The 230,686-nt window shown below is 45.3% G+C and carries 210 protein-coding genes, 1 tRNA gene, 3 pseudogenes and 1 riboswitch (2 of these 215 only partly in view); of the genes and pseudogenes, 91 read left to right on the top strand and 123 right to left on the bottom strand.

Going from position 1 to position 230,686, the window contains the following annotated elements:
* From CSH93_RS13780 to CSH93_RS13740, 9 genes are all read right to left on the bottom strand, one after another.
* Positions 1-1,046: the 5' portion of a DUF885 domain-containing protein gene (locus tag CSH93_RS13780; protein WP_100643830.1), read on the bottom strand. The gene continues 847 nt to the left of window position 1, outside the view; 1,046 of the gene's 1,893 nt are visible here — the first part of the coding sequence; its start codon is at positions 1,044-1,046; its stop codon lies off the left edge, out of view.
* Between the two features lie 15 nt (positions 1,047-1,061).
* Complete coding sequence (locus CSH93_RS13775) at positions 1,062-2,279, bottom strand: serine hydrolase domain-containing protein (protein ID WP_100643829.1); 1,218 nt, start codon at positions 2,277-2,279, stop codon at positions 1,062-1,064.
* A 13-nt stretch (positions 2,280-2,292) separates the two neighbouring features.
* Positions 2,293-4,407 (bottom strand): S9 family peptidase, encoded by a 2,115-nt coding sequence (locus tag CSH93_RS13770; RefSeq protein WP_240615603.1) that lies wholly within the window; start codon positions 4,405-4,407, stop codon positions 2,293-2,295.
* Positions 4,408-4,604: 197 nt separating this feature from the next.
* Positions 4,605-5,876, bottom strand: a complete 1,272-nt coding sequence (locus CSH93_RS13765) for a tetratricopeptide repeat protein (RefSeq protein WP_240615614.1) — start codon at positions 5,874-5,876, stop codon at positions 4,605-4,607.
* A gap of 53 nt (positions 5,877-5,929) precedes the next feature.
* Positions 5,930-6,538: an energy transducer TonB gene (locus CSH93_RS13760; protein ID WP_100643827.1), complete on the bottom strand. Its 609-nt coding sequence runs from the start codon at positions 6,536-6,538 to the stop codon at positions 5,930-5,932.
* A gap of 3 nt (positions 6,539-6,541) precedes the next feature.
* Entirely contained in the window at positions 6,542-6,949 is a 408-nt protein-coding gene (locus CSH93_RS13755) for an ExbD/TolR family protein (protein ID WP_100643826.1), read from the bottom strand.
* Positions 6,950-6,992: 43 nt separating this feature from the next.
* Positions 6,993-7,511 (bottom strand): MotA/TolQ/ExbB proton channel family protein, encoded by a 519-nt coding sequence (locus CSH93_RS13750; RefSeq protein ID WP_100643825.1) that lies wholly within the window; start codon positions 7,509-7,511, stop codon positions 6,993-6,995.
* A gap of 3 nt (positions 7,512-7,514) precedes the next feature.
* A complete protein-coding gene (locus CSH93_RS13745) occupies positions 7,515-8,828 on the bottom strand; it encodes a MotA/TolQ/ExbB proton channel family protein (RefSeq protein ID WP_240615613.1) in 1,314 nt (437 codons plus the stop codon).
* A 58-nt stretch (positions 8,829-8,886) separates the two neighbouring features.
* Complete coding sequence (locus CSH93_RS13740; protein ID WP_240615612.1) at positions 8,887-9,603, bottom strand: DUF3450 domain-containing protein; 717 nt, start codon at positions 9,601-9,603, stop codon at positions 8,887-8,889.
* Positions 9,604-9,861: 258 nt separating this feature from the next.
* On the opposite strand from CSH93_RS13740, the gene CSH93_RS13735 reads away from it, so the two are divergent.
* Positions 9,862-10,227 carry an adenosine deaminase gene (locus CSH93_RS13735; protein WP_100643822.1) on the top strand — a complete coding sequence of 122 codons (366 nt, stop codon included), beginning with the start codon at positions 9,862-9,864 and terminating at the stop codon, positions 10,225-10,227.
* A gap of 104 nt (positions 10,228-10,331) precedes the next feature.
* Positions 10,332-12,041 (top strand): lipoprotein N-acyltransferase Lnb domain-containing protein, encoded by a 1,710-nt coding sequence (locus CSH93_RS13730; protein WP_164078378.1) that lies wholly within the window; start codon positions 10,332-10,334, stop codon positions 12,039-12,041.
* Positions 12,042-12,157: 116 nt separating this feature from the next.
* Here the strand turns inward: CSH93_RS13730 and CSH93_RS13725 are convergent, their stop codons facing one another.
* From CSH93_RS13725 to phoB, 5 genes are all read right to left on the bottom strand, one after another.
* Positions 12,158-14,821, bottom strand: coding sequence for a TonB-dependent receptor domain-containing protein (locus CSH93_RS13725; RefSeq protein WP_100643820.1), 2,664 nt, complete (start codon positions 14,819-14,821; stop codon positions 12,158-12,160).
* Positions 14,822-14,908: 87 nt separating this feature from the next.
* On the bottom strand, positions 14,909-17,668 hold the full coding sequence (locus CSH93_RS13720; protein WP_100643819.1) for a hypothetical protein: 2,760 nt from the start codon (positions 17,666-17,668) through the stop codon (positions 14,909-14,911).
* A 148-nt stretch (positions 17,669-17,816) separates the two neighbouring features.
* On the bottom strand, positions 17,817-18,821 hold the full coding sequence (locus tag CSH93_RS13715; RefSeq protein ID WP_100643818.1) for a PstS family phosphate ABC transporter substrate-binding protein: 1,005 nt from the start codon (positions 18,819-18,821) through the stop codon (positions 17,817-17,819).
* Positions 18,818-20,131, bottom strand: a complete 1,314-nt coding sequence (phoR, locus tag CSH93_RS13710; protein ID WP_100643817.1) for a phosphate regulon sensor histidine kinase PhoR — start codon at positions 20,129-20,131, stop codon at positions 18,818-18,820. Before phoR ends, CSH93_RS13715 begins: the two co-directional genes overlap by 4 nt.
* Before the next feature lie 36 nt (positions 20,132-20,167).
* Complete coding sequence (gene phoB / locus CSH93_RS13705; protein WP_100643816.1) at positions 20,168-20,857, bottom strand: phosphate regulon transcriptional regulator PhoB; 690 nt, start codon at positions 20,855-20,857, stop codon at positions 20,168-20,170.
* A gap of 205 nt (positions 20,858-21,062) precedes the next feature.
* Here phoB and CSH93_RS13700 point away from each other — a divergent pair, with 205 nt between their 5' ends.
* Positions 21,063-22,787: a sensor histidine kinase gene (locus CSH93_RS13700; protein ID WP_100644014.1), complete on the top strand. Its 1,725-nt coding sequence runs from the start codon at positions 21,063-21,065 to the stop codon at positions 22,785-22,787.
* A gap of 91 nt (positions 22,788-22,878) precedes the next feature.
* Positions 22,879-23,796 (top strand): recombination-associated protein RdgC, encoded by a 918-nt coding sequence (gene rdgC, locus CSH93_RS13695; protein ID WP_100643815.1) that lies wholly within the window; start codon positions 22,879-22,881, stop codon positions 23,794-23,796.
* On the opposite strand, the gene CSH93_RS13690 is transcribed toward rdgC, so the two are convergent.
* Together CSH93_RS13690 and CSH93_RS13685 are read right to left on the bottom strand one after the other, a co-directional pair.
* A complete protein-coding gene (locus tag CSH93_RS13690) occupies positions 23,793-24,620 on the bottom strand; it encodes a substrate-binding periplasmic protein (RefSeq protein ID WP_100643814.1) in 828 nt (275 codons plus the stop codon). The two genes, rdgC and CSH93_RS13690, sit on opposite strands and share 4 nt — an antisense overlap.
* 129 nt (positions 24,621-24,749) lie before the next feature.
* Positions 24,750-25,586 carry an HDOD domain-containing protein gene (locus CSH93_RS13685; protein WP_100643813.1) on the bottom strand — a complete coding sequence of 279 codons (837 nt, stop codon included), beginning with the start codon at positions 25,584-25,586 and terminating at the stop codon, positions 24,750-24,752.
* A 386-nt stretch (positions 25,587-25,972) separates the two neighbouring features.
* Between CSH93_RS13685 and CSH93_RS13680 the strand changes: the two genes are divergently transcribed.
* On the top strand, positions 25,973-27,607 hold the full coding sequence (locus CSH93_RS13680; RefSeq protein ID WP_420807263.1) for a dipeptidyl-peptidase 3 family protein: 1,635 nt from the start codon (positions 25,973-25,975) through the stop codon (positions 27,605-27,607).
* 1 nt (position 27,608) lies between these two features.
* Here the strand turns inward: CSH93_RS13680 and CSH93_RS13675 are convergent, their stop codons facing one another.
* The 4 genes from CSH93_RS13675 to folB are packed head-to-tail and all read right to left on the bottom strand — an operon-like array spanning position 27,609 to position 29,651.
* Positions 27,609-27,977: a histidine triad nucleotide-binding protein gene (locus tag CSH93_RS13675; protein WP_100643812.1), complete on the bottom strand. Its 369-nt coding sequence runs from the start codon at positions 27,975-27,977 to the stop codon at positions 27,609-27,611.
* 18 nt (positions 27,978-27,995) lie between these two features.
* Positions 27,996-28,796 carry an undecaprenyl-diphosphate phosphatase gene (locus CSH93_RS13670; protein ID WP_100643811.1) on the bottom strand — a complete coding sequence of 267 codons (801 nt, stop codon included), beginning with the start codon at positions 28,794-28,796 and terminating at the stop codon, positions 27,996-27,998.
* Positions 28,783-29,298, bottom strand: a complete 516-nt coding sequence (gene folK, locus CSH93_RS13665; RefSeq protein ID WP_100643810.1) for a 2-amino-4-hydroxy-6-hydroxymethyldihydropteridine diphosphokinase — start codon at positions 29,296-29,298, stop codon at positions 28,783-28,785. Before folK ends, CSH93_RS13670 begins: the two co-directional genes overlap by 14 nt.
* Positions 29,298-29,651 carry a dihydroneopterin aldolase gene (folB, locus tag CSH93_RS13660; RefSeq protein WP_100643809.1) on the bottom strand — a complete coding sequence of 118 codons (354 nt, stop codon included), beginning with the start codon at positions 29,649-29,651 and terminating at the stop codon, positions 29,298-29,300. Before folB ends, folK begins: the two co-directional genes overlap by 1 nt.
* A gap of 119 nt (positions 29,652-29,770) precedes the next feature.
* Here folB and plsY point away from each other — a divergent pair, with 119 nt between their 5' ends.
* Entirely contained in the window at positions 29,771-30,373 is a 603-nt protein-coding gene (gene plsY, locus CSH93_RS13655; protein ID WP_100643808.1) for a glycerol-3-phosphate 1-O-acyltransferase PlsY, read from the top strand.
* Between the two features lie 12 nt (positions 30,374-30,385).
* On the opposite strand, the gene tsaD is transcribed toward plsY, so the two are convergent.
* A complete protein-coding gene (gene tsaD, locus CSH93_RS13650) occupies positions 30,386-31,408 on the bottom strand; it encodes a tRNA (adenosine(37)-N6)-threonylcarbamoyltransferase complex transferase subunit TsaD (RefSeq protein WP_100643807.1) in 1,023 nt (340 codons plus the stop codon).
* 179 nt (positions 31,409-31,587) lie between these two features.
* Here tsaD and rpsU point away from each other — a divergent pair, with 179 nt between their 5' ends.
* From rpsU to rpoD, 4 genes are all read left to right on the top strand, one after another.
* The gene (rpsU, locus tag CSH93_RS13645) at positions 31,588-31,803 is read left to right on the top strand and encodes a 30S ribosomal protein S21 (protein ID WP_070123829.1); all 216 of its coding nucleotides are present in this window, start codon (positions 31,588-31,590) and stop codon (positions 31,801-31,803) included.
* Positions 31,804-31,874: 71 nt separating this feature from the next.
* Positions 31,875-32,318 carry a GatB/YqeY domain-containing protein gene (locus tag CSH93_RS13640; RefSeq protein ID WP_100643806.1) on the top strand — a complete coding sequence of 148 codons (444 nt, stop codon included), beginning with the start codon at positions 31,875-31,877 and terminating at the stop codon, positions 32,316-32,318.
* Positions 32,319-32,418: 100 nt separating this feature from the next.
* Complete coding sequence (gene dnaG, locus CSH93_RS13635) at positions 32,419-34,203, top strand: DNA primase (RefSeq protein ID WP_100643805.1); 1,785 nt, start codon at positions 32,419-32,421, stop codon at positions 34,201-34,203.
* Between the two features lie 232 nt (positions 34,204-34,435).
* On the top strand, positions 34,436-36,268 hold the full coding sequence (gene rpoD, locus CSH93_RS13630) for an RNA polymerase sigma factor RpoD (protein WP_100643804.1): 1,833 nt from the start codon (positions 34,436-34,438) through the stop codon (positions 36,266-36,268).
* Between the two features lie 86 nt (positions 36,269-36,354).
* Here rpoD and CSH93_RS13620 read toward each other — a convergent pair.
* A pseudogene (locus CSH93_RS13620) lies at positions 36,355-38,415 on the bottom strand (TonB-dependent receptor plug domain-containing protein).
* Positions 38,416-38,880: 465 nt separating this feature from the next.
* Between CSH93_RS13620 and CSH93_RS13615 the strand changes: the two are divergent.
* Entirely contained in the window at positions 38,881-39,801 is a 921-nt protein-coding gene (locus CSH93_RS13615) for a hypothetical protein (protein ID WP_100643801.1), read from the top strand.
* 444 nt (positions 39,802-40,245) lie between these two features.
* On the opposite strand, the gene CSH93_RS13610 is transcribed toward CSH93_RS13615, so the two are convergent.
* The gene (locus CSH93_RS13610; protein WP_100643800.1) at positions 40,246-40,872 is read right to left on the bottom strand and encodes a hypothetical protein; all 627 of its coding nucleotides are present in this window, start codon (positions 40,870-40,872) and stop codon (positions 40,246-40,248) included.
* Between the two features lie 227 nt (positions 40,873-41,099).
* Here CSH93_RS13610 and CSH93_RS13605 point away from each other — a divergent pair, with 227 nt between their 5' ends.
* Positions 41,100-41,690, top strand: coding sequence for a hypothetical protein (locus CSH93_RS13605; RefSeq protein ID WP_100643799.1), 591 nt, complete (start codon positions 41,100-41,102; stop codon positions 41,688-41,690).
* A 17-nt stretch (positions 41,691-41,707) separates the two neighbouring features.
* On the opposite strand, the gene CSH93_RS13600 is transcribed toward CSH93_RS13605, so the two are convergent.
* From CSH93_RS13600 to CSH93_RS13585, 4 genes are all read right to left on the bottom strand, one after another.
* Positions 41,708-42,337 carry a mechanosensitive ion channel domain-containing protein gene (locus CSH93_RS13600; RefSeq protein WP_100643798.1) on the bottom strand — a complete coding sequence of 210 codons (630 nt, stop codon included), beginning with the start codon at positions 42,335-42,337 and terminating at the stop codon, positions 41,708-41,710.
* 83 nt (positions 42,338-42,420) lie between these two features.
* Entirely contained in the window at positions 42,421-43,119 is a 699-nt protein-coding gene (locus CSH93_RS13595) for an HAD-IB family phosphatase (protein WP_164078377.1), read from the bottom strand.
* Positions 43,112-46,234, bottom strand: coding sequence for an efflux RND transporter permease subunit (locus CSH93_RS13590; protein ID WP_100643796.1), 3,123 nt, complete (start codon positions 46,232-46,234; stop codon positions 43,112-43,114). Before CSH93_RS13590 ends, CSH93_RS13595 begins: the two co-directional genes overlap by 8 nt.
* Positions 46,235-46,244: 10 nt before the next feature.
* A complete protein-coding gene (locus CSH93_RS13585; protein WP_100643795.1) occupies positions 46,245-47,321 on the bottom strand; it encodes an efflux RND transporter periplasmic adaptor subunit in 1,077 nt (358 codons plus the stop codon).
* Positions 47,322-47,447: 126 nt separating this feature from the next.
* Between CSH93_RS13585 and CSH93_RS13580 the strand changes: the two genes are divergently transcribed.
* Positions 47,448-47,960 carry an NUDIX hydrolase gene (locus CSH93_RS13580; RefSeq protein ID WP_338063509.1) on the top strand — a complete coding sequence of 171 codons (513 nt, stop codon included), beginning with the start codon at positions 47,448-47,450 and terminating at the stop codon, positions 47,958-47,960.
* A gap of 86 nt (positions 47,961-48,046) precedes the next feature.
* Positions 48,047-49,807, top strand: coding sequence for an acyl-CoA dehydrogenase family protein (locus tag CSH93_RS13575; protein WP_100643793.1), 1,761 nt, complete (start codon positions 48,047-48,049; stop codon positions 49,805-49,807).
* A gap of 68 nt (positions 49,808-49,875) precedes the next feature.
* Here CSH93_RS13575 and CSH93_RS13570 read toward each other — a convergent pair whose 3' ends face one another.
* Positions 49,876-50,415 carry a DUF3016 domain-containing protein gene (locus tag CSH93_RS13570; RefSeq protein WP_100643792.1) on the bottom strand — a complete coding sequence of 180 codons (540 nt, stop codon included), beginning with the start codon at positions 50,413-50,415 and terminating at the stop codon, positions 49,876-49,878.
* Between the two features lie 132 nt (positions 50,416-50,547).
* Positions 50,548-50,919: a hypothetical protein gene (locus CSH93_RS13565; protein ID WP_124748980.1), complete on the bottom strand. Its 372-nt coding sequence runs from the start codon at positions 50,917-50,919 to the stop codon at positions 50,548-50,550.
* 250 nt (positions 50,920-51,169) lie between these two features.
* Between CSH93_RS13565 and ccoG the strand changes: the two genes are divergently transcribed.
* The 4 genes from ccoG (at position 51,170) to CSH93_RS13545 (ending at position 56,668) form a co-directional block, all read left to right on the top strand.
* Positions 51,170-52,603: a cytochrome c oxidase accessory protein CcoG gene (gene ccoG / locus CSH93_RS13560; RefSeq protein WP_100643790.1), complete on the top strand. Its 1,434-nt coding sequence runs from the start codon at positions 51,170-51,172 to the stop codon at positions 52,601-52,603.
* Positions 52,600-53,619: a serine/threonine protein kinase gene (locus CSH93_RS13555; RefSeq protein ID WP_276307706.1), complete on the top strand. Its 1,020-nt coding sequence runs from the start codon at positions 52,600-52,602 to the stop codon at positions 53,617-53,619. The genes ccoG and CSH93_RS13555 overlap by 4 nt, the downstream gene beginning before the upstream one ends.
* Positions 53,620-53,696: 77 nt before the next feature.
* Positions 53,697-53,934: riboswitch (cobalamin riboswitch) on the top strand.
* 55 nt (positions 53,935-53,989) lie between these two features.
* Positions 53,990-55,927 carry a TonB-dependent receptor plug domain-containing protein gene (locus tag CSH93_RS13550; protein ID WP_100643789.1) on the top strand — a complete coding sequence of 646 codons (1,938 nt, stop codon included), beginning with the start codon at positions 53,990-53,992 and terminating at the stop codon, positions 55,925-55,927.
* 117 nt (positions 55,928-56,044) lie between these two features.
* Entirely contained in the window at positions 56,045-56,668 is a 624-nt protein-coding gene (locus CSH93_RS13545) for a thiol:disulfide interchange protein DsbA/DsbL (RefSeq protein ID WP_100643788.1), read from the top strand.
* Positions 56,669-56,768: 100 nt separating this feature from the next.
* Here CSH93_RS13545 and arsB read toward each other — a convergent pair whose 3' ends face one another.
* From arsB to CSH93_RS13520, 5 genes are all read right to left on the bottom strand, one after another.
* Positions 56,769-57,785, bottom strand: coding sequence for an ACR3 family arsenite efflux transporter (arsB, locus tag CSH93_RS13540; protein ID WP_100643787.1), 1,017 nt, complete (start codon positions 57,783-57,785; stop codon positions 56,769-56,771).
* Between the two features lie 49 nt (positions 57,786-57,834).
* A complete protein-coding gene (locus CSH93_RS13535) occupies positions 57,835-58,311 on the bottom strand; it encodes an arsenate reductase ArsC (protein WP_100643786.1) in 477 nt (158 codons plus the stop codon).
* Between the two features lie 13 nt (positions 58,312-58,324).
* Positions 58,325-58,660 (bottom strand): metalloregulator ArsR/SmtB family transcription factor, encoded by a 336-nt coding sequence (locus CSH93_RS13530; RefSeq protein WP_240615601.1) that lies wholly within the window; start codon positions 58,658-58,660, stop codon positions 58,325-58,327.
* Between the two features lie 72 nt (positions 58,661-58,732).
* A complete protein-coding gene (locus CSH93_RS13525; RefSeq protein WP_100644011.1) occupies positions 58,733-59,356 on the bottom strand; it encodes a CPBP family intramembrane glutamic endopeptidase in 624 nt (207 codons plus the stop codon).
* 185 nt (positions 59,357-59,541) lie between these two features.
* Entirely contained in the window at positions 59,542-61,107 is a 1,566-nt protein-coding gene (locus CSH93_RS13520) for a SulP family inorganic anion transporter (protein WP_100643784.1), read from the bottom strand.
* A 151-nt stretch (positions 61,108-61,258) separates the two neighbouring features.
* On the opposite strand from CSH93_RS13520, the gene CSH93_RS13515 reads away from it, so the two are divergent.
* Complete coding sequence (locus CSH93_RS13515; protein WP_100643783.1) at positions 61,259-62,197, top strand: AEC family transporter; 939 nt, start codon at positions 61,259-61,261, stop codon at positions 62,195-62,197.
* 118 nt (positions 62,198-62,315) lie between these two features.
* On the opposite strand, the gene bolA is transcribed toward CSH93_RS13515, so the two are convergent.
* Both bolA and CSH93_RS13505 read right to left on the bottom strand, forming a co-directional pair.
* Positions 62,316-62,633, bottom strand: coding sequence for a transcriptional regulator BolA (bolA, locus tag CSH93_RS13510; protein ID WP_100643782.1), 318 nt, complete (start codon positions 62,631-62,633; stop codon positions 62,316-62,318).
* Complete coding sequence (locus CSH93_RS13505) at positions 62,605-63,249, bottom strand: alpha-ketoglutarate-dependent dioxygenase AlkB family protein (protein WP_100643781.1); 645 nt, start codon at positions 63,247-63,249, stop codon at positions 62,605-62,607. Before CSH93_RS13505 ends, bolA begins: the two co-directional genes overlap by 29 nt.
* A gap of 18 nt (positions 63,250-63,267) precedes the next feature.
* Between CSH93_RS13505 and CSH93_RS13500 the strand changes: the two genes are divergently transcribed.
* From CSH93_RS13500 to CSH93_RS13490, 3 genes are read left to right on the top strand one after another with little or no spacing between them, the layout of a single operon-like run.
* On the top strand, positions 63,268-64,443 hold the full coding sequence (locus CSH93_RS13500) for a methyltransferase (protein ID WP_100643780.1): 1,176 nt from the start codon (positions 63,268-63,270) through the stop codon (positions 64,441-64,443).
* A gap of 10 nt (positions 64,444-64,453) precedes the next feature.
* Complete coding sequence (locus CSH93_RS13495; protein WP_100643779.1) at positions 64,454-65,065, top strand: peptidylprolyl isomerase; 612 nt, start codon at positions 64,454-64,456, stop codon at positions 65,063-65,065.
* Between the two features lie 17 nt (positions 65,066-65,082).
* On the top strand, positions 65,083-65,586 hold the full coding sequence (locus CSH93_RS13490) for an SRPBCC family protein (protein ID WP_100644010.1): 504 nt from the start codon (positions 65,083-65,085) through the stop codon (positions 65,584-65,586).
* Here CSH93_RS13490 and CSH93_RS13485 read toward each other — a convergent pair.
* The 5 genes from CSH93_RS13485 to efp form a co-directional block, all read right to left on the bottom strand.
* Positions 65,550-66,053: a GNAT family N-acetyltransferase gene (locus CSH93_RS13485; RefSeq protein WP_100643778.1), complete on the bottom strand. Its 504-nt coding sequence runs from the start codon at positions 66,051-66,053 to the stop codon at positions 65,550-65,552. The genes CSH93_RS13490 and CSH93_RS13485 overlap by 37 nt on opposite strands.
* Positions 66,040-66,660, bottom strand: a complete 621-nt coding sequence (locus tag CSH93_RS13480) for a gamma-glutamylcyclotransferase (RefSeq protein ID WP_100643777.1) — start codon at positions 66,658-66,660, stop codon at positions 66,040-66,042. The genes CSH93_RS13485 and CSH93_RS13480 overlap by 14 nt, the downstream gene beginning before the upstream one ends.
* A 65-nt stretch (positions 66,661-66,725) precedes the next feature.
* On the bottom strand, positions 66,726-69,194 hold the full coding sequence (locus CSH93_RS13475) for a TonB-dependent receptor (RefSeq protein ID WP_100643776.1): 2,469 nt from the start codon (positions 69,192-69,194) through the stop codon (positions 66,726-66,728).
* Positions 69,195-69,354: 160 nt separating this feature from the next.
* On the bottom strand, positions 69,355-70,308 hold the full coding sequence (gene epmA, locus CSH93_RS13470; protein ID WP_100643775.1) for an elongation factor P--(R)-beta-lysine ligase: 954 nt from the start codon (positions 70,306-70,308) through the stop codon (positions 69,355-69,357).
* A 68-nt stretch (positions 70,309-70,376) separates the two neighbouring features.
* The gene (gene efp / locus CSH93_RS13465) at positions 70,377-70,946 is read right to left on the bottom strand and encodes an elongation factor P (protein ID WP_100643774.1); all 570 of its coding nucleotides are present in this window, start codon (positions 70,944-70,946) and stop codon (positions 70,377-70,379) included.
* Between the two features lie 33 nt (positions 70,947-70,979).
* Between efp and epmB the strand changes: the two genes are divergently transcribed.
* Entirely contained in the window at positions 70,980-72,008 is a 1,029-nt protein-coding gene (gene epmB, locus CSH93_RS13460) for an EF-P beta-lysylation protein EpmB (RefSeq protein WP_100643773.1), read from the top strand.
* Positions 72,009-72,056: 48 nt separating this feature from the next.
* Here the strand turns inward: epmB and CSH93_RS13455 are convergent, their stop codons facing one another.
* On the bottom strand, positions 72,057-72,248 hold the full coding sequence (locus tag CSH93_RS13455) for a hypothetical protein (protein ID WP_100643772.1): 192 nt from the start codon (positions 72,246-72,248) through the stop codon (positions 72,057-72,059).
* Between the two features lie 97 nt (positions 72,249-72,345).
* Here CSH93_RS13455 and CSH93_RS13450 point away from each other — a divergent pair, with 97 nt between their 5' ends.
* On the top strand, positions 72,346-72,657 hold the full coding sequence (locus CSH93_RS13450; protein WP_100643771.1) for a hypothetical protein: 312 nt from the start codon (positions 72,346-72,348) through the stop codon (positions 72,655-72,657).
* 34 nt (positions 72,658-72,691) lie between these two features.
* Here the strand turns inward: CSH93_RS13450 and CSH93_RS13445 are convergent, their stop codons facing one another.
* The 6 genes from CSH93_RS13445 to nudF form a co-directional block, all read right to left on the bottom strand.
* Positions 72,692-74,005, bottom strand: a complete 1,314-nt coding sequence (locus CSH93_RS13445) for a YfiM family lipoprotein (RefSeq protein WP_100643770.1) — start codon at positions 74,003-74,005, stop codon at positions 72,692-72,694.
* A 95-nt stretch (positions 74,006-74,100) separates the two neighbouring features.
* Positions 74,101-75,993, bottom strand: coding sequence for a DNA topoisomerase IV subunit B (gene parE / locus CSH93_RS13440; RefSeq protein ID WP_100643769.1), 1,893 nt, complete (start codon positions 75,991-75,993; stop codon positions 74,101-74,103).
* Positions 75,994-76,117: 124 nt separating this feature from the next.
* Entirely contained in the window at positions 76,118-76,708 is a 591-nt protein-coding gene (locus tag CSH93_RS13435; protein WP_100643768.1) for a YqiA/YcfP family alpha/beta fold hydrolase, read from the bottom strand.
* A 32-nt stretch (positions 76,709-76,740) separates the two neighbouring features.
* Complete coding sequence (locus CSH93_RS13430; RefSeq protein WP_164078375.1) at positions 76,741-77,490, bottom strand: metallophosphoesterase family protein; 750 nt, start codon at positions 77,488-77,490, stop codon at positions 76,741-76,743.
* Complete coding sequence (locus CSH93_RS13425) at positions 77,483-77,920, bottom strand: DUF1249 domain-containing protein (protein ID WP_240615600.1); 438 nt, start codon at positions 77,918-77,920, stop codon at positions 77,483-77,485. The genes CSH93_RS13430 and CSH93_RS13425 overlap by 8 nt, the downstream gene beginning before the upstream one ends.
* Positions 77,907-78,539 carry an ADP-ribose diphosphatase gene (nudF, locus tag CSH93_RS13420; RefSeq protein WP_100643766.1) on the bottom strand — a complete coding sequence of 211 codons (633 nt, stop codon included), beginning with the start codon at positions 78,537-78,539 and terminating at the stop codon, positions 77,907-77,909. Before nudF ends, CSH93_RS13425 begins: the two co-directional genes overlap by 14 nt.
* A gap of 161 nt (positions 78,540-78,700) precedes the next feature.
* On the opposite strand from nudF, the gene tolC reads away from it, so the two are divergent.
* Positions 78,701-80,083, top strand: a complete 1,383-nt coding sequence (gene tolC, locus CSH93_RS13415) for an outer membrane channel protein TolC (protein ID WP_100643765.1) — start codon at positions 78,701-78,703, stop codon at positions 80,081-80,083.
* A 95-nt stretch (positions 80,084-80,178) separates the two neighbouring features.
* Here the strand turns inward: tolC and CSH93_RS17945 are convergent, their stop codons facing one another.
* From CSH93_RS17945 to prsT, 3 genes are all read right to left on the bottom strand, one after another.
* Complete coding sequence (locus tag CSH93_RS17945; protein WP_164078374.1) at positions 80,179-80,343, bottom strand: hypothetical protein; 165 nt, start codon at positions 80,341-80,343, stop codon at positions 80,179-80,181.
* 38 nt (positions 80,344-80,381) lie between these two features.
* A complete protein-coding gene (locus CSH93_RS13410) occupies positions 80,382-81,209 on the bottom strand; it encodes an ion transporter (RefSeq protein WP_100643764.1) in 828 nt (275 codons plus the stop codon).
* Positions 81,210-81,275: 66 nt separating this feature from the next.
* Positions 81,276-84,059, bottom strand: a complete 2,784-nt coding sequence (gene prsT, locus CSH93_RS13405; protein WP_100643763.1) for an XrtA/PEP-CTERM system TPR-repeat protein PrsT — start codon at positions 84,057-84,059, stop codon at positions 81,276-81,278.
* A 206-nt stretch (positions 84,060-84,265) separates the two neighbouring features.
* Here prsT and CSH93_RS13400 point away from each other — a divergent pair, with 206 nt between their 5' ends.
* Genes CSH93_RS13400 through CSH93_RS13390 form a run of 3 tightly spaced genes read left to right on the top strand, consistent with a single transcriptional unit; the run spans position 84,266 to position 88,394 of the window.
* A complete protein-coding gene (locus CSH93_RS13400) occupies positions 84,266-86,035 on the top strand; it encodes a DEAD/DEAH box helicase (protein ID WP_100643762.1) in 1,770 nt (589 codons plus the stop codon).
* The gene (gene cysG / locus CSH93_RS13395; protein ID WP_100643761.1) at positions 86,035-87,444 is read left to right on the top strand and encodes a siroheme synthase CysG; all 1,410 of its coding nucleotides are present in this window, start codon (positions 86,035-86,037) and stop codon (positions 87,442-87,444) included. The genes CSH93_RS13400 and cysG overlap by 1 nt, the downstream gene beginning before the upstream one ends.
* Positions 87,417-88,394 carry a hypothetical protein gene (locus CSH93_RS13390; RefSeq protein WP_100643760.1) on the top strand — a complete coding sequence of 326 codons (978 nt, stop codon included), beginning with the start codon at positions 87,417-87,419 and terminating at the stop codon, positions 88,392-88,394. The genes cysG and CSH93_RS13390 overlap by 28 nt, the downstream gene beginning before the upstream one ends.
* Here the strand turns inward: CSH93_RS13390 and CSH93_RS13385 are convergent.
* Both CSH93_RS13385 and CSH93_RS13380 read right to left on the bottom strand, forming a co-directional pair.
* Positions 88,369-89,343: a diguanylate cyclase domain-containing protein gene (locus CSH93_RS13385; protein ID WP_100643759.1), complete on the bottom strand. Its 975-nt coding sequence runs from the start codon at positions 89,341-89,343 to the stop codon at positions 88,369-88,371. The genes CSH93_RS13390 and CSH93_RS13385 overlap by 26 nt on opposite strands.
* A 66-nt stretch (positions 89,344-89,409) precedes the next feature.
* Positions 89,410-90,807 (bottom strand): PhoH family protein, encoded by a 1,398-nt coding sequence (locus tag CSH93_RS13380; protein ID WP_100643758.1) that lies wholly within the window; start codon positions 90,805-90,807, stop codon positions 89,410-89,412.
* Between the two features lie 212 nt (positions 90,808-91,019).
* Here CSH93_RS13380 and rapA point away from each other — a divergent pair, with 212 nt between their 5' ends.
* From rapA to CSH93_RS13355, 5 genes are all read left to right on the top strand, one after another.
* Positions 91,020-93,860, top strand: coding sequence for an RNA polymerase-associated protein RapA (rapA, locus tag CSH93_RS13375; RefSeq protein ID WP_100643757.1), 2,841 nt, complete (start codon positions 91,020-91,022; stop codon positions 93,858-93,860).
* Positions 93,860-94,606: a bifunctional tRNA pseudouridine(32) synthase/23S rRNA pseudouridine(746) synthase RluA gene (rluA, locus tag CSH93_RS13370; protein ID WP_100643756.1), complete on the top strand. Its 747-nt coding sequence runs from the start codon at positions 93,860-93,862 to the stop codon at positions 94,604-94,606. The genes rapA and rluA overlap by 1 nt, the downstream gene beginning before the upstream one ends.
* 80 nt (positions 94,607-94,686) lie before the next feature.
* On the top strand, positions 94,687-95,484 hold the full coding sequence (locus CSH93_RS13365) for a DUF3530 family protein (protein WP_164078373.1): 798 nt from the start codon (positions 94,687-94,689) through the stop codon (positions 95,482-95,484).
* A 121-nt stretch (positions 95,485-95,605) separates the two neighbouring features.
* Positions 95,606-95,926, top strand: a complete 321-nt coding sequence (locus CSH93_RS13360; protein ID WP_100643754.1) for a hypothetical protein — start codon at positions 95,606-95,608, stop codon at positions 95,924-95,926.
* Between the two features lie 89 nt (positions 95,927-96,015).
* On the top strand, positions 96,016-97,386 hold the full coding sequence (locus CSH93_RS13355) for an AmpG family muropeptide MFS transporter (RefSeq protein WP_420807259.1): 1,371 nt from the start codon (positions 96,016-96,018) through the stop codon (positions 97,384-97,386).
* A gap of 20 nt (positions 97,387-97,406) precedes the next feature.
* Here the strand turns inward: CSH93_RS13355 and CSH93_RS13350 are convergent, their stop codons facing one another.
* From CSH93_RS13350 to rppH, 7 genes are all read right to left on the bottom strand, one after another.
* Positions 97,407-98,378 carry a diguanylate cyclase gene (locus CSH93_RS13350; protein WP_100643752.1) on the bottom strand — a complete coding sequence of 324 codons (972 nt, stop codon included), beginning with the start codon at positions 98,376-98,378 and terminating at the stop codon, positions 97,407-97,409.
* A complete protein-coding gene (locus tag CSH93_RS13345; protein WP_100643751.1) occupies positions 98,375-99,412 on the bottom strand; it encodes a response regulator in 1,038 nt (345 codons plus the stop codon). The genes CSH93_RS13350 and CSH93_RS13345 overlap by 4 nt, the downstream gene beginning before the upstream one ends.
* 33 nt (positions 99,413-99,445) lie before the next feature.
* Positions 99,446-100,279 (bottom strand): thymidylate synthase, encoded by an 834-nt coding sequence (locus CSH93_RS13340; RefSeq protein WP_100643750.1) that lies wholly within the window; start codon positions 100,277-100,279, stop codon positions 99,446-99,448.
* The gene (gene lgt / locus CSH93_RS13335) at positions 100,280-101,104 is read right to left on the bottom strand and encodes a prolipoprotein diacylglyceryl transferase (RefSeq protein WP_100643749.1); all 825 of its coding nucleotides are present in this window, start codon (positions 101,102-101,104) and stop codon (positions 100,280-100,282) included.
* Positions 101,105-101,107: 3 nt separating this feature from the next.
* Positions 101,108-101,911: a sulfite exporter TauE/SafE family protein gene (locus CSH93_RS13330; RefSeq protein WP_100643748.1), complete on the bottom strand. Its 804-nt coding sequence runs from the start codon at positions 101,909-101,911 to the stop codon at positions 101,108-101,110.
* A gap of 46 nt (positions 101,912-101,957) precedes the next feature.
* Entirely contained in the window at positions 101,958-104,252 is a 2,295-nt protein-coding gene (gene ptsP / locus CSH93_RS13325; protein WP_100643747.1) for a phosphoenolpyruvate--protein phosphotransferase, read from the bottom strand.
* Positions 104,253-104,321: 69 nt separating this feature from the next.
* Entirely contained in the window at positions 104,322-104,858 is a 537-nt protein-coding gene (gene rppH / locus CSH93_RS13320) for an RNA pyrophosphohydrolase (RefSeq protein WP_100643746.1), read from the bottom strand.
* 109 nt (positions 104,859-104,967) lie between these two features.
* On the opposite strand from rppH, the gene mutH reads away from it, so the two are divergent.
* Positions 104,968-105,645, top strand: a complete 678-nt coding sequence (mutH, locus tag CSH93_RS13315) for a DNA mismatch repair endonuclease MutH (RefSeq protein WP_205663344.1) — start codon at positions 104,968-104,970, stop codon at positions 105,643-105,645.
* 89 nt (positions 105,646-105,734) lie between these two features.
* Positions 105,735-105,980 carry a YfhL family 4Fe-4S dicluster ferredoxin gene (locus CSH93_RS13310; RefSeq protein ID WP_100643745.1) on the top strand — a complete coding sequence of 82 codons (246 nt, stop codon included), beginning with the start codon at positions 105,735-105,737 and terminating at the stop codon, positions 105,978-105,980.
* Positions 105,981-105,993: 13 nt separating this feature from the next.
* Here CSH93_RS13310 and CSH93_RS13305 read toward each other — a convergent pair whose 3' ends face one another.
* On the bottom strand, positions 105,994-107,190 hold the full coding sequence (locus CSH93_RS13305) for a helix-turn-helix domain-containing protein (protein WP_100643744.1): 1,197 nt from the start codon (positions 107,188-107,190) through the stop codon (positions 105,994-105,996).
* A 5-nt stretch (positions 107,191-107,195) separates the two neighbouring features.
* A complete protein-coding gene (locus CSH93_RS13300; protein WP_100643743.1) occupies positions 107,196-108,734 on the bottom strand; it encodes a CYTH domain-containing protein in 1,539 nt (512 codons plus the stop codon).
* Between the two features lie 100 nt (positions 108,735-108,834).
* Here CSH93_RS13300 and CSH93_RS13295 point away from each other — a divergent pair, with 100 nt between their 5' ends.
* A complete protein-coding gene (locus CSH93_RS13295) occupies positions 108,835-109,434 on the top strand; it encodes a TIGR04211 family SH3 domain-containing protein (RefSeq protein ID WP_164078372.1) in 600 nt (199 codons plus the stop codon).
* Between the two features lies 1 nt (position 109,435).
* On the opposite strand, the gene putA is transcribed toward CSH93_RS13295, so the two are convergent.
* Complete coding sequence (gene putA / locus CSH93_RS13290; RefSeq protein WP_100643741.1) at positions 109,436-113,230, bottom strand: bifunctional proline dehydrogenase/L-glutamate gamma-semialdehyde dehydrogenase PutA; 3,795 nt, start codon at positions 113,228-113,230, stop codon at positions 109,436-109,438.
* 270 nt (positions 113,231-113,500) lie between these two features.
* Between putA and CSH93_RS13285 the strand changes: the two genes are divergently transcribed.
* The 12 genes from CSH93_RS13285 to CSH93_RS17940 all read left to right on the top strand — a co-directional run bounded on the left by CSH93_RS13285 (position 113,501) and on the right by CSH93_RS17940 (position 122,588).
* Complete coding sequence (locus CSH93_RS13285; protein ID WP_100643740.1) at positions 113,501-115,201, top strand: TIGR03545 family protein; 1,701 nt, start codon at positions 113,501-113,503, stop codon at positions 115,199-115,201.
* A gap of 70 nt (positions 115,202-115,271) precedes the next feature.
* The gene (gene ftsB, locus CSH93_RS13280; protein ID WP_100643739.1) at positions 115,272-115,559 is read left to right on the top strand and encodes a cell division protein FtsB; all 288 of its coding nucleotides are present in this window, start codon (positions 115,272-115,274) and stop codon (positions 115,557-115,559) included.
* A 3-nt stretch (positions 115,560-115,562) separates the two neighbouring features.
* The gene (gene ispD, locus CSH93_RS13275; RefSeq protein WP_100643738.1) at positions 115,563-116,279 is read left to right on the top strand and encodes a 2-C-methyl-D-erythritol 4-phosphate cytidylyltransferase; all 717 of its coding nucleotides are present in this window, start codon (positions 115,563-115,565) and stop codon (positions 116,277-116,279) included.
* Positions 116,280-116,292: 13 nt separating this feature from the next.
* A complete protein-coding gene (gene ispF, locus CSH93_RS13270) occupies positions 116,293-116,769 on the top strand; it encodes a 2-C-methyl-D-erythritol 2,4-cyclodiphosphate synthase (protein ID WP_100643737.1) in 477 nt (158 codons plus the stop codon).
* Positions 116,770-117,828: a tRNA pseudouridine(13) synthase TruD gene (gene truD / locus CSH93_RS13265; RefSeq protein ID WP_100643736.1), complete on the top strand. Its 1,059-nt coding sequence runs from the start codon at positions 116,770-116,772 to the stop codon at positions 117,826-117,828.
* On the top strand, positions 117,828-118,577 hold the full coding sequence (gene surE / locus CSH93_RS13260) for a 5'/3'-nucleotidase SurE (RefSeq protein WP_100643735.1): 750 nt from the start codon (positions 117,828-117,830) through the stop codon (positions 118,575-118,577). Before truD ends, surE begins: the two co-directional genes overlap by 1 nt.
* A 51-nt stretch (positions 118,578-118,628) precedes the next feature.
* Positions 118,629-119,267 (top strand): protein-L-isoaspartate(D-aspartate) O-methyltransferase, encoded by a 639-nt coding sequence (locus CSH93_RS13255; protein WP_100643734.1) that lies wholly within the window; start codon positions 118,629-118,631, stop codon positions 119,265-119,267.
* The gene (locus CSH93_RS13250; protein ID WP_100643733.1) at positions 119,264-119,842 is read left to right on the top strand and encodes a YqaA family protein; all 579 of its coding nucleotides are present in this window, start codon (positions 119,264-119,266) and stop codon (positions 119,840-119,842) included. The genes CSH93_RS13255 and CSH93_RS13250 overlap by 4 nt, the downstream gene beginning before the upstream one ends.
* 9 nt (positions 119,843-119,851) lie before the next feature.
* Positions 119,852-120,742 carry a peptidoglycan DD-metalloendopeptidase family protein gene (locus tag CSH93_RS13245; RefSeq protein ID WP_100643732.1) on the top strand — a complete coding sequence of 297 codons (891 nt, stop codon included), beginning with the start codon at positions 119,852-119,854 and terminating at the stop codon, positions 120,740-120,742.
* Between the two features lie 63 nt (positions 120,743-120,805).
* Positions 120,806-121,822, top strand: a complete 1,017-nt coding sequence (gene rpoS, locus CSH93_RS13240; protein WP_420807258.1) for an RNA polymerase sigma factor RpoS — start codon at positions 120,806-120,808, stop codon at positions 121,820-121,822.
* The gene (locus CSH93_RS13235) at positions 121,822-122,334 is read left to right on the top strand and encodes a hypothetical protein (RefSeq protein WP_100643731.1); all 513 of its coding nucleotides are present in this window, start codon (positions 121,822-121,824) and stop codon (positions 122,332-122,334) included. The genes rpoS and CSH93_RS13235 overlap by 1 nt, the downstream gene beginning before the upstream one ends.
* A gap of 95 nt (positions 122,335-122,429) precedes the next feature.
* A complete protein-coding gene (locus CSH93_RS17940; RefSeq protein ID WP_164078371.1) occupies positions 122,430-122,588 on the top strand; it encodes a hypothetical protein in 159 nt (52 codons plus the stop codon).
* Between the two features lie 10 nt (positions 122,589-122,598).
* On the opposite strand, the gene CSH93_RS13230 is transcribed toward CSH93_RS17940, so the two are convergent.
* Positions 122,599-124,527, bottom strand: a complete 1,929-nt coding sequence (locus CSH93_RS13230; RefSeq protein ID WP_164078370.1) for a glycoside hydrolase family 13 protein — start codon at positions 124,525-124,527, stop codon at positions 122,599-122,601.
* A 132-nt stretch (positions 124,528-124,659) separates the two neighbouring features.
* Here CSH93_RS13230 and CSH93_RS18020 point away from each other — a divergent pair, with 132 nt between their 5' ends.
* Complete coding sequence (locus tag CSH93_RS18020) at positions 124,660-124,794, top strand: tetratricopeptide repeat protein (RefSeq protein ID WP_205663338.1); 135 nt, start codon at positions 124,660-124,662, stop codon at positions 124,792-124,794.
* A 5-nt stretch (positions 124,795-124,799) separates the two neighbouring features.
* Here CSH93_RS18020 and folA read toward each other — a convergent pair whose 3' ends face one another.
* From folA to rplU, 4 genes are all read right to left on the bottom strand, one after another.
* Positions 124,800-125,285, bottom strand: a complete 486-nt coding sequence (folA, locus tag CSH93_RS13225) for a type 3 dihydrofolate reductase (RefSeq protein WP_100644006.1) — start codon at positions 125,283-125,285, stop codon at positions 124,800-124,802.
* Positions 125,286-125,400: 115 nt separating this feature from the next.
* Positions 125,401-126,558, bottom strand: coding sequence for an Obg family GTPase CgtA (gene cgtA, locus CSH93_RS13220; protein ID WP_100643729.1), 1,158 nt, complete (start codon positions 126,556-126,558; stop codon positions 125,401-125,403).
* Positions 126,559-126,713: 155 nt separating this feature from the next.
* Positions 126,714-126,971, bottom strand: coding sequence for a 50S ribosomal protein L27 (gene rpmA, locus CSH93_RS13215; protein WP_100643728.1), 258 nt, complete (start codon positions 126,969-126,971; stop codon positions 126,714-126,716).
* A 15-nt stretch (positions 126,972-126,986) separates the two neighbouring features.
* Positions 126,987-127,298: a 50S ribosomal protein L21 gene (rplU, locus tag CSH93_RS13210; RefSeq protein WP_100643727.1), complete on the bottom strand. Its 312-nt coding sequence runs from the start codon at positions 127,296-127,298 to the stop codon at positions 126,987-126,989.
* 329 nt (positions 127,299-127,627) lie between these two features.
* Here rplU and ispB point away from each other — a divergent pair, with 329 nt between their 5' ends.
* The 4 genes from ispB (at position 127,628) to CSH93_RS13190 (ending at position 130,010) form a co-directional block, all read left to right on the top strand.
* The gene (gene ispB, locus CSH93_RS13205; RefSeq protein ID WP_100643726.1) at positions 127,628-128,599 is read left to right on the top strand and encodes an octaprenyl diphosphate synthase; all 972 of its coding nucleotides are present in this window, start codon (positions 127,628-127,630) and stop codon (positions 128,597-128,599) included.
* Positions 128,600-128,623: 24 nt separating this feature from the next.
* Entirely contained in the window at positions 128,624-129,112 is a 489-nt protein-coding gene (locus CSH93_RS13200; RefSeq protein WP_100643725.1) for a GNAT family N-acetyltransferase, read from the top strand.
* A gap of 86 nt (positions 129,113-129,198) precedes the next feature.
* On the top strand, positions 129,199-129,495 hold the full coding sequence (locus CSH93_RS13195; RefSeq protein ID WP_100643724.1) for a hypothetical protein: 297 nt from the start codon (positions 129,199-129,201) through the stop codon (positions 129,493-129,495).
* 35 nt (positions 129,496-129,530) lie between these two features.
* Entirely contained in the window at positions 129,531-130,010 is a 480-nt protein-coding gene (locus CSH93_RS13190; protein WP_100643723.1) for a DUF6265 family protein, read from the top strand.
* 113 nt (positions 130,011-130,123) lie between these two features.
* Here the strand turns inward: CSH93_RS13190 and CSH93_RS13185 are convergent, their stop codons facing one another.
* From CSH93_RS13185 to CSH93_RS13175, 3 genes are all read right to left on the bottom strand, one after another.
* Positions 130,124-131,506: an amidohydrolase family protein gene (locus CSH93_RS13185; protein WP_100643722.1), complete on the bottom strand. Its 1,383-nt coding sequence runs from the start codon at positions 131,504-131,506 to the stop codon at positions 130,124-130,126.
* Between the two features lie 84 nt (positions 131,507-131,590).
* On the bottom strand, positions 131,591-132,622 hold the full coding sequence (locus CSH93_RS13180; protein ID WP_100643721.1) for a helix-turn-helix domain-containing protein: 1,032 nt from the start codon (positions 132,620-132,622) through the stop codon (positions 131,591-131,593).
* 155 nt (positions 132,623-132,777) lie between these two features.
* Positions 132,778-133,164: a VOC family protein gene (locus CSH93_RS13175; RefSeq protein WP_100643720.1), complete on the bottom strand. Its 387-nt coding sequence runs from the start codon at positions 133,162-133,164 to the stop codon at positions 132,778-132,780.
* Between the two features lie 245 nt (positions 133,165-133,409).
* Here CSH93_RS13175 and CSH93_RS13170 point away from each other — a divergent pair, with 245 nt between their 5' ends.
* The 11 genes from CSH93_RS13170 (at position 133,410) to CSH93_RS13120 (ending at position 140,720) form a co-directional block, all read left to right on the top strand.
* Entirely contained in the window at positions 133,410-133,796 is a 387-nt protein-coding gene (locus CSH93_RS13170) for a DUF1304 domain-containing protein (RefSeq protein WP_100643719.1), read from the top strand.
* A 78-nt stretch (positions 133,797-133,874) separates the two neighbouring features.
* Entirely contained in the window at positions 133,875-134,726 is an 852-nt protein-coding gene (gene bla, locus CSH93_RS13165; RefSeq protein WP_420807262.1) for a class A beta-lactamase, read from the top strand.
* A 293-nt stretch (positions 134,727-135,019) separates the two neighbouring features.
* Positions 135,020-135,733, top strand: a complete 714-nt coding sequence (locus CSH93_RS13160) for a spondin domain-containing protein (protein WP_100643717.1) — start codon at positions 135,020-135,022, stop codon at positions 135,731-135,733.
* A gap of 8 nt (positions 135,734-135,741) precedes the next feature.
* Positions 135,742-136,452 (top strand): spondin domain-containing protein, encoded by a 711-nt coding sequence (locus tag CSH93_RS13155; protein WP_100643716.1) that lies wholly within the window; start codon positions 135,742-135,744, stop codon positions 136,450-136,452.
* 141 nt (positions 136,453-136,593) lie between these two features.
* Positions 136,594-137,304 carry a response regulator transcription factor gene (locus CSH93_RS13150; protein ID WP_100643715.1) on the top strand — a complete coding sequence of 237 codons (711 nt, stop codon included), beginning with the start codon at positions 136,594-136,596 and terminating at the stop codon, positions 137,302-137,304.
* Positions 137,305-137,441: 137 nt separating this feature from the next.
* Positions 137,442-137,948 carry a GNAT family N-acetyltransferase gene (locus tag CSH93_RS13145; protein WP_205663334.1) on the top strand — a complete coding sequence of 169 codons (507 nt, stop codon included), beginning with the start codon at positions 137,442-137,444 and terminating at the stop codon, positions 137,946-137,948.
* Positions 137,949-137,996: 48 nt separating this feature from the next.
* On the top strand, positions 137,997-138,539 hold the full coding sequence (locus tag CSH93_RS13140) for a DUF7010 family protein (RefSeq protein ID WP_100643714.1): 543 nt from the start codon (positions 137,997-137,999) through the stop codon (positions 138,537-138,539).
* Between the two features lie 94 nt (positions 138,540-138,633).
* Positions 138,634-139,077: a hypothetical protein gene (locus CSH93_RS13135; RefSeq protein ID WP_124748979.1), complete on the top strand. Its 444-nt coding sequence runs from the start codon at positions 138,634-138,636 to the stop codon at positions 139,075-139,077.
* A 59-nt stretch (positions 139,078-139,136) separates the two neighbouring features.
* Positions 139,137-139,577, top strand: a complete 441-nt coding sequence (locus CSH93_RS13130; protein WP_100643712.1) for a GNAT family N-acetyltransferase — start codon at positions 139,137-139,139, stop codon at positions 139,575-139,577.
* A gap of 89 nt (positions 139,578-139,666) precedes the next feature.
* A complete protein-coding gene (locus CSH93_RS13125; protein ID WP_100643711.1) occupies positions 139,667-140,119 on the top strand; it encodes a GNAT family N-acetyltransferase in 453 nt (150 codons plus the stop codon).
* An 85-nt stretch (positions 140,120-140,204) separates the two neighbouring features.
* Positions 140,205-140,720, top strand: coding sequence for a cyclic nucleotide-binding domain-containing protein (locus CSH93_RS13120; protein WP_164078369.1), 516 nt, complete (start codon positions 140,205-140,207; stop codon positions 140,718-140,720).
* Between the two features lie 327 nt (positions 140,721-141,047).
* Here CSH93_RS13120 and CSH93_RS13115 read toward each other — a convergent pair whose 3' ends face one another.
* The 4 genes from CSH93_RS13115 to CSH93_RS13105 all read right to left on the bottom strand — a co-directional run bounded on the left by CSH93_RS13115 (position 141,048) and on the right by CSH93_RS13105 (position 145,731).
* Complete coding sequence (locus CSH93_RS13115; RefSeq protein WP_100643709.1) at positions 141,048-142,529, bottom strand: M61 family metallopeptidase; 1,482 nt, start codon at positions 142,527-142,529, stop codon at positions 141,048-141,050.
* Between the two features lie 405 nt (positions 142,530-142,934).
* A complete protein-coding gene (locus CSH93_RS13110; protein ID WP_100643708.1) occupies positions 142,935-143,585 on the bottom strand; it encodes an NAD(P)H-dependent oxidoreductase in 651 nt (216 codons plus the stop codon).
* A 124-nt stretch (positions 143,586-143,709) separates the two neighbouring features.
* On the bottom strand, positions 143,710-143,859 hold the full coding sequence (locus CSH93_RS17935; protein ID WP_164078368.1) for a hypothetical protein: 150 nt from the start codon (positions 143,857-143,859) through the stop codon (positions 143,710-143,712).
* Positions 143,860-143,877: 18 nt separating this feature from the next.
* Positions 143,878-145,731, bottom strand: coding sequence for a sensor domain-containing diguanylate cyclase (locus tag CSH93_RS13105; RefSeq protein ID WP_124748978.1), 1,854 nt, complete (start codon positions 145,729-145,731; stop codon positions 143,878-143,880).
* 128 nt (positions 145,732-145,859) lie between these two features.
* Here CSH93_RS13105 and CSH93_RS13100 point away from each other — a divergent pair, with 128 nt between their 5' ends.
* Positions 145,860-146,888, top strand: coding sequence for a DUF2157 domain-containing protein (locus tag CSH93_RS13100; RefSeq protein WP_100644004.1), 1,029 nt, complete (start codon positions 145,860-145,862; stop codon positions 146,886-146,888).
* Between the two features lie 98 nt (positions 146,889-146,986).
* Positions 146,987-147,313, top strand: a complete 327-nt coding sequence (locus CSH93_RS13095) for a hypothetical protein (RefSeq protein ID WP_100643706.1) — start codon at positions 146,987-146,989, stop codon at positions 147,311-147,313.
* An 11-nt stretch (positions 147,314-147,324) separates the two neighbouring features.
* On the opposite strand, the gene CSH93_RS13090 is transcribed toward CSH93_RS13095, so the two are convergent.
* The 4 genes from CSH93_RS13090 to CSH93_RS13075 form a co-directional block, all read right to left on the bottom strand.
* The gene (locus tag CSH93_RS13090) at positions 147,325-148,017 is read right to left on the bottom strand and encodes a 3'-5' exonuclease (protein ID WP_100643705.1); all 693 of its coding nucleotides are present in this window, start codon (positions 148,015-148,017) and stop codon (positions 147,325-147,327) included.
* Positions 148,018-148,019: 2 nt separating this feature from the next.
* Complete coding sequence (locus tag CSH93_RS13085; RefSeq protein WP_100643704.1) at positions 148,020-149,852, bottom strand: DUF294 nucleotidyltransferase-like domain-containing protein; 1,833 nt, start codon at positions 149,850-149,852, stop codon at positions 148,020-148,022.
* A gap of 131 nt (positions 149,853-149,983) precedes the next feature.
* On the bottom strand, positions 149,984-151,690 hold the full coding sequence (locus CSH93_RS13080) for a sodium:solute symporter family protein (protein WP_100643703.1): 1,707 nt from the start codon (positions 151,688-151,690) through the stop codon (positions 149,984-149,986).
* Positions 151,691-151,694: 4 nt separating this feature from the next.
* Positions 151,695-151,961 (bottom strand): DUF4212 domain-containing protein, encoded by a 267-nt coding sequence (locus CSH93_RS13075; protein WP_100643702.1) that lies wholly within the window; start codon positions 151,959-151,961, stop codon positions 151,695-151,697.
* A gap of 254 nt (positions 151,962-152,215) precedes the next feature.
* Here CSH93_RS13075 and CSH93_RS13070 point away from each other — a divergent pair, with 254 nt between their 5' ends.
* Positions 152,216-155,656, top strand: a complete 3,441-nt coding sequence (locus CSH93_RS13070; RefSeq protein ID WP_100643701.1) for a PAS domain-containing hybrid sensor histidine kinase/response regulator — start codon at positions 152,216-152,218, stop codon at positions 155,654-155,656.
* 1 nt (position 155,657) lies between these two features.
* Here CSH93_RS13070 and CSH93_RS13065 read toward each other — a convergent pair whose 3' ends face one another.
* The 3 genes from CSH93_RS13065 to acs all read right to left on the bottom strand — a co-directional run bounded on the left by CSH93_RS13065 (position 155,658) and on the right by acs (position 159,078).
* A complete protein-coding gene (locus CSH93_RS13065) occupies positions 155,658-156,377 on the bottom strand; it encodes a hypothetical protein (RefSeq protein WP_100643700.1) in 720 nt (239 codons plus the stop codon).
* Positions 156,378-156,474: 97 nt separating this feature from the next.
* On the bottom strand, positions 156,475-157,125 hold the full coding sequence (locus tag CSH93_RS13060; protein ID WP_100643699.1) for a response regulator transcription factor: 651 nt from the start codon (positions 157,123-157,125) through the stop codon (positions 156,475-156,477).
* A gap of 12 nt (positions 157,126-157,137) precedes the next feature.
* Positions 157,138-159,078, bottom strand: coding sequence for an acetate--CoA ligase (gene acs / locus CSH93_RS13055; RefSeq protein WP_100643698.1), 1,941 nt, complete (start codon positions 159,076-159,078; stop codon positions 157,138-157,140).
* Positions 159,079-159,403: 325 nt separating this feature from the next.
* On the opposite strand from acs, the gene CSH93_RS13050 reads away from it, so the two are divergent.
* Positions 159,404-160,567, top strand: a complete 1,164-nt coding sequence (locus CSH93_RS13050) for a DcaP family trimeric outer membrane transporter (protein ID WP_100643697.1) — start codon at positions 159,404-159,406, stop codon at positions 160,565-160,567.
* A 42-nt stretch (positions 160,568-160,609) separates the two neighbouring features.
* Here CSH93_RS13050 and CSH93_RS13045 read toward each other — a convergent pair whose 3' ends face one another.
* From CSH93_RS13045 to CSH93_RS13020, 6 genes are all read right to left on the bottom strand, one after another.
* Positions 160,610-161,725 (bottom strand): Na/Pi symporter, encoded by a 1,116-nt coding sequence (locus CSH93_RS13045; protein ID WP_240615611.1) that lies wholly within the window; start codon positions 161,723-161,725, stop codon positions 160,610-160,612.
* A gap of 235 nt (positions 161,726-161,960) precedes the next feature.
* Positions 161,961-163,013: an aldo/keto reductase gene (locus CSH93_RS13040; protein WP_100643696.1), complete on the bottom strand. Its 1,053-nt coding sequence runs from the start codon at positions 163,011-163,013 to the stop codon at positions 161,961-161,963.
* Between the two features lie 54 nt (positions 163,014-163,067).
* Positions 163,068-164,651 (bottom strand): diguanylate cyclase domain-containing protein, encoded by a 1,584-nt coding sequence (locus CSH93_RS13035; RefSeq protein ID WP_100643695.1) that lies wholly within the window; start codon positions 164,649-164,651, stop codon positions 163,068-163,070.
* 12 nt (positions 164,652-164,663) lie between these two features.
* Positions 164,664-165,902, bottom strand: coding sequence for a porin family protein (locus CSH93_RS13030; protein WP_124748977.1), 1,239 nt, complete (start codon positions 165,900-165,902; stop codon positions 164,664-164,666).
* Positions 165,903-165,933: 31 nt separating this feature from the next.
* Positions 165,934-166,395 carry a type 2 periplasmic-binding domain-containing protein gene (locus CSH93_RS13025; protein ID WP_240615599.1) on the bottom strand — a complete coding sequence of 154 codons (462 nt, stop codon included), beginning with the start codon at positions 166,393-166,395 and terminating at the stop codon, positions 165,934-165,936.
* Between the two features lie 496 nt (positions 166,396-166,891).
* Complete coding sequence (locus tag CSH93_RS13020; RefSeq protein ID WP_100643693.1) at positions 166,892-168,313, bottom strand: alpha/beta hydrolase family protein; 1,422 nt, start codon at positions 168,311-168,313, stop codon at positions 166,892-166,894.
* Positions 168,314-168,575: 262 nt separating this feature from the next.
* Between CSH93_RS13020 and CSH93_RS13015 the strand changes: the two genes are divergently transcribed.
* Both CSH93_RS13015 and CSH93_RS13010 read left to right on the top strand, forming a co-directional pair.
* Complete coding sequence (locus CSH93_RS13015; protein ID WP_100643692.1) at positions 168,576-168,920, top strand: PadR family transcriptional regulator; 345 nt, start codon at positions 168,576-168,578, stop codon at positions 168,918-168,920.
* Positions 168,917-169,531 (top strand): hypothetical protein, encoded by a 615-nt coding sequence (locus tag CSH93_RS13010; RefSeq protein WP_100643691.1) that lies wholly within the window; start codon positions 168,917-168,919, stop codon positions 169,529-169,531. The genes CSH93_RS13015 and CSH93_RS13010 overlap by 4 nt, the downstream gene beginning before the upstream one ends.
* 445 nt (positions 169,532-169,976) lie before the next feature.
* Here the strand turns inward: CSH93_RS13010 and CSH93_RS13005 are convergent, their stop codons facing one another.
* The 12 genes and pseudogenes from CSH93_RS13005 to CSH93_RS12950 all read right to left on the bottom strand — a co-directional run bounded on the left by CSH93_RS13005 (position 169,977) and on the right by CSH93_RS12950 (position 187,223).
* Positions 169,977-170,381: an EF-Tu C-terminal domain-related protein gene (locus CSH93_RS13005; protein ID WP_420807257.1), complete on the bottom strand. Its 405-nt coding sequence runs from the start codon at positions 170,379-170,381 to the stop codon at positions 169,977-169,979.
* Positions 170,382-170,442: 61 nt separating this feature from the next.
* Positions 170,443-171,540: pseudogene (tuf, locus tag CSH93_RS13000) on the bottom strand (elongation factor Tu); the annotation flags it as partial.
* Between the two features lie 60 nt (positions 171,541-171,600).
* Positions 171,601-173,703, bottom strand: a complete 2,103-nt coding sequence (fusA, locus tag CSH93_RS12995; protein ID WP_100643690.1) for an elongation factor G — start codon at positions 173,701-173,703, stop codon at positions 171,601-171,603.
* Positions 173,704-173,727: 24 nt separating this feature from the next.
* Entirely contained in the window at positions 173,728-174,198 is a 471-nt protein-coding gene (gene rpsG, locus CSH93_RS12990) for a 30S ribosomal protein S7 (protein ID WP_100643689.1), read from the bottom strand.
* A gap of 71 nt (positions 174,199-174,269) precedes the next feature.
* Complete coding sequence (gene rpsL, locus CSH93_RS12985) at positions 174,270-174,644, bottom strand: 30S ribosomal protein S12 (RefSeq protein WP_100643688.1); 375 nt, start codon at positions 174,642-174,644, stop codon at positions 174,270-174,272.
* Between the two features lie 168 nt (positions 174,645-174,812).
* Positions 174,813-178,994 (bottom strand): DNA-directed RNA polymerase subunit beta', encoded by a 4,182-nt coding sequence (rpoC, locus tag CSH93_RS12980; protein WP_100643687.1) that lies wholly within the window; start codon positions 178,992-178,994, stop codon positions 174,813-174,815.
* Positions 178,995-179,094: 100 nt separating this feature from the next.
* Positions 179,095-183,120 (bottom strand): DNA-directed RNA polymerase subunit beta, encoded by a 4,026-nt coding sequence (gene rpoB / locus CSH93_RS12975; RefSeq protein WP_100644001.1) that lies wholly within the window; start codon positions 183,118-183,120, stop codon positions 179,095-179,097.
* A 283-nt stretch (positions 183,121-183,403) separates the two neighbouring features.
* Positions 183,404-183,781 carry a 50S ribosomal protein L7/L12 gene (rplL, locus tag CSH93_RS12970; protein ID WP_100643686.1) on the bottom strand — a complete coding sequence of 126 codons (378 nt, stop codon included), beginning with the start codon at positions 183,779-183,781 and terminating at the stop codon, positions 183,404-183,406.
* 54 nt (positions 183,782-183,835) lie between these two features.
* On the bottom strand, positions 183,836-184,354 hold the full coding sequence (gene rplJ, locus CSH93_RS12965) for a 50S ribosomal protein L10 (RefSeq protein WP_100643685.1): 519 nt from the start codon (positions 184,352-184,354) through the stop codon (positions 183,836-183,838).
* Between the two features lie 270 nt (positions 184,355-184,624).
* Entirely contained in the window at positions 184,625-185,320 is a 696-nt protein-coding gene (gene rplA, locus CSH93_RS12960; RefSeq protein WP_100643684.1) for a 50S ribosomal protein L1, read from the bottom strand.
* A 4-nt stretch (positions 185,321-185,324) separates the two neighbouring features.
* The gene (rplK, locus tag CSH93_RS12955) at positions 185,325-185,753 is read right to left on the bottom strand and encodes a 50S ribosomal protein L11 (RefSeq protein WP_100643683.1); all 429 of its coding nucleotides are present in this window, start codon (positions 185,751-185,753) and stop codon (positions 185,325-185,327) included.
* 168 nt (positions 185,754-185,921) lie between these two features.
* Positions 185,922-187,223 (bottom strand): MFS transporter, encoded by a 1,302-nt coding sequence (locus tag CSH93_RS12950; protein WP_100643682.1) that lies wholly within the window; start codon positions 187,221-187,223, stop codon positions 185,922-185,924.
* A 293-nt stretch (positions 187,224-187,516) separates the two neighbouring features.
* Here CSH93_RS12950 and CSH93_RS12945 point away from each other — a divergent pair, with 293 nt between their 5' ends.
* On the top strand, positions 187,517-188,956 hold the full coding sequence (locus tag CSH93_RS12945) for a cytochrome-c peroxidase (protein WP_205663332.1): 1,440 nt from the start codon (positions 187,517-187,519) through the stop codon (positions 188,954-188,956).
* A 96-nt stretch (positions 188,957-189,052) separates the two neighbouring features.
* On the opposite strand, the gene CSH93_RS12940 is transcribed toward CSH93_RS12945, so the two are convergent.
* The 4 genes from CSH93_RS12940 to CSH93_RS12925 are packed head-to-tail and all read right to left on the bottom strand — an operon-like array spanning position 189,053 to position 192,086.
* Positions 189,053-190,261: an ATP-binding protein gene (locus tag CSH93_RS12940; RefSeq protein ID WP_100643681.1), complete on the bottom strand. Its 1,209-nt coding sequence runs from the start codon at positions 190,259-190,261 to the stop codon at positions 189,053-189,055.
* On the bottom strand, positions 190,254-190,949 hold the full coding sequence (locus tag CSH93_RS12935; RefSeq protein ID WP_100643680.1) for a response regulator transcription factor: 696 nt from the start codon (positions 190,947-190,949) through the stop codon (positions 190,254-190,256). The genes CSH93_RS12940 and CSH93_RS12935 overlap by 8 nt, the downstream gene beginning before the upstream one ends.
* Positions 190,949-191,341, bottom strand: a complete 393-nt coding sequence (locus CSH93_RS12930; RefSeq protein WP_100643679.1) for a DUF3019 domain-containing protein — start codon at positions 191,339-191,341, stop codon at positions 190,949-190,951. The genes CSH93_RS12935 and CSH93_RS12930 overlap by 1 nt, the downstream gene beginning before the upstream one ends.
* Positions 191,328-192,086, bottom strand: a complete 759-nt coding sequence (locus tag CSH93_RS12925) for a MipA/OmpV family protein (RefSeq protein ID WP_164078367.1) — start codon at positions 192,084-192,086, stop codon at positions 191,328-191,330. The genes CSH93_RS12930 and CSH93_RS12925 overlap by 14 nt, the downstream gene beginning before the upstream one ends.
* A gap of 337 nt (positions 192,087-192,423) precedes the next feature.
* Here CSH93_RS12925 and CSH93_RS12920 point away from each other — a divergent pair, with 337 nt between their 5' ends.
* Together CSH93_RS12920 and CSH93_RS12915 are read left to right on the top strand one after the other, a co-directional pair.
* Positions 192,424-193,026, top strand: a complete 603-nt coding sequence (locus CSH93_RS12920) for a hypothetical protein (RefSeq protein WP_100643677.1) — start codon at positions 192,424-192,426, stop codon at positions 193,024-193,026.
* Positions 193,026-195,602, top strand: coding sequence for a hypothetical protein (locus tag CSH93_RS12915; RefSeq protein ID WP_100643676.1), 2,577 nt, complete (start codon positions 193,026-193,028; stop codon positions 195,600-195,602). The genes CSH93_RS12920 and CSH93_RS12915 overlap by 1 nt, the downstream gene beginning before the upstream one ends.
* A 65-nt stretch (positions 195,603-195,667) precedes the next feature.
* On the opposite strand, the gene upp is transcribed toward CSH93_RS12915, so the two are convergent.
* Positions 195,668-196,297: a uracil phosphoribosyltransferase gene (gene upp / locus CSH93_RS12910; RefSeq protein ID WP_100643675.1), complete on the bottom strand. Its 630-nt coding sequence runs from the start codon at positions 196,295-196,297 to the stop codon at positions 195,668-195,670.
* Between the two features lie 118 nt (positions 196,298-196,415).
* On the bottom strand, positions 196,416-196,676 hold the full coding sequence (locus tag CSH93_RS12905; protein ID WP_100643674.1) for a DUF2746 domain-containing protein: 261 nt from the start codon (positions 196,674-196,676) through the stop codon (positions 196,416-196,418).
* A 264-nt stretch (positions 196,677-196,940) separates the two neighbouring features.
* On the opposite strand from CSH93_RS12905, the gene CSH93_RS12900 reads away from it, so the two are divergent.
* The 4 genes from CSH93_RS12900 (at position 196,941) to CSH93_RS12885 (ending at position 200,376) form a co-directional block, all read left to right on the top strand.
* Complete coding sequence (locus CSH93_RS12900; RefSeq protein ID WP_100643673.1) at positions 196,941-197,237, top strand: DUF2059 domain-containing protein; 297 nt, start codon at positions 196,941-196,943, stop codon at positions 197,235-197,237.
* A 258-nt stretch (positions 197,238-197,495) separates the two neighbouring features.
* Positions 197,496-198,383, top strand: coding sequence for an alpha/beta hydrolase (locus tag CSH93_RS12895; protein WP_124748976.1), 888 nt, complete (start codon positions 197,496-197,498; stop codon positions 198,381-198,383).
* 249 nt (positions 198,384-198,632) lie between these two features.
* Positions 198,633-198,881 carry a hypothetical protein gene (locus tag CSH93_RS18015; RefSeq protein WP_205663330.1) on the top strand — a complete coding sequence of 83 codons (249 nt, stop codon included), beginning with the start codon at positions 198,633-198,635 and terminating at the stop codon, positions 198,879-198,881.
* Positions 198,882-199,059: 178 nt separating this feature from the next.
* Complete coding sequence (locus CSH93_RS12885) at positions 199,060-200,376, top strand: metal-dependent hydrolase family protein (protein ID WP_100643670.1); 1,317 nt, start codon at positions 199,060-199,062, stop codon at positions 200,374-200,376.
* A gap of 55 nt (positions 200,377-200,431) precedes the next feature.
* On the opposite strand, the gene nusG is transcribed toward CSH93_RS12885, so the two are convergent.
* From nusG to pyrC, 9 genes are all read right to left on the bottom strand, one after another.
* Positions 200,432-200,968, bottom strand: coding sequence for a transcription termination/antitermination protein NusG (gene nusG, locus CSH93_RS12880; protein WP_100643669.1), 537 nt, complete (start codon positions 200,966-200,968; stop codon positions 200,432-200,434).
* Between the two features lie 2 nt (positions 200,969-200,970).
* Entirely contained in the window at positions 200,971-201,351 is a 381-nt protein-coding gene (gene secE, locus CSH93_RS12875) for a preprotein translocase subunit SecE (protein WP_100643668.1), read from the bottom strand.
* Between the two features lie 62 nt (positions 201,352-201,413).
* Positions 201,414-201,490 (bottom strand) — tRNA-Trp (locus tag CSH93_RS12870).
* 146 nt (positions 201,491-201,636) lie between these two features.
* Positions 201,637-203,487 carry an ABC transporter ATP-binding protein gene (locus CSH93_RS12865; RefSeq protein ID WP_100643667.1) on the bottom strand — a complete coding sequence of 617 codons (1,851 nt, stop codon included), beginning with the start codon at positions 203,485-203,487 and terminating at the stop codon, positions 201,637-201,639.
* A gap of 32 nt (positions 203,488-203,519) precedes the next feature.
* On the bottom strand, positions 203,520-204,149 hold the full coding sequence (locus tag CSH93_RS12860) for an RraA family protein (RefSeq protein ID WP_100643666.1): 630 nt from the start codon (positions 204,147-204,149) through the stop codon (positions 203,520-203,522).
* 14 nt (positions 204,150-204,163) lie between these two features.
* The gene (locus tag CSH93_RS12855) at positions 204,164-204,574 is read right to left on the bottom strand and encodes an MAPEG family protein (RefSeq protein WP_100643665.1); all 411 of its coding nucleotides are present in this window, start codon (positions 204,572-204,574) and stop codon (positions 204,164-204,166) included.
* 34 nt (positions 204,575-204,608) lie between these two features.
* Entirely contained in the window at positions 204,609-206,006 is a 1,398-nt protein-coding gene (dbpA, locus tag CSH93_RS12850) for an ATP-dependent RNA helicase DbpA (RefSeq protein ID WP_100643664.1), read from the bottom strand.
* On the bottom strand, positions 205,999-207,570 hold the full coding sequence (locus tag CSH93_RS12845; protein ID WP_100643663.1) for a substrate-binding periplasmic protein: 1,572 nt from the start codon (positions 207,568-207,570) through the stop codon (positions 205,999-206,001). Before CSH93_RS12845 ends, dbpA begins: the two co-directional genes overlap by 8 nt.
* A 12-nt stretch (positions 207,571-207,582) precedes the next feature.
* On the bottom strand, positions 207,583-208,620 hold the full coding sequence (gene pyrC, locus CSH93_RS12840; RefSeq protein ID WP_100643662.1) for a dihydroorotase: 1,038 nt from the start codon (positions 208,618-208,620) through the stop codon (positions 207,583-207,585).
* Positions 208,621-208,779: 159 nt separating this feature from the next.
* Between pyrC and CSH93_RS12835 the strand changes: the two genes are divergently transcribed.
* The gene (locus tag CSH93_RS12835; protein WP_100643661.1) at positions 208,780-210,516 is read left to right on the top strand and encodes a lysophospholipid acyltransferase family protein; all 1,737 of its coding nucleotides are present in this window, start codon (positions 208,780-208,782) and stop codon (positions 210,514-210,516) included.
* On the opposite strand, the gene CSH93_RS12830 is transcribed toward CSH93_RS12835, so the two are convergent.
* Positions 210,492-210,998, bottom strand: coding sequence for a DinB family protein (locus CSH93_RS12830; protein WP_100643660.1), 507 nt, complete (start codon positions 210,996-210,998; stop codon positions 210,492-210,494). The two genes, CSH93_RS12835 and CSH93_RS12830, sit on opposite strands and share 25 nt — an antisense overlap.
* 107 nt (positions 210,999-211,105) lie before the next feature.
* Positions 211,106-211,651, bottom strand: coding sequence for a lipocalin family protein (locus CSH93_RS12825; protein ID WP_100643659.1), 546 nt, complete (start codon positions 211,649-211,651; stop codon positions 211,106-211,108).
* Positions 211,652-211,743: 92 nt separating this feature from the next.
* Here CSH93_RS12825 and CSH93_RS12820 point away from each other — a divergent pair, with 92 nt between their 5' ends.
* From CSH93_RS12820 to CSH93_RS12805, 4 genes are all read left to right on the top strand, one after another.
* The gene (locus tag CSH93_RS12820) at positions 211,744-212,721 is read left to right on the top strand and encodes an aldo/keto reductase (RefSeq protein WP_100643658.1); all 978 of its coding nucleotides are present in this window, start codon (positions 211,744-211,746) and stop codon (positions 212,719-212,721) included.
* Between the two features lie 23 nt (positions 212,722-212,744).
* A complete protein-coding gene (locus tag CSH93_RS12815; protein ID WP_100643657.1) occupies positions 212,745-214,862 on the top strand; it encodes an alpha-amylase family glycosyl hydrolase in 2,118 nt (705 codons plus the stop codon).
* 1 nt (position 214,863) lies between these two features.
* A complete protein-coding gene (gene gloA2, locus CSH93_RS12810) occupies positions 214,864-215,268 on the top strand; it encodes an SMU1112c/YaeR family gloxylase I-like metalloprotein (RefSeq protein WP_100643656.1) in 405 nt (134 codons plus the stop codon).
* 85 nt (positions 215,269-215,353) lie between these two features.
* Positions 215,354-215,572 (top strand): hypothetical protein, encoded by a 219-nt coding sequence (locus tag CSH93_RS12805; RefSeq protein WP_100643655.1) that lies wholly within the window; start codon positions 215,354-215,356, stop codon positions 215,570-215,572.
* Here CSH93_RS12805 and CSH93_RS12800 read toward each other — a convergent pair.
* Both CSH93_RS12800 and folE read right to left on the bottom strand, forming a co-directional pair.
* Positions 215,565-216,761: a tetratricopeptide repeat protein gene (locus CSH93_RS12800; protein ID WP_100643654.1), complete on the bottom strand. Its 1,197-nt coding sequence runs from the start codon at positions 216,759-216,761 to the stop codon at positions 215,565-215,567. The genes CSH93_RS12805 and CSH93_RS12800 overlap by 8 nt on opposite strands.
* Positions 216,762-216,839: 78 nt before the next feature.
* Positions 216,840-217,523, bottom strand: a complete 684-nt coding sequence (gene folE, locus CSH93_RS12795) for a GTP cyclohydrolase I FolE (protein WP_100643653.1) — start codon at positions 217,521-217,523, stop codon at positions 216,840-216,842.
* 158 nt (positions 217,524-217,681) lie between these two features.
* Here folE and folM point away from each other — a divergent pair, with 158 nt between their 5' ends.
* Genes folM through CSH93_RS12780 form a run of 3 tightly spaced genes read left to right on the top strand, consistent with a single transcriptional unit; the run spans position 217,682 to position 220,386 of the window.
* Complete coding sequence (folM, locus tag CSH93_RS12790; protein ID WP_100643652.1) at positions 217,682-218,389, top strand: dihydromonapterin reductase; 708 nt, start codon at positions 217,682-217,684, stop codon at positions 218,387-218,389.
* A gap of 31 nt (positions 218,390-218,420) precedes the next feature.
* Positions 218,421-219,485: an agmatine deiminase family protein gene (locus CSH93_RS12785; RefSeq protein ID WP_240615598.1), complete on the top strand. Its 1,065-nt coding sequence runs from the start codon at positions 218,421-218,423 to the stop codon at positions 219,483-219,485.
* Positions 219,475-220,386 (top strand): carbon-nitrogen hydrolase, encoded by a 912-nt coding sequence (locus tag CSH93_RS12780; protein WP_100643651.1) that lies wholly within the window; start codon positions 219,475-219,477, stop codon positions 220,384-220,386. Before CSH93_RS12785 ends, CSH93_RS12780 begins: the two co-directional genes overlap by 11 nt.
* Before the next feature lie 573 nt (positions 220,387-220,959).
* Here CSH93_RS12780 and pdeM read toward each other — a convergent pair.
* Positions 220,960-221,661 carry a ligase-associated DNA damage response endonuclease PdeM gene (pdeM, locus tag CSH93_RS12770; protein WP_100643650.1) on the bottom strand — a complete coding sequence of 234 codons (702 nt, stop codon included), beginning with the start codon at positions 221,659-221,661 and terminating at the stop codon, positions 220,960-220,962.
* Positions 221,654-224,134: a ligase-associated DNA damage response DEXH box helicase gene (locus tag CSH93_RS12765; RefSeq protein ID WP_100643649.1), complete on the bottom strand. Its 2,481-nt coding sequence runs from the start codon at positions 224,132-224,134 to the stop codon at positions 221,654-221,656. The genes pdeM and CSH93_RS12765 overlap by 8 nt, the downstream gene beginning before the upstream one ends.
* 278 nt (positions 224,135-224,412) lie before the next feature.
* On the opposite strand from CSH93_RS12765, the gene CSH93_RS12760 reads away from it, so the two are divergent.
* Entirely contained in the window at positions 224,413-225,363 is a 951-nt protein-coding gene (locus CSH93_RS12760; RefSeq protein ID WP_164078366.1) for an MBL fold metallo-hydrolase, read from the top strand.
* A 54-nt stretch (positions 225,364-225,417) separates the two neighbouring features.
* Here CSH93_RS12760 and CSH93_RS12755 read toward each other — a convergent pair whose 3' ends face one another.
* Both CSH93_RS12755 and CSH93_RS12750 read right to left on the bottom strand, forming a co-directional pair.
* The gene (locus CSH93_RS12755; RefSeq protein ID WP_100643647.1) at positions 225,418-226,233 is read right to left on the bottom strand and encodes a hypothetical protein; all 816 of its coding nucleotides are present in this window, start codon (positions 226,231-226,233) and stop codon (positions 225,418-225,420) included.
* 11 nt (positions 226,234-226,244) lie between these two features.
* Positions 226,245-226,616 (bottom strand): GntR family transcriptional regulator, encoded by a 372-nt coding sequence (locus tag CSH93_RS12750; protein ID WP_100643646.1) that lies wholly within the window; start codon positions 226,614-226,616, stop codon positions 226,245-226,247.
* Positions 226,617-226,756: 140 nt separating this feature from the next.
* Between CSH93_RS12750 and CSH93_RS12745 the strand changes: the two genes are divergently transcribed.
* The 5 genes and pseudogenes from CSH93_RS12745 to CSH93_RS12725 all read left to right on the top strand — a co-directional run.
* A complete protein-coding gene (locus tag CSH93_RS12745) occupies positions 226,757-226,963 on the top strand; it encodes a hypothetical protein (protein WP_100643645.1) in 207 nt (68 codons plus the stop codon).
* Between the two features lie 10 nt (positions 226,964-226,973).
* Positions 226,974-227,354 carry a hypothetical protein gene (locus CSH93_RS12740; protein ID WP_100643644.1) on the top strand — a complete coding sequence of 127 codons (381 nt, stop codon included), beginning with the start codon at positions 226,974-226,976 and terminating at the stop codon, positions 227,352-227,354.
* Between the two features lie 14 nt (positions 227,355-227,368).
* A pseudogene (locus CSH93_RS12735) lies at positions 227,369-228,385 on the top strand (alpha/beta hydrolase family protein); the annotation flags it as partial.
* A 275-nt stretch (positions 228,386-228,660) separates the two neighbouring features.
* Positions 228,661-229,572 carry an MBL fold metallo-hydrolase gene (locus CSH93_RS12730; protein ID WP_100643642.1) on the top strand — a complete coding sequence of 304 codons (912 nt, stop codon included), beginning with the start codon at positions 228,661-228,663 and terminating at the stop codon, positions 229,570-229,572.
* 40 nt (positions 229,573-229,612) lie between these two features.
* Positions 229,613-230,686, top strand: partial view of a hypothetical protein gene (locus CSH93_RS12725; protein ID WP_100643641.1) — the 5' portion only. 153 nt of this gene lie beyond the right edge of the window; the window shows 1,074 of its 1,227 coding nt (coding positions 1-1,074); it begins with the start codon at positions 229,613-229,615; the stop codon falls past the right edge of the window.

Genomic DNA, 230,686 nt, shown 5'->3' with positions numbered 1-230,686 from the left:
TCACCGTCAAACTCAACCTTATCCTTGATAGATTCCATTTCTTGACGTAAACGCGCAACTTCCGCTAAACCCACATTATGAATTTCATCTGCGGTCATTTGCGTCGTCGTCGAATTGTATAAAGCTGCGTTGTAAGCCGCTATCCCATCAGGTAAGGCACTCATCCCTTGCGCTTCTTCAGACACATTTTCACGGTCAGCTTTATGCCAATCAATCAATGCTTTATAGCTGGCATAGAAGTCCGTCAACAATGCTTCGCGCACTTGTTGTTCGAATGCATCCGCCTCGGCTTGTTGAATAGTGCCAGCTTCCACTAAGCCCGCAATTTTGCGCTTAGCATCAGCAAAAATAGCGGAGTCTTCGTCACTGTCTTCGGTAAAGGGTAAGCCCGTGATCAAATTCGTCGCTTGCTCGATTACGCCGTCATAAGCGAAATAAGGCGGGCGTACACCTTCGCTGGCATGTAGTTGCGCTCGCGTTAAGAGTTGAGCAACACCTGTCGCAAGTCCACTGATACGTGAGATGTAATCACTCATATCCTGCGCACTGGTGACATTGTGGAAATTAATCAATAAATTTGGCAATGAACTCTGCGGGCCAGACATTTGTGAGAAAATATAGGCTCGACGTTGGAATGGACGCATTGCCGTAGCAACGTCATAGCCATATACCCAAATGTCGTAAGAGATTTTCGCATCGGCACTTAACGCATCATAATCAAACTGAGATTTAAGCTCTTCAACACTGGTCTTTAACCAGTTATAGCGCTCTTCATCAGCCGCCTCAGACATATCATCAATCTCACCATAGCGCTCTTTTCGCCCTAATGATGTTAGGGTCAATGGCGATTGCATCAGTTGCTCTTCATACTTCGTCTCAAACCATTGATTTAAACGCTCAGACTCCGTTTGAGTCGCTGCGGCTGTTGCTTCCGTCGCAGCGGCAGTGCTGGCTGAATTGGTTTGTGATTCAGGTGCTTTTGAGCATGCACCTAGCGCTAGCACTGCACTCAATGCCAACGCTACTTTTGTGATACGTAAATTCATTTTCCTTCCTGATCGTTAATTATTATGAGTTGAATAAAATTTAGCTAGCTGTCTAAACAAGGCTAAATGACGCGATGACCACTGCAATGACTTATCGTTAAATCGGTGATTCGCTGAGGTTTTGACTATGACTACCTTAGCATCTGGATCCACATAAATATATTGGTCATAAATACCACGGGCCATAAATTCATCTTGGCGTCCTGGGGGAAGCCACCATTGGTAACCGTAGCCATAGTCAACGGTATTCTCTATGTCATTCGATCCTTTCACATGCTCATCTTGCGCATGGGTAGAGGCATCAACCCAATCCGCCGGCACAATTTGTTGACCGTTTAAATGCCCCGCATTGGCATATAACCAACCAAACTTAGCATAGTCACGCACCGTGATATTGAGCCCGCCCAACGCCAGCTCCATGCCATCGTCATCTTGCATCCAGTACGCATCGTCTTGCATGCCCAAGGGCTCCCACAAATACTGTTGCGCGTATTCGGTCAAACTCATCCCCGTTGCTCGCACCAGCACCATACCCAATACTTGAGTGTCGATGCTGACATAATGATGTACTCGACCGGGAGGCCGCTCTGATTGCAAAGATGCAGTAAAGTCATCTAAAGACGTACCAAAAGCAATGGCGCGGGAAAAGCGGTTAATATCCGAGTTGAAATCCGCGTAATTCTCATTGAATTTAACCCCTGAGGACATTTGCAGCGCGTCTTTAATGGTCACATTGCGATAACCACTTTCACTTAACTCAGGCACATAGTTAACCACAGGCTCATCAATCGACTTGACGTGACCTTGTGACAAAGCGATACCGAAAAGCGCTGAGACAAAAGACTTCGCCACCGAGAACGACATATGTTGAACATCTTGCCCCCCTGTCTCACCGTAGTATTCATACACGATATTCCCATCCTGAATGACCATTAAACCGGTGGTGCGACTGGCCAGAACGAAATCTTTCACACTTTCTTTATAAGGACTGTCCTCAATCGTTACTGCGTCTGAAGCATCTGCTTTTTGGTATGGAAACTCAATGGGCTCACTGCTGGCTGACAACGTGGTAACATTGAAGGACTGCGCCATAGAGACAAAGTTCTGCGCTATCTTATCTTCATCATATAGCGTTATCGCCGTATACAAACGTTTAATACTACTGGCATAAACTGCCACCAGTACGATAGCAATGCCAATTATCGATGCCGCAATGAGTTTCTTTTGTCGCATTCTATCTCGTTCCCTATTGCGTAATGCCGTGTGCTAACAACTGAAAGGCGTATTCTTCTGCTCGGTCTTTCAGTCGACCATAACGACCACTATTAGCAAAATGCCCCGCGCCCATATTCATGCGCATAACCAACAAGTTTTGGTCGGTCTTAGTCGCACGCATTTTGGCATTCCATTTAGCTGGCTCCCAATAGGTTACTCGAGGGTCATTCAGACCTCCGGTGACCAGCATAGGCGGATATTCACGCGCAACAATGTTGTCATAAGGCGAGTAGGATTGAATGAATTCAAACGCTTGCTTATCTTTAATCGGATTTCCCCACTCTTGCCACTCTGGTGGCGTTAACGGCAAGGTTTCATCTAGCATGGTATTCAGTACATCCACAAACGGCACGACCAGTGAAACCGAACGCCATAATTCAGGGGCTTGAACAGTCATCGCGCCCATCATCTCGCCGCCCGCACTGCGTCCAGCGATCGAGATATTGCCTTTACTGACGTATTGTTGATCAATCAAAAACTCAGCCACATCAATGAAATCGGTAAACGCATTCATACGCTTGTCGAGTTTGCCATCTAGATACCATTGATATCCCATTTCGTCGCCCCCTCTAACGTGTGCATACGCGAATGAGAAACCTCGATCTAGCAAACTGATGCGATCAATGGAAAAGTTCGGGCTGATGCCTGAGCCATACGCGCCGTAGGCGTACAAGGACATTGGCGCTTGACCGTCTCGCTTGAAGTCTTTGTGATACACAATCGATATAGGAATGCTCGCACCATCGCGCGCGGGCGCCATTAAACGCTCAGTGATGTAATCCTCCGGGTTATAACCTGATGGAATTTGCTTCACTTTTCGTGTGATCAGGTCTTGCGTATCGACTTGATAATCAAACACTGTATCTGGCGTTATCATCGATTCATAGTTGACGCGCAAATGATGCTGTTCAAACTCTGGGTTAGCCCCCAAACCAACAGAGCGGGCCGCTTCTGGGAAAGACAACTGCTGGATCAATTCCCCATCAAAATTATGCAATTGCACGTGCTCAACACCGTCAATCGATAAGGCTATGGCGATAAAGTCGTTAAACGTTTGGAATCCTGTCAAATACTGACGATCGCTACCCGCAATAAGCGATAACCACTGGCTACGGTCACTCGCTTTTTGGGATAAGCTCTGTGCATCAATACGCACTAATCGCGAATTAACGTGTTCATCATTCACCAACATAAACAGCTGTTCATGGGCGGCGTCTAGTTCTGCTCGAATGCCATCCGCTTTACTGACCAAGACGATAGGCTCAGCAGATAAATCATCTGCGGGGATAATAGCAACCTCGTTAGTTCCACCTGTCTCTGAGGTTTTAACCAACCAACGATCATCGGATGTAAAATAGTAACTGAGGAAATATTTAGGATCGGATTCAGTAAACAAAACGCTATCAATGTCTTCATCAGCGCTGGGGTTCAAACGTCTTAGATTAATGGATTCAGTAAACCAGCGATCGGCGCTCAACTTGTCGTACACAATCCCTTTGCTGTCGGGAGTAAACTCAACCGTTCCCCCCATATCATTTAAATCAACCGGCAAAATCTCATTGGTGGTTAAATCTTTTACCACTGTGGTGTAACGCTCATCACCACTGGTATCTACAGTATAAGCAAGCAAACGGTTGTCTGGTGAAACGGTCCAATCCCCGAGCACGAAATAGTCATAGTCTTTCGCTAAAGCAGGGACATCAATGATGACCATTTCCTCATCACTGCCCAGACGTTTGCGCAAATACGTTGGGTAGTTATCCCCTTGTCTATATTCATATCGATATTCATAGCCGTTTTTAACATAGGGAACAGAACGGTCAGTCTCGTCCACTCGCCCTTTAAACTCCTCAAACAACTTCTCCACCAACGCTTTATGTGGCGTTAAAAACTGATCAAAATATTCATTTTCAGCTTTTAGATAAGCCAGCACATCAGGATCTTGGGTATTGGGATAGTTCGGATCTTTTAGCCAAAAGTAGGGGTCATCAAGCTGGATCCCATGATAAGTACGTGAACTGGTTCTGGCTTCAACTATAGGAGCAGGTGTATCCAATTGTTTAAGGCGAGGAAAGGTTTCTGTCACGTTGGATCCTTCGGAGATAGTGTTTTGTTTCGCTGGAGAACACGCTGTCATAATACAAACAGCTAAAGCAAGCGTGATATGACGCTTTACGCAATTGATTTTCATAGGGGGAATATAGGTTTTATTATTATTGTAGAACCAATATACAAAAAAAAACGCCGCTAATGCGACGTTTTTCTGCTCACTACCTAAACTAATTACTCGCTTGCGCCTAATTCAGCCTGATTACGCTCAAATGTACGCTTTTCACCTTCAACGTATTTAGCCCATTGTTGCGCCATACCGCGACTTCCTGAGAATTTCTCTGCTTCCGCGAGCTCATTCAATGCATCCACAAAGCGTCTTTGATTGTAGTAGGCCATACCTAACACCAAATGAACCGTTCCAGGGTTAGACAAACCGCCCTTTTCAATCGCTTTTTGAGACGCGGCAACAGCGTTATCCCACTGTTCCATGTTGAGATAAATTTGACCTAACTGAGCGTCTAAATCGCCATCTTCCGACAATTCTGCCGCCGCTTGCATAACCGGCACGGCTTTCTCATTTTCTTTCGCTTGTGACCAGCACTGCGATAAGAACTTAAGGTTACGTAGATTGCGCTCTAAAACACCTGACGCTAACGCTTGTTCCATTAAACGAGCACATTTATAAGGGGCCTGATGGAAGTAATACAGCTGCGCCATGTTAAAGGTATCTGATGCAGAGGTAACATAACCTTGCTGATAAGCCGCTTCCATTAGCGCATATTGCTCTTGTTCACGTTCAAGCTCACCGTACATGGCCGCTAACTGCACCCAATATTTAGGTTCATCGAACAAACGCACCATTTTGACGAGTACATCTTTAACCTTTTCAGGTTGCTTAAGCTCATAAAACACCGCACGTTGCAGGATCAACCAACCTTCGTCAGGGATCATGCCTTCTGCTTCATGATCTTGGATAGCCTTAGTGATATAACGCTCTGCTTCAGCATATTGCTTATTCTGATAATAAGCTTGCGCTTTGATGACTAAGTTCTTCGGCGGAATTTCACCTTTTGCAAGCGATTCCCAACGCTCGAGTGCGGTAATGCTCTCTGCATAGTTGCCACGCATCAAATGTAGCTGCGCCAAACTGAATAACGTCGTTTGTTCAAACGTTTCTGGAATAGGTGTCTGCGCCACTACGCTTTCGAATGACTCTATCGCTTTGTCATAATCTTCAGCGTTGTAGTAAATAAAGCCATAAAAGTTGTACAACATCGCCAACTCATAGCTATTCATCGAGCTTGATTTGGATTCAACTTCATCAAGAACCTCAATAGCGCCATTGACATTGCCTTCATCCGCTAGACTCTGAGCACGAGATAACTGGTCATATACGCGGGAGCGTAATGCCGGTACTTTTCTCGTTTGTTTTTGGCTGGCGGGGGTATCTTGTGCAGTTACCGGTGCGCTAGTCGCTAACCCAACCACTAGGGTTAGGGCCATTAAGCTACTACTCACCGCTAATTTCATAATGTGCTTAGTGAATACCATCAGGATTACCCATCAATCTTAAAGGTTATGCGGTTTTGAACACCAGACACTTCTGTTGCCTCACCGTTCACAACACGTGGCTTATATTTGAATTTCAATGCCGCATCCATCGCGGCTTGTTCAAAAATACCTTGCGGATTCGCTTCAACAACAATGGGATCGCGAACCGAGCCTTGTTTGGTAACGGTAAACTCTACAATTACAAAGCCCTCGATACCACGCTGCAAAGCTCTGCGTGGATAAACCGCAGCAACCTTCACGATCGGTAGATATTCACCATCTCCCGACTCCAACGCCAAACCACCGTCTAAAGCGACATCACCCGACACGTCTGCAGCAAAATCCAACCCCGCACCTTCGCCATCTGGTGAAGGTGAATCCAATTGCGGCTGTTCCATTTGCGGCGGAGGCTCTTTCGGCGGAGGCGGTTTACGTGGTTTACGTTCCTTTGCCTCTACTTGTTCATCTTGCTTCACGCGAACAAAGTCCAGCACACTGCCTTCAGGAGGTTCAGTGAGCGCACTGCCACCCGACTGGATCAGTGACTGCATCAGGAAAAACAGTCCCAGTGTGATGACAAGCGATAGAACAATTGCACTGATAAATCGGAGCATTGTTTACTTCTCTTGCGTTGCTATTGAAACGTCATAAACCCCAGCCGCTCGCGCAGCATCCATGACTTTAATCAACGTTTCTGTAGTCGATTTACGATCGGCCTGGATAACAACCGTACCTTGAGGGTTTTCTGCATGTAAGCGTTCAATATTGGCTTGAACTGCTCGAACATCAATGCGACGTTTGTTGATCCAAATTTCACCCGTATCAGAGATTGCCACCAAAATATTAGCGCGATCTTTCTGTACCGCAGTTGCAGCATCTGGACGATTCACATCAATACCGGCTTCTTTAACGAAAGAGGCGGTTACAATGAAGAAAATCAACATGATAAATACAACGTCCAGCATTGGCGTCATATCAATTGTTGCTTCTTCTTCATCTACTAAGTTCTGAAAGTGCTGCTTCATAATCTAATTCCTCATTCCCGATGCGTTTTGCATCAGAAAATCATTAACGCTGTATTTCCATCGCATCTTCTAGATGCATACGCTCAGACTTCACTGTGCGTGTTAACCAAGTCGCGGCGAAAACGCCTGACAGAGCACCCACCATTCCTGCCATAGTAGGAATAGTCGCCTTAGATACGCCTGATGCCATTGAGCGGGCATTACCCGAGCCAGAAATGGCCATAACATCAAACACTTCAATCATGCCTGTCACTGTACCCATCAAGCCTAACAGTGGGCACAACGCCACCAACGCTTGAATAATTGGAATACTGCCGTTGAGCTGAATACTCAAACTCGAAATTGCTTTTTGACGAATCTGTTCTGCAAACCATGAAGAGCGGTCTTGGCGTGCTTTCCATGCAGTAATAGCCGCTCGTTTGTCCTGTTTGTATGTAAAGAACAAGTAAAAAGCGCGTTCGAGTATCAATAGCCACATCACGAAGATCAGCAGACCGATGACCAGGAGAACCTGACCACCTGTCTCTGTAAAATCGCGTATTGCTTCGAAAATCTCGATCATGGGTTAGCTCCGTTCAGCACGTTCCGCTATAACACCAGACGCTTGTTCTTGCAGGATATACACAATGTTCTTACTGCGTGTATTCAACATTGCGTATAGCAACGTAGTAGGAATCGCAACAACCAAGCCCAATACGGTTGTAACCAAGGCTGTCGAAATACCACCTGCCATCAATTTAGGGTCACCCGTACCAAACAAAGTAATCGCTTGGAAGGTATTGATCATACCGGTTACCGTACCCAATAGACCCATCAAAGGTGCTACGACAGAGATAATCTTAATGATAGTAAGGTTACGACCTAATTTAGGCACTTCACCTAAGATCGCCTCAGTCAGGTGCAGTTCAAGCGACTCAGTATCCGCTTCTGGATACTTATCTTTCACTTGCATAACACGGCCTAGCGGGTTGTCATTTTTGAAGGTATCCGATTTCAGCTGACGGTTGACCTTGGCACGAATCAATGTCAACGACACCAAACGTTCAAGAGCTAGCAACAAACCAATCGCACCCACGATAAGAATGATGTAACCAACCAATCCACCTTGTTCTACACGTTCACGTAAATTAGGTGCTTGAACCAATAAACCAAGAATTGAACCACCTGTTGGGTCTACACCAAATTGAACTAGGTCGCCGTTTGAATTTTGTAATTCAGCAGCGCTGTCGTTATACCGATCTGCCGGTTGACGCACTAGCTCAGCAACTGTGCCTGTGGCACTGTTGTAGTCTAAGTACATGCCATCAGCAACTAGCGCGAATGGTCCAACACGCACAACTTCTTTAGACACTTTCTTACCACCCGCTTCTACTACATCTGTAGTGAACTTGGTGACTTTGCCTGATTCTGTCATTTCACGCTGGATTTCAAACCATACACGCTCAATTTCTTCAATTGACGCCAATTTAGAGCTAGACCCCATAGACTGCGCCATTTCATCTAAGAAATCTGCACGGCCAGGAATTTGAGCTGAAATAACCGAGTTATAAAATTTATTCTTGGTATCGCCAGCCACTTGCTGTAACACACCAAATAACTCTTTTAATGAACCTAAACGGTTGTTTAGCGTTTCGTTTAGGTTGGCTAGTTGAATTTCGTTCTCTTCAAAATTCGTTTCCAAACGCTCTGACGTTTGCAACTTTTGGTCACGTAAACTTTCGGTATTGCGCAAGATTTGGTCTTGCTCCGCACGCTTCGCCATAAACTCTTGCTCACGCTGAGAGTTTTGTTGCGTCTGAGCAAACTTGCCTTCTTCTAATTGTTTCAACAACGCGTCTAGATCTAGTGCGCGGTCTTGAGCTAGCGCCTGACCAGACATAAGGCCAAAGGTTACCGCTGCAAGTGTAATTTTAACTAACTGTTTCATTGCTAACCTCTTAATCCGTCAACGCTACAGGCAACATCAGAAGATCTGGTGCCAATTGCTTTTTAGCCATACGTAAGCCTTTGGTGACTTGAGTACGGTAGCTAGAATCTAACTCTTCCCACTGACGTGTTTGCTTGTTCCAAACACCTTGACGGCTCGCATCACGTGTTTGCCAGATCAACGCTGTACGACCAAGACGAAGGAATTCCACATCACGCTCTTCGCCATCAATCATATGAATGCCGTTGTAGGCTTCTAGAGTGCGGCCATAATCCATTTCAACTTGATACGCTTCCATAACGCGGCGGAATTTTTCAGATGGTGCAACATCAGCGCGATCCATCATCGCTTGAAGATCAGCAATACGCTTGCGACGTTCTTCAGGAAGGAAAGGCATATCCAGCTCAACAAACTGTGCAAGGCCTTCAATCATGCGCAACATTAATGGGGTGATTTGACGCTCGATAACGCTCACTTCATCAATTGCAGAATTCAAGTCAGCCATTTCTTGCTCTTGGTTTGCAATTTGACGACGAAGCTGTTCGTTGTATACGTCTAAGCCTTCAATCTCTTTGTTCAGCGTTTTGAACTGTTGAAGCTTGTCATCAATCTGATCGGTGATTTGATTGATGCGTTGTTGAGAGTTTGCTGCGGATTCATTTGTTTCCTTAGCCACTTCAACCACAGGTTCTAAATATTTATCTTCCTGCGCGTGCACAGGTAGCATTACCCAAACACTGGCAATCAGTGCTAATGGTAGTGAATTCTTAAACGTCATATGCGCGTATCCCAGATAATTAAAAAGTCGGCAAGATCCGACTATCCAAACTGGCGGGAAGTATGCAGAAAATCTATGACAGTTTTATTACATAATTGTCATAATTATTTGTCACCCCCGGAGTAAAAATATTCCATTATTGCGTTTACTCGCGTACACTGCGCCGCGCTTACGCATGTTGGTAAGCACACTTTAAAGGAATATATAATGAAAAAATTGATTTTGTCTGCAATGACTGCAAGCGTTCTATTCTCATCTGGTTGCGCAACAATTCTTACTGAAAAAACTTCTAGTATTAACGTTGCAACATCTACTGGCCAAAAAATTCAAGTGACTGTTGATGGACAATCACATGAAGTGCCTGGAATCGTTAACGTTCAAAAACAAAACCAAAACAAAGTGATCGTTACTGATGCTGAAGGGTGTACATCAGAGACAGCTTTAAATAAAGAAGTCGAGCCTGCATTCTTCATTAACCTACTTTCTGGTGGCGTATTCGGTTCATCAACTGATTATGGCTCAGAAAAGATGTGGAAATATCAAGATTCTGTGACAATTAGCTGTCAACAATAATCTAGATGCAAAACATCCTATTGAAGGGAGGCTTACTGGCTTCCCTTTTGTGTTTTTGGAACTCCATTTTCGCAGTTCCAGTACATGCAAATGAAATATCAAATTTGGCCCAAAGTAACGAGTGGTTAAACAACATTCAGTGGACCGCCGAAGGTCCTGTCTCATATTCAGATAAATTCTATTTAACCCCAGAGCAAGCTACCGCTGAGGATGAGCTGCAGGCTACGATTAGACTGTTTGAGGAAAGCCCCGGCGAGATATGCCGTTTTCCGGCTCGACTACTACTGCTGCAAACACATTTAAATAGATTCACTGAAATAGATCCTAAACAACAATGTAAAGGATATGCCGAATTTCTAAACAAAGCGCCCATCGACTCGGTATCACTGGTTTATGCTTCCGAAAACGTGACACAAGCCAGCTCTATGATGGGTCACATTATGCTGAAAATATCAGGTGTAAACAGCTCAGGACTCCATGTTGAGCACGGTGTGACGTTTTTCACCGAGCTGGAGGGTTTCAATATTCCCAAGATACTCTGGCAAAGTTTAGTAACGGGTAAACCCGGATTTTTCCAAGTCGCGCCTTACGAACCGTTTTTAAACCATTATTTAGGCACCGAAGCCAGAAGTATTTATGAGTACCCTCTAACGTTGTCACATTGGCAACGAAGCCTATTGGCCGCGAGAGTTTGGGAACTAGGCGAGAATAATTTTGACTACTTCTTTCACACCTATAACTGTGCGACTGTGACCAAAGTTCTCCTCGCTTCGGTGGCCCCCGAATTGACGTTACACTTGGACGAATGGCTAACGCCAATCGACGTTGTTAAAGCTGCTGCAGATAGCAATTTAATTCAGTCTGCATCCATTTCTACAACCAACGAGTGGAAACTCAGATTTCTCAAGCGAGTGTTATCGCACCAGTATATCGCCCCTATAGATCAGGCAATTAAGAACCAGCAACTGCCAGAATTTAACGACAAGGACACAAAATTAGCAGCGCTTGGATATCACTACTATAAGCAATCGGTTAATTTCCTCATTAATGAGGGAAAGCTGTCTTCCGGATCGGGACTTACTCTTCTCCAAGAAACCGCCACTAAGTACTCACAATTCGAAGACACTCATTTAGAAATCGGCGGATATAAGAACCCCTTAAATACTCCCAATGACTCGCAACTGACTGTAGGGTTTGAATCCACTGACGAACAATTTTCAACGACCCTTCGTTATTTTCCTGTGGCGAATTCACTCACTGATGACAACCGTGAATTTTATGGTGAAAACGTACTTTTACTCGCTGATACCATCCTAAGAATTAGCGATACCGGCTCAGTAAAGCTCGATCAAATGATGTTGTATCAAATGCGCACAGTGGTTGATTACGATGAACAGCTTGGTGGTATATCGTCACTATTTGAGGTGGGGTTTCGTAGGGAATTCGATCAAAACGGCAGAAGGAAGCTACATTTGCAAGTTAAAGGGGGGATTGGCTTGGCCAATGTGGTCAGTACTCAATTTGGCTCGTTTATGTTTTTGAATCTGGAAGCAGGCGGTAGCCCTGACAATCAATATGTTGCTTTGCAGCCTGAGCTGGGCATATACGCCTATTTGACGGACAACTCCAAAACCGTAATAACCTACGATGCAAAATTCTATTCTGACACAAGGGACAAAGTTGAGCATCATGTCAGCGGCCAACATATTGTCTTTGTCTCAAATAGTGTTGCGATCAACACAGGTGTTAAATACATCAAGAATTCGTGGCTGGAGGAAACAAAAGCAACATTGTCGCTAAGTTACAATTTCTGATCATCAAACCCGCAACATGACAACTGATAATAGGGCAGAAGTCGTGCTCTTTAACGCTGCAACAAAAAAGCCGAAGCAGTTACGCTTCGGCCTTTTTACGGGACACAATATCTATCTTAGAAATCGTATTTGTAAGACAGGCTAAAACCAATCCCTTTGGTTTCAGACTGGAAGGTTACCCCTTCAAACTCTAACTCTTTCGATTCATCTAAGATGTTCTGTAGCTTGAACGTTACGGTCGTATTGAAGTCAGGATAATACTTGTAAACCATGTCCAATGAATGGAACGGTTGTTCAAAGTTATCATCGAAGAAATCAATACCCGGAATGATGATACGCTCACCAAACACGTTATAAACCAGCGACGCAGAGTGTTCACCATTATCCGAGTCATAGCCCAATTGCATGTTCACAACATACTCTGAGTGACCGGTTAAACGTCGCGTCGTATTGGTAATCGCTGCAGATACACCGGTTTGCTGTTCAATTGCTACAGGGTCAAGCTTGATCTCTGAATCACTCAGCGTCACGTTACCGCTTAGGAATAGGTTATCCCAAATCCCGTCACCAATAACCTCAAGACCTTGTAAAAACTCAACTTCCACACCGTACAACTCACCAGTTTCGGCGTTTGCGATACGGATCAACGGGGGACCATCCTGCGCAGGCGATTGCACCGATTCAATTGGGTCAGTCATATCTTTGTAGAACAAACCAATTGATAAGTTGTTACCCGCTTCTCGGTACCATTCCCAACGAATATCATAATTCTTAACAGATGTTGTACGTACACCCGGTGTACCCGCAATTGGATTATCTGTTAATGGATCAAGATAGGTTGCCGGTGATACTTCCCTAAGGTCTGGGCGTACAACCGTTTGGCTATAGCTCGCACGCAATTGCATGTCTTGGTCAATGAAATATGTCACAGCCAACGCTGGGTAGAAATCATCTTCCAAGAAAGCCAACTGGCTGCGGTCTGCGCCATCAATGATATCAATTTGGTTAGTGCGAGGATCAAATGGAACAACCGCCTGACGGAAGTCCTCATAACGCACACCACCACTGATACGCCACGTGTTGTCAAAGAACAAGTCAGCTTCGAAATAGTAAGCATCAATTTTCTGACCTGCCGCGTAATCATCACCCGCGATTGTGGTATCACGAATAATCGGAATATTACTGAAAGACGCATTGCTCAATGCTGCATCGCTCAGAATATCTGAGAACACATAACCATCTAAGATACTAGAATCGGCAAATGCACGCGTATTAATGTCGAAACGACGGTTTTCAGCAGTACGTGTTTTCGTGATGAAATCAGCGCCAGCCTTGAATTCCATTTCCCACTTGTCTACGTAGTAAGGCAAGTTGAAGTTATATCCGTAGTTTTCAACGCGGTCATGCAATGTTTGGAATGAATAACGAGCGGCAGTAGGCGCATTGCTCAAGCTGCTCTCGAGTTCACGGTCAAACACGCCGTCTTGGTTTGCATCTTCAAGGATAAAGCGAGATTGGAAGTTACCCGGCGCATCACGGTTTGAGCGGCCCAAAGAATATTTCCAATCAAAGCCTAAGAAACCAAGCTCTGGGAACGTATGGATACCGCGCAACTGATTGGTGTACATCTGACGTTCTTCGTAGATCACTTCAACGTCACGTACGCGCTGATCATCTACCAACTGAATGTTATTGGTGTTACCAATCTTTTCACGTAGTTCGTCACGAGTATCGTTAAGCGCAACCAAGCTGTAATCAATGCGATGATTACGCTTGTAGTCGATGCCCAAATTTAAAAGGCTTGACCACTTGATAGATTTCTCAGTTGAATCTACTTCATCAAAGAAACGTAAAAAGCGAATATTTTCGCCATCACGACTTTGTTGCTCACCCAAGAATTGCTCTGAAACATTGGTTTCATTGTCATAGCCTGCGGTAAACAAAAAGCCATAGCGAATATCATCGTTGTAATCGAAACTGTTACCAACCGCCAAATTGAAACTTGTATCAGGGTTAACGCTATCCAATACTGGATCGTAGTTGCGCTGCACGCCTTTGAACAAATTCAATGCGTCTGCAGGATCTAAATTATCCAGGAAATTTCGGCTTTCCCAACGCTCTAGAATAGCGCGTGGCGCGGCTCTGAAACCGTCATCTTGACCTTCCCAGTCGTTGCTGCCACCCGAGTACTGATAGGCGTCATCGAAGTTTTCAGAATTACCACCAATACTTCCCGACATATTAAAAATAAATTGGCTTGGGATAGTCTTCAAACGAATATCAACGTTACCACCACCGAATGAAGCTGGCATTGAAGGCGAAAACGCCTTTTGTACAGACAACGATTCAATAATATCTGATGGGAATAAGTCTAATGGAATAACGTTCCGCGTAGGGTCCGGAGATGGTACCGACGCGCCGTTTAACTGCGTACTTGAATACCGTTCACCTAAACCTCGGACGTAGATAAATTTGCCGTCAACAAGGGTAAGACCGGTTACACGTCGAAGTGCTGATGCTGCGTCGCCGTCACCTGTACGCGAAATTTGTTCTGCGCCTAGGATATCCGCTACGAAAGCTTGATTTTTACGCTCTTCCAGTACTGCTGTTGCTGTACCTTTAAGACGAGTGCCGGTCGAAACAACCTCTTCAATCACTTGCTCTTCGTCTTGATCCGCTGATTGCGCCAATGCAACAGGGGCGGTGGATTGCAACAACAGACCCGTTGCAATCGCCATTGTTAAGCGATTAAACGGAAAGCGTTCTGCTGGCTTGCTCATTATTAACCTCATATAAAAGCGTTGTTATGCATACAGCGCATGCAATGCATGCGCTGTATTTTCACTAGGAGTTGTTAATAACAAATCTTACTCAAGACCTACAGTCCAACCGGCTGTCCAGTCTGCGTCTGCTTTAACGCCACCGATGAAGTCAGCATTATCGAAAAAAGTGTCGCCCGAGAAATCTTTTGGCGTTGCACCGCTAGTTGTGAATATACCATCAAGAACCGCTGCCGCATTTGCTTCAACAGAGTTGCCTGCTTGAACATTCAAGAACCAGTCTTCTAGGTCAACATCACTGCCACCAAACTTGAAGTTTTCGCCGTTTTCACACGCAATTACTGAGTTAGTGAATGTCGTTGTGCCGTCACCCAAGTTAGTTTGAGATTCCGTTGAACCTTCAATTTCAAAACACTCGCCCATACCCGCTGGACCAGTAATGATGAAGTTAGCTAGCTGAGCGCCAGTACCTTCACGTAGGTATACACCTTCTGAATCATCTTCACCATCGAAGTTGTTACCAATGATAGTCACGTTAGCAATAGTTGGATTAGACTGTGGCTCAATTGCAGGGTTAGAACCATCGTTATCAGCTTCGATTGCACGGTTAGCATCTGAGTCATCAGCAGCCTGCTTAACAACTACATACTGCATACGACCTTTAAAGCCATTGTCCCAATCAATGCTGTCATCTTGGATGTCAGTCAATACAAGGTACTTCACGTCTACGTTGCCGCCGAAGAACTCAACACCGTCATCCGCATTTTTGTGAACTTGTAAATATTCAACTGTAGTACCTGAACCAACACCGCCGAAAGTAATACCATTCAATTCGTTATCAGGTGCAATTTCAAATCCACCGTGCATTACGCGTACGTAACGAAGTGTACCTGAGCTATCAGTTTCGTCAGAGCCACCGAATACAGCACCTTCCTGAACACCTTCAACCTGTAGTGAACAATCACCGGTTGTAGGACACTTGTTAGATGGTGCGTTACCTAGCAATACTAGACCGCCCCACTGACCAGCAGTACCTGCGTCGTCAACTAAGTCATCACGTGAAGTGAAGGTAATAGGTGCTGATGCTGAACCATTTGCGTTGATTTCAGAACCACGGCTAACAACTAGGTAATCGTTACCCGATGCACCGAAAACAGTTACGCCTGGCTCAATAGTAAGGGTTGCGCTGTCTGTGTTGTCACCACCTACGAATACCGCACCAGAGAGCGCGTATAGGTTACCTTCAGTCAATGTTAGGTCTGAAGTAATGCGACCTGATACCTGACAAGTCGTGGTAGAACCGTCTACTGGAGAAATCGCTGTTGTGCCAGCTGGGCAACCAGACTGAGATTCAACAACACCAACTTCACCACCGCCGAAACCAAACGCCCAACCTTGACGCCAGTCATCACCAGCACCTACGGCACCGATAAAGTCTGTAGCATCAAAGAAGCCATCAACTTGAGATGCGTCAGCGCCTGCGCCTAATAATACGCTTTCAGATGTTGGAGAACCGTCGTTGTTTAAGCCAACTGACTCAGAAACGAAGTTGTTTGCCTGCACATTAAGGAACCAATCTTCCAGGTCAACTGCACCGTTTGCAGTATCAGCTTTGAAGTTCTCGCCGTTGTTACACGCGATAACAGAGTTGCTGATAGTGATAGTGCCATCACCCAAGTTAGCTTGAGATTCAGTTGAGTTTTCTACTTCGAAACACTCGCCCATACCCGCAGGACCTGTTACAACCATGTTGTAAATCTGTGCGCCAGTACCTTCACGAAGGTATACACCTTCTGAATCGTCTTCACCGTCAAAGTTGTTACCAATGATGGTCAGGTTAGAGATCATTGGGTTAGATTGTGGCTCGATGTCTGGAGTAGAACCGTCGTTGTCCGCTTCAATACCACGGTTCGCATCACCTGATGCGCGATCTTGCTCTACATAAACATACTGCATCTTACCTTGGAAACCGTTGTCCCAGTCGATGCTGTCGTCTTGAATACCCGTTAGCACTACGTGTTTAAGGCTTACTGAACCACCGAAGAACTCTACACCGTCATCCGCATTTGCGTGAACTTGTAAATAATCAACAGTAGTACCAGAACCAACACCACCGAAAGTAATACCGTTCAATTCGTTGTCTGGCGCAATTTCGAAACCAGCATATTTAACAACGAAGTAGTTAAGGATACCTGAGTTGTCAGCGTCATCAGTACCACCGAATACGGCACCTTCCTGAACACCTTCAACCTGAAGTGAACACTCGCCAGTCGTTGGACACTTGTTAGATGGTGCGTTACCTAAGATAACAAGACCACCCCATTGACCTGCGCCAACTTCATCACCAAGCACATCAGCAAATGACGTCATGATAACGGGTGCAGATGCAGTACCCATCGCTTCGATTTGAGAGCCACGGCTAACAACAAGGTAGTCGTTACCTGTACGGCCAAATACGACAGTACCTTCTTCGATTTCTAGTACTGTGCTGTCAGCATTATCACCACCAACGAAAACCGGACCTTCAAGCGCCCAAACTGTGTCGTTAGTTAATGTTACTTTGCCGTTTGTGGCATCTTCATCAGTCAAACGCCCTGTTAATACACGTACACTTACGTCACGACCGAATGCTGCTGAAACTTCGTTGCTCAAAAACGTGCTGGCTTCACCAGGAGCAGTGTCAGTTACCGGTGGTGTAGGGGTTTCGCCACCGCCACTATTGTTGGTAACGTTGTTTACTACGCTGTTATCGATATCACCTTCGCTGATATTGATATCACCACCACAGCCGGCTAAAACCAAGGCTGTCGCAATCGCTGACGCTTTAAATAAGTGCTTGACTTGCATTATTAACTCCAATTCAGGGCTACATTAATTATAAAAACGCAAGCAGAGTAATGGAGGTAAATGACACATTTGTTACATCAAAGAAATGTCACAAAAGTTTCATAAATCGAAATGCACTTCAGATGTGAAAAGTATCGCGTCGGATGGGTTAGCGATTTTCAATTGGCTCAAGAATAAATTCACTGGCTGCATCATCTTGATTTGCCAATAAGCGTAACTGTCTCTCGCGAACGCCATCTGGAACAGGGAAATAGCCGTCTTGCCGAACCAAGTCTTGCCCCTCTTTTGATAACACTAGACGCAGAAATTCACGTTCCATTGTTGGCAATGGTTGGTTGGGGGCTTTGTTTATCATGATGTAAAGGAAACGAGTAAACGGATATCGTCCATTTCTCACAGTTTCTTCGTTTAATGGTACAGCAGTTTCTATGGTTTCTCCGAGTGAAAGTGCTTTCACTCCAGCGGTTTTATAACCATATGCGGCATACCCCAAAGCACCACGAGAACTGGCTACAGACAGGACGACAGAGGATGAGCCTGGCTGTTCGTTTACCGTGGCTTTAAAATCACCATCACACAGCGCCATGGATTTAAACAATCCATAGGTACCGGAGACAGAGTTTCGCCCGAATAAACGGATTGGATGTTCATTACCCCAATACCCTACATTCAACTCTCCCCACGTGTGAATTGAAGTAGGGGCACCACAAAATCGTGTTCGGGAGAAGATCGCATCAACCTGCTTTAAGCTCATCGCATTCAATGGGTTGGCACGATCAACAAACAACGCGATGGCATCGACAGCCACCAGCAACATCGTAGGCTCATAGCCATAACGACGTTGAAATGCACTGCTTTCACTGGTTTTTAATTGCCGGCTCATGGGGCCTATTGTTGCGGTGCCTTCAGTTAATGCAGGCGGTGCGGTTGAAGAACCGGAGGCTTGGATCTGAATTTTTACGTGCGGGTAATATGTTTTAAATTGCTGTGACCACAGTGAAATCAGGTTCGCTAAGGTGTCTGAGCCCACTGACGTTAAACTGCCGTCAACGCCTGGGAACCTTTCGTATGGCTTAGGCTTCGCATCACTATTATCCGCATTTACAGAAGCGGATATTAATACCCAACATAAACAGATTAATGCTGCCTTCATACGTTCTCAACATCAGGAGTTTTAATCAACTCCGCGGACAGAGTAAAACCAAATTCACTTCCCTCTCCGACTACACTGCTGACTTCCAATTGGCTATTGTGATGGTTCAATACATGTTTAACGATAGACAGACCAAGCCCTGAACCTCCCGTCTTGCGCGAACGCGCTTTATCAACGCGATAAAAGCGTTCGGTCAAGCGTGACAAGTGTTTATCTTCGATACCCTCACCGTTATCCCTAACAGAAAAGCGAACGCCCTCTTTATGGCGTCGCCAATAGACATCAATAATGCCATGATCGGGTGTGTAGTTGATCGCATTGAAGAGTAAATTTGAGCAAGCGCTGCGTAATTCCGTTTCAACACCAAACACTTCGATATCGTCATCAACGTGGTAGTTGATTGTGTGGCCTCGCTCTTGATTTAGCGTATTGGCTTCTTGACTGATCACACTTAACAATTGGCTCATATTCACCGTATTTTCGTAAATCCGTTCTGCGCTGGATTCAATGCGCGACAATATCAATAAATCTTCGATCAAATTACGCATACGAAGCGTTTGTGCACTCATTTCACTGAGTGCCTTTGCCGTAAGAGGGTCGCTCTCAGGATCGCTGGGTAATAATTCCAAGTAACCGTTGATAACCGTCAAAGGTGTACGAAGCTCATGCGATACATTGGCAACAAAATCACGTCGCATGTCTTCCAATTGCGAGACTCGGGTAACATCACGTGCAATCAGTAGCAGGTGATCTTCACCGTAACGCATAATACGGTATTCAAAAATCTTGCGAATATTGGCGGGAGACGGTACTTCAATCGGGTAGCGGTAATTGCCGGCATGGAAATACTCGATGAACTTGGGGTGGCGGATCAGATTATCGATTCGTCGCCCTGCATCATCCGGCCAACGTAACCCCAAATCGATTCGCGCTAGGCGGTTACACCACACAATTTTAGCTTGTTCATCTACCACCACAGCAGCATCGGGTAATGCCTCAGAACCTTCTCTGAATCGCTTTACCAACTGCCCCAATTCTTTCCGCTTTTTACGATTTTTACGGGAGAGGTGGTAGATACCTTCATAGATATGCTCCCACACACCGATGGCGGTGGGGGGCGACATCTTTTTACTGTGCCACAGCCACTTGTTGAGCTTATACAGTTGCCCGTAGTGCCACAGCAACAAACCTGTTGCGCCAATGGCTATGGCCTTTATCATTGCATCGAAATACCATCCAAGGATGGCAACAATAACAACGTAAACGGCCACAATAGCCAGGCTTTTCAACCATGAAAATGGGTAGTACACATCAACCTCAGAACTAAGTTCCTAGCAAGCCAGTGATCAAATTTTAGCTGAAAAACGATAACCTGCGCCGCGGACTGTTTGGATCATATCATCATGCCCATGCCCACCAATCGCTTTGCGTAAACGGCGAATATGCACATCGACAGTTCGATCTTCTACATACACGTTGGTGCCCCACACATTATCCAATAGCTGTTCACGACTGTAGACGCGTTCAGGGTGCGTCATAAAGAAATGCAGCAATTTAAATTCCGTCGGTCCCATGTCAACGGCATCGCCATTGGCTGTTACACGGTGTGACACTGGCTCTAATATCAAGCTATTAAATTCGATGGGTTCTTCTTTACTGGTAGGCGTTACTCTGCGCATAACCGCTTTGATGCGTGCAACTAACTCTTTTGGCGAAAACGGTTTGGTAATGTAATCATCAGCACCAGCATCAAGACCTCTGATCTTATCATCCTCTTCACCGCGTGCAGTCAACATGATCACCGGGATTTCTCGAGTAAAATCATGCTGTTTTAGACTTTTCGCTAATTGCACACCGCTGCCTCCCGGTAACATCCAATCCAAAAGGATTAGATCAGGATAAGGCTCTTTGATTTTCTCTTGGGCTATATCAAAGTCTTCGGCTTCTTCAGTTCTGAAACCCGCTTGTTCTAGCACCAATTTTAGCATTTCGCGGATCGGCGCTTCATCTTCAACCAGTAACACTGTTCTAGACATTCTTGTCGCTCTGTTCATAAAAACGCCGCTATTATTGAGATACTGTATGACAGTTTTATTAAAATGAAACAATTCCTAAGTCAAGGCTTCACATTGGTTGATTTTTCAACTTTGTTTAAACTTTCAACAGCAAACCTTGTTAATTGAAACATTTGCGCATATTCTTCAAATTAACATATCAAAACATCGAGATGATAAGGAAGCTATGTCGTTGGGGTCCCCTAGCCTTTCTCGAAAGCTATTAACACGGGTATTTTCAGTATACTTCGTTTTAACGTTAGTCGTAACCGTGACCCAGATTATTGCCGAGTACGCCAGTACTAAGGGCCAAATCGAAGACGAACTGCAAACCTTGCGCAGTACTTTCAGTGACAGTTTAACCCGCGCAATATGGGAATTGAACACACCTCAAGCGATATCAATAGCACAAGGCCTCATGGAACTACCAATTGTAGAGGGTGTGCAAATCCGTGATGAAGCCGGCACTTACGTGGTCGATTTAGGCCGAACAGCCCCACAAATAGCCGCTGCCATTGGCCTTGAAGGGTTACGTAACCACCAAGGCGGTTTGTTTGGCTACAGTTTCCCGCTCGTTTTTGAGTTTTCAGGGCGTCAATCACAAGTCGGTGATGTAACGCTCTACTCTAGTTTTGAAATTGTCTTAGATCGGATTGAAGTCGGTATTTTCTTCTTGATCGGTAATGCCATGGTAAAAACCGCGTTCTTGATATTCCTCTTTGTTACCGCCTTTAGAAAAATGCTGTCTGTACCGCTTAATAGCGTGACTGAGCAGATGCAGAATTTCGACCAGAACAATTTAGAGGAAAGTAAACTCGATTTATCACTGGAAGATGACAACGAATTAAAGCAACTTCAGTTATCGTATAACCACGTTATTGATGACTTGATCACATCTCAGGAAAAACTACATCAAACACAAGCTGAATTGCAGCGAGCGAATCGAAAATTAGATGATCAGAATCTGCTTTTAGAACAGGAAGTGGCAAAGAAAACAGCCGCTATGAGCCAAATCATGTTGGACTTAGAAGCTCAAAAAGACGAACTGCTCAGTAAACAATTAGATTTGCGCCAAGAAATTGATAACAGACAATATGTAGAACAAGAGCTGCGTAAACGTAATGATGAGTTAGCCAGTTCAATGGATACCCTGCAAGCGGCACAAACGCAACTGATAGAATCTGAACGCATGGCATCGCTTGGAGGTCTTGTCGCCGGTATTGCCCATGATGTGAATACGCCGCTTGGCGTCGGTGTAACAGCGGCCAGTTTCCTGCAGGAGCGCATAGACAAACTGCAGGAAGCTTTTGAAGAGAAATCTATCACTCAGTCACAACTCAACAGTTTCATTGAGGAAGCTCGACAGACCTCTGTATTGTTGATGAACAATCTCAATCGTGCTTCCGAATTGATTGCCAGTTTTAAACAAGTTGCAGTGGATCAAACCAGTGAAGCAGAGCGCAATATTAACTTGCTCGACTACTTGAACGAAATCATCCAATCACTCAAACCCAGCTTTAAGCATGCAAAGCATATTATTAACGTCGAGTGCGATCCGAATTTGACGATATTTTGTGCACCAGGCGCCATTGCGCAAATTGTCACCAACTTAGTCATGAACTCAGTTACGCATGGCTTTGAGCATCAGGTCAAAGGAACGATTAATATAAAGGTCAGCCAAGTCGATGATGATATTGAATTACGCTATTCCGATGATGGTATTGGTTTAAAGGCTGAACATTTAGACGCTTTGTTTGATGCCTTTTTCACCACAAAGCGAGCGAAAGGTGGCAGTGGCTTGGGTACGCATATTATTTATAACTTGGTTACCCAAACACTTAATGGCCAAATTGAAGCCCATTCAGAGCCTGGCAAAGGCCTAGAATATGTGATTCGTTTCCCACAACGATAATCCTTCAGCAAAAACTCTGCTCTTCAACGACAAAACACGGGCGCCTGTGATAGGATGCTCGCCCTGTTAATTCCCCTAAGAATAAAGATTAATGTGGTTTAAAAATCTCAAGGCTTATCGCCTAACATCTCCTTTATCCCTCGACCAAGAATCGGTTGAATCCGCGCTTGCTGAGTTCGCATTTAGACCCTGTGGTAAACAAGAAACTGCAACAATGGGTTTCGAACCGCCATTCGCTGCATCAGGCATGCGTAATGCGACCATGCTGTGTCATGCAGTTGAAGGCCGCTACTGGATTTGTTTGAAGAAGCAAGAGCGCTTATTGCCTGCTGCTGTCGTCAATGCGGAGTTAGCTGAAAAAGTCGCCGATATTGAAGCACAAACGGGCAGCCCGGTGGGTAAAAAAGCGCAATCGGATTTGCGTCAGGAAATAATCACTCGCTTGCTGCCACAAGCGTTCACTAAAAATACTTATACCCACGGGTTTATCGCCACTCAGGATAATCTAGTTGTCGTCAATGCGAGCGGTGACGGTGCCGCTGAAGCATTTTTGGCACACGTCAGAAAGGCGTTGGAGTCATTGCCTGTAGTGCCATTGGTGCGCCAAAGCCTGCAAAGCCAACTAACTGATTGGGTCAGTGATAAACCGCCATTAAAAGTCATTCTGCAAGAAGAAGCTGAATTCAAGTCTGTCAGTGACGATGGCGCCATCATTCGTTGTAAAAATCAGGATTTGTTCAGTGATGAAATCAAGCAACACATTGACGCCGGTAAGTTAATGCAGAAGGTCGCGATTGAATGGGACGAGCGTTTACAATGTGTTATTCAAGAAGATGGCGCGGTAAAACGCCTTAAGTTCACGGATGTGGTCAAAGAGCAGAATGCCGATATACCCAAGGATGAGTTAGCTGCCAAGTTAGATGCTGACTTTGCCTTGATGTCTGGCGAAATTATTGCGTTTATCGATGCTATGATAGAAATGTTCGAATTAAACGATACCGAGGCCTAACGCCCAGGGCTCGATGAAGATGTAGATTCCCCGTCGTTTAGCGGCGGGTGATCATACTTTAACCCCCACCTTGCCATAATCGCCTGATATTCGCCTGACTGTTTCAGTGTTTCTAGCCCTTTGCGTAACACCTCCACTGTTGCGGTTGGTGTTTGATGCCCCGTGGCCATTTCCAAATCGACCGTTAGCGCATCTATCGCCAACAATGGTTTGATTTTATTTGGATCCAATCCCGCTTCAGCAATTTCAAATGGACTGGTTGTTAGGTTCATCAACACCGCATCAACCCGGTGGCGATATAACATCGACCAAAGTTGATCAATCCGCACAAACAGATCCAGGTTTTCACCTTCAACAAAGCCATGCTCCTGCAAATATCTCGCAGAGCCATAACCTCGAATAGTGGCAATCCTCAGCGATTTGGCTTGCTCTAAGTCGCTAATGCTGTCAATACCATCGTTGACACCAATTAAATAAGCTTCGGCAACACCGACTTTGCCAATCCATTGCAATTCAGGCACTCTGGCTGTTGTTTTCAATGCGGTTAGTAACACGATATCCGGGCGGTTTTGCGCTTCATGAAATGCTCTTGCCCAAGGTAAATGTGAAACCGTCCCGGGTAGATGTGTGGCGTTTAATAATGCTTCAGCGAGATCAATAGCAGCGCCTTGTGGTGTGCCTGATTCATCAAGCCAATAGTAGGGTGCAACGAGCTCTGAATAGAACCGTAGGGGCTTTTGCGATGCGTTCGCAGTGGCATTGGCTGGTAGCAAAACCAACCCAATTAACCCGACAAACGCTAAAAAACTACTAGCTCTGGGCATTTTCAACCTCAATGCGAACAAACCGCCGTCAATATATAATCAATATTTATGAGGTTAAATGCAATCTCGATCACTATTACTGAAATCGTATAAAGCCGCTATGGCTAAGCACAGCAGCTTGCGATTTCATCAAGAAAATATAACTTTTGCGTTGTTACGCATTTCTTGGAACTCATCTGAATCTAATTCTTTCAAGTCTGCAAGAACATCGCGTTGAAGCGCCAAATTAAATACCGCGTCTTTTTGACCTTCCATATGACCACTAACCGCTGCACCAACACGCACGAAATCAAGATACGTCAGTTTCTCAGGTAAGACCGACAAATCCTTCCAAGAAGCTGCCACTTCAACAAATTCTTGCGAAAAGCCCCATGCATTCATGATGGCTGAACCAATTTTCCCTGACATTTTGTCAATCGCATCTTCAAGGAAGGTAGGGTTCGCAAAGACCTCTGCGTGGCGTTCAGCTTCAGTCAAGATAGGCAATACGCCAATCTTCGATACCAGTGCAGCCAACGTTGCTGAATCAAGAGTAAGTTCGCGCTTCTTGGTACGCTGAATATACATTTGCAATGCCGCCATACTATTAGCGGTGATATCGACTGTCTTGTCCCATTCGCGCTTGAGGTACTCTGCAACGACTTCATTCTTAGAGACAAAAAGCTGCTCCATTGCCAATGCGGTCGCGATATTTTTAATTTGGCGCAGACCAATTCGCGTAACGGCCTGGCTTACCGAACTGACCTTAACGGTACGACCCATATACGCACTGTTCGAGATCTTAATCATGCGAGCACTCAGTGACGGATCTTGAGATATCACATCAGACATCGCATTTAGGTTTATTTCCGGATCGTCAGCAGCTTTCCTCACTTTCAATGCAATCGCAGGAAGTGTTGGAAGTACCAAGGTATCGTTATTAATTTTTTCGGTAAGGATTGTTAACAGCGCATTTTGTGTTGACATGATTTTGCCTTAATTAACCGCACAAGGGCGAAGATGACTGATCTATACTGTTTATAGCGTAAACGATCTACTCCGACAGTCAATCGCTAAGTCATACAGAATTATGATCTTTATCAAGTATCTGACACTTTGCATATTTTTATCTGTCAGCCGCTACTTCTCGTTTACATTTCAGAGGTTTAAAAACTCAATACAAAAGCCACAGCTAACAAGATCATGTGTTTTTGATGTTTTAAAAACATAACTCGCGAGATTCACATCAAATTAGCAAATAGGTTATGCTGTAAGGCCTACTTATAACGATAACGACAACCAGAGAACTAACCGTGAAATTTGCATTTAAACACCCTTTACTCAGCACAGGTATCGCACTTGCGTGCTTGACGATTGCTGCTTGCTCACCAGCCACAAAAAATGAAAGCGCTCCGCAGGCCCAAACACCAACAGAAACACAATCAGAGGTGGCCTATTTAGGTCAGCGTGAACGCTTGTCTATTTACTACCCCGTGTCACTGACATCAGACTTGTCTCACTTAAGCGATAATCAAAAACAAATGCTTGGTTTGTTAATTGACGCGTCTGTGATCATGGATGATTTATTCTGGAAACAAGCTTTTGGTACCAACAAACAAGCATTTTTAGACTCAATCAGCGATGCCGAAGTTCGCCATTTCGCAACCATAAACTACGGTCCATGGGATAGACTAGCCGGTGATGAAGTATTCTTAAGTGGTTTTGATAGTAAGCCTGCTGGCGCACAATTTTACCCCAGCGACATGAGCAAAGAAGAATTCGAATCTGCTGACTTTGCTGACAAAGCTGGCTTATACAGTATGGTAGTGCGCAACGACTTAGGCGCATTGATCTCCGTCCCCTACTCTGAAGCCTTCGCCCCTGAATTAAAGGCGACTGCCGACCTCCTTTTGCAAGCATCAGAATTAGCTGATGATGCAGAATTTGCAAACTACCTGAAACTAAGGGCTGATGCATTGTTAACGGACCAATATCAAGCATCTGATATGGCTTGGATGGACATGAAGAACAACCCTATTGAGCTGGTATTAGGTCCAATTGAAACCTATGAAGACCAGCTCTACGGTTACCGAACTGCATTTGAATCCTACGTGTTGATTAAAGATCTCGCGTGGAGCGAACGCCTCGCTAAATTCGCCGCTTTCTTACCTGCATTACAAACCGGGCTACCAGTACCTGATGAATACAAAGCGGAAATGCCAGGTGCCAACGCTGACTTGAATGCTTACGATGTGGTGTATTACGCAGGTCACAGCAATGCAGGTAGCAAAACAATTGCGATCAACCTGCCAAACGACGAAGAAGTGCAGTTAGCGAAAGGAACGCGTCGTTTGCAACTTAAGAATGCTATGCGTGCGAAGTTTGATCATATTTTAGTACCTATAGCAGATGAGCTGATTGTGCCTGAACAGCGCAAGCACATCACATTTGATGCTTTCTTTGCCAACACCATGTTCCATGAAGTGGCTCACGGCCTGGGTATTAAAAATACACTAGACGGCCAAGGCACAGTGCGTGGCGCTTTGAAAGAGCATGCTTCAGCACTAGAAGAAGGCAAGGCTGATATTCTGGGTTTGTACATGGTGCAACAATTATTAGAGCGTGGGGAAATTACTGAAGGTACGTTGGAAGACTACTACACAACCTTTATGGCTGGCATTTTCCGTTCAGTTCGATTTGGAGCCTCATCAGCCCACGGTAGAGCCAATATGATCCGGTTTAATTTCTTTGCTGAACACGGTGCATTTACGCGCAATGAAGAAGGTCAATATCGTGTCGATATGGCTAAAATGGACGATGCCATTACAGCCTTATCAAACACCATATTAACTTTACAGGGCGATGGAAATTACCAAGGCGTCGCTGACCTAGTAGCAGACAAAGGGGTTATCAAAGAGCAGTTAGCCGCTGATTTAGAACGCTTGTCAAAAGCGAATATCCCGGTCGATATTCACTTTGAACAGGGAAAACAGGTACTCGGCCTCTAAATCACTCTAACTTTTTTGGCCGTTCTGTGTAGGGCGGCCATCCCATTAACTTCCCAGCCAATACATGCAAGTGAATGTGATAGACCGTTTGGCCACCGAAGTCGTTACAATTCATAACCGTCCGATAACCTTCTTCTGCAAAGCCTTTCTGGTTTGCGATATGCGCAGCCACCCAATACAAATGCCCCACCAGTTCTCGATCTTCCTTGGCAATGTCATTTACCGTTGCAATACGTTTCTTTGGGATCACTAAAAAGTGGTAAGGAGCTTGCGGATTGATATCATTGAAGGCAAGCGCTAACTCGTCTTCATAAATAATGTCGGCCGGAATACTACGGTCAATAATCTTGTCAAAAATGGTTTCGCTCATCGGGTTTCCTTTTCGCTGTTAACCAAACACAAACCACAACAGGATAACACCCAATGCCAATCGGTAAATGACAAATGGCAGCATGCCAATGCGTGAAATCCAATGCAAAAATAGATATATACAAAGATAAGCGCTGATAAAAGAAAAGCCAGCTCCATAAAACAGCGCTGTCCAATCAACCCCATCCCCTTGCTTCAACAGATCAAGCGTGGATAGCAATCCAGCCCCTAAAATAGCCGGAATAGACAACAGAAAAGAAAACCTTGCTGCACTTTCTCGATCAAATCCGAGCATCAAGCTTGCCGTCATAGTAATACCTGAACGTGATGTTCCCGGGATCAAGGCTAAAATTTGCGCTAAGCCAATAACAATGGCCTGCCCCCAACGCATTTCCGACATTTTTCGTGTTAGACGAGCCGTTGCGTCGGCGTACCACAGGAGTAAGCCGAACGCGATAGTTGTCACCGCCATGACTAATGCGGTGCGCGCATTGAGTTCGATCCAGTCTTTAAGTAGGAATCCGATGACAATAATAGGTAGGGTCGCAATGACGATTGACCAAGCTAAACGACTGTCATCGGTCTGTTTAGTGGTAAAACCATGCTGAAAGAAATCAATCGTTAAACGTGTGACATCTTGACGAAGATAAATCAAAACTGCGAGTAAACTGCCGACATGAACAGCCACATCAAAGGCCAAACCCTGTGCACGCCAATCTAATAACTCTGCAGGCAACAATAGGTGAGCCGAACTGGAAATTGGCAAAAACTCAGTGATCCCTTGAATAATCGCCAGAATAATGATCTCAAATAGCGTCATGCGTACCTTCTCTCCAATTAAAGGTTATGGGCCACAACTTTTGCTTGCTGCTGTCAAAAGACTGCCACAAATCCAAATAACTGGCATTCTTTACGGGATGTTTGTGCGTTGGCACTAACTCAGCCAACGGTTGCAGCACAAATGCATTATAAGTAATTTCATCGCGAGGCAGCGTTACCGGCTCTTTCGTCACCAATTGGTCGTAGGTGAGTAGGTCAAGATCTAATGTACGTGATGCAAATTTCTTCTCACCGCGTTTGCGTCCATTGTCTTGCTCAATTTGTTTTAAAATTTGGCACACTTTAGCAACAGGCAAATCAGTGTAGGCGCTGGCAACCAAATTATAAAAGGCATCGCCATCAAAGCCGACTGACTCACTCTCGTATACAGAGGATAACTGAACATCTTCAAAATGTTGTTTCAGCGCTTCAACCCCAGAACGTGTGTGTTTCTCACGCTGAATGTTGGTCCCCAAGCTTATCAGGATATGGTGCATATTCATCAACGAGATTCTCGCACAAGACGAACCGCAACCTTTGCCGCGTTGGGTAAAATATCGGGCTTAATAATGGATAAATCCACTCGTGTCACCGGGAAGCGAGTCAATACACAGTCACACAATGCCTGACCCAGTGCTTCAAGTAATTCAAACTTGGCCTTGCCAGCAACTTCCGCTAACGCTTCAGCAACTTTGGCATAGTCGATGGTGTCGGCAACATCATCCGTTTCGCATGCACGGCTTAAATCGGCATCGAGCACTAAGTCGACCAACAAAATAGTTTTCTGAGTACGCTCCCAATCGTAAACACCGATTAAGGTGGGTAGTTGAAGCCCTTGAATAATGATCTGTTCCATATACCGCCGCGCGCACGTAAGTTGTTGTATATCGACAATTAGCTGACTGTTCAGACTAGTCTTGATAGTGCCTTTCTTGTAATGTGCCGGTAGTTTAACGTGATCTTTTGAACGATGACATGGTTGCATTGATAATTTTAATGGTGGGTCTGGCGTATTTGTGTGGTTCGATCTCCAGTGCTGTCATGATCTGTCGAATATTTCGCTTACCTGACCCTCGCTTTACCGGCTCAGGTAATCCTGGCGCGACCAACGTTTACCGTATTGGCGGCCCCATTCCTGCAAGCTTAGTGCTTGTCAGCGACATACTAAAAGGCACCATACCGACATACGGTAGCTACTTTCTGGGAATAGAGCCCATTTACCTCGGTTTCATTGCGATTGCCGCCTGCGTTGGTCATATCTTCCCACTGTTTTTTGGATTTAAAGGCGGGAAGGCTGTAGCAACCGCATTTGGCGCCATGCTGCCGATTGGTCTTGATTTGGCCGGACTACTGATTGCCAGTTGGGTTATCGTGGTTGCCATCAGTGGCTATTCATCGTTAGGTGCGATTGTTGCTGTAAGCTTAGCGCCTATGTTTACTTTCTTGATCAAGCCGCTCTACACACTGCCTGTTGCCATGTTGAGTATTTTAATCATTATCCGCCATCACGAAAACATTCATCGTTTATGGCACCGCAAAGAAAGTAAAATATGGCAAAAAGGGAAAGCCCGAGAATAACGCGTTTTTTTATTACACGGTCGTTATGGGCGACAGACTATCAAGTGGCCAACGCGGTTTGGCTTTACAATCGACACTGGTTCGCTCACCCGCCAGCAAACGCTGCGCGCCCGCATACGCAATCATAGCGCCGTTATCGGTACAAAACGCTAAATTAGGATAGAACACTTGGCCGTTGAGTTGTTGCATCATAAGCGCCATTTGTTCACGTAAATAAATATTCGCGCTGACACCACCGGCGATCACCAGCCTCTTCCCGTTCACCTGTTTAAGTGCGCGTTTACACTTAATGATTAAGGTATCCACAACCGCTTCTTGAAACGCATACGCGATGTTAGCTTTGGTTTGTTCACTGCCATCAGACGACCTAATGGTATTGGCGGCAAAGGTTTTTAGGCCACTGAAGCTAAAATCGAGACCAGGACGATCGGTCATAGGGCGTGGAAATTGATAATGACCCGCTTCTCCTTTTTCCGCCAACTTAGCCAATAAGGGGCCTCCAGGATAATCTAAACCCAGCAACTTTGCCGTTTTATCAAAGGCTTCACCTGCCGCATCATCAATCGACTCTCCCAACACCTCGTAATCGCCCAGCGATTTCACATTCACCAACATGCTGTGGCCACCTGACACCAGTAGCGCGACAAAAGGATATTGAGGCTTTTCCTCTTCAAGCATCGGAGCCAGTAAATGCCCTTCCATATGGTGCACGCCGACAATCGGCACGCCCCATGCGTACCCAATGCTCTTAGCGACTGATGCCCCAACTAATAATGCACCTACTAGGCCGGGCCCCTGCGTAAAAGCAATGCCATCTATTTCAGAGGGGGATAATCCTGCGTCATCCATCGTTTGTTGAATGAGGGGCAAGATCTTGCGCACGTGATCGCGCGAGGCGAGTTCAGGGACGACACCACCGTAATCCGCATGCAATTTTACTTGGCTATACAAACAATGTGAAAGCAAGCCTGCGTCGGTATCGTAAATCGCAACGCCGGTTTCATCACAAGAAGTTTCTATTCCCAATACACGCATAATCACACTACCTACAGCAAAGTTTCGCGCGTAGTGTACGTGTTTACCAGTTTTTAGCAAATACGACTTTACTTCTGCGCTGGATATGATTAGAATTTCGCACCATTTTTAACCCGGGTGGAGTTTTCTCCTCAAATAATTGCCCGGTAGAACTAGTAAATTTTGAGGTGAAATTTTAGATGCCTATCGTTAAAGTTAGAGAGAACGAGCCGTTTGACGTAGCTCTTCGTCGTTTTAAGCGTTCATGTGAAAAAGCCGGTGTACTTTCAGAAGTACGTCGTCGTGAGTTTTTCGAAAAGCCGACTTGGGAACGCAAGCGCAAAAAAGCTGCAGCTAAAAAGCGTCATATGAAAAAATTGGCTCGTGAAAACGCGCGTCGCGTAAAACTCTACTAAGATAGAAAGTTTTTACGATCAAACGCGCCTACAGGGCGCGTTTTTGTTTGTGTTGATAAAAGGAAATCCGCATGTCGTTAACCGATGATCTGAAAGAAGCGCAAAAAGATGCAATGCGTGCAAAAGATAAATTGCGCCTAGGCACTATCCGTATGGCATTAGCCGCGATCAAACAACGTGAAATCGATGAACGCATCACACTGGAAGACAGTGACGTGTTGGCTGTGTTAACCAAAATGGTTAAACAACGCAAAGACGCGGCGCAACAGTTTGATGATGCAAATCGCGCTGATTTGGCGGATAACGAACGTGCTGAGATTGTCATTTTAGAAACATTTTTACCGCAACCGCTCAGCGAACAGGAGCTGTCTGATCTTATCGATGCAGCAATGGCAGAAACAGGTGCCAGCGGCATGCAAGATATGGGTAAGGTCATGGGATGGCTGAAACCTAAGGTTCAAGGGCGCGCTGATATGGGTGCTTTAAGCGGTAAAATCAAAGCCAAGCTGGCTTAATGTAAATGCTATTCCCTGCCAAGCTGTTAAACGCCGCTTGGCAGGTTCTTGTACTATTGCTACATTAGTTGCCCCTTTACGTTAGGAATCCTATCCCCGCATGGCAGGCCTTATCCCAAGAGACTTTATCGAGGACATGATTGCCCGTACCGATATCGTAGAAATCGTCGATAGCAGGGTAAAGCTCAAGAAGGCCGGTAAAAACTACCAAGCGTGCTGTCCATTCCATAACGAAAAATCACCGTCTTTTACGGTCAGCCAAGACAAGCAGTTTTATCATTGCTTCGGTTGTGGTGCACACGGCAATGCTGTTTCCTTTCTGATGGAATTTGACCGTCTAGAATTTCCAGAAGCCATTGAAGAATTAGCACGCTATCACGGTGTTGAAGTGCCCCGCGAAAAAAGCAGCGGTACGCAAAAACCTTCAGTGGGCAGAGCACAGCTCGACAATGATTATGCCTTGATGGAAAAGGCAACACGCTTTTTTCAACACCAACTAAAACAGCATCCTCAATCACCGAGCGTTATTGACTACTTAAAACAGCGTGGTCTAAATGGCGAAACAGTGAAACACTGGGAGATCGGTTATGCGCCGCCCGAGTGGGATGGTGTACTAAAGCAATTTGGTAGCGATAACCAACGCCAGCAACAATTGGTCGATTTAAAATTAGTTAGCGAAAACGACAATCGCAAACGCTTCGACTTTTTCCGCGACCGGCTCATGTTCCCCATTCGCGACAAACGTGGTCGAGTTGTCGGTTTTGGTGGTCGAGTGTTTGGTCAAGACGGTCCAAAATATTTGAACTCGCCAGAGACACGCATTTTTCATAAAGGCAGTGAACTGTATGGCTTCTACCAAGCACGGCAGGCTAACCGTCACTTAGACAAAGTGCTTGTGGTTGAAGGCTATATGGATGTCGTCGCTTTATCACAGTATGGCATTGATTACGCAGTGGCCGCACTAGGCACGGCAACAACCCCTGAACATATTCAAATGTTAGTGCGTGCAACAGATGACATTGTTTGCTGTTATGACGGTGATCGCGCTGGACGCGAGGCCGCTTGGCGTGCCATGGAAAATGCGCTTGCTTACCTAAAAGATGGCATCACCATGCGCTTTTTGTTCTTACCTGAAGGCGAAGATCCGGATAGTTTGGTGCAAAAAATCGGTAAAGACGCGTTCGAAGACAAATTAAAAGACGCGCAGCCTCTATCCAAGTTTTTATTTGACCGTTTAATGCAACAGCACTCGACCAATACAGCCGAAGGTAAAGCGGCGTTGAAGGCGCAAGCCCAACCTCTGATTGATAAAATACTGGGCGATAATCAACGTGATATCTTAAACCAAGAGCTCAGCCGGCTATGTGGTGAACGCGATCGTTACCAGCGTGAACGAGACATACAGATTGCCAACCAACGCTCAGCACCGTCGCAATCCTCAAGCTATGCGGCACCGAAGTCGAGCATTTCTCCGGTGCGAACCATGATACGGCTGCTATTGGATATGCCTTCACTGGCAACTGAATTACCCGATATAGACTTTGCCATTCTGGCAGACAGTGCAATACCGGGCATGCCGTTATTGCACGCTGTTCACGCTTTCTGCGCGCAAAATCCACGTGCCCACACGGGCATGGTATTGGAATTTTTCCGGGGTAAACCAGAGTCAGCCCATTTAGCAAAATTGCTACAACAAGAGCATCTGATTGATGAAAATGCTGCCAAACGTGTGTTCACAGACAGTTTTAGAAAGCTTATTCACTGGCACTTTGAACAACGTATGGATGCTCTGATGACTAAAGATCGGGTGCATGGATTGAGTGCCGCAGAAAAGCAGGAGCTTAATCTGCTCATGCAAGCCAAAAAGCCAGTAAACCAAGGTTGAAATTGAGCAATTCATAACCATATTAGCTGGAAAGAAAGTTGTTTTATCTGCTATACTGGTGAATTCGCCAGAGACCCTGTGAAAGTAGTCTATACTTGCTTTCACATATGGCCAAAGATTGTCGGGCCAAGGCTGTCTGACATAGGCTAAAACCATTTAGCATCAAGCGTTCTGGCTAAATGGGTATGATGACGTTGAATAGCGCTATTCAAATGAGAGAAGTGTAAAATTTATGCCGCAAAACAAGCAGTCTCAGATCAAACTTCTGATTGCCAAAGGAAAAGAACAAGGGTACTTAACTTTCGCAGAAGTTAATGACCATCTACCGCAAGATATCATCGACTCAGATCAGATTGAAGATATCATTCGAATGATCAATGACATGGGTATTCAAGTTTCTGAATCCGCACCAGATTCAGACGAACTACTCATGCAAGAGACAACTGCAGACGAAGAAGTCGCAGAAGCTGCAGCTCAGGCATTGGCTACCGTAGAGAGTGAAATAGGTCGTACAACTGACCCCGTACGTATGTACATGCGTGAAATGGGTACAGTGGAGCTATTAACGCGTGAAGGCGAAATTGAAATCGCTAAACGTATCGAAGACGGTATCAACCAAGTTCAATGTTCCGTTGCCGAATATCCTGAAGCTATTACCTATCTTCTCGACCAGTGGGACTTATACGAAGCAGAAGAGATTCGCTTAAGCGATATCATTTTGGGCTTTGTTGACCCGAATGAAGAAGATGTTGCTCCGACCGCAACTCACGTTGGTTCAGAATTATCACAAGAAGATCTTGATGATGAAGATGATGACAGCGATGACGATGACGATGATGAAGAAGATGACAACAGCGTAGATCCTGAAGTGGCACGCGAAAAGTTTGCCTTACTTCGCGATCAGTACATCAAAACACGTGAAGTCATCGAGAAAAAAGGTCGAGCTCACAAGGATTCGCGTACACAGATCAATGCATTAAGCGATGTGTTCAAAGAATTCCGTTTGGTGCCTAAGCAATTTGACCGCATGGTTAAAAACATGCGCGATATGATGGATCGCGTGCGTATCCAAGAACGCTTAGTGATGAAGTATTGTGTTGTTAACGCCAAAATGCCGAAGAAAGATTTCATCAAGGCTTTCGCAGGTAATGAAACAACAACCGATTGGTTGGAAACATTGCTGGCAACAGACAAAGATTATGTTCCTTCGTTACTCGAACAAAAAGAAGAGATCGAACGTAGCGTCAGCAAAATGAATCAGGTTGAATCTGAAACCGGTTTGGTGATTGCTGATATCAAAGACATCAACCGCCGTATGTCGATTGGTGAAGCCAAAGCACGACGCGCGAAAAAGGAAATGGTGGAAGCGAACTTACGTTTGGTTATCTCTATCGCTAAGAAATACACCAATCGAGGCCTTCAGTTCCTTGACCTTATTCAGGAAGGTAATATCGGTCTGATGAAAGCCGTTGATAAGTTTGAATATCGCCGTGGTTATAAGTTCTCAACTTATGCAACATGGTGGATCCGTCAGGCAATTACGCGTTCAATTGCGGACCAAGCCCGCACTATACGTATTCCGGTACACATGATTGAAACGATCAACAAGTTGAATCGTATCTCTCGCCAAATGTTACAAGAAATGGGTCGTGAACCGACGCCAGAAGAATTGTCTGAACGCATGATGATGCCTGAAGACAAAATCCGTAAAGTACTGAAAATTGCCAAAGAGCCAATCTCAATGGAGACGCCAATCGGTGATGATGAAGATTCACATTTAGGTGACTTTATCGAGGATAATACGATTATCCAGCCACTCGATTCAGCGACCGGCGGCAGCTTGAAAGATGCAACGCAAGAAGTACTCGCCGGTCTTACAGCGCGTGAAGCCAAAGTATTGCGTATGCGTTTCGGGATCGACATGAATACTGACCACACGTTAGAAGAAGTGGGTAAACAGTTTGATGTTACGCGTGAACGTATTCGTCAGATCGAAGCGAAAGCGTTACGTAAATTACGTCACCCAAGTCGTTCTGAGCAATTAAAGAGCTTCTTAGACGAGTAAGCGACTTACTTATAATAAAGAGCCCGCTACTGCGGGCTTTTTTGTGCGCTAAATAAAATATCTATAGCGGCTAAAGTAGAACGAAATCAGAAATGGTAGGTCACTTCTAACATTCCGTGACGTCCAGGAAGCGGATAATCGCCGCGAATACTTCCATTACTTGGATCATATGCTTCTTCGTCAAATAAGTTCTTAAAAATCAATGCAATGTCCATATTGGATGTCAATTCTCGGTAACTGATTTTACTATTCACAAGTACATGATTATCAAGCGCCGGTCTGTTATCCCCTATCGCGCGCTTTCTATCTCCAATCCATTTTCCGTCGAAGTAGATCCGCCAATGATCATTTAATTTCCAATAACTACTGACGAATAGCATTTGTCTCGGGATGCTGCCGACATCTTCACCGTTCTTATCTATCGCATCCACAAATGAGTAATGGCTGGTAAGCGTCCAATTTGATAGAGGTTTCCATTTAACTCCAAACTCGCCGCCTTTTGCTTCCTGGCGACCTATGTTAACCGCGACACTTCCCTGGCGAACAGGATCGAACTGAAATTGGATCAAATCATCTGCTGAATAATCAAACAGTCCGGCACTTATCTGAAGATTCTCGTTTGCAAAATATTCAAACGCCACGCCTAGTTCTAGACTATCAACAGATTCCGGACCCAGTTGATCATTGCCAAGTCCAACCGGATTATTCTGAGATTAGAGATCGGTAATAGATGGAGCACGAAAAGCGGAGCCTCCAAATATTTTAACGGTGATGTCAGGGCGTGCCTGCCAAATCAGCGATACTCGTGGATTAGAGGTTGAACCAAAATCACTATAATGGTCATATCGGGCACCTATATTCAGTTGAACGGTAGGTGAAACTTTCCATTCATCTTGCAAAGATATGTAATACAGGTGTCTTGATACGTCAGGTAAAAAGATGAGAGGGGTATCTGAAACATCAGTTAACTGTCCTCCCACTTCCCCTTCAGTACCATTAATAACCCCTGGTCCAAAGTTTTTTCTTTCTGTCGAATTATAATCTTGATGCTCATATCCCACCTGCCAACGTATCTTGTGGTGTTCACTTATATCCACTATTTGTGTTAGATGAGCTGAGGTGCGGGTTGCCTCGCTGGTAGGAGTACCAATATACCCATCGGTAAACTTTACGATCCCAACCGGCGATACAAAGTCCAGATTTCCGTCAGCCCCAATTGGCAGAATGGTATTGGCTGGAAACACATGTAAATACGAAAAAACATCTTGGTAATGATGAGCAAAAGTTAATGTCGCTTGTCCACCTAAGACGTCGTCTAAGCTATACCGAAGCCTATAATTATCAAAATGAACATCGTATATGCCTTCGGGATCTATCGCTTGCGCAATACCAGCACCTGTACCTGCATTGTTGTTACGATAACCCTGATAATCAAACGTAATATCCTGCCACTTGATCTGGCTGTAAATGGACGTGACTTTGTATCGTTCCTGCATCCCTGCGGGGGCGTTAGACGCAGATGAACCGAAAATACTGTCGAAAGTCGACTGTAAATCACTATCTACGATCCTACCGCTATCGCCATTGGAGTGAACGTATTCAGCACTAAGGGTGAAATCAAGTTCTTTGTAACTAAAGCTTGTATTTGCAAATGCATCTTGAGTAGAAAAGTTACCAACGCGAGCACCAGCCTGTTGTGATTGAGAGTGAGTAATCGGGATTAAATTGATAGTGCCTGCAAAAGCATCTGCACCATAAACAGAGGAGCCAGGCCCTCTCACCACTTCAATGCGAGCGATAGCGTGTAGTGGATAATCAAACGCATTGAAAACGCCACTAGATTGGACGTAACTAATCGCCTCACCATCAAACAATATTTTGATTTGCTGCGAAAAGGAACCGCCCAAGCCCCGCAACGTGAACCTGTCTTTGCCCTGAACAAAAGGCTGATCAACATGCATGCCCGGTATCATAGGCAATACATCTGCGAGCAAACGCGCACCGGCCTCTTGCCATTGTTCGCGATGGATAACATAAACAGAAGCAGGCGCAGACTTAATGCTTTGTTCAAAACCACTGGCCGCAGACACCAGAGTCACATTTCTGAGCTCTTCCAAACTCAGGTCGAACAATTCATCGGTAGCCATCTCAGCATGGCTACATACTGACATTACCCCACTGCATAGTGCTGCTAAAAAACTGATTAATTTCATTAAATACGCGGAATCATTAACTCTGGTTACAGTGTAAAACGAGTATAGCTTACGAATGGCTTTCGTTTACAACAGAGCGCGAACATAAACCACTCATAAGACCTTTCGTATGTACGCATAAATGAACGATAGAAAGGAGTTTTGCGTGCATCCGAAAGTCAGAAGTACACCCAATGTCGGTGCTTTCTGCTCTTCAAATAATTTTCTATTTTTCAGTAACACGCCAACATGACAACGCTGTCAATAAATTTTACAACTTGAATATAAATTTTCATAAAAAGTAACTAAAACTTCAAATGGGATCTTTGAGTTCATGTTTATATTGGTTAATTTATTTTTGGCTCTATTTTTGCTTTATCGCTGCCGTTTGAAATATGTTTTGAGGATTTTGAGGTACCTATGAAAATTTTATCTTGCGCGTTCGTACTTGTGGTTCTGATGTTATTTTCGGGTGTTTCTAAAGCTGTTCCAATCGAACTTGGAAGGGCGGGAGATTTCACTCTGTTAAGTGCTGGCATTTCTGGTTGGGACGCTAAGAATTCCGTTATGAGAGATGAAGGTCGTATGATCCTAGGCTCTCAAGCTCAGATTTTTGGGAATATAGGTGCAAGAACATCGATTGTAGCAGATGCCTCAGTTAACATTCATGGCGACCTTGTTTTCGGAACAGCCAATGTTTCGTCTGCAAACGTATTTGGGAATATAGTTGGCTTGTCTGAGCCTCAATGGAACGAAATTTTTACTGATCTTACTTCTGCTTCGCTTGCAGCATCTGCTATGCGCGACAATGCGAGTGCGGTAAATTACGGATCTATTTTAAGTTCCACAATATTTAATACGTCGTCAAACTTTAATGTCATTAATATTAACGGTGACTTGGAGTTAATGAACGGTGAGTCGCTAACGATCCGGGGTTCTGCGACGGATCAGTTTGTTATCAACGTCTCAGGGAATTTTGGCTTGTGTCGTCACACATATGTGAATTGTGATGCCAGTATATTACTTGACGGTGTTCTTGCTGAGAACGTTATTTTCAACTTTGAAAGCAAAATCGGAAACGCTAGCATCAATGGTAATAATGCCGGAAGTATGGCTGGCAACTATATTTCGAGTGCCGGTTTTAGTTGGTTATTGGGTGATGGTATGGTCTTGGAGGATGTTCGAATTCTCGCTAGTAATATTCCCACTGCTAATGTACAAGACGTGAAACAAATTACGCCCACTGTGAGCGTGTATGAGCCTAAAACTGTGGCACTTATGTTCATTGCATTATTAAGCTTAAGGTTGATTCGCCGTGGACATCAAAATAAAGCCAGATGATTAGAAGGTAGTTTACCCAGAGATGTACATTAGGCTTTTAATTTTATTATGAGTTTAAGGCCGAGGGATATAATGTCTGTTTCGTTTGATTTTGCTAAAAACATCTTAATTTAATTTGTTTTTACTCATCTAGTTACTAAGGGGTAACGGCTTGCGCCACGCTCACATATTTCTTTGATTGGCTGTAAAGTGTCTTTTGTTGTCAGAGGGAGCCATTCTTCAATTGCGTAAACAGCCGGTACTCAAACCCAAATTCGCACTTTTGATCATTCGTTAACTCAGAGTACATTCAGGATTAAACGACCAGAAATTGTCTAATGCCATATGCCACTACTAGTCAACACATTCAACCACAAGTGTTAGATTAGATATGAGACAACGCAATTAATCTTAGCCTTGCTTGCTCAGAGGCTAAGATTAATTAAACGCCTTCGTACAATCACTTTACTCCGAGAACGTGAATCTTTCCCATGTCGTTCTGTCATCTTCAGCGGCCCTTTCTGGGTGCACGAATGCCGCCCATTCGTCTTCATGCTTGATCCCGCTAACACCAAACATCATATTCCAAATGGTCCCTGGAAATTTCTTCCGGGCAATTTGCACTTGCCTATGCGTTCCTCTGGCAAACTTAGGGTTCTTTCTATTCTCAGGGTCCTCTAATCCACTGTACGGTACCCAAAAACCGGCATAATCCTTCAATTCCCATTTTTGAGATGTGTTTTCCCAACCATTTTCGGTTAATTTTCTCTCTCCCATTTGCGCTGACAGATGATATTTAAAGGGCACTTTCACTTCGTCACTTTCAACATATAGATCCAACACATTGATATCGTCTGCTTTGCTTCTAACGCAAATGTAGAAATAGTCATCATCATGCATCAATAAAATATAAACGTTCGCAGGCAATGCTATCGTTGTAGCAGGTCGCCAAACGTCATCATTGCAATTTCCGTTTAACAGCGGCGCTTTATTGGCGGGTGCTATCTCAATAGCTTTTTTATCCTTCGCCAAGCTATGACCACTAACGCCCAATGCGAATACTGTGAAAATGACTAACCGTTTGTTTTTCATGACCATACCTCTTTCTGGTTAACTGCTTTTACTAGGCAGTGAATGAAGGCGTACGGTAAAGCAAGACAAATAAAAGAATTGAGGTTTGGCTGATTTTTTGCTGAATTCTAGCTGACGCTGTTTTTTTTCACCGCCATTCTATTGTTCATCTCATACCCGAACATTCTGAACTTCAATAGTGAATTGCTGACGCGTATAGTGAAAGAGAATGCAAAATATGAGTTCACATGTCTTCACGTTTTAACCGCTATTGGAATTCACTAACGAGCCCAACTCAACAAGTTGTAAACAACTGGTGGGCGCACGCGCTACTCTCTGGCTGTGTAGCCTTACTATCGATTCATTTCTTGACTCTGGATGTCGAGCATATCTATGCATCAACCTACTTCAAATGGGCCCATTTAATCTTTCTTCCCTTTCATGAAGCAGGTCATTTATTTTTTGGCTTTCTCGGTCAATTTATTGGCTCCCTTGGCGGAACACTTGGACAACTGTTACTCCCCATTGTGTGTTTGATCGCCTTTCTCAAGCAACGCAATGACACATTCGCAGCTGCGGTTTGCGCGTGGTGGTTTGCCTTAAACTTTTTAGATATTGCGCCTTATTTGGCTGATGCACGCGAGGGGGTTCTACCATTGTTAGGAGGAAATTTTGGCCACTCATCTCCCTATGGTTTTCACGACTGGCATTATTTACTGAATGAGATGGGACTGCTAGCCTACGATAACCTGTTAGCATCAGCCTGCCTATTAATAGGTAAGTGTCTGATTATTTGGTGTAATTACTGGATAATAAGCTTGCTGTGGAAGGCTAAATAGCAAGACTAAACACAGTGCTATTTTTCAGCCTCTTCATTGGCTTCAATGGGCGACACAACCGGGCGCTCTGGCTGGATCGGTTGAGCCGCGATCTTACCCATCGATGACAGACGCCCACGAGGGTTAATCAAAGTAGGTCGCGTCAACAGCAAGTTGTTCGGATATACAATCACCTCACGATCTTCAGTAATCAATTTGGCACTGAAAAGCGTGACGTCTGAAATATAGCCTTCAATGTAATTATCACCATCGATGATGCGGATATAGTTGCCGCGGCGAAAAGACGGTTGGAACAACAACACAAAGTAACCGGTAATGTTGCTCAATAAAGACCAACTGGCGAACAACGCGACGCCCGTTAATGTCAGCAGTGACGTGGAAATCAGTAGTAATCCACTGAAATCAATGCCCCAAACAATCAGCAAACCTGAAACCGTGACAATACCCACAATCAAGCGCGTAATATGATTCGCTTTTTTGGCGGCTTCACCTTTCAATTTAGAACTGATGACTTTGCGCTCTATTAAAGGCAAAGCCAGTCGATTTAACGCTGTGTAGGCAATTAACAGAACCGCAGACCAAATCAAATGCGATTGAAAAGCTACGAGCCACTGTACGAGTTGATTAAACCACAGTGAATCCAGCATATGCACTTACTCCCTTTGCCTTTTAGCCTAACGTTGTTTACGTGAGTTATCGATGATGTGAATGTCGAGTATACCACTAAGCCTTAAACCTTTTCGATATGCCAACTCACCATAGTGGCGTCATCGCCGAAAGCGTGTTGCATCTTTGCAAAGCACTTGTCTTTAGGGTTTACTAAATAACGATGCTGGCATAAGGCCAGCATCGGGATATCTGCAGAACTGTCTGAATAGCCATAGCGCACTTGGTCGTCGTTTAAATGATTGCCATTCTCTAGCAAGGTGACTTTGTTCGCATGGTAACAAAACGTTTTGCTGATCCTGCCGCCAAGAAAATATTGATCACTTGAGCCGAGTAGATGATCGAACTCCAAATTGAGCGCTTTACACATATCCCGCGCCAACCAGCGCAATGCACCCGTAACTATGATAATGGTATGGCCCTGCTGACGATGCCAACGAATGGCCTCATAAGCATGCTGATATGCAGTCACACCTTTTTGCTGAATAATATAGTTCGCAGCTTGCTGCCGGAACGTTGCGTAGCGTTGCTTACCTAGAAATGCCGTTGCCGCCCACAAATAAAATGAATTGCGAGTTGCGAGAGATACCTTGGATTTCTCACACAGTTTAATGATCGGCAGTAAAAGTAAAATGAGTGCTTTTCGATATCGGCTGCGCGTTAACATATATCGCAACCAATGAGCGGTGCAATCTGAAGAGATTAATGTGTAATCCAGATCAAACAGAGCAACCGTTGGTTGCTCTGCATTGAATTTAGACACCGGTTCCCTCTGTCTTGCCTTTGTCGTACGGGATATCTGACTGCAAATTATCAACCTTTTGCGTACGTTCCAGCGGAGAGGTTGTGTTTCGTGCAAACCATGCATATGCGGTTGGCACCACATATAAGGTCATGAAAGTAGCAACAATAACACCGGCAAAAATAACCATACCAATGACTTCGCGACTTTCCGCGCCTGGGCCTGATGCTAACACTAGCGGCAGAGCACTGAACACGGTAGTGAATCCCGTCATCACAATTGGGCGCAGACGTAAACTGGCCGCCTTACGCAATGCCATTTCGAATTCTTCTCCCGCGTCGCGCAATTGGTTGGCGAATTCAACTATCAAAATACCATTTTTAGCCGCCAGTCCGATCAGCATTACAAGCCCAATCTGACTGTAAATGTTGATGCTTAGCTCTGAAACATACAAACCGATAAAGGCACCAAGCAGCGCTAATGGTACCGTCAACATGATCACCCAAGGATGCACCCAACTTTCAAACTGCGCAGCCAGTACCAAGTAAGTGATAGCCAAGGCTAAAATAAAGATAAATATAAACGAGTTGCCTGATTCATGATAAAGCTGAGACTCACCTTTGTAGTCAATTGACACGGAATCGGGTAGCTCGGTAGCCACAACATTTTCAAGGTAAGCCAAGGCTTGCCCAACCGTGTAACCGTCAGCTAGGTTTGCACTGATGGTAATTGAACGCATACGGTTGTAGCGGTTTAATTGCGCAGAGGTTGCTCGCTCTTCAAAAGTCAGCAGGTTGTCCATCGGGATCAATTCACCCGTGCGTTGTGAACGAACATACAGGTTATCGATACTGCGCGGGCTTCTGAAGTCATCTTCATCACCTTCGAGGATTACGTCGTATTCCTCACCGCGATCAAGGTAGGTTGACACGCGACGCTGACCGAGCATGGTTTCCAGCGTACGACCAATATCCGATATTGATACCCCTAAATCGGCTGCTCGGTCTCTGTTGATATTAACTAACAGCTGAGGCGAGGTCTCCTTGTAATCGGTATCAATTCGCACAAGCCCATCATTCTCACCAGCCTTTTCAACGACGATATCAGCCCATTCCACCAACTCTTCGTATGTATTACCTTGCAGTACAAATTGTACCGGACGACCGAATCCGCGTCCGGCGATAGAGCTGCGCATAATAGCGAAAGCACGAATGTCTGGAATAGCACTTAGGCGCCCACTGATTTCGTTCATCAACGCAAAGGTATCACGCTTGCGATCCTCCCAGTTTGCGGCGCCGACAATGGCAATACCTGCACCGCCACCAAAGCCTGGTGTTCTAACCAATACGCGTTGTGCTTCACCAGATTCGCGATACTCCAGCAAAATTTCTTCAATTTTGGCCAAGTTAGCAGAGTTACTTTCATAGCTAGCACCTTCTTGCGCTTGCATAATGATAAAGAAATTACCTCTATCTTCTCTCGGCACGAACTCCTCAGGTATGAGCTTATACAATTGGTACACAGCTACCACTGAGAAGATAAGCAAGATAGTCATCATCACCGGTTGGTGTAAGGTTTTATTTAAACTGTCGAAATAGCCCTTTTCCAATTTCTTAAAATTACGGTCGACAAAGTTGCCGAAGGCTGAACTGCGCTCTCGTTTCTGCAATAGTTTCGACGCCATCATGGGCGACAATGTCAGTGCGGTAAAACTGGAAAAAATAACTGCGGCGGCAATAGCGATGGCAAACTCAGTAAACAATCGGCCGATGTTGCCCTCTAAGAATACCAGCGGCATGAACACACTGACCAACACCAGTGTCGTGGCAATAACCGCAAACCCTACTTCGCGGGCGCCGCGGTAAGCTGCCAGAATAGGCGGTTCGCCAAGTTCAATGCGTCGATAAATATTCTCTAGTACTACGATTGCGTCATCCACAACCAAACCAATCGCGAGCACTAGCGCAAGTAACGTTAGAAGGTTGATCGAAAAGCCCATGACATACATAACGGTGAAGGCTGAAATTAACGCCACCGGTACTGTCACGGCGGGGATAAGGGTAGCTCTGACATTTCCCAAGAACACATAGATCACGACAATAACCATGATCATCGCAATCGCTAACGTGTTATACACCTCATTGATTGACTCCTCGATAAACACTGACGAGTCATAGCTGGGTACGATAAAGATATTCTCCGGCAACGTTTCTTCAATGCGCTCAATCGCTTCTCTAGCTGAACGGGCAACGTCTAAGGTATTGGCTTTAGATTGCTTTACAATCCCTAAACCAATCATGTTAACGCCATCACCCCGGAAGTCAGTTTCATCATCGACTGAAGTTAACTCAACGTGGGCGACTTCACCTAAACGCACTAGGTAACCATCTCGCCCCACCGCTACGGTTAGGTTGGCAAAATCTTCTGGTGTCAAAAATGTTCGCGCTACGCGCACTTCCAAATCACGGTCGGCGGACTCTACTTGCCCAGCGGGTAACTCAACGTTTTCAGATCGAATAATCCGTTCGACGTCGGCGACCGTTACACCGCGTGCTGCCATAGCATTGCGGTCTAGCCACACCTTCATCGCATAATCACGACCACCACCCACTTGCACACGCGCAATTCCACCTGCAATCGATAGGCGGTCAACGATGTAACGACGCGCGTAATCGGTAAGCTCCATAGTGTTCATGTTGGTACTGCGTAAGTTGTACCAAATGATCGGGTTTTCATCCGAATTTGACTTAGATACTTCTGGTGGATCAGCTTGATCAGGTAAGTTGTTAAGGGCGCGGCTCACTCGCTCACGCACATCGTTACTGGCAGCATCAATATCACGACTTAACTTAAACTCGATATTAATGTTTGAACGGCCATTGCGGCTGGTCGAGGTAATATTCTTTATCCCTTCGATACCACTGATCCGGTCTTCCAATATTTGCGTGATACGGGTTTCGACAATATTGGCTGAAGCCCCAGGATAATTGGTGGAAATTGACACGATGGGAGGGTCGATATCGGGGTATTCGCGCAGAGACAATAGCGAAATCGCAACCAGCCCGAATACGATAAGGAGTAGGTTTACAACCGATGCAAAGACCGGGCGCTTAACGGAAGTATCAGAAAGCCACATAAATAGTCACCTACTCTGCGTTTAATACATTAACAGGTGCATTATCGCGCAGGCGTAATGTACCCTCTGTAACAATACGCTGCCCTGGTGTGAGTCCAGAGAGGATTTGCACACGTCCAGGTCTACGCTCTCCCACTTTCACTTCGGTTGAACGGACTTTGTTCCCATCAATGACAAATACAAATTGCTTTTCTTGAATGGGTACAAGTGCCTTTTCAGGCACCACAATAGCTTCAAGCATTTGGCGTTGCACCGTCACCTGTAACAACATGCCCGGGCGTAATAATTGCTCACTATTATTAATGATGGCTCTCACCTTTATCGAACGCGTCACCGGATCTAAGCGCGCATCAATACTGGAAATCTCGCCTTCAAATGTTTGACCAGGGTAAGCGACGGAAGTGGCCCTAACGGTCTGGCCTTTGGCGATAGACGCTAAATGAGCCTCTGAAACATTGAAGTCAACTTTCACGCGACTAATATCATCCAAAGTGGTGATCACATCACCGGGGCGCACAAGTGCACCTACGCTCACTTGACGTATACCCAATTTACCTGAAAACGGCGCTACAATTTGAAGCTCATTAAGTGCAGCATTGGCAACATCCAACTGTGCCACTAGCGCATCTACACGCGCTTGCTGTTCATCTAATAGTTGCTGAGACGCGGCTCTTTCCTTGGCTAGCCCCTCAATTCGTTTTAATTGGCGTTTCGCTTCCGCCAAATTGATTTCTAACTCGTTGACGCGCGCTTTTTCAGCACGATTATTCAACTCAACCAATAAATCCCCCGCTTGAACAACGTCGCCATCGTCAAACGCTATCGAGGTTGCCACCTCGGCTTGTTGCGCAGTAATTTCAACGGATTCATTGGCTTGTGCTGTTCCAAGGGCCTCAATGACAATAGCAAAAGGTTGCATTTCAACTGTTACGGCAACCACTGGGGCTGCGCCACCTTGGCGATGTTGCTGCTTTTGCTCTGTCATTCCCATCCAATCTAGCACCAACGGCCAATTGATATACACGAGAAATCCTGCCAGCAGCAACGCACCAACAGCTAAAGGAGAAAAACGAAATGCACGAGCCATAGTGATCCTGATAAATAAGTGTTGTTAGAGTATCGGCTTAAACTGCGATTTATACAAAAACGCTGAGATACTTTTATAAGATGCGGTATTGTACTGGTTTTACAGCTCTTAGGATTACATTTGTCGGTGAGAATTAGTTGTTTAACGCTTTTTTGTTTATCCGTGCTATTAGGATGCTCTGAACCGCCGCCTAATCTGCCACATTGTCGCGCTAACGCTGAACCTTTGAATAGCCCCGCGACAAGTGCCGGCTGCCTGATTGTGAACGAGCAACAATTGTTGGTGATTAAACATCGATTAAGTGGCCGCTGGGATATTCCCGCGGGCGGACAAGTCACAGGCGAGTCTCTTGCCTGCACAGCACATCGTGAAACCTTCGAAGAAACCGGCATAAATGTCAGTGTGGACGCCTACATTACCACTACAACAAGCGGCATGGCCTTGTTTGCTTGTTCACATCAAAGTGGCTTCACACCACCTAAATACCCCACCCTCCCCTTGCCTGAATGGTCTAAAGGTGAAGTGACACAAATTAAATGGGTCGATCCTTTCACCCTTAACCCGAGAGAATGGCGATACATGGATCAGTGGCCTGAAATTGCCGAAGCCTTTGTCATGGCCTCATCGATACAGAAATAAAGCCTAAAACGAAAATTACCCGTACTAATCGACATAATTTCTCGTATAATAATTAAAACGCCCGTTTGAATTTTAAGGAGACCGCTATGCCGCAATATAAGGCACCAATAGCCGATTTTCAGTTTTTACTCAGAGATTGGCTGAAGATTGATTCACACTATCAAACCATTGGCGCATCAGATTATGACGCAGAATTGGTAATGGAAGTGCTTAATCAAGGCGCAAAATTCGCGGAAGACATGATAGCCCCTTTGAATAGAGAAGGTGACGAACAAGGCTGCACCCTTGCTGATGGTGATGTTAAGACACCGGAAGGCTTTGCTCAAGCCTACCAGGAATATGTTGAAAATGGTTGGAACGCGATGCTCGGCAATCCTGATTTTGGCGGTCAAGACCTGCCATACTCTGCCGCCGTACCCGTGCATGAAATGCTCAATTCAGCCAACCTGAGCTGGCGATTAACCACAATGCTAACCGAAAGCGCCATTCTCGCGGTTAACAAACATGCCAGTGACGAACTTAAGAATCTATATCTGCCGCAGCTCATTTCAGGTGAATGGACAGGCACGATGAATTTAACCGAGCCTCAAGCAGGTACTGATTTAGCCCTCTTAAGCACAAAAGCGGAACCTCAGGCTGATGGCAGCTATTCCATCACGGGGAACAAAATATTCATTACCGGTGGTGACCAAGATTGGAGTGCTAATATTATCCATTTGGTACTGGCACGCTTACCCGACGCCCCCGCTGGCGTGAAAGGTATTAGTCTATTTTTGGTGCCGAAGTTCTTATTGGATGACAATGGTCAACCTGCAGAACGAAATGCCGTTTCAGTCGGCAGTATCGAAAAGAAAATGGGCCTTAAAGGCAGCCCTACTTGTGTGATGAATTATGATGGTGCTAAAGGGTGGATAGTGGGTGAACCCAATCAAGGTCTAGCTTGCATGTTTACCATGATGAACGACGCTCGCTTCCAAGTGGGTTTGCAAGGCTTAGGTATCGCTGAAGCCTCCTATCAAGGTGCTCTGACATACGCCCGTGAACGCTTACAATCTCGAGCTCCACAAGGTGCACAGCAACCCAATGACAAAGCCGATGCGATCATTCATCAACCGGATGTGCGCCGTATGCTACTGACACAAAAAGCCTTTGCTGAGGGTTGTCGAGCGTTGTCGTTGGTCTACGCCAAATACATGGATATTGAAAAATACTCGTCGGGCGACGAAAAACAACAGGCTGAGCATGTGCTGCAATACTTAACGCCCGTGTGCAAAAGCTTTATGACCGATATGGGTCTGGAAGTCGCCAGCCACGGTATTCAGGTGTATGGCGGCCATGGGTATATTCGTGAATGGGGTATGGAACAATTGATGCGTGATGCCCGCATTGCGCAGTTATATGAAGGTACCAATGGTATTCAAGCCGTTGACCTTATAGGCCGCAAGCTCACCCGCAGTGGCGGTACCATGATGCGAGCCACCTACGACGCATTTATTTCTCTGACAGACACAATTGAAGATGATAGCGCTCGCGTAAGTGCGCAATCCTTATTAAGTGAATGGCGTGAGTTGTCTGAAACAATATTGAGTTATAGTCCTGAAGATGTCGCCGGTGGCGCATGTGATTACTTAAACTATACCGCGTATGTGCTGATTGGCGTACTTTGGTACAGCATGGCTGATGCTGCCGTCAAAACAGACAATGCGGCGTTAGCTGCGGGTAAATGTAAAACGCGCGATTTTTATGTGAAACGTTTGTTGCCGCGAAAAGACATGCATAAAGCCGGACTCGTATCAGGGGCTGAAGATTTAACAGCCGTTTCAGACCGAGAGTTTGACTACTTATAAAGTCCAAAAAGCCGGCAAAAATGCCGGCTTCTTATTGATTTGCGAAAAACTAAAACGGGAAAACGTCGTTACTGTTTAGCCGTTATCAAATAGTCAGAGAATTCACGATTAAACCATTCTTTCAACATGCGCTTTTCATACCGCAGAGGGTCTGTATCTGAGCCATGTAAAGAACGTTGTAAAAAGCCCATATCCTTCAAATCCACATCGGCTTCTTTGACTAATTCACCATTCGACAATAGCTTATATGAAAATGACATACGTGGAATATCGATATCTTTTATTAAACGCACGTCCTGTCCACCCTGACCTAAACCAACAAACGAACTAGGCCATACTTGTCCGGCTAGATCCACATTGGTTACTTTAATATTCCACTGATAGTCGTCAGGAAACCGTTGAGCAAGAGAGGCAAAATAGTCGTCAAAACGATGAAACGTTTGTTCCATAAATCGCTTGCGAGATTGGTTCGCTGCTCTCACATCAGTGTAATCTTCAGGCGATTCCCAGCTTACTGAAACATGTTCGTTGATAGGGGGTTCGTCGGCCAAAGCCAATCCAGAGGTAACCCCTAACGCAATAGTAATAAGTGATTTAAACGTGTTCATAAGACTCCCTCGTTCCGTTTTGAGACAGTTGCCGTTGATCAGTAAGTATCACTGAGACAGCGGTGAATACGAAAAGTTTAGCGTATTCACCTGAACAGAGTCTGAATAATGAATGATGCTAACGAAATACACTTAGCTAGCGCGTTGCATCGCGAGCAGTGGTGACTGCGTCATTTCACGGCACACTACGCGCAGACTCGTGCCGTAGATAAAGGGGTTCATATCACCATCTACACAATACTTGCGATGAAATTGTTCCACTGATTGGCGATTTTGCATAACGTCATCAAGATAACCTCTTTGACGATCACTCATACCACCCACAGCGGGTTGTATACTATTGTATAACTGCCCAATTTCCTGTTTATCAGGAATTTCTGCTATTGTAGTCATCCAGTCAGATGCCGTCGCCTGCATGTCACTTAACCAGTATTGCATGAATGGCGTGCGCAATATCATGACCAATAAGACTACCTCTATAAAAACGACAAATGCTTTAAACATAACGGTGCCAATGGATTGTTCATATATTGCACAATAAGCGCTAATTGACCAATCGCCAATCACACTAACGATACTCGGGTATACAAACCAATAACTCTTGAGACCCTTGTCATTCGCCGGAAATCACTAAGTATCTGTTTACGCAGAAAAGTTGATCTAAGTTAACGTTTCGTCGGCGCATTTAGGTATACTTATAAATATTCGCAATTTTCTTTTTTTTTTCGACTCATTGAGCGATAAAGGCCATTTCATGAACAGTCAAATCCCGGTAAAAGATGTGACGCCGGTGAAAGTCCACAAGCCTAAAAAAAGCAATCAGGGTGATAATTATACTGCGCGCAGTCGTATCTATGTGCGTGCGGTTGAAGGCACCTTTGAAAATATTCGCCGCTTTTTCGGACTTATCTTCTTAGGTATGTTTGCCATAATCCCTTGGTTTCAATATAACGGTAGTCAAGCGGTACTGTTGGATATCGCAGAGCAGCGATTTACCATTTTCAGCTTAACTCTTTGGCCACAAGATCTCACTTTGCTGGCTTGGCTCTTGATCGTGTCAGCCTACGCCCTGTTTTTTGTAACAACCTTTGCCGGTCGCGTCTGGTGCGGTTTTATGTGCCCGCAAACGACTTGGACTTTCATCTACATTTGGTTTGAAGAAAAAATCGAAGGCAGCCGCAATAAGCGCATGAAGCTTGATGAACGGCCAATGGATTTTGATAAGTTCTGGCGCAAAACATTAAAACATACGGCTTGGGTAGCCGTTGCGTTGTTAACCGCATTAACGTTTGTCGGCTATTTCACGCCTATTGACCAACTGTTTGTTAACTTTTTCACTTTTAACACCAGCTTCTGGGCCGCTTTTTCAGTGATTTTCTTCACCGTATGTACCTATGGAAACGCGGGTTGGATGCGTGAAATTATGTGCACGCACATGTGCCCCTATGCGCGTTTCCAGTCTGCTATGTTCGATAAAGATACCTTTACCGTCGCTTACAACCCAACACGTGGTGAACAACGTGGCCCAAGACCTCGCAAAGTAGCGCACAGCGATTTAGCTGAAAAAGGCCTAGGCGACTGTATCGATTGCAACCTATGTGTGCAGGTGTGCCCGACCGGCATCGATATCCGCAATGGCTTGCAATACGAATGTATTAATTGTGGTGCCTGTGTAGATGCCTGTAACGGTGTTATGGAAAAAATGGACTACCCGAAAGGCCTGATCAGTTTTACCTCAGAACATGAATTAAAAGGTGGGACAACGCACATTGTGCGCCCTAAGCTGATTGGTTACGCGATTGTATTGGTGATCATGACAGGATTACTGACGTTTGAAATGTTGACCCGTTCGTCTATTGAAGTTGACATTATTCGTGACCGAAACTCTCTGTATCGGGAGACCAATGAAGGCTTAATTGAAAATGTTTACACCCTGAAAATTCTTAATAAGTCTCAGGAAGATCGCGTGTATACCATTGCGGTCAAAGGTTTAAAGGAATATGAGTATATTGGCGATCAAGTCGTCAACGTGGCCGGTGGTGAAGTATTCAGCTTACCGATTTCAGTTGCAACCGACCCTTACAATCTCGAAGGCAGAGTTACCGACATCGATTTTCATGTGCAAACGCAAGACTTAGACGGTAATCTAATAGAAGTTGAAGAGCCCAGTAAGTTCTTGTATCGGTGAATATAAATACATCCCAAACACCTGAAGCCAGCACCAACAGTGCTGGCTTTCAGTTTTCTGACTTAACACCTGATCTCATTTTAAATGGTATCGAGAGCATTGGCGTTTTTGCCGAATCTGGATTACTGGCACTTAACAGTTATGAAAATCGGGTATATCAGTTCATCGACCAAGACAGGACCCGTTGGGTAGTGAAGTTTTATCGCCCTCAACGATGGACCGATGCGCAAATATTAGAAGAACATGCTTTCGCCTCAGCATTATCCGACGCTGAAATTCCTGTTGTTGCGCCGGTTCATATGCAGGGTAGCACTTTACACCACTATCAAGGTTATCGATTTAGCCTGTTTCCTTCGGTTGGAGGGAGGCAATTTGAAGTCGACAATCTTGACCAACTCGAGCAGGTTGGTCGTTACCTTGGCCGTATACATGCAGTTGGCCAAGCAAGTCCATTTGAATTCAGACCCGCATTTGACATAGACCAATACCTTTATCAACCGCAACAGCAACTGATTGCCAGTGGCTTTGTACCACACTCGCTACAAACGCCCTTTTTCACCATTTTAGAGCAAGTTATTGCAGCGACTGCCGAAAGGTTCAGTGATGACGGATTTATCCGCTTACACGGAGATTGTCATCCGAGTAACATTTTATGGCGTGACGGGCCCAGTATTCTAGATCTTGACGATTGTCGCATGGGCCCAGCGATCCAAGACTTATGGATGATGTTGTCAGGCGACCGCCAACAACAACAGTTGCAATTAGAGGTTTTGGTTGAAGCCTATGAAGAATTTAACACCTTCGTTCCCAGTCAATTAGGCCAAGTGGAAGTATTACGCGCCATGCGGATGGTGCACTACATGGCGTGGCTGGCAAAACGCTGGGAAGACGCCGCCTTTCCTAAAGCCTTCCCCTGGTTTGCCAGTGAAAAGTATTGGGAACAGCAGATCCTTGCCCTTAAAGAGCAGCTTTCTGCACTGAATGAGCCTCCGCTAAAACTGATGACGGGATTTTAATAGTCCTTATTCGTCCATGATGAAGCTTAATCGTATAATTAGAGACAATAAAACTCTGTAATCAGTAGCTTTTTTATATACACTGCAACGCTTCAGGTGCTTCGCGTCGTTACGCGAGTTAAACGGGAAATTGGTGTGAAACCAATGCTGCCCCCGCAACGGTAAGTACTGTTTTATCTTTGGGTAAAACAGAAAGTCAGGAACAGCGTGCTAACGTTCTTCCATACCACTGTGCTTCGCATGGGAAGGTGACTTTTGACACGTCATTTGGCGTGAATAACGAGCCCGGATACCGGCCTGAGATCGCCCGGCACAAGCTTTGCCGATATTGTCCGTTCGCACTCGGGTGGAGTGTCTTAGGAATTACATAATGAAAACACAAATAAACCCGGCCACTTTGGCTGTGGCTTTTGGGGCATTGCTTTGCCCTAACATAGCGCTATCTCAATCAAACTCAACTCAACTCACTACAGGATCCATTGAACATATATCCGTTCTTGGTTCGCGCAGTTCCAGACCGCTTTCCACCGTGTCTTCCAGTGTCTATGTGTTAGATGAGCTGAGTATTCGCCAGTCTGGCCAGCAATTTTTAGTCGACATACTGCGTGGTATGCCTGGCATCAGTGTCAGTCGCTCAGGCAGTGTAGGAGGCTTAACTGAAATTCGGATGCGCGGTGCTGAAACTAATCATTTACTGGTCATGATAGATGGAGTAGTAGTGAATGATGAAAGTCAGGGGGGATTATTCGATTTTGCTCACCTGACAACCGACAATGTAACCCGCGTAGAGTTGCTATCGGGGCCGCAAAGTGCGCTGTGGGGCAGCGGTGCCGTAGCAGGTGTACTGAGTATTACCACAGCGCAACACCACAATTCTTCAACCAAGTTCAGTGCCAGCCTGGGAAATCATCAGCAGCGTAGTGTTGGGTTCAGCACGCATCAGCGCTCTAATGAGATCACGTGGAATGCGTCACTATCTCATCTCACCACTGATGGGGAAAACGTGTCACGCGTCGGCAATGAAGACGATGGCTACGATAATACGACTTTGCATGCGGGCCTCGTTTGGCAAGCTTCTGAGCAGGAGACGATCAGTCTAAATATACGCTCATTAGATTACCGTAATGAATACGATAACGTTGACTACTACATTACGGGGTTACCGTCAGACTCTGACAATGTCACGGATGGGAAGCAATTGTCGGCCCGGTTAGGCTGGCAGTTCCAATCTGTTGACAACATTTGGCAACACAACGTGCAAGCGCACATTAGCGTAAATGAAAATCAAAACTACGCAGCTAAAAATGATGAAGGTGGCAGCGAAGCACGCCGATTCAGTGTGAGCTATGTTGCCAGCTATTCTCCCTCAGCGTCTTATCAAGCGAACCTCGGAATCGAAACAGTTGAACACAAATTTGATCAATACGGTCCGATTGTTTTTGCTGATCCGAATCAGACTCAACACATGGATACGCAAAGTGTTTTCACTGATGCGTTTGTTAAGGCAACCCGCCATATCACACTCAACGGCAGTGCTCGTTGGGACCAAAACAGTGATTTTAACAACCAAAGCAGTTTCCGTTTTGGCCCTCATTGGCAACTTACTCCGCGCCTCAAGCTATATGCTAGTTACAGTAAAGCCGTACGCAATCCAACATTCACTGAGCGCTTTGGCTATTACCCGGGTAGTTTCGTTGGCAATCCAAACTTAACGCCTGAAACGGTTAAAAGTGCGGAGATAGGTTCACGATTGCAACTCAGCCAACACACAGACGTTACGCTGAACTGGTATAAGAACAAACTGACAGATGAAATTAACGGGTTTGTTTTTGCGCCTGAACAAAATGCCTACACCGCACAAAATAGCACTGCAGAAAGTGAGCGAAAAGGGTTAGAACTGAGTGCATCCCAAGCCTGGCGCACGGGATCGTTAAAAGCCTACTATTCTTATGTTGATGCAGAGGAAAACTCTAACAGTGCCTCTCAAATTATAGAACTTAGACGCCCTCAGCACACAGCCTCAATCGTATTGGCGTTAGCAGACAGCAATGACCGATGGTTTGCAAACATCAAAGCTGATTATACGGGAACGCGCTTTGATCAATATTTCCCGCCTTACCCTCAAGCGGCACAAAGAATTAAACTTTCTGCCTATTGGCTGGTCAATGCTAGTGTTGGCTACACACTGTCCGATTCAGCGTCGATTCAGTTGAGTGCCCATAACCTGTTTAACCAAGACTATGAAGATATTGTTGGGTATGTTGGAAAAGGGCGCCAAGTAAATGCTTCTGTGACCTACTCACTTTGATACCCTTCAGTCGCGTGATATACCAATTCTATCGCGCGACTTTAGGTTAACCTCTAGTCGCTAATAGGTAAGCTATGCTAGGCTTACGCGAAATTTTTGCAAAGGAAACTACCAAACATGAAAAAGCTGTTTTTAGGATTGTTGCTCGCTACGGTATTGCCACTTCAAGCATTTGCGCAAGAGTTGTGGCAAGAAGGTACTCACTACAACGTGATCAGCGACAAAGCCTCAAGCAAACCCATCGTCAAAGAATTCTTCTCTTACTGGTGCCCCGGATGTTACCGCTTCGAACCATTAGTAAAAGAAATGAAGAAGAAGTTGGACAAAGACACCAAATTCGAAAAAGTTCATGTGAACTTTATGGGCTTCACGACACCTGCTATTCAAGAAGAAGTCACGCGCGGTTTGATGATTGCTCGTGCTGTTAAGCAGGAAGAGAAGCTAAACGATGCAATCTTCGATTACATCCACAAACAGCGCGCACAAATTACCGGCTTGTCTGATGTACGTAACATTTTCATCATAAACGACGTGGATGCTGCTGAGTTTGACAAATTAGCATCGAGCTTTGGCGTTAATAGTATGGTGCAAAAAAACAACAAAGAAATTGAAAAATTCCGCCAGCACCTAGCGCGTGTTCCAAACTTCATCATCAATGATAAATTCCAAATCAATATCACGCGTGATATGACACCTGATGATATCGTTGATTTGGTTGTATGGTTATCGAAGCAAAAATAATTCAGTAACCTACAAGTAAACACACAAAAGCCGCTAATCATTAGCGGCTTTTGTTTTTCTGACAGTTGATAAAGATTGTGCGAGATAAAACGGCTAATGCCTAGGCAAACCAATGACGCGTTCGGTTAGCAAACCACACTAACGACAACATTACCGGCACTTCCACTAATACACCTACCACAGTGGCCAGAGCCGCACCTGAGTGAAGGCCAAACAAGGATATTGCTACGGCGACAGCTAACTCAAAGAAGTTTGACGTACCTATCATGCAGGCTGGAGCGGCAACGTTGTGTGGGAGTTTCAATTTCTTCGCCAAGGCATACGCAATGGCAAATATGCCGTAGGTTTGGATCAGTAAAGGAATTGCAATCAACACTATGGCTTGTGGTTTGGCTAAGATCGTTTCTGACTGGAAACCAAAAAGCAAAACTACCGTGCTCAACAAACCAATGATCGACCACGGTTTCATCCTCGCCAGGAAGCGCTCCAACTGCGAATGATCGTTTTGCTTATCCAGTTGTCTTCGTGTGAACGCACCGGCGAGCAGCGGTATCAACACATACAACACCACAGAAATCAGTAGCGTATCCCAAGGCACCGTAATGTCGGTAATGCCAAGCAGCAGCCCAGCTAGCGGTGCAAACGCGAAAATCATAATGACATCATTGATGGACACTTGTACCAAGGTGTAATTCGCATCACCTTGGGTGAGTTGGCTCCACACAAATACCATGGCTGTGCAGGGTGCAACGCCCAGTAATATCATCCCTGCAATATATTCCGTGGCGGTTTGAGGATCGACCCAATCGGCGAATATTCCTTTGAAGAACAACCAGCCCAACAGCGCCATGGTGAACGGTTTAACTGCCCAGTTAATGATCAGCGTCAGGATGAGGCCTTTGGGTTTATCCCCCACGTGCTTTATCGATGAGAAATCCACCTGCACCATCATGGGGTAAATCATTAACCAGATCAGGACCGCCACCACCAAATTCACGTGCGCATATTCTATGGTCGCGATACTTTGAAAGGTATGCGGTGACAAGCTACCGGCCACGATCCCGAGAACAATAGCGATGCCGACCCACAGTGATAAATAGCGTTCAAACAATCCCATTAGTGTATTTCCGTTAGTTTGATGATTTTGAAACCGTAAACGTTGTTGTTCATTTTACTTGTGCCCCTAAGCTCAATAGCGCTTGGCGCATTTCGTTCGCTGGCAGCGCTTGCATAGCTACCTCACTCAGTTGTGTTACCCGTAGTTCTATTTCAGCAATACAGGCCTTGAATGCTGTCGCTACGGCATCCTCACTCCCCTCTACTTTGGACGGGTCACTCAACCCCCAATGAACTTGCACTGACTTCCCAAACCATACTGGACAAGTTTCTGCAGCGGCTGAATCACACACGGTCACAACCACATCGGGATCAAAGTCTTCAAATTCGTCCCAAGACTGGCTTTTTAGGCCATCGGTAACGTACCCCGCAAGCTTGAGAAATTTCAGACTCAGTGGATGCACCTCGCCCGCCGGCTGACTACCGGCACTCCTAGCCGTAATATAGCCATTCGCTTTTTGATTCGTAATCGCTTCTGACAAAATGCTTCGACAGCGATTGTGGGTGCATATGTATAAAATTTTCATGGCTAATTGGACTCTACTGGCAAATGGTTTGGGCTTGTTTGGCGTTTTCTAACGCTTGCAAAGCGGATGAATAAAAAGCGATATTGTTAACTGCCGTGTTGTGTACAACCTCTTTCGCCCAATCTGGTAGGCTGGGATTGATGTAGTAATAAACCCATTTGCCCCGGCGTTCACCTAGAACAACACCGGCCTTGCGCAGTTCAGCCAAATGTCTGGAAATTTTGGGTTGTTCCATGGCCAATGCGAGCATTAATTCACACACACATGCCTCTCCAACATTGTTGATTAAAAGTACGATCAGCAGGCGTGTCTCATCAGCCAAGGATTTGAAGAAGGGTAATGGGCTCAAAATTTCCTCAACACACATTCGATTTATCACATATATGAAAAATCATATATATTAAATCAAAAAAATGCATGCCTAAATTAGAAAATAAGCGCCTAGACCAATAGTAAAGATGAAGCTCCCCCAAATTGAATGTTCCACTACAACCGCCAAAGTTGAGCGACTCGCCATATAACGATATCCAAATACGGCTCCACCCACCCAAGACAACACTACTGCAACCCAGTTGCCATACACCACATGCGCTAAACCGAAGAAAAATGTACTTAGCAACCAGCGCGCTTGTTTGGAGGGCAATATCTGTTTGTATCGATGGAAAAAATACGTCCTGAAAATAATTTCCTGAGGTATTACCGACACCAAGGGATAAATCAGCAGGGTCATGGCCCAAAATCCTGGATCTTTTAACGGTAACGCTAGAAATAACTGGGGAAATACTAGGTAGATAAATAAGCTGACAATACAGGCCCACGGTAGAAATAGTTTAACCGAAGCAATAATGTGCTCACCAAGGCCCTCTACTTTCCACAATCTGATGCGCTTGAACTGTTTATCCACCAGTAGCAGCGACAAACAAATAAGCCCAACCATGCCGAGTAATGGCATAAGCCAAAGCGACAGTTCCGCAATAGTAAAATATAGAATGACTGGCAGCCCAAGGAAGATCACCAGCATTTCGATCCAGCGATGAATACTCAACAACAACCTCAATCCGCTGCACTAGCAGCGTGACATTTTCATGAATGTTTTATTACAGTATCGACCAATTCAGTAAACTTGCCAGTTACGACTAGTATTCGAGGTATAAAAAAAGAGACCTAAAGGGTCTCTTTTTTAAACCGCTTGGTTAGGGTTAAACCTAATCCAATCAGACGTTAGAACAACTAACCTAGTTTGTCTGTCGCCACTTTATAGCGTGGATCTTCATTCACATTCATTTCAACGTACTTATTGGCTTTCACCAACAGTCCACGACATTCAGAACTGATATGACGAATGTGCAGTTTCTTACCGTATTGCTCGTATTTGTCGGCCAAGCCATCTAACGCATCAATGCCCGAAGAATCCCAAATACGTGAATTATTGAAATCGATAACCACATCTTGCGGATCATTTTTAGGGTCAAATAAGTCTTTAAAATAACTCACTGAGCCGAAAAATAGCGGACCATCAAGTTCATAAACTTTCCAGCCGTCCTTATCGGTGTGTGTTTTCGCGATAATGTGTGTCGCATGTTTCCAGGCAAATACCAGTGCCGACACGATAACACCAACCACCACTGCAATCGCCAAATCGGCAATCACCGTAACCGCGGTTACCAAAAATAGAACGAATGCATCTTCTTTGTTTACGCCTCGAATAATGCGGAAAGAGGCCCATTCAAATGTACCGATAACAACAACAAACATAACGCCAACCAGTGCAGCTAACGGGATCATTTCAATCAGTGGTGCAGCAAACAAGATAAAGCCAAGCAGTACTACTGCAGCCGTAATACCTGACAGTCGTCCACGACCACCTGAATTGATGTTAATCATACTCTGGCCAATCATGGCACAACCACCCATACCACCAAAGAAACCATTCACCGTATTAGCTACGCCCTGACCAACACATTCTTTGTTGCCACGTCCGCGCGTATCGGTCATTTCATCAATCAAAGTCAATGTTAAAAGCGACTCAATTAAACCAACCAAAGCCAAAATGATAGACGTCGGTAAAATGATCATTAACGTCTCAACTGAAAAAGGCACCATGGGAATGGCAAAGCTTGGGAGTTCACCGGCTAGTGTAGCTGAATCTTTTTGATCCGCTGGAAGCATATCGCGAACAAAATCGATAACCGTGCGCGCCTCAACGTCCAAACCATGAACGATCAACGTGACGGTTATGATCGCCGCCAGTGAGGCAGGGATTGCCGTTGTGATTTTAGGCAGTACATAGATGATTGTCATCGTCACAGCCACAAGCCCTAGCATAATGTAAAGCATCTCGCCTTGCATCCACTGCATTACACCATCACTACCCAGAATCTTAAACTGGCCCATTTGCGCTAAGAAAATTACTATCGCAAGACCGTTAACAAAACCCAACATGACCGGATACGGTACCAGCCGTATAAACTTCCCGAGTTTGAATACGCCGGCCAGTATTTGTAGTATCCCGGCGAGTATCACCGCGGCAAACAGATATTGAATGCCATGCTGTGCAACCAAAGCAACCATAACAACGGCCATTGCTCCTGTTGCACCTGAGATCATGCCCGGACGCCCACCGATAGCACTGGTAATCAATCCCATCATAAAGGCAGCATACAAACCCACCATAGGTTCAACGCCCGCAACAAATGCAAAAGCTACAGCTTCTGGCACCAGTGCCAGTGCTACAGTTATCCCAGACAACACATCATTCTTTATATTGCCTTGTTGATTGGTGATCAGATTAAACATCGATTTATCCCACCATATTGTCTTGCTGAAAAATTAGCCGGCGATACTAACAGGATTATTCCCTGAAATCTTTTAACAGATTGTTAATTCAGTCCTTCAGAATTTATTTCCTGATATAATACACTCACTCAACTGCTGTACTGATACCCTAATGTTAGCCAATACTTTAGATTTTAGTATCCATGTCATTGGCCCTGTCGTCATATTACTCGCTCTAGGCAAAATACTTTTTGCTAAAAACGTTATTAGCAGCGAGTTTGTTTCTGCTGGATCACGACTGGTTTTTAGCTTTGCGCTTCCTGCGTTATTGTTTATGTCGATAAGCCAAGCAGATTTCGCGCAAGCGGCCAACAGCAGGCTGATCGGTACAGGCCTCATTGTCACCCTTGCATTTTTCCTAGCATGTTTACTATTTGTGCAATGGGCATTTAGCTGTCGCGAGGACCGTGGGGTCATTGTACAAGGTAGTTTTCGAGCAAACCTTGGAGTTATTGGGCTTGCCTATGCAGCCAATTCGTTTTCACCTGCAGACTTTGCACAAGCCTCAGTATATATGGGGGCACTGATCCTACTTTATAATGTGTTGTCCGTTTGGGTGTTAAACGCTTATTTGCCGCAACGCGCGAACACCATACAAACACTCAAGGCGATGGCTACAAATCCAATCATGCTATCAATTGTATGCGCGTTGATAGTGGCTTACTTCAAACTATCGCTCCCTCAAATTGTTACCGCGAGTACCGATTATTTAGCTCAACTCACCTTACCATTAGCACTCATTTGTACGGGTGCATCGATCCGCTTTCGCGATATGAAAGGGCAACTAAGCGCATTGCTGTTTAGCGCAATTAGTAAGTGCTTACTTTATCCATTGATAATGATTATGAGCGGCATCTATATTGGAATGGATCAAACAGAATTGTTAACCATGTTGTTTATGTCTGTTGCACCAACAGCGGCTGTCAGTTTTATTATGGTCAAACAAATGGGCGGTAACGCCGACCTTGCGGCAAATATTGTTGCCCTCTCCACCGTCATATCGGTTCCTATTACTTTATTGGGTTACCAATGGGTGATATTACTCGGCTAGAGGGCGGTGAGGTTGGCTATGAAAACCAGACAAGGGCCCAACAAGTTGCTGCGAAACAGCACTTCCCACGGACTACCCTTTGGGATCCTGACGAAGGGGAAAATAGTAAACGAGTTGGTTAACCCAGTTTTGAACCACCTAAACATTTTGGTGATGCAGGCACTTCGCCCATTTTGTTTTGCCACTCTTCGCGAGTAAACGTATGCAATGCCAGTGCGTGAATATGATTAGCAAGTTCATCAGCCAACACTTGATTAACCATTCGATGACGTTGGATCAAACGCTTACCTTCAAACGCTTCACTGATCAATGTTACTTTGAAATGACTTTCACTGCCTTCAGGCACATTGTGCTGATGGCTTTCATTCACAACATCAAGGAATAGTGGCGAGAGTTGATTGGTTAGTTTATCGGTAATTTGTTGCTGTATGATCATGCGAAACCCGTCGAAAAGTTAGATTCAACCGCCCACCAATCGGCTTTGCGGTCTTGTTTATACCATGTTGCCAATAACGTTGGGTTTCACCTGACATTATCAAGAGGCTACCGTGAGTTAAAGTCACTTTAACCTGCTGTTTGGTTTTCTTGTGTTTAAATATAAACACCCTATCTGCACCAAAGCTTAGTGATGCAATGATAGGCTTTATACCAAGCTCAGGCTCATCATCGCTATGCATCCCCATGCTGTGCTGACCATGTTGATACCAATTGGCTAATACTGCGTTAAAACCGTTCTCACAGTACTCACTGCAAAGTACCTTCAATTCATCTAATACCGGCTCCCACGGTAAAGGTGCCAATGTCATACCGGAATAACGGTATGTCGATTGTGGATCGCCATACCAAGCCTGCAATCGAGGGATAAGATGTTCTTTGCCGTATAGCTTAATGGTATCCTGTGACCATGAAAGTGATTGTGTAAGATGATGGTAGTAGTCATCTGCACGCCTTGACGCTATCCATCCAGGCACATAAGCCACCGTTGCATCTTGCATGGGCAAAATCATCGGCTCTAGTTGATTGGATTGGAGGTCAAAAAAAGAAGATTGCATATAACTTTGAGTACATTAATGTCGACGACGCTGTTTCAACTTGCCGAACGAGAATACACGCTTTATCGCTATCCGGCCAAATTCCAACACAAGAGTTTACAGGCTTGGGACTCTGCTGACCAATTACTACTAGAGCATATACTGGCCATTCCACCTGCAGAACCGCCTCCATCGATCACGCTTCTCAATGATGAATTCGGTGCTCTTGCCTGCGTGCTCGCAGATGTATTTCCTGATATGACTTTATACTCTCAAAGTGACTCTTGGATCAGCCATAAAGCTACTCAGCAAAATTTACGCAACAACGACATCACTGCCGACATAAATTTCATTGATAGTATGCACTCACTTCAACCAAACACTCTGGTAGTTGTTAAAATTCCACGCACGTTAAGTTATTTGGAATGGCAACTCAACAGTGTGCGCGAATATTGCGAGTCACAAACTCAGGTCATTGCGGCGGCTAAAGTAACCGCCCTAACGCCCAGTATTTTCAAACTGTTTGAGCGTTACTTGGGGCCCGTAACCACCTCTTTAGCCAAGAAGAAATCTCGCCTGTTATTTTGTCAGAATACTCAACCCAAGGTTGCGGCTTCAGCTTATCCAACAACCTTTACCACTGACGCGTCTGAAACTGGCGTAGCGTTAACACTCGTCAATCATGCCAACGTGTTTTCTCGCCAAAGTTTGGATATTGGTGCCCGGGTGATGCTGCAACATTTGCCCGATATCACAAGCAGCGAGCCTACACGAGTGGTCGATTTGGGTTGCGGTAACGGCGTATTGGGTATCGCGCTTCTGGCACAACATGACAATGCTTATGTCACGTTCGTTGATGATTCGTTTATGGCACTGGCCTCGGCAAAAGCCAGTATTGAAGAAAACCTGCCAGATGCAATTGAGCGCAGCCAATTTGTGGCAAGCAACTGTTTAGAAGCGATGGATGAAGCACAACGCAATCAAATCGATGTTGTTGTGTGCAATCCGCCGTTCCACCAACAAAATGTGGTAACTGAGCATATCGCAAAACAAATGTTCAAAGATGCCCATAAATATCTTAAACGTGGTGGTGAACTAAGGGTCGTCGCCAATCGCCACCTGCCCTATGGTAATGAGTTGAAACGAATTTTTGGTGGGTTCCGTGTACTTGCAAGTGAACGGAAATTCGTTATCTTGAGCGCAATTAAAAAATAAGGATTAATGTATGTTACACCGTGGATTTTCTCTTCTACTGCTTTCAATTGGGCTAATGCTATCTATGCCATCCCTAGCCGATCGTGTTGAAGATGGTTCTCATATTCAAAAGCGCAACTACTACCCTCGCGTTCAGTTCTCTACCTCTATGGGCGATTTCATTGTGGAAATGGACCGCCGCCGCGCCCCCATTACCGTGAATAACTTCCTACGCTATGCCGACAAAGGACTGTTCAACAATACGATTTTCCACCGCATTGTGGTGAATTTTGTCATTCAAGGCGGCGGATATGATGTGGAATTTAACGAAAAGCCTCAATTTGATCCTATCTTCAACGAATCCGGCAACGGCCTCAAAAACGAAAAATACACCATATCAATGGCACGCCAGAATGATCCTCACAGTGCCATGCGCCAGTTTTTCTTTAATATGAATGATAATGAAAGCTTAGATCCGGGCAAAAGCTGGGGATATACGGTATTCGGCACCGTTGTTTCTGGCTATGAAGTATTGGATGCCATGGAGTTGGTAGATACCGGTATTGATGAAACAACCGGTTTCCCAAATGTGCCGTTAGAGCCTATTATCATCAATAAAGTTACTATTTTACCTGCTGAATAATGCAACTTGAGGCCACTATGAAAACCTTGTTGATACTGATTGCGCTACTCCCTTTTGCAGCTCACGCTGATGTTAAGCACACGGATCAGCATGGTTTCATTGTTGAAAATGTCATGCAAACCCCACAAACGCCGGATGTGGTTTGGCATGCGCTCATAGATGATGTGGACTTATGGTGGCCCAAAGACCATTCATGGTGGATGGGTACATTTAGTATCGACGCCAACGCAGGCGGTTGCTTCTGCGAACGCAAAGACAATAAAAGTGCTGAACATATGCGCATCGTTTTTGTTGACCCAAACCAAACTCTGCGCATGAGTGGTGGGCTAGGTCCACTCCAAGGCATGGGTATGAATGGCGCGTTAGATTGGCAATTGACTGAAACCCCGACAGGGACTCAAGTAACCTTGACTTATAAAGTACATGGCGTAAATGCTGAAGGATTCGAAAAATTGGCTCCCATCGTAGCCCATGTTCAAGGGCTTCAACTTAATGGACTAAAGGACTTTTTGAATAAATAGAGTTCCTCTCCATGAGGGGATATGTGACGCTCGAATTCAAAATCTAAACGTTTGATTAGCCCTTGTGACGCATCGTTGATTGCGCTGGTATAAGCATACACATGGGTGTGCCCCATTTTCTCAGCGGCTCGTAAACTAAGTTCACTCGCCGCTAAAGCAATGCCTTTACCGCGGGCAACCGGGAGCAGCGCAAAGCCCAAGTCTGGCGCATCGAGGAAATCCCGTTGCAAGAGCCCGCACAGCCCCCAGGTTTGCTCAGACTCTGCATCTTCCACAACCATCAACCCCATCCCCTTTTGGGCATAGACTGGCTGAATACTGTTGACAATAAATTGTTGCGCAGTGTGCTTATCATTGACGCCGCGATCACCAATATATTGAAGCCAGGCAGGATCAGTTACCAGCGTACAAATGAACTCGGCATCCTCAACTAGCACTGGTCGCAGGCGAACATTAGGTGTTTGCATGCAGAAAATCTCTGACCGAAATATTATGCTGATTTAACAAAGATGAAATCATGTGCTGATGCTCTCTACTGACATTTGCACGTCGAGGATACTGTGGGTTAGCTCTGTCATCAATCACATGTTGCCAACCATGTGTTGTTTGCAGAAAAGTACGGGCTGCATCTAACCCCTCGTCAAGATTAGCAAAATGACTAAGGCAGCCCGCTAGGCAAGTATCCACATAACTGAGGTAAACCGGATATTCAACCGAAGCGGGTGCAATATCCAACGATTCACAAATCCACAAGGTAACGCCTGGGCGCTTAATTCTTTGCAAGTATTCAGATGGAATGTCCTCAAGAAATGAGATTTGCTCAAGGCCAACGGCTTTAAATTGATAGTCGCGTTCACGTTGTTGAAACTTAGGGTTGAGCGCTATAGGCGTGCATAGCGCGTTGAGGTAACTGTCAGACGCAGGCTCTGCGCCAACGTAGGTTTGATTCTCATGATAGGCTCTTGTGACCCACCCCCTGGAAAACCCTTTAACACTCACGGCAAAGGCCGCATGTGCATGGTCACTGTGCCGTTCTCGACTATCAGCGCTTAACAACGAGCCATAGCCGAGCATAAAATGCTCGGCTTCTAACCAACTAGGATGGTGCTGCTCGCTACTGATGTAGCCTCCTTAAAACATTAAAAATAGGTACGTACACCGATTTGGAAATTACGTCCCGGAAGCGGCGCTTGGTCTTTTAAAAATGACGTATGCACTCGCGCTTCTTCATCCGTTATATTCTCAGCGCGCGCGAAGATTTGCCACTCCGTATCATACGCATACAACGAATAATTCACGCCCGCATTGACCAACGTATAGCCATCTGTAGCCGTTTCAAATGCGGCAGTGTTGTCCTGCGCATCGTACCAAACCACTTCAAAATCTGCATTCACGTCTTGCCATTGGTAATCCAACGATGCGCCCAAACGCAATGGCGGGATACGTGGTAAATCGTCGGAATCCAATTTGGCGCGAATATAATCACCAAACGCACTGAGTCTTAATGTGTCAGTCATGTCTAAATGACCTTCAAATTCAAAACCATACAAGGTTGCATCACCTTGCTTAAACACTAGGATGGGATATCCCTCATCATGTTCATCGTGCTCATCTTCGTGCAGTTCATCTTCATGAACATCTTCGTCGTGAATATCTTCTTCGTGCGCATCAGCAAACGAAAGTCCGGTATCCGCTTGATAAATATAGTCACTCACATCACTATAAAATACCGATGCTGAGAATCCCCAATCTTCGTGAAACTGTCGCCACGTAATGTCAATATTGTGGCTCACTTCCTCAACAGGGTGTTCCAACTCAGTGGATAAATCGCCGTCTTCATGAAGGTCAAATACCAGGCCTAATTCATAGGTTCTTGACGCTAAGTGCAATCCACCGGAAAACATCTCTTGTTGACTCGGCGCACGTTCAGAATGTGATATAGACACCGCTAGCGCGCTACTGTCTGAGTAATGCCAGTTCATTCCAGCTGATGCTGATACGCTGGTAAATGAATATGGGGCAAACACAAAATGTTCGTCATGGCCTTCCTCATGCTCATCTTCGTGTTCATGATCAGCATGATCAACGTCAGCAATCGCGATATCAATATCCACATCACTCGCACTGTACTCAGTTCTTTCTACCCTTGCGCCTAACTGAAAAGTGAAGTCTTCAATGCGTTTTTCTTCAATCACAAACAGTGAATACGCATCCGTTTCCACCGGCGGAGTGTAGGCCTCTTCACCAAATGCAGCATAATCACTGTTAGCATATTGCAAACCAAATACACCGTGCCACCCAGCGATATCGGCGTGACGAATATCGATACGACCTTCTAAGGTATCATTTGCGAACTGAGTGCCGAGTTCATCACCCTCAATTTCAGCATGCTGATACTCGCTGTAGGCGCCCATGAACTCTACCGATGTTATGCCAGCTACAGGAGAAAACCATTTGCCAACCCATTGGTAACGGTCAAGTTGAGCATCAATATTGACGCGGGCTTCTTCCGCATGCTCTTCTTCTGCGTGTTCATCTTCCTCATGCTCTTCTTCATGGCCATGCTCATGCGCATGACCAGGTACACCGTAGAAATTGTTCATTTGCTGATAAGACATGCCAAAAAAGCCTGCATCCCCCACATACGAAAAACCAGCTACAACATTGTCAGTATCGACCGCAGAGCCTTCAATAATCCCTTCAGGAGAGTCTTCTTCAGGTTCAATCTCGGCGAATCCCGGAATATCAATATCGCCCGTTTCACGGGTAAACGCATCAAGGTGAAATGCCCAATTGCCTGATCCTGTTGTCATATCAACTTTGGCAAATTTTTCATCATTAACCGTGGCATAGCGCATCTCAGCTTCACCATCGACACCCACAGGCACATAATCCGGTATGCGATTGTCAACGATATTGACCACCCCACCGATCGCACCACTGCCATACTGTAATGTTGCGGGGCCACGCAATACTTCAACTTGTGTTGCGCTGCTAGCATCTGACGCGACTGCGTGATCCGGTCCGATACGTGAGACATCAGAGACATCCAATCCATTTTGTACAATTTTAACCCGAGGACCATCATTCCCGCGGATCACAGGGCTAGCCGCGACACCTGCATAATAGGTACTGTGCACACCAGGGGTAAATTTGAGGGTTTCACCTAAGGTTGCGCTTTGACGCTTGCGCAATGTTTTCTCGCCCAGAACCGTAACAGGGGTTATGGATTCCAGTACAGAAGTTTCTAATAGGTTGGCTGTTACCAATACATTTTCAAACACAACCGGCTTCAAGGAGAAATTCACTGTCGTATCAGCGTTGATATAGCCAAGATCGTTGTCACCATGAAGATGGTTTGCAGAATATACATGCACGTGTAAATGCGACGCTAACTCTCGCTCTGTTAGATCAACGGAATAATTCCCCTGCTCATCAGTGAAAACGACACGGCTTGTGCCTTCAATTTTTATTGTTGCACCACTGACTGGTTGGCCATTGACGTCTGTAACCTGACCTTGCAACACGGTTGCATATGCTAAAGATGGAACGCCAGTACCGATAACTGCGGCGGCAAAACCTGCTAGTGCCGTCTTAGTAAACCCCATTATCAACCTCATATAATGTTATAATATATCAACTTTTATGTGATGTTATAACATTTTTGAAAATTTGCAACGGCTAATCTACATGATTAATAGCATTTGGTCGCTGATAATCAGCGGATTATCGAGGAAGTATAGGCAATCAACCGTCGACGAGACTGCTCTACGCGCGCTCAATGGGAAACGCAATTACCTCATTGATATGTTGTGCGCCGGTTGCCAACATCAGTAGACGGTCAAGCCCGAGTGCAACGCCAGCACAACTGGGCAACCCACTTTCAAGTGCAGCTAGCAGGTTTTCATCAATCGGCATTGTGTTTTTTTGCGCACATAAGCGATGTGCATTATCGGCTTCAAATCGCCGGCGCTGTTCTTGACTATCACTCAGTTCAAAGAAGCCATTTGCGAGTTCAACACCTTTAAAATAGGCTTCAAAACGATCGGCAACACGATTATCACTTTCGTTTATGCGAGCTAAGGCTGATTGTGAGGCGGGAAATCCCACCACCAGCACAGGGCGCTGTCGACCAAGTTCTGGCTCAATGCAATGACTAAAGACTAAATTCAATAAATCATCAACGCTCATATCGTCAGGCGATGACGCGAGTATTTCACGTCCCACAACCCACTGACGGAGTTGGTCATTTTCACGCTCAAGTGGATCTAGCCCGGTATATTGCAAAAATGCTTGTTGGTAAGTCAGCGTATCGGCCGCTTCGCAACCAAGAGTTGCCTGCAGTAACTCACTCACTTCTTGCATCAGGTCAAGGTGAGTAAACCCGACACGATACCACTCAAGCATTGAAAACTCAGGATTATGCCAACGGCCACTTTCCTCATACCGAAACGCTTTACAAATTTGGTATATCGAACCAGTACCCGCTGCCAACAACCGTTTCATGGCGAATTCAGGCGACGTTTGTAAAAACCATTCATGGCACTGCATCGAATCAATGTGCACATCGGTATTGGCATGATGACTCAAAACAGGGGTTTCAACTTCAAGCACTTCTCTTTGTGCAAAGAAATGACGGATTGCCGCGTACATAGTGGCACGTTGTTGCAATGCGTTGAGTTGAGCTGTTGGCTGCCAAGTCGTGGTGACATTATGTGTCATGAGTTCGCGCCATAGAATTGAAGGTGAGGCCTGCCCCAACGAGGGTGTTAGAGCAGGAAAATCCGGAATTACTTTTGCGCGCGAGACGCGTATTCACCGCTGCGAGTATCAACTTTGATCACTTCACCGGTTTGCACGAATAAAGGTACTCGAACGACAGCGCCAGTGCTTAATGTTGCAGGCTTACCACCTGTGCCCGCTGTATCGCCTTTAAGGCCAGGATCAGTTTCAGTGATTTCAAGCTCAACAAAATTAGGTGGCGTGACAGTGATAGGTGTGCCATTCCATAGGGTGATTGTGCACATGTCATTTTCGACTAACCATTTCACGTTGTCGCCAACCGCTTTTTCATCTGCCGCAATCTGCTCAAAAGTTTCATTGTTCATGAAGTGCCAGAATTCACCGTCAGTGTATAGGTATGCAAGTTCAGTATCGAGTACGTCTGCACCTTCAACCGTTTCACCGGAGCGGAAGGTTTTTTCTAGCACTTTACCAGAAATAAGTTTACGAATTCTTACGCGGTTAAAGGCTTGGCCTTTTCCAGGTTTTACGTATTCGTTCTCAAGAATGTTGCAAGGTTCGCCGTCGAGCATTATCTTAAGGCCCGCTTTGAATTCGTTGGTGCTAAAATTCGCCATAGTATGTTTAACCGTTAGTAATGGGCAATTGAATTGGCGCAGATAATACCTAAAAATCTGGGTTCTGTAGAGTCTAACTGGCAAAAAGAATTATCTTTTGCGTTTACCGATCCTGAAAAGTTATTGCTACACCTTAAATTGGATCCGTCTCAATACAGTCAAGACATAACAGCTAGGCGACTCTTTCCCATGCGTGTGCCGCGCCATTTTGTTTCCTTGATGCAACCCGCAACGCCCGATGACCCCTTGCTATTGCAAGTACTCCCGGACAGACAGGAATTCAATCAGGCACCCGGTTTTAGTGTGGATCCGCTGGCTGAACAAAATAACCAAACCCCTGGCATGTTGCACAAATATCGCTCTCGCGTACTACTGATCGTACGCGGTGGCTGTGCGGTGAACTGTCGTTATTGTTTTCGTCGCCATTTCCCATACGCAGATAACGCACCGAGTAAACAAGACTGGCAGAACATTCTGAGTACTATTGCTGCTGATCCTAATATCAATGAAGTGATATTGTCTGGGGGCGACCCACTGATGGCAAAAGATACTCATTTGGCAGAATTGGCGCATAAAATTTCGACCATCCCTCACATCAAGCGACTGCGCATCCACACACGATTGCCGGTCGTGTTGCCGGAGCGACTCGATGATGCGTTTTTTAATTGGTTTTCCGGGTTACCGTTACAGCGCATCATGGTATTGCATATCAATCATCCACAGGAAATATCACCACAACTGATTTTACGTTTAAAAAGATTAGCTGACGCGGGTGTTACCCTATTAAACCAAGCGGTTTTGCTGCGCGGTATAAATGACAATGCCAAATGTTTAGTGCAATTGAGTGAATCATTATTTGCTGCAGGCATAATGCCTTACTACATACACTTACTGGATAAAGTCGAAGGCGCATCTCATTTTGATATACCAACCGATGCAGCACGCGCATTAATGCAAAATATTGCAGCGGAACTACCCGGCTATCTAGTGCCAAAGTTAGTAAGAGAAGTGGGTGGGGAACAATCAAAAAGTCTCGTCGATCTGAACATGCTCGACGAGTAACAAAAATAAAGAACTGGCCTCTCGGCCAGTTACTTTAGACTCTACAGGTTATGCAAAAGTATCGATGTTTCGACCAATCGCAGGGTTTGCAGAAGTCGCTTTTGGTACGTCAGCGGCTGATTCCAGCAACTGAAGCGACGCCTGACCTTCTTGCTCTTGCTGACTTTTAGCCAACTTAAGCGAAGCAAGCTCTAGCGAAGCACCGGACGTTTCAGAGGTTTGTGCACCTTGTAAATCCATACCAATTTCCTGTTTGCTTGTAGCTAAAGTTAAAAGCAGGCACAATTGCCCGCTTCTTTCAGTATCGACCGAGATTTAGATAACTTTAGGTTTTTTTATGCAATCGCTTCATCAACAATTAAACGACAATTTGCAGCTCATTTTCCGTAAAGCCATTGATGCCGATGCCGCAATCGACAGCCTTCAACAACAGGGAAAAGGAAAGTTCACGCAAATTTTCAGCAGTGAAGCGGGGTTTGAAACAAACGCCAAACGGTTTGGTCCCTATGTTGAAGAGTTAACAATCAACATCGAACAATTAAAACAAATGGATGAAAACGAACTGGGTCAATCATTGCCTGTTGTCATCAAGCAAATGGAACTGATGTTTGCCACTTTGGCAGAATTCAAAACTTCGCTAAAAAGCTAGAAAACGGGACAAGTGTAGGGCGGCGCTAGCGAGGCTAATCGCGCCCTTTGAGCGAAAGTGCTTGATAAATCGGTAATGACGCAACACGTTTTTTAACCTCAGCAACCTGCTGCTGATACACCTCACTCTCTACGCTTTCATAACGCTCAGTAAAAGACGTTTTGTCCAGTCCTTCTGGTAACCCTTCTATAGATGGAAAGAAGTCTTCTTCATTGACACCATTGGCGATATAGCGTTGCACGGCAGCGGCCTGTTCAGGATCAATTGCAAGGGCTGCAAACTCAACTCCGGCGATATCTGCCGCGAGATCAACAAAGCTATATCCACTGCCTCCCATGACACGGTCCATCAATTCTTTGAATTCACCAATTGCGTTCGTTATCCCTTGTTCAGAGAGCAGTTTCAACCCAGCCGAAATGATAAAATGCTGACTTAAATCTAATCGCCCCGCCAATCGAGTGGGGTGTGGAGGACGCACTGCTCGTGCCGGATCTGATTGCACCTGCCCAACCAAGTTTCCGAAACGATGATGCCCTGCGAACACAGTCAATGCTAATAGAGCAGCCTCATTTTCTTCAGCCGCGCTGCGTTCTGCATTATTCATCGCATGGCTTATCACAGCTTGAAGGTAGGGTGCTAGAGAGGGCTCGGGATCGTTGTAAATAGCCTCATTATTGACGGAAAAGCGCGCCAGAAAACGCAAATAAAATGCCGTGCGCTCACTTAACCATTCATCTTGATCGATGTTTAGCCCATTTTGCAATTCTGTTAGTTCTTTAAGTAACCCTTCGAGCGGACGTAGTTGAACTTGCACCGCATCGTTTGTCATTTTGATGCTAGACACCTGTTCTGTCGCAAAGGTTGCGATATCACTGCTGGTCCAATAATCAACCGCAAAAGTGACCAACGACAATGCCCAATCGCCCGGTAATGAAAGACTGCCAACACGCACATACTTGAACGTCAATTTGTTATCCGGCAATGCGGCAACATGAAGGTTCACGTAACGCGTCAATCCAAACTTTTGCAGTTGATAACTTAATTGCAACTCGGTCTCAGACTCTGACAACTGAACTCGCCCTACGACTTGTGGCTTGGCTCTTTCAAGAAACGCCACCAAACTGTTGGCCTGCGCTCGTGTAATCACAATGGTGTGCGGAGCATCTCGTTCTATCACACTGGTTTGCAATTGGTGCAGTAACTCGGTAACAGATTCAGCGTCATCTAAGCCTTGTAGACCAGAATCAGCAACACTGGGCTTGGCATCGGTTAAAACGAAGCCTAATACCACCAGCAGAATGAGTGAGACGCCAGCCAAAAGCAGTAGCGTACGAAAGACGGTTCGCATAGTTAAATTAAATCATAAGGTAAGAAATTTTCCACACGACGGTACGTGTATTAAATCTTCACAGCTCGCTGTAAATCGGGGAAATTGCCCGAAACTTAAACCACTTCGGCTAAATTACCTTTAGACTCAAGCCACTGTCGACGATCCGGCGAGCGCTTTTTCGCCAGTAACATATCCATTAATTCCATCATTCCATCCGCGTCTTCAATGGTTAGCTGCACCAAGCGTCGAGTGTTAGGGTCCATGGTCGTTTCGCGCAATTGCATAGGGTTCATTTCACCCAGACCTTTAAAACGCTGAACGTTCACCTTACCCCGCTTATTTTCCGCTTCAATACGATCCAAAATCCCCTGCTTTTCACCTTCATCCAATGCGTAAAACACTTCTTTACCCACATCGATACGGAATAAAGGTGGCATCGCTACGTATACATGCCCTGAATCGACTAGCTTTCTGAAATGCTGAACAAACAATGCACACAATAAAGTGGCGATATGCAGACCATCTGAGTCAGCATCAGCGAGAATGCACACTTTGCCGTAACGCAAACCGGTCAAATCATCACTATCCGGATCAATACCCAACGCCACAGAAATATCGTGGATTTCCTGTGAAGCCAGCACTTGAGAAGAATCGACTTCCCAACTGTTGAGGATCTTTCCGCGCAACGGCATGATGGCTTGAAACTCTCTGTCACGAGCCTGCTTGGCAGAGCCACCTGCTGAATCACCTTCCACAAGGAATAATTCAGAACGCGTAATATCTTGTGAAGAGCAATCGGTCAGTTTACCCGGCAGCGCTGGGCCTTGCGTAACCTTTTTGCGCGCCACTTTCTTGGTTTGGCGCAAACGACGCTGGGCATTACTGATACACATTTCAGCAAGTAATTCAGCCACGTTCGTATGCTGGTTCAGCCACAAACTAAAGGCATCTTTTACTACACCGGACACAAATGCTGCGGCTTGACGAGAGGAAAGACGTTCTTTTGTTTGACCTGCAAACTGCGGATCTTGCATTTTAGTCGACAAAATATAGCTACAGCGGTCCCAGATATCTTCTGGCGTCAGTTTAACGCCTCGTGGTAGTAAGTTTCTGAACTCACAGAACTCTCGCATTGACTCCAGCAAGCCCTGGCGCAAACCATTTACGTGCGTACCGCCTTGTGCTGTGGGAATAAGGTTAACGTAACTTTCCGTTACCATCTCCCCCCCTTCAGGCAACCACATTACCGCCCAATCAGCTTGTTCAGTATTGCCCGAAAAAGTACCAACGAAAGGCCCTTCTTCGGGTAATGTGATGGCATCCGTTAATGCGTCGGTTAAATAATCTCGTAAACCATCTTCGTAGTACCATTCGAGTGTTTCATTATTGATTTTGTCATCAAAACGAATTCGTAAGCCGGGGCATAAAACCGCCTTAGCTCTAAGGACATGCTTTAGCTTAGTAACTGAGAACTTGGCACTATCAAAATATTGAGGGTCTGGCCAAAAATGCACGCGCGTACCCGTATTGCGGCGACCACAGGTATCCACCACGGTTAGGTCTTCGATTTTATCGCCATTTGCGAAGGCAATTTGGTAAACCTGACTATCCCGTCGAATGGTTACTTCTACACGCGTCGATAATGCGTTAACAACCGAGATACCAACCCCGTGAAGACCGCCCGAAAAAGCGTAGTTCTTGTTTGAAAACTTACCACCCGCGTGCAATTTGGTCATGATCAATTCAACACCGGAAATCCCTTCTTCCGGATGAATGTCGACTGGCATACCCCTTCCATCATCAATCACTTCAAGGGAGTGATCAGAGTGCAAAATCACTTTGATGCTAGAGGCAAATCCCGCTAATGCTTCATCAACACTGTTGTCGATTACTTCCTGACTCAAGTGATTTGGACGCGTGGTATCGGTATACATGCCTGGGCGGCGTTTCACCGGTTCAAGCCCATTTAAGACTTCAATGGCATCAGCGTTGTATTGATTTGACATAGTACTCGTTTTCTCGGCGCAAATTGTTATTGGTATGCATCTTCATTAACCACTGCGTGCGGTTAATTGAGTTGCGCATCATTGCTCAGTTGATGTTACCAAGCAGCCCGGAGTTGGGCAATTGCTATACTCCATTGTCAGACAGTAAAAACGCAAATATTGACGGTAGATGCTGTGCAAAATCCACAAAACTGTGATTACCACCTTCTTCAATCACCATATCGGCACCTTGATAGCGCTCTTGTGCTAAGCGGTAATCCAAAGTTTCATCACCCGTTTGCAACAAAACCTTATAGCAAGATGGCGCGTGTATCGTGGACGGCTCCATCTGCTTTAGTTGTTCAGTATGAGCAGAAGTGACCTCAAATTGTTCATTCGTATAGGGATTCACATGTGGCCCCTGATATTTTTGCATTAACCTATACGGTGCAACAGCGGGGTTAATGAGCACGGCTTTTCCGCCAAATTGCTCAATCAGCCAAGTTGATAAAAAGCCCCCCATAGAACTGCCAATCAGACGCAGCGGTGCTCCAGAACTGACAATAGGATTTATTACATTATGAATTGCGGCTGGCACCTGATCAATGGTGTTCGGGATCTGCGGTGTATGCATGACAACGTTGGGCAAATGCTTTTGCACATACTCCTGAGTTAGCACGGCCTTCTCTGATTGAGGCGAACTTAAAAATCCATGTAAATAAACGACGGGCGTCACTGTCACTCCTACTTCATCTGGTCTGTTGTTCGTTAACTTTGTACTGATACTATCTGAGTTTCCCACCCACCGTCATCGCTGAGATGAATAACTCGTAACGCGGGCGCTTCTTTGGCTACGCTAAATTCAGGTGTATTGCCCCATTGCCAACAGGTACTCGGGCATGCCAGTACTTTTACATGTTCTCGATTTACCGTTCTTGGCGTATGCACATGCCCATGCAACACGATTTTTAATGCCGACAGGGAATATAGAGGGGTTAGGACATCCGGATTAATCAACGAATGTTTATCCATCCAAACGCCTTCTTCTTGAACCGGGTGATGTAACACAACCATGTGATACTGGTTGGAATGCGCACTGATAAAATCACATACACGCGCTACATTGTCCTCAGAGATTAGGGCTCGAGTACCAACAAAGTTAGATGGCAAACAATGCAAATACCATGGGCTATCTTGAATGTGCACGTGTTGAACACGGTGTTGTGCTGAAAAATGCGTTTCCCAAAACGAAATAACGTCGTGATTGCCTGGAATACTGACTAACGACATACCAGAACAATATTGCTGCCACAGTTGCATGAAGTGCTGATAACTTTCTTCACTATCATCACCCGAAATATCACCAGTGAGTAGCACCATGTCGGGCTTTAATTGCTGTATCTTTTTTAACACCGCTGCCAGTGTTTGAAATGGATTAATCCCTTCAGGACCGGTTGTGGCCGGATTAGAAAAAAGATGACAGTCGCTAATTTGAATAATCTGAACGGGATCACGCACTGGCAGAGGGTTCATTATGATGATTTAAACAAAACACTAACCATTCAGCCAAAAAACAATTGACCTGATGCTTTTCATTTTTCTGGTGCATGCGCGTATTCGGATAGGGATAAGATGGCGCTAGTGCACTGATTTGTTGAGACTGGATCACCTCAGCTACTTTTGCATCGTGATACAAGCGCACCTGCATACTCGGCTGCATATAGTCTGGCATCTGGCTATTGTGCTGACAGATAGATAACGTGCTTGTGTATGGTGCAGAATCAATAATTTGGATCGTATAATACAAATCTTTTCCCGCATTAAACGTATACTCCATACTTTCCGTATCGACGTCAGGTAATAAACGCATCATACGCGCATAGTTTGCTTCCCCAACAGCTAAAATCGAGGGTAAATGCGGTACATACTTACGCTTATTCGCTTTCACGGTGTTGCCATTGCTCCAACAATTTTGTTTTGTTCAACATAAACCATTGTAACGCAATAATAGCCGCTGCGTTGTCTATTCGTCCCGAATTTAGCCATTCAACGGCTTCAGCTTCTGGTACTCTGTGCACCAAAATATCCTCTGATTCATGCTCAAGGCCATGCACGCCTCCAGCTTGACTGGCATCAACTGCAGCGATGAATATATCCAATCTCTCGGTTGTGCCACCAGGACTTGCAAGATAACTCAGTGCCTTTGTGAGATGCGTCAATGTAATCCCCGCTTCTTCAATGGCTTCGCGATGACACACACTTTCAGGTGTTTCGCCTTCATCAATAATCCCCGCAATGATCTCAATCAGCCACGGTGAGTTTGAAGTGTCGAGTGCACCCACACGAAACTGCTCTATCAACACAAACTCTTCTCTAACGGGATCATACGGCAACACGGCCACGGCATGACCACGTTCAAATATTTCACGCGTAACCGTCTGGCTCCACCCGCCTTCAAACAAGCGGTGCTGAAATTGGTATTGAACCATCTTAAAATACCCTTGGTATAAAGGGCTGATGGTTAAATTACGAATATCATTTGAAGTAAAACGTTGAATTTTTGACATAAACTCATTTAATCGTTGATTAGTCTGAAGAGGCGCGCATTGCGATTACATTCTGTTACACTTGAACCCAAAGTGTTACGACTATTTATTATTGATTACCGCTTGAATTACGTAGACTGGTAAGCATATACCAGAACTGAACATTACACTAAGGCGCACACATGAAAAAAACCTTACTTTCCTTATTAATTGGAATGAGCGTGACGACCGGAGCAGTTGCAGACGACTTGCTGCAGGTCTATCAGCAAGCTATTGCCAACGACCCTGTAGTTAATCGAGCCAAAGCTGACCGCGACGCTGCATTTGAAGGCATTAGCATTAGCCGCGCAAGTTTGTTGCCTGAGATTTCGGCCAACATCGGTTATACCATGAGTACGCGAGATAACACTGACCCAGTAACTATCGATGACGATGGCGACCCGAATACAGATGAAGTATTTGCCGGTTTTGCCGTTTTTGAAAACGAAACCGAAACCCTTAGCATGGGTGCTAACTTCACGATGTCATTGTATGACCACGCGCGCTGGTTGGGTCTAGACCGTGCTGAATTAGTTGCACAGCAAAGTGAAGCCAGTTACTCAGCTGAACTTCAGCGTTTGATTACGCGCACTGTATCTGCTTACTTGGCTGTATTGCGCGCTAAAGATAACGTTGAGTTTGTAAAAGCGGAAAAACGCGCCATTGAACGCCAGCTTGAACAAACGCGCCAACGTTTTGAAGTGGGATTAACCGCAATCACAGATGTGCATGAAGCGCAGGCCAACTTCGATAACACCATTGCTCAGCAGATCCGTGCTGAAAATCAGTTAGAGCTTCGCCTAGAGGAACTGCGTGAAATCACCGGTAAATACCACGATAAGCTATACGTGTTAGACACTGAAAAATTCAGCGCACCACGTCCAGCGCCAGAATCAGCCAGCGAGTGGGTGGGTATTGCTGAAGAAAGTAATTTGGATCTATTGGTTCAGCGTTTCGCAAAAGACATTGCCAAAGAAGATATTGATATCGCAAACGCGGGTCACTATCCAACATTGTCACTTAACGCCGAATATGGCCGTACTGATACTACGGTCGTCGCGACAGGTGGCGATATTGATGTACCGGCTTTGAATAACCAATCTATCGGTGTTCGCTTGAATGTGCCAATTTATCAAGGTGGTGCGGTATCTTCTCGTACCGATCAAGCTCGCTTCCGCTATGTTGCGGCTTCAGAGAACCTTGAATTGACCTATCGCCAAACTGTACGTTCTATCCGTAGCTCGTACAACGACGTCATCGCGTCTATTTCAACCATCAATGCATTACAACAAGCCGTTGTATCTGCGCAAAGCGCGCTAGAAGCCACTGAAGCAGGTTTCGACGTTGGTACACGTACAATTGTCGACGTACTGAACAGCACACGTAATTTGTTCGACGCACGTCGTAATTTAGCCGGTGCACGTTATGACTTTATCCAGTCAATTGTCAGTCTTAAGCAAGCGGCGGGTAATTTGACACGAGAAGACGTAGAGCAGATTAACGCGGCTCTGATGCCTGCTGGATAACACAGCAAGAACCACCCAGTATTGGTGGTTTAGCTTCCACAAAAAAACCTCGAAGATGTCGAGGTTTTTTTATATCTAAAATCTGTTGTTACGTATTACTGATTTTCTTCAAGGCGCTGTAATAAATCTTTTAATTGAACACGCAAATTCTCCGCTTCGGTGCGAGAGGCAGAAAAACTTAAGAGTGAATCGGATACTTCTTTCAACTGACGTTGCAACGAATCCGAGATAGGTTTAACTGACGATACCGGCTTATCCATGCGCATTTAACTCCTTGATTGATAGTTTTTAGTATACGTCAATTTTTATCACCTTCCAGTTGCTGTGAGCTTTTTGTCTCAGCTAATTGTTTAACCAACGATTTTAACGCTTTGATCTCTTGGTGTAGTTCACTCATGCTGGGCTCAGGATTGTTCTTCTTTGCCTCTGCTTTGTGTTCCTCTTCCATCACGTTCACCACAATACCAATGACCATATTGAGGAAAGCAAATGTCGTGAAAAAGATAAAACTCATGTAGAACATCCAGCTAAGTGGATAGACTTCCATGGTCTCATATTGCACGTCAGTCCAATCTTCAAACGTCATAACCCTGAACAGAGTCAGCATCGATATCGCAATATTGCCCCATAAGAATGGGTTAATATCTTTGAATAAGAAACTGCCGATGGCGGCGTAAATATAAAAAATAATAAACAGCAACAACACTACGTAGCCTAATTGAGGCAAGGCTTTAAGCAATGAGTTAATGAGCAGTCGTAATTCCGGAATAATGGATACCATCCGCAATACCCTGAACACACGAACAAGACGGGCCAGTAGTGCCATCTCACTGTCTTGCACCGGTATTAGGCTGATAACGACCACGAGGGTGTCAAATATATTCCACCCCGATTTGAAAAAGTCCTTTTTATTCGGTTCTGCGATAAAGCGAACAATAATTTCAAACAGGAAAAAGAGAGTAATGAAAATATCTAGACCGCTTAAAAGCGTATACGCAAACGCGGGAAGATCGTAGGTTTTTGCGCCTATTTCTAACGCAGAAATAATAATGACGGCAACGACAAAGAGCTCAAAGGCTCGATTGCTTTTTAGGTGGAATAAGCGTTCTTGTAATTGTTGGTACATGTTGATGCATCTACAGTCATGGTTGGCTCCGCGTTAAAGTGGTGCCAACCACAACTATTTCAAGCATCAATCGGCAACTTTAATACCGTATGTTTCAACCAAACGCGCAATCGTTTGCTGTGATTCAGGTTGCTCAAACTTACGCTCTTGAAGGCGACGCTCCGCAATCACCTTCTTATCAGCTTTAAGCAATGTCTCAATATAATTGAGGAAAATTTCCTCATTGCCCATACGTGCATTCACCGTACGATCATACAGTGCCAATGCTTTATCTAAATCTCCGCCCGCAACGTGAATTTGCGCTAACGTGTCAGCAGTCGCCGCATTATCGGGTTGCAATTCAACTGCACGCTCCGCGTACGTGATCGCAGAGTCGAGATCATTTTTCTCCATCAGTAAATACGCTAGGTTATTCAGAGCAATGAAATTTTTGCCGTCCGCTTCAACTAACGCTAAATATTGTTGGATTGCCGTATCACTGTCACTCCGCAAGTGACGCTCAGCCAAAATCATTCTAGCGCGCAAATCTCTTGGGTGTTCTTCTGTGTGAGCAGCCAGTACTTCATTACTTCTATCGAGCTGGTCATTGCCTTCATATGCACTCAGTAGGCTCAACAAATTTCTAAAATTAGGATCAGCGTTATACGCAACCTCGGCTGGCGCTATTGCTTTAGCAAACTCTTTCTCAAACAGGTAATTGCGCGCTACAACGCTTTGATAAAACGGGTTCTCATCTAAATCACCCTGCAATTTGGACAACGCCTCTCGGCTTTTCTGTACATCCGGCTTTAAGCTATAAAAGTGAGCTTGTAACAAACGAATATGCGGATCTGAGCGCTTTTCCAAGAAGTTATCAACGATTAAAATGCCTTCATCCACTTTGCCTGCCATATCCAATAGCAACAAATTACCCAACGCAGCATTCTTGTCATATGGATACAACGAAATCCACTGATTGAAATGCTGTTGAGCATCATTGATGTTTCTTTGCTGGATAAGGGCTTGCCCTTTTAGCTGCCAGAAATCACGCTGCGTTGAGGCGGAAGGTGTTATACGCGATAGCGTCTGCAATGCTTCTTCAACACTGCCCTCGGTTGCCTGCATACGAGCCACCAAAATACGCACACTCTCTTCATTAGGCGCTTGCTGCAATTGCTGCTGTGCTAATGACATCGCCTCTGAAGCATCACCTTGCTCACGTTGCAATAGGTACATCAACGCCAAGGCATTGAGGTTTTTGGGATCTTGCTCGAGTACCTGTTTAGCACCCGCGATACCGGCGTCAAGATCGCCTTGTTGCCCAACAAAACGGGCATGAGAAAGCACGACTACAGGGTCATTAGGCGCTATTGCCAGGGCTTGTTCGTATTCACTCAAGGCTGTCGCCATATCATCGTTGCGTTTTGCCACTTCTGCAGCAAGCAAATAGGCTTGAGGTTCATTGGGCGCGATGTTTTTCCAATCTGAAGCTAACTTTGCTGCCTTATCCAGTTGACTCGTGGCCAAGTAGGCTGTCGCCAAAGTTGATTGTGCAGTGCTTGACTCAGGGGCCTGCTCAACGGCTTGTTCAAGATTGATAATGCCTTCAACTTGATTCAATGACAGCTGCAACACCCCTAAGCGCAACAAATCATCCGCGCCAGTACCGAGTTCTTGTGTGCGTTTAAGCATTTCTTTAGCGTCTTCTACGTTACCGGCTTTGACTAACTCATAGCCAGCTCGAGAGAATAGCGTTGCATCATCACTGCTGTCTGTTTGCAAACGTTGCAATGAAGCAGTTGCGTCGTCAGAAAGGCCTAACTGCAATTGACTGGCAGCCAATAACTTTAACCCGGCATGATCATTGGGTAACTGAGAGGCAATCATCGATAGGTGATTGTGCGCGGCTTCGTAATCGCCCAACTGAAATGCTGTAAACCCTGACACCAAACGTAAGACAGGGTCATTTCGACCGGTTTCCAATGCGACCTTAAGGTGCTCATACGCTTTCGCATATTCGCCTTGCTCACTCAGAATAATGCCTTTTAGTTGATTCAGCATCGGGTTTTTATTCGCTATCGCGAGTAAGTCATCAACGTACTTAGCGGCTTCGTCGGTCTTACCCATCTCAACCAGCATCGTTGCAAGTAAGAACTTTGTATCCGTGTCACGAGGGTATTTGCTGACATAATCAGCAAATGCCTCAATGGCCAAATCGACCTGCTGCTGCTCTAAGTGCAAACGGGCAAGAAATAATAGCGCATCACGGTTAAGGGGCGCCTTGTCACGGGTTTCTTGGGCTAATTGCAGTGCAAGTTCAGTGTCCTCATTTAACACCGCTTCAACCACCTTGACCAAGCCTAAGTAGGTAGAGCTCGTGTCCAGTTGGGTTAATTCTTCAATCAATAAACGAGCTTGTTCCATTTGATCAAGCTCAACCAATGACTGCAGTTTGAAGAAGCCGACTTCTACTCGTTCTGCCGAGGTCAAATTAGCCATCTTATGGTCAACTTCTGACAATGCGTTAACCGCCCCAGTGCGACGGTATGCCCTTGATAGCATCGGCACAATTTCTGATGCCGGATGTCCTAGGTCCATTGCTCTGGTCAATTCTTTTTCAGCACTGGCGAAATCATCTTGGGCCATGTAAACCTTGCCCAACTCGAAACGTGCCTTCGCTGACTGGGGTTCGAGTTGAATCGCATTCTTTAACTCAACAATCGCGGCTTGGGGGTTATCTTGCTGCACAAAGGCTTGCGCCGCAGCGATGTGCTCCTCACTGGTCTTTTGTGAACAGCCCATTAGGCCGATACAAACAGCCATTGCTACGCCTTTTAGCGCATGGGTAACGCCGTGTTTACGTTGAATCATACAAAATCCTTGTTGCTTTTATGTCCGCGCTCGCCGAATTCGTTTGAAAAGGACGCGTGGTATTCATGGTATAGCCACAGGTTATCGAATATACTATTAGCTTTGCAACACGCAAGCGGTGTTTGTTTTTATCTACCAGCATAATATGGGGTTGGTGGGCGCGACATAGCTGCTTGAAATGGCCTCGCCCAAACTCAGGATCCACAATGACTCAGACTGTCGACATTAATTTTAGCGACCTCAACCTCCCCGAACCAATTTTACAAGCGCTTGAAAAAGTGGGCTATGAAAAGCCATCACCTATCCAAGCTGAAAGTATTCCACTTATACTCGAAGGGCATGACCTTCTTGGCCAAGCTCAAACAGGTACCGGTAAAACAGCAGCCTTTGCGCTCCCTATGCTGGCAAAGCTTGACGATGATGCCACCCTGCCACAGTTACTGGTATTAGCACCAACGCGAGAACTGGCTATTCAGGTTGCCGAAGCCTTCCAGGTATACGCAAGCTTCTCTAAAAAGATCCGTGTATTACCTATATACGGCGGCCAATCTTATGATAATCAAATTCGCCAACTAAAACGTGGTGTGCAAGTCGTGGTGGGCACGCCAGGCCGAGTCATCGACCACATTAATCGTGGCACGTTGAAGCTCAACGAATTACGTTTCTTGGTACTTGATGAAGCTGACGAAATGCTACGCATGGGTTTTATCGACGATGTAGAGCTTATTCTCAGTCACGCACCAGAAGAGCGACAAACTGCGCTATTTTCTGCCACGATGCCAGAGCCTATCCGTAAAATTACCAAGCGCTATTTGAATCAGCCGAAGCATGTCAAAATTGCCTCGAAAGTGACGACGGCCAGTACCATCCGTCAGCGCTATTGCCAGGTAGCCGGTCATCATAAACTGGAAGCATTGACACGTATCATGGAGGTCGAGACCTTTGATGCCATGATAATTTTCGTACGTACCAAAACTGCCACGGTTGAATTGGCAGAGAAATTGTCTGCACGCGGCTACGATGTAGAGCCTTTGAATGGCGACATTCCACAAAATGCCCGTGAACGCACGGTTGAGCGTTTGAAACAGGGCAAAATCGACATATTGGTAGCTACCGATGTTGTTGCGCGTGGTCTAGATGTCGAACGCGTAAGCCACGTTATCAACTTTGATATACCTTACGATTCGGAATCATATGTACACCGAATAGGCCGCACTGGTCGAGCAGGCCGTCAAGGTGATGCGATCTTGTTTATCAATTATCGCGAAAAGCGTTTGCTTACTTCCATTGAGAAAACAACAAAGCAAGTGATCGAAAGAATGGATATTCCATCGATCAACGAGTTAAACCAATCGCGTTTGTCACGTTTCAAACAAAGTGTTGTTGAAGCTTTACAAGACGATGCCATTGAGCAGTTCATTCCAATCATAGAAAGCATTCAAACCGAGACCGAAGCCTCACCGGAACGTCTAATGGCGGCTTTGGCGAAGTTAGCGCAAGGTGATGAGCCGTTGCTATTGAATGAGACTGATCGTCCTGACTTGCATAGCAAACCCGCACGAGATGATAAACGCGGTGCTCGCTCTGAAAGAGGAGAGCGTGGTGATCGCAACGATCGCTCAGAACGTCGTAAACCTCAACGCAATAGCCAACCCGATGCCGATAAGCAACGTTATCGGATCGACTGTGGTCATGCTCATGGAGCCAAGCCCGGTAATATCGTTGGTGCCATCGCCAATGAAGCGAATATTAGCAGTAAGCATATTGGTGCTATCGATATATACGACACCTACAGCACTGTTGATTTACCCAAAGGTATGCCAGCAGAAACCCGCGAAGTACTGAAAAATACGCGCGTTGCTGGACAACGACTGAATATCCGAGAGTGGTCGGATCAACCTCCGCGTAAAGGTGGGAAAGGTAAATCCGATAGAGGCGGTCAAGACAAAAGGCGTAAACCCAAAATAGACAAGTAATGCGTTATTTCCCTGTTTTTGTTGATAGCCAACACAGCCGAGTACTCATCGTCGGTGGTGGCGAAGTGGCCGCCCGCAAACTCGAACTAATCTTGAAGACTGAGGCCAGCATCACGCTGGTCTCACCTTGGTGCTGTAAAACGGTTTTAGAACTGTGTCAAAAGCACGAGGTAGAGCTTATAGAACGAGAATTTGTGGATGCAGATATTCAGCATAAAAATCTGATCTTTGTTGCGACCGATAACCCTGCGGTAAACCAGCATGTGCATGATTTAGCTAGCGCTCAAGACATTCTGGTGAATGTTGTCGACAACACGCCACTGTGCAAGTTTATTACACCCTCTATTGTCGATCGCTCGCCGATTATCATTGCGATGAGCTCTGGTGGTGTCGCGCCAGTCTTATTACGCTACTTACGTCAAAAGCTAGAGAGTGTTATCCCGCACAGTATTGCTGCTTTAGGGGATTTCTCTGAACGATTTAGAGACAAAGTAAAACAGGCTCTGGGTTCAGTGACACAACGCCGATATTTTTGGGAAGATGTGTTAGACGGTGATATCGCAGAAGATGTTAATCAAGGACGTCTGCAAAGCGCTGAACAAAAATTAGAAGACTTGTTACGGCATTACCAACAACAATCAACCGGCAAAGGGCAGGTGTATCTGGTGGGTGCAGGCCCCGGAGACCCGGACCTTTTGACTTTTAGAGCGCTACGCTTGATGCAAAAGGCTGATGTTGTTGTATACGACCGGTTAGTGTCACCTCAAATTCTCGAACTGGTTCGCCGCGACGCCGAAAAAATTTACGTCGGTAAAGAAAAAAGTCGCCATACATTGCCGCAACAGGATATCAACTCATTATTGATCGACGAGGCACTCAAAGGTAACAGAGTCGTGCGTCTCAAAGGTGGGGACCCCTTTATATTTGGTCGTGGTGGCGAGGAAATTGAATCGCTCTTAGCACATGATATTAGCTTTGAAGTTGTACCGGGTATAACCGCTGCGACAGGTGCTGCGAGTTATGCTGGCATTCCGTTGACGCATCGTGACTATGCACAATCCGTGGTGTTTGCTACCGGGCACCTAAAGGATGACAGTATCGATCTGAATTGGGCGGCGCTAGCGCATAAAAATCAAACCATTGTATTTTATATGGGTTTGACTGGATTACCCATCATTGTTCGAGAGCTGATCGCCAATGGGCTTGGCGAAGATACACCGATCGCATTGGTTGAATCTGCTACGCTACCACAGCAAAAAGTTGTGACTGGTACATTATCATCGATTGAAAAATGTGCAGAACAGGTTGACATTAAGCCACCAACGCTGATTATTGTAGGAGGTGTTGTTAAGTTGCAGGGGCAACTGAACTGGTATCAACCATGCGCGGAGTCACGTACAGAGTCGTAATCATTTTTGCAACCAGCTATTGGTTGTGGGCATCTGTGTCTCTCGCGGATCAATTGAATTTTTCTCGCGTCGCTAATGAACGGGAAATCCAATATACCTATCAATGGCAAGATGATAAGCGACAGAGCCAGTCTCTGTCATTTGCACTCGATCAAGATACGATTGCCAATTTACCGACCACTCAGCGCAATTATCAACCCGCTATTGCCCAAAGGCACGTCGTAGTGTCCCTTTTCAGGCATGCAAGAACCTATGATCCGCGTGAAGTACGCATCGAGATTAAGCCGAATGGCGATTTAATCGACATCGCCGTGAGCAGCCGCTTTCCAGAAAAAATTGCCGAATATGAAGAACAAATGCGGGCGCGAGAAAAATCAGCCTTCAATGAATATCTGTATAAGAACTACTACGAACAGTATCAAACGCGCTTAAACGAAAATGCGATTAAGCCTGACCATACGCGCTATATTCAAGAAAGCACGCGAGCACTTATTCCACTCTCTCAAGCATTATATGAGAAACTTGACCAGCAAAGTGACGCCAGAAATTATATCAACTTGCTGTTAGGCTGGCTGCAAAGCATCCCCTACTCGCCCTTAAACGACCGCGTTGAGTCCAATGGTTCAGGTTTTTTACCACCCATAACCTTACTGAATCAAAACAAGGGTGATTGTGATAGTAAATCTGTACTCGCTGCTGCGATCATCAGAGCGTTTCTCCCTAACGTTCCCATGCGACTGATATTTTTGCGCAATCACGCATTGTTAGGCATAAACCTTACGCTCAAAGGTGGTGACGAAAGCATTCAGATTGAGGGTTTACACTATATTTTATTAGAGCCTACTGGGCCGCTAACCTTGCCACTGGGACAAGCTGGGGATGATACCTTGCAGGCTATTAACCAAGGTACTTACACTACCCAAGTTATTCCTGCCCTGACGCTGAATTAGACTCTGAAAAGCCTTTACCATACACACTGCTCACCGTACAGGCTCGCCCTTTATGCTTGGCATCATAGAGCAGTTTATCCGCAGCATTGTATACGTCAGACTCAGTATTTTGTGTATTGGGCTTGATACACACCGCGCCAATACTCACGGTTAGGAATTCAGACACTTGGGATTTTTTATGCTCAATTTTTAGATCCGCAATCGTCATGTGAATGCGTTCAGCGATAGATTGTATAGCCTCTATCGACACATCGGGAAGTAACAGGGCAAATTCTTCGCCTCCGACTCTGGCGGCTAAATCCTTACTTCTCTTTGCAGCCCCGTTGATAACCCGTGCAACTTTTTTAAGCACCTCATCACCTGCGCCATGCCCATAATGATCGTTGTACTGCTTAAAGAAATCTATATCCAGCAGCACTAGGCCCAATGTGCGCTGTTCCTCAACACTTTCAACAAAAGCGTCGTGTAGTGCCTGATCGAATCTACGTCGATTCGATATACGCGTTAGTCCATCAGCATCGGCATAGGCTTTTAGCATATCGGTTTTTAATTTGAGATCGATTTGCATGCCTATGCGAGCCATAGCTAATGGCAACTGGAAGGGCTTTCTAACGTAGTCTACTGCACCAAGTTGTAAGCCTTTAAGTTCGTCATCCGTCGACCCTTCTCCGGTCACAAACATCACAGGTATGGATTTGGTATTGTCCTGTCGCTTTAATTGGCGCAGCACTTCGTACCCATCCATGCCGGGCATACGAATATCAAGGAGGATAAGGTCAACCGGGCGCCTCGACACGAAGTCTATCGCCTGCTGACCCGAGGCAGCCACATGCACCCAATATTTTTGCTGTAACGCATGACTCAATATTTCAGCATTAATGGGTTCGTCGTCTACAACCAGCACCGACGCTTTATAGTTTTGCAGCCTATCCAGCATTAATTCAGGCATTTCCGCCTCAACATATCATCATATTCCCTGACTAACTGTACCAAAGCATCTGCGAAATACCTAGGTTCACAGCTCCTGCTCAGCAAACTCCGCTAAGCGACTTCTAACAACCCCATCCAAATTAATGGTGGCGCTACCTGAGAAGTTTTTGAATTTTTCAACAATGTACGTCAATCCCGACGTCACGGCGCTTAGATAGTTACTGTCAATCTGCGCTAAGTTCCCGCTACAAATTAGCTTAGTCCCTTCACCACAACGCGTAATAATCGTCTTAAGTTGCGACGCCGTTAAGTTTTGCGACTCATCGAGTAACACAATTGCATTTTGTAAGCTTCGCCCACGCATGAAGTTGACGGACTTAAACTGGATATTGGCTTTCTCCATGATATAGCTCATTGAACCTTTGGTGTTTTCATCGTTCTTGTGCAACACCTCTAATGAGTCAGTGATCGCGGCTAACCATGGCGCCATTTTTTCTTCTTCAGTACCCGGCAAGAAACCTATCGACTCCGCAATTTCCGGCGTGCTACGTGTGACGATAATCTTGTCATACATATTTCGCTCTACCGTCATTTCTAGCGCTGCAGCCAACGCCAACAATGTTTTACCTGAGCCGGCGGGCCCTGTAAGGATAACCAAATCAATATGCGGGTCGAGCAACGCATGAAAAGCGAGGGCCTGACCAATATTTTTAGGGGTTATCCCCCACGCATGACGCCCCATTAGTCGCTCATAGCCAAGATCAAGAACGTCCATGGTTTCTTCGTCCATTGACTCAACCATGCCCGCAAACTGGTTCGTGTCATCTAACAAAAATTCGTTTATGTAAGCTTCTGGCAATATCTTACGCGGCAAAGTATGGATCGTATCTCGGCCTTCTGTTCGACTGTCTACTGACTTGATTTTCGACCAAAAATCACCTTCAAAACGGTGATAACCCTTGGACAAATATTTGATATCGCTAATCAATTGGTCTGTACGGTAATCTTCAACATGTGCAAGGCCTGCACCTTTCGCTTTTAAACGCATGTTGATGTCTTTTGTCACTAGCACCACCTGGCGCGGTGAGCTGGTGCGCTGCAAATGCAAGGCGACATTGATAATTCGATTGTCATTTTCATTACTGGTGAAAACTTGCTGCGACTCATGCATGTTTAAATCAGCAAAAATAGAGAGAGAACCTGTTGGTGCCGACTCCCCGGCCGTAAGCCCCTCCATTGAAACACCATTGAGCATATCTTCCGGTGATGCCTCATGCAGCAAGTCTTCCATCGCTCGGATCGACACTCGCGCATCACGAGCGACATCTTTTTTGCTGTCTTTAATATAATCGAGCTCTTCCAGTACCGTCATTGGCACTACAACATCATTTTCTTTAAAGGATAAAAAAGCTAAAGGTTCATGCAGAAGAATGTTGGTATCAAGCACATATAATTTAGTGGTGGGCACTTTTTTTTTCGGCATCCGTTACTCCAGTTATTAACCACAATGTCTGCTGATGTGTTGTGAAGCAAAAACACTAACAGCAGTACCATCACAATAGTAAAGTTTGTGCTGCTTCGCACCTCCTTTTTACGATAAATTTTTGCCTCTGTGCGACGATCCCACGATTAACAGTGACTTTGCTACACTTATCGCTACAATACGCCGCTTTTTATTGAGATGGAGTAATACTCATGGCCATTAACGACGCTTATGCAGTCGGACAACGCTGGATCAGCAATTCTGAGCCGGATCTGGGGCTTGGCGCTATTATTGCGGTCAGCAATCGTACTGTTGACATACTGTTTCCAGCCACAGAAGAACAGCGAACTTACTCTATCGTTGATGCGCCGCTAACTCGTCTGGTATTTGCTGTTGGCGATACTATCAAGAGTCATGAAGGCTGGGACATGCTCGTGACCCAAGTTGAAGAGCACAGCGGCGTAATGAATTACTTTGGTCTTCGCGAAGATACAAAACAAGATGCTAAGCTGCACGAAATTCAGTTGGACCATCATATTCGCCTTTATCAACCCGAAAAAAGAATGTTCAGCGGCCAACTGGATGATCCAAAGTGGTTTGATCTACGCCATGACTGTTTACATCACCAGCATAAACACTTTACATCGCCAACGCTGGGATTATCAGGCGCTCGTTTAGAGTTAATTCCTCACCAATTGCATATTGCGTCTGAAGTGGGTAAGCGCTACGCCCCGCGCGTTTTATTAGCGGATGAAGTGGGGCTGGGTAAAACCATTGAAGCTGCGTTGATCGTACATCAACAAATTCAAACAGGACGCGCTCAACGCGTACTCATTGTCGTCCCTGATAGCCTTGTACACCAATGGCTAGTTGAGATGATTAGACGAGTGAACCTAAGTTTTGCAGTATTTGACAAAAGCCGCTACGAAGCGATCCAAGAAGAGCATGATAACACTGCAAACCCTTTCGAAACTGAACAGTTAATACTTTGTTCACTGAGCTTTTTTACTGAAAACCCTCAATATTGTGAGAATGCGGTTAATGCCACCTGGGATTTGCTTATCGTCGATGAAGCCCATCACTTACAATGGCAACCAGAAGAACCTTCGCTTGCATACAGCATCGTAGAACAACTTGCACAAGCCACTAAAGGGGTTTTGTTGCTCACTGCGACGCCTGACCAATTAGGTCATGAAAGTCACTTTGCCCGTCTACGCTTGTTGGATCCTGCACGTTTTCACAACTACGATACATTTTTGCAGGAGGAACAGCACTATGGTGAGTTAGCCAGTGCTGTTGAACCACTGCTTAGCCATCAAATCCCCGATCAGGAGCAACTACAACGCTTAAAGGCTGTGGCCGGTGACTGGCTAGATGATTATTCAGACTTTAGCCAATCAGACGTCAGAGAGTCGGTCGTTGACCGGCTTATTGACCAGCATGGAACAGGCCGTTTGCTATTCCGCAATCGACGCGCCGCGATCCAAGGCTTCCCACAACGACATGTGCACCCACACGCACATTCAATGCCTGAAGAATACCAGCAGCTATTAACCGACAAGACTAATGATATCAATGTGTTATTACACCCTGAACAACAAGCAGAAGTGTTTGATACTTGGCTAACGATTGATCCGAGAGTCACTTGGTTACTACAATTTCTCACTGACGTTAAACCGCAAAAAGTACTCGTCATTTGTGCTAGTTCAGTGATTGCGCAACAACTCGCTGAACACGTTAGAGTTAAAACCGGCATTCGCCAAACCGTGTTCCACGAAGGCATGAGTTTGTTAGAACGCGACAAAGCAGCCCATTATTTTGCGCAACAGGAAGATGGCGCACAAGTGTTGATTTGCAGCGAAATAGGCAGTGAAGGACGTAACTTCCAGTTTGCCAACCAATTAGTGTTGTTTGATCTACCGATGGTGCCCGATTTGTTGGAGCAACGCATTGGTCGATTGGACCGTATAGGGCAAACGCAAGACATTGATATTCATGTTCCCTATTTTACAGACTCCAGCCAAGCGGTGTTATTTGATTGGTATCATGAAGGACTCAACGCGTTCGAAAAAACATGCCCAACCGGCACTCGAGTATTTGAAGAAGTGTATGAAAACCTGCACGCAGCGCTAACCTCAACTGAGCAGACAGTGTCTCACCAAGCTTTGATTGAACAAACACAAGCATTGCACACAACGTACAGCCAACAGCTCGAACAAGGGCGAGACAAATTGCTGGAAATCAATGCGTCGGGGCAAGGTAAGATTGAGCCTTTGCTTGATATCATAGCGACCCAAGATGTTTCCAGTGAGTTGCCTAATTTTATGAATCGGCTGCTCGACGCCCTTGGCGTTCAACAAGATGAAAAGGATGCCCACAGTTATGTGTTAATGCCGACAGAATCCATGGTGAACCACTTACCGGGGCTGGACCATGAAGGGATGGAAATCACTTATCGACGCACTACCGCAACTCGCATGGAACACTTGCAATTCATCAGTTGGGATCATCCATTAGTACACAACGCCATGGACGTAGTCTTAACCGATGTATTGGGTAAAAGTAGCATGGCATTTATCAAAGACCCATCGCTACCAACAGGCGCATATTTTATCCAAGCAAGCTTTGTTCTAGCGGCAAAAGCCCCGCGACAACTCCAATTGGAAAGTTACTTGCCGGCAACCCCCATCATGGTCACGCTCGACGCCAAAGCTGCTACGAACGATGTGCAATTTGAACGCTTCTTCCCGGTCAGTAAGAAAGTGGCAAGTAAACTTTTGACCGCGCTCAAGCCTGCGATATTGCAGGGGTTGGAGGCCGCTGAACGGATCGCGCATCAACAAGCCAATCAAATCCAGCATGATGCGATTGCACAAATGCACAATGTACTTGGTGGTGAAGCGACACGTTTGCAGTCATTGGCGGAACATAACCCCTCTATTCGAGCAGAGGAGATTGACTTTATCCGCGATCAAGTTAAGCAACTTGATGCCGTGATGCAAAGCGCTCAGTTACAGCTTGACGCCATCCGACTATTGGTGAACAACCCCTAATGGTATTACTACATTACGATCCACCTACATCGCCCTATTTGAAGTTCCTGTATCGGGATAGCGACGTATTGGTAGTGGAAAAGCCAAGCGGATTACTCAGCGTAAAAGGACGAGCAGAGGCCCACTTCGATAGTATTCAGACTCGTGTGATGAAGGTATACCCAACGGCCTCAATAGTGCACCGCCTTGATATGGCGACCAGTGGTATTCTGTTAATGGCGCTAAACAAAGCGGCAAACCGAGAATTGTCGAGACAGTTTCAACAAAGAGAAGTACACAAAACTTACTTTGCCAGAGTGTTTGGTCATCCTCAAAATGACACTGGCCGCATAGAGCTACCCTTGATTTGTGACTGGCCCAACAGGCCAAAACAGATGGTTGATCATGAACACGGAAAGCCTTCAACAACAGACTACCAAGTCGTCAAGCGAGACCAATACAGTACGCTCGTACAACTGTCTCCTATTACGGGGCGGTCGCATCAATTGCGCGTTCATATGCAGGCGTTAGGCCACCCAATCCTAGGGGACCGCCTATATGCCCATGCAGAGGCACTAAGGGTGTCTCCACGCCTTATGCTTCACGCACAGTCAATTGAGTTTACTCACCCTGTAACAGGCCAGAACATGCGATTTGAGTCGCCTCATGCTTTTTCTGATGAACTCATTGACAGCAATCAATTCGAGCACCAAGCATTTATTCAGGTCAGTCAACATGAAGAAATACCCACCTCGGCCGATAAGTAAGTTACGCTGCGCTATAGTCTGTGGGAGACATGCACGTCATAAATCGTTCGCTTTTAGTTAGACTAGGATACTGCCTGTTATTGTTAACAAGCAGTTTTTGCGCGCGCGCGCAATCCCTACCAACCAGCGAGTTGTTTGCAACTGACGCACAGAATAGGCTGGCCAAGGGCACAATAGAAATGGTGCTGGCAGGCACAGAACAGGTCCCCGTCACGTCCACACCAGCAAGTGTCCCGTTAACTCGCGGTGTCGCCATTATCATTAGTGATCATTTAGACGGGTTATTTGGTAACGAAGGGTTAAGCCTGATCCAAAAGTCATTGAATCAATGGGGCTGGCACACTGTTATAGTGCCAGCTCCTGTGCCCAACTTAACCAGCAGTGAAGATACTGGTAGCGGCGATGAAATCAATGCTCTCAGTGCGCACAGTGCATTCTCGCAAGAAGCAATGTCGCGCTATGTATTGGCATTAAGTCAACGTGTAGAAGCGGCAGGGAATATGGCACAGACGACGCCAGGCTATCGTTTAGTGATTGCTCGTGGCATATCAGCAGCAGGACTGGTCCAACTGTACTCACAAGGGTCTTTGCAAGAACCCGATGGACTCGTGATAGCGGGGCCCTTCTGGCCTGAACAACAGTTAAACCAATCTTTACCTGCTCAACTCGCAACAACGGCTTTTCCCGTTCTCGACATCACCAGTGAATGGGACAATCGCTGGAGCCTGCAAACGATTGAACAAAGACGAGTGAAAGCCATTACTGAGCTAAAGCTCCACTATCGTCAGCGAGACATTATCGGCACTGTTTTTACTACTCAGCAATATCAGGCTTTAGCAAAACAAATATATGGCTGGGTGACCTATTTAGGCTGGTAAATAACCAGTTATTTTTCAAATGCTTTAATCCTTCACATTGCACTGTTTTAGGCGATCTCAGGTAAATTTCAAAAACCCGTCTATACTCATGGTAAGAGAATAACAACCAGATACATAAGGCGTGCAAATAGCTTCGTTTATTGACCAAAAGTCTCAACAGTTGACTTACTACCTCAGTGCATATTGGCGCAACGAGTTGCCTCATTCTGAGTTGGAACTTTTTTTCTGGGATACTTTAGAAGAGTGGGGACAAGTCAATGATCGGGCACAACCCTATAGCCAGAAAGAGCGCGTATTTTGGCATGTGCTGCATCAAATGCATTTTTGGCCTGATGCTAAACTTGCGTCCGATCCCATACTGCACGATGAGCTAAGCAATTGCATTCACTACCTTGAAGGTCGAGGGCTATGCCCCTTCGACTGCATCGGCATTCGTCCCTGAGCACATTCAATTCACAGATTGTTCAAGACCTTAACGTAGAATTCTGATACCTTTTCTCAATTGTCAAACGGCCTGCAAGGAAACTGCTGTTGTCTTCTGCTGCTAGTCATTTCATCGCTTCACTGGCTAATTACCGAGATAAACGCATTGTTGCCATTTTCTGCTTAGGAATGGCCAGTGGCATGCCGTGGGTGATGATAGGTTCAGCCTTGTCTGCTTGGCTCAAAGATGGCGAGCTTTCTCGCAGCTCTATCGGATTATTTGGCGTGTTATTTGTCGCCTACAGCATTAACTTTTTGTGGTCTCCATTATTAGATCGTGTACGAATTCCATGGCTTACCACCCGCATGGGACAGCGCCGTAGCTGGATTGTGGTCACTCAGTGGGGCGTTATTTTAAGTTGCCTCAGTATGGCGTCATTGCAACTACCTGAGCAGTTATTTGCTATTGCATTGTCCGGTCTGTTAATCGCGATTTCCAGTGCAACACAAGACATTGCAATTGATGCTTTTCGTATCGATGTAATCGGTGCTGACGAAAAACAAAAGCTCAGCGCAGGCTCAGCCATGGCAACGGCGGGTTGGTGGACAGGCTACGGAGGCTTGGGAGCAATTCCTTTTTTCTTAGCGGATCTACCGGGTTGGCAATGGCAAGATGTGTACTATGTACTCGCGTTTGTAATGCTCATCTTGCACACCACAGTGTACTGGATATCTGAGCCCATTACTGATCGTGATGCTGTGCAAGCAAGTGCGACTGAATACTACAGTCAGCGATTTTCACAACAGACTTATAAAGGCTTTTCAGCAATTGCGGGTTGGCTAGCGGTAACCCTCATTGAGCCGTTTAAAGATTTCTTTACCCGCAATGGTGTTAAGCTCGCACTCAGCATGTTGCTGTTTATTTTTCTTTTCAAAGTTGGAGAAGCCTTCCTCGGTAGAATGAGTATTGTGTTCTACAAAGAAATAGGCTTTACCAATACTGAAATAGGCACGCTATCAAAACTACTGAATTGGTGGGTAACCATCATTTTTGCCGTTATCGGCGGTATGGTTAATATGCGCTACGGTATCTATCGCGGACTAATGATCGCGGGAATTGCCATGGCATCGAGTAACCTAATGTTTTCTGTTATTGCAGAAATTGGCCCAAGCAAGCCGTGGTTTATCGCCACCATTATTGTTGATGGATTTACAGCGGCATGGAGTACTGTCGCTATGGTCGCGTTTATTTCTTTACTGTGTAATAAGACGTTTTCAGCAACTCAGTACGCACTGATGGCGTCATTGAGCAATTTGAGTCGCACGTTATTGTCATCGACAAGTGGCTTTATTGTTGATGCTTTAGATGGCAACTGGAGCTTGTTCTTCATCCTCACGGCGATAATGGTGACCCCAAGCCTGCTATTTTTATATAGTTTGCGTCACAAAATAACCGCTCTTGAACAGAGCCGAGGGTAGTAGGCGGCGGTTAACATAACTTATCCGCCAGGTTTACCTTCGTATATTTTGACTTGGTTACGGCCAGACTCTTTGGCCGCGTATAACGCTTGGTCTGCATCTTCGAGCCACGCCAATGCAGTTGTATAGCTCGAATGGAACTCAGCAGCGCCTACACTAATGGTAAATGTTATCCGTTGACCATCATGCTCCACAACGACCTTTTCGGACGCTTTACGCAAGCGTTCAGCGACATAATTGGCTTGCACGACAGGGGTGTCGGGTAGCAATATTGCAAATTCTTCACCGCCATAACGCCCGGCGTAATCGGTTTCTCGGATCAGCGTTTTGATCACATCCGCGAGTGATTGAATAACCTTATCACCGGCCTGATGACCGTAGGTATCGTTAACACGTTTGAAATGGTCAATATCAAGCATTATCACTGTTGCAGGCTCTTCACTGCGTAGTGAACGCTTGTACTCACGCTCAAACTGTTCTTGCCAAAAGCGGCGGTTATACAAGCGCGTGAGTCCATCTATTCGACTTACCGCTTCAAGCTCAGAGTTGAGTCGCTCAATATTTAATTTAGCCAATGCTTGGTCGGTTACGTCGTAAACCATAATACACACCTTTTCGACCTTCTCATTGAGCGAGGCTAAAGGGAATATTGTGATGTTTTGATACATATAATCTGAAGCAGACGTAATCGGTCTGTTGGTACTAAATTTGAACAAATAGGGGCGTTGTTCCCAAATGAGGAAAGCAGGCGTTTTTAAATCAAATGCGGGTTGAGCTTTGCGCTCCAGCCAAGCCTTGTCGATTTCTGGAAACAAAGAAAACAAGTTATTGCCAACCACAGCACTGGGCAATTTACCGCTGTGATTTTCCATAAACTGGTTCCACATTTCGACTTTAAAATCTCGGTTTATTACCACAATACCCACTTCAATTGACCCCATCAGGTCGTATTGCCAGTGGAGCTCTGCGACTTCGTTTGCGGTCTGACTCATTCGAAACGCCCCTCATTTACATCGATTAGACGCGTATACACTTGTTCCATTGCAGAGCCCGGGATCAACAGCAGTAAATCGAACTGGATATCGTGTTTTTCCAGTGCATAGGCAATTTCAATTGCCATGACTTTGCTCCAACGCGATATTGTTGTTTCAAGCAGAACATCCAAGTTACAGTGGCGCCCCAGTATAATCGGGTGGTTATGGCTAAATTTCACGTTCAACTGTTCAGACAGTGCATTTAAACAGGCACCAATTAGAATATTTGAAACATCCATCAAAGCTTCTATTTCGAGCTGTTCGGTAATTTCAGTTGCGTCATAGCCCAATAGCTCAACCATACTGGCGAAGTTGTTGTCGTTGAACAGTAACAACGCTTCTCCGCTGATCCCGGCACTGACAAACCCTTTAGAAACCGCAGACAACATGGTATTGCGCTTCACTTCCGCAATTGCCATACGAAGTTCGTTAGTTTCCAGTAGATTCACATTGGGGATCGGCAATTGAATAAATTCACCAAACAGTGTGGCAAGGCTTTCCCCGGCTCGCCCCATGGCCACATTCACGAGTTCTCGATAGGCATCAATGCGATCTGCAGCTTTTACCTTTGTGGATACGGGCTCATCTTGCGTGTGTGCGACTTTTCCGGTTGCTTCTGGCGCTCCGGTGTAAACACCATACTGGCTTAAAATAGTCGTCAGCTTCTCATTATCAATGGGCTTACGAATGAAATCTAAAGCGCCCATCGCCATCATACGATTGCGTGCTTCTGGTTGTACATCACCCGATACAACGATAACCAATGTGGGTAGATCATGTTCACGGATGTACTGCATGGTTTGGTAACCGTCCATGACCGGCATATTCAGATCAAGGAAAAGAACATCGCCTTTACCTTGTTTGATCTGTGCAATCGCATCTTCACCGTGCTCAGCAAAACTCACTGACACTTCCCACCCATCTGGAATGGAGCGCGCCATTTGCCGACGGGCAAATCCTGAGTCATCGCATATAAGCACTTGTGTTGTCATTAAGGTACCTACTACTTTTTCGGGTCCGTACGATTAAATTGCTACCGGTGCTTTGATGTGAGGGTGCGCTTGATAATTGCACAACTCAAAGTCATCATAGCTAAATCCGAAAATATCCTTAACATCCGAATTAATTTGCATTGTCGGCAAAGGATATGGCTCTCGTGATAACTGCTCATTCGCCTGATCAATATGATTGACATACAAGTGCGCATCACCGAGCGTATGAACGAAATCGCCGAGCTCTAAATCACACACCTTAGCTACCATCATAGTCAATAACGCATAACTCGCAATGTTGAATGGCACGCCCAAAAATACGTCACCGCTACGTTGATATAATTGACATGACAACTTGCCGTTTAACACATAGAACTGAAACAGCGTGTGACAAGGCGGCAATGCTTGTTTACCGCGTGCTGCGTTTTCTTTTGGAGAAAAGCTCGTGTCAGGTAACACGGCTGGATTCCATGCGCTCACAATCAAACGGCGCGAATCTGGGTTATGCTTTATTTGCTCGATAACCTCGGCTATCTGGTCTATTGATTCGCCGTTTTCACCACTCCAGCTGCGCCACTGGTGACCATATACGGGGCCTAACTCACCGTCGTCGGTAGCCCATTCATCCCAAATCGATACACCATGTTCATTTAGGTACTTTATGTTGGTATCACCCTTTAGAAACCATAACAACTCATGAATGATACTGCGCATGTGGCACTTTTTAGTCGTTACTAACGGGAAGCCTTCAGCCAAATCAAAGCGCATTTGATAGCCAAAGACGCTGATTGTGCCTGTACCTGTGCGGTCTTCTTTGCGCACGCCGTTGTCGAGGATATGACGCATTAGTTCATGATATTGTTGCATTTATTTTTTACGACCTTGCGTTTGAGATGGATCATCGATTTGGCCTTGGCGATAGCCATTGGCTATTAGCCAAACGCCTAATAAAATCATTGGCAAACATAATAGCTGACCTTGAGATAATCCAAAAGAATAAAGACCCAAGTGGCTGTCTGGTTCGCGGAAAAACTCTACGATAAAGCGGAAGCAACCGTAGCCCAGCAAAAAGGCTCCACCAATAACGCCTCGCGGTTTAGGTTTCGCCGATAAGAACCAAAGAATAACAAACAGCAACACGCCTTCTAGGGCAAACTCATACAGCTGTGATGGGTGACGCGGTTCAGCTCCAGCACCGGGGAAGACAATCGCCCAAGGTACATCTGTCGTTCTGCCCCACAACTCTGCATTGACAAAGTTGCCTAAACGTCCTGCCCCAAGCCCAATTGGAACAAGCGGTGCAACAAAGTCTCCCAATGTGAGGAAACGCATGTTCATTTTGCGCGCGTACAGGGCAATGGCTGTAATAACGCCCAACAACCCACCATGGAAAGACATGCCACCGGTCCATATTTTAAACAGATAAAGCGGATCACTGAGGAAAAGGTCAAACTGGTAGAACAACACATAACCTACGCGACCACCGATAATGACCCCCAGAAACCCCCAAAACAGGAAATCACTCAGTTGTTCTTTGGTCCAACCGACACGTGATATACGTTGTTTCGCTAAAAAAAATGCGGCGACAAAGCCGACTAAATACATCAGTCCATACCAACGTACGCTGACTGGACCGAGAGAAAAAATCACTGGGTCAATGTATGGAAATACCCAATATTGCTGTTCTGACACTACCTATAATCCCCACAGCATCCGAATGCTGACAATAACTAAGAAAACGGCAAATACTTTTTTAAGCCGTTGCGTATTCAATCTTTGCCCTAGGCGCGCCCCCAAAGGAGCGGTAAACACCGACGTCGCCGCTATACTTAACGTCGCAGGCCAATATACATAGCCTAAGTAACCATCGCTTAAATGACTATAATGCCACCCGGATACAGCAAAGCTAACACTGCCAAAAATGGCAATGATGATGCCGCTAAACGCTGCACTTCCTATCGCCTGACGAATATTAACACGATACCAAACTAAGGCTGGTACTAATAAAGCCCCTCCCCCAATACCCATAATGGCCGACAGGGTACCGGTTCCAAACCCTATTACGCCCAATTTTTGTGATGAAATCTCATTATTAGACGTTACCTGGCGCCCAAATAGCATATAACTGGCAATCGCCATCACCAAACCGGCGAAAATGCCTTTTAGCACGCTACCGGGAAGATGACTGGCTAACGTAGCGCCGACAATAGCCCCTACACCGATACCAACACCGCACCATAACAAAATGTCACGATTCAAATTGCCGAGTCGATAGTGAGCTCGCGCTGAAGAGATGCCAGTGAAAATTATCGTCGATAGCGATGTCGCGATGGCGATAACGATGGTTTCTGTTGGGGGAACCTGCATTACGTCTGCGAGTAAATAGGTCAATGCAGGTACAATAATCAACCCTCCACCAATACCGAGCAAACCCGCCATAACTCCAACTACTGCCCCAATAGCTAAACAGGCCAGTATGACTAACGTTAAGGTATCCAATGAACTACTTCCAATTTCCGATTAATGCCTTAGCCCAAACCGGCCTTTACAGACCTGCACGTGTTAATCCCCCAAGCTGTTTGCTTTCCAAGTAATCATTAACGATTTTAAACACTTGTTGCGGATGCTCGGCATTGAGGGCTTTGGGCAACAACGATTGGAGTTCTTCGACTTCAATATGCCGAATAACCCAATTAATTTTACGTATATTATGTGCATTCATGCTGAGCTTACGATAGCCCATCGCAATTAGCAGCAATGCGCCACCTGGCTCGCCAGCAAACTCACCGCACACTGTAACAGGTATATGTGCGGCTACACATTGCTCTGAAATAGTATTGAGTGCATTCAACACTGCTGGATGATAGCTGTTATATAGACTTGCGACACGCGCGTTATTACGATCAACCGCTAATAAATATTGCGTTAAGTCGTTGCTACCGACAGAGAAAAAATCAACTTTTTTGGCGATATGCCAAATTTGATAGATTACCGCTGGCACTTCAAGCATAACCCCGACTTTGGGGCGGTAAAGGGTCTGCTCACTATCTTTTAGCTCTTCAGATACTTCGTGAAAAGCCTGATTAATTAAGCGCAGAGCATCGTCAACCTCTGACACAGAGGTGATCATAGGCAGCAATATGTGCAGGTTTTTCATCCCAGCACTGGCGCGCAACATCGCCCTAACTTGAACTAAGAAAATTTCTGGATGGTCCAATGTCAATCGCACACCACGCCAGCCCAAAAATGGATTTTCTTCGGTGATTGGGAAATAAGGCAGAGGTTTATCGCCCCCGACATCTAATGTCCGTAGCGTAATTTCTTGATCCGGGGCACTTTCTAAGATTTGCTTATAAAGCCCCATTTGCTCTGATTCTGAAGGAAAGCGTTCGCGCAACATAAACGGGATTTCAGTACGGTAAAGCCCGATACCCTCGCCCTGCATATTGTGTAATTCAATTTCTGCCGATAACCCTGCATTTATCAGCAATGACACTTTGTGATTATCCAATGTTACTGAAGGACGATCCGCGTGAGCCTCAATACGTTCAGAAAGCTCAACTTCCTCTTGAATGAGCTGTTCAAATTCAGCCTTGATAGTACGCTGAGGGTTGACGATCACTTCACCAGAATAACCGTCCAGCAATATATCTTTACCATCCAGCAATTGCGGTGAGACTTTATCTAATCCCATTACTGCAGGCACACCCATCGCTCTCGCGAGTATTGCGGCATGACTATTATTCGAACCCCGAATGGAAATAATGCCAACCAAATATTCTCGAGGGAACTCCGCCAGCATAGGCGCAGAAACCTCTTCAGCCAGCAAAATTGAAGGTTGGCTTACGCAACGAGCAGGTTCCTTCTCACTGCGCTGAGTTGCTTCAACAATATTTCGCAATATGCGGTTTGATAGGTCAATGATATCTATCGCGCGCTCTTGCATATAGGGGTCTTCCATATTGGCAAACCGCGCAGCATAGGCATCTATGACCAACTTCAACGCGGAGCCGGCATCCCATTCTTGCTGTTTTATTTTCGCTTCGACTTCTCGTCCAAGACTGTTGGCGTCAAGGAGTTGGTGGTACAACTGAAATATAGAACGGACATCATCGGGAATGGCCCCTTCTAAACTATTCGACAATGAATCCACTTCTTTGCGCGTGATTTCAACCGCCTTTCGATACTGATCTATGGCTGCAGAAATGTCTTGTGTGTGCCTAACCTGCCAATGTGCGAGGTCAATTTTAACGTTGGGCTGAAACCCCACGCCCATCGCCAATCCTGGAGAGCCAGCCACCCCGTGCAAATTCTTTTGACTCGCCGCTTTATTTATCGATGCTTGGGCGCGCAGTGCACCACGAATTTCCGCATTGGTAATTTCCAACGCAATCTGCGCTGCTAAGGTGACAAGAAATGCTTCTTCATCTTCGCTAAAACGCCGCTTATCTTTTTGCTGTAACGTGATAACACCCAGCACTTTTCGTTGATGAATAATGGGCGCACCTAGAAATGCATTAAAATTTTCTTCTTTTACTTCATCGTAATGCTTAAAACGCGGGTGATGGTGGGCATCGTCAATATTTAACGGCTCTTCGCGTTGCCCGACTAGACCAATCAAACCTTCGGTAAAGCCTATTTTGACGACTCCAACTGCCTCTGGCGCGAGCCCTTCGGTTGCCACTAACGTTAACTGCTGGGTTTGATAGTCGGCTAGATACATTGAGCATGCATCAACAGACATTGTTTCTTTTACACGTGAGACGAGATGCCCAATTGCGTCATCCAGAATGGGAATTTGATTAACTTCTTGTACGATGCGCTTGAGCGTAGTAAGCATATTGCTCCGTAATCCAATCTTGACACAAACTCTCCCCCCACTTGTCGCAATGGAGGAAGAAGCAAATGCTTAGTTTGAGTGTTGACGCCGCTGCTTTTTTCGCCGTTGTTGACCAAACGCTGGTTTATTGTTGGTCGGCATGGCTATTTGAGAGAATTCTTTCATCACGCGTCGATATACGTCGCGTTTAAACGAAACAACGTTGCGCACCGGATACCAATAACTAACCCAACGCCAATCGTCAAACTCTGGATGGCCTGATTGCAGTACATCAACGTCTTTCTCATCGCAGCGTAACTGCAACAAAAACCATTTTTGCTTTTGCCCGATACAAACCGGATTTGAGCCTTGTCTTATAAGCCGTTTTGGCAACTTGTATCGCACCCAATTACGGGTAGAAGTTAGAATTTCGACGTCTTTAGACTTGAGTCCAACCTCTTCATACAACTCGCGGTACATCGCTTGTTCAGGTGTTTCACCATCATCGATACCGCCTTGCGGAAATTGCCAAGAATGCTGCCCGTATCGTCTCGCCCAAAACACTTGGCCTAAGCGATTACAAATAACAATACCAACATTCGCACGGAATCCGTCTGCGTCTATCACGTAGACTCCAATGTGCGTAATTCATTATCAATGATTTCATTCTTCCATAAACGAGGTGAATTGCATAGCATTAGCATTAAAATGTTTTCTCAATTAAATAAGGTTTGAAGTGCAGTTACCTCAACATCCCCCGCAATCCATTGAAGACCTCATGACAAGCGCCAACCAGCTCGCTGGACTCACCCTCGGAGACCTTGCCAAACAAGCCAATATTCAGGTTCCAGTTGATTTCAAACGACAAAAAGGTTGGAGTGGGCAGTTACTGGAGCTTTGGTTGGGCGCTTCAGCCGGATCACGCCCTGAACACGACTTCCCTCAATTAGGTGTAGAACTCAAATCACTGCCATTGTCCAAACTGGGGACTCCCGCGGAAACCACATACGTGTGTTACGCACCACTATTGGGTCAGGAATCGATATCGTGGGAAAAAAGCAATGTTTACAATAAATTACAGACTGTATTATGGATACCCATTGATGGAGAGCGCAATATTCCGCCAAGTGAACGTGTAATAGGTAGCCCCATATTATGGACCCCAAATGACGAACAGCTCGCAGCGCTTCGAGCCGACTGGGAAGAGATTATGGAACGTATCAGTTTGGGAGAGATAGAATCCATTACCGCCCGCCATGGTGAAGTTTTACAGCTTAGACCGAAAGCAGCCGATGGCAGCCAGTTAACCGATGCCATCGGTGCTAAAGGTACTTTAATCAAAACCCGCCCTCGCGGCTTTTACTTACGCAAGAATTTTACTCACCAGATATTAATTGACGCGTTTGGCGCATAAAGCCCATCAGCCTTGATATAAGTCAAAGCACTATTTCAACGTTACCATATAGTGACGGCAGAAATAATCATGAATAGTAGGGGGTCAAAATGGCCTTGCGTATTACCGAAGACTGCATTAATTGCGATTTATGTCCTGTTGAATGTCCAAATGAAGCCATTACGATGGGCAGTGAAATATATCAGATTGATACCGACCGTTGCACAGAGTGCGTGGGACATTACGATGAGCCCAATTGCATGGCGGTTTGTCCCGTAGACTGTATAGAGCCCGATCCTGAGTATAAAGAAAGTATTGACGAACTAGCCGAGAAATATACGCGTTTGCACAGTTAAATTCACATCGCCATTAACTGCTGGGCTTGCTCTCTGTTTGCGACTCACTGGGCGACTTTATCGCGTTAGCAGGGTCTGCAAAGATGTCGTCTTCTGGCGTGTCTAATGGGTCTTCAAACGTTTGTCCACTGCGCGCCCCCATTTTCTGGATATATTGAATAAACATATCCGACAAAAACTTCTCTGAATCAAATCCGAGTTTTCTGGCGACAGCAGACACTTTGGCATCCGTTTGCATCAGCACTTTTTTGGCGTATTCCAAACGGTAATGGTAAACAAACGCGCGAAAATTACGATTGAGCAATGTTCGAATCGCAATCGCCAGCTCGGTCGGGGGAACGCCAGCGGCATCCGCAAGTTGACGTATACGCAGCCCGATCACCTTGTAAGCTTTGCGGCTTATCATGGTTTTTTCAGCCTTTGCTAATGTTTCGCGCAATCGTTGCTCATCACCGCTTCGCGCCGCTAACGCAGACAAATCCAGCGGCAGTGGCGAATATCGTCGTCGCTCCAGCATGACCAAAAAAATCATTAAAAACACCAATGCGTAGGCGTAGTGCAACAAGGTTTGCCAGGCGTTGAATTGAAAAAAACCAAACGCAACTAAGGCAGTTAATACCGTAGCCGCAAACCCAACCCCAACAAGTGATGCGACTAACCCCGCAATAGCAGGAACGCGGTAGTAGCTAATATCCACCACTTGTTCAGACAATGTCTCTTGGTAGTTGCGCATGGCATCAGCCAGCTTGATGCCCATTGCCACGATAAACAGTCCACTCAATCCATATGCAATATAAACAGGGGCGTTGGCTAACGGACTCCCGATTGGTTGCTGATTTAATAGTGCTAGCTTTTGCTCGAAGGGATATATCAAAACAGGAATTTGGCACAAGACGATGATGCCTACTGCGATAAAAGTAAGCGGCTTCCATGCAATTGGCTTCTCATCAATCAGCGGGAAGACCATCTTCACCAACCCCGCCATTAGCAGAACCGGTACAAAATACGAGATGCCGACGAAGCTCGCGAAATAGTCACTAGCACCGGCCATACGCAGCAAATCTTCAAAAAGCAACAACGGCCAACATAAGCTCAACGCATACAAAAGCTTGCCATGCGGCAACGTATCAAAACGCATCCAAGCGATAACCATCAAGCCCATCCAAAGTGCAAATAGGAATGGGGTAAATGAGCCTACCAGTTCTATCATTCAGCCTACCAATACGCTTCCTGTTCAATCGCCACTGCACGCGTACGCTCAATAACGAGAAGTAAGTTATGAAGTTTATCGGCTGTCCAAGATTTTAGTGCAGGAATGTCCTCAAATTCAGCATCACCAAGTAGCTTTTTTAATGTTATTAAGGCTTTCATTTCTTCAACACCAATCAAAATATCTTGCCAAGGTGCTCTAAATTCACCTCGTTGGTCACTGAACAAATCCGCCAGTAAAAAACCATTCGACAACGCCTGACGAAGAATAGCCTCAGTTGCAATGTAGTGTGTCTGTGACAACGGCTCTTGTTGAGACAAGCTTTGCATAACATTTTGCCAGCCTTGGGATAACCACCCTCTGGCATGCTCCAACAAAGGTTTATCATAGCCTGTTGCTTCTTGGCGCCATGGTTTGTGATATACGATCTCGCTCGTTAATATCTTAATTTCGTTGGCTTCACTATTAAAAAACAGCTGCTCGGGAGAACGCCCTTGCAATAAACCCACTTTGCGGCCTTGAAGATAACTCATCAAGGCTTCATGTTCGGTTAAAAAGTGTGTGAACGGCCCTTTCTTTGAGCGTAAAAAACGCAAGTTGTGCAATTCCGTTAGCCACGTCCACTTTTGTGCAAAACTAATTAACCTTTTATGCAAGGTTAATAGCGGCCCGCACTGTAAGACGGGCAAATACAACGAAACACTCTGCATTAACAGGTACAAACCTTCATTAACGTTTTCCAAATACTTAAGCGCTTGCGTATTCATATACAGCTGCTCATGGTATTGCCAATGATCAAGGGCACAGGCAACGGCTTTACAGAAAGCTTCTTCAGTGGAGATATGATGTTCCAGTGGCAAAAAGTCCGGCAGTAGACGACGCCCTTGACGGGCCTCCCCTAACAATGTGTAGCCTACCGCAGCTTTAGTAGTATCGCTTAGGCGCAAAGATAGATGCTGATTTAAAATCCGAGCAACTTGAAAAACACGCTTTACATCGCCTTGCTTGAGTTCAATTTCAACTTCATTGATTGGGTGTTCATTATTTTCCGTGGTGACTAACCCGCAATCAAACACAACTTCAACACAATCGTCGCCAATCGATAGGCGATACTCGTCGCGCGTAAAGTCAGTCGCAAAACGCTTTACTAACTGAGTTTGCAAGTCTGCAGAACTCGCCTCTTCTGGCCACGTAATGTTTGAAAACAGTGAGAGTTGCGGCTGGGCGTCAGATAACTCGACATTGTATTCACCCCGCTGATGCAGGCCGCCAATAGTCGAACCTTGTGTTTTTAAGGTTTGCTCATAAACCCCATTGCAGCCTCTAATGCGAAAGCCAAAGCGGTGTTTAGAGAAATAATTATCTTCAGTATCGTAATACTGATTGGTTAATATTTTGCGCTGATAATCAACCTTTACCGCAATGTCCTCGCCCAACAAATGCGACAAATTGGGCAAGACTTTTTGCAACTTATCGTGGCCGTCACCGTTGACCACAAATTTCATCTCTACTTCGTTATTCACTTTAAAATCATGATTAAGCATGGAATCGCATAACCTTACTCTCGCCCCTTTCACTTGGCAATCGATTCCCCATGGAATACCATTTGATTATTACAATAAAAGCCAAAAGGCACATAGGAACATGCGGAGCTTATTTTTTTCGGTATTAATGCTTACTTTCACTGCTTTTATTACTACCGCTCAAGTTGCGGCACAATCAAGTGAAAGCAACGCAAACGTTATGGATGACCTGACGGTATACTTACACACAGGACCTGGACGCGATTATCGCATTACCGGTCAACTTGTTGCTGGTTCATCCATTACAATCTTGGATCGAGAGGGTGATCCTGCGTTTGTTCAAGTTACTGATGCGCAAGGTCGCACTGGCTGGATTGAAGCTCGCTATGTCAGCACTCAAGGTTCTATCCGACAAGAGTTACCACGCTTACGCGAAGCACTCGCTGAGGCAACCGACTCACTCACGTCTGTGCAGCAGCAGCAACAACGACTACAGAGAGAAAACAGCTCTTTAACACAGCAAAATCAGAGGCTGGCACAGCAATTAGAAGAGTCACTACAGCAGCAAGCGAATATTCAAGCGCAATTAGATAATGCTGACAATTCAGCGATGATTGAATGGTTTACCCGCGGCGGCATTATCGCCGCCGCCTGTATTGTATTAGGTATTCTGATTACATACATACCCAAAAAACGTCGTCGCAATGACCAGTGGATGTGATCTAATCATCATCCACTAATGTCATCAATGACGTGTTACCGCCTGACGCAGTGGTATCGATACTGACCGTTTTCTCAGTCATCAGACGAATAATCAAGTTATCCATATATTCTGATGTGATTACCGGCAAAATCGGGCCCTCACGTTTCGCAAGTTGAGAGCAGAAGAACTCATTGTGGTTGTTTTGACTATCAACCACTACTGCGTTCAATTCAGGGTGCGCCAGTAATTGTGTTAAGTGCTGAGTACGCGCTATTTGCAAAATACTTTCAGGTGCCCCTGCATCAACCAGATATCCTTTGATAGCTTCAATCTCAGCATAAAACGCATCTGATACCACAGCGACTAGCGTATTGCCGGTAGCCAGAGCCGTGACCAACGATAGAACCCAGTACTCAAAGGTTACACTAGTATCACCGTAACCTAAGATAACGCCACGAGGCTCCAAACGCAGTTCATTGAACTCTCCCGTTGGTCCTGGGAGTTGCGTATGCTTCTTCAGCATCTTTTCAATTAAGGTTAACTGGCGACGCGCACTGGCTAATGTCGTATCAAGATCTTCGACATAACGGTTACTCACGTCTTCTTTGGCTAATTGAGCTAACATCTGACGTAATAAAGACAAGCGGTCGTTTAACGATGTGAAACGCCATACATCTTCTGCCTTTTTCGCTGATTGCATCAGCTCTACAACGGAGGAGTAATGGTCATTCTCATTGCCAAAGTCGATTTTTCCACTATCTGATGCATACCAAATTTCCGCAGGCGTCTTGCGCTCTAACAGTAGACGAGGCAAATAGTTTGGGCCACCCGCTTTAGGGCCAGTACCTGACAAACCTCTTCCACCAAATGGCTGAACCCCTACGATAGCGCCAATCATATTGCGGTTGATGTATACATTACCGACTTTAGCTTGGTCGGCGATATAATTGGCTCTTTCTTCGATACGTGAGTGAACGCCTAAAGTCAGGCCATATCCAAGACCGTTGATCTGCTCCAACACCTGATCAAGATCTTTCGCCTTATAGCGAACCACATGCACGCACGGCCCAAACACTTCTTTTTCAAGCACATCCAAAGACGGAATTTCAAACAACGTTGGAGGGAAGAAATATCCTTGGCCTGCGAGGGTTTCATTTAATGGGCACTGGTAGATCAACTTCGCTTGAGACGACATTTTCTCCATGTGCGCTTGTAAGCTGTTTAAAGCCTTCTCATCGATTACGGGTCCCACATCTGTTTTTAGCCAGGCAGGGTTACCCATTTCAAGTTCTTGCATCGCGCCAGAGAGCATTTCAATCACTTTGTCTGCAATATCTTCCTGCACCAGCAATACTCGCAATGCAGAACAGCGCTGACCAGCGCTCTGGAAACCGGAATGCACGACGTCATCAACCACCTGTTCAGGCAGCGCAGTGGAATCCACAATCATACAGTTTTGCCCACCGGTTTCAGCGATCAACGGCACCTGTGCACCTGAACGTGTCGCCAAAGTACGCGATATTAATGTCGCCGTTTGTGTCGACCCCGTAAACATGACGGCGCTAACACGATCATCTGGCAACAGCGTATCACCGACCGGTTGACCCGTCGCCACTATCAATTGCAGCGCGTCCTCTGGTAAACCAACGCTATACATAATTTCTACCGCTCTGCGCGCAATGATAGCGGTTTGCTCGGCCGGTTTTGCAACAACGGTATTTCCTGCCGCCAATGCTGCCACTACTTGACCGAGGAATATAGCGAGAGGGAAATTCCAAGGGCTAATGGCTAGCACAACGCCGCGCGGCAACAAGCGCTCGTCTTTGCTAACCTGTTGAATTTCAACTGCATAATATCGACAGAAATCTACCGCTTCGCGGATCTCGTCAACACTATCTTGAGTAACCTTACCCGCTTCCAAAATACACAGCGCAATGAGTTCATCACGATGACGCTCTAATGCATCAGCTATCAGGTTAAGTATTTCGGCTCTAGCTTCGACAGGTTGCTCACTCCATTGCGTGAAACCACCGTGAACCTTGGTGAGTTTTTCAAGCATTTGCTCCGGCGTATCATAATGATGATAACCCACAATATGCTCACGATTGGCCGGATTGCGCACAGCCACGGCACCATCAGGTAGGGGCTCTTCGTAATGGTAGTCTTTCGCAGCACGTTCAACACCCAGTTTAAGCGGAACCATCTGATTCAATTCGGCGATATCAATACCGCGTGAGTTAATGCGGCTTGGAGCGTATAGGTCTGCAGGCATAGTGATCAGATTGTTCACTCGCTCTTCAAGGCGTTGCGTGCGCTCAACAGGATCTTCAAGCAGTGCCTCCACCGGCTTTTGATCGTCAATGATGGCATTTACAAACGATGAGTTTGCCCCATTTTCTAATAGTCGACGCACCAAATAGGCTAACAAATCTTCATGATCACCGACGGGTGCGTAAATACGACATTGAATGCCTTCATCACGCACTACGCTGTCGTATAGTGTGTCACCCATGCCATGCAGACACTGAAATTCAAACCCACTGTGATCACCACCCGCCAACTCGATTATGACCGAGGCAGTGTAGGCGTTGTGAGTCGCAAATTGAGGATAGATGGTGTCTCTATAAGCCAGCAATCGGTTCGCACACGCATGGTAAGACACATCCGTCGATGATTTACGCGTAAACACAGGGTAGTGTTCAACCCCTGCTTGTTGGCTAACCTTAATCTCGCTGTCCCAATACGCACCTTTAACCAAACGCACCATCATTGAGCGATTATGCGTTAACGTCTGTTCACGCAGCCATTCAATCACATGGATAGCGCGCTTCTGATAGGCCTGAACCGCAAGACCAAACCCAGTCCACTCCTCCAAACGAGGATCAGAGAACACTTTTTCAATGATATCGAGTGATAGATCTAAACGTTCTGACTCTTCTGCATCGACCGTTAGACCTATATCGTATTCCTTTGCTAATAAACACAGTGACAATAGTTTATCCGGCAACTCGGCCATAACACGCTCATAATGCGTAAGTTCATAGCGGGGATGGATAGCTGATAACTTAACTGAAATTCCCGGACTTTTACGCGGGCCCCGACCGGCTGCCGCCTTTCCGATGGCATGGATAGCCATTTCATAAGCTTCGTAATAACGCTGCGCATCTTTACTGTTGCGCGCCCCCTCACCGAGCATGTCATACGAATAGGCATAACCTTTCTTTTCTTTCTCTGCGGCACGCTTGATTGCATCATCGATGGTTTCGCCCATCACGAACTGACGCCCCATAACCTTCATTGCGATATTCATTGCACGGCGGATCACCGGCTCACCCATACGCCCCATGGTTTTCTTAAGCAAATTAAACTGATCGCTCTTCGATTTGTCGGCGTAATTCACCATGTTGCCAGTCAGCAGCAGCCCCCAAGAAGACGCGTTTACAAACAAAGAGTCGCTATTTCCTAAGTGCGGCGCCCACTGTCCACGCGATAATTTGTCTCGAATGAGAGAATCTTGGCTGGATTTATCAGGAATACGCAACAAAGCCTCTGCAAGACACATTAATACGACGCCTTCGGCACTGGACAATGAGTACTCATTCAACAACGCGTCAACGCCACCATGCCCTTGCTGCTCTTTACGGATTTGCAGTACTAGCTTTCTGGCCCTGTCCCACGCTCGACTGCGCGCACGCATACTGATCTCCGCCTCAGGAAGAATAAAGTCAATGGCTTTATCCTCATCTATTCTGTGGTATTCACGGATCACTTGGCGCAACGGCGTAGTGGTACAAAGTTCATCAGAAAACAGCATAGTCGCCTCATCATGTGTTCAATTTTGGCGCCACGATACCGCCGAATGCTAAAGAAAAAAAGAGCCATTTTAAAAACTTGCTCTGCAAAAGTGTCAATTAAGGATTACCCTTATTGAAAGGCGGTTTTATAAACCCTAAAAATCTATCTAAAATTTGATTGGCAAGCACACATGAAGTGTGCACATCGGGCTATTGCTGTGGTTTAAAAACAAACGCAAAATCATAGTTTTACGCACACTCATCTGCCGTCATTTAGCTAAAGGGATAATATGAAGATTATTAAGTACACTCTGGTTGGTCTTTTCATCGTTGTCATTGCCGCGTATTTCTTGTTGACCGATTGGCTAATTAAAACTGTCGCAGAGCAAGAGCTTGGTAAGGCATACGGCGCCGAAGTAAACATTGGTTCGGTCAGTCACAGTTTGTTTCCAGCAACCATTACGCTCAATGCAATAGAGCTCACCGACGCTCGCACGCCAACAACCAATAAAGTTGCGATAGCTCAAGCATTTGCAGATGTTGAAGTTGGTCCTCTGCTAAAGAAAAAGTTAATCGCCAATGAGTTGACCATAGACGGCATCACTTTCGGCCAACCTCGTAAGGCGGTAGGTGAAGTATACCGTCAACCGGATCCTGCCCCCCTCTTTGGTTTCCCAACAGCAGACGACATTCCAAGTGTCGATGAGTTACTGGCGAATTCACCTTTGCAAACTACCCATGCGATTGAAGATGCACAAAAAGTTTACTCCCATTATTCAACAACGCTTCAGTCTGACTTTGCAGCACTGCCAAACAAAGAGCGTGTGGATTTCTACAAAGCAGAGGTGAAGAAGCTACAGTCTGTGGACCTAAAGGATCCGCAATCACTATTGACTGCAAAAGAAAAGTTTGACGAACTTAAGGCCAAAATTAAAGCAGATAAGGCCCTTTTTGACGAATTTAGCCAACACGCAAAGCAAGCAAAAGTTGACCTAAGTGCCGCCAAAGATGCACTTAGCAAGGCTAGCCAAGCAGACTATCAACTAGTGCAAGGCTTGATCGCGGGCGACCAAGCCGCATTGTCACAGGTGACGCAACGACTATTTGGCGAAAAAGCAGAGCAATACACCCAGTATATTACGCTTGCTCTCCAAACCATCGCGCCTATGTTGAATGATACGGCAACAGAAGAGGCGCCCAAAGTGCCGGCGCCAGGCGACCTGCCTAATGTTTGGATAAAACAGGCGCGCGCATCGGTGCTCATTGATGATGAGCCGATCGTCAGTGAATGGGCGAATATTACCGATCAACACGGCTTGATTGATTCTCCCACTACATTTTCAATCGATGCAGCCAAGAGTGCATTATGGCAAGCGTTTACTACATCTGGAGAGTTCAGATTAACGCCTGATGGAATTGACGCTGTGCAAAATTGGGCGATAAAAGGTGTTAACTTACACGATCTTTCACTATCTGACAGCGAACGACTCAGCGCCAACCTGTTAAAAGCATTGGTCGCAACAACCGGCTCACTGAGTATCAATAACAATCAACTGGAGGGGACGGGTAACATTAATTTGGCAGACCTAGCTTTGGCCATTACCGGTACCGATGAATTTACATTGGCCTTGGCTGACGCGCTTGAAGACATTACTGCCCTCACTATGAAGCTTGGATTGTCGGGCGATATTACCGCACCTCATTTCAGCCTAAAGTCGGATTTAGACAGGCAGCTTGTTAGCGCGATAGCGACAAGTTTAGGTGCCGACCAACATGGCCAATTGGCAGAGTTAAAAAACAAACTTCAAGCCAAAATATCGCCACAGCTAAATGAAACAACCCAGTTATTAGGGCAAGCCGTTAATTGGCAAGATTTGGTGAGTGGTCATTCAGAGAGTTTAGACGGTTTGTTAAAGTCACAACTTAACAATGCCGTTGACGCCAATAAAAACAAGCTGTTAGAGAAATTAAAAGGCAAGCTTGGTGGCTAGCCTTGCTAGCCCTTTGCTTGCAGAATAAATCGCGGCATAATGGGCACATTCGTTTACCTGAGGCCGCTACATGTCACGCGATAAAATCATACCAATGATATTGATCGTATTATTGGCTGCATTGCAATATCGACTGTGGTTTGGCAAGCACAGCATTCCTGATCTCTGGGATATGCAAAGCAAGATAGACGAACAAGTTCAACAGAATGCAAACTTGACCCAACGAAATGAACTTCTGAAGGCTGATATAAATGACCTTAAAATTGGTCTTGAAGCGATAGAAGAAAGGGCTCGTAACGAGTTGGGTTTAATCAAACAAGGTGAAACCTTCTACCGCATACTTCCGGCAGAGCAGTAAATTATGGCCGAGCAGTTTCCTGTTATCATTCCCGCAGCGGGGGTTGGCAAGCGCATGCAAGCGGACCGCCCCAAGCAGTATTTATTAATTAACGGCAAGCCCATTCTCGAACACACGTTAATGCGCCTGCTAACTCACCCTCAGGTTAGCGATATATATTTAGTGGTCAGCGATGATGACGGCTATATCGATACTATTCCTTCTCTGTCAAACGCTCGTATAACACGGGTAAGTGGTGGAAAAGAGCGAGTAGACAGTGTGCTTAACGGGTTAAAGGCACTTAGACGCAATAACAACAACACTTCCTGGGTATTGGTGCACGATGCAGCTAGACCTTGTGTTACCCATGCCGATATCAGTCGATTGATCAGCACGGTTATTGTTACCGACAATGGAGCTATATTAGCCTGCCCTGTGCGCGACACAATGAAGCAATCATCTAAAGCTTCACCGAACATGATTGAATCCACTCAGCCACGGGAACATCTGTGGCATGCGTTAACACCACAAATGTTTCTGCAAAATGAATTGCTCGATGCCATAGAAAAAGCCTTAGGTGAAAATTTACCGGTTACCGACGAAGCATCAGCAATGGAGTTGAGTGGTTACCCTGTTACGCTTGTTGAGGGCTGTACGAGCAATATTAAAGTTACCAATCCACCCGATCTAGCTCTGGCGGAGTTTTATCTATCTCAACAAATGCCAACTGAACAGCGATAAAGAAGAGAGTTTAATGCGAATAGGACACGGTTTTGATGTACATAAATTTGGTGATGAAGGGCCTATTATCATAGGTGGCGTAAGTATCCCCTATCACCAAGGGCTGCTTGCTCATTCAGACGGAGACGTGTTGTTACACGCGCTGTGTGATGCGCTGTTAGGCGCCGCTGCGTTAGGGGACATTGGCAAACACTTTCCCGATACTTCAGACGATTTTAAAAATGCGGATTCTCGTGAACTTCTTCGACACGTTGTCGCGTTGTTAGACAGCCATGGCTACGCGCTAGTGAATGCTGATATGACGATAGTTGCGCAAGCGCCCAAAATGGCACCTCATATTCAAACTATGTGCAACCATATTGCTGAAGATTGTCAGGTTCCTGTCAGTGATATTAACGTGAAAGCAACGACAACCGAAAAGCTCGGTTATACCGGTCGCAAAGAAGGTATTGCCTGTCACGCTGTCGTACTGATAGAGAAGCGCGTGTAAATGACATTAGCATTGAGTACCGATTGGCAATATTTACATGGCAAGCCAAAAGCACATGCGCGATTTAAATCGCTTAGCCAAGACTTTATTGTTAAAGAGCAACTTGGATATGAACTGACCGGTAGTGGTGAACATGTTTTTTTGTGGATACAAAAAGAAGCTCTGAACACCGCATTTGTGGCAGAACAGATTGCTAAGTTTTGCGGAGTTCCATTGCGAGCAGTCAGCTATGCCGGGCGCAAGGATAAATTCGCGATCACACAGCAATGGATTGGCGTACACCTTCCTGGCAATAAAGACCCAGACTGGAATAAATTTGTGCTAGAAGGTGCTCAGATTTTGTCTAGCACACGTCACAATAAGAAGCTCAGAACTGGCCAACTAAAAGGCAATACGTTCGAAATTTGCTTACGCGACGTGACCGATATGGAAGAGGTTCTCACGCGCGCAAATCTGATAAAACAAAAAGGCGTCCCCAATTACTTCGCGGAACAGCGCTTCGGCGTTGTTCGAGGCGCAGATGGCAAGCTTCACTTAGGTGGCAATTTGGATATGGCTCAACGTATGATTAACGGGGAGACGATCCGCAACCGCAACAAGCGCTCTATGGCAATTTCAGCGTTACGCAGTTGGTTTTTCAATCATGTGACCAGTGAACGTATTAAATCATCCTGCTACCACACCATTTTGAATGGCGACGCTATGCAGCTGTGTGGCAGCAACAGTTTTTTTATCACTGAAGTAGTTGATGAAGTACTGTCACAGCGATTAGCCAGTGGGGATATCGCCATTACCGCGCCGATGGCAGGAAAAGGACAATGGCTAACAAAATCTGAATCGTTAGCATTTGAGCAATCATGCGCGCAGCACGTTGAGTCGGTCATCAATACCTTAGCTAAGCTAGACCTCAAACAGGAAAGGCGGGCGATAAGTCTTACGCCTGAAGAGTTTGAGTGGAATGTCAGCGGCGACGACCTCAATATAACACTCACATTACCTTCAGGCAGTTATGCAACAGCTGTGATACGGGAATTAGTCAACACCGAGGAGAATTCATAATGCGGATACTATTGAGTAACGATGATGGTGTATTTGCAGAAGGTTTACAGGTGCTCTTCGACGCTCTCTGTCAGGAGCATGAGGTTACAGTAATTGCGCCCGACCGCAATTGCAGTGGTGCGAGTAACGCACTGTCGCTGCATTCTCCACTGCGTATTACCGAAATGAAAAATGGATTTTATGCCGTGAATGGTACGCCCTCTGACTGCGTACATTTAGGCGTGAATTGTTTCTTAGAAAATGATCCAGAACTGGTCGTCTCTGGCATCAATCACGGTGCAAACTTAGGTGACGATGTCGTTTATTCTGGCACCGTTGCTGCCGCTACGGAAGGACGCTATATGGGACTTCCCGCAATAGCGGTATCACTCACCAGTAAAAGTGGTGAGCATTTTGAAACGGCAGCACGTGTGGTGGTTGATGTAATTAAACAGTTGGAACAGCACCCATTACCGGCCAACCAAATATTGAATATTAACGTTCCCAATTTACCCTATGAACAATTAAAAGGAACTCAGGTCACGCGACAAGGAAGACGCCACCGCGCTGAAACAATGGTAAAAGATAATGATCCTTTTGGTCGCACGATTTATTGGTATGGTACTGTGGGTAAAGAGCAAGATGCTGGCCCAGGTACGGATTTTCATGCCACCACAAACGGCTATTGTTCAATAACACCCTTAAGTGTCGATATGACCGCCTATCAAAGCCTCGATAGCATGAAAGAATGGTTGAACAAATCGCGCTGAAACCAGACAATAGCAGAATAATAACGATAACAACTTCACAGTACGACACACATGAGATCGAATTCACGCAAAGGTGAGGCATTAGCCCAATTACTGGTCCAAGAGGGGATCACTAATAACCAGGTATTAAATGCCATTGCAGGTACACCCAGAGAGCTTTTCCTACCTGATGCTTTAAAACATAAGGCGTACCAAAACACCGCGCTGCCCATTGGTCAGGGGCAAACGATTTCACAACCGTATATTGTCGCTCGCATGACCGAACTTTTATTAGCTGCACCTAATAGCGCATCGAGTGTGTTAGAAATTGGCACAGGTTCGGGCTATCAAACCGCCATACTGGCTCAACTATTCTCGAAAGTTTACTCGGTAGAACGCATCAAATCTCTGCAGTTCCAAGCAAAACGACGCATGAACCACCTAAACTTGCATAATATTTCAATGAAACACGGTGACGGTTGGCAAGGTTGGGCCAGTAAAGGTCCATTTGATGCCATTATTGTCACTGCAGCGGCCAGTTCACTGCCAGAAGCACTCACTAGCCAGTTGAATGAAGGTGGCCGGTTAATTATTCCTGTCGGGAATGATGCGCAAACCTTGCTTTGTATCGATCGCAAGGACGGCGAGTTGATCACCCAAGAAGTTGAATCCGTTCGCTTCGTTCCGTTAGTCGCAGGCTCTATCGCGTGAAACTATTTCAACCGCTGTATGACATGACTTTGCGCTGGGCTAAACACCCCAAAGCAGAACGTTTGCTAGCGTTACTCAGTTTCACCGAAAGTATGATATTCCCCATTCCACCTGACGTAATGCTTGCGCCCATGTCACTCAGCCAACCATCGCGTGCCTGGCACTTTGCCTGGATCACGACGATCGCGTCAATTCTCGGCGGAGTTGCGGGTTTTTGGCTCGGATGGTTCGCGTTTGACTCCCTAATTGCGCCGTTGATAGAACAGTTGGGCTATCAAGATAAGATGGACACTGCGATTACATGGTTTAGTGAGTACGGTATTTGGGTTGTGTTCATTGCAGGCTTCTCACCCATTCCATATAAAATATTCACTGTAAGTGCGGGCTTTCTGCACATGGCGTTCCTGCCTTTTCTGCTTGCCTCCGCGGTGGGTCGAGGGCTGCGTTTCTTTCTCGTCGCCGGACTGATGAAGTGGGGTGGACCAGCCATGGAGCAAAAGCTACGCGATTGGGTAGAAGTGCTAGGGTGGGCTGTTGTTGTTCTTGCAGTTGTCGCTTATTGGGTGTTTCGATAGAGGATTAAGATGAAACAACAGGCCAATGCCAGCGTGAGGAAACATCGCTTTCTGCAGCATAGTTGCCTGAGCTGTATCAGTGGTTTGGTCATTGTCTTGTCGGCGTGTTCATCACAACCTCACACACCGGCGCCGGTCGTTAGTTTGGACATGAGCATCGAACAAGAGAGCGACCCATTTGAGCAAGATACCTATACAGTTCAACCCGGTGATACGCTCTTTGCCATCGCTTGGTACAGTGGCAACGACTATCGCGATATCGCGCGTTATAACCAACTGCAAGCCCCCTATTTACTCAAGCCTGGAGACATAATCAGGCTCACGCCTACACCTGTTGCACAAACATCTAAGCCACAGCGTAAGCATACTACACCCACTGTTACGCCCCAAAAAAGCGCAGCAGATACAAATGGTCGTACCAGTACGAATTCTCACCAATCAGTTATTGACCGTTCAAAAGAGCAGGCGTATGGTGATCATGAAAAAGATGTTAAAGGGCAGCAAGTTAGCCGTTCTTTTCCGGCTAAAGTTGGCCGGTGGGTTTGGCCTGCTGAGGGTAACATTATTGGTCGTTTCAGCGCTGTTGAATCGGGCAATAAGGGTGTCGATATCGCCAACCAACAAGGTACCCCCATCGTAGCTGCTGCAGAGGGTAAAGTGGTGTATACCGGTGAAGCGTTGCGCGGTTATGGCAGGCTCATCATCATCAAGCATACCGATACATTTTTGAGTGCATACGCACACAACGACCGCATTCTCGTTTCTGAACAGCAATGGGTTAAAGCGGGCGAACAAATAGGCACTATGGGAAGTTCAGGTACCGACAAGGTCATGCTTCATTTTGAGGTTCGCTATCGTGGTAAATCACTTGACCCGATGCGCTATCTTCCTCGCCAATAATAACAATAAATAATAATAAGACAGAGGAGTTATTAACCCGAACATAAATTCAGGAGTGCAGTTGTGGGACAAACCAAAAATACTGTGGTCGAAAAAGACATTGATGATGCTGCAGTTGACGCTGATTTAGACATCGTAATCGATGAATCTGACGAAAGCGTTTTAAATGAAAATCAAAATTCTGAAACCAACGAAAAATCCAGTGAAGATACTTCACTGACAAACGAAGAATTTACCAAAACCCTTGATGCAACTCAGTTATATCTGGGTGAAATCGGATTCTCTCCGTTACTCTCTGCAGAAGAAGAAGTATATTTCGCACGAAAAGCTTTGAAAGGCGATGAAGCCTCTCGCAAACGCATGATTGTGAGCAACTTACGCTTGGTCGTTAAAATTGCGCGCCGTTATAACAATCGAGGCTTGGCACTCCTAGACCTGATCGAAGAAGGCAACCTAGGCCTGATCCGTGCGGTCGAAAAGTTTGACCCAGAAAGAGGGTTCCGCTTCTCGACCTATGCCACATGGTGGATCCGTCAAACCATTGAAAGAGCCATCATGAATCAAACGCGTACAATACGCTTACCGATCCATGTGGTAAAAGAACTGAATGTATTTCTGCGAACCGCTCGCGAGTTGTCACAACAACTTGATCACGAACCCACCGCAGAAGAAATCGCAACTGCACTTGACCGCCCAATTGAGGAAGTCAGCAAGATGCTTCGTCTCAATGAACGCATCACGTCCGTTGATACGCCCATTGGTGGTGATGGGGATAAAGCACTTTTAGATATTATCGCTGATGATGCTGAATACAGCCCTGAAGAGAACCTTCAAGACAGTGATATAAAGCAAAGCATTGTACGTTGGTTGGGAGAATTAAACCCCAAACAGCGTGAAGTGTTAGCTCGCCGCTTTGGCTTACTCGGATATGAGCCTTCAACATTGGAAGATGTGGGGGCGGAAATCGGGTTAACTCGCGAACGCGTGCGTCAGATCCAGGTAGAGGCGCTGCGCCGCTTGCGCGATATGCTAGGCCACCAAGGCTTAAATCTAGAGGCTTTATTCAACCAAAACCACTAGTGAACTCGACATTACGACTACTGCTATCAGGCGTAGTCGCCTTTGTTTTTTATTTTGCGTGGGCCTACTGGGTAAACAGTGGCCCCGAAATCCCTGCAGAGCTCACACTTCGCAGCGCATTGGTACAAGGTGGTTACAGTGGGCTGGCAACTTTCTTTTTTACACTACTGCTTGAATTTACCAACCGGCATGTTTCACACAGATTCTTATCATTGGCATTTATGGTACCGATCTTGTGTTATGTTCATAGCCCCACAAGGCAAGCCGGTGCAATACGCGTAGCCATGAATGACGCACTGGACTACTCCGCAACCTGGGCCAAAGGTTCATGTATACCGGGGGTTGTTTTAGCACCGCTACTGCCACTCTGTATACAGTCAATATTAGTAATAGCGCTAAACCTAGCCAATAACACCCCGAACCTATGGTTAACGGTGACTCCGTCAATTTTATTCAGCGGGCTATATGCCTACAGCTATAGTTTCACCCTATTTCGTAAGCGACACGACTAAATCACCACTGTTGTTATATTTCCAATACTCTAATTTTTAGACTAAGCCTCAATTCTGACCTACATTTAGGGAAATCCGTATGATAGATGCGCATAATGAACAGTCGCAAGTTCCATCCTCACGGGGAATATACCATTGAACTACGAGGGTATCTGATGATTACTCGCAAGGGCTTTTTAGATGAGCAAGAGGCTCGCCTGTGGCTACAATCAATTGCTGAGTCAGAAGGTGATACTATCGATATCACCAACTAACTCTACATTCTTACAGCACGATCACCGCTGCAGACATAGGCGCGATCATCACAGGTTGCTGCAAATTTGCCTTCTCAAGTATTGGAGAATCCGATTGCCATAACTGAGCTGGGCGGTCAGTCAATAAATTTTGCGGCATTGGAAACACCTGCTCTACCGCAGACATGTTGAATGCGACATACACACGCTGTCCTTGTTCGTTACTGCGCGCATACGCCAAAACATTCTGTTCATCTTTGGTCGCATAATACTCAATAGCACCGTCCACGAGCACCGGGTTTGTTTCCCTAAGCGCAATTAATGACTGATACACCGTGAACAAATCCGTATTGAACTTAACGGGATCCGACGCACGTTCATGACCCAGCGGATGCAGTGTTTCATTGTCAAAAGTAAGTTCTGGCCATATCAGTGGTTTACGATTGTGCGGATCATCACTGCCCCACATTCCCATTTCATCCCCTGCGTATATTTGAGGTGCCCCCGGCTGTGTAAACTGGAACGTTAAAAATGCTTTAACACGTGCATAGGTTTCACCATCAGGCTTACCGATTTTGTAGGTTGGGTCAGCATCCGCAGTGGTATTAAACTTGTAGTTATTTTTATTGTAAAACGACGTCAATACGCGAGGTGTGTCATGACTCGCCGACATATTCATCATGGCCAGTAAGTGGGCACGATCATAACCTTCTGTCAGCTCATCCAGCTCAGTGACTAACTGTGACGGTAAAATACTGTTATCAATACCGGCAAAATAGCGTCTTGCACTGCGATACCAGCGATAATTCATTACGGCATCAAACACATCCCCTTGCAGCACATTGGCTGGGTCAATTAAGGTTTTGGGCCACTGCTCCCACCAAATTTCCCCGATCAAATAAGCTTCCGGATTAACCGAGCGCACAAATTCACGGTATTCCCGCCAAAAACCCAATGGAACTTCAGCAGCCACGTCCAGACGATAGCCATCGATACCATCAGAGGGATCGCCATCACCGTTAGGATCTAGCCACCGCTTTGTGACAGCGAAAATATGATCTTTTACTTGCTGGCTTGCTATATCGCCCTCAAATACAGCGATGCCATTACTGTGATCGACTTTAACCGTTTCACGAATTTCAGGCATTTGCTTAACGCCAAACCAACCATGAAAAGCGAACTCATTTTCTGGGGTTTCTGGATCATCAAAACGGTCTACCCAATACCAATCAGCGTATTTAGACTGCTGCTGATTTTCAACTACATCTTGCCATGCCCAAAACGTATTGCCGGTGTGATTCCAAGAATAATCGAGGATAACCCGCATACCGCGTTGTTTAGCATGCTGAATAAGCTCAACAAAAAGCTTGTCTGCGGAAGTCATGACCCAGGTATTGGGATCAGAAGGATCTTCTTTTGCAATAAGTGCTTTGTCTCCTTCAGGATCGGGGCCAAAGTTCACATCGATATGGCGCCAATGCCTTGCATCAAATTTATGCAGCGAAGGTGAGTCGTTTAACGGATTGAAGTACAGAGCATTGACCCCTAAGGATGCTAAATAATCGAGCTTATTGATAACCCCTTGAAGGTCGCCGCCATAACGGCGCAAACTGGTTTTAGTGCTGAATTTTTCAATTGGATAACCGCTCGAATCTAACTGTCCATGTACGGATGCAAAATACGGGTCCGGCGCATACCAATCGGAAGTCCAATCCGACACTTGCCAATCATCCGGAATATATCCCGGGTAGCCACCTTGTAGGTCTGCGATAGTTGGATCATTGCCTTTATCGCCATTGTTAAAACGCTCTACAAAGATCTGATACCACACTGCACTTTTTGCCCATTCCGGCGGCGTGTTATTTGGGGATTGTTTAATTGAAGTGTCCGGTACTTGCTGCGAACACGCTGACAGCAATAACCCAGCTGCGCAAATTAGCGGTATACGTAACGATGTCATCCTAAAACCTTTGTATGTTTTCAGCCCAAGTGTCATTTTTCGAGCATATCAAAAGGCTTACACAAGGTCTTACAACATACGTATGCAACAATTCATTAACATTTCATTGTGAGATAGTCAGCCACTGCGATAATGGGAGTTATACAGCAGGAGCTGGGTAAAAAAGCTGAGGCTATCGGTTCATTTAAAAAAGCACTGGAAATCAACAGTGCTTTCAGCAAAGCAGCAGATGCAATGAAAAGGATTAATCAATTGAGTAACGGCTAATAGGCTTACTTAATTCGATCAAGCGTCACAAAATCGAGTGCATATTGATTACTCTCGTCAGGTTCTCTGTGTTCACGTTCCACTTCATGCCAATAAGCATGTGCGGAATATTCTGGGAAAAAGGTGTCACCTTTCACGTCTGCATCGATAAACGTCAAATACAAGCGATCGGCTAGCGGTAACAAAGTCTGATAAACAAGACCTCCACCAATGACCATGATTTCATCGGTATTCAACGATTTAGCATGTTCAATAGCTTGTTCACAACTGTTTACTACCGTCGCATCAGGTAAGCTGAAATCAACCTGAGACGTAATCACGATATTCTCGCGGCCCGGCAGTGCGCGCCCAATTGATTCGTAGGTTTTACGCCCCATCACCACGGGCTTTCCAAGGGTAACGGCCTTGAAGTGCTTAAGGTCAGCGGGCAAATGCCACGGCATGGTGTTATTGGCACCAATGACACGTGCTGGCGTCATTGCTGCGATCATTGAAATACGCATGTTTCAGTTTAACTAATGGTCAGAAGGCATGAGTCTAAACAACTTCGGCATTATTTGCGATAGACGATTTCCCTATCGTCCATCCAAGAACTATATGAAGGGATTACTCTTTGGTATAGAAAACATTAGGGTGATCATCTTCGTCATCATCCCAATCTTCGTCGTCATCCCAATCTGCCTGTTCCATGGTGTTTTTGTGGTAAGTATCCCACTTAAACTCCACCTCTTCTTCTTGGCTCTCTTCATCGTCTACTGGAAGTGATTGGAGGAAATCCATGATTTCGCGGCACAATGATTGCGTTTCTAATTTTTGGAACGCTGAGATTTGATAATAATCCCCTTCCCAACCTAACTCACTGGCCACTCGAGCTGTTAACTCTTCTGCTTCTTCAGGCAGCAATAAGTCGATTTTATTAAATACTAACCAGCGAGGCTTTGCCGCTAACTTAGGACTGTATTTCTCTAGTTCATTGATAATCGCCTTGGCGTTATCGACCGGATCACTGCCGTCAACGGGCATCAAGTCAACCAAATGCAGCAACACACGACAGCGTTCTAAGTGTCTTAGGAATTGAATACCTAATCCAGCGCCTTCTGCTGCCCCTTCAATAAGGCCAGGAATGTCTGCGATAACAAAACTTTCCTGCGCATCCATACGCACAACGCCCAAGTTTGGCACCAACGTGGTAAAAGGATAATCTGCCACCTTTGGTTTAGCAGCCGAAACGGCACGAATGAAGGTCGATTTACCTGCGTTTGGCATGCCCAACAAACCAACATCTGCAAGCAGCATCAATTCTAGCTTGAGGTTTCTGATCTCCCCTGGCGTACCATTGGTTTTCTGACGAGGTGCCCGATTGGTACTGCTTTTAAAGCGTGCATTACCTAAACCATGAAAGCCGCCTTGTGCCACTTTTAAGCGCTGACCATGCTTAGTTAGATCACCAAGCACTTCTGCCGTTTCTGCGTCAGTTGCACGCGTGCCCACAGGTACACGTAACTCTAAATCTGCGCCACCACGACCAGTGCAATCGCTACCTTGCCCGTTTTGTCCGCGCTCTGCCCGATGGAATCGTTCAAAACGATAATCAATCAGCGTATTGAGGTTCTCGTCTGCCACGAGATACACGCTACCGCCATCACCACCATCGCCACCATCTGGGCCGCCACGTGGGATATATTTTTCACGGCGAAAGCCGACGGTTCCGTTACCACCGTCTCCTGCTTCTACGCGTATTTCCGCTTCATCTACAAACTTCATGATTATCTCTGTTGTTACTCAAACTGTGTTGACTTAAACCTTAACGATAAGATTACTCAGTGTAGTTAATCTCAGCTCACTTCGCTACGTCAGTGCATAAGTCTATGCATAAAAAAACCCCGCCTGAAGCGGGGTTTTTCTTCAAATCTTAAATATTACTCAGCAACAATGCTAACGTATTTACGATTCTTAGGACCTTTCACTTCAAACTGTACTTTACCGTCAGCTAGAGCGAATAAAGTGTGGTCTTTACCGATACCCATGTTGTCACCCGCGTGGAAACGTGTACCACGTTGACGAACAATGATGTTACCCGCTAATACAGACTCACCACCGAAACGCTTAACACCTAAGCGTTTGCTTTCTGAATCACGACCGTTTTTGGTACTACCACCAGCCTTTTTGTGTGCCATGTGTTCGTGCTCCTATTATGCGCTAATGCCAGTGATCTTCACTTCAGTGAACCACTGACGATGACCCATTTGCTTACGTGAATGCTTACGGCGACGGAACTTGATGATTTTTACTTTCTCACCACGGCCGTGAGTAACAACTTCAGCTGTCACTTTAGCACCCGCTACTGAAGGTGTGCCGATTTTAACGTCATCACCATTGCTTACCATTAAGATGTCTTCGAACTCAACCGTTTCACCTGGTGCTACTTCGATTTTTTCAAGACGAACGGTCTGGCCTTCGGCCACACGGTGTTGTTTACCACCACTTTGGAAAACCGCGTACATAAATTACTCCGCTCTGCGCTCTACTGCGCTGATTACAAAAACAGGGCGCGGATTGTACGTTATCTGGGAATTCGTCGCAAGACCTAATCACATAAAAATGGTCATTTTTGCGTCACTTTTTTTCTTTTGCACAAAAACCCGGCATTTATAGTGGTCAGGTACAATCAAGAATAATGTTTTAACTAGGCGCTACAACTCTTGGCTGTACAGCAAACGCAAAGAGTATATCACGATATTTGCACTGTTTGTCGCGATTGACGACTGGATACGTTGGTACATTTCTGTAAAATTGCAGCCCATGTTAGCGATTCACTCATTACACAGAGCGCATGGATAAAAACGCAATACAACAACTCGCCGAATCTGACATGTTGGCGGTCAATAAGTTGATCCAACAACAAGTTTCTTCCGATGTTGCGCTGATTAATCAACTTGGATTCTACATCGTCAATAGTGGTGGTAAACGGTTACGCCCTTTATTGACGGTTATCAGTGCTCGCGCACTCAATATCAAGGATGATTCACACGTTGCACTGGCCGCAATTATTGAATTTATTCATACCGCGACACTCTTGCACGACGACGTGGTAGACGAATCAACAATGCGCCGCGGCAGAGAAACAGCAAACGAACTGTTTGGTAATCAAGCGAGTGTGTTAGTCGGCGATTTCTTATATTCACGCGCGTTCCAAATGATGGTTAGCCTGCAGCGTATGCGAGTAATGGACATTCTCTCCGATGCTACAAACCGTATCGCACAGGGCGAGGTCATGCAGCTAATGAACTGCAACGATCCTGATACAACAGAAGAACGCTATCTCGATGTCATTTACAGCAAAACTGCTCGTTTGTTCGAGGCTGCAACGCAACTAGCTGCGGTTTTAACAGAGCAAAGCGATGCAATTGAGCAAGCCATGCAAAATTATGGGCGACATTTAGGTACAGCGTTTCAGCTAATTGATGATGTATTAGATTACGACGCAGACGCCGCTACTATGGGCAAAAATGTCGGTGACGACCTCGCGGAAGGTAAACCGACCCTTCCACTTTTGTATGCCATGTGGAATGCACAAACAGATGACGCAGCTTTAATTAGAAGCGCCATTGAAAAAGGCGATGGTATGCAGTCTTTTGATCATATCTTGGCAGTGATAAAAAATACTGGAGCTTTGGAATACACACGCAAGCTTGCTGAAAAAGAAGCAGATGCGGCGATACAAGCACTTTCCGTTATTCCACACAGTGATTACAAAAACGCCTTGATCGCGCTCGCTCATACGGCAGTAGAGCGAGACGCGTAAACGCTAAAGCGCAAGAAATGAAAATTGATTAGAGAAGCCACAAAAGACGATTGTCTATCGTTAGCTGCACTTTCCATAAAAGTTTGGCTGGAAACCTATGCCAAAGAGGGCATTATCGGACAACATGCCGAGTACGTGCTGTCGACTTTTTCTGAGACCTACTTTGTAAGATTAATCAACGATCACAATTACAGACTCTTGATCAGTGAACATTCGGGCACTATTCAAGGGTATATATTGATTAACCTTACCTCTCATTATCAAACACCCAATAATGGATATGAAGTTGAGAAACTGTATATAGACAGTATTTTCAAAGGCAAAGGCCTTGGCAAATCTTTGCTAAATGCAATAGAACGTCGATTTGGTAAACCGTTTTGGCTCTATACATGGATCGAAAACGAATCCAACAGTTTCTACACCCACTTGGGATTTGAAAAGGTTGGTACTCTCACCTTCGAGTTTGCAGGGCAATTGGTAGAAAATAATGTGTACTGTTATACGGATCAATAGCAACATACTCAAACAACACACCGCCGCTTAGTCTTACAGGGGATTAGGTAAATGCCAATAACGTATGCCGCGAGAGTATTGTCACAATGAAACTTTTAAGCCATGTTCCTGTTTCTATCTGGGTCGGCATAGCGGCATCAAGTGTTGGCTTGATTGCGTTTATTCTTCATTGGACATTGTGGGATGTCTGGGGCGGTCCGCTACCCGGCTACAACATACTGTTATTTCCTGGCAACCTAACACTCAGTTATATTTGGCACCCGCTGTTTACTGAAGAGTTGCCGCTAGTACCCAAAGTTTCATTGATCTTGCTTGGACAATTTGTGGTTGTCACATGCGTGACCGCAATCCTGCGTATCTTATTTAAACGCTTATTTGGTTAACTAGGCTACCTAGCCTATCGCTCAGGAATATCCATATGGCATTGTTAGAAAGTATTTTCGCAGTATCAGTCGCTCTTTCTGCATCGGGTAGTGCACAAAGCTCGTGCGCTTCATTAGACCTTGTTGAGTGGATAATAGGTGACTGGAAAACGGTGTCACCGAAACGAACATATCATGAGCATTGGCAAAAAATTAGCGACAGCACTTATGAAGGTTTTAGCCGAGTTGGTTCGCACGATAATACACAAACGAGTTTTGAATCGCTTAGGCTTGTTGAAATGGCCAGTGAAGTATTTTACTTGGCAAAAGTTGCAGAAAATGAATTACCCATCGCGTTTAAATTAATATTATGTGACCACAATCGCGTCCAATTTCAGAATAATAAACACGACTTCCCGCAATCCATTACCTACACATTGACGTCTGAGGGCAAACTTCCAGTTTTAGTTGAAAGTGAAAACAACAAGGGCTTCACGCTTAAGTTCGCGCACGTGAAAGATCCCAACAAAAACTGACGATGCTAAATTCCCAAATGAGCCCAACAACTGAGTGTAAACGCTTCTTGATTACCATCTGCTGGCAACCTTTACCGAGAACGAAACTCAGTTGTCAAAATCTTCAGTAAGCTCTACAGAGCCTCTGCTAGCGCAAGGAATTCATCCCACAAGCTACGTTCGTCAATAGCAGACTGCCGCATATTCTGTAGCTTCTGCTGTGAGTACCATTTACCGTTTTTAACAACTGCATCAGGTGTCTTCAAAACACTGAGGTCCTGAATGGGATTAGCATGTGTGAATATAAAGTCTGCATTCCTGCCAGCTGTAACCTGACCTACTTCGTCCTCTAAACCTAATGCTTTTGCCGCGTTTAATGTCGCTGCTTGCAAAGTACTGAACGCATCTATGCCAGCCTGCTGGAACAACTCCATTTCGTGATGAGTTGCCAAGCCGTGTGGTGACAACAGTACACCTGAATCTGAGCCAACCAATAGTTCAACTCCGCTATCATGCAGTACTTGAGTTATGTGCAATAAAAAGTCAAACACTCGGATGTTGTGTTCCCCCATTTCTTCTGACGCATTTAACCACCGCTTGACTTGGTTGTATTTGGCTTCAGTTGCAATAAGCGTGGAGGTGTATTCTTGTGGAATTTGCTTTAAGAACGACTCCTTTTCGGTACTCAAGCGCACTAACTGATGATAAATATTGAGAGTAGGCGTAATTGGAACCCCTGTCTGTTTCAACTCGGAAGCGACGTCTTGCAATTTTGTGTTATCAATTTCGTGGTTCAAAGAGCCTTGATAAATATCCTCCACATGCTCAAAAGATTGAATTGCTTTTAGCTGGTCTAAACCTACGTCATCAGATCCGTGCGGCCCGTGTTTGGCAATTGGCATATTTAAGCGCTGCCCTTCAGCAACTAAAGCATTTAAAGCCTCTCCTGATAAGTTGCCATAGGCTTTTATGAGATCATAGCCTTGTTGATGGTACTTTCGGATGGCTGATATTGCTTCATCTGCGTTCAACACCGTGTGATGCAATGATGCATTTTCATAACCCGATAAAATAGGACTGCTGATACTCGCCGTGCTGCCTACAATATCGCCATCATTAATTTGTTTTTTCCATTCAAGTTGAGCAGGTATACCATTCATAACTCGGACATGAGTAACGCCATGGCTCAATGCTAGCGCGAACGCGCCTTGCTCATACATGTGCACATGCATGTCGATCAAACCTGGTGTAACGTAACCGTTTTCCCCATCCACAACGGGTACGTCACCTTCATCTGAAAAACTCGTGCAATCAATAATTTGCACTATCGTTCCAGCTTGTATTTTCAAGGCTTGCTTTGGAATGATTTGATGACGACTGACATCCACAACGTTTACATTGTTGAGCCAGTATGCATTGGTTTTATGTACGTCAGATGCCCAACTATCAATTGGGAGCAGCAACGCAAATACAATACTAAACACCTTTATTAACAACTTAATCAATAATACTTTCATGACGGCCTCCTTTAATTTTCAAACAGGAGGCTACCTTGAATATTGACTGCAATCGTCTCGAAACGAGATGTTATACGTATCGGATCAAGATCCTGTACCTTGTTGCATGGCTTTGTATTCGCTGGGCGTCATGCCCATGACTTGTTTAAAAGCTTTATTGAACGTCGCTTTAGAACTGAAGCCTGAATCTAACATTGTATTCGTAATTGTTTGGTCTGTAGATTGTCGAATATGCTCACACACAAGACCTACTCGTAGACCATTTATATAATCATTAAAGCTGCATTTACCCACTAAGTTAATCGCACGAGAAATATCGCGGGCTTGAAACCCCGTCAATTCACTCAACTCATTCAGCGTAAGACGAGCCCGTCTGAACCACGCATTAACTTTAATTTGTTGATCAACCTCTGCAAAAATTGCCCGGTAGTCTTCGCTGGACTCAGCGGCGTCAGCGAGGCTAGCGGTGCTATCAATTTGCGGAACAGGTGATAATACCCTCTGGTGAAGCTTTACGATGACATAAGCCACTAGCAACAACCAAATAAGATTATTGATACCCTGCCCCAAGAGGTTAAGGTCAACTGCGAGTAATTGTTGAATATTAAGCCGGACGAGATCAATTGCAGTAAACGCAGTGATAGTCACCACTACCCATATCAACCAAGTAAATGAAAACTCATCAGCATCAGAGCGCTCTTGCTCCAGTGATCGTTTGTACTCAAACAGCACTTTTATGGTGTAAATGCTATACAACACACGTGAAAATGTACCGAGTAATATAATGGTTTGAACGTTTGCAGTGAAAGGTAAAGCAACTAATGCAGGGACGAAATGAATGCTATCTAAAGTACTAACCATTCGCCCTGTTAGAGATTTCGCAACGACAAAAAATGCAGGACCAGAAATCAGCAAAAGAGCTGGACTAAGCAAATATATATCTTTTGTAATACCGGATTCTTCCGCAATATTCACAGCAGATGCAAACGCGATATAGGCTAGTAACCATACAACTCCCCTAAATGCGCTTCGTTGCCAAAACAAGACGCATCCGAGCAGCGCTACACTGATAGTTGCAGCTTGTATCAAATTGACGGCGTTAAGCGTTAGCACCATTAAGAACGTCTATCCACAGGCAGAGAATTAGTATCATCATACCGTCATTCGTTCAGAAATGGAGTAGCCAAAGAGTAACGAGCAAACAAATAAGAGCACAATTCTGAACCCATTTGTTCACACCGTGCTCCAATCAATCGATTAAACGCCTAAGTTTAGGCGCTCGGTAATGGTTTAGTTAAACAAAACACATTGAACTTATTGCCATCAAGGTCACGAAAGTACCCTGCAAAGAACCAATCGCTACGGGCCCCTACTGGCCCTTCATCAGTCGCGCCAAGTTCTAACGCCTTATTGTAGATAGCCTCTACCTGTTCTGGTGTATCTACCTCTAACGCCACCATAGTGCCGTTACCCGCGGTTGCTGGGTTACCATCAAATGGTTTGGTTAATGCCAATGAGGTCTTCCCTTGATCGACAGCCCAAGCGATAAAGGTTTCCTCTTCCATCATACGACTTGCCCCTAATTCCGCTAACAACGCGTCATAAAAAGCTGCTCCACGTGCTAAATCATTTGTCCCTAAAGTGATGTATCCAATCATTCTTACGCCCTCCGTTAGTAGAAAATAAAATGTAGAACACAACTGTATATTTGTACAGATTTAATGAAAATTAAATTTTGACAATACATCGAAGTATTCCGTGAGCATTTCATATGTATTTGTCTCTATTCATACTTGTAATTGAAAAAGCTATACAGGCACGAGGCAACAAGATAGCGTAGAGCCATCAGTCTATTTAGACATTGCCTAACGGGTTAATCTAACCTAATTCGCCGAGAGTAATTATGACCACATTGTTTCTGACTTTTGCGTTACTAGCCGCTTTACTGCATGTTTATATTTTTTGTATGGAAAGCTTGTGGTTTATGCGCCCTGGCATATACAAGCGCTTTGGCGCGAAATCGCAAGAGGATGCTGAGGCCAAACGTTTGTGGGCTTTTAATCAGGGCTATTACAACTTATTTTTAGCTATTGGGGCACTCGCTGGCATCGGGATACAACTATCAAACGGGCATGAATTGATATCCCACACGTTAATTTTATTTGCCTGTGCCAATATGGTTGGCGCCGGTATTGTACTTATATATTCTGGCGGTAAACCTATGCTTCGAGCGGGAACAATGCAGGCCTTTTTTCCTTTATGCGCGTGGATTACATGGTTCATTAGCTAATGCTTATCAATGGCTTTCGAATAGTTCAATGTTACTAACTTATACCCGTTTGCAATCATGCTACCTAAACGACCAACGATAAAATATTTCCTGTTACTTGCCATCTTAAGTCTTGTGCCAGTGTTAGCTGCCGCTGAAATACTTAGCGAAAAGCTACGCGCCATTGAAAATGAAACCGGTGGCATTTTAGGTGTAGCCGTATTGGATACCGAAAGCCAACATCTTTGGCATTACAATGGCGATTTACGCTTTCCCATGATGAGCACGTTCAAAACCCTTGCTTGCGCAAAAATGTTGCATGATCACGACAAATCTTTAATTGATTCCGCTACAGAATATCCAGTGATTAAGGCAGAGCTAGTCGTTTGGTCCCCTATTACTAAGGACTTAGTCGGGCAATCAATTTCGTTATTCGATGCCTGTGAAGCAACCATGCTGACCAGTGACAATACCGCAGCTAATATTGCGCTAAAGCAGATAGGTGGCCCTCCAGCAGTAACGCAATTTTTGCGAACTTACGGTGATCCAACCACACGCATCGACCGTTACGAGCCTGAGCTGAATCAAGCTGTCGCTCATGATCCAAGAGATACAACAACGCCCAAAGCAATGACAGAAACGCTATCAACACTTTTATTGGGAACCACATTGAGTAAAACGTCAGCTCAACAGCTGAAGCAGTGGATGCAAAACAACACCATTTCAGATGCGCTTTTGCGTTCAGTACTACCTTCAGCTTGGCAAATTGCGGATCGAACAGGAGCCGGTGAGAACGGATCAAGGGGCATAACCGCAATTATTTGGAACAGTTCACGCCCCCCAATCATTTTGAGTATTTACCTTACTCAAACCCAATTAAGTCTCTCTGAGAGAAATGCTGTTATTGCTGAGATAGGCAATGCTGTTTTTCATCACTATCACGTGCAGTAAAGCCTGCGATAGTGAATACAGCAACAGGGGGAAAAATATAAAACAACGACTAATACGATAGGTTGCTTCCTTGTCTTTCCTGCATAAAGATTAAATTGTGATTTTCTTGTGATAATTTTGCGACTTTTTATTTCCACTATCTCCTTACTTGATTGAAAACGCACGCTATCTGCTGGCTAGCGCAAAACATCAACCAACGCGTTTACTATCAAGCCAACATCGTAATCCAGTGTGCAATGCCCCCTTTGTTCAAAAGCTGGCAATGCAAGCGCATCAACAACTAAGGAAAAATAATGAGAAATAATTGGCTAATTCCATGCAGCCTTGTGGCTGGACTGAGCACATTTGCAGCTACTAGCAGTGCAGCAGAAATCGATATTGAAATCCAAAATTTAACGCGCGGTATCTACTTTACGCCGCTTCTTGTTGCCGCTCACCCTGCCGAACAATCGCTATTCTCTGTCGGAGAAATGGCTAGTAGCGAGCTTCAGGCCATGGCTGAAGCGGGGGATATCTCTGGCCTTGAAAATGTGCTGACAACAGTCAATGCCGATATGGCGAACAATCCCGCTGGCGGATTGCTTGGGCCTACCCAAAAAACAATGGCGAGTTTATCAACAGAGGAAGGCAACTCGTCTTTATCTATCGTCGGCATGATGTTACCTACCAATGACGGATTTATAGGTTTGAATGCTTGGCCAATCCCTTCTGAAGCAGGCACCTACACTGTCTACCTAAATGCATACGATGCGGGCACCGAAGCGAATGATGAAATACGTGGTGGTGACCAACCTAACATGCCGGGCATGCCCGTTCCACCGCCACTTGAATCATTAATCGCAACAGGCGGCAGTGGCGTTACTACAGAAATAGGCGCAACAGTCGTACACATTCACCCAGGAAACTTGGGCGATCATGATGAAAGTGCCGGTATTAGCGACATATCTAACACCGTACAACGTTGGTTGAATCCGGTGGCTAAGATCACGATTACAGTTTCAGAATAGGAGGCGTCATGGCTTTATTAAACAAGTTGCCATTGGCAATGCTTGCGCTGGGCTTTTTAAGCTTAAGCGGCTGCAGTGATGACAATGACGAACCTACTGTCATGGTCCCTGAGCCAGCACCCGTAACGCTTACTTACGATATCACAGTGACCAACCTCACTCAGGCTCAGCCGCTATCACCTCTAGCAGTAGGTTTGCACGAAGATATATCTATGTGGCAAATAGGAGAATCAGTATCTGAGGCTTTTGAGTTACTTGCTGAAGAGGGTGACAATGCCGAGTTTCTGGCTAACAGTGAATTTCTGGCAACCGCGTCAGGCGCAGATATACTTCCACCAGGTGAAACAGAGACGGTCACTGTTTCAATCACAGATGGGGATGCTTTCTTTCTTACTGTTGCTACTATGCTTGTAAACACTAATGATGCATTTGCGGGTGTAACCCAGCATCCCTTATCGGGCATGGAAGTCAACCAATCTGTTACCTTATTCGCCAATATTTATGATGCGGGAACAGAAGCTAATACCGAAATGGCCGGCACTATTCCGGGTCCAAGTGATGGGGGTGAAGGATTCAATGCTGACAGAGATGATGCAAATGCCGTAAGTATCCACCCCGGTGTTGTAACGGGTCAGGACTCATTACCGAATTCAGTATTGTCTGCTATCCATCGATTCAATAATCCAGGGTTAAAAATTATTGTCACCCGAGTGGAATAAAAAACGTCACTTGCCGGTCTGTCATATCGAATTGGTGGGATAACCTTAATAAATGTAATGGTATATTCCATTGTCGATATTGCAGCTGTTATGTGAGCACTACTCTTTCACGAGGGCAGCGCTGGCAGACCGGAATTTGGTATGATTTTACTCATTCAAAACGATAAACAAGACAATAACAGCTTAATGTCATGCCTGAACCGCGTTGGTGCTGAGTGTGATAAGAGTTTATGTATTGAATCAGCGTTAGTTCGATGTCGTCAACGTCAGTATCCCGTTATTGTTATCGCTATAAAAGATAAGCTACAAGAACAGATATCATGGATACAGAGACTACAGAGCGCGCTGCCTATGACCTCTATTGTTGTTGTATCAAAACAAGGATGTGAAGCAGAACGTATTTTGAGCCTCGAACTTGGCGCCCAAGACTACATTGAGTTTCCAGCCAACCCTGTTCAACTACAAGCTAGAGTTCGTGTTGAATTGCGACGGTCACGCATTGTAAGCGCTATCGACACTCAGTCGGCAAACGCTGTGCGCATTGGCAGTTTTTACATCGATCATTCTTACCATAGAGCTGAGTACAATGGTCACTCATTATCGTTAACGGCAACTGAATTCGAGTTGCTGTATTTTTTAGCTCGTCACCCGGATCAAGTATTCTCACGGCCACAGTTGCTGGCTTCCGTCTGGGGTTATAACTACTCCGGATACGAACACACCGTGAACAGCCTAATCAATAGATTACGCTCGAAATTGACTAAGATTTGTGACTGTGGCGATCTGGTGCAAACAGTGTGGGGTGTCGGCTACAAGTTTAATCCAGGCAAAGCCGCAGAGTACAATTACTAACGGTACACTGCTCTTTTGTACACCATCTACATCTTCGCGCCATACGAGAGCTTGCACTGGTCGATAACGTTTTTTGTCGATACACTCTGATCACACCCGTGGCGACACAAACGTTATATTTTAATTCGGATATCACAATGGAATTGATCCGCCCCTCAATGAACTACCAACAAAGTTACATCGACTACATCGCAGAATTAGGTGATGAAGAGCGATACCCTTTCCCAATGGATTTTGATCACTCTGACTTTGCCCAAATGCTCGCGAGAATTGCTGATTTTGCTGATGGAGTTAACTTGCCGCCAGGCTATGTTCCGAGCTCGACATGGTGGTTGGTAGACAATGACGAGCTGATTGGTGTGACCAATGTTCGCCATTACTTAAATGACGCGATAGCACATTGCGGGGGTCATATTGGTTTGAGTATACGCCCATCCTATCGTCGCAAAAATCTTGGTGCTTTGCTGATGAAACTATCCATTCAAAAACTCCATACTATGGGCGTCGATCCAATACACATACACTGTTACAAATCGAACCTCGCTTCCTCACGCACAATCATCGCTTGTGGTGGTATTTTAGATTCTGAAATTGATGACGAAGGCGTTATCGTGCAACGATTTTTAGTTAACAAGGCTAAATAGCAAAAAGAAAACATGCTTTAAGTTTTAACACATAAACAAGGATATTAGATGGAATTTACTGCTGCTCAAGACGATATGAAAAGAGCCTACGCCGGCGGTTCAACGGGTGTTTTAGCATCAGGAATGGTTTGGACAATAGCTGCGATAACAGGGCTGGTACAAGCCCCTTTCGCCAGTATGCTTGTACTTTTCTTTGGTGGCATGCTGATCTTTCCTCTTTCCGTGCTCCTCGCCAAAATCCTTGGCCGTTCAGGCCGTCATGCAAGTGATAACCCACTACGCTTTTTAGCAATAGAGACCCTTGCCATATTATTCGCGGGCCTTTTATTAGCCTTTTATTTCGCCAACATCGCGCATCAATATTTTTATCCTATTATGCTTATTACCATTGGTATTCGATATATCGTTTTCCAAAGCCTGTATGGCGAAAAGCTGTATTGGGTTTTGGGGGCTCTCCTCACCGTTTCGGGAGTTGCTAGTCTATTGTTGAACGCACCTTTTATTATCGGCGCCTTTATTGGTGGAGGTTGTGAACTGCTTTTCGCGTTAATGTTACTGCGAAAATACAAAGGCAACGAATCACTAGGCTGAGGGTATTCGGTGTCTTTGCATAACCATTGGGGGGCGCTATACTGCTCAGCGTCTTAGTACTACTTTTCTGATAACGCCCGTTGTTGTATTCCCGATGAAATTAGTTTTTACATTTTTATTGCTGCTACTCACTGGATGTGTAGCTACACCTCGCATAGGGACAGAAACAACGTCGATGGAACTTCTGACGACCCACGCGGCACCAAACACTAAGCAAACTGAAGCGGAATATCAGCTCGATATCAAAGCATCAGGTAAACAAGGCGAGTTTGTTTACCTCAACACCAAGCTAGATTACCGTGATCAAGAGAATATTACCGTCACGATCCCCCCATCAGTAGTATCCCTACTGGAATCCACCTATGGACAACCAGCGGAAGATTTCTTTATTGGCAAGGCTATTGCCGTTCGAGGGCTTGCGCGACAAGTACGTACACAAGCGTCAACTGAAGGCCAATCTAACGCCAAGTTTTTTTACCAAACCCACATCCGCATTAAAGACATTGCACAAATCGTGGTGCTGGGTATGTCTCAATAACTGAACAAGCTGCAAGAGATCGCGATTGGGAGTCTCGAGAATAACAAGGGAAAGGATTTATGACCGTCAACAAATCAGATGAAAAGCACATTGAGTATCGCGTTAATGCGCCCATAACCACAGAACAGTTTTTGTGTGTTTTACATAGCAGTGGTTTGGCCGAGCGTCGTCCTGTAGACGATGTCGCTTGTATTGAGGGGATGATCAACAATAGCAATCTAACCCTAAGCGCGTGGGATGGAGAAAAGCTCGTTGGCATTGCACGAAATGTGACGGATTTTCACTACGCCTGCTACCTATCCGACTTAGCGGTTGACAGAGAGTATCAATCCTTAGGCATTGGTAAACAATTACAAGTGTTAACTAAGAAGGCGCTAGGGCCAAAGTGCAAATTGATTTTAATCGCTGCGCCCGCTGCAAATACCTACTATAAGCACATTGGCTTTAACCATAATGAGCGATGTTGGGTACTCGAGCCTACGGCCAGTATCAAAGACTAGTGCTGACGATTAGCGGGTCGTAACATACTTCACTTTTAACTACGCACTTCAATTTTTATTTGCGCAACATACATAGGCAAGGCACTCATATGGTACATGCATCTCGTGACGGTTTTTTCATCACAACCGAACAGGCGAAATTTGATATGGATGTGATCCACCGATTCATATCGAACAGCTACTGGGCGGAAGGCATGCCACGAGCACTATTGGAAAAAGCCGTTAAAAACTCGTGGTGCTTTGCTGTTCTAACCAGTGACAATACGCTTATTGGTTTCGCCCGCTTGATCACCGATAAAGCCACATTTGCTTATTTAGCCGATGTATTCATTTTGCCTGACTATCGCGGTAAAGGTCTGAGTAAATGGTTAGTCGACACGATCGTATCGCAACCAGAGGTAAAAGGGTTACGTCGCATGATGCTAGCAACCTATGATGCACATTCACTCTATGAGCAATACGGGTTTAAGCCGATTGAGCGTGTGGAAACTTTAATGCAAATATGGCAACCCGATATCTACAAAGAAAAAAAGCCTGAGTGACAAACATTCGAAGGGAAGCACATTACGCCAGTTTTAGACTACTATTAAAACCACAAGTCATGAACTGTGAATGGAGTGCTGTCGCTTGAATAAACTTAAAATCATGGAAGTGTTATCTCGCATTCCCTTGTTTAAAGATTTGCAAGCCTCTGACCGTCAACAAGTGGTTGAGATGAAAGCGGTCTTTTCTGGCATAAAGGCCGGGGAAACCTTTATTCGTGAGGGTGCGCAAGAACCATGGTTTTACATTATATTGGCAGGCAAAGCGCTGGTAAGCCACCGTCAGCATACAGTTGGTCATTTACACCCTGGTCAGTTTATCGGTGAAGTCGGATTTATCTGTCGCGAGCATCGCTCGGCGAGCGTTTCCGCAGTTGAAGAAATGGTTGTCATGAAAATCGATTACGAAGCATTCAAGCGACTACCTGTGAGTATTCGGGAAGCAATAAAAGATAAGATCATTGCAGGCTTGGTTGAGCGTGTTTCGAAACAAAACGCAGAATCCATTGCAGCAGAAGACGAAAGGGAAGAATTGCTCTCTCGCATCGCGGATTTAGAAGCCGAATTAGGTAGCCAGTTACCTGACCCAAATGAAGCATGACCACAGATGGAAAATGAGCAGCAAAGTAAATGACTCAAGGAAAACAAGAGTTTCGTGAGCAAGGTGGCATCGCCACCATGGATCCCAGCCCTTTGCGCCGCTGGATAGACAAGGAAACGAACTATTGGCGTTGTGGGGGCAAGACCGACTATGGTTACTTGCATCCGAGATTAATCGTTATATAAATCAGTAAAACCATACTAAAGATTACAATAACGTCGGCCCTCCATTAACCGCAAGTTATACCTAAATTACGGTTCTAACATCGTAAAAATGAAACGCAGCTCACGGGTTACATTCAAGTGAATGTAACCCGTGAGCTTCAAACTAAAGCTTACCGATCCAGCCTTGATAAATGTTTGCCTGAGTTTTGTTAGGTGATGTTGTTTTAGTTATATAAAATTCATCCGTAAACTGCGCCAACTCTAGGCCAGCCAACGAAAGGGCCCCCGCCACATCCAACTTTTTATCCGTTCCCCAAACGTGATCTTGAAAGAATGAATGGTAATCTTTACCACTTACCTCAGAAATGATTTGGGCAATATCGCTAATTTCGAACTTCAACTCTTTTTGTCCAAAACGCTCGTTGAGTAATCGCATTACATCATTAAGACTTTTTTCACCTTGCGTTTCATGTCGAATATTTAAATCCAAAACGAGCGCAAGAGTTGCTCCTCCCCCATACACTTGCAACCAATTCTTGTGCTTTTCTTGTCCGGCCTCTACAAGGCTTAATGCTCCTTCAGGATTCATGTTCATAGTAATGTGGTTGCGAGATAAGTACCTTTCCAATTTTTTAAAATACAAACTCTCATCTATGACGCCTGTTCTAAACAAAGTTAGGCTGGAGTAATATTCAGTGAACCCCTCAGAGAACCAGAACGTCTCTGTTCTATGTTTTCCATGATCACCATTCCAATAGTGGAACAATTCATGTGACATGGTGTTGGCCCACACTATTTTTCGTCTATCCAAATTGTCAGCAATAATGACTTGATTAAAACTGTTAGCAAAAGACTCGCCATCGTCTTCATCAGCCCCTCTTATGGTAACGAGGTACTTTACTTTAGGCGTGATTGCGAACACCTTACGAAAACTGGACAATTGTTTTTGGAAGATATCCTGAAACAGATCGACATGGTCTTTAAGTGCATTGTCTACGGCTATCACTATTTCCATATCACCGTCTTGTACGATGCGCTCATAATGTTCGCCAACGACAAGGGCGTTGTTGACAAGACCAGCCCAAGAATTGACTTCAAACGTGTGTGGCGCGTTTGGCTTACTTTGCCAAGGAGCCGAAATATCCCACTTCTCAGGCACGTCGATTTTTACTGTCGCCCGCTCTAAACCGGGTGAGTATATAAATAACGCCTTTGTAACCAAGAAAATGACATTCTCAGTAACAGCGGGTCTTGAGTCTTGGCCGCCTGCAGGGTTCCAATCATATTCATCCTGAGTCAGTGAAACTTTATAAGTGAGCGTTAAGGGTAAGCCATCTTCTCCATTAACAACCCAGGCTCCCCAACCGTCTTTGGTATTAGGGGTCGCTTCCAAGGTGTTGTTTTTATCATCCTTTACCACAAGATCTTCAACAAACGTCCCCCAGCCATGCGGCAATGCGGGGTGCCCCCAAGACGCCATTCTAATTTTGTTACCCTTGAGCGATAACGTAGCTTCGACTTCAACAATCCTGGGGTCTTTATCAGAAAATGTAACAATGTAATGCGCCGTTGAAGAGTCTTCTGCGAAGACGACCAAAGGGAAAAGTAGAAAAAGGAATAAGCGGAGTTTACTGAATATTGTCATCAATTAGGGCCTTTTGTGAGTATGCAAAAACTGATTATGTGACGAGAAAAAAATCGAAAAGGTTTAAATGATGAATAAAACTCAATAGTTTTTTCTAAAAATCAGAGTCTTATTTACTATCTGTGTCGCGCATATCTTGTGGAGCATAAGTCTCATGACTCAGCTAAAACAAAGTGCTAGCGCTGCCCCAAAGCCGTTATAAAAAGAATAATTGAGATAAGTCACCTTGGATAAGTCTCATTTCTTCAACAGACAAAGGGCAGCATTCGAAAATTGTAAACTTGAGCTGCTAATTCGTGGTAGAAGCGGACTTAGGTAATGCTATTTTAAGCTGCGAGTAACAACTTTTTGATGTAAAAAGAAGTGGAGCTGAATAAGCTGCTACGAGTATGACATAACGCCTTTTTAGACACTCAAATTATCTGTATTATCTAAACTATCTGCTAATACCTTTCCAAGCAAATGCTCTTGATAATTAGCTAGTATTAGCTGCCGTTCCCCGTCCGTTTTTTGCTGTACACCATGAGCTATAAACGCTGGCAAAATCTCCCATCCCATAAAGCCAAATATATCTTGATATAAACCGTCAATTTTATTTTTGTAATACTCCAACTCTTCTTCAGAGTTGGCACCACCTGTTGTAATTGAATACATGACTTTTTTAGGCCCAAGTATTGCGTTGTTACCGTAGGCAAAACCGGAAGATAGCACGCGATCGATCCAACCTTTTAATATGCTCGGAAAAGACCACCACCACAAAGGAAATTGAAAAATTAGTAGATCAGATGAAGCCAACTTTTCTTGCTCTTGACTAATGCTATTTACAAAAGAGTTACTCGAAATCGCTAATCTTTGGGCTTTTGCTAATTGGAACAAGTCTTCAGCTGGAAAATTATTAGTATCACTTTTCCCCGCAACTGGGTTAAAGTTTTGCTCATACAAGTCTGAAACTTCAAACTTGATGCTTTCTTTTTTCAAAACTTCCATTGCTATTTTGTGTAATGCAAAATTGAAAGAACCTTGTTCTGGATGTGCTATAACTAGATGTACTTTCACCTTATTTCCTTAGAATGCCTAGCAATTGAGTTCGAAATTTGCTTATTTAGAAGTAGCTCTAAATAATCTCGTGAATTGAAATTAAAAGTCTAGACACTCTAACGCAACTTCCGTTGGTATGAACTCAAAGAGCCTCTTTTTCTCCGTTATCAAGTAGTCGATATTGAATTCCATTGTCAATCAACAACCCTTCTGACGATTTGATCGGGAAACTGGCGGAGTAATCCTCTTGATGCTTTACTGCGATGGCTAATTCTCTAAGAGTCGCAATCACGCACGATAGCTTAGTTCTCTATTGCGCCAATACCGCACAATTTCGACCTTGAGCTTTGGCGCGGTACATCGCCTCATCAGCTTTGTGCAGTAGATCTTCGATATTAATTGGTGGGATTGCACAGGCAATACCTATGCTAGCCGTTAACTTCACTAGTCCCTTAGGCGAGTCTACGTGGATCTCTGTGGTTTTTTGGAGTAGGCGCTCTGCCAATTGAACAGCTGCGTCACACGGCTCGGTGATAAACAATACAAACTCTTCACCACCTAAACGACCGAAGATATCGGTTTCCCTGATCAGGGTGTCGACGGTTATCGCAAACTGTTTCAATGCCTCATCACCAACATTGTGTCCGTGGGTGTCATTGATGCGTTTGAAATGGTCAAGATCAATCATTAACAAGCAACAAGATTGGTGTTGACGAAGCGCTAGTTCAAGGCGCTGTTCAGCATGTATCAGAAAACTACGACGATTTCTAATACCGGTTAAGTCGTCAGTATTCGCTTCGACTTCTGCTCTTGTTTTTGCGCGTTCTAGTTCAATCGTACGCATTTTAACTTCTTGTTCCAAACGCTCTTTCGACTTCTCTAGATGTTCACGATACTCGCGCTCAGTCGCTTCTTTGTCGCGACGTAAATGTTTCACTAACAGTCCCATTGCGAACATGATAGTGAGCATTTCAATGTAAGACGCCACAGGCGGTAAATAGTAATTAAACATTGAATGTTCGATTGCACCAACATCACGTAAAACCTGCATCACCAAACCGATAACTAAGGCTGCCCAAGCCAGCGTAAACACACCTGCCTCGCTGGCTCCTTGTCGCCAGCGCAGGAAACCCACGATCAGAACTACAGGGTAAAGTATTAATGCAAGTGTAATGGTAATGATGGCTAAGAGTTTGACTTGGAAAATAGCAGCCGTCAGTAGTACAAATGCATTAGCGATCATGAACAATAATACGTAGTCCATACGCGGCGTATGGGTACGCGTGCTTAAAAACGCGCGGGCAAAAACAAGTCCACACACAATGGTGACAGCCCCGCTAATCGACATCAAACTCCAGTGGAAAGTGTCTGTTAATACATGCTGATGAGTCAGGCCCAAAATGGTGGCCCAACAAGTTATCTTTGACAGTGAATACAACGAATAGAGGAAAAATAATTTTCGCCCAGCGGCAAAACCTGCCACAAATGAAAACAGTGCCATCAAAAAGAAACCGCCAAACAGAAACATTAATAAACCTGTTTCACGGGCATGAGACGCAACCAAGGCGTTGGGAGACCATATGCGCATACTCGGATAGCTAAACCCACCATCCGTGGCATCAAATCGGACTAACATGTGAAGCTGTTGTTTGGCGGGGATTTCAACTGGAATAACAAAGCGGTTATGTGTAACAGGGCGATGTGCAAAAGGTTCGTTCATTGACAACTTTTGCAACAACACATAGGTATTGGCAGAGCCAACACTGGCGTATGCTTCCACCTCAATTACTTGGTGGTCAACATACTCTAAATGCAACGACAAACGCTGTTCAGTGACATTTTCTAAGGTAAATGCCGTCCAGGTATCGCCTTTGATTAATCCAGTTGAACCATTGGTAGCAAGTGGTTGGAATTCTTTGTTGAGCAGAGCTTGTTGTACGTTATAAACGGTAAGGCTTCTATCCGGGTCAAAAAATACCTGATCGATGCCTGTGCGTTGATGACCATCTTCATTTGCGCCCACTTCAATGACGTCTGACGCATTAGCCAATGTGACTGTGAACATCGACAAAAACGCCACGACGACTATCGTAATATGTCGATAAAACGCCGTCTTTGCTTTACAAAGACGAAAGGCTGGTACTAACCATAGAGCGATGTTCACGATAACCTACCCGATTGCGACTACAATACAATCTTGATCTGTTTAAATAACGCACCATTCATCGACGATGACAAATGATCCTCGCGAGTATATATAATGCAATGGACTATCGCCACTATGAGATCCTTATGCGGGTAAATAAAGCGTCACTTCAAAACGCCGTCGACAAAGGCATTATTTCTTTAGAGCAAGCCCAAGCGCTTGAAACTTTGTGGCAAGAATCCCCCGCAACAGGGCCACGGTTTTCTACTACCCATGTTCTTTACTACTTCGGCGGTTTGGTGGCGATCGGTGCGATGAGTATTTTCATGAACTTAGGTTGGGAAACGTTTGGTGGTGCAGGCATCTCAATTTTGTCGCTAATCTATATGAGTGCAGGCATATTGCTCAGCAAACATTTTGTAAGTAAACACTTACATACCCCAGCAGGGATAACTGCTGCTTTTTCAGTTTGCGTTACACCATTACTGATTTACGGTATTCAACACTGGCTGGGGTTCTGGCCTGATGAAACCACTTACACTGAATACCACCGACATATTCAATGGCATTGGCTATATATGGAGTTAGGTACCTTAGCTGTCGGCGCTACACTGTTATGGCGTTATAAGTTCCCGTTCATCATGCTGCCAATTGCCCTAACGCTCTGGTACATGAGTATGGATGTTGCCGTTATGCTTTCTTCAGGTGAATCTGATTGGGAGCTGCGTCGGTTGGTTTCATTGTATTCAGGTCTTATCATGATCGTATTCGCAGTTTGGATAGATTTACGAACTCGCCAAACACATGACTATGCATTTTGGCTATACCTAGGTGGCGCGTTTGCTTTTTGGGGCGGATTAACATTGCTGGACTCAGGCTCTCAATGGAGTCGACTAGCCTACTGCGGCATAAATATATTGATGATAGCGTTCGGGATAGCGCTCACGCGAAAAGTGTTTGTCATACTCGGTGGTATTGGCGTTTTCATTTATCTCGCGCATTTAGCATCTGTGGTATTTAAAGACAGTTGGTTATTCCCTATCGCACTCAGCATTCTGGGACTAGCCATTATCTATCTAGGTATAATCTGGCAGCGACATGAGCAACGTCTTAGCACACAGCTTCAGCAAAAGCTCCCAGATAAAATACGGACTTTGTTTTTCCCCCGGCAATAAACAAATTGGCCGATAAGGGCCCAGACTATTGTCTAGTGTGTGTAATTCATCTACAGTTAGATCGTCGCAAAATAACGACAGAAATTTGGACTGACAATATGGATATTAAAGCCTACATCGATTACTTCACTGAAATAGCCCACCTTCCCCGTGAAGATCAGTTCACTTATTTAGAGAAAGTGCGCGACAGTATTAATCAAGGCTGGCCGATCTCGTTTTTTACCTGTTTAGCGATTTTGTTACGAGTAGGCGTATTGGGCAGTATATATGCGGCTTTATCATTGTGGCTCTCATTCCCGATGTGGGTGGTTATTATTGCACTGGTAATAGGGTTATTTGTGGCCCGAATTATTGAAGATGAAATCACTACACGCATGGTACGTAAAAAGCTCAAAACCATGGTAAGTACTCACTTACAAAAATAGCAAGTTTTTCTCTACTGCTTCGGGGGCTTACCCAAGTGGATCACATCTATCGCCCCAGTATGAACAATATCCTGCAAAGTAAGTGTACCTTTTGGGTCGAGCTTATGTTGTTGTGCAAACCACAAGGTTAACGTGGCAAAAGCATCATCCAGAGCGTTATGCGCTGGCGCCGCAGGTAAATCTAAACGGTCACGACAAATAGACAAAGTGGCACTGTTGGGCGGCAAAACACTGTGGCGTTTCTGCAACTCATAAACAGCTAGTTTTAATGTATCAATTGTGACAATAGCTGGAATATATAATCCTAGATTCGTTGCCACCGTTTTGAGCACACCAATATCTAAGCCCGTGTTATGAAACACCCACACATGGCTATCAACATAAGCATTCAAGCGTTCAACCGCTTCTTGAACGTGCTCCCCGTTGCGTATTTCCTCGTCAGTTAAGCCGTGGATCACAGGGCTTTGCTGTAAGTCCTCTTTTGTCCGTATAACTTGATAGTAACAGCTAGACATGTCCACTCGCTGTGCCTGTCCTGCCACCCAACCTATCGACAGCACTTTCGCACTTTGAACATCGAGTGATGTTAACTCTAAATCAATAGCTAAAAAGGGAATGTCTTGCAGTTTTGATTGCGCAAATGCCTGTGGCAACGGCTGTGCACTTCCGCCTGAGAGCTTTTTAATCCAGGACAATACTGACATGCTTACCCCATACCACCGGAAAACTTCATAACAGCTGCCTGCTGTGCTCTATCAATCGCTTTAAACGCGGCTTTTAATTGATGTTTTTCTATCGAAGACAATTCACTCACCGATACACAGTTATCTGTAACTTTTTGTGTTAACTGATGCCGCCAACGCAGGCGGTTGATAAACAACCAAATATCTCTCAAATTATCTGCATCGCCATGTGAAAGCCCTGATGTCGAGGGCAAATTAGCCAGTCTTCCAAGTGTTGCCGGCATCGTCAGTGAACTCTCAAGCGCATATAAACGCACTAGATTGTTAATGATCGCAATCGCGTTTTTCTTCAGATCAATGCTGTCTTTAACCTCTCGTCCTTTCTCATAAACAAACTTCTGAAACATCGACAGCGGTACATCTATATCGTTGGTATGACGCGCCAAGGCCGCTAAAAACATCTTCTGTTTGAGTAACGGTGCTCTGGCCGCTTGGAGTTGATTAAATAATTCAAAGTCACCTGCAACCGCTCGCGCGTCCAAAAAAATATTAAAATGCATTATGGCATCAGGTGTGGGTTGCTTAACCCATCGTTTCGCTTCTTCAATCGCCTCATCCAGTGAAAGACGCAGTTCAGGATTTGAGGCCATAATGTTACCAGGACACAGTTTAATGCCACATTTATTAAGGCCCTCACAAACATAGGTCGTCATGTCTGCAAAATACTCAGCCTGAGCCGTATCTGGTGAACTCGCTAACAGTAATGCGTTGTCTTGATCAGATCCGAGTGTTTGATCTTCTCGTGCCTGAGAGCCATACACGATCCAACAATAGCCCATCGGCGCAGGTCCATTTTTTTGCTGGAAGTAGGTGATCAGTTTTCGCGTCATGATATCGGTTGCTTGAGACAGCACTTTACCAGCAATATCAAAATCACCAGGGCGCTTTGCATGCGTCGAAAAGTAATGCGGAATTTGCCAGCTAGCGCGAGTGAGCTCATATAGGTTCTCGGCCTTTGACAACTCCCCAATCACAAACAACACATTGCCCCGTTGATGCCGCACAATATCACTGGCTGTGATCATACCGACAGGCTCTTGGCTGAATCGGTCGATAACCGGGAGGTGATGAATATTACGCTCACTCATCAGTGAAAGGGCATCGAACAAGGTGCGATTTTGCGTGATCTTGGCTGGCTTCTCAGTCATAACCATCGCAATTGATGCATCGATATCGGTTCGCTCCGCTACAACGCGATTGCGTAAATCTCTATCCGTTACAATGCCAACAAGATCATTCGCTTTGGTTACCAATAAGGACGAAACATTGTGATCAGCCATGATCCGCGCTGCAGCATGAATTGATTGCTCAACGTCAGCTGAAACCGGTGCCTTACCAATCACCTCTGAAAGCGGCTTGTATAACCACATTGAATTGGAATCCGCTACTGCCGTATTTTGCAGAGCATCCGACTTGGCGCTATTGAAAAAGTTTGCAACCGCCGCAGTTTCCATGATCTGCAATACGGCTTTTCGAGGCATACAAAATATGAGCCCCGGTTTATCAACCGTAACCTCCATGGCGTAATCCACATCATCTAAAATGCCGCTAACACCAAAATAATCACCATCACTAAGGTGCCGCTCTGGGCCATCGGAATCCTTCACCGAAAACTGGCCACTTTGGATCAAGTACAAGCAATGTGTATTACCCTTGAGTAACTGAGCTTTGTTATCTTGGGTGAGATAGATCAAGTTGGCGCCACGTGCCAGCGCTTCAATATCACTGTCGCATAACGCATCAAAAGGCGCTGAGGTACGCAGAAAGTCACTGATCTGCTGGGGAACTGTGCTCATATCATTTTCTCAGAATAGCCAATGTTAAAAGGTAAAGTGTAAATCAGTTGCTCCACGATACGCTGTGCTAGATCAAAAAAGGCTCGACTAAAACGTCGAGCCTTTAACCTTAATCACATTAATATCTGGACTTAGTGCGCAGAAGCTTCTCCGGCCCCTTTCGGGAAACGGATGCTTTCTACTAAATCTTGTATTTCTTGTGGTGCTTCATCAGTCATCTTGAATACAGCGAATGCTACTGCAAAGTTCACAGCCATACCCAAAGTACCGATACCTTCAGGTGAAATTCCAAACCACCAGTTTGCAGGTACGTTCGCCGCTGGATTCACAAACTTGAAGTAAATGATATAGGCTGCGGTAAAGGCAATACCTGCCAACATGCCCGCAATTGCACCTTTGTCATTCATACGCTTGCTGAAGATACCCATAATGATCGCAGGGAAGAAGCTGGATGCCGCCAAACCGAAGGCAAATGCCACCACCTGCGCCACGAAGCCGGGCGGGTTGATACCAAAGTAACCAGCAATACCGATTGCCACCGCTGCAGCGAGACGTGCATAGAACAATTCGGATTTGTCACTAATATCTGGCGCAAAGTTTCGTTTCAGCAAGTCATGCGATACGGAGGTTGAAATAACCAACAGCAGACCAGCAGAAGTTGAAAGTGCAGCCGCTACACCACCCGCAGCAACCAATGCAATAACCCATGCTGGCAAGTTTGCAATTTCAGGGTTGGCAAGAACCATGATGTCGCGGTCAACTTTCATTTCGTTGCGCTCATCACCTGAATAGAACATTTTGCCATCGCCATTCTTATCTTCAAAACCGATCAGGCCTGTTTGCTCCCAGTTTTTGATCCAGCTTGGTGCTTCAGCATAGGACGTACCTGTGCCTTGTGGACCATTGATGGTTTCAATCATGTTAACGCGAGCAAACGCAGCTAGAGATGGTGCTGTAGTATATAGAATTGCGATGAACGCTAATGCCCAACCAGCACTCTTACGTGCATCACGTACCTTAGGTACAGTGAAGAAACGTACAATAACGTGCGGTAGACCAGCTGTACCCACCATAAGCGCGAAGGTAATAAAGAATACATCAATCATGCTCTTCGTGCCGGATGTGTATTCGTTAAAGCCCAGCTCGGTGGAGAGACCATCGAGTTTGTCGAGCAAGAACACTCCGGACCCATCGGCGAGTGTCGCACCAAATCCTGTTTGTGGAAGAATGTGGCCAGTCACCATCATTGAGATAAATACCGCAGGAACGATATAAGCGAAAATCAATACGCAGTACTGCGCTACCTGTGTATAGGTAATGCCTTTCATGCCACCCAAAACGGTGTAGAAGAATACGATACCCATACCGATGATAACACCGGTCACAATGTCAACTTCTAGGAAACGACTGAATACCACGCCAACGCCACGCATCTGACCCGCTACGTATGTGAAACATACGAAGATAGCGCAGAATACCGCAACGGTTCGTGCTGTTTGCGAGTAGTAACGGTCACCGATGAAGTCTGGTACCGTGAACTTACCGAACTTACGTAAGTAGGGGGCAAGGCAAAGTGCTAACAATACATAGCCGCCGGTCCAACCCATTAGGTAAACCGCACCGTCGTATCCCATAAATGAGATCAAACCTGCCATTGAGATAAACGACGCAGCAGACATCCAGTCAGCGGCTGTCGCCATACCGTTCATTACAGGAGGAACACCACCGCCCGCAACATAGAACTCGTTGGTTGAACCCGCACGGGCCCAAATCGCAATCGCGATATACAGCGCAAAAGAGCCGCCTACGATAATAAATGTGAGTGTTTGTACATCCATCACCCTACTCCTCGTCTACGCCATACTTTTTGTCCATGGCATTCATTTTGGCCATGTAAACAAAAATTAAAGCTACAAATACGTATATTGAACCTTGTTGTGCGAACCAAAAGCCCAATTTAAAACCAAAGAACTGAATTGCATTGAGTTGCTCTACAAACAAAATGCCAGCGCCGAATGAAACAACGAACCACACGACAAGTAACTTTGTGAGCAAGGCGAGGTTTTCTCGCCAATACGCACTCTTGTCATCTTCACTTTTGAAAGCCATTTTCCTATCCTCAATCAGGTTAAGTAGATGTTTTTATTTTTACATTTTGCTAACCAGGCACGATTTAGTAACTCTTAGGCAATGGCCCGGTCGCTGAGCTATCGTTCAAGCCCATAAAAAATGCTTGATTTAAGCCTTGGTAGTTACTTTAGACGTGTGTTAACAAACTAGAAATGCGACCATGGTCGTAGGTAGAAATAAACCCATGGCACTGTGATAAAGTGTCGTTTGTAAACAATATGTTAGGAAATTAAATGGCTTTCGGTTGGTCCGCACTAGCAATAATCTACATATTCCTGCTGTTTTTGATTGCACGCTGGGGAGACAGAAACACGCCGACATCACGTTGGTTGACGTCCCATCCAGCGATTTATTCATTAGCTCTGGCAATCTATTGTACTGCGTGGACGTTTTTTGGGGCAGTAGGACAAGCAAGCCGCGACAACTGGATGTATTTACCCATTTTGCTGGGGCCCGTATTGGTTTACGCGGTTGGATATCGGTTCATATATAAGTTAGTTCTGGTCAGTAAAAAGCAACACATTACGACCATTGCTGACTTTATCGCGTCGCGCTACGGCAAGCGTCAAGCCGTTGCCTTGATGGTGACGCTGATAGCGTTGTTAGCCACTATTCCTTACATTGCTCTTCAGCTGCAAGCGATAGGCACTACGTTTTTATTGCTTACCAATTATCAAGATTCTGATTTGATCGTATTGGTTTCCACCGTCTTTATCGCGGTGTTTGCAATTTTCTACGGCACTAAGAGCGCCGATGTGACCGAGTACCGTCGAGGATTAATGCTGGCGATAGCATTTGAATCGAGCATAAAACTATTGGCGTTAGTATTAATTGGTATTGTTGCTTACGTCGCTCTTAACACCGAAGCAGCCTCTCATCCTACCGTCAGCTTTTTCTCCAGTGACGCGCTTTCGACTTTCGGTACGTTTAATTTCTGGGCACAAACGCTAATGGCCGCAGCGGCTGTTATTTGTTTACCGCGACAATTTCATGTTGCCATTATTGATAACTTAAGCCTTAAACACCTTAAAACCGCACGCTGGTTGTTCCCGGTTTATTTACTCGCAATGGCAATAGTGATCCCCGTAATAGCACTCGCAGGTACGCAGATGTTTGCGAATAGCAACTTAGCGCCTGATGCCTACGTACTGAGTATAGCCATGGACAATGGCTCGATAATTTTACAAGCCTTAGTGTTTGTTGGCGGATTATCTGCAGCGACCGCGATGATCATCGTGGCGACACTCACCTTGAGCACAATGCTCACCAATGACATTGTCTTGCCGCGTATATTTGCCGTCAATCAACATAATAAACATTTAGATTATGGTCGACGCATTCGTCTGATCAGGCGAGTCATTATTGGCGTTATTCTGTTGTTAGCCTTTTTATATCATCAACAAATGGCAGGTAGCAGTTCACTGTCATCAATTGGCTTGATTGCATTTTCTCTGGTGATACAGCTATTGCCTGCAATCGTCGGTGGCCTTTATTGGAAGCGTGGTCATGCCCAAGGTGTGTATGCCGGATTAATGTTAGGCTTGATGTGTTGGGTGTTGTGGTTGGTAATGCCTATCGTCAACAATGATTTCGACTACATGCACCAAAATGAACTGCTGAGCCAAGGTGCGATTGTCAGTTTACTCGCCAATACCGTTGCCTACATTGTATTTAGTTTATGGGCTCCTGCCCGCTTATTAGATCGTATTCAGGCGGAAGCCTTTGTTTCCCCGACAGATGTTAGAAATGGTATTAGCCGCGAGCAGGCCGCAAATGTTCATGTAGAAGATCTGTTAACCCTGCTCACTACGTTTATGGGCCAAGGTCGCTGTGAACAACTAGTGGGCGAGTTTAATCGTACTCATGGCGAGCGAGTGCAAAAAAGCGATAGGCCCACCCCAGCATTCGTGGCGTTTTGTGAGCGCGCTTTGGGCGGTGTAATTGGCGCTTCTAGTGCACAAGCATTAACCGATAGTGTAACGCGCGGAAAGAAACTTGATTTCACAGAAGTCATTAACTTCTTTGACGATACCACTCAAGCAATGCAATTCAATATGACGGCATTGATCACTTCGCTAGAAAACATCGATCAGGGTATTAGTGTTGTCGACAAACAACTCAAGTTAGTCGCTTGGAATAAGCGCTACAGTGACATGTTTGACTATCCTGAAGGCATGCTTGAGGTCGGTGCCTCTGTGGCAGCATTGGTTCGCTATAACGCGGAGAACGGGAACTGTGGCCCAGGCCCAATAGAGGATGAAGTCGAAAAACGCATGCGCCATTTACGCGCTGGTACTCCGCACAAATTTACCCGTCAACGCAAAGATGGAAAAGTCATCGAAATGATCGGTAACCCGCTACCCGGCGGCGGTTTCGTTACCACCTTTAATGACATCACCGGACACGTAGAAATACAGCAGGCACTCGAAGAGTCTAATATTAATTTGGAACACCGGGTTAAGAAGCGTACTGAAGAAGTGCATTCAATAAACGCCGAACTTAGACTCGAAATTCAACGCCGCTCAGACGCTGAAAAAGAACTGATCCGCGCACGTAAAGCAGCGGAAGAAGCCAATGCCAGTAAAACGCGTTTCCTCGCATTAGCCAGTCACGACGTATTACAGCCACTGAATGCCGCCAAGCTATATGTATCAGCACTACAAGAATATTCGCTGGAAGAAAACGCGCAAGAATTGGTTAAAAAACTCAATCAGTCAGTTAACTCAAGCGAACATTTAATCGGTACTTTGCTCGATATCGCGCGGCTCGACCAAGGCGATCTTAAACCCAGTATTGAGCCTGTTGATATTCAACAACTGCTCGCGCCGCTAATCGATCAAACCGCCATGCGTGCTAAGGAAAAGGGGCTGGAATTCCGTCACCACTTGCGACCTTGTTGGGTACTGGCTGATAAAACCTATTTATATCGGATCGTGCAAAATTTACTGTCAAATGCCGTGAAATATACTCAACACGGGAAGGTACTATTAGTTGTTAAAACCTTTAAAGAGCAAGTTATTATCCGCGTATACGATACCGGTATGGGGATATCAGAAGACCAGCAGTTCTTAATTTTTAGTGATTTCTATAGAACCGACAATCATACCGAAAGTGGCGTCGGTCTGGGGCTAGGCGTTGTGCGTAGGCTCAGTACCCAGATGAACTGTAATGTCAACGTCCGCTCCACTGTAAACAAAGGCAGTGAATTTGAACTGCGCCTATCTTTAACGCAAGGTATCGCTAACGATGAAAAAGGCCCATCGCCAGCCAGCACGTCATTTTCGGGTTTGCGTGTGTTGTGCGTAGATGATCAACAAGAAAACCTCGACGCATTAAAAGTGCTATTAGAACGGTGGGGAGTAACGGTTGAAACGGCGAATAACCGTTCATTAGCCATTGAACGTACCCGAGAACTCCGCCCACAAATCGTCTTGATGGATTATCAACTCAGCAACAATGAGAATGGTCTTGAGCTGATTGAAACCCTGCGCAGCGAATCAGGTATTGTATTTCCGGCGTGCTTGATCACCGCCGTACGAGAGCAAGCGCTTATTGATCAGTGTAAAGCGCATGGCGTACACTTTATGAATAAACCGGTGAAACCTGCAAAACTGCGTGCGCTATTACTGTCGATGACGCGCTTTATAGACGAGGCTGAAGTACTCGAGAAGTAAACTAAAAAGACGTGCTCAGCCATAAACGAAACGTATGATCATCGGCACTATCTGATACTCCAGCGAGATAACCTAGTTGATACTTAATATTATCAAACTTTCCTGTATACGCGGGCCCAATAGAGTGCTCTTGCTCGTTAAAAGAACCCGTATCGCTGAGCTTGCCAAATTCATTAAACATTTCAATACCAATCCGGTCACCGCTCGTCAATTTATACATGGCGCTAGCGCGAGTTTCTAAAGTAGTACCGCCATTCGCATTTCCACCAAAGTCCCATCCTCCAATAAGGATGCCGCGAATACGCCATTTATCTGAAAGTTGCCATTGATTAGTCCAATTTATAGCAAACTTCTCAGGTCTATCGCCTTTACGTGTACGTATATCAAACCTAAGCCCACTGTCCCAATTATCAGTAGATGCATGTTTAAAGTGCCATAACAGTTCTGCTCGTAAATAATCATATTCTAGTTCTTGATTGACGTCTCTCATTTGAAGTATTAAGCGCCAACGGAAATCTTGATTGAAAGCTTGCTGATAGTGAAAACGATGGGCCCATCCATCATCGTCGCCATCCTCACCGGGTGTATAACCTAGCCTATACATGGCGGACTTGTCTTGAGGGTTTACTGTCGGTCCATGCACTCCGGATGTATTCGTTGCATGCGCAAAACAGGACCACAAAAATACACTGGCGCTCGTTAAAAGAAGCTTTAATTTCATTAAGTTAGAATCCATAACTGATACTACGTAGACGATACGCATAGAATAACAAAATGGTTCATTGAATGCGCGATGCAAACATTATCGAGTTCAGGCCCTAGTGGATTCCTGCTGGAGGCTCGAGTTCTAATTGAGACGCAATGAGAACAGCTTGGGTTCGGTTATTAATACCAAGCTTCTTGAAAATAGCGGTGACGTGAGCTTTCACTGTCGCTTCTGCAATATCTAAATTGTATCCAATTTGCTTGTTCAATAGTCCATCACGCATATAACACAGCACTTTATATTGAGATGGTGTGAGACTGGCAACTTGATCAGCAAGTTTTGAAAAGCTCTCGTCGACGGCTTCAATTTGGCCACTGATATTCTCAGGAAGCCATACTTCCCCATCCAGAATTGCGTTTACCCCATTGGCAATATCATTGCTGCTCGCCGTTTTAGGGATAAAACCTAACGCCCCGACACCGACAATTTTAGAGATAATGGCTGGATCTTCAGTACCCGATACTACAGCAACGGGTACATCAGGAAATAACTTACGAATGTGCAGTAAACCGAACAGATCCTGACTGCCCGGCATATGCAGATCGAGCAGCAACAAGTCGACGTCATTATTCTCTAAGACGTCGACTGTTTGAGATAGGTCTGACGCTTCTAACAGCGTCAGTTCAGATAAGGAACCCGATAGCGCACTCTTTAATGCATCACGATATAACGGATGATCATCAGCAATAAGCAGCGTGGTCATTTGAATTCCTTATTATCTATTCAGTCGCTCCTCAATGAGTGTATCAACAACCGACGGATCAGCCAACGTTGAAGTGTCGCCCAACTGATCGTGTTCATTGGCAGCTATCTTGCGCAAAATACGGCGCATGATTTTGCCTGAGCGGGTTTTCGGTAATCCATGCGACCATTGAATTTTATCTGGCGTCGCGATTGGGCTTAACTCTTTACGCACCCATGCTCGTAACTCTTGAGTTAACTCATCCGTCACCTCAACACCTTCGTTAGGTGTTACGTATACATAAATACCCTGCCCTTTAATGTCGTGCGGATAACCGACAACAGCTGCTTCTGCAACATCATGATGAGCGACCAGCGCACTTTCAATTTCAGCTGTACCTAGACGGTGACCTGAAACATTCAATACGTCATCGACACGCCCCGTAATCCAGTAATACCCATCTTCATCTCTACGAGCACCGTCACCGGTAAAGTACACACCGTTATAAGCACTAAAGTAAGTTTCGATAAAACGCTTATGATCGCCATATACCGTGCGCGCTTGTGCTGGCCAGCTGTCAGTAATAACCAAATTACCTTCGGCTGCGCCTTCAAGCGTATTGCCCTCGGCATCAAACATTGCGGGTTTAATACCGAATAGTGGTCGACTGGCCGAACCTGGCTTAAGTGCCGTAGCGCCAGGCAATGGTGATATCATGATGCCGCCCGTTTCCGTTTGCCACCATGTATCCACTATCGGACATTCTTCATCACCAAATAGGCGGTGATACCATTCCCACGCTTCAGGGTTAATAGGTTCACCCACTGAGCCTAAAATTTTAAGTGATGAAACATCACATCCCTCTACCGGCGCATCACCATGTGCCATCAATGCACGGATCGCGGTAGGCGCTGTGTAGAGCTGATTAACTTTGTATTTCTCTACAATTTGCGCAATACGAGTAACATCAGGATAAGTCGGGACACCTTCAAAGAAAACTTGAGTTACGGCATTCACCAATGGGCCGTAAACCATATAGCTGTGACCTGTGATCCAGCCCACATCAGCCGTACACCAATAGATATCATCAGCGTGATAATCAAACACGTACTTAAAGGTTAGTGCCGTATACAATAAATATCCGCCGGTGGTGTGCAAGACCCCTTTAGGCTTGCCGGTTGAACCTGACGTATACAGAATAAATAACGGATCTTCGGCATTCATGACTTCAGGCTCACATTGACCTGAACAATCCTCAATCAGTTCTTCCCACGACACGTCCAACTCGTTCCAACTCACATCTCCGCCAGTCAACTTGTAAACCAGTACAGAAGAAATCGATGGGCACGCACCATTAGCGAGTGCTTCATCAACGTTGGCTTTAAGAGGCACCGTGCGGCCACTGCGGCGACCTTCATCACAGGTAATGACTACTTTTGCTTCGCTGTCATTGATGCGGTCTGCGATAGCATTGGGCGAGAAGCCGCCAAAAATAACAGAATGCACCGCACCAATACGCGCACAAGCCAACATGGCATAGGCCGCCTGTGGCACCATAGGCATATAGAGTGCGACGCGGTCACCTTTACCTACACCTAGCTTTTTCAATCCATTTGCAAGTTTGCAAACTTCATAATGCAATTGCTGGTAAGTTATGACTTCTTCATTCCCCGGCGTGTCACCTTCCCACAAAATCGCCGTTTTCTTCGCATTCTTTTCCAAATGGCGGTCAATACAGTTGTAACTTGCGTTCAATTCACCGTCTTCAAACCATTTGATCGAAACATTGTCAGACGCAAAAGAGGTGTTCTTGATAATGCTCGGCTTTTTATACCATTCCAAAATCGAAGCTTGCTCAGCCCAAAATGCCTCTGGATCAGATACTGAACGTTGATACATTTCTAGGTACTGCTCATTTGTCATCAATGTATTCGCTTTTATCGAATCCGGAACCGGGTAAGTTTTAACTTCCATGGGTTTGCCTCCAGCAAAAATTATGTTTGTTGCAATCAACCAAATGTCATTGATTGACTTAAAATTAGGGTTGCTTCAACTCTAGTCTTTATTAACAAAACCAAAATGAGACTTTGGTCTTAGCGAGAACTTTTACTTAGCCCTTACCATACAAGAGTTGAGCCGAAAAACTCAACCTAAGTTTCTGGTCTTGAGCGACATACGACTTTAGTCTAATAGACGAACAGCTTATTTGCTTTTTGCAACAATTGCGCAAAATAGACTCAATGTTAACGCAATTTTTACATTGATTTAACTTTATCAAGTACTCGCAAAGGACACTACTATGAACGCTACACTCAAAAAAACTGCTGCAATTGTCACGCTCGCATGTGCTGGTGTTGGTACCTCCGCACATGCTGCCAACATTGGCGGCACTGATGTTAAATTTTCAGGCTATATAAAAGTTGACGCTATCGCCAGTAACTACAGTGATGGCACATTAGCTTCAGGCAACTTAAACCGAGACTTCTACGTTCCGGCTCTTATTCCAGTTGGGGGTAATGATGAAGGATCTCAGTTAGACATCCATGCTCGTCAATCACGTTTCCGCTTTACAACATCAACAGCAACAGATGAAGGTGACACCATCACTGGCGTACTTGAATTTGACATGCTTGCCACACCCAATGGTAATGACCGTATCAGTAGTTCATGGACTCCGCGCATCCGCCATGCATTCTTTTCTTACAAAGGCTGGACGATTGGTCAAACATGGTCAACGTTCCTAGATGTAGGTGCACTGCCTGAAACCTTAGATTTTATCGGTACTACCGACGGTACCATCTTTAACCGTCAAGCGCTGGTTAAGTACAGCTCTGGTAACTGGGAATTTGCAGCAGAAAACCCTGAAACGACTGTGACTCCCTTCGGCGGCGGCGGCCGTATCGTAGCAGATGACAATATTACACCGGATCTCGTTGCGCGCTATACATTCAAACAGGATTGGGGTTATATAAAGGTCGCAGGCTTAATGCGTCAACTTGCATACGATGACGGCGTATCAATCGATGACTCTGAAACATCATTTGGTATCAGCGTTTCAGGTAAGGTTTCTTTGGGCGGTGGTGATGACCTTCGTTTCGCGGTTAATACAGGTTCTGGCCTAGGCCGTTACATTGGCTTGAATACAGCCAATGGTGCTGTAATCAACGCGAACGGTGATTTAGAAGCCATTGATTCATTCGGTTACACCATTGCATATCGTCATATGTGGGATGATAAAACTCGCACAAATATCACATTTGCTGCGTTAGATGTTGATAATCAGACTGATTTAACCGGTACAGCCGTAACAGAGTCTACCTATAGCACGCGTATAAACTTGCTTTACTCACCAACCAAAGCCATTACCGTAGGCGCTGAATATGCATTCGCGAAACGTGAAACAGAAGGTGGTCTAGAAGGTGATATGAACCGCGTTCAGTTCTCCGCTAAATATGCATTCTAATGATGTGTAAATAAGCGTTAAGGCCGACTTGTTCGGCCTTTTTTAATTGCTTAAAAAGATAATCGACAGCGGCAACGCAAAAAACAAACCTACGATATAGCCAACGCCGTAGAGCTTGTGTTCGGCTACCTTGGTCGACAATTTGAAGCTTAAATTCAACGGTAACTCACGTAAAAACTTAATACAGAAGATGACCAATACCGCACTGACATTATAAATTAGATGAACCAGTGCAATCTGTAACGCAAGTCCTGCGTTCTCTCCGGTGATCGATAAAGCTGCAATTAACGCCGTGATACAAGTGCCGATATTGGCGCCCAAGGTAAACGGGTAAACATCCCTTGCGGTTAAAACTCCATTCCCGACCAGCGGCACCATTAATGATGTCGTCGTTGACGAGCTCTGTACTAACACTGTCACCAGCGTTCCAGACGCAATCCCCGAAACCGGACCTCGGCCAATACTATTGTTCAAAATGTCACGGGCTCGCCCAACCATAAGCGATTTCATGATGCGCCCCATGTACGTAATCGACAGGATGATCAACCCGATCCCCAATAGGATCTTAATAACGCCAGGGTAATACCCCGGTAAATCACTCAGCATAAAGGCCAAACCATCAACCACGGGGCCAGTAAGCGCTTTAATTGGATTAAAACCGGACAGGTCCGCGGTAGCACCCACAGAGAATAAGGACACAGTTGCCGCGCTGACGTGCTCTAAGAATCCGAACATGATTTCGAGCGGCAAAAATATGATCACAGCAAAGAAATTAAATAGATCGTGAATGGTTGCAGCATTAAATGCGCGTTGAAACTCGTCTTTGTTAGTGATGTGACCCAAACTGACAATGGTATTGGTAATGCTAGTGCCAATATTGGCGCCCATAATCATAGGAATTGCAATCGTGATGGGTAAACCGCCAGCAACCATGGCAACAATAATGGACGTTACTGTGCTGGACGACTGAATAAGTGCAGTGCCAACCATACCAATGACCAAGCCCATAATCGGGTTAGACGCAAATGCGAAAAGCTCTTTCGCGTGATCAGCAGTAGCACTTTTGAATCCGCTACCAATAATGCTCACAGCCGTCAGCATGACAAAGACTAGTAATGCCAACCACAGCCAACGCCGGAGTTTCTGACCACCAGACATTACCGGAAGGGAGTTTGTGGCTAATTCGTCGCCCAGAGAGCTGCTGACTGTCGTTTGGGTCATAATTTGATACTCGCACCACATTATTCGTAACGCTTAATCCGCTAAGGCTAGAACAATTTAATGACGCTTTTATTACTAAGGCAAAAATCGGGCGGATCGTGCCATAGTTTGACCCAGTTAAAAATCGAATCTTACAAGCTGTCTGTCAGTATTTTTCGAACTAATGCAGAAATTAGAACGGAGTCGGGAAGCGTTTCAATATTGCCTCTATCGCCTGCAAATTGTCTTGGCTGAGGGTAATAGAAAAAGCTTCAATATTTTCATGGAGTTGCGACGTTGAGGTAGCGCCAATTATCGTCGAGCTAACACCATCGACTTGTCGACACCATGCAAGTGCCAGTTGACTTGGGGTAATGCCGATTTGTTTTGCCAGCGCGACGTATTCTTCAACGGCTCGCTGTGACATCTCAGTGTCTCTAAATAATCCTTGCCGTTGAACCATTGTCCAGCGGCTTCCTTGGGGTCTTGCACCGCGTAAATATTTACCCGACAACGCACCGCCTGCTAGCGGCGACCAAGGTAAATAGGCGATGTTTTCAAACTCACACATTTCGATTAAATAAGGCCAATCCTTAGCGTGCAGCAAACTGAACTCATTTTGAATAGAGACGGGTTTGGGCACATTCAATTCTTCACACAACTTCAGGAATGTTGAAATGCCCCATGGCGTATCATCTGATAATCCCCAGTGACGAATTTTGCCTTGGCCTATTGCTTCACCCAATGCGATAACGATTTCACGCATGCGATCGCGCTCTTGCTCTGCATCTGTTTTGCTGGCCCGCACTTTATTCGGCCAATGCTTACCAAAGTGCGGTGAAGTTCTGTTCGGCCAATGCAATTGGTAAACATCGATATAGTCTGACTGCAAACGTTGCAAAGAGTCCGCAATTGCCGATTTGATTGATGAGGCGTTTATAATGCCTCCATCTCGTATGTAAGTAAGCCCAGGCCCTGCAATTTTAGTCATGATAATCAATTGGCTGCGCAGGTGTGGATGACGTTTGAGCCAATCACCGATAATGCGTTCAGTATCGCCATAGGTTTCTTGGTTTGGCGGAACGGGATACATTTCAGCAGTATCGATAAAATTGATCCCAGCATCTAACGCTATTTGGATTTGTGCATCGGCGTCTGATTGCGTGTTCTGAATGCCCCAAGTCATTGAACCTAAACATATCTCTGAGACCGAAAGCGAACTACTGCCAAGTGGATTGAATTGCATGGATCTTTGCCTTATCTAAAAATGCAACTGCGTTAAGTAATACAATACCCAGTGCTATGGATTTGCGATCAAGAAATTGTTTCTACCTTGCTGCTTAACTTGATACATGGTGGCGTCAGCTTTAACCAACAACTCTTCCAGTGACTTCGCATGCATCGGCGCACTGACAATACCAATACTGGCGCCAACCTTACAGGTAATAGTGTCGCTGATCAGCATGGGCGAGCTGATGTCTTGTAAAACCAATGTAGCCAATGACGCGATAGAATCCCGATCAAAACTACTATGCTTAAAGCCAATCACAAATTCATCACCGCCCCAGCGCACACAAACATCCAAGTTCATATTAAAGTGTCGACGTAGGCGACGAGCCACCAAAACCAACACTTCATCACCTACATCATGACCGTAGGTATCATTGATCGGTTTGAATTTATCTAAGTCGATCATCATTAAAATAAAGGTCGAGTCTTGAGCCAATGCGGAATCCAATAACCCAGCGAGAGCCGCTTCACCAGAACGCCGGTTTTGCAGCTGCGTCAAAGAATCATGATCGGCTTCAAACCGTGTTTCTTGTTCCCTATGGATGCGCTCAGTTACGTCATAGGCGATGATTTCAATTAATAGCTCCTGCCCCAATCGGCGTTTAACACGCTGATCGCTCAGCTTTGCAAACAAGCAATGTAACCAACGCCGTTGACCTTCAAACTCGTATTCCAAATCCATGCTGATCTGGCCGAGCGGATCTTTTGACCTCAACTGCTCTAATGTTGTCGCGACATGTTGGCTATCCGAAAACAAGCGAGTGACATCTACCATTTCAGGGTTGGTGCTGAACAATGCACGCATGGCAGGGTTTAAGGTTAGAAAATTATTATTCTGATCGACTAAGCCAATACCTGCGCTCGCTTGTTCGAAGATCAATCTGAAGCGCTGCTCTAGGGTTTGGGTTCTTTCACGCAAAATACGCTCGGTCTGGAGGTTTTGCTTTAACGCTATCATCAAAGCATTTATGCCATTAACCAAAACACCTAACTCGTCTCGACGACGATAGCCAATATCAATGGTCTCCATGGTTGCAGGTACATTTGGGTCTACTCGAGAAAAGCCCTGCGTTAAGTCTTTAATAGGGCGCGTTAGGCGGCGATGAACAAGCAATGAAACAAAGACTGCGATCAATAGACTCAGGAAAATCATGGTCAGCGCATTTTGCAAACTGAATGCCTGTGCCTGCTCCTGAATATATTCTTCATTGGCAAACACGGTAAGCTCACCCAACACTTCATCATTTGAAAAAGGGTGGACCAATGGGATGGATATTCGCCGTCCAGACTGCACCAGACCGCCAGCTTTAACTGCCATCGCCTCAAAATTCACTATTGACGCTGCACTGACAAGATTGTTTGACACCAGGCCATTGACTATTTCCATAGCCAGATCTTCGTCCTCTAAATAGGCAGCTATGGCGGCTGTTTTAGTAGTGCTGTTAGCTAGTTGATTGACTAGTTTGGTGTTTAGCGCATCTTGTTGATTTAAATTGTACCAATAGGTAAATCCCGCTGTTACAAAAGATAACAGCAAGGCAATGATAGCAATTGCAATAGCTACTCGTAGGTATAATTTCTGGCTGCTACGCAAATCAAATAACGCCTAAAATACAGTCGATACACCTAAGTGTATAACATTCATGCGATGAGGTGTTGCCTTTAAGGCTGGATCATCATTTCCCATCAACCCTGTTCCGGGTGACTCCAAACGGATATGATCTAGTTGAAACTTCAACGCCCATTCATCGGCGAAATCCCATCTCACTCCAGCACTAATCGTATTCTGATCAGAGTATGAATCGGTAATTGATATATCAGCGACTGCAGCTAAAGTGACTATTCCGCTGGTGACCTCTGGTGGTAAACCCGCAGGGAGTGTTGGGGCGACAACGCGAGTAGCCGGATCTTTGGGCTCATAACCCGCATACATCACGTAAGGGATCCAGTTATCAATGTAATATCCTAAAGATAGATATCCAAAGGTGGCGCTTGGGAACAACACCCAATCCGAATTGTAGTGTGCGACCTCGCCTTGTACTTGCCAAGTAAAGTTATCAAACTTCATGCCCAGTGCAGAGAAAGATGCTCGTTCACCATTGGGCTCAAAGGAATCAATAATCGAGGGGATTTCAGGCCAAAGGGCAACCGGTACTTGTTCTATCAAAGCAACAAAACTATCAAAACCAGCATATTCGAAATCATTGGTTTCTCCGATGGCATGTGTCGCTTTAAATTGCCACGAACCTTTTTGAAACTCTATGCTCAGTGCTATTGCCTGTTCAAAGTCAACTCGCAAGCGGCCACTTTCACCATCAAGACGCGCCTCTGACTCCCCGAGAAATAAAGCTGTTTTTAAATAACCTTGCCAAATATCGATAGCATATTGTAAATCAATGCCATCTACACTCGCGGCTATAGAGGAAGCTGAATAAAAATCGACAGGAGGACGTGCCCAAAGGTAAGCATAACCAACGGATCGGTAGTCGGATAACATAAAGAAATTACTGTCCATCCTGCCGACTCTTAGCGCCCAATTGCGATCAAACTTGTAACGTAAAAACGCCTTGTCGATAAAGTTTTCTAACGTCGAGTCAGCTCTATCTTGTATAACCAATTGACCAACCGCATCCCAATGTTCATTAAAATCAACGTTAACTTGACCGCCTACTATAGAATCTGCGGCCAATGTAAAACCATCACGAACCTCGTGGATCAGCGTACTACGAAATTTTAATTCATCATGATCTTCATAGGTTGCAGCTAGTGTGGCGAATCCATTGAAAGAAACATCCACAGCGCGAGCGGCACTGGCAAAACAGGCTAGGCTAATAGCCCAGAGCATCAAAGCGGTCACTGCATAAAACCGGACCGTGCTATTGCTGTTGAAATTGATAAACAATTCTCATCTCCGGTGTAACAAGCTCTCGTTCAACATACGCTAACCCTGAATACTCAGTTGATAGCAATGTCACTACTTCATCAGAAGAATCTGTTTCAATTGGGGGTTTAGCGCGCCCAGAAAAAAGTAGTCGCGACCAGTAAGATTTAATTTTACGCTCATCTTGATTTACGAGCATTTGGTAAAAACGTTGCTTAATTTCTGAATTGGCGGGGAAATCTATTGGCTTTGCAGGCTCACCATTTGGGAAGCTAACATAACGCCCCATATAGATATCAATAACTTCTTTCTTTGTAAGCTCTTCAACCGCACTATTTTTATTAACTACCACCACTAAATCAGACCCGTACCCCTTACCGAGCAAACAAAGACTCACAACACACGCTAATAAGTATATGTGAGTAAGCTTTTTTAACCCTGTAAGAACAGACTTCATGATAATCAACTGTAAGGATTTAGGTGGCACTTTATATGCCGTGAATAATAAACTAAGGGGGCTATTTTTTCCAATTTCACACCTCTCGACTTAAGTGTAAAGCCATCCCCCAAAACCAACTTTTAATTAATATTTACAGATAGTTAAGCGAACTATCACGATTAAAAAGGTTATTCATCAGGACTATTTAGTTGCTTTTATATATTCTCAAAATTCATAGTGGACATGAGGCTAAAAGTAGTATTGGTTGGATTCGAGTTTTGAGTTGACTGTTCGTGCCATTTCCGGATCGTCAGAAATCAGTGGTTGAACGATCCCTATGTACGTAAACCGGAAGTTGGCAAAAAGTAAACTTAGGTTCAGCAATGAGCGAATTATAGTCAGAAACTCCGCTTTGGCAGTCGGCTCAACGCTTCAAAGCGGTCATTGCAAACGCGACCATAAAGTACGCCTTCTTCTAGCGAGAGCCTACTTTTTCGCTTTGTAGCTCAGCAGATTATTTAAAGTTTTGTTGCAACCATTTTGAAATTACAAGCAACACCTGTTCATCTATGGTTGTCTCAATTTGTCTATATTCGTCTGTAGAGCCTGTTGTTGCTGGTTGGAATAAATGATTCAAGTCTGTAAATATATGACTTTCAACATCAGCATTGTCACTATTCACTGCGTCAACGATCCCCATGACATTCTCATTCGCAGGCACTTGGGAGTCCTTGCTACCATTTAGAACCAATGCTTTACCCGCATATTGGTTCCAATATGGGATAGGGTTTTGCTGTAAAAATGTGTAGAAAGAGTCACTTTCTGCTGAAGCAATACTGAGTGTTCCATTTTGTTTATTGACCCATTTAGCTACAGTCTCAGCCTCTTTGCCTGTTAAGCTATCATAAAGCGCTATCGCCTTTTCTTTGCGCTCAGCAGCAGAGGGGGTACTTAATACCATAGCGTAAAAACGCTGACTGAATTGCAGCAATACATCAGTCTCTTCTTTTGTTGCCCCTTTGGCCTTAGGTTCGGTCTGGTCCTGGAGTAGCAATATATCTAATACAGACATACCTGGACCCGCTAAAGAGACAACCCCCTGAACTAGCTCTTTGTCTGCTGCCATGATTGACACTAGACTTCCCTCACTATGACCGACGAGGATAATGTTGTTAGCGTCTACACTGTTTTGCGATTTTAGGAATCGCACGGCTGCCTGAGTATCGAGTACTAAGTTACTTAAACTGGCATCCTCAAAATTCCCTGCTGATTTATAAACGCCTCGTTTGTCAGAGCGCAAAACAACATAGCCAAGTCTTGTGAAGTGGTCTGCTAACACTTTGAACGTTCTGTGTCCTGCATGATAAGAGTCTCTATGATTGGGGCCAGAGCCAGCAACTAAGACGATGCCAGGGTGACTTTTTGTACCTTTGGGAGTTGTCAGGGTGCCCGATAGCCAAGTACCATCGTGTTTATTTTGATACGCAACCTCTTGCTGAATGTAGTCATTGGTATCTTTAGGTGTCTGACTTCTTTCAATCTCAGGTAATTCTTTGACTTTTTGCAAATTCAATTCAAATACGCTTTCACCCTGATGAAACTTTGTAGCAATGAAGTTTTGATTTTTGACAACATTACCCACAACACTTATTGGTGCATTTGCCATTTGCAGAGTAAACACGTCATTTTTGATGTTTACACTTGAAACTAGCATATACCTAGCTCCCTGATCTAAGCTTGCAATATTGCCCCCCCATTGATTGTCAGCCTTTTTGAATACTTCAATTCCAATTCGAAGAGAAGGACCATCAGGTATATTCATAGTGCCTAACCATGAGCCTTTAACATCTTCAAGGGTAACAGCGGCTAAAGACATCTTACTAAATAACGCTATTACGAATATGAAACACACTTGCTTGATTATTAATCTATTCATCCCATTTACCTTTCATTATATTTGGACATTTACCTTGTATTGCTAGGTAAGTGTAAATAGGAAATCAGAGCATAGCAATGCTATGCATAGTGTTATAATGTAATTTGTATGTATTTAGTCCTGAATCAAATAACAAAGCCATATTAAACAGTCAGTTACAGACTTTTCATGTTATTTTTTAAAAGTGTAAGTGGATATTGCAATGCGTACTGGGTAGCTATACTATGTATTTTTAAATAAAGACATAAGAGACTTCAAGTTTATGGAGTCAGACAAAATCATTGAGCGATGGGTGCCGCAGTTTCGAAAAGGGCTGCTGGAATTCATTATTCTACTTAGACTTCAGCAAGGCAGTACTTATGGTTATGAGTTGGCCGTGCAAATAAAAGAAGTCACTTCAATTGAAGTTGCCGAAGGTACATTGTATCCATTGCTGAATCGTTTAAAGAGAGATGGCCTGGTGACCTCAGAATGGCAAACCGCTGAAGTTGGTTCGCCTAGAAAGTACTACGAGATAACTCCGTTAGGCTTGGAAACGTTAACGAAGATGAAGAACACATGGACGCAAACTCATAACTCAATTTTAAATTTGGTGATGCAATCATGAATAATGTATTTCCGATTCAAAGTGAAACTGCGAAAAAAGTGTGGAATAACTTTGACCGTGAGTTAATTCACAAGCTTAAGTCACTACCTCTCGAAGAGAGAACGGATATTCGGCTAGAAATCCTCAGCCATTTGTATGAGTCGTTAATTAAAGGTCCTGCTGATAAAACTGAGTTGCGGAATAGTCAAAGCGAAGAGGTTCGACTTATCAATGCCATTTCAAATCTGGGTTCACCAGACGAATATTTAGAACCTTTGATTGCTGATATTTTGCTTTACCAAAAAGCATCCAAAGGTCATCCTGGCGCAATCTTAAAAGGGCTTCAATCCAGCGCTAAAAAGGGTTTAGTTCATGCATTGGCTACTTTGGTTTTAGGGATGGGGTATTTTTGGGTGATCATGATCTTCATTATGTCGTTGATGCATATTGCCGATCCTGATATTGGAATTTGGTACTACCCGACAGGGGAAGTCTCATTGTCATTTTCGGCACAGCCTGGCGCCACACAATGGCTTCCAGGCTGGTTCTCTTTAGTGGGTATCGTGAGCAGTACAATTGCCTACTGGGCGCTAAGCAAAGTTTTAAGTTACTTTATTGCAAGAATGAAATAACCCTATTTCATTAGATTGGCTTCTCAGTGTGCAAAGGATTTTGCCATTGATCTACTGACCTTTGTGCTGGAAAAATCCATTCCCCCAAGGTCCGGTTTACGGCCAAAGATGGGTTCTCGACTATAATTCGCTCGCTGCTGACCTACCAACATTTGCACAAAACAACGCAGTTACTTATTTCCGGGTAATAGCCACTTCCAACTCCAGAATGCAAATAGCCAAAGAACTGTAAACTTACAAGTCAGTTCAAATCGATGATTCTGTCCCCAATCAAAACAATTCGATTGTATTTGACGCCAAGCAGGGCGCGGTGCCACGGATGGGAGTTAGCGATGAACCTTTGCGCAAAAGGCGAGCGTCGAGGAGCTAAAGCTAAACGACAGACACAAAAAAGGCGCTACAAGAGCGCCTTTTTCAATTTCTAGTGTTCTCTAGATATGAACGATTAGTCCAAAATCTTAGATACAACACCCGCACCTACTGTACGGCCACCTTCACGGATTGCGAAGCGTAAACCTTCGTCCATCGCGATTGGTGCAATTAGCTCTACAACAAACTTCAAGTTGTCGCCTGGCATTACCATTTCTACGCCTTCTGGCAACTCAACAGCACCAGTAACGTCAGTTGTACGGAAGTAGAACTGTGGACGGTAGCCTTTGAAGAATGGCGTGTGACGGCCACCTTCGTCTTTGCTTAGTACGTATACTTCTGCTTCAAACTTAGTGTGTGGAGTGATTGAACCTGGCTTCGCCAATACTTGGCCACGCTCTACTTCGTCACGCTTAGTACCACGTAGTAGAACACCAACGTTCTCACCTGCACGGCCTTCGTCTAGAAGCTTACGGAACATCTCTACACCAGTACAAGTCGTCTTCGTCGTCTCTTTGATACCAACGATTTCTACTTCTNATTGGTGCAATTAGCTCTACAACAAACTTCAAGTTGTCGCCTGGCATTACCATTTCTACGCCTTCTGGCAACTCAACAGCACCAGTAACGTCAGTTGTACGGAAGTAGAACTGTGGACGGTAGCCTTTGAAGAATGGCGTGTGACGGCCACCTTCGTCTTTAGACAATACGTATACTTCTGCTTCGAACTTAGTGTGTGGAGTGATTGAACCTGGCTTCGCCAATACTTGGCCACGCTCTACTTCGTCACGCTTAGTACCACGTAGTAGAACACCAACGTTCTCACCTGCACGGCCTTCGTCTAGAAGCTTACGGAACATCTCTACACCAGTACAAGTCGTCTTCGTAGTCTCTTTGATACCTACGATTTCTACTTCTTCACCAACTTTTACGATACCTTGCTCTACACGACCTGTTACAACAGTACCACGGCCTGAGATTGAGAATACGTCTTCGATTGGCAAAATGAATGGCTTATCAATCGCACGCTCTGGCTCTGGAATGTATGAATCCAATGCTTCGCCTAGCTCGATAATCTTCGCTTCCCACGCAGCATCGCCTTCTAGCGCTTTAAGAGCTGAACCTTGGATTACTGGTAAGTCATCACCTGGGAATTCATACTCAGACAACAATTCACGTACTTCCATTTCTACTAGCTCTAGAAGCTCTTCATCATCAACCATGTCACATTTGTTCATGAATACGATGATGTAAGGTACACCTACCTGACGACCTAATAGGATGTGCTCACGAGTTTGTGGCATAGGGCCGTCTGTCGCCGCTACTACCAAAATCGCGCCGTCCATCTGTGCAGCACCAGTGATCATGTTTTTAACATAGTCAGCGTGCCCTGGGCAGTCTACGTGTGCGTAGTGACGTGTTGGAGTGTCATACTCTACGTGTGAAGTCGCGATTGTGATACCACGCTCACGCTCTTCTGGTGCGTTATCGATTTGATCGAATGCTTGTGCACTACCGCCATAAGTTTTAGCTAGTACAGTAGTGATTGCTGCAGTTAGCGTAGTTTTACCGTGGTCAACGTGGCCGATTGTACCAACGTTAACGTGCGGTTTCGTACGTTCAAACTTTTCTTTTGCCATTTTTCTCGCTTCCTAAATTAAAGTCCGACCCAACATAGACCGGACCGAACCTTTAAACCGTTACAGTCTCGCCTCAATAATCGCTTTGGCCACATTATTAGGCGCCTCTGCGTAATTGAAAAACTCCATTGAATACGACGCTCGCCCTTGCGTTGCAGAACGTAAGTCCGTCGCATAACCAAACATTTCTGACAGTGGCACTTTCGCGCGAACAATCTTCACGCCAGCAACACCGTCGTCCATGCCTTCAATGATGCCGCGACGACGATTAAGATCGCCAACAACATCACCCATCCAGTCTTCCGGCGTTGTTACTTCAACCTTCATAAGCGGCTCAAGTAACACCGGATCCGCCTGTTCAGCTCCATTCTTGAAGCCCATTGAACCAGCGATCTTAAACGCCATTTCTGAAGAGTCAACATCATGGTAAGAACCATCGAATAAAGTGACCTTCACATCTAGCACCGGATATCCTGCTACCACCCCGTTGCGCATCTGTTCTTCGACGCCTTTATCAACAGAGGGAATAAATTCTTTTGGAATTACACCGCCAACGATTTCGTTCACGAATGTATAGCCTGCGCCTTCTTCCTGTGGCTCAAGACGTAACCAAACATGACCAAATTGACCGCGACCACCAGATTGGCGAACAAACTTACCTTCCACTTCCACAGACTTGCGGATTGTTTCACGATAAGACACTTGCGGATTACCGACGGAGCACACAACACCGAACTCACGCTTCATGCGATCAACGATGATGTCTAGGTGTAACTCACCCATACCAGAAATGATTGTCTGGCCGGTTTCTTCGTCAGTGTGCACTCTGAATGACGGGTCTTCTGCCGCTAGTTTGCTTAGTGCCACACCCATCTTTTCTTGGTCAGCAGTAGATTTTGGCTCTACCGCAATCGAGATAACAGGCTCAGGGAATTCCATACGTTCAAGGGTGATCACTTCGTTCGGATCACACAATGTATCACCTGTTGTTACGTCCTTAAGACCTATAGCCGCTGCGATATCACCCGCACGGACTTCTTTTAATTCTTCACGATCTTTTGCGTGCATTTGCACGATACGACCAAAACGCTCACGTTTGCCTTTCACTGGGTTGTAAACCGTATCGCCGGTTTTGATAACACCCGAGTAGCAACGGAAGAACGTGAGTGTACCCACAAATGGGTCTGTCGCAATTTTAAACGCCAATGCAGAGAATGGCTCATCGTCATCAGCGTGGCGTTCAGCTGGCGTGTCTTTGCCATCGTCCAGTACGCCATTAATTGCTGGAATATCGATCGGTGCAGGTAAAAACTCTACTACCGCATCGAGAACGGCTTGAACGCCTTTGTTTTTGAATGCAGATCCACAGGTCGCCAGTACAATTTCATTGTTCAGGGTACGAATACGAAGGCCTTGCTTGATTTCCTGCTCTGACAACTCCTCTCCTTCGAGGTATTTGTCCATAAGCTCTTCTGACGCTTCTGCAGCAGCTTCGATCATTTCTGTGCGCAATTGTTCTGCTTCATCTAAACAATCTGCTGGGATCTCATCATAAGTAAACGTCATCCCCTGATCAGCTTCATTCCAATTAATGGCTTTCATCTTGAACAGGTCGATCACGCCTTTGAAATTTTCTTCGCTACCGATGTTCATTTGGATCGGTACGCAATTCGCGCCGAGTCGATTACGAATTTGTTCGACAACGCGCTTAAAGTCTGCACCGGCACGGTCCATCTTATTGACGAAAACCATACGCGGTACAGAATATTTATTGGCTTGACGCCAAACGGTTTCAGATTGAGGCTCTACCCCTGACGAACCGCAAAACACCACCACAGCACCATCAAGTACACGCAATGAACGCTCCACTTCGATTGTGAAGTCTACGTGCCCTGGGGTATCAATGATATTGATACGATGTTGTTCGAACTGCTGCTGCATACCGGCCCAGAAACAAGTGGTCGCAGCTGACGTGATAGTGATACCACGCTCCTGCTCTTGTTCCATCCAGTCCATAGTTGCAGCACCGTCATGTACCTCACCAATTTTGTGAGATAAGCCGGTATAGAACAATACGCGCTCAGTCGTTGTGGTTTTACCCGCATCAACGTGAGCAACGATACCGATATTACGGTATCGCTCAATGGGTGTTTTACGCGCCATGAATCGCTCTCAATTAAACCGTGATTACCAGCGGTAGTGAGCGAATGCTTTGTTCGCTTCAGCCATGCGGTGAACGTCTTCACGCTTCTTCACTGCAGAGCCTTTGTTCTCTGATGCATCTAGCATTTCAGCTGCTAGACGCGCCGCCATAGACTTCTCACCACGCTTACGTGCAGCTTCTACCATCCAACGCATACCTAATGCATTACGACGAACTGGACGAACTTCTACCGGTACTTGGTAAGTAGAACCACCCACACGGCGTGATTTTACTTCCACAGTTGGGCGGATGTTGTCTAGTGCATCTTCAAATACATCAAGGTGTGCCTTGCCGGTTTTTTCAGCAACAATATCGAGCGCACCGTAAACGATTTTCTCAGCGGTTGATTTCTTGCCGTCGAGCATAACGACATTCATGAACTTAGCTAGTAGCTGTGATCCGAACTTAGGATCAGGTAGGATCTTACGTTGACCTACGACTCTTCTTCTTGGCATCTTAATTCTCCGTGGAATTCAGGGATTACCCAAAACTCAAATTTCAGTTTGGCCTTACTAACGGAGAACCGTTAAGACTTAGGCCTTTTCGCGCCGTACTTAGAACGGGCTTGTTTACGATCGTTTACACCTGCACAGTCCAAAGTACCGCGAACAGTGTGATAACGAACACCTGGTAGATCTTTAACACGACCACCGCGAATCAATACAACGCTGTGCTCTTGTAAGTTGTGACCTTCACCACCGATATAAGAAGAAACTTCAAATCCGTTGGTTAAACGAACACGGCATACTTTACGTAATGCTGAGTTCGGCTTCTTAGGCGTAGTTGTATATACACGAGTACATACACCACGACGTTGTGGGCAAGCTTGCAAAGCCGCTACGTTGCTCTTGGCAGCGGGCTTTTGGCGTGGCTTACGCACTAACTGGTTAACTGTTGCCATTAACTAGCTCCTGATTAAATAACTAAAAACCTTGAACGTCTGTTTAAGGTCGCTCACGGTTATACAAAAAACCGCGCCCATTTTTTGGGACGCGGAATATTAAAGATCAATTATTGAACTGTCAAGCCAGCGAACGTAATTCGCTGGCATTACAGTGGTACGTTTAGATTACTCTTCAGTACCCGCTTCTTGATCTGATGTTTCAGCATTTAGGGCTTCGGTCAACGCTGCTTCAGCTTCTGACACTGATACAGACGTTTCCTCAACGCTTGCAAGCTTAGCTGCAGCACGTTTTTGGTGATACGCGAAACCGGTACCTGCTGGGATCAGACGACCAACGATAACGTTCTCTTTCAAACCACGTAGGTCGTCTTCTTTTCCTTGTACTGCCGCTTCTGTCAATACGCGCGTTGTTTCCTGGAACGATGCCGCAGAAATAAACGATTCTGTAGACAATGAAGCTTTAGTAATACCTAGCAACTGTGTTTCATACAGTGCGGCTAGTTTACCCTGACGCTCAAGTTCACGGTTTGCGATCTTAACTTGAGAAACCTCAAGCTGCTCGCCTTCCAAGAACTGGCTGTCGCCTGGTGCAGTGATAATACACTTACGCAACATCTGACGGATTACCACTTCGATGTGCTTATCGTTAATTTTTACACCCTGTAGGCGGTAAACTTCTTGAACTTCGTTAACAATGTAGTTAGCAACTGCACTGATACCACGTAGACGCAAGATGTCATGTGGAGACTCAGGACCGTCAGCAATAACTTCGCCTTTCTCAACAGATTCCCCTTCAAACACGTTAAGCTGACGCCACTTCGGAATCATCTCTTCATAGTGTTCGCCGTTAGGACCTGTGATAACAAGACGTTTCTTACCTTTGGTTTCTTTACCGAAACCGATAGTACCGCTTACCTCAGCAAGGATTGCAGGCTCTTTCGGCTTACGCGCTTCGAACAAGTCAGCTACGCGTGGAAGACCACCGGTGATGTCACGAGTTTTCGAAGACTCCTGAGGAATACGTGCTAGCACGTCACCCGCATTAGCAACTTTGCCTTCAGCAGCTTCAATTGTAGTAAAGCTTGGTAAGCGAATTTCTTGTAGGCCAACCTCGTCAGACTCAAGGATCAACTTAGGCTCTTTCGCATTCACCTTAGATAGATCTTTCACAACGATACGCGTCAAGCCTGTAAGCTCGTCTTGCTGCATCTCAGTGTTAGAGTCATCGATATCAGAGAACGTAATCTTAGACGCACGTTCAACGATAATTGGGTGACTATGCGGATCCCAGTTTGCTACGATTTGGCCCGCTTCAACGCTTGCACCATCATCAACGCTTAGGATTGCACCGTAAGGCACTTTATAGCGCTCTTTTTCACGGCCTTGATCGTCGATAATCGTGATTTCAGTCGAACGCGACACGATCACTACTTTATCGTCAGTGTTACGTACGAACTTCGCGTTGTGTAGCTTCATGCTACCGCTAGTTTTAACTTGTACGCTGTTTTCTGCTGATGCTCTCGAAGCCGCACCACCAATGTGGAACGTACGCATCGTAAGCTGTGTACCTGGCTCACCGATTGACTGAGCAGCGATAACACCCACAGACTCACCTTGACCAACCATGTGTCCGCGTGCAAGGTCACGACCGTAACATTGCGCACAAACACCGAAGTCGTTATCACAGGTGATTACAGAACGTACCATCACTTGGTCAACACTGTTGGCTTCCAACATGTCTACCATTTGCTCATCAAGCATGACGTTACGTTCAACCAATACTTCATCAGTACCAGGCTTCATCACGTCTTCTGCTACGACACGACCCAATACACGCTCGCGCAACGGCTCAACAACGTCACCACCTTCAATCAAAGGTGTCATTTTAACGCCTTCGAACGTACCACAATCTACGTTAGTGATAACCAGATCCTGTGCCACGTCAACCAAACGACGCGTCAAGTATCCTGAGTTAGCTGTTTTCAATGCGGTATCGGCTAGACCTTTACGCGCACCGTGCGTCGAAATAAAGTACTGAAGAACGTTCAGACCTTCACGGAAGTTCGCCGTGATTGGCGTTTCGATGATTGAGCCATCTGGCTTAGCCATAAGACCACGCATACCCGCTAGCTGACGAATCTGAGCGGCACTACCACGAGCACCCGAGTCGGCCATCATGAATACTGAGTTGAAAGAGATTTGCTCTTCATCTTCGCCGTCTTTGTTTTTAACGGTCTCAGTTTTCAAGTTATCCATCATCGCCTTAGCAACTTTTTCGTTGGCGTTTGACCAGATATCGATAACTTTGTTGTAACGCTCACCCGCGGTAACAAGACCTGACTGGAACTGCTCCTGAATTTCGATTACTTCAGCTTCAGCTGCATCAATGATGTCTTTCTTCGCATCAGGGATAACCATATCGTCAATACCAACTGACGCACCCGCGATCATCGCGTAGTGGAAACCGGTATACATGATTTGGTCAGCTGCGATTACCGTGTCTTTCAAACCAAGCGTACGGTAGCACGCGTTCAATAGGTTAGAGATCTGCTTCTTACCCATTGGTTGGTTGATGATTTCAAACGGCAAACCTTTTGGTAGAACCAAAGAGAAAATAGCTCGGCCAACGGTAGTGTCAGTCAAGGTTACTTTCTTAGTTTTGCTGCCATCTTCTGCGATGTCGTATTCAGTGATACGTACTTTTACGCGTGAATGTAGTTCAGCGTTACCTGTACGGTAGGCCTTTTCAGCTTCGTTAGGTGAGGTAAATACCATACCTTCACCCACGCCGTTCACTTTATCACGTGTTAGGTAATACAAGCCCAATACAACGTCCTGTGAAGGTACGATGATAGGGTCACCGTTTGCTGGTGATAGAATGTTATTTGTCGACATCATCAACGCACGAGCTTCTAATTGAGCTTCGATGGTTAATGGTACGTGAACCGCCATTTGGTCACCGTCGAAGTCGGCGTTGTAGGCCGCACACACTAGTGGGTGTAGCTGAATCGCTTTACCTTCGATAAGGGTCGGTTCAAACGCTTGGATACCCAAACGGTGAAGTGTTGGTGCACGGTTAAGTAACACAGGGTGTTCACGGATAACGTCATCTAGAACGTCCCAAACCTCTGGTGCTTCGCGCTCAACTAACTTCTTAGCAGCTTTAATCGTAGTCGCTAATCCACGTCCTTCTAATTTACCGTAGATAAACGGCTTGAAAAGTTCCAATGCCATCTTCTTCGGAAGACCACACTGGTGAAGACGTAATGTAGGACCAACAGTGATTACAGAACGACCTGAGTAATCAACACGTTTACCCAATAAGTTCTGACGGAAACGACCTTGCTTACCTTTGATCATGTCTGCCAAAGACTTCAATGGACGTTTATTAGAACCGGTAATCGCACGACCACGACGACCATTATCTAGCAATGCGTCTACCGCTTCCTGCAACATACGTTTTTCGTTACGTACGATGATATCTGGTGCAGCAAGATCCAATAGGCGCTTCAAACGGTTGTTACGGTTAATGACGCGACGATATAAATCGTTTAGATCAGAGGTCGCAAAACGACCGCCATCCAATGGTACCAATGGACGAAGATCAGGTGGAAGTACCGGCAATACGGTCATGATCATCCACTCAGGAGCGTTGCCCGACTGTTGGAAAGATTCCAATAGTTTCAAACGCTTAGTGATCTTCTTACGCTTAGTTTCTGAGTTAATGCTCGGTAACTCTTCACGCATCGCTGCAACGTCAGCATCAACGTCAAGGTGCTTCAGCAATTCAAAGACCGCTTCCGCGCCCATTTTTGCTTCAAACTCGTCACCGTGCTCTTCTAACGCGTCTAAGTATTCTTCTTCACCTAGTAATTGACCGCGCTCTAGGTCAGTAAGACCTGGCTCAGTTACTACGTAGCTTTCAAAGTAAAGTACACGTTCGATATCACGTAGCGTCATGTCCAACATCAAACCGATACGAGACGGCAATGATTTAAGGAACCAAATGTGTGCCACTGGGCTAGCTAGCTCAATGTGACCCATACGCTCACGACGTACTTTAGTTAGTGTTACTTCAACACCACATTTTTCACAGATTACACCACGGTGCTTAAGGCGCTTGTACTTACCACACAAACACTCATAGTCTTTTACCGGGCCGAAAATGCGGGCACAAAACAGACCATCACGCTCTGGCTTGAACGTACGGTAGTTAATGGTTTCTGGCTTCTTAACTTCACCAAATGACCAGCTACGGATCATATCTGGTGACGCAAGACCGATACGAATATTATCGAATTCTTCTGTCTTATTCTGTTGCTTCAGAAACTTAAGTAAATCTTTCACAGTATTCTCCCAACGGAGTCAGTCTTAATAGACCCGGCTCGCGAACCGGGCCTCACTCAAACAAATACCTTTCAGTCAGAAAGGCCAATTAACGGCTTGATTAGCGCTCTTCTAGCTCGATATTGATACCGAGTGAACGGATTTCCTTCAACAATACGTTGAACGATTCAGGCATGCCTGGCTCCATTCTGTGATCACCATCAACGATGTTCTTATACATCTTCGTACGACCGTTAACGTCATCTGACTTAACAGTAAGCATCTCTTGTAGCGTATAAGCTGCACCATAAGCTTCAAGTGCCCACACTTCCATCTCACCGAAGCGCTGACCACCGAATTGTGCTTTACCACCCAATGGTTGCTGAGTAACCAAGCTGTACGATCCAGTAGAACGGGCGTGCATCTTGTCATCAACTAAGTGGTTCAGTTTAAGCATATACATGTAACCGACTGTTACTGGACGCTCAAACGCTCGACCGGTACGACCGTCAAACAATGTGATCTGACCGCTTTCAGGCAAGTCAGCAAGTTTCAACATTTGCTTGATTTCGTCTTCACGAGCACCGTCAAATACAGGTGTCGCTACTGGAAGACCTTTACGCAAGTTCTCAGCAAGACGCTTAATTTCATCATCAGAGAAGCTGTCAATATCGACCTCTTGATGTGAATCACCTAACTCATACACCTCTTTAATGAAGGCACGTAGTTTGGCCATTTCTTCTTGCTCTTTGATCATGCGATCAATCTTCGCACCGATACCGTGTGCAGCCATACCCAAGTGAGTTTCAAGGATCTGACCGATGTTCATACGCGATGGTACACCTAGCGGGTTCAATACGATGTCTACCGGCGTGCCGTTTTCATCGTAAGGCATATCTTCTACCGGTTGGATAGTTGAGATAACACCTTTGTTACCGTGACGTCCGGCCATTTTATCACCTGGCTGGATATGACGTTTAACGGCTAGATATACTTTAACAATCTTCAATACACCTGGTGCTAGATCGTCACCTTGAGTGATCTTACGACGCTTAGCTTCAAACTTCTTATCGAAGTCGTCTTTAGTCGCCGTGTACTGCTCAGCAGTTTGATCCAACTCGTTTTGCGCGTCTTCGTCTTTCAACGGAATATCGAACCATTTCTCACGCGGCATGCTGTCAAGCTTAGCTTGATCAACACCGTTCTTAAGCAATAGGTTCTGTGCACGTGCAAAAATGCCGTCAGCTAGGATATTGAATTCGTCAGACAAATCTTTCTTAACCTGACGTAACTGCATATCTTCGATTTCGAGGGCGCGTTTGTCTTTCTCTACACCATCACGGGTAAAGACTTGTACATCAATAACGGTACCGTGAACACTGTTTGGTACACGTAGTGAAGTATCCTTAACGTCAGACGCTTTCTCACCAAAGATAGCTCTTAGAAGTTTTTCTTCTGGCGTAAGCTGGGTTTCACCTTTAGGGGTAACTTTACCAACTAAGATGTCACCGCCTTTAACTTCAGCACCGATGTAAACAACACCAGACTCATCCAATTTGCCCAATGCAGACTCACCCACATTAGGGATATCTGAACTGATTTCTTCTGGACCAAGCTTAGTATCACGAGCGATACAGCTAAGTTCCTGAATATGGATAGTCGTAAAGCGGTCTTCCTGTGCTACACGCTCAGAAATAAGGATCGAATCCTCGAAGTTGTAACCGTTCCAAGGCATGAACGCGATGCGCATGTTTTGACCAAGCGCTAGCTCACCTAGGTCTGTTGAAGGACCATCGGCAAGAACATCACCCGCTACAATTGGGTCACCTACGTTACATGTTGGCTTCTGGTTAATACACGTGTTCTGGTTAGAACGTGTGTATTTAGTCAAGTTGTAGATATCGATGCCAGCTTCACCAGCAACCATCTCTTCTTCATTAACCTTAACCACAATACGGCTCGCATCAACGTAGTCGATTACACCACCACGTTTAGCAACAACAGTAACACCAGAGTCAACGGCTACCGTTTTCTCCATACCAGTACCAACCAACGGCTTATCAGCACGTAGCGTTGGAACTGCCTGACGTTGCATGTTCGATCCCATCAATGCACGGTTTGCGTCATCGTGCTCTAGGAATGGGATAATGCTTGCCGCGATAGATACGATCTGCTGTGGAGAAACGTCCATGTACTTAATGTCTTCTTTCGGCATTAAGGTCGTTTCACCACGGTGACGACAAGGGATCAAATCTTCCGCAAGTTCACCATCTTTCAGCTCAACGTTAGCCTGTGCGATTGCAAATTGGCCTTCTTCGATAGCTGATAAGTAATCAATATCATCCGTCACTTTACCGTCAACAATGCGACGATAAGGTGTTTCAAGGAAACCGAAATCATTGGTGCGAGCAAAGCTTGATAAGCTGTTGATCAGACCGATGTTTGGACCTTCAGGTGTTTCGATTGGACATACACGACCGTAGTGAGTCGGGTGTACGTCACGTACTTCGAAGCCCGCACGTTCACGTGTCAAACCACCTGGACCTAGTGCAGAAATACGACGCTTGTGCGTTACTTCTGACAATGGGTTGTTTTGGTCCATGAACTGAGACAACTGGCTTGAGCCAAAGAATTCTTTAACCGCAGCTGAAATAGGCTTCGCGTTGATTAGGTCTTGAGGCATAACGGCATCAAGGTCACCTAGGCTTAAACGCTCTTTAACTGCACGCTCAACACGCACTAGACCAACACGGAATTGGTTTTCAGCCATTTCACCAACAGAACGAATACGACGGTTACCTAAGTGGTCGATGTCATCTACGTCATCTTTACCGTCACGAATCGTGATCAATTGCTTCATTACCGCAATGATGTCTTCGTTCTGAAGTGTGCCTGAACCTGTAAGTTCTTCGCGACCTAAACGACGGTTAAACTTCATGCGACCAACCGATGACAAGTCATAACGGTCGTCAGAGAAGAATAAGTTGTCAAATAAGGTTTCTGCTGCATCTTTTGTGGGTGGCTCACCAGGACGCATCATGCGGTAAATTTCTACCAACGCGTCTAAACGCGACTCGGTAGAATCAATACGCAATGTGTCAGAGATATATGAACCGTGATCCAATTCATTGATATACAACGTTTGGAATTCATTGATACCCGCAGCTTTCAACGCCTGCATGTTTTCAAGCGTTGCTTCATCGTTAGCGTTAACGATGACTTCACCGGTAGATTCGTCAATGTACGTTTGGGCGTACACTTTACCAATCAAGTACTCAAACGGTACTTCTAATTCAGTGATATTCGCTTTTTCTAGAGCACGAGTATGACGCGCCGAAATACGACGGCCAGTCTCAACTAGAACGTTACCATCCGCATCGATGATGTCGAACTGTGCAGTTTCACCGCGTAGGCGATCTGGCACCACTTCCATCAACGCTCGTTCTTCGTCAAAGCGAACTTGTACAGACTCGAAGAAATCTTCTAGGATTTGCTCAGTCGTCATATCCAATGCACGCAAAATGATAGTTGCTGGCAATTTACGACGACGGTCTATACGTACAAATAGGTTATCTTTTGGATCAAACTCGAAGTCCAACCAAGAACCACGGTAAGGGATAACACGGGCGTTATATAGAACTTTACCCGAGCTGTGCGTTTTACCTTTGTCATGATCAAAGAACACACCTGGTGAGCGGTGTAATTGCGATACGATTACACGTTCAGTACCGTTGATAACAAAAGTGCCGTTCTCAGTCATCAATGGGATTTCGCCCATGTAGACTTCTTGCTCTTTAATATCTTTAACCGTGCCCGGTGCTGCTTCTTTATCAAACAACACTAAACGAAGTTTAACTCTTAGCGGTGCAGAGTAGGTTACGCCACGAATTTGACATTCTTTAACGTCAAACACGGGTTCACCTAACCGGTAACTCACGTACTGTAGTTCTGAGCTACCCGAATAACTTTTTATGGGGAATACGGAACGAAATGCTGCTTCCAAGCCATATTGACCATCAGGATCGATATCAATAAACTTTTTAAAGGAATCAAGCTGGATTGAAAGAAGGTATGGAATTTCCAATACCTGTGGGCGTTTGCCAAAATCCTTACGGATACGTTTCTTTTCGCTATAAGAGTAAACCATTGGTCCCTCAGCCTGCTGATTTTTGACCCGACCTGCCACACCAGTGCGCACTGCTGTAACAAACTTCTAGTACCCTATTTAGGGCAATCCCACTAGCTTACACCAATTTTCTTAACTATTGATACCTAAGATGTTGGTTTTTTAATCTATTTTTGGGATTCCCATGCACTTTATCGTAGAGAAATTCAGGGTAAAAAAACATCAATCTCTACAGCGCAAAAAGGCTGGTGATCAATAAATCACCAGCCCAAGCCTTTCAGCCAAGTAGTTTGGTTAGACCAAATTACTTGATTTCAACTTCAGCACCAGCTTCTTCAAGCTCTTTCTTCAGTGCTTCAGCTTCATCTTTAGAAACGCCTTCTTTGATTGCTTTAGGTGCAGACTCAACTACTTCTTTAGCTTCTTTCAAGCCAAGACCAGTTGCGCCGCGAACTGCTTTGATAACAGCTACTTTGTTGCCACCGAATGAAGTCATAACAACGTCAAATTCAGTCTTCTCTTCTGCAGCAGCTTCGCCGCCAGCAGCAGGACCAGCAGCTACTGCAACAGCAGCAGATGCGTCAACGCCGAATTTTTCTTCAGCTGCTTCGATTAGCTCAACCAGTTCCATAACTGGCATTTCAGCAATCGCGTTTAAGATATCTTCTTTAGTTAGAGCCATGTCTCTAAACTCCTGGGTTTAATGTTAAAAAAATTACTATGCCAAAAACGGGAATTACTTCTCGTCTTTGATCGCCGCCAATACGCGCACAAACTTGGTTGGAACTTCGTTGATTGTACGAACGAATTTGCCAACCGGTGCTTTGAAGGTTGCAAGAAGTTTTGCAAGCGCTTCGTCGCGAGTCGGTAGTGAAGCCACTGAATCCAATTTCTCTGGACCCAATAGACCGCTACCTAATGAAAGTGCTGTAACCTTAAGCTTGTCATTACCTTTCGCGTAGTCTTTGAACAAACGCGCTGCACCGCCTGGTGCATCGATAGAGAAGCCATAGATAAGCGGGCCAGTTAGCGCGCTATCAAGGTCTGCAAACTTACTGTCTGCTAGAGCACGTTTCGCAAGAGTGTTACGTACAACACGTAAGTAAACACCTTGTTCACGAGCTTTAACACGCAGGTCAGTTAGCTCTGCAACTTCCATCCCACGGTATTCAGCGACGGCAACGGATAGAGCTCGAGATGCAACGTCGTTAATCTCCGCTACGATCTCTTTCTTTGCTGCTAAGCCTAGTGCCACTGAGTTCACCTCTTTGTATCTGATAAACGCACTCAAAAGGTTGTTTATCAGGGTTCACAGATTGATACATTGATAATCACTTATCGCAGTACCGCTCTACGGTGTTCGTTACCCCAGAGAGTCTGAGTCGAAACCACCGTCTGCGCAGGCAATTAATTAAGCGGGCGTTATCGTAGAAGTTCTCTTACCTCTTCTACCGCACCGCACCTGCGGTCTTGGACGGGAGCCACAATTTTAGCTGCGGCTCCAACCCATATTTTTTACAGAGTATTAGTTGCTAAGCGTAGCCTGATCAAGTGCAACACCTGCACCCATCGTTGTGCTTAAGCTAACTTTCTTGATGTAAGTACCTTTAGCTGAAGAAGGCTTCGCTTTGCGTAGCGCGTCTAACAATGCTTCTAGGTTTTCTTTGATTTGATTTTCATCAAACGCAATCTTACCGATGCTAGCGTGGATGATACCGTTCTTATCGTTACGGTAGCGAACCTGACCCGCTTTAGCATTCTTAACAGCCGTTGCAACGTCTGGCGTTACAGTACCTGTTTTAGGGTTAGGCATAAGGCCACGTGGACCTAAGATTTGACCTAGTTGACCAACCACGCGCATCGCGTCTGGGCTAGCAACGACTACGTCAAAGTTCATTTCGCCTTTTTTCACTTGCTCAGCAAGATCATCCATACCAACAACGTCAGCACCAGCTTCTTTAGCGGCTTCTGCGTTAGCACCTTGAGTGAATACTGCTACGCGAACGTCTTTACCAGTACCGTTAGGTAGTACAGTTGCACCACGTACGTTTTGGTCAGATTTCTTCGCATCGATACCAAGGTTGATTGCAACGTCAATGCTCTCAGGGAATTTAGCTGTTGCTAATTCTTTCAACAACGCTACTGCTTCTGAGATTGCGTATTCTTTAGTTGAGTCTACTTTTTCTGCGATTAGACGAGCGCGCTTTGTTAACTTCGCCATCTACTTAGCCCTCTACCTTCAAACCCATGCTGCGAGCAGAACCCGCAATCGTGTTAACCGCTGCATCTAAGGTAGCCGCTGTTAAGTCTGGCTCTTTAGCTTTTGCAATTTCTTCTAGCTGTGCACGAGTAACTGTACCCACTTTTTCAGTGTTAGGACGGCCAGAACCGCTCTTGATACCCGCTGCTTTCTTCAATAAGAAAGACGCAGGAGGCGTACGAGTTTCGAACGTGAATGAACGATCTTCATATACAGTGATAACAACAGGAACCGGAGCACCTTTTTCTAGTGTTTCTGTTTTTGCGTTAAACGCTTTACAGAACTCCATGATGTTAACACCGTGTTGACCCAACGCAGGACCAACTGGAGGACTTGGGTTTGCTGCACCAGCACCCACTTGTAGCTTGATATAGCCAGTTACTTTTTTAGCCATTTTGACAATCTCTCAGTTTGGGTAAAACGCCTCGCAAGTATCGAGATTACTTGCTCAATCGGCTCCCCGATAAAATTTAGGGTCGCGAAGTATAGGTGATGATTATAAATTGTGCAAGCGTTGATTTGGCTGAAATGGGTATTTTTTCGCCTTTATGTTACCTTTGTCTTAGCGCATGGGTTCATTGTAGTCGTCTTGTACATTATCCGGCTCTTGGATGGCGCCATCTTCCATCAGTTGCTCTTGTACCATAGCCTCTTCAACTCGAGGGTCAAAACTCGCGGCTAACGGAGAAGACGTGATGTCGGAAACCGCCACTACGTAGTCGTTTGATGATAGTTTCTCGACCTTCTGACGTGAATTAATAAACGTTAACATAGCAAACATTATGATGGTTAAACCGGCAATAGCGCCATAAAGCGCCTGAAAACCAAATAGGGTCATAACTTTTGCCATCATAAATGAGCCAACACTGGCACCCGCACCAAAAGATATCAGCAGCGCGGCCGAAAGCCCTACCCTTTGGTCGTCGTCAATACGTGAATTGGCCATCGCTGACGCCAGTGGATACAACGTAAATGCAAATAAGCCAAAGATGAATGTCAGTACAAAACTCACCTGCACATTAACGGGTAATAGGAACAAAATAAGGCTAGCAATACCAATAAACACTGCATTCATACGCATCAACACACTGCGTGCAACACGATCAGATAGCATCCCCATCGGCCACTGCGCCAACAAACCTGCCAAAATAGTTAACGTCATAAACATTGCAATTTGGTCTGACGCAAAACCCGCTTCTCGGCCGAAAGTAGGCCCAAGACCGTAAAAACTACCGCTGATAATGCCCGCGAACAAAACGCCAGTTAATGACTGAGGAACCCGTTTAACATAATTAATAAAGCTAAACTTTACCGGCTTTAACGGTTGCGGGTGAATACGCCGTGTAATGGAGATAGGCACAATACCAATCGACACAGCGAAACAAATTAGGAACAACGGCGCGTAACCTAACTCAGGAAACTTAGCCAGTGCGTATTGCCCGGCAATCATGCCGATATACGACGTGATCATATAAAAAGAGAATACTCTTCCACGTTGATCCGGGCTGGATTGTTCATTCAGCCAACTCTCAAGCACCATGTAGTTAGACATCATCGACATCCCTACAATCACACGCAACGCTAGCCACACATAGAGGTTGTCGCTCAACCCATGAACCGCAACACAGGCTAGAACGATTGCAGTACTCGCGGCAAAAGTACGGATGTGGCCGACTGACTTGATCAGGTAGTACCCAATTTTTGACCCCGCTAACAGGCCAACATAGTAAAATGATGACAACAAACCTATCCATGTAGTCGCTACACCTTTCCCTCCCATGTAAAGCGCAACATAGGTAGTTAGTAAACCTGTACCTGCAACGAGGAATAGGTTTGTGATGTAAAGCGATAGGAAAGCGTTCATGCGCGTAGTGTAGCGTGGGATAAGCAAAGAACAATACTAATGTTTACGCTCTGTTATTTCGATTTGATGTAAGTCATAACCCATGAGGTATACATTATATCGAAGTGGGCAAATTCATCCTCCTCCTTCCCTATCAATTGTCCTCAGGACTGACTTACTCAAGCGTTCGATTTGCCGAGGTATTAAGTGAGATTCCTAAGTATTCATGATTATTATTTGCACAATTCGTAAATTCCTATACATTCATTTATGAACACCTATATTAATCAAACGCTGAAATGAGAGGCTAAGCAATGAATAAGAAAATGGATATTTTTGCCCGTACCAGGGATGTGAGTTTTTTAAGTGTGCTTTTTTTAACTGGCTGTCTAGACAATGGGCCAACACCTACAACAAGCACACCACCTCCCCCACCACCGCCTCCAACAGCGTCCGAATTATTGCAAGATGCTATTCACGCAGTGTCTGACGGGCAGGGGCTAGATGCATTTATATTGCCAGAAAGTTCGGATTTAGCTTCTATTCCCCAAGACCCAAACAACCCGTTAACGGAAGAAAAAGTCCTACTTGGGCAAATGTTATTTCATGAAACGGCGATCGCAACTAAGGGCGTGCACGGCGATATGACGGGTACGTGGTCATGCGCCAGTTGCCATCATGCTGATGCAGGTTTTAAATCCGGTGTCGCGCAGGGTATTGGCGAAGGTGGCAGTGGTTTTGGTCAAGCCGGTGAAGGCCGGGTTCTTGCTGATGGATTTGATAAAGATTCTATGGATCCTGCATTTGTACCCGACGTTCAGCCTCTAGCGTCTCCGAGTATATTAAATACCGCCTTTCAAGAGGTCATGCTCTGGAACGGGCAATTCGGCAACATGCAAGGGGGCCTTGTTAACGCCGGCCTTGAAGAGAATGTACTAGCACCGGCCAATACGCCTAAAGCGGAAAATACCCGCATGCTGGCTGGACTAGAAACGCAGGCTATTGCAGGTACAGCAGTTCACCGTTTGAATACTTCTGAAGATTCGGTACTGCAAACCAACATGGAATATCAACTGCTTTTCGAGGCAGCCTACCCAGATGGCAGTGCTGATGTACTAGAGGATGCGAGTAAAGCCATCGCAGCCTATGAACGCACAGTATTGGCAAATCAAGCGCCCTTCCAGCAATGGTTACGTGGCGATGATTCTGCTATGACGGCTGATGAAATAGCGGGCGCCAACTTATTCTTTGGTAAAGCACAATGTGTTAGTTGCCATAACGGCGCGGCACTGAGTTCAAAAGTGGGCGCGAGCGAAGCGGAAGTTTTTATGGCCATAGGGTTTGCTGATTTTGATACTAATAATCCAGCGATTACCGGCGGTGTCGCTGTAGCTGATTCGAAAGGTCGCGGTGGGTTTACGGGAGAAGCAGAAGACGATTATAAATTTAAAGTCCCACAACTGTACAACTTAGCTGATACTGCGGTTTTCGGACATGGCGCGAGTTTCACCAGCATTCGTGATGTCGTAGCCTATAAGAACGCTGGCGTTCCGCAAAAAGTCATCCCAAGCGAGCAGCTTGATAGCCGCTTTACACCACTCGGCTTAACTGAGGAAGAAATCGATCAATTAGTAGAGTTTCTAGAGAATGCTCTATATGACTCTAATCTGGACAGATATAAGCCTGATGCATTGCCTACTGGTGCTTGCTTCCCGGTTGCTGATGACGCAGCCAAAATGGACTTGAACTGTTAGATTGAAAGTATTGCGCAAAACGACAAAGACTCTGAGCAGTTGAATTTATCATTCATTGCTCAGAGTTTTTTCTTATACATACTGCACACTGAGGTGTTAACCATCCCCCTCAGGCCAAGAGATGACAAAACGAGCACCGCCCAATTTGGGATCTTCACTGATTTCTAATTCACCACCATGACGTCTCGCGATCTGGTGTGTAATGTAAAGTCCAAGCCCGAACCCCAAATCATTAGGATCATAGGTATCTCGCTTAAAGGCTTGTTTTAAACCACTCTGCTTGCCACTCAATCCTTTTCCATCATCGCTAACCACTAAACAGTTTCTTCCTGCTCGCGTGTACCACTGTACGTCAATACGTTGGTGTGCATAGCGCAAAGCATTACTCAGCAAGTTCTGTACTGCGATCTCCATTAAACGCTGATCGTAATGACAGGGTTTTTCGTCTGCATCCATATCGATACTTACAGTACTTACGAACACTTTAAATTTCGCGTCTATTCGTTGTAGCAATACACGCTTATCTAAGCGCGCAATATGCAATACAGGTTGCTGATGTTGGCTGCGCGCAAACTCAAGATAATCGCTGACCAGAAGATCTATTTCTTCAATGTCTTTTTGCAAACGTTGAAAATGGCTTTCCTCAATACCCTCTTTGATTTGCTGCAATACAAATTCCATGCGCGATAATGGTGTGCGAACCTCATGAGCAACAGTATTCGATAAATCGCGCTGCAGCTCGATGAGCTCGACGATACGCGAAGACATATCTTCTAAAGTATGAGCCAACGGGTAAATGCTCGAACCTCGCCTCACTTCAACATCTAGCTTTTGAGGCTTTGTGGCAAACCGAATAGCAGCTTTTTGTACACGCAAGATGTCTCGCCCAATAGGATAAAGCAGGATCAAAAAAACGAAGGCTAAAATTGCATAAAACCCCCATGCGAACCATTGATTGGTGGACTGCCAAGAACGGTTATCATCGACCACTGGGCCCAATGCAATCAGCTTGTTGTCACGCAGTTGATAGAACATTACATGTTCTTCATCTAGCGCAACCGGTACAACCTCTCCTTGTTGTAAACGCTGACGTAAGGGTAACGGGAAATCAATGAGTGATGGTTCTATCTCGCGCACTAACGCTGACTCCATGTTGCTAAGACGTTGATCAATAACGCGCTCAACACTGAGTTGATATCCATTGTCATCTTGGGTCAACGCTTCAAACAACGCGTTCGCACCAATCAATAGGCCAACAGCGGTCAAAATAATCAATGCGTAAATGCGGAGAAATTGCTTATGCATTATTTTCTAGCACCAGAATGTAACCACGACCCCGAATTGTGCGAATATTCAGATCCCCGCAGCCTAACTGCTGTAATTTTTTGCGCACACGACTTATTTTCAGGTCTGCTGCTCTGTCACTGCCATCGTATGGGCGACCGACAACTTGCTTGAACATAAACTCTCTACTCAGTGGGTCATCTGGGTGAGAAGCGAACAGCCACAGAATATCGAACTCCTGATTCGTTAGCGGAATAATTTCATCTCGTTTAAATAGCGTTTTTGCACGTTGTTGCAGGCGATATTCGCCAAACGAAAGTTCGTCTACCTCTTCCACTAAGGCCTGCTTTCGCAACTGCGTTTTTATCCGCGCCAATAACACCTGGGGCTTCACTGGTTTAGCGATAAAATCAGACGCTCCCAATTCCAGACCTTGAATATGTGTTTCGTCATCGCCTAACGCCGTTAAAAAGATCAGCGGACAAGTTTGTGCTATGCGCAGCTTTTGCGCTAAGCGAAAGCCGTGAATATCAGGCAACATGAGATCGCAAACAATCACATCAAATGTGCAATCTTCACTGAAGTGAATCGCCTGTGTTCCGTTTAATGCTAATGTTACTCTGAAACCTTGCGAGGATAGGAAGTCTGAAATTAATTCCGCTAATGGTGCATCATCTTCAATCAACAAGATCCTTTCTTTGTACTGCATTACTCGAAGCTCCACGAAAAACGACGGCGTTTTCGGGTCGCTTCAGGTTTAAACACGGCAACATTCATTTTTGCCTGTCGCAATAATACTGAAGTGTTGGCGTCTAACACCTCTACATTGACGCTATCACGCGTTTCAACTGACACTTGCACCTCATGAATGTTCTGCTCAGCTCTGCAATCTTCAAATTGTAGTTGCGGGATCCTAAAACAAATAGCGACATTGCTGTCATCCGTATAAACCGCTTCAAGAGTTGTTTTACAATAACTGTCTTCACCGCGGATGCAGGTTTGAGGTTTTATGTGAAGCTCAGGCTCAGCGCAATAGACATCTGTTGCAACACACAACAGCAGCATAAAACTGGCAACGTGTAGAGACCTAAAAATGAACATTGATACCAACAAACCCACTGAGATATTTATCTTTCAATAGCAAAGGGCTAATCAGTAATTCATCATCAATCCATGTATGATGTAAGGACACCACCGCCGACGTGCTCTCGCTAAGGCGGTAGGTTGTGGCAATTTTCACGAAGTAGTTATTCAGACTTTCGGCAGCAACTAAGGCATCTCTGCGTAATCCGCTCTCTTCAGCTCGCACGCCATAGTAATAGTTATTGATATTGGCGCTTTTGCGGATCCCACCCAGCTCCCAAAAGAGTTTGAAATCTTGCCATTGGTAACTCTTTTGTACGGACAACTGACTCTCAAAGCCCTCGTGCCCTATGCTGATATCTTTTGCCCGAACGAACTTCACTTCAAGATAATCATTCAACCAAAACACTTGAATGCCAGCCATATAAGTAAAATCGCGCTCAATATCTGTTAATTCTATGGGCCTGCCAAATATGGGCATACCGATATTGGGCACAAACTTACTGACGTCTAAAAAAGACACGGCTTTTTTGTCACTGTTGAACAACACACCATCATCATTCAAGTAAGACACCGCATCGACTAGCAGGTAATCGTTTTCGTACAGGCTATAGCCCAATTCGAGATTTTCCACATAGAAACGCTCTCCATAATAGTACCATTGAGGCAGCACATATGATTCTAGAGAGCCTCGCTTATTCAGAGGGTTTTCTATCCCCGCATAACCCAAACCGATGTCAATGCCCCAGTCACTTACAGGCACGTGGTCATGCTTTTGGTTCGGGCTCGCAAAGGCGCCCGATGACAATGTGAATATGCAAAAAAATAAAGCGGTGCTGATACACCAAGACCTGTTCATGACACTAACCAATAAATGTGAAAAAAGTGTAAATATGCAGCCTAACAGTCACGCTAGGTTAAAGGCCATATTTTGCCCTCAATCCCTACAAAACGCTACATTAGGCTACAAAACGCTACATTAAAACTCGTGATTTTCCGTCCGCTTATGTGCTTATTTTGTAGTCACCCTGAGCAGGTCATCGCCTGACTACAGGCAGCATAAAAATAAAATAATCAACAAGTCATAAGAGGAAAGGTGGATGGGTAAACAACGCTTATTCAAAACGCTTCCAGCTGTGGCTGCATTAGCAACCAGTCTTGTGCTGGCGCCTGCAGCGATCGCACAAAAGCATATAAAACAGAACCTTAGCCAAATGGTTGCAACATCAGCCAGCATTGTATCCGGTAAAGTTACTTCGGTTACAGATGGGTTTGACGATCGTAATCGTCCGTACACAGAAATCACTATCCACGTCGGCCAAGATGCCAAAGGTAAACACAGTGCCGGCAGCGAATTTACATTCCGTCAGTTTGGTCTGCTAAAACCTCGCTCAATGGGAAATGGAAAAGTTTACCTAGGCGTATCCCCGGAAGGGTTCGCGAATTGGGTTGAAGGTGAACAAGTGATCGCCTTTATGAATCCAGACTTTGGCGGCGGTCTTCGCTCAACAGTCGGTCTAGAGCAAGGAAAATTCAGTGTCAGCAATGACCAAGTGATGAATGAAGTCGGTAACTTGGGTCTTTTCGATGGTATGGATACATCAACATTATCAGACGAAGAACGTAATGTGATGACCACTCCAGGGCCAGTAGACTTGGGCACCTTTATGGGCCTAGTGGGTAAATTAGCGGAGGTTAAATAATGAAACATTCAAGAATAGCAGCTGCGCTGTTAGCAACCATTTCCGCAAGCGCATTGGCCGGCGGCCCTCTATATATTCACGAACAAACCATGCAACCGTACAAATGGGATACTTCAAAAGGCGCGATTCCCGTTTACACCGATGGCGGCCGACTGATTGAAGATAAAGACGGCAACATGGTGCAAACCTATAGTGTGCTAGAAGCCGGTAGCAGATTTAATCACGACATTACATTGCCTGATGGCACATTGATCCCCGCGTATACGACTGTTGAGCGAGACATGACGTTCGTAACCGTGGAGACAGCGAACGAAGCAACTATCCGTGCCATTGCAGAGTGGTCGAATGTGGAAACATCGACATTTGAAATGACCGTGCAGGGTACTATCGAAGAGAAAACCGGTATTTCTGATATCAATGGTACGAACTACCAGTCTATTTATGATCAAGAGAATGATTACGGCTTTTGGGTCACATATGATACCGATGGCGAAATTTTGCAGAATTACTTTGGTGTTTCAAGAGAGCAAGTACTCGGTATCGCGTTTCCTGAATGGGCAGATGAAGAAACCGGCGAAATAGTCGAAGCCACTGCGTTGATGAATGGTTATTTTGTTGACAGTAAAGATCCACAATTAGCAAACCAAGCTGGGGTATTTACTCACGAGTTTGGTCACGCTATCAACATGTCACACTCACAAGCCAATGGTCACTTAGTCTATATGTCTAAACCTTGGACACCACAGTATGACGGCGTACCAGGTTGTGGCACCACGACAACCTATACAAGTGCATCGCTAGCGATGGCTAAAAATGTTGAAACCATGTTCCCGTTCATCGACGTAAGAAGTGTCGTGGGTTATGAGCAGTCCACAGTGAATATCAAAGATGACATTGTGAATATTTCGGACCTATACCCAACCGAAGCCTACAAAACTCAATTTGGCTCAATTTCGGGGACATTGCGCACGAAAGAAGGGGTTCAATATTCAGGTATCAACATTGTTGCACGTAATATGGACAATCCTCATGAAGACGTGATCACCCAGCAATCAGGAAATCTAACGCAAGGCCGCATTGGTCCCGATGGAAGCTTTACCATCAATGGCCTAACCCCTGGTGCGCGTTATGCGTTGTATTTAGAAACGATTAAAGCGGGCGGCTACCCCACTACGCCAACAGCCTTAGTCTCTGGTTCGGAATACTGGAACACAGAAGAGAGCGCCAGCCCATCGGAAGATGACGCTTGTGCTATCACGCCTATCGTCGCGCAGGCGGGTGAAACCAAGCAAGCCGATATTTACTTCAATGGTTATACCGACGGAATCCAGTATACGCCTCTCGTTGAAGCGTTTGTGATGGACCATTCTAAGAATGGTAAGCGCGCTTTAGGTACTACTTCCGGCGGTATGATATTCCTCTACGACAGCACAGACAAAGACATGTTCAAGGTTCCCGTAGACGTGAATGGTGTACCTATGTTGAATGCTGCTGGTGTGGCAATGAATAAAACCGCGACTAAAGCGGCAGGTGTTACCGATTTCAATGGTGACGGTGTGCAAACGCCTGCCATATGGGATATTCGTTCTAACAAGATCACAGCGCTAGAAGATCCAAGTAATGGTACATGTACCATTAGCAGCACGGGTGGCGTCTCATCAGCGTCTATTTGGGATATATCTGATGACGGTCATGTGGTTACAGGAACGGTACGCAAACCTAAAAATAGTGATGACGCAGAATGTGCAGAAGGTGAAGGCGCTGACAGCGTTGCGTTACCAGCCATCTGGACAAAAGGAAAAATTGAGATCCTTGGTCCTGACTTAGAACGCTATGCCGCTTGGATCCGTGCAGACCGTATTTCGGGCAATGGTGAGACGGTAACCGGTATGACTAACGGCAATGGTCAAGTTGCATGGGTAAACGGTGAGTTGCGTGATATCTACAGTGAATTTGGTGCAACCGACAACTCGGTACTATCAAATGACGGCCGATATGTCGCGTTCAACGCGCTGGATATGAATGCTAGATTCAAGCCTGCGAAGGGAGTTGAAATTTGGGATACACACACTGACGAACTGGAAAATATAGGTAGCCTTCGTTGGTGTGAAGATATCGACTACATTTCACGTTGGACTAACTTCTGTGATTTTGGCTATGACCATGAATCATTGGTTGCCGCCGGTGCAGGTGAACCTCGTGTGACGGTACTCGATGCAAATGATGACCTCAGTATTATCACAGTACGTGCCGGTAACTTATTGTCAGGCGGATTTAAAGGTGCCATTTTTATTCGTGGCATGGGTTGGATGACCATGGGTGAATTCTTTGGCAAACAAGGTGTTGTTGAAGCATCACAATTCGTTATGGATAACCCGTTCGGCGTCAGTGCCAATGGTTCAGAGTTATTCGGTGGCTTAGCCGGTGCTCAAATTACGTTTGACGTTAATATGAACAAAGCCTTTGTTTGTGAAAACGGTGTTGATAAGGAGCTGGGCTTCCCTAAGCAAGTAGTTAGCGCAGTAGAAAAAGGCGCCGAGTTTGGACGTTGTGCACATCTAGATGACACATACTAAATCTAGTTTTTAGTAATAAAAATGGCCCGTTCGGGCCATTTTTTTATCTCTTCGGAACACTTGGTTTATCGAGTACCGAATATCTTGTCACCTGCATCACCAAGACCGGGTAGAATGTACCCATGCTCATTCAAACGTTCGTCTATTGCGGCAGTATAAATATCCACATCCGGATGCGCCGACGTTACCGCTTCAATTCCTTCAGGGGCCGCCACCAAAAATAATCCCATAATATGCTTACAGCCTTTACTTTTGAGCAAATCAATCGTGGCATTTAACGTACCGCCCGTGGCAAGCATCGGATCGATAATAAGTGCAGTGCGCTGCTCTACATCTTTCACAACCTTGTCAAAATAAGCCACCGGCTCGAGCGTTTCCTCATTTCGATATAAGCCAACCACACTGATTTTGGCATTGGGGATGAGGTTCATCACGCCGTCTAACATGCCAAGTCCGGCACGTAAAATAGGCACGACCGTCATTTTTTTTCCTTTGATCCGCTTTACTTCAATGGGGTCGCCAGCCCACCCTTGAATACTAACCGGCTCGGTTACTAAGTCTCGAGTGGCTTCGTACGTTAACAGGGTTCCGAGTTCGTTCGTTAACTCTCTGAATTGCTTGCTGCTAATACCGGCTTTACGCATTAAGCCTAGTTTATGTTGAATAAGTGGGTGATTGATTTGCTGCACTGACACGGCTTTTCTCCGTCGCACTGCGCAATTTTTAAGGCCTCTAAAAGAGAAAATGCGCAGGGTAAATGAATATCCTGCGCATAATCGTAGTTGCTAATGACGGCTTGGGCAACTACAAAGCTTATTGAATTCGCTCAGATTTTTGCAATTCTGCAATTTCAGAATCCAATTGATAGCGCTTATCGGTCACAATCGCTTCCAACACCTCTAAACGCTTCTTGATACTGGTCAATTCGTTTTCGTAATTGGCTTTTTCCGATGTCGACAACTGACCGTTCAACTTAAGCATGTCTTTTTTATGTGAAGTCCAAATACCAACAAACACGATCGGCAAAACAAACAAAAACAGTATGGTGAGTACAAAAATCATTCCTTCATCCATCACTATTCTCCTTTAAAACTGTTGATGATTGCACTCTACAGATGTTTAAAAAACATGCAATCAAACAGATGTAACAATTGATGTAATCGACATTGCATCAAACGCCCTTTGCGCTTTAGCATTTTTAATGCTTAAAAGCCTCCAAGCATTCATTGAAAGGATTCCTGAACACTTGGAACACAGTAGGAACCAGCTTTATATAAATGTATAGTAGGAGTGATATAAATATAATAATTTCAGTCATTTAAACCATATGGAGAACATGTGAAAGCGAGAATTGCTATCCTAATCTTGAGCTTAATATTACCCATTACCGCTCAAGCCAACGAAAAAAGAGATTTGATAGATCACTTACTTGAACTAACAAATGCTAGAGAAAACCATGAATTAATGATTGATTCCTACATCGCCCAGTTTAAAAACAACCCAACAACAGCTGGAGAGGAGTTTGAGGCATATTTTAGAGACGCCATGTCTTGGGAATCCTCGTATCTACCAACATTAGCCATGTATGAGGAGCTTTTTACAACACGTGAGCTAGAAGCCATTGTTGATTTTTAATCAACTCAAGAAGGCATTTCAGTTATAAAGAAGTTGCCCATATTACAAGAGAAGTCGAGTGAAATTGTGATAGAGAATATCAACCGTGCAATGCATCATTTCACTTCAGAAAAAGACTAGTTAATTTATTGGCTTAGTCGACATTTCCGTTGGTGGCGTCTTAAACAGATAGGTTTCGTGGGGAGAAAAGTTCTGAGACTCTTTAAACTGTTAATCGTTTTAAGCTTAAGCGCTGCTTTGTTGGGCTGTTCGTCAATTGTGTCGGAATACTTACAGTCGGCAGAAAGCTTTGATTTTGGCAATATTGCATCGGAACAGCAAATAGCGGCACAAGGCTTTCAAAAGCGAGAGTTTTGTTCTTCAAATGCGCAGGATTGCATTAGCTATTATGTGGGGCGTCCCTTAGCGAGTAAAAAGCTAAAATATCAAACTGAGCTCGACTCTGGCTCAACAACGACTGAAGTGACGTTAGATATATCCAGAGAAGACGTTATTGAAGTGACTCCCGCTACCATTGTATTGGTGCATGGATTCCGCGCCTCCAAAGAATTCATGCTTAACACCGCACTGTATTTTCGTTTTTTGGGTTATAACGTGATAGTACCTGACTTACTAGGCCATGGAGAATCTAGCGGCGCTAAAGCCTTTGGTGTAGGTGATAGCCACATCATCAATGAACTAATCAACAAAGAACACATTTCCGAACAGCCCCTATATTTGTTAGGGAACTCAATGGGGGCTGTCGCTGCTACCCATATAGCTAAAATGCGCAATGACGTTGCAGGCATTATTTTACAAGCGCCCATGATCGATTTTGATCAAGCGGTGCTGCGGTACGCTAATGCCAATCATCCATATCTACACAGGATCATGGGTGATACTTCGATTTTAGAAGGAGCATTATCAGCGTTGACTGACGCTAACCTAACGGTTGCCGACACGAATATATTGCCTATCCTTTCTACGTTATCCATACCAACCTTAATCTTAGCTTCATCACAAGATCCGGTGGCTCCTTTTGCAAGTTTTGCTGATTTACAAAGCAACACCATCACCGTTGAAGATTTACCGAATAGAAATCATCCCAGCATGGCCATCGTTGGGGATGATAGCAGTGAGATCATTTTGAAATGGCTAAAGCACTAAAATTCCGATAACGGCGAGTCATTTTTGCAGCTGGCCATACACTTGGATTTCTTGCAGGCTCAACTGGCTAGCGGCGGAAGTTTGACCTACAGTTAGCTGCATATGGGAAGATAGGAGCACAACATGAGTAGTTCTTTAGTCGGCGCTGTAGTCGTTGTTATTATTGTCGTTATCATTGCGATTGCCGCTACAAAAGGTAGGAAATAAGCATTCGCTTTGCACAGCATAAAACGCCTAGATTCTGCAAATATGAAAACGTTATTGTATTTGGCCGGCCTACTCATCTTCGGCTTCTACACCGACCTATCGTCAACCGACTATTTTTATGGCGCGGTTTGTCCAGCGTTAACCGGCCTATTTGCAATCATTCTTATGGTTAAAGTTGCTTTGCTGATTGGCAAATCCGCGAGTGGTAGAAGCGGCGGGGATGGCGATGGTAGCGGCTTTTTTGATGGCTCAGGGGGTGGTGACTGTGGTGGAGATGGCGGTGGTTGCTAACGCTTTCCAATAACGCATCCCAAGATGAAAATCGACGACAGCTAGTTGAAATTTTGATGACGCAATGCCGTTGCTGTTTGCGGTGTGAAAGACAATCGTAAGACGCGCCTTGGTAAACCCTTCAATCTGCGCCTATAGTTGTTCTAACTTATACCTGCACACTACAGGCGCGATACTCATGATGGCATCGGCAACTCAACAGCTTCGTAAACTCGGTTACCTTTTAATCTCATTGCTTGCCCCCTTAGCAATACATTCAACAGCAATAGCGGCTAACAGTACAGATGGTGTGACCGTCATAAAAGCAACGCGTATGCTTGATGTACGCTCGGGCAAGTTCGTATCACCCGTGGCGGTAGTTGTAGAGAACGGGGTCATCGCAGAGATCAATCCAACAAAACTACCGACTTCGGCAACCATCATTGATCTGGGCGAGCAAACGTTGCTACCGGGGCTTATCGATACGCATACTCACATAACAGCTGATTACTTTACCGGTAATTTATGGACTACAGCGGCAGTGCGTCAAACTGCCCCTGATTTTGCTTTGCAAGGGGTACGCTTTGCTGGGGAGGTACTGAATGCTGGGTTTACCACAGTACGTGATTTGGGGGCATTCCCCGGCTTTCCAGACGTTGCACTCATGAAAGCAATAACGGCGGGTTACATAGAAGGCCCCGACATTTGGCCCGCAGGACACGCGATATCCATCACTGGTGGTCACTGTGACTGGACAGGCTACGCACCCGGAGTCATGGAGCTTGGCCCTGAACAAGGTATTGCTGATGGTGTGGACGAAGTTATGAAAGCCGTTCGTTATCAAGCCAAACATGGAGTACGGGTGATAAAAGTGTGTGCCACGGGTGGGGTTTTCTCCTTCTCACAAAACGCAGAGGTTGGCGCTCAGCAATATTCAATAGAAGAGCTGGAAACTATCGTGCGTGAAGCGCACAAGTTGGGCCTCAAAGTGGCGGCTCATGCACATGGCACAAAAGGTATTAATGCTGCAGTGAAGGCCGGTATCGACTCTATTGAGCATGGCTCCATTTTAACTAAAGAGTCAGTAGCACTGATGAAAGAACATGGCACATTTCTGGTGCCCCAAGCCTATTTGAATGAATTCGAACTTGCCCCTGACACCCCGCCAGAGACAGTGGCTAAAAGTAAGTACCTTGAACCATTAGTCGTCAACAGCTTCAAACTTGCCTACGAGGGCGGTGTCAAAATGGCGTTTGGGTCGGATAATGGCGTATTTCCTCATAAGGACACCGCACTTGAATTTCCCGCACTGGTCAGAATGGGTATTTCAGAATTAGATGCTATCCGCATGGCCACCATCAATGCCGCTGAATTAATGGGCACCTCTGATCGCGGCGAAATCGCAGAAGGTATGCGAGCCGATATTATTGCTGTATCCGGTGATCCACTGAACGATATCAACGCCATGAAGGCAGTTAGTTTCGTCATGAAACAAGGTCATGTGTATAAACAATAAATGGGACCGACAAAAAAAGCCCATCATATGATGGGCTTTTTCTAATGCTTTAGGCTTAGCCTTTTTCGACTTGGCTAAATTCCAAATCAACCGGCGTTGAACGACCAAAGATAAGAACCGACACTTTAACGCGGCTCTTCTCGTAATCCACTTCTTCAACAACACCATTGAAGTCGGCAAATGGACCATCGGTAACGCGAACCACTTCGCCTGGCTCGAACAATGTTTTTGGTTTTGGCTTATCCACCGACTCTTCAAGACGGTTAAGGATATTGTCAGCCTCGCGTTGCGTGATTGGCATAGGACGGTCTGAAGTACCACCGATAAAGCCAAGAACACGCGGAACACTTTTCACTAAGTGCCACGATTTTTCGTTCATTTCCATTTCGACCAAAACGTAGCCTGGATAGAACTTACGCTCTGACTTACGTTTCTGACCTGCACGCATTTCAACAACTTCTTCAGTCGGAACAAGGATCTGACCAAAGTAGTCTTCCATCCCGTGCATCTTAATATATTCTTCAAGTGTCTTCTTAACACGGCCTTCGTATTGTGAGTAAGCCTGTACTACATACCATTTCTTATCTGACATGCTTATGCTCCTATACCCGTGATCCAACCAACAACTCGTACGATAATACCGTCAAGGCCCCACAATAAAAGACCCACAATAACGGTAGCGGCTAAAACGATTAGCGTCGTTTGTGTTGCTTCTTGACGCGAAGGCCACACAACCTTGCGCACTTCAGTACGCGACTCTTTGGCATAAGTAAGGAATGCACTACCTTTTACCGTAGTTGCGGCGATAAAGCCGGCAATAACTACCGCAGCAACTGCTGCTAGTGCACGGTAAAGTACCGAAACATCGCCGTATACACTGTTACCAGCAATAACAGCTGCTAATAATGCAAATACGACTAGCCATTTGATCAGGTCTAACGCACCACCTGATGTATTTTCTACTTTCTCACTCATTACCCGTATGTCCTAAACGTTTGCGGAACATCCGCTTGTCGAATCTATTCGACGACTTAATTTGGCAGGGGTGGAGGGACTCGAACCCCCAACCATCGGTTTTGGAGACCGCTGTTCTACCAATTCGAACTACACCCCTAATTTGGTGCTCGTCTAAACGCTCACCGTTTAATAGTTACACTTACCTTGTGAAGTCTCTAAATCAAGGGAATCGAGGGCATCGCAAGGAAGGGTCTCGCATTATACTTATTCCCACTTTGGATACAAGCGAGAAATGCACGTATCTTACTCCAAACCGATAAAACCACCGGTCTGATGCGCCCACAATTTTGCATATATACCATTCAATGCCAATAACTCTGCATGTGTACCTGACTCGACTATCTTGCCTTTGTCTAACACCAACAAACGGTCCATTTGCGCGATAGTCGATAATCGATGCGCAATTGCTAATACCGTTTTACCTTCCATCATCTGATTCAGACACCCCTGAATTGCCACTTCAACCTCTGAGTCTAAGGCTGATGTTGCTTCATCCAAGATCAAAATAGGTGCATCTTTCAGCATCACGCGCGCAATGGCGATGCGTTGACGTTGACCGCCAGAAAGTTTTACTCCGCGTTCGCCCACATGAGCATCATAACCGCGACGATTATGCGCATCTGACAACTGCTGGATAAACTCATGGGCTTCCGCTTTTTTCGCCGCTTCAATCATTGCTTCTTCGCCCGCATCACTGCGGCCATAGACTATATTTTCACGCACAGAACGGTGTAATAGCGATGTATCTTGAGTCACCATACTGATTTGAGCGCGTAAACTTTCTTGGTCGATAGCACGAATATCTTGGCCATCAATATAAATTTTGCCGCCTTGAATGTCATAAAAACGCAGTAACAAATTCACTAGCGTTGATTTACCCGCACCAGAACGGCCTACCAAGCCAACTTTCTCGCCAGGTTTAATCGTAAGATTCAAGCGCTCAAATACCGGGATTGCAATAGCATCTTTGGCGTGCTCTGGTACATAGGCAAATTCAACATCATCAAACCGCAATTCACCGCCTTTAACTTCAAGCGCTTTGGCGTCTTTTGCATCTTCAACGGCCACTGGGCGTGACAATGTATTGATGCCGTCTTGCACGGTACCAATGTTTTCAAACAGGCTAGACACTTCCCACATGATCCAATGTGATATGCCATTGAGGCGCAAACACAAGGCTATCGCAATTGCGATATCACCAGGACTGGCGATTTGCTCAAGCCATAAATAAACGGACAATGCGCCCATTACGAAGATGAGCGTGCCATTGAGAAATTCAATGGCTCCTTCTAATACGGTCACCAAACGCATTTGTGGATACACGGTATGCAAGAATCCACTCATTGCTTCTTTGGCGTAGTTAGACTCGCGCTGGCTATGCGAGAAAAGCTTAACCGTCATCATATTGGTATAACTGTCGACAATACGGCCAGTCATCATTGAGCGTGCATCTGCTTGTTTCTCTGATATCCGTTTCAAGCGCGGTACCAGAACGCGTAAAATAGTAATGTAGAGCACCAGCCATACCAATAGCGGTATACTCAAGCGCCAATCAGTGGTGAATACTAGAGTCACCACACTGAAAAAGTACACCCCCACATAGACCATAAGATCCAGTAGTTTTAAAACCGTTTCACGCACAGCCAGAGCGGTTTGCATGACTTTAGTCGCCACTCGTCCAGCAAATTCATTTTGGAAGAAACTTAAACTTTGACCAATCAAATAGCGGTGCGCCATCCAGCGAATGCGCATCGGATAATTGCCCATTAACGACTGATGTTTAAGCATTGAATGCAAGAAAATTAGACCAGGGATCAACAGCAACACGACAACCCCATATAACATGAGCGTATCGCCTTCTTCCTGCATGAAGGTTTTTGGATCCCGTTCTGAAAACCAATCAACTAGCTGCCCCATAAAACCAAATAATGTCACTTCTAGTGCCGCTATACAGGCACTCAAAAACGACACAAACAGAATGATAGGCCACATGCCTTGCGTGTAATAACGGCAAAAAGCCCAAATCGATTTGGGCGGCTGTGTAGGCGGATCAGATGGGAATGCTTGTGTTAAGCGTTCAAAAAATGAAAACATGAATATCCTGAAACGAAATAGGCCTGACTGACCTACTCCTCAGTCTCAAAGCCCAATGCTTGTAATGCTTTATCAACCGTTGCTTTATGCTGTTCACGCCATTGAGGCAACGGAGTACTGGCATCTTTATGCGCCCTTGCCTCTGCTTTTTCAAGTGCTGCGAGTATGTCTGCCTGCGGAATGACGGCAATACCCTCTTCATCGGCAATTATATAGTCGCCATCTTCAACGGTCACGCCACCACATGTGACGGGCGTATTTAATGTCCCTATCTGCTTTTTTGCACCCGGCTTTGGGATAACGCCTTTGGCAAATACTGGAAACTGCATGTCGCGAATTTCAGCTAAGTCTCGCACGCGCCCATCAATCACGCATCCAGCAATACCATTTTGTTGTGCAATAGCGCATACGTTACCACCCGCAAGCGCATAGGTAGGATCGCCCACAGCAACAATAACATCTACAGGCTTTGCCCGATAAATTGCAGTGTGAAACATAAGGTGGTCACCATCAGGGCAGCTCACAGTATAAGCGCGCCCTACCAGTTTAGGAACGGGTTGCCATAACGATGATATGGCGGGATCTATAAACTGCGAAACCGGTAATGCATCAGCGAAATCACAAGGTGATAAAGCGCTGATGCGTTGAATGATGGCGTCCATGAATAATGCTCACATTATGCGGAAAACTTTAACGCTAGCATAATTAACCAGTAGCCGCACAATCCAAACTGAATAAGGAAGAACACAAAACGCATTTGAATAGCCAGATTGCTCGTCGATAGCACATGTGTAACAGATTGCAAAATACGCGCAGCGAGTAATACCCAAGCGAGTCCGTCAGTAATGACCGCACTGTTAGTGGCCAGTGCAAGTAGCAACGTACCACCAATAAGCACAAAGCTTTCACTGCAATTTGCTTGAGCCCTTGTCAGGCGCTGCCCAAACGGAGGTACATCACTTCCGTCTGCCGAATACCTTAATGATCCGTGCTGTTTTACCATCATCGTGCGATAACTCGCTAACAGCAGTAATAACAACATTGTCCAAAGAATATAACCAATTAACACGCTAATCGTCGCTGACATCATTGTCTCCTATTTTTACGACTGCGCGGTGATACTAACTCACGATTGGCGTAAGCTTCCGCGCTCGAACACGTTTACCTTTAACTTTACCGTCACGGAAAAACGCCATTGCACGTTTGACGCTGCGAAGTTTTACCGCAACAAAACTGACCGTGGCAGTCACTTTTATCTTTCCAATATCATCATTTAAGATACTTGCATCCTTGGTCAGACTACCCAAAATATCGCCAGGCCTTAATTTATCCTTTTTACCAGCACTCAGCTGAATAGTCGTATATTCAGGCGCAATGATACGGTTGGCGTGAAAACGTAGCGACTGCCCGCCTTTACGAGGCAAACTGCAATCCATATGTTCTTCGATACGTGCTACAAATATATCTTCCGCAGAGCTTGCCAATGAAATCGCTTTTCCTGATAGGCCAGCTCGGCCTGTTCGACCAATACGGTGGATATGCGTATCCGCGTCTTCGCTGACTTTAAAGTTGATCACCAATTCAACCGCTTCAATATCAAGCCCGCGAGCCGCAACATCCGTCGCCACCAATACACGAGCACTTCCTGACGCAAACATCGCTAGCATCGCAGTGCGATCGCGCTGTTCTAAGTCGCCGTGTAAGCCTACAGCAGAAAATCCACTGGCATTGAGTTCATCCGTCACAGCTTGTGTGTCTTTCTTGGTGCCACAAAAAACAATTGCTGTCGTTGGCTGCTCATCCGTTAACACTGCTTGCAGAGTTTGCAGCCGCGTGTGTTCCTCTACCCGGTACACCAATTGCGTAATGTTGCTTTGCACACTGTTGTCAGGCGCTTCCACACGCAGCGCATCTTGCGTCATTGACGCCATTAATTGATTTACACTGTCTGGAAATGTCGCCGAGAACAGTAGCGATTGATGTGACACTGGTAGGGCTTTACCAATCGCATTAAGTTCGTCCTCAAATCCCATATCTAACATGCGATCAGCTTCATCAAGGACAAAATGATTCACTTCATCCAATATCAAACGTCGCTTCATTAGGTGGTCCATTACTCGGCCCGGCGTGCCGACTATGATATTTGCACCATGCTTTAATGAGGCAATTTGTGGTGGCACTGGAACACCGCCGCACAAGGTCAACACTTTCACATTCGCAATGTACTGCGCCGCTGCGCGCATTTGTTCAGCCACCTGCTCAGCAAGCTCTCGCGTAGGACAAAGTATCAATGCTTGAGGTAAACGCGCCTGAGGATTAAGAGTATTTAATATAGGCAAGGTAAATGCCAAGGTCTTGCCAGAACCGGTTTTAGCTTTGGCAATCACATCTCGACCACTGACGGCAGGTGGGACGGCCAGCGCTTGAATGGGAGTTAGAGTGTGATATCCGCTGTTTTGCATGAACGTGTGCAAAGGCTCAATCAAGCCGAGAGTTTTTAACGTGACAGAATCACTCATCAACGCGTTTCCATAATTTTATAACCCCACCATCCTCATGCATCTTTAACGAGGTTTGTTGGCGGTATTGTGATAACCAATGTTCAACAAGAGCAGCAAATTGCGGTGACTGTTTTACTCTGTCAGACGCTTGTTTGAGTCGCTCAATTAACGTGTCTTTTGTACCTTGCTTTGAAATTGCTAAATACGTGGTCGCGAGCTGATAGGTGAATACTTTTTTAAGCCCAGCACACCTTGCCTCCAGAGCATCACACATCACATCTACACCACCATCGGAGAAGAACAAATATTCTGCATTCCCTGAAAGAAAGTTTGAAAGCACCGTCCCCCAGGTCTCTGACGTAACCGCAATATGCCCAGCATTGCGAATGAGATCTTCCCGGAAATCGCCTTTAAGCACTGCAATACGACTCTTTGCTGGAAGGTCACTCAAAGCATTGACCGGCTCTTGCGGCTCCGACAAACTAAACACCGAATAGGCATTCTGTGTGATCGGGGTTAGCCAGTGAAACAGTTCTTCGCGCTCGGCGGTTCGAGCCAGCGAAAACACCAATACATCCGACTTCATTTCACTTTCAACCAGTATGCGTTGCCAAGGTGCAGATAGAATTTCGGTATGTAGGCCGGCCTCAATCAAAATATTCTTTACCAGTTCCACCGCATAACCGGTTAATTGGCCGCGTTCATCGCGCACGGAAAATAAAGGTTCTAAATTTGTGATCACCCACAACGGGGAAGAAGCCCCCACCTTATTGTCTACTCGACCAAGTATAATAACGCCTTCAGATACCGACACATCTTCAGACACTAAGCGCAATTGTGGTAACCAGCGCTCCGCTAAATATTGAAATTGACGGCTACGAATAAATTGGCCTGCGGCTTCTGTAAGCTTAATCGCTAGCTCTCTATTCTCTTCCGTTTTAGGCACTGCCATGTAGCTGTATGAAACAGAGTGGGTGAATACTTTCTTTAACGCACCACACTGCAATAATTCGTTTTGACAGGTTAATGCCACACCGAGGTCAGAAAATAAAACGGCATCAACTCTTTCAAGCAACACCGAACCAACGGCCTGCGCCCATGAGTCGAGTTCAACAATCGTAATAAGTGGGTTTTGTCTTAACAATTCTTCTCGATAATCACCGCGTAACACGGACACTGAAATCGGCTCATTGATACCCGCAATAGACTCAAATGGTAACGCCTTGGTAGAGAACAAACCAATCGCATTGGCGGTCATTGGCGTAACCCAATAAAAACCATCTTCTCGTTCAGCTGTGCGGCCTATTCCGGTCGCAATAGTATTGGGTTGTGTGCCGACTTGGTTGATCAATCGAGCAAAGGGCAATGGTATAAACTCAGCGTCTAATTCCGCTTGCTGCAATACGGCACGAGCAAACTCAACTGAATACCCTGTCATTCGGCCATTATCTTGTTGCTCGCTAAATACCGGCAACGGACTCGTGAGTACGGTGATTTTTGATATGTCTGCGGCCAGCAGGTTCGCGGAAAACAGGGCAACCCCGACTCCCACGAAAAATTGGATAAAACTCAACTGCCGCAATGCTGCAACCTCTTATTTGGCCAAACGCCAGTTTATCGTAGTGCCCGCCATAAAAGGCACGATGTCATCGCCCGTTTTTAACGCTATTGACTCAGGGATAGTCCAAGGTTCGCGCCTTAACGTAATCGTATCAGTATTTCTGGGCAAACCATAAAAATCAGCACCATAGTGACTCGCAAAACCTTCTAACTTTTGCAGTGCGCCCAGCTCTTCAAATACTTGTGCATATAACTCTATTGCACTCCAAGCACTGTAGCAGCCTGCACACCCACAAGCTGACTCTTTCTTGTGCTTTTCATGTGGTGCAGAATCCGTACCTAAGAAGAACCGGTTGTGACCACTTTTTACTGTCTCACGCAAAGCTTGCTGATGAATGTTACGTTTTAATACGGGCAAGCAGTAATTATGAGGACGAATACCCCCTACCAATAAATCATTGCGATTCAGGAGTAGATGCTGCGGTGTGATCGTCGCCCCTAGGTAGTCAGAGCCAGCCGCGACAAATTCCGCTGCGTCTTTTGTTGTGATGTGTTCAAACACGACTTTAAGCTCAGGAAAATCTCGTGTAATCGCCACCATATGCTGGTCAATAAAGGCTTTTTCACGATCAAAGATATCGATATGATTGTCTGTCACTTCACCGTGAATGAGCAGTAGCATGCCCTGTTTCTGCATTTCTTCAAACACAGGGTAAAGTGAAGCGATCCCTTTTACCGCTGCATCTGAATTTGTTGTTGCGCCAGCAGGGTATAGTTTACTGGCCACAATGCCCGCTTTCTTTGCATTACGGATCTCTTCAGGTGTTGTGTCGTTCGTAAGATACAAGGTCACCAAAGGCATAAAATCGTTATCACTGCCAGCTGCGGCTAAAATTCGGTCTTTGTACGCCAGTGCCATTTGGGTCGTGGTCACAGGCGGTACAAGATTAGGCATGGCAATCGCTCGCTTGAAGCAACGCGTGGTTGCAGGAACGGTTTCAGCCAACATGTCGCCGTCGCGAAAATGAAGATGCCAATCGTCGGGAGCCGTAATGGTAAGTGAATCAGTCATAAGTGGATTGCGAATCTCTGTAGAACACGTAATGATATTATGCCTTAAAGCGAAGTCGTAAGCAGCAAAATGTCACTGGCATGATGAGTCACCACAAATGAAGAAAGCAATTTATCCACTTTCGGGTCACATAATGAATCGAAGTATAAGACTCTCACTATGACTTACAGCAAACTTTCACTGTTACGATTAATCGACGAGCAGCGTCCCAGCATGGCAAGGCGCTTGCTGATTGCCATGACCGACTGGGCGCTCGGCATCAACAAAATGAACGCGCTTTATCAACAGCACGCTATGCAAGGCATGTCTAAAGAGCGCTTCGCGGACACCCTGATCAAGATCCTCGATATCAAAGTAGAGGGACTGGATGAGCTTATCAATCGCATTCCTAAGACGGGACCGGTTGTTATTGCCAGCAATCATCCGTTTGGCGGAATTGAAGGCGTGATCCTCGCGCGCGCGCTATCAACTGTGCGTCCTGACCTAAAGGTATTAGCCAATCAAGGCCTCAAACTCTTTCCAGAGCTGCAAGACTATTTTATTTTTACCAATCCTTTGTCAGCTAAAGATCCACGCAATGCACCATCAATTAGGCAGTGTAAGCGGCATGTACAGGAGGGGGGCGCACTACTAATTTTCCCCGCAGGAAAAGTCAGTTACCGAGATCGCAAATCTCAACGGTTGAGAGAGCATACTTGGAATCGTATAGTGGCCAACCTTGGTAAATCAGACCAATGCCAATATGTTCCACTGTTTGTCAGTGGTGAAAACAGTGCTTTGTTTTATTCGGTCGAACGTATTTATCACAAGTTACGCATGTTTCTATTGGGCCACGAATTACTCAATAAACATGGCGCTGAAGTATCTATCGCTGCTGGCTTTCCGGTGGGCGCAAAGCATATTTCATCAGCTGAACAATGTCGTTTACTGAGTTACGCCCAGCAGCCTGATTGGCGTATGCAATGGCCACCGAACCGATATACCGAACTGCAACCGTTAGCGGCGCCTACCGATCCTAACGCGATGGTTATGGAGCTCGCTTCTCTACCTGATAAACAGCATTTAGTCGAATACAAACAATATGACATTTACTATGGTTATCAGTCTCAAATGCCCAATGTGGTAACGGAAATCGCACGCCTTAGAGAAAGTGTTTTTCGCGAACTTAACGAGGGCAGTGGCGAACCGATTGACACCGATTACTTTGATAGCACCTATACTCACCTATTCGTATTTGACCGGGAAGAAAAAGCTATCGTAGGTGCTTACCGGATGGGTCAAACTGATCGATTGCTGGCAAACGGCGATTTATCGCAACTGTATTTGAGTCGCATGTTTGATTTTACACCTGACTTTGTCAATCAGCAGACCCCTTGCCTCGAGATGGGCCGTTCATTTCTGATCCCGCGAATGCAACGCTCTCACGTAGGGTTGTATTTATTGTGGAGAGGGATTGGCGCTTTTGTGAGTCAATTTCCACAATACCGAACCTTGTACGGTACCGTCTCTATTAGCAAGATGTATGATACGCGCAGTGTAAAACTGATTGAACAAGCCTATGTGACCCCCACTCAAGCAGTTAAGCCCAAAACAGCTTTCTTGATGGCTGACAATGCTGAAATTGTCGACAGCACAACACAACAATCCTTGATTGATTATCTACCAGCCTTACTACAAAGCATTGAACCCGACGGGAAAAGTATTCCCATATTAATGAAACACTATTTGCGACTGGGAGCCACATTTCATTGTTTAGGTATTGATGCCAACTTCAATGATACGCCAGGCTTTTTATTGAGTGTAGATTTACCCAGAGCGCCTGAAAAACAATTACAACTGTATATAGGTGATGAGTGGCAGGCGTATCGTGACTACTCACCATTGGCAGACATGTAACTCACCGTAGCGGGTGCATAACCAAACAAATCCGGCACAGATTTACCTTGTAGCGAACGGATGATAGCAATAAGTGAGTAATGGTGAATGGCGTGACTGGACACGAACATTACTTCTCGCGCCAATGTTGACACACATCGCTGATTCACTTGCTGTGTAACCGATATCTCACTTGAGACGGTAACCGACTGAGCCAATACATCTGCGCTGAGCGTTTGTAACCAGCGTTGAATGGCCTGCAACGCTTCAATTGCCACAGCCACAGACAACTCAATATTTGAGTCGCGATTACGTTGGTTATAGTCCACGACGCCTGATAAAGAGCCTGTTTGTAGAGCCAGATAATGGTCGATAATATGGCGTATGTGCTGACCTATGGAGCCACTAAAGTGCGGTGTGAGCACCTGCTGATATTCTTCAGATGACAATTCATTCAGTACTTCGAGCGCCTGCGAGACGACTTCTACTTGGCTTTGCAACATAAAGATTTAGCGTCCATTCGTTGGAACTGGTTGATTTTCAACCGTTGATTTAGAGTAACAGAATAAACAGACCTGCCAAGTGCTAAAGGTCTTTCAGACGCGTTTCATTATTCTTTCTGCTCAACCCATATAAACTGCTCAGTGTCATAGCCGTGTTGCTGTGCAATGCCCAACAACGTGTTGATATCTTCTTGTGGCATTACTGGCGTACGAGACAAAATCCACAGGTATTCTCTGTCAGGTCCGGTCACCAACGAATATCGATAATCTTGTTTATCCAGCGCCAATATCACATAGCTGGCATAAAATGGACCAAAGAAAGAAACTTTTAAATGTCCTTCGCTAGGTTCTCCAACAAAGTACGCTTTCCCCGTCGCTTCACGCCAATTTTGCTGCTCAGTATCAAACCCTTTGTTCAATACATTCACGCCACCATCCTCACGCAGTGAGTATGTTGCCGTGACCTGTTCCAACCCTTCTTCAAACGGGTGATCAAAGCGTGCTATCTCGTACCACTGGCCCAGATAACGGTTCAGTTCAAAGTCGGTTACAGGTTTTACACCTTCCGGTACGCCAGTGCATCCCACTACCGCAAACAACAAAATAGCGCAGCATAGGCCTTTTAGAACGCTCGAATTTTTCGCGATTTTCATCAATTTATCCCCGTTTTACAGCGAATCTCTGCCACAATAGTCTACAAACGTATTCATACGCATCACTGACAAAATTTGATTAAGCTAGTTTTATGAAAAACAAACAAACCTTGCCAATACACCAGTATTTGCCTGATGCCAGTCAGGTTGTTTATGGCTGCATGGGGCTCGGCGGTGGCTGGTCCAACGCACCGGTTAGCCAAAGTGACATTGCGCAAACACAAAAGGTCATCGAAACAGCACTAGCGAACGGCATAACGCTGTTCGACCATGCTGATATTTACACCTTTGGTAAAGCTGAAGAAGCATTTGGAAAGTGCTTAGAGCGGTCACCGCAGCTACGTGAAAGCATGCTAGTACAAAGCAAGTGTGGCATTCGTTTTGCCGATGAAAAAGGCCCTAAGCGGTATGACTTTTCAGCCCAATGGATCACGCAATCTGTAGAGAACATTCTTAAGCGCTTGTCTACTGAATACTTAGATGTATTGCTACTGCATCGTCCCGATCCTTTGATGGAGATAGAAGAGACCGCGGGGGCTCTGAATCAACTGTTGGCGCAAGGCAAAATACGCCATATCGGTGTATCCAATATGCATTCCGGCCAATTGCGCTGGCTTCAGCAAGCGCTAGATGCGCCCATAGTAGCGAATCAGATAGAAATGAGCCTGGTTCAATTTGATTGGCTGGATGAATCGCTTACAACGGGCAGCGCACAGGCGCGCGATAATAGTTTTGATAGTCATTTGTTAACGTATTGTCAGGAACACAAAGTACAGCTGCAAGCCTGGGGTAGTTTGGCACAAGGCAAAATTACCGACATAAAGCGTGCGCAAACGGCTGAGCACCAACATGTGGTTAGCTTAGTCCAAGATCTGAGTGACATTTATCAATGCTCCGCAGAGGCCATTGTGTTGGCGTGGCTAATGCGTCTTCCCCAACACATTCAACCGATCATTGGAACAACCAACACTGACCGCATCGCCGCTTGTGCGCAAGCAATGTCTATTTCGCTTAGTCGCGAACATTGGTATGCACTGTATGAGGCCGCGCGTGGACACGAAGTGCCATAGTGGCTCATAACAAGGAAAACATCATGAATAGAATAAGACTATCCATTCTTCTATTAGCGATATCCGCAGGCCTAGCGGGCTGCAAGCCAGCTCCAGATGAGGGTTCAGCTGCAATAGCAGAACAGCAAGCCCCCGTTATCCCTCTCGATACTGCGCCCCCTCCCGAGTACGCTTCACATATACGAGACGTACGAGATGATGTGTTCTATTTTGTCCTTCCCGATCGTTTTAATAACGCTGACCCGTCCAACGATAATGGCTTCTCTACTCAGCCAATTTCAGCTGGTGGATTAGACGTTACATCAAAGTGGGCCTTTCATGGTGGCGATATGAAAGGTATAGAGGAAAAACTCGATTACCTGCAAGGATTGGGCGTTACTGCTATCTGGATGACACCTATCTTACGTAATCAGGCGATTCAAAGTACCGGTTTTGCCCATCACGGTTATTGGATCTTAGACTTTACCCAAATCGATCCGCATTTTGGTGGCAATGACGATTTACGCAGCCTAATCGACGCGGCGCATGCCAAAGGCATGAAAATATTCTTTGATATCATTACCAACCATACCGCCGATGTTATTCGCTACAAAGAATGCCATAAACCCGATGGTAGTTTTATTGAGGGTGAGTCGGAATGTGCTTACAAAAGCACTCAACAATTGGCAGAGGGAGATAGCTACACGCCCTATATTCCTGAAGGTTTAGAAAGCGTTAAAACGCCGGCGTGGCTCAATGATCCCAAGTATTACCACAACCAAGGTGACAGTTTCTGGCAAGGCGAAAGTGCGCTCAATGGTGATTTTGTTGGGCTCGATGATTTACGCACATCAGATCCATTTGTTGTGCAAGGCATGATTGATATCTACAAAAACATTATTTCCGAATTTAAGCCAGACGGATTCCGTATCGACACGGTCAAGCACGTCGACTTATCTTTCTGGGAAGCCTTTTCTCCTGCCATCATGGAGCATGCACTCGCCGAAGGTATAGAACACTTCCATATTTTTGGTGAAGTCTATGATGGTAATCCAGCGGTATTGAGCCGATACACCACATTAGGCAATATGCCGTCTGTATTGGACTTTGGTATTCAGTTCGCAACCAATGACTTTTTCTTCAAAGATGATCCGGTCGATAGTCTAGCAAGGCTTATCCAAAACGATGATTACTACAATGATGCAGATAGTGATCCCACGCGTTTAATGAATTTCCTCGGCAATCATGATATGGGCCGTGTAGGCATGTTTATCCAGCAAGCTCAACCCGATGCCAGCGAAGCTGAACAACTTAGACGCAACCTACTGGCTCATGCTTTTATGTATGTATCGCGCGGTGTACCGGTTATCTATTACGGCGATGAACAGGGGTTTACTGGCGATGGTGGGGATGTTGATTCACGCGAGAATATGTTTGCCTCCCAAGTAGCCAGTTACAATGACAATGATTTAATTGGGACCGATGCAACAACCGCTGACAACAATTTCGATCCTGATCACCCGCTCTATCAAGGGCTACGCGCACTGGCTGGCTTACGCTTACAACACGATACTTTGCGTTATGGCTATCAACACCTGCGCAGCGTATCGCTTAGCAATACTGACGTGGACAGCTCACGTGTCTTAGCGTTTTCTCGTGTTGAACCTGACAAAAACGTTGAATATTTGGCGGTCTTTAATCCAAATGCTTCATCCGTAACAGCAACCATCCCTGCAAGAGCAGTCTATGAGCCTATTGTTGCTGCAATAAATGCGACTCAACAAGATGATTCACTATCACTTTCAATCGCACCTTTTTCGTTTGCTTTGTATCGCAGCCAGTCTGCCGTAGTGCCATCCACGCCAGTCAATGTTGAGCTTGAGCAATATGCTGAAAATCAACGGATCAGATTTGACTATAAGATTACGTACCAACAGCCGAACGATATGCCACTGGTGAGTGTTTCGACATACGCTTTAGATAAGCAAGGGCAGCGCACCCTACTCTCAACCGATTACACTCAAGATTACGCTGCTGTGGTGCCGCCGCGCAGGCTGCTAGGCAATGTAGAGATAGAAGTGGTCGTTGATAACCTGCAAGGCGTGCAATTATCTAAACGGTTTCCGATTGACCTGTCGATCATTAAAACGCCGGTAGAATAATATGAGCGGTTGCGTGTTTGGCGTCCACCACATTGCGATCATTTGCAGTGACTATGAGCGCTCAAAAGCATTTTACTGTGATGTGTTAGGTTGTGCTGTCATCGCCGAACACTATCGCAGTGAACGTCAATCATTCAAACTCGATTTAGCGATCCCGGGCGGCGGACAAATCGAACTGTTTTCGTTTCCATCACCGCCCAAAAGACCGAGCAAACCAGAAGCACTGGGGCTTCGCCATTTATCTTTCGCAACACACGATCTAGACCAATCCATCGCATGGCTAGGTCAGCACGGTGTTACAACAGAGCCCGTTCGAGTTGACCCCTATACGCAAAAACGCTTTACCTTCTTCTGCGATCCCGATGAATTACCCCTTGAACTCTATGAAATAGACAGCTCAATCTGAGAATAAAAATGTTGGTCTCGTTTGATTTTGACTATACTTAAAGAACCAAAGGAAATGGCATCATCCAACGTTCAAGGAGAACACCATGGGAAACGAGCATCAAAAGCTTGCCGCTGAGTTTATCTGTCCAGATTGCGGCAGTACTAATCATTTAACGCCATCATTGTGCGCGGAAAAGTATCGTGAACATCAACTACGCTGTTCGCGTTGCAAACACATGTTAGAAGTAGTTGTAGCGGATGGAATTGGCAACCGCCTCAACGTCATCGCCAGCAGTTTGGATACTGATAACCCCACTACATAATCGGTGTATCCTCCTCAACAGCTTCTAGCACCGCCCTTTTTTGTAAGTAAAGTCGCTCCGTTTCAGGCCGGTATGCCAACGTAGCGGCTTGTTTGAGCGCTTCATCAGCTTTGACTAGTTCTTGCGTTTGATAGTAGCTTTTCGCCAACGCAAAGTATGCTTCATGTAAATAAGGCGCTTTTTCCAAGGTTTTCGCCAATAAAGAGCGCGCAATGAAATGTTTACCCTGCTGGATCCGTTCGTTAGCGAGGTCTAACCAACGATAGGGATTACTGTCATCTGCCTCGAGTAAATTTTTTGAAATACGTTCGGCCTGTTCGGTATTGCCTTGCTGACGCAGTAATTCGGCATAATTAGATAACAAATTCAAGGAAGAGTGAGATTGAGAATACCCATATCGATACAGGGCTAATGCTTTTTCCGGCTCTCCCAATTTGTTTAACACCACCGCCATTGCATTTAGTGTTTCAAGATCTGAAGGTGCCACTCGCAATGCTTGAGTTAATAACTGATAGGCTTGTGGATATCGCCCATATATAATTTCATCGCTGGCTAGATTACGAAAATACATTGCAAGGAATGCCTTTTCATCGATCATATTGCCACGTATATTCGAGCGATCGGGGAAGTAATCAATGATAATTTTCCCGCGAATAAACTTACCGCTTTCCTCTTCCTCAGATATCGCTTCAAATAAGTGCGTTCGCACATGTGTAGACAACGTCATGACGTTGTCAAAGCGGCGGTACACAGGAGCTGTATTCACTTCCTGGTAGGCAACATCCAGCCCTGCCAGATTAGCCAAAGCAGTGGTGACGATGGCCAAAGAGAGACAGTTCCCACTATGTGTTGACAGTGCCGTTTGAGCATCAAAGGTTTTACCTAAGTAGGAAAAACCGACGTAAAGATTATCAATGTAGTTATAGAGTCGACGGTGTTCAGCAACACCGGCCCGTATAGGATCATTATAGTAGTCCCAAAAGTGAGCTATTTGTTCTGGAGACAGGGCAAAAATGGATTGAATGTCGGGGGGCGGCAAGGTATTGGGTTGAGATGGCACGCTGAGTAATGTGCGTAGCTCATCTGGTATTCCCAGTTCAAAGACATTATCTGTCTGTATTGGAGTGGGCGTAGAAGTACAACCCCAAAGACTCCAACACAGCCATACCAGCGCTATACGTCGAACCATGTAATGACAACTTCCTTGCGTGCGGTTCTCGCTAGCGTAACGATTTACGGGTCTCTTAACAAGCCACTGAAACTATCTCTACCCGAAAAACTCTCGACGTAACTCTTTGTCTGTTAAAAACTTTCCGCCAAGTGCTGAGGTTTTGGTGTACGAATTGTTGTCGCGGATACCACGCGCTTTAACGCAGTAATGAGTAGCATTGATACTCACAGCAACATCTTCTGTGCCGGTTAATGCTTGTAGCGCTACCATAACTTGCTGCGTAAGACGTTCCTGAACTTGAGGGCGCTGTGCGAAAAAGCCCACCAATCGGTTAATCTTGGATAGACCAATTACTGTGTCTTTAGGGATATAAGCAACGCTTGCCGTCCCATCGATAGTGACAAAGTGATGCTCACAAGTGCTCGTCACGCTGACATCTGTCACCTGTACAGGCTGGTCGATGCGCATCTTATTTTCGATTTGGGTAATTTTCGGGAACTTGGTGTAATCGAGACCAGCAAAAATTTCGTCCACGTACATTTTAGCGATACGCGCTGGCGTGTCTGCCAAACTATCATCGCGAAGGTCCAAGCCTAAGGTTTCCATGACTGTTTGCATGGCGTGTTGGATCTTCTCGCGCTTTTGCTCATCCGACAAACGGTTTGCCACCATCGGCGTTTCCAATCCTTGTGCAACCAGAGCATCTCTAACAACTTTTGCTTCTGGTGATATTCTCGGCTCCAATGCATCACGCACGACCACAGCTTCGTTTGATATCATAGCGTTTCCCAGTTTCCTCTTGAGTCAGTTATACGTAATAACTTGGCAATTGGGATTAGTTGACCACAAAAAAAACCAATGTCACCATAATCCACGTACTGACCGTTACATCTTTCACAACATGCCCCTTCGGCATTCGCACTAAAAGGATACGTTGATTGAAATCACCTGTTTTGATTACCGGTGGCACACAGCGACTCGGATTGGCTGTTGCAGATCACTTAATCGCACAAGATTTCCCTGTGATTATAACATACCGGCGCAGAAAACCATCAGTTGATGCATTATCTGCGCGTGGTGCACACATGATCGAGGCGGATTTTTCGACCCAATCCGGTATTGAAGCCGCTATTGATCAGGTCAAAGCTTACACGACGTCGTTACGCGCTGTTATTCACAATGCCTCTGACTGGGACAAGGAAACACCTGAAAGCGACTATGCCGCATTGTTTAACAAGATGATGCAAGTGCACGCGTCTGCTCCCTACCAAATGAATCTAGCGTTTGAATCCCTGTTAACCGCCACGGATACCGTAACAGACATCATTCATATGACGGACTATGTCCAACAAAAGGGTAGTCAAAAACACATTGCTTATGCGGCGAGTAAAGCCGCACTGCACAACTTAACACTTTCATTTGCCAGTAAGTTAGCACCAAAAGTCAAAGTCAACAGCATCGCGCCTGCCTTGGTGATGTTTAATGAACATGACTCAGCGGAGTATCGCCAATCGGCAATTAAAAAGTCCATTTTAGAAATCTGCCCGGGCCCGCAAGAGGTTGTAAAGGCTGTAGCTTATCTACTGGAAAGTGATTTTGTTACCGGACAAACTTTGCATCTCGATGGTGGGCGGCATTTAAAATAAAGTGCGTTATAATTGCGTTTTCGATTGATAAGTGAATACAAAGTTCGTGACTGCAACATTACTTCCTGAATGGACCCCATGTGAAGCTGTGATACTCGCGTGGCCCAATGAAAATACAGATTGGGCACCGTGGTTATCTGATGTAGTGAATACCTATACTGATCTAGTCAAAGCGATTAATGCTGCTGGCGCAGGTGTTATTTTACTATGTCGTGAGCAAGATAAACCGGCCATTCGCGAGACGTTGGCCGGTGCGCATGTATTACTATTAGACGCGCGCTACAATGATACATGGGTAAGAGACTATGCATTCTTAACCGTCGCCGAAGGTAATAAACGTGTGCCGGTTGAATTTCAATTCAACGGTTGGGGTAACAAGTTTAATGCACAACGTGACAATGAGGTTAATCAACGCTATTTGAGTGCACTGTGTAAACACCAAATCAAAACAAGTTCAGTCGTGTGTGAAGGCGGTGCATTAGAAATTGACCAAAACGGCCATCTACTTTCAACATTATTGTGCTTGTCAAATCCGGAGCGAAACGGTGCGATGACATCGTCACAATACAGTACAGAATTTGCACGTATATTGGGAAGTTCACAAACCACTATTCTTAGGCACGGACACTTGGAAGGCGACGATACAGACGGACATATTGATACATTAGTGCGTTATACCCCAGATAGCGGACTGGTTATCCAAAGTTGCCACAATCGTCCAGACGATGGTCATTATGAAGGTTTGTCTAATTTGGTCGATGAATGCAAACAAGCTTTTCCGTCTCACGATGTGTTTGAGTTGCCGTTACCCGCGATCTTCAATGAAGACAACGACAGACTACCCGCCTCATATGCGAACTATCTCATTTGCAATGATTCAGTGTTATGCCCTGTATATGGCCAAGCGGAAGATGAGCAAGCAATCTCGGCCATTCAACAAGCCTATCCAGCCTTTACCGTAGTGCCCGTGAATTGCTACCCGTTAGTTCAACAGTATGGAAGTTTACATTGTATTACGATGCAAGTGCCTGTTGATACACTGAAGCCTGAAATCCAACACCAGCTTACTCAAGGAGTCACTGAATATGTCAGCTAAACCAGCACGTTTAACCGTTGGGCTTGTGCAGCAAGCCGTAGAAAGTAATGATAAAAGCGTTAACTGGAACAAAAGTGCTGACAGGGTACGCGAATTAGCAACAAAGGGTTGTGAGCTCGTATTGCTTCAGGAATTACACAGCACGCTGTATTTCTGCCAAAACGAAGACGTAAATGCCTTTGATTTAGCAGAGCCTATCCCTGGTGATGCAACAGCGTTTTTTGGTGCGCTTGCAGATGAACTCAATATCGTTCTGGTTACGTCGTTGTTTGAAAAGCGTGCCTCAGGCTTGTATCACAACACAGCGGTTGTATTTGACCGTAGCGCCGACATTGCCGGTACGTATCGAAAAATGCATATCCCTGACGACCCAGGCTTCTACGAGAAATTCTACTTTACGCCCGGTGATTTAGGCTTCAACCCGATTGAAACATCGGTTGGTAAACTTGGGGTGCTTGTCTGCTGGGATCAGTGGTATCCAGAAGCAGCCCGTTTGATGAGCATGGCTGGGGCCGACATATTGTTTTACCCCACCGCGATCGGCTGGGATTTAAACGACGACAAAGCCGAGCAATTACGTCAACACGATGCGTGGCACACTATACAACGCGCGCATGCTGTAGCGAACTCTGTCCCCGTTGTTGTTGCCAACAGAACAGGGTTTGAGCCCTCACCAGATGCAGTCCCAGGCGATAACACAGATGGCATTGAATTTTGGGGGCAAAGCTTTATCGCCGGGCCACAAGGTGAAATCCTCGCTCATGCCAGTGCGGATAAGGAAGAAACTTTAATGGTGGAAATCGACATGACACGCACCGAGTCAGTGAAACGTATTTGGCCGTACTTTAGAGACCGTCGTATAGACGCTTACGAAGACCTAACCAAGCGTTGGCGCTCGTAAATTACTTTCGAATGAATAAAGATACGGGTATTGGTTGTAACCAATCTGAGACAACTAATACCCTCACTTGCCGGTAAAGTTACCCCCCAAACATCCTTCTATTAATGTCCCTTGCGATACGTATGGGTAACACACTTAACTATGCTTTACCCTCGTTGTCTTATCATGGCCGGACGAAAAACGTCATGCCGCTATGCAGATGTTGGAGCTTGAGTCCAGAGTACTGATTCCTGATTCCTGATTCCTGATTCCTGATTCCTGATTTTTGGTTTTTGATTTTTGATTTTTGATTTTTGATTTTTGATTTTTGATTTTTGATTTTTGATTTTTGATTTTTGATTTTTGATTTTTGATTTTTGATTTTTGATTTTTGATTTTTAGTTTTTGATTTTTGATTTTTAGTTTTTGATTTTTAGTTTTTAGTTTTTAGTTTTTAGTTTTTAGTTTTTAGTTTTTAGTTTTTAGTTTTTAGTTTTTAGTTTTTAGTTTTTAGTTTTTAGTTTTTAGTTTTTAGTTTTTAGTTTTTAGTTTTTAGAATAAAGAACATATATTCTTATAATTCAAACATTTGATTTACATTGCATAAATTTTATTTTGATTGATGATAAACAGTCGTCTTTGTTGAGGTGATACCCACTGACATAATGCCGAATCGTTTACATCTAAACCACCAGTAAATGCGCCAAACGCCGGCATGACCAACAAGTCATCAGTGACGATAAAGCAGCGCCCCGACACAGAATGACGCGCGACACGAATGTTTGCTTTGGGGTGAAAATGACCAAATATTTGTGCATCAGCGTCATACGATTGCAATGGTTCATGCGCGAATACAATATTGTCTAATAACAATTCAGAACTCACATCACCAGGCAACGCATTTGGCACATCAGGATCATGATTCCCGGTTATCCATATCCATCGCTCGACTTGTTTGACGACGGTAGCCAGTCTTGTGCGATCACGTTTATCCATACGTGTCCAAGCATTCATATCGTGAAATGAATCCCCTAAACAGATAACCGTTTCGGGTTGAAACATCGCGATATCCTCAGCCAAACGATCTAGCGTGGCAATGCTGTCATAGCCAGGGATCGGGTTTCCTTGCTGAGCCAAATAACTGCCTTTTTCAAAATGAAGATCTGACACTAATAACGTTTTCTGAGCCGGCCATAGCAGGCTGCCACTGGCATTTAATAAGAATAAATGTTCTTTCAAGCGAGCAGGCAGTGAGTAACGAAGTGCAACTTGTCGCTCAAGAGTAGCCTCATGCATGGGTCGCTTTCCTATCACCTTCAGACAACAATACGCGCACCTCTTCCATCATTTGCTCGGCCTCTAAATACAAATTGGCTTGCTCCAATAATGCTTCTCGCCCCGCCCCTTTGACTTGTTCACTGCGCACATCCAGTACAATAGGAATTGCCAATGGCGACACTTTATCTAACGCAATGTATTGCGTTTTGCCTACATACCGGATCAACAAGTCGCCTAAACGGCTGAGGTCCAATAGTTCCCGCTCGGCATCTTCTCGCGTCACTTGTAGCAGAATGTGGTCAGGATCGTATGCGCGCAATGTGTCATAAATAAGGTCGGTGGAAAATGTCACCTGACGCATCGATTTTCGCTGACTATGATATTGCTGTTCAATCAATCCACTGACCATGGCCACATGCCTGAAAGAACGTTTTAACATGGGGGATTCCAGCATCCAGTCCTCTAATTCATCGCCCAGAATATCAGGGTTAAACAGTTGCGGAATGTGTTCAGCAAGTACAGGCTTGAGTGAACATACGGATAGACCATAGTCTGTGATGCTAAAACTCAATGGCTTCAGGCTCATTTTCTCCATTCGTCGCGTGATCAACATCCCGAGAGTTTGGTGGGCTTTACGTCCGTCGAATGTATAAAACAACGTATATTGCGCTTTACGATAGGGAAACTGTTCAATCAAGATAGTATTGGTGTCTGGTACGCGTGAATACTCAGCCTGTAAATTAAGCCATTCTTTTACATCGGCAGGTAAGCGCGGCCATTGTTTTGGGTCTGCCAACAACGCTCGAACACCTTCTGCTAAGAAGGTCGACATTGGCATTTGCCCACCTACATAACTCGGAATTTTGGGGTCTTTCGCTTTACTGGGCCTGGCTTCAAGAAACATATCCCGAATGCCCTCAAATTGAAGTACTTCACCGGCAAAGTAAAAAGTATCCCCCTTGACCAATTGCTGTGCGAAATATTCTTCCACTTCACCAATAACCGACCCTTGATGGGCTCGACGTAGGCGCTTCACTTTAAGCCTTCCGGCTTCAACAATAGTGCCTATATTCTGACGATGGCGTTGGATCACGCGTTTTGAGGCTGGCGTGTAGCGTCCATCGCCTAGAGGATCGAGGCGTCTGTAACGCTCATAGCCACTTAGCGCATACCCTCCATCTACAGTAAATTGCCACAACGCATCAAAAACCGACCTTTCCAAAGCTGCATATGCAGGGGATTGAACCACCAGCCTATATATTTTATCTGGTGTGGCAGGTGCACTGCACACTGCATTCATAATGAATTGAGGAATAATGTCCAATGCGCCACGAATAAAAGGCTCTCCATCAAGCTGGTGATGAGTTATAGCCCTAATGGCGGCTTCACTTTCTAATACTTCAAATCGGTTGGCGGGTACCAAGAAGGCTTCAGAAGGCTCATCCATGCGATGATTACTTCGGCCAATGCGCTGGAGCAATCGACTGACACCTTTTGGGGCTCCGACTTGGATCACGCGCTGAACATCCCCCCAATCTATACCCAGCTCCAATGCAGACGTAGTGACTACAGCCCTGATCTTGCCTTGAGACACCAAAGCTTCGGTTTTGCGGCGCTGCTCTTTGCTGAGGGAGCCGTGGTAAATCGCGATAGGCAGGGCTTCTGAGTTCACTTCCCATAACAGTTGAAACAATAACTCGCATTGCGCACGTGTGTTAACAAATACCAAGGTTGTACCAACGGCTTTAATAGCGGCGTAGATTTCATCAACCGCATATTTCGCCATAAAACCACCAAACGGAATGCGCCCCTTACATTCAAGGATTGACACTTTGGGGAGCACAGTATTGTCGACTTGCAATATGCTGGCGGGTTGATCCACTTTTCCTAACCAAGCCGCTAACTCAGCCGGTTTCGCTACAGTAGCTGATAACCCAAAGGTTATGCATTTGGGGGCGTGTTGGCGTAATTGTGCCAAAGCTAAATTGGTGAAGTCGCCCCGCTTACCATTCGCAAATGCATGCACTTCATCCACAACTATGCATTTTAGTTTTGCGAATAGGCTTGGCGCATCAGCATAGGACAACATTAACATAAGCGATTCAGGCGTTATCAACAGCATATTTGGCGGATTCTTCCGTTGCCGGGCGCGCTTATGGCTCGACGTGTCACCGGTACGTGTTTCAACCGAAATATCTAATTGCATATCTGCAATTGGCTGCAAAATATTACGTTCAATATCGTGCGTTAACGCCTTCAGAGGAGAGATGTAAAGCGTATGAAGCCCACGCTGTGGATGTTGAGATAACTCAACTAGCGACGCTAGCAAACCGCTCAAAGTTTTGCCCGCACCTGTCGGTGCAATAAGTAAGGTTGATTGACCCTTTTGATAAGCGGACAACATTTTCTGTTGATAGTCGCGCAAAGACCAACCCTTGGCACTAAACCAACGCTCAAATTGTTTCGGCAGGCATTTACTCTCAGCAGTCATGCTACTAAAACGAAATTAACCTTGATGTCGATCATATCGGGAGGTCGTTATTCGAGAATCAATTTATATCGCCCTTATTTTCCGCGAATAGAGCATGGTTTTACCCAATGTCAGACTAGCATTTCGCTGCAAATCAGCACTGTCAATTGAACTCAAAAACCCCGCTTCCGAGCTCAAAATAAACGCAAACATGAGATTTGTTGATATAAGTTTTGCGGTCTTTCAAACACGCTAAGGACCCAATACGGTTAGTTGGCGTTACACGACTAGGAGTCATTTTGAAATTACATGTAGTATTTAACAGCGCACTGATTGCGGCTATTGTAAGTATTTGTCCAGCCAGCGCAGCAGAGAACGAACTCACCTTATCTGCCGTATCCGTTCAAGATAATGTTTACAGTATTATTTCGCCCCATTACGGACGGCCAACCGAAGATAACTGGGGCTGGAACTCAAATAGTCATTTTGTCGTTACAAATGACGGCGTGTTAGTTGTCGATACAGGCTCATCTTCCATCATTGGAAAAGCGATTATCGAGGCGGTAAAAAGCGTTACTGACAAGCCTATTCGCTGGGTTGTGAATTCACACAGTCATGCTGATCACTGGTTGGGTAACCAAGCCTTTGCAGCGCTCGGCGCCGAAATTATATCCACACCAACGTCACTGGCAACCATGAAAATTGACGGTGAAATGGATGTAAAGGCATTTTCTCGTATGACCAATGGGAAAACAGGCTCACCCAAGCTTACATACCCCACACATTTCATTCCAAGGAACCAATCCCGTATGTTTGGTGAGGTAGAAGTACAGTTCTTATTGTCTGGCGACGGGCACTCTCCAGGCGATTTATTGCTCTGGTTGCCACAACAAGCCATTGTGATCGGCGGTGACAATATGAATTCACAGTGGCTTCCAATAATGACGCCCCGCGGCGATGTGCCTCATCTTATAAAAACGCTTGAACACGTCGCTAGCCTTGAACCTAAATATGTTTTGACCGGCCACGGTGATATCACCAACCTAGATTCCATTGTCCGTGACATTCAATTTCTAACGAGGGCATGGGATAGCATCGTTAGCGCCGTAAAACGCAAAGAGTCACTCACTGATATCCAATTGAAGATACGGGGCACATTAGCACCACTCTATCAAATGCAATATCAGGACTTTGATTCCAGCATTGAATACTTCGTTGAAATGATGGTTCAAAAGCAAACTCATTCGTAACAGCTGCAAAAGTGCATCGATGGTTTATTCGATCGATGCACTTCCATTTAAGCGTTATTGATAAACTGCCATATCGTCGGCATGCCAACGCTTACTGCGATGATAAACCGCCATTTGCACAAATAAACTTAATGGCAATATAAGCCATACACCCTGCACAGCCGTATCCGCAGTGTGTAAACCCAATAGTGAAAAGATAACAACTGAGGCTGCTATGCCAATAAAGCTGCGTTGTACATCCTGCCTACGCTTTTCAGTTTTATCGTCTTGATTGATGAGCTTGTCTGCAGATTTACCGTAAATGGCCTTATAAATTTGCCAAAATAATAGTCCATTTGTTGCCACAAACAGGCCCGCTAAACCCAGCTTCTTGATCAATGCCAACTGATCGTTTGAAAAGATGATATTCAGCGTCAACAAAATTGATAGCACCAATAAAAACAAGTACGAAATGGATAAGTGGTCAAACACGCTTCGATGTACTATCGATACGCTTTTGCTCTGTCTTGTTATGATTTTCGCCCGACGCTTACTCGCCAGCTGTAAAACCAATAGTGAATAAAGTGAAGGAGTAAGCTGAATAGCGGTGCATATTACCCAGAAGCTGTAGAAACTCATCTGGTGCGCATAGTCGAGGTATACTCCTACCCCAATGAGCATAATAGAAATGATGTCCAGCATGATACGTACAATGATATGTACTATCTCCGTCTGTAACGAGAATACATAAAAATGAGGGTAGGCACTTGGTGGATATTGTTTAAATAGGTCGAGCTGAGTTTGTACCCATCTTGATGCACATATGAACGATATAACACACGCTTGAGCAAGCACAGCAAGGTAAACAATGCTAACTGGAGAAGGCATCATGAAATCGTGCCTCAACCTTTCATAATCGAATTAAAACTATTGCGGATTTCAGAATCAATAGCACCAAACTTTCTCAGCTTGTCTATTGCAGATTGAAGTTCCTGTTCAACTTTTGATTGCATGTTTTCATCTAAATGTTCGCTAGCACTGGGCTTTATGAATGTTCCGCGGAAGCCTTTAGAGATAATCACCTGATCTCGTTCTAAAATTTTAAACGCCTTGGCAACCGTGTTTGGATTAACATCAGCCTCATTCGCAATTTGGCGAATTGAAGGCAATTGAGTCCCCCCGGTTAGCGCCCCTGAAGCCACACCATCTTTGACTTGTTCGACTATTTGTCGATAGATGGGTACATCAGAATTTTCATCAATCGCAATATTCATTTTTCCTCTGCAACACACGAATACCCTCACATTTAGACAGATTAGCACAATTCATTTAATTGTACTACTTGCATTAGTAATACATATAACCTATTGTATTAGTAGTACATATAGTACAAAGAGAAAAGCAGGAGACAGATATGGTGAATTTAACTAAGAAACAAAAAGTAATTGCAGCTGATGTTGCAATAGGTCTGGGGATTTTAGTGTTGGCCTTCCTACTTAAAGACGCAGATGCAGAGAGTAAAACGAGTGGCATGATCACCGTCATGATGGCTGTAATATTGCGAGTAGGTGGCATTAAATTTTCAAGCACATCGTGTAAGAACAAAAATGACGTGAACTAGGGAGAAGATAATGAAACCACGCGTAATTAAAACAATTACATTGCTAGCCAGCCTATTATTCGTAACGGCTTCGCATGCAATGAATTTAGCAGGTCAATGGAGCGGCAATCTGGAAGTGGGTCAGCAAGCAGTGCCAATCATTTTTAATGTATCCAACAGCGACAATAGCTACACCGCTACGATGGATAGTCCAATGCAAGGCGCAACTGGCATTCCTGTTGAGTCGGTCGAAATCAATGGCGATAGCATCATATTTTCAATCAAAGTCGCAGGTGCTCGCTACGAGGCTAATGTCAAAGATGGGAAAATGATTGGCACATGGAAGCAGAGCGGTCAGGCTTTTGCTTTGAATATGCAAAAAGGCACCACTGAAACGGTAAAAAAAAACTAAACCGTCCTCAGGAACCTAAGGCCCCCTACCCGTATATTGAAAAAGACGTTTCCTTTACGAATACCAAGGAAGGCATTCGTTTCTCAGGCACGTTAACCTTGCCAGAAAACCCAATAGCAGGCGTCATTTTAATTTCTGGCTCTGGCCCACAAGACAGAGATCAGCTATTTATGGGGCACAGAACCTTTTGGGTGCTTGCCGATCATTTGTCTCGCAATGGAATTGCCGTTCTACGCTACGATGACCGTGGTGTAGGTAAATCTGAAGGGCTCTTCGACAGCTCTACCAGTTACGACTTTGCCGAAGACGCAAGTTCGGCGATATCATTTCTCGCTCAACAAAGTGAACTATCAGCCAGCAAAATAGGGATCATAGGCCACAGTGAAGGTGGCTTAATCGCCCCCATCGTCGCCAACATAAATCCAGCCGTAGACTTCATTGTATTACTGGCTGGCCCAAGCCGATCTGGCCGCTTCGTATCAGAAAATCAAATGCGCAAAATTTTGCTGTCTAACGGTGTCTCAACAGAAACCGCCGAGGCTGGCAGTAGCATTACTAAAAGCTTAAATGATGTCGTACTGAATAATGTAACTCTTCCGCGAGATCAGTTAGCGGAAAAGCTATTAGAAGCGTATGCCACTCAGTGGCAACAAATTCCGCAATCATCTAAACAACAACTGCAGCAACTAGGCGGCGGTTCGTTACCGGCGCAACGTATTAAAATGTTAGGTAGTCCGTGGTATCAAGCCTTTCTTCAGCATGAGCCGGTGAAATATCTGTCTAAACTTACGATACCGACTTACGCACTGTATGGTAGTCGTGACGTACAAGTCAGTGCAGACGATCATGCAGAGGTAATGCGCAACGCATTGAACCATGAAAAGGCGTCAAAAGTTGACGTGTTGACTGATCACAACCACTTGTTTCAGCGCTCTGAGACAGGCGCCATGACTGAATACCAACACATAGAAGAAACGCTTTCTCCCGTAGCACTTTCAGCTATTAATGACTGGATCCACTCACTCAATTAATACATCGTTTTAGCACTCCCATTTATGGAGTGCTAACCCTCTCTGCCATCATTAGACAATGATGGGCCATCTGTACCATCTGCGACTTGAACTGAACCAACGGTAAAGCATGAAATAATAAACATCGGTACTATGTCTCTACTATGCTGGGTACATATTGTTGAATTGCTAGTAGCGGGTGTTAACTCTGAACTACTTTATTCACAGCCTCAAAGAATGGCCATTCATAGTGGTTACTCAAGCGTTTAAAAAATTTGAATGAAAGGTGTTAAACCATGAAAAAGCTTATACAGCTATTGGCTGCTTTATGTTGGTGTGGCGTTGCCGTTGCACACAACCACGATGAACACAAAGGCTTCGATATTAAAGTGACCGATTTAGGTCACGGTATTTATGAACTGCGAACCGACCGTTCAGGCAATACTGCGGTGCTCATTGGTGAAGACGGTGTATTGATGATCGATACCCAGATGGAGCATTTAGTAGAACTTATCGATAGTGAGCAGAAAAAACTATCCAATGGCCGCGATGTTGACCTTATCTTGAATACCCATTTTCATCGCGACCATGTTAGAGGTAACGCGTATTTTAAGCAGCGCGGCGCCATCATTATGGCTCACCCAAATGTTCGTCAATACTTAGAAAATCCGGTTGCACTGAAAGCCTTAGGCCGCGAAGCACCAAGCTTCACGCCTGAATATTTCCCGACGATGGATGTGACCGGCGGAATGTTGATCACCATGAATGGACAGAGCATCAAGCTGCATCACATCCCCAATGCTCATACCAACAGTGACCTTTTTATTCAATTCACAGAAGCCAATGTAATCCATGGAGGGGACCTCGTATCAACTCGACGCTTCCCTTTCATTGATATTGATAATGGAGGTTCAGTCAAAGGGTTCGTTGAAGCACTGCGCAGAATAATTGATATTGCAAATGAAGACACGCGGATCATAGCTGGGCATGGCCCCATAGCAACGACAGAGGACCTAGAAGCAACAATTGCGATGGTAAATGAAACCCATAGCATCGTTAAGGGTCTCGTTGATAAAGGTTTATCCCTTAGCGATATCCAAGCGCTTAACCCGTTACAGGATTACACCGAGCAATGGAATTGGGCCTTTATAACAGCTGAAAGAATGGTCACTACACATTACTACGACATAACAGGCGCACTTGAGTAGCCACGCAAATAAACATATTGAAACGAATAGGCGGTAATCGATGAGACTGAGTAATAAAGTCAAATTTCCTATCTTTGCATTTCTTGCATTAGTAGCGAGTGATAGCTTGGCTAACCAACACATGATTGTTGCGAATGATGGCAAGACAGACGATCACTTTGGCTTCGGCGTAGATATTGATGGCACCACAGTGCTAGTAGGGGCATTTAAGGCTGATATAAACGGCCTTAAAGACGCAGGCGCTGCCTATGTTTATGCTCTAGGTGACAACGGTTGGTATCAGCAAGCAAAACTGGTGGCAGATCCATCCTTCGCTGACGATACGTTGGGCGGCAAAGTCGTCATAAAAAACAATGTTGCAATGTTAGGTGTGATGAGGCGAGATGACAAAGGACAGGACTCTGGCGCTGTCGTCTCATTCGAGCGTACATCGGGCTCCTGGAAACAACACAAAATCTTTACTGCGCCAGACGCGATGCCCGGCGACGCCTATGGTCAGAGTATCGCACTCTCAGAAAACATTCTTGTTGTCGGCGCCCCACGTAGTGACGCGCTAGGCGATGATTCAGGCGCGGCCTATATTTACCAACGCGAAAGCGGGCAATGGCACTTTCAAACCAAAATCACTGCAAGTGACGGTGCGGCGGGTGATCTTTTCGGGATCAGTGTGGCAATCGACGGCGATACTATAGTGGTTGGGGCTGATCTGCATGATGAGAAAGCAGAAAACGCCGGCGCCGTGTATGTATACAAAAACAATAACAACGAATGGTCGCAAGAAGCCAAGCTTGTGGCATCAGATGCTGGCAAAACTGATATTTTTGGCGTCAGGGTTGCCATATCAGGTGATACGGCTCTTATTTCTGCAAGGCGAGATGATATTGATGAGCTAGGCGTAGATGCAGGCTCTGCTTATATATTCGAGCGTTCTGGCAGTACTTGGACGCAAAAAATGAAACTGATATCACCCGACGGGACAGCAGACGACAGGTTCGGACGAAGCGTTGCACTGAGTGGCAACACGGCAATTATTAGCGCGATGAATCATGATGAAAATGGCACTGATGCTGGCGCAGTCTACGTATATCAGAAAGGTGCTAATGGATGGCAATAC

The organism is Neoalteromonas facilis, from assembly GCF_002807665.1.
Taxonomy (GTDB): domain Bacteria; phylum Pseudomonadota; class Gammaproteobacteria; order Enterobacterales; family Alteromonadaceae; genus Alteromonas_E; species Alteromonas_E facilis.
Note: the sequence above shows the minus strand (reverse complement) of the source record. Positions and strands in the feature narration are given on the sequence as shown.

What these genes read in the sequence shown, in the direction of transcription:
- CSH93_RS13185 (WP_100643722.1), bottom strand. Translation starts at nt 131,506, where the DNA reads ATGAAAGTATTATTGATTAAGTTGTTAATAAAGGTGTTTAGTATTGTA.
- prsT (WP_100643763.1), bottom strand. Translation starts at nt 84,059, where the DNA reads ATGATTCAACGTAAACACGGCGTTACCCATGCGCTAAAAGGCGTAGCA.
- parE (WP_100643769.1), bottom strand. Translation starts at nt 75,993, where the DNA reads ATGTCAAATCAATACAACGCTGATGCCATTGAAGTCTTAAATGGGCTT.
- dbpA (WP_100643664.1), bottom strand. Translation starts at nt 206,006, where the DNA reads ATGAGTGATTCTGTCACGTTAAAAACTCTCGGCTTGATTGAGCCTTTG.
- CSH93_RS13600 (WP_100643798.1), bottom strand. Translation starts at nt 42,337, where the DNA reads ATGCTGGATTCACTGTGGTTTAATCAACTCGTACAGTGGCTCGTAGCT.
- folB (WP_100643809.1), bottom strand. Translation starts at nt 29,651, where the DNA reads ATGGAACAGATCATTATTCAAGGGCTTCAACTACCCACCTTAATCGGT.
- CSH93_RS13745 (WP_240615613.1), bottom strand. Translation starts at nt 8,828, where the DNA reads ATGTCTGGTCAGGCGCTAGCTCAAGACCGCGCACTAGATCTAGACGCG.
- CSH93_RS18020 (WP_205663338.1), top strand. Translation starts at nt 124,660, where the DNA reads ATGGGAGTTATACAGCAGGAGCTGGGTAAAAAAGCTGAGGCTATCGGT.
- CSH93_RS12820 (WP_100643658.1), top strand. Translation starts at nt 211,744, where the DNA reads ATGAAAAACAAACAAACCTTGCCAATACACCAGTATTTGCCTGATGCC.
- CSH93_RS13400 (WP_100643762.1), top strand. Translation starts at nt 84,266, where the DNA reads ATGACTCAGACTGTCGACATTAATTTTAGCGACCTCAACCTCCCCGAA.
- CSH93_RS13505 (WP_100643781.1), bottom strand. Translation starts at nt 63,249, where the DNA reads ATGCAATCTTCTTTTTTTGACCTCCAATCCAATCAACTAGAGCCGATG.
- CSH93_RS17945 (WP_164078374.1), bottom strand. Translation starts at nt 80,343, where the DNA reads ATGGATAAGCCGGTATCGTCAGTTAAACCTATCTCGGATTCGTTGCAA.
- CSH93_RS13500 (WP_100643780.1), top strand. Translation starts at nt 63,268, where the DNA reads ATGTCGACGACGCTGTTTCAACTTGCCGAACGAGAATACACGCTTTAT.
- CSH93_RS13160 (WP_100643717.1), top strand. Translation starts at nt 135,020, where the DNA reads ATGAGAAATAATTGGCTAATTCCATGCAGCCTTGTGGCTGGACTGAGC.
- CSH93_RS13085 (WP_100643704.1), bottom strand. Translation starts at nt 149,852, where the DNA reads ATGAGCACAGTTCCCCAGCAGATCAGTGACTTTCTGCGTACCTCAGCG.
- rpsG (WP_100643689.1), bottom strand. Translation starts at nt 174,198, where the DNA reads ATGCCAAGAAGAAGAGTCGTAGGTCAACGTAAGATCCTACCTGATCCT.
- CSH93_RS18015 (WP_205663330.1), top strand. Translation starts at nt 198,633, where the DNA reads ATGAAAACGTTATTGTATTTGGCCGGCCTACTCATCTTCGGCTTCTAC.
- CSH93_RS13750 (WP_100643825.1), bottom strand. Translation starts at nt 7,511, where the DNA reads ATGATCGAGATTTTCGAAGCAATACGCGATTTTACAGAGACAGGTGGT.
- CSH93_RS13605 (WP_100643799.1), top strand. Translation starts at nt 41,100, where the DNA reads ATGTCTTCACGTTTTAACCGCTATTGGAATTCACTAACGAGCCCAACT.
- CSH93_RS13020 (WP_100643693.1), bottom strand. Translation starts at nt 168,313, where the DNA reads ATGAATAGATTAATAATCAAGCAAGTGTGTTTCATATTCGTAATAGCG.
- CSH93_RS12905 (WP_100643674.1), bottom strand. Translation starts at nt 196,676, where the DNA reads ATGGATGAAGGAATGATTTTTGTACTCACCATACTGTTTTTGTTTGTT.
- CSH93_RS13775 (WP_100643829.1), bottom strand. Translation starts at nt 2,279, where the DNA reads ATGCGACAAAAGAAACTCATTGCGGCATCGATAATTGGCATTGCTATC.
- CSH93_RS13065 (WP_100643700.1), bottom strand. Translation starts at nt 156,377, where the DNA reads ATGAAATTAAAGCTTCTTTTAACGAGCGCCAGTGTATTTTTGTGGTCC.
- CSH93_RS13015 (WP_100643692.1), top strand. Translation starts at nt 168,576, where the DNA reads ATGGAGTCAGACAAAATCATTGAGCGATGGGTGCCGCAGTTTCGAAAA.
- CSH93_RS13190 (WP_100643723.1), top strand. Translation starts at nt 129,531, where the DNA reads ATGGCATTGTTAGAAAGTATTTTCGCAGTATCAGTCGCTCTTTCTGCA.
- secE (WP_100643668.1), bottom strand. Translation starts at nt 201,351, where the DNA reads ATGAGTGAGAAAGTAGAAAATACATCAGGTGGTGCGTTAGACCTGATC.
- CSH93_RS13610 (WP_100643800.1), bottom strand. Translation starts at nt 40,872, where the DNA reads ATGAAAAACAAACGGTTAGTCATTTTCACAGTATTCGCATTGGGCGTT.
- CSH93_RS13515 (WP_100643783.1), top strand. Translation starts at nt 61,259, where the DNA reads ATGTTAGCCAATACTTTAGATTTTAGTATCCATGTCATTGGCCCTGTC.
- truD (WP_100643736.1), top strand. Translation starts at nt 116,770, where the DNA reads ATGACATTAGCATTGAGTACCGATTGGCAATATTTACATGGCAAGCCA.
- efp (WP_100643774.1), bottom strand. Translation starts at nt 70,946, where the DNA reads ATGGCGAATTTTAGCACCAACGAATTCAAAGCGGGCCTTAAGATAATG.
- CSH93_RS13700 (WP_100644014.1), top strand. Translation starts at nt 21,063, where the DNA reads ATGTCGTTGGGGTCCCCTAGCCTTTCTCGAAAGCTATTAACACGGGTA.
- CSH93_RS12935 (WP_100643680.1), bottom strand. Translation starts at nt 190,949, where the DNA reads ATGCAGTACAAAGAAAGGATCTTGTTGATTGAAGATGATGCACCATTA.
- phoB (WP_100643816.1), bottom strand. Translation starts at nt 20,857, where the DNA reads ATGTCTAGAACAGTGTTACTGGTTGAAGATGAAGCGCCGATCCGCGAA.
- CSH93_RS13735 (WP_100643822.1), top strand. Translation starts at nt 9,862, where the DNA reads ATGAAAAAATTGATTTTGTCTGCAATGACTGCAAGCGTTCTATTCTCA.
- cysG (WP_100643761.1), top strand. Translation starts at nt 86,035, where the DNA reads ATGCGTTATTTCCCTGTTTTTGTTGATAGCCAACACAGCCGAGTACTC.
- CSH93_RS13080 (WP_100643703.1), bottom strand. Translation starts at nt 151,690, where the DNA reads ATGGATGTACAAACACTCACATTTATTATCGTAGGCGGCTCTTTTGCG.
- arsB (WP_100643787.1), bottom strand. Translation starts at nt 57,785, where the DNA reads ATGGGATTGTTTGAACGCTATTTATCACTGTGGGTCGGCATCGCTATT.
- CSH93_RS12940 (WP_100643681.1), bottom strand. Translation starts at nt 190,261, where the DNA reads ATGCATAAGCAATTTCTCCGCATTTACGCATTGATTATTTTGACCGCT.
- rplA (WP_100643684.1), bottom strand. Translation starts at nt 185,320, where the DNA reads ATGGCGAAGTTAACAAAGCGCGCTCGTCTAATCGCAGAAAAAGTAGAC.
- CSH93_RS13615 (WP_100643801.1), top strand. Translation starts at nt 38,881, where the DNA reads ATGAAAATTTTATCTTGCGCGTTCGTACTTGTGGTTCTGATGTTATTT.
- folA (WP_100644006.1), bottom strand. Translation starts at nt 125,285, where the DNA reads ATGATCGCAGCAATGACGCCAGCACGTGTCATTGGTGCCAATAACACC.
- CSH93_RS13445 (WP_100643770.1), bottom strand. Translation starts at nt 74,005, where the DNA reads ATGCGAACCGTCTTTCGTACGCTACTGCTTTTGGCTGGCGTCTCACTC.
- CSH93_RS13390 (WP_100643760.1), top strand. Translation starts at nt 87,417, where the DNA reads ATGCGCGGAGTCACGTACAGAGTCGTAATCATTTTTGCAACCAGCTAT.
- CSH93_RS13450 (WP_100643771.1), top strand. Translation starts at nt 72,346, where the DNA reads ATGCAATCGCTTCATCAACAATTAAACGACAATTTGCAGCTCATTTTC.
- rpsU (WP_070123829.1), top strand. Translation starts at nt 31,588, where the DNA reads ATGCCTATCGTTAAAGTTAGAGAGAACGAGCCGTTTGACGTAGCTCTT.
- CSH93_RS13520 (WP_100643784.1), bottom strand. Translation starts at nt 61,107, where the DNA reads ATGTTTAATCTGATCACCAATCAACAAGGCAATATAAAGAATGATGTG.
- CSH93_RS13310 (WP_100643745.1), top strand. Translation starts at nt 105,735, where the DNA reads ATGGCCTTGCGTATTACCGAAGACTGCATTAATTGCGATTTATGTCCT.
- CSH93_RS12740 (WP_100643644.1), top strand. Translation starts at nt 226,974, where the DNA reads ATGAAACCACGCGTAATTAAAACAATTACATTGCTAGCCAGCCTATTA.
- CSH93_RS17940 (WP_164078371.1), top strand. Translation starts at nt 122,430, where the DNA reads ATGAACAGTCGCAAGTTCCATCCTCACGGGGAATATACCATTGAACTA.
- CSH93_RS13305 (WP_100643744.1), bottom strand. Translation starts at nt 107,190, where the DNA reads ATGATAGAACTGGTAGGCTCATTTACCCCATTCCTATTTGCACTTTGG.
- CSH93_RS13585 (WP_100643795.1), bottom strand. Translation starts at nt 47,321, where the DNA reads ATGGCTCGTGCATTTCGTTTTTCTCCTTTAGCTGTTGGTGCGTTGCTG.
- CSH93_RS13575 (WP_100643793.1), top strand. Translation starts at nt 48,047, where the DNA reads ATGCCGCAATATAAGGCACCAATAGCCGATTTTCAGTTTTTACTCAGA.
- CSH93_RS13550 (WP_100643789.1), top strand. Translation starts at nt 53,990, where the DNA reads ATGAAAACACAAATAAACCCGGCCACTTTGGCTGTGGCTTTTGGGGCA.
- rplK (WP_100643683.1), bottom strand. Translation starts at nt 185,753, where the DNA reads ATGGCTAAAAAAGTAACTGGCTATATCAAGCTACAAGTGGGTGCTGGT.
- CSH93_RS13095 (WP_100643706.1), top strand. Translation starts at nt 146,987, where the DNA reads ATGGATATTAAAGCCTACATCGATTACTTCACTGAAATAGCCCACCTT.
- CSH93_RS13345 (WP_100643751.1), bottom strand. Translation starts at nt 99,412, where the DNA reads ATGACAACACAAGTGCTTATATGCGATGACTCAGGATTTGCCCGTCGG.
- CSH93_RS13005 (WP_420807257.1), bottom strand. Translation starts at nt 170,381, where the DNA reads ATGTTCCGTAAGCTTCTAGACGAAGGCCGTGCAGGTGAGAACGTTGGT.
- CSH93_RS12950 (WP_100643682.1), bottom strand. Translation starts at nt 187,223, where the DNA reads ATGAACGCTTTCCTATCGCTTTACATCACAAACCTATTCCTCGTTGCA.
- CSH93_RS12825 (WP_100643659.1), bottom strand. Translation starts at nt 211,651, where the DNA reads ATGAAAATCGCGAAAAATTCGAGCGTTCTAAAAGGCCTATGCTGCGCT.
- CSH93_RS13350 (WP_100643752.1), bottom strand. Translation starts at nt 98,378, where the DNA reads ATGAGTCAGACCGCAAACGAAGTCGCAGAGCTCCACTGGCAATACGAC.
- CSH93_RS13245 (WP_100643732.1), top strand. Translation starts at nt 119,852, where the DNA reads ATGAAACAACAGGCCAATGCCAGCGTGAGGAAACATCGCTTTCTGCAG.
- CSH93_RS13690 (WP_100643814.1), bottom strand. Translation starts at nt 24,620, where the DNA reads ATGCCCAGAGCTAGTAGTTTTTTAGCGTTTGTCGGGTTAATTGGGTTG.
- CSH93_RS12945 (WP_205663332.1), top strand. Translation starts at nt 187,517, where the DNA reads ATGAATAAGAAAATGGATATTTTTGCCCGTACCAGGGATGTGAGTTTT.
- CSH93_RS13725 (WP_100643820.1), bottom strand. Translation starts at nt 14,821, where the DNA reads ATGAGCAAGCCAGCAGAACGCTTTCCGTTTAATCGCTTAACAATGGCG.
- rdgC (WP_100643815.1), top strand. Translation starts at nt 22,879, where the DNA reads ATGTGGTTTAAAAATCTCAAGGCTTATCGCCTAACATCTCCTTTATCC.
- CSH93_RS13070 (WP_100643701.1), top strand. Translation starts at nt 152,216, where the DNA reads ATGGCTTTCGGTTGGTCCGCACTAGCAATAATCTACATATTCCTGCTG.
- CSH93_RS12780 (WP_100643651.1), top strand. Translation starts at nt 219,475, where the DNA reads ATGTCAGCTAAACCAGCACGTTTAACCGTTGGGCTTGTGCAGCAAGCC.
- CSH93_RS13025 (WP_240615599.1), bottom strand. Translation starts at nt 166,395, where the DNA reads ATGAAGTCTGTTCTTACAGGGTTAAAAAAGCTTACTCACATATACTTA.
- CSH93_RS12930 (WP_100643679.1), bottom strand. Translation starts at nt 191,341, where the DNA reads ATGTTCATTTTTAGGTCTCTACACGTTGCCAGTTTTATGCTGCTGTTG.
- rpoB (WP_100644001.1), bottom strand. Translation starts at nt 183,120, where the DNA reads ATGGTTTACTCTTATAGCGAAAAGAAACGTATCCGTAAGGATTTTGGC.
- CSH93_RS12815 (WP_100643657.1), top strand. Translation starts at nt 212,745, where the DNA reads ATGAATAGAATAAGACTATCCATTCTTCTATTAGCGATATCCGCAGGC.
- CSH93_RS13195 (WP_100643724.1), top strand. Translation starts at nt 129,199, where the DNA reads ATGAAACTTTTAAGCCATGTTCCTGTTTCTATCTGGGTCGGCATAGCG.
- CSH93_RS13285 (WP_100643740.1), top strand. Translation starts at nt 113,501, where the DNA reads ATGAAGATTATTAAGTACACTCTGGTTGGTCTTTTCATCGTTGTCATT.
- CSH93_RS13125 (WP_100643711.1), top strand. Translation starts at nt 139,667, where the DNA reads ATGGTACATGCATCTCGTGACGGTTTTTTCATCACAACCGAACAGGCG.
- CSH93_RS13760 (WP_100643827.1), bottom strand. Translation starts at nt 6,538, where the DNA reads ATGCTCCGATTTATCAGTGCAATTGTTCTATCGCTTGTCATCACACTG.
- CSH93_RS13545 (WP_100643788.1), top strand. Translation starts at nt 56,045, where the DNA reads ATGAAAAAGCTGTTTTTAGGATTGTTGCTCGCTACGGTATTGCCACTT.
- ispB (WP_100643726.1), top strand. Translation starts at nt 127,628, where the DNA reads ATGGATAAAAACGCAATACAACAACTCGCCGAATCTGACATGTTGGCG.
- pdeM (WP_100643650.1), bottom strand. Translation starts at nt 221,661, where the DNA reads ATGCATGAGGCTACTCTTGAGCGACAAGTTGCACTTCGTTACTCACTG.
- CSH93_RS13010 (WP_100643691.1), top strand. Translation starts at nt 168,917, where the DNA reads ATGAATAATGTATTTCCGATTCAAAGTGAAACTGCGAAAAAAGTGTGG.
- putA (WP_100643741.1), bottom strand. Translation starts at nt 113,230, where the DNA reads ATGCTGTTTTCTGATGAACTTTGTACCACTACGCCGTTGCGCCAAGTG.
- CSH93_RS13135 (WP_124748979.1), top strand. Translation starts at nt 138,634, where the DNA reads ATGAAATTAGTTTTTACATTTTTATTGCTGCTACTCACTGGATGTGTA.
- dnaG (WP_100643805.1), top strand. Translation starts at nt 32,419, where the DNA reads ATGGCAGGCCTTATCCCAAGAGACTTTATCGAGGACATGATTGCCCGT.
- CSH93_RS13715 (WP_100643818.1), bottom strand. Translation starts at nt 18,821, where the DNA reads ATGAAGGCAGCATTAATCTGTTTATGTTGGGTATTAATATCCGCTTCT.
- CSH93_RS12855 (WP_100643665.1), bottom strand. Translation starts at nt 204,574, where the DNA reads ATGTCAGCGACGATTAGCGTGTTAATTGGTTATATTCTTTGGACAATG.
- CSH93_RS13140 (WP_100643714.1), top strand. Translation starts at nt 137,997, where the DNA reads ATGGAATTTACTGCTGCTCAAGACGATATGAAAAGAGCCTACGCCGGC.
- tolC (WP_100643765.1), top strand. Translation starts at nt 78,701, where the DNA reads ATGAAAAAAACCTTACTTTCCTTATTAATTGGAATGAGCGTGACGACC.
- rluA (WP_100643756.1), top strand. Translation starts at nt 93,860, where the DNA reads ATGGTATTACTACATTACGATCCACCTACATCGCCCTATTTGAAGTTC.
- CSH93_RS13115 (WP_100643709.1), bottom strand. Translation starts at nt 142,529, where the DNA reads ATGACAATATTCAGTAAACTCCGCTTATTCCTTTTTCTACTTTTCCCT.
- ispD (WP_100643738.1), top strand. Translation starts at nt 115,563, where the DNA reads ATGGCCGAGCAGTTTCCTGTTATCATTCCCGCAGCGGGGGTTGGCAAG.
- CSH93_RS13040 (WP_100643696.1), bottom strand. Translation starts at nt 163,013, where the DNA reads ATGCAATTCAATCCACTTGGCAGTAGTTCGCTTTCGGTCTCAGAGATA.
- CSH93_RS13175 (WP_100643720.1), bottom strand. Translation starts at nt 133,164, where the DNA reads ATGATTGGATACATCACTTTAGGGACAAATGATTTAGCACGTGGAGCA.
- CSH93_RS13380 (WP_100643758.1), bottom strand. Translation starts at nt 90,807, where the DNA reads ATGCCGAAAAAAAAAGTGCCCACCACTAAATTATATGTGCTTGATACC.
- ftsB (WP_100643739.1), top strand. Translation starts at nt 115,272, where the DNA reads ATGTCACGCGATAAAATCATACCAATGATATTGATCGTATTATTGGCT.
- CSH93_RS13675 (WP_100643812.1), bottom strand. Translation starts at nt 27,977, where the DNA reads ATGAGCGAAACCATTTTTGACAAGATTATTGACCGTAGTATTCCGGCC.
- CSH93_RS13340 (WP_100643750.1), bottom strand. Translation starts at nt 100,279, where the DNA reads ATGCAACAATATCATGAACTAATGCGTCATATCCTCGACAACGGCGTG.
- CSH93_RS12805 (WP_100643655.1), top strand. Translation starts at nt 215,354, where the DNA reads ATGGGAAACGAGCATCAAAAGCTTGCCGCTGAGTTTATCTGTCCAGAT.
- CSH93_RS13145 (WP_205663334.1), top strand. Translation starts at nt 137,442, where the DNA reads ATGGAATTGATCCGCCCCTCAATGAACTACCAACAAAGTTACATCGAC.
- CSH93_RS13640 (WP_100643806.1), top strand. Translation starts at nt 31,875, where the DNA reads ATGTCGTTAACCGATGATCTGAAAGAAGCGCAAAAAGATGCAATGCGT.
- CSH93_RS13455 (WP_100643772.1), bottom strand. Translation starts at nt 72,248, where the DNA reads ATGGATTTACAAGGTGCACAAACCTCTGAAACGTCCGGTGCTTCGCTA.
- ptsP (WP_100643747.1), bottom strand. Translation starts at nt 104,252, where the DNA reads ATGCTTACTACGCTCAAGCGCATCGTACAAGAAGTTAATCAAATTCCC.
- CSH93_RS13385 (WP_100643759.1), bottom strand. Translation starts at nt 89,343, where the DNA reads ATGCCTGAATTAATGCTGGATAGGCTGCAAAACTATAAAGCGTCGGTG.
- CSH93_RS13590 (WP_100643796.1), bottom strand. Translation starts at nt 46,234, where the DNA reads ATGTGGCTTTCTGATACTTCCGTTAAGCGCCCGGTCTTTGCATCGGTT.
- rapA (WP_100643757.1), top strand. Translation starts at nt 91,020, where the DNA reads ATGGCCATTAACGACGCTTATGCAGTCGGACAACGCTGGATCAGCAAT.
- CSH93_RS12835 (WP_100643661.1), top strand. Translation starts at nt 208,780, where the DNA reads ATGACTTACAGCAAACTTTCACTGTTACGATTAATCGACGAGCAGCGT.
- CSH93_RS13030 (WP_124748977.1), bottom strand. Translation starts at nt 165,902, where the DNA reads ATGCTCTGGGCTATTAGCCTAGCCTGTTTTGCCAGTGCCGCTCGCGCT.
- tsaD (WP_100643807.1), bottom strand. Translation starts at nt 31,408, where the DNA reads ATGCGTGTATTGGGAATAGAAACTTCTTGTGATGAAACCGGCGTTGCG.
- rpoD (WP_100643804.1), top strand. Translation starts at nt 34,436, where the DNA reads ATGCCGCAAAACAAGCAGTCTCAGATCAAACTTCTGATTGCCAAAGGA.
- CSH93_RS13255 (WP_100643734.1), top strand. Translation starts at nt 118,629, where the DNA reads ATGAGATCGAATTCACGCAAAGGTGAGGCATTAGCCCAATTACTGGTC.
- CSH93_RS12750 (WP_100643646.1), bottom strand. Translation starts at nt 226,616, where the DNA reads ATGAATATTGCGATTGATGAAAATTCTGATGTACCCATCTATCGACAA.
- pyrC (WP_100643662.1), bottom strand. Translation starts at nt 208,620, where the DNA reads ATGACTGATTCACTTACCATTACGGCTCCCGACGATTGGCATCTTCAT.
- ccoG (WP_100643790.1), top strand. Translation starts at nt 51,170, where the DNA reads ATGAACAGTCAAATCCCGGTAAAAGATGTGACGCCGGTGAAAGTCCAC.
- cgtA (WP_100643729.1), bottom strand. Translation starts at nt 126,558, where the DNA reads ATGAAGTTTGTAGATGAAGCGGAAATACGCGTAGAAGCAGGAGACGGT.
- CSH93_RS12915 (WP_100643676.1), top strand. Translation starts at nt 193,026, where the DNA reads ATGAAACATTCAAGAATAGCAGCTGCGCTGTTAGCAACCATTTCCGCA.
- ispF (WP_100643737.1), top strand. Translation starts at nt 116,293, where the DNA reads ATGCGAATAGGACACGGTTTTGATGTACATAAATTTGGTGATGAAGGG.
- nudF (WP_100643766.1), bottom strand. Translation starts at nt 78,539, where the DNA reads ATGTCAAAAATTCAACGTTTTACTTCAAATGATATTCGTAATTTAACC.
- CSH93_RS12920 (WP_100643677.1), top strand. Translation starts at nt 192,424, where the DNA reads ATGGGTAAACAACGCTTATTCAAAACGCTTCCAGCTGTGGCTGCATTA.
- CSH93_RS13495 (WP_100643779.1), top strand. Translation starts at nt 64,454, where the DNA reads ATGTTACACCGTGGATTTTCTCTTCTACTGCTTTCAATTGGGCTAATG.
- CSH93_RS13755 (WP_100643826.1), bottom strand. Translation starts at nt 6,949, where the DNA reads ATGAAGCAGCACTTTCAGAACTTAGTAGATGAAGAAGAAGCAACAATT.
- rpsL (WP_100643688.1), bottom strand. Translation starts at nt 174,644, where the DNA reads ATGGCAACAGTTAACCAGTTAGTGCGTAAGCCACGCCAAAAGCCCGCT.
- CSH93_RS13410 (WP_100643764.1), bottom strand. Translation starts at nt 81,209, where the DNA reads ATGTACCAACAATTACAAGAACGCTTATTCCACCTAAAAAGCAATCGA.
- fusA (WP_100643690.1), bottom strand. Translation starts at nt 173,703, where the DNA reads ATGGCGCGTAAAACACCCATTGAGCGATACCGTAATATCGGTATCGTT.
- CSH93_RS13060 (WP_100643699.1), bottom strand. Translation starts at nt 157,125, where the DNA reads ATGACCACGCTGCTTATTGCTGATGATCATCCGTTATATCGTGATGCA.
- nusG (WP_100643669.1), bottom strand. Translation starts at nt 200,968, where the DNA reads ATGTCAGATAAGAAATGGTATGTAGTACAGGCTTACTCACAATACGAA.
- CSH93_RS13050 (WP_100643697.1), top strand. Translation starts at nt 159,404, where the DNA reads ATGAACGCTACACTCAAAAAAACTGCTGCAATTGTCACGCTCGCATGT.
- rplL (WP_100643686.1), bottom strand. Translation starts at nt 183,781, where the DNA reads ATGGCTCTAACTAAAGAAGATATCTTAAACGCGATTGCTGAAATGCCA.
- CSH93_RS13130 (WP_100643712.1), top strand. Translation starts at nt 139,137, where the DNA reads ATGACCGTCAACAAATCAGATGAAAAGCACATTGAGTATCGCGTTAAT.
- CSH93_RS12755 (WP_100643647.1), bottom strand. Translation starts at nt 226,233, where the DNA reads ATGATGCCTTCTCCAGTTAGCATTGTTTACCTTGCTGTGCTTGCTCAA.
- CSH93_RS13100 (WP_100644004.1), top strand. Translation starts at nt 145,860, where the DNA reads ATGCGGGTAAATAAAGCGTCACTTCAAAACGCCGTCGACAAAGGCATT.
- CSH93_RS13300 (WP_100643743.1), bottom strand. Translation starts at nt 108,734, where the DNA reads ATGCTTAATCATGATTTTAAAGTGAATAACGAAGTAGAGATGAAATTT.
- CSH93_RS13485 (WP_100643778.1), bottom strand. Translation starts at nt 66,053, where the DNA reads ATGCAAACACCTAATGTTCGCCTGCGACCAGTGCTAGTTGAGGATGCC.
- gloA2 (WP_100643656.1), top strand. Translation starts at nt 214,864, where the DNA reads ATGAGCGGTTGCGTGTTTGGCGTCCACCACATTGCGATCATTTGCAGT.
- CSH93_RS13155 (WP_100643716.1), top strand. Translation starts at nt 135,742, where the DNA reads ATGGCTTTATTAAACAAGTTGCCATTGGCAATGCTTGCGCTGGGCTTT.
- CSH93_RS13480 (WP_100643777.1), bottom strand. Translation starts at nt 66,660, where the DNA reads ATGCTCGGCTATGGCTCGTTGTTAAGCGCTGATAGTCGAGAACGGCAC.
- CSH93_RS13570 (WP_100643792.1), bottom strand. Translation starts at nt 50,415, where the DNA reads ATGAACACGTTTAAATCACTTATTACTATTGCGTTAGGGGTTACCTCT.
- CSH93_RS13090 (WP_100643705.1), bottom strand. Translation starts at nt 148,017, where the DNA reads ATGTCAGTATTGTCCTGGATTAAAAAGCTCTCAGGCGGAAGTGCACAG.
- epmA (WP_100643775.1), bottom strand. Translation starts at nt 70,308, where the DNA reads ATGACACATAATGTCACCACGACTTGGCAGCCAACAGCTCAACTCAAC.
- CSH93_RS13045 (WP_240615611.1), bottom strand. Translation starts at nt 161,725, where the DNA reads ATGTCTGGTGGTCAGAAACTCCGGCGTTGGCTGTGGTTGGCATTACTA.
- CSH93_RS12865 (WP_100643667.1), bottom strand. Translation starts at nt 203,487, where the DNA reads ATGTTTTCATTTTTTGAACGCTTAACACAAGCATTCCCATCTGATCCG.
- CSH93_RS13170 (WP_100643719.1), top strand. Translation starts at nt 133,410, where the DNA reads ATGACCACATTGTTTCTGACTTTTGCGTTACTAGCCGCTTTACTGCAT.
- folE (WP_100643653.1), bottom strand. Translation starts at nt 217,523, where the DNA reads ATGATATCAAACGAAGCTGTGGTCGTGCGTGATGCATTGGAGCCGAGA.
- CSH93_RS13295 (WP_164078372.1), top strand. Translation starts at nt 108,835, where the DNA reads ATGCGGAGCTTATTTTTTTCGGTATTAATGCTTACTTTCACTGCTTTT.
- CSH93_RS13670 (WP_100643811.1), bottom strand. Translation starts at nt 28,796, where the DNA reads ATGACGCTATTTGAGATCATTATTCTGGCGATTATTCAAGGGATCACT.
- CSH93_RS13720 (WP_100643819.1), bottom strand. Translation starts at nt 17,668, where the DNA reads ATGCAAGTCAAGCACTTATTTAAAGCGTCAGCGATTGCGACAGCCTTG.
- CSH93_RS13765 (WP_240615614.1), bottom strand. Translation starts at nt 5,876, where the DNA reads ATGGCCCTAACCCTAGTGGTTGGGTTAGCGACTAGCGCACCGGTAACT.
- CSH93_RS13685 (WP_100643813.1), bottom strand. Translation starts at nt 25,586, where the DNA reads ATGTCAACACAAAATGCGCTGTTAACAATCCTTACCGAAAAAATTAAT.
- bolA (WP_100643782.1), bottom strand. Translation starts at nt 62,633, where the DNA reads ATGATCATACAGCAACAAATTACCGATAAACTAACCAATCAACTCTCG.
- acs (WP_100643698.1), bottom strand. Translation starts at nt 159,078, where the DNA reads ATGGAAGTTAAAACTTACCCGGTTCCGGATTCGATAAAAGCGAATACA.
- CSH93_RS13075 (WP_100643702.1), bottom strand. Translation starts at nt 151,961, where the DNA reads ATGGCTTTCAAAAGTGAAGATGACAAGAGTGCGTATTGGCGAGAAAAC.
- CSH93_RS13565 (WP_124748980.1), bottom strand. Translation starts at nt 50,919, where the DNA reads ATGTTTAAAGCATTTGTCGTTTTTATAGAGGTAGTCTTATTGGTCATG.
- CSH93_RS12765 (WP_100643649.1), bottom strand. Translation starts at nt 224,134, where the DNA reads ATGACTGCTGAGAGTAAATGCCTGCCGAAACAATTTGAGCGTTGGTTT.
- folK (WP_100643810.1), bottom strand. Translation starts at nt 29,298, where the DNA reads ATGAATATGCACCATATCCTGATAAGCTTGGGGACCAACATTCAGCGT.
- plsY (WP_100643808.1), top strand. Translation starts at nt 29,771, where the DNA reads ATGGTTGCATTGATAATTTTAATGGTGGGTCTGGCGTATTTGTGTGGT.
- CSH93_RS13150 (WP_100643715.1), top strand. Translation starts at nt 136,594, where the DNA reads ATGATTTTACTCATTCAAAACGATAAACAAGACAATAACAGCTTAATG.
- CSH93_RS13230 (WP_164078370.1), bottom strand. Translation starts at nt 124,527, where the DNA reads ATGACATCGTTACGTATACCGCTAATTTGCGCAGCTGGGTTATTGCTG.
- CSH93_RS13535 (WP_100643786.1), bottom strand. Translation starts at nt 58,311, where the DNA reads ATGAAAATTTTATACATATGCACCCACAATCGCTGTCGAAGCATTTTG.
- CSH93_RS12730 (WP_100643642.1), top strand. Translation starts at nt 228,661, where the DNA reads ATGAAAAAGCTTATACAGCTATTGGCTGCTTTATGTTGGTGTGGCGTT.
- CSH93_RS12830 (WP_100643660.1), bottom strand. Translation starts at nt 210,998, where the DNA reads ATGTTGCAAAGCCAAGTAGAAGTCGTCTCGCAGGCGCTCGAAGTACTG.
- CSH93_RS12885 (WP_100643670.1), top strand. Translation starts at nt 199,060, where the DNA reads ATGATGGCATCGGCAACTCAACAGCTTCGTAAACTCGGTTACCTTTTA.
- rplU (WP_100643727.1), bottom strand. Translation starts at nt 127,298, where the DNA reads ATGTACGCGGTTTTCCAAAGTGGTGGTAAACAACACCGTGTGGCCGAA.
- rpmA (WP_100643728.1), bottom strand. Translation starts at nt 126,971, where the DNA reads ATGGCACACAAAAAGGCTGGTGGTAGTACCAAAAACGGTCGTGATTCA.
- CSH93_RS13180 (WP_100643721.1), bottom strand. Translation starts at nt 132,622, where the DNA reads ATGGTGCTAACGCTTAACGCCGTCAATTTGATACAAGCTGCAACTATC.
- CSH93_RS12745 (WP_100643645.1), top strand. Translation starts at nt 226,757, where the DNA reads ATGGTGAATTTAACTAAGAAACAAAAAGTAATTGCAGCTGATGTTGCA.
- CSH93_RS13490 (WP_100644010.1), top strand. Translation starts at nt 65,083, where the DNA reads ATGAAAACCTTGTTGATACTGATTGCGCTACTCCCTTTTGCAGCTCAC.
- CSH93_RS12800 (WP_100643654.1), bottom strand. Translation starts at nt 216,761, where the DNA reads ATGGTTCGACGTATAGCGCTGGTATGGCTGTGTTGGAGTCTTTGGGGT.
- surE (WP_100643735.1), top strand. Translation starts at nt 117,828, where the DNA reads ATGCGGATACTATTGAGTAACGATGATGGTGTATTTGCAGAAGGTTTA.
- CSH93_RS13475 (WP_100643776.1), bottom strand. Translation starts at nt 69,194, where the DNA reads ATGGGGTTTACTAAGACGGCACTAGCAGGTTTTGCCGCCGCAGTTATC.
- CSH93_RS12860 (WP_100643666.1), bottom strand. Translation starts at nt 204,149, where the DNA reads ATGGACGCCATCATTCAACGCATCAGCGCTTTATCACCTTGTGATTTC.
- CSH93_RS13740 (WP_240615612.1), bottom strand. Translation starts at nt 9,603, where the DNA reads ATGCTACCTGTGCACGCGCAGGAAGATAAATATTTAGAACCTGTGGTT.